Source organism: Salmonella sp. K21076 (assembly GCF_039650795.1).
Lineage (GTDB): Bacteria > Pseudomonadota > Gammaproteobacteria > Enterobacterales > Enterobacteriaceae > Salmonella > Salmonella enterica.
The window spans coordinates 1-230,686 of the sequence record NZ_JBCLYA010000051.1 but is presented as its reverse complement, the minus strand read 5'-3'; the positions used below and the strand labels follow the sequence as shown (position 1 = coordinate 230,686).

198 protein-coding genes, 1 tRNA gene, 20 pseudogenes, 1 riboswitch and 1 other annotated feature are annotated in these 230,686 nt (G+C 51.2%); of the genes and pseudogenes, 91 read left to right on the top strand and 128 right to left on the bottom strand.

Annotation, left to right across the window (positions count from 1 at the left end; translation table 11 throughout):
• Window positions 1–459: 459 nt before the first annotated feature.
• The 21 genes and pseudogenes from pduA to pduX all read left to right on the top strand — a co-directional run bounded on the left by pduA (window position 460) and on the right by pduX (window position 17,425).
• Window positions 460–744, top strand: coding sequence for a propanediol utilization microcompartment protein PduA (gene pduA, locus AAYN39_RS21840; RefSeq protein WP_001183618.1), 285 nt, complete (start codon window positions 460–462; stop codon window positions 742–744).
• The gene (pduB, locus tag AAYN39_RS21835) at window positions 741–1,553 is read left to right on the top strand and encodes a propanediol utilization microcompartment protein PduB (protein WP_000097500.1); all 813 of its coding nucleotides are present in this window, start codon (window positions 741–743) and stop codon (window positions 1,551–1,553) included. The genes pduA and pduB overlap by 4 nt, the downstream gene beginning before the upstream one ends.
• An 18-nt stretch (window positions 1,554–1,571) precedes the next feature.
• Window positions 1,572–3,236 carry a propanediol dehydratase large subunit PduC gene (gene pduC / locus AAYN39_RS21830; protein WP_001256897.1) on the top strand — a complete coding sequence of 555 codons (1,665 nt, stop codon included), beginning with the start codon at window positions 1,572–1,574 and terminating at the stop codon, window positions 3,234–3,236.
• Window positions 3,237–3,246: 10 nt separating this feature from the next.
• Window positions 3,247–3,921, top strand: a complete 675-nt coding sequence (pduD, locus tag AAYN39_RS21825; RefSeq protein ID WP_000405054.1) for a propanediol dehydratase medium subunit PduD — start codon at window positions 3,247–3,249, stop codon at window positions 3,919–3,921.
• A 14-nt stretch (window positions 3,922–3,935) separates the two neighbouring features.
• Window positions 3,936–4,457: a propanediol dehydratase small subunit PduE gene (gene pduE, locus AAYN39_RS21820; protein ID WP_001090601.1), complete on the top strand. Its 522-nt coding sequence runs from the start codon at window positions 3,936–3,938 to the stop codon at window positions 4,455–4,457.
• Window positions 4,458–4,663: 206 nt separating this feature from the next.
• Window positions 4,664–6,496, top strand: a complete 1,833-nt coding sequence (gene pduG, locus AAYN39_RS21815; RefSeq protein ID WP_001268875.1) for a propanediol dehydratase reactivase alpha subunit PduG — start codon at window positions 4,664–4,666, stop codon at window positions 6,494–6,496.
• On the top strand, window positions 6,486–6,836 hold the full coding sequence (gene pduH / locus AAYN39_RS21810) for a propanediol dehydratase reactivase beta subunit PduH (RefSeq protein ID WP_000377971.1): 351 nt from the start codon (window positions 6,486–6,488) through the stop codon (window positions 6,834–6,836). Before pduG ends, pduH begins: the two co-directional genes overlap by 11 nt.
• 19 nt (window positions 6,837–6,855) lie before the next feature.
• Entirely contained in the window at window positions 6,856–7,131 is a 276-nt protein-coding gene (pduJ, locus tag AAYN39_RS21805; protein ID WP_001057755.1) for a propanediol utilization microcompartment protein PduJ, read from the top strand.
• A gap of 3 nt (window positions 7,132–7,134) precedes the next feature.
• A complete protein-coding gene (gene pduK, locus AAYN39_RS21800; RefSeq protein WP_001284376.1) occupies window positions 7,135–7,617 on the top strand; it encodes a propanediol utilization microcompartment protein PduK in 483 nt (160 codons plus the stop codon).
• The gene (locus AAYN39_RS21795) at window positions 7,617–8,249 is read left to right on the top strand and encodes a phosphate propanoyltransferase (protein ID WP_000356724.1); all 633 of its coding nucleotides are present in this window, start codon (window positions 7,617–7,619) and stop codon (window positions 8,247–8,249) included. The genes pduK and AAYN39_RS21795 overlap by 1 nt, the downstream gene beginning before the upstream one ends.
• Complete coding sequence (gene pduM, locus AAYN39_RS21790) at window positions 8,246–8,737, top strand: propanediol utilization microcompartment protein PduM (protein ID WP_001012961.1); 492 nt, start codon at window positions 8,246–8,248, stop codon at window positions 8,735–8,737. Before AAYN39_RS21795 ends, pduM begins: the two co-directional genes overlap by 4 nt.
• 3 nt (window positions 8,738–8,740) lie before the next feature.
• A pseudogene (gene pduN / locus AAYN39_RS21785) lies at window positions 8,741–9,015 on the top strand (propanediol utilization microcompartment protein PduN).
• 9 nt (window positions 9,016–9,024) lie between these two features.
• Window positions 9,025–10,035: a two-domain cob(I)yrinic acid a,c-diamide adenosyltransferase PduO gene (pduO, locus tag AAYN39_RS21780; RefSeq protein ID WP_001029486.1), complete on the top strand. Its 1,011-nt coding sequence runs from the start codon at window positions 9,025–9,027 to the stop codon at window positions 10,033–10,035.
• Window positions 10,032–11,426 carry a CoA-acylating propionaldehyde dehydrogenase PduP gene (pduP, locus tag AAYN39_RS21775; protein WP_001097666.1) on the top strand — a complete coding sequence of 465 codons (1,395 nt, stop codon included), beginning with the start codon at window positions 10,032–10,034 and terminating at the stop codon, window positions 11,424–11,426. The genes pduO and pduP overlap by 4 nt, the downstream gene beginning before the upstream one ends.
• Window positions 11,427–11,437: 11 nt before the next feature.
• On the top strand, window positions 11,438–12,550 hold the full coding sequence (gene pduQ / locus AAYN39_RS21770) for a 1-propanol dehydrogenase PduQ (RefSeq protein ID WP_001091449.1): 1,113 nt from the start codon (window positions 11,438–11,440) through the stop codon (window positions 12,548–12,550).
• Between the two features lie 23 nt (window positions 12,551–12,573).
• On the top strand, window positions 12,574–13,902 hold the full coding sequence (pduS, locus tag AAYN39_RS21765) for a cobalamin reductase PduS (protein ID WP_000058762.1): 1,329 nt from the start codon (window positions 12,574–12,576) through the stop codon (window positions 13,900–13,902).
• Between the two features lie 2 nt (window positions 13,903–13,904).
• Complete coding sequence (gene pduT / locus AAYN39_RS21760; RefSeq protein ID WP_000075775.1) at window positions 13,905–14,459, top strand: propanediol utilization microcompartment protein PduT; 555 nt, start codon at window positions 13,905–13,907, stop codon at window positions 14,457–14,459.
• Complete coding sequence (gene pduU, locus AAYN39_RS21755; protein ID WP_000441103.1) at window positions 14,459–14,809, top strand: propanediol utilization microcompartment protein PduU; 351 nt, start codon at window positions 14,459–14,461, stop codon at window positions 14,807–14,809. Before pduT ends, pduU begins: the two co-directional genes overlap by 1 nt.
• 4 nt (window positions 14,810–14,813) lie before the next feature.
• Window positions 14,814–15,266, top strand: coding sequence for a propanediol utilization protein PduV (gene pduV, locus AAYN39_RS21750; RefSeq protein ID WP_000826280.1), 453 nt, complete (start codon window positions 14,814–14,816; stop codon window positions 15,264–15,266).
• Window positions 15,251–16,465 (top strand): propanediol utilization propionate kinase PduW, encoded by a 1,215-nt coding sequence (gene pduW, locus AAYN39_RS21745; protein ID WP_000120652.1) that lies wholly within the window; start codon window positions 15,251–15,253, stop codon window positions 16,463–16,465. Before pduV ends, pduW begins: the two co-directional genes overlap by 16 nt.
• A gap of 93 nt (window positions 16,466–16,558) precedes the next feature.
• Complete coding sequence (gene pduX / locus AAYN39_RS21740; protein ID WP_014341328.1) at window positions 16,559–17,425, top strand: L-threonine kinase PduX; 867 nt, start codon at window positions 16,559–16,561, stop codon at window positions 17,423–17,425.
• A 33-nt stretch (window positions 17,426–17,458) separates the two neighbouring features.
• Here pduX and AAYN39_RS21735 read toward each other — a convergent pair whose 3' ends face one another.
• From AAYN39_RS21735 to AAYN39_RS21700, 8 genes and pseudogenes are all read right to left on the bottom strand, one after another.
• Window positions 17,459–17,794 (bottom strand): DUF496 family protein, encoded by a 336-nt coding sequence (locus tag AAYN39_RS21735; protein ID WP_000450405.1) that lies wholly within the window; start codon window positions 17,792–17,794, stop codon window positions 17,459–17,461.
• A gap of 244 nt (window positions 17,795–18,038) precedes the next feature.
• Entirely contained in the window at window positions 18,039–19,097 is a 1,059-nt protein-coding gene (locus AAYN39_RS21730; protein ID WP_001200856.1) for an FUSC family protein, read from the bottom strand.
• Window positions 19,098–19,215: 118 nt separating this feature from the next.
• Complete coding sequence (sbmC, locus tag AAYN39_RS21725; RefSeq protein ID WP_000384326.1) at window positions 19,216–19,683, bottom strand: DNA gyrase inhibitor SbmC; 468 nt, start codon at window positions 19,681–19,683, stop codon at window positions 19,216–19,218.
• Between the two features lie 150 nt (window positions 19,684–19,833).
• Window positions 19,834–21,006 (bottom strand): annotated as a pseudogene (gene dacD, locus AAYN39_RS21720) (serine-type D-Ala-D-Ala carboxypeptidase DacD).
• Between the two features lie 123 nt (window positions 21,007–21,129).
• The gene (gene phsC, locus AAYN39_RS21715) at window positions 21,130–21,894 is read right to left on the bottom strand and encodes a thiosulfate reductase cytochrome B subunit (RefSeq protein ID WP_001092553.1); all 765 of its coding nucleotides are present in this window, start codon (window positions 21,892–21,894) and stop codon (window positions 21,130–21,132) included.
• Entirely contained in the window at window positions 21,891–22,469 is a 579-nt protein-coding gene (gene phsB / locus AAYN39_RS21710) for a thiosulfate reductase electron transport protein PhsB (RefSeq protein WP_001016236.1), read from the bottom strand. Before phsB ends, phsC begins: the two co-directional genes overlap by 4 nt.
• 14 nt (window positions 22,470–22,483) lie before the next feature.
• Window positions 22,484–24,760, bottom strand: a complete 2,277-nt coding sequence (gene phsA, locus AAYN39_RS21705; RefSeq protein ID WP_000028230.1) for a thiosulfate reductase PhsA — start codon at window positions 24,758–24,760, stop codon at window positions 22,484–22,486.
• Between the two features lie 259 nt (window positions 24,761–25,019).
• Window positions 25,020–25,112, bottom strand: a pseudogene (locus AAYN39_RS21700) (heavy metal-binding domain-containing protein); the annotation flags it as partial.
• Between the two features lie 266 nt (window positions 25,113–25,378).
• On the opposite strand from AAYN39_RS21700, the pseudogene AAYN39_RS21695 reads away from it, so the two are divergent.
• Window positions 25,379–27,721: pseudogene (locus AAYN39_RS21695) on the top strand (type III secretion system effector HECT-type E3 ubiquitin transferase).
• A 129-nt stretch (window positions 27,722–27,850) separates the two neighbouring features.
• On the opposite strand, the pseudogene AAYN39_RS21690 reads toward AAYN39_RS21695, so the two are convergent.
• Window positions 27,851–27,928 (bottom strand): annotated as a pseudogene (locus AAYN39_RS21690) (hypothetical protein); the annotation flags it as partial.
• Window positions 27,929–28,087: 159 nt separating this feature from the next.
• Between AAYN39_RS21690 and sbcB the strand changes: the two are divergent.
• Window positions 28,088–29,518, top strand: a complete 1,431-nt coding sequence (sbcB, locus tag AAYN39_RS21685) for an exodeoxyribonuclease I (protein ID WP_000216700.1) — start codon at window positions 28,088–28,090, stop codon at window positions 29,516–29,518.
• Window positions 29,519–29,653: 135 nt separating this feature from the next.
• On the opposite strand, the gene plaP is transcribed toward sbcB, so the two are convergent.
• From plaP to AAYN39_RS21665, 4 genes are all read right to left on the bottom strand, one after another.
• A complete protein-coding gene (plaP, locus tag AAYN39_RS21680; RefSeq protein ID WP_001519005.1) occupies window positions 29,654–31,012 on the bottom strand; it encodes a putrescine/proton symporter PlaP in 1,359 nt (452 codons plus the stop codon).
• Window positions 31,002–31,064 carry a membrane protein YoeI gene (gene yoeI / locus AAYN39_RS21675; RefSeq protein WP_096335044.1) on the bottom strand — a complete coding sequence of 21 codons (63 nt, stop codon included), beginning with the start codon at window positions 31,062–31,064 and terminating at the stop codon, window positions 31,002–31,004. The genes plaP and yoeI overlap by 11 nt, the downstream gene beginning before the upstream one ends.
• A 233-nt stretch (window positions 31,065–31,297) precedes the next feature.
• The gene (locus tag AAYN39_RS21670; protein WP_000803316.1) at window positions 31,298–32,212 is read right to left on the bottom strand and encodes a LysR family transcriptional regulator; all 915 of its coding nucleotides are present in this window, start codon (window positions 32,210–32,212) and stop codon (window positions 31,298–31,300) included.
• A gap of 45 nt (window positions 32,213–32,257) precedes the next feature.
• A complete protein-coding gene (locus tag AAYN39_RS21665) occupies window positions 32,258–33,082 on the bottom strand; it encodes an SDR family oxidoreductase (protein WP_000754712.1) in 825 nt (274 codons plus the stop codon).
• 179 nt (window positions 33,083–33,261) lie between these two features.
• Window positions 33,262–33,385: a sequence feature (His leader region), on the top strand.
• Window positions 33,386–33,432: 47 nt separating this feature from the next.
• On the opposite strand from AAYN39_RS21665, the gene hisG reads away from it, so the two are divergent.
• From hisG to hisIE, 8 genes are all read left to right on the top strand, one after another.
• Window positions 33,433–34,332 carry an ATP phosphoribosyltransferase gene (hisG, locus tag AAYN39_RS21660; RefSeq protein ID WP_000886604.1) on the top strand — a complete coding sequence of 300 codons (900 nt, stop codon included), beginning with the start codon at window positions 33,433–33,435 and terminating at the stop codon, window positions 34,330–34,332.
• Window positions 34,333–34,434: 102 nt separating this feature from the next.
• Window positions 34,435–35,739 (top strand): histidinol dehydrogenase, encoded by a 1,305-nt coding sequence (gene hisD / locus AAYN39_RS21655; RefSeq protein WP_000009629.1) that lies wholly within the window; start codon window positions 34,435–34,437, stop codon window positions 35,737–35,739.
• A complete protein-coding gene (gene hisC, locus AAYN39_RS21650; RefSeq protein ID WP_000102709.1) occupies window positions 35,736–36,815 on the top strand; it encodes a histidinol-phosphate transaminase in 1,080 nt (359 codons plus the stop codon). The genes hisD and hisC overlap by 4 nt, the downstream gene beginning before the upstream one ends.
• Window positions 36,812–37,879, top strand: coding sequence for a bifunctional histidinol-phosphatase/imidazoleglycerol-phosphate dehydratase HisB (gene hisB / locus AAYN39_RS21645; RefSeq protein ID WP_000080040.1), 1,068 nt, complete (start codon window positions 36,812–36,814; stop codon window positions 37,877–37,879). Before hisC ends, hisB begins: the two co-directional genes overlap by 4 nt.
• On the top strand, window positions 37,879–38,469 hold the full coding sequence (gene hisH, locus AAYN39_RS21640) for an imidazole glycerol phosphate synthase subunit HisH (protein ID WP_001103591.1): 591 nt from the start codon (window positions 37,879–37,881) through the stop codon (window positions 38,467–38,469). Before hisB ends, hisH begins: the two co-directional genes overlap by 1 nt.
• A complete protein-coding gene (gene hisA / locus AAYN39_RS21635; protein WP_000586403.1) occupies window positions 38,469–39,206 on the top strand; it encodes a 1-(5-phosphoribosyl)-5-[(5-phosphoribosylamino)methylideneamino]imidazole-4-carboxamide isomerase in 738 nt (245 codons plus the stop codon). The genes hisH and hisA overlap by 1 nt, the downstream gene beginning before the upstream one ends.
• The gene (hisF, locus tag AAYN39_RS21630) at window positions 39,188–39,964 is read left to right on the top strand and encodes an imidazole glycerol phosphate synthase subunit HisF (protein WP_000880125.1); all 777 of its coding nucleotides are present in this window, start codon (window positions 39,188–39,190) and stop codon (window positions 39,962–39,964) included. The genes hisA and hisF overlap by 19 nt, the downstream gene beginning before the upstream one ends.
• Window positions 39,958–40,569, top strand: a complete 612-nt coding sequence (hisIE, locus tag AAYN39_RS21625; protein ID WP_000954855.1) for a bifunctional phosphoribosyl-AMP cyclohydrolase/phosphoribosyl-ATP diphosphatase HisIE — start codon at window positions 39,958–39,960, stop codon at window positions 40,567–40,569. Before hisF ends, hisIE begins: the two co-directional genes overlap by 7 nt.
• A gap of 80 nt (window positions 40,570–40,649) precedes the next feature.
• On the opposite strand, the gene wzzB is transcribed toward hisIE, so the two are convergent.
• The 41 genes and pseudogenes from wzzB to AAYN39_RS21420 all read right to left on the bottom strand — a co-directional run bounded on the left by wzzB (window position 40,650) and on the right by AAYN39_RS21420 (window position 87,643).
• Entirely contained in the window at window positions 40,650–41,633 is a 984-nt protein-coding gene (gene wzzB / locus AAYN39_RS21620) for an LPS O-antigen chain length determinant protein WzzB (RefSeq protein WP_000215243.1), read from the bottom strand.
• A gap of 142 nt (window positions 41,634–41,775) precedes the next feature.
• Complete coding sequence (gene ugd, locus AAYN39_RS21615) at window positions 41,776–42,942, bottom strand: UDP-glucose 6-dehydrogenase (RefSeq protein WP_000704814.1); 1,167 nt, start codon at window positions 42,940–42,942, stop codon at window positions 41,776–41,778.
• A gap of 236 nt (window positions 42,943–43,178) precedes the next feature.
• Window positions 43,179–44,585, bottom strand: a complete 1,407-nt coding sequence (gndA, locus tag AAYN39_RS21610; RefSeq protein WP_000043528.1) for an NADP-dependent phosphogluconate dehydrogenase — start codon at window positions 44,583–44,585, stop codon at window positions 43,179–43,181.
• Between the two features lie 163 nt (window positions 44,586–44,748).
• On the bottom strand, window positions 44,749–46,179 hold the full coding sequence (locus AAYN39_RS21605; protein ID WP_000368710.1) for an undecaprenyl-phosphate galactose phosphotransferase WbaP: 1,431 nt from the start codon (window positions 46,177–46,179) through the stop codon (window positions 44,749–44,751).
• Between the two features lie 71 nt (window positions 46,180–46,250).
• On the bottom strand, window positions 46,251–47,684 hold the full coding sequence (gene rfbK / locus AAYN39_RS21600) for an O-antigen biosynthesis phosphomannomutase RfbK (RefSeq protein WP_001103638.1): 1,434 nt from the start codon (window positions 47,682–47,684) through the stop codon (window positions 46,251–46,253).
• Window positions 47,671–49,110 (bottom strand): mannose-1-phosphate guanylyltransferase/mannose-6-phosphate isomerase, encoded by a 1,440-nt coding sequence (locus AAYN39_RS21595; RefSeq protein ID WP_000009019.1) that lies wholly within the window; start codon window positions 49,108–49,110, stop codon window positions 47,671–47,673. Before AAYN39_RS21595 ends, rfbK begins: the two co-directional genes overlap by 14 nt.
• A complete protein-coding gene (gene rfbN, locus AAYN39_RS21590; protein WP_000705149.1) occupies window positions 49,111–50,055 on the bottom strand; it encodes an O antigen biosynthesis rhamnosyltransferase RfbN in 945 nt (314 codons plus the stop codon). It abuts the gene before it with no gap.
• Window positions 50,056–51,117, bottom strand: coding sequence for a glycosyltransferase family 1 protein (locus tag AAYN39_RS21585; protein WP_001763397.1), 1,062 nt, complete (start codon window positions 51,115–51,117; stop codon window positions 50,056–50,058). It abuts the gene before it with no gap.
• Between the two features lie 574 nt (window positions 51,118–51,691).
• Window positions 51,692–52,693 carry a glycosyltransferase family 2 protein gene (locus AAYN39_RS21580; RefSeq protein ID WP_010989202.1) on the bottom strand — a complete coding sequence of 334 codons (1,002 nt, stop codon included), beginning with the start codon at window positions 52,691–52,693 and terminating at the stop codon, window positions 51,692–51,694.
• 1 nt (window position 52,694) lies between these two features.
• The gene (locus AAYN39_RS21575) at window positions 52,695–53,993 is read right to left on the bottom strand and encodes an MATE family efflux transporter (RefSeq protein WP_001228890.1); all 1,299 of its coding nucleotides are present in this window, start codon (window positions 53,991–53,993) and stop codon (window positions 52,695–52,697) included.
• Between the two features lie 70 nt (window positions 53,994–54,063).
• Entirely contained in the window at window positions 54,064–55,080 is a 1,017-nt protein-coding gene (locus tag AAYN39_RS21570) for a CDP-paratose 2-epimerase (protein WP_000770936.1), read from the bottom strand.
• Window positions 55,077–55,916, bottom strand: a complete 840-nt coding sequence (locus AAYN39_RS21565) for a CDP-paratose synthase (protein ID WP_000697757.1) — start codon at window positions 55,914–55,916, stop codon at window positions 55,077–55,079. Before AAYN39_RS21565 ends, AAYN39_RS21570 begins: the two co-directional genes overlap by 4 nt.
• Before the next feature lie 34 nt (window positions 55,917–55,950).
• Entirely contained in the window at window positions 55,951–57,264 is a 1,314-nt protein-coding gene (gene rfbH, locus AAYN39_RS21560) for a lipopolysaccharide biosynthesis protein RfbH (RefSeq protein WP_000126347.1), read from the bottom strand.
• Window positions 57,265–57,290: 26 nt separating this feature from the next.
• A complete protein-coding gene (gene rfbG, locus AAYN39_RS21555; protein ID WP_000565909.1) occupies window positions 57,291–58,370 on the bottom strand; it encodes a CDP-glucose 4,6-dehydratase in 1,080 nt (359 codons plus the stop codon).
• Window positions 58,371–58,374: 4 nt separating this feature from the next.
• Window positions 58,375–59,148 carry a glucose-1-phosphate cytidylyltransferase gene (gene rfbF / locus AAYN39_RS21550; protein WP_000648783.1) on the bottom strand — a complete coding sequence of 258 codons (774 nt, stop codon included), beginning with the start codon at window positions 59,146–59,148 and terminating at the stop codon, window positions 58,375–58,377.
• A pseudogene (locus tag AAYN39_RS21545) lies at window positions 59,145–60,138 on the bottom strand (CDP-6-deoxy-delta-3,4-glucoseen reductase). The gene rfbF and the pseudogene AAYN39_RS21545 overlap by 4 nt, the downstream one beginning before the upstream one ends.
• A gap of 5 nt (window positions 60,139–60,143) precedes the next feature.
• Window positions 60,144–60,695, bottom strand: coding sequence for a dTDP-4-dehydrorhamnose 3,5-epimerase (gene rfbC / locus AAYN39_RS21540; RefSeq protein ID WP_000973711.1), 552 nt, complete (start codon window positions 60,693–60,695; stop codon window positions 60,144–60,146).
• Window positions 60,696–61,574 carry a glucose-1-phosphate thymidylyltransferase RfbA gene (gene rfbA, locus AAYN39_RS21535; RefSeq protein ID WP_000857536.1) on the bottom strand — a complete coding sequence of 293 codons (879 nt, stop codon included), beginning with the start codon at window positions 61,572–61,574 and terminating at the stop codon, window positions 60,696–60,698. It lies immediately after the preceding gene.
• Between the two features lie 47 nt (window positions 61,575–61,621).
• Window positions 61,622–62,521: a dTDP-4-dehydrorhamnose reductase gene (gene rfbD, locus AAYN39_RS21530; protein WP_001023656.1), complete on the bottom strand. Its 900-nt coding sequence runs from the start codon at window positions 62,519–62,521 to the stop codon at window positions 61,622–61,624.
• Window positions 62,521–63,606 (bottom strand): dTDP-glucose 4,6-dehydratase, encoded by a 1,086-nt coding sequence (gene rfbB, locus AAYN39_RS21525; protein WP_000697846.1) that lies wholly within the window; start codon window positions 63,604–63,606, stop codon window positions 62,521–62,523. The genes rfbD and rfbB overlap by 1 nt, the downstream gene beginning before the upstream one ends.
• Window positions 63,607–63,982: 376 nt before the next feature.
• On the bottom strand, window positions 63,983–64,876 hold the full coding sequence (gene galF, locus AAYN39_RS21520) for a GalU regulator GalF (protein ID WP_000981469.1): 894 nt from the start codon (window positions 64,874–64,876) through the stop codon (window positions 63,983–63,985).
• Between the two features lie 177 nt (window positions 64,877–65,053).
• Window positions 65,054–66,457: a colanic acid biosynthesis protein WcaM gene (gene wcaM / locus AAYN39_RS21515; protein WP_001111852.1), complete on the bottom strand. Its 1,404-nt coding sequence runs from the start codon at window positions 66,455–66,457 to the stop codon at window positions 65,054–65,056.
• A gap of 10 nt (window positions 66,458–66,467) precedes the next feature.
• Window positions 66,468–67,688: a colanic acid biosynthesis glycosyltransferase WcaL gene (gene wcaL, locus AAYN39_RS21510; RefSeq protein ID WP_000868505.1), complete on the bottom strand. Its 1,221-nt coding sequence runs from the start codon at window positions 67,686–67,688 to the stop codon at window positions 66,468–66,470.
• Window positions 67,685–68,963 (bottom strand): annotated as a pseudogene (gene wcaK, locus AAYN39_RS21505) (colanic acid biosynthesis pyruvyl transferase WcaK). The gene wcaL and the pseudogene wcaK overlap by 4 nt, the downstream one beginning before the upstream one ends.
• Window positions 68,964–68,984: 21 nt before the next feature.
• Complete coding sequence (gene wzxC / locus AAYN39_RS21500) at window positions 68,985–70,463, bottom strand: colanic acid undecaprenyl disphosphate flippase WzxC (protein ID WP_000058696.1); 1,479 nt, start codon at window positions 70,461–70,463, stop codon at window positions 68,985–68,987.
• A 101-nt stretch (window positions 70,464–70,564) separates the two neighbouring features.
• Window positions 70,565–71,959, bottom strand: coding sequence for an undecaprenyl-phosphate glucose phosphotransferase (wcaJ, locus tag AAYN39_RS21495; protein ID WP_000183160.1), 1,395 nt, complete (start codon window positions 71,957–71,959; stop codon window positions 70,565–70,567).
• A gap of 53 nt (window positions 71,960–72,012) precedes the next feature.
• A complete protein-coding gene (gene cpsG, locus AAYN39_RS21490; RefSeq protein WP_000164214.1) occupies window positions 72,013–73,383 on the bottom strand; it encodes a colanic acid biosynthesis phosphomannomutase CpsG in 1,371 nt (456 codons plus the stop codon).
• Between the two features lie 110 nt (window positions 73,384–73,493).
• A complete protein-coding gene (cpsB, locus tag AAYN39_RS21485; RefSeq protein WP_000605946.1) occupies window positions 73,494–74,936 on the bottom strand; it encodes a mannose-1-phosphate guanyltransferase in 1,443 nt (480 codons plus the stop codon).
• Window positions 74,933–76,156, bottom strand: coding sequence for a colanic acid biosynthesis fucosyltransferase WcaI (gene wcaI / locus AAYN39_RS21480; protein ID WP_000699650.1), 1,224 nt, complete (start codon window positions 76,154–76,156; stop codon window positions 74,933–74,935). Before wcaI ends, cpsB begins: the two co-directional genes overlap by 4 nt.
• A complete protein-coding gene (locus AAYN39_RS21475) occupies window positions 76,153–76,626 on the bottom strand; it encodes a GDP-mannose mannosyl hydrolase (RefSeq protein ID WP_001688181.1) in 474 nt (157 codons plus the stop codon). The genes wcaI and AAYN39_RS21475 overlap by 4 nt, the downstream gene beginning before the upstream one ends.
• Before the next feature lie 2 nt (window positions 76,627–76,628).
• Window positions 76,629–77,594 (bottom strand): GDP-L-fucose synthase, encoded by a 966-nt coding sequence (locus tag AAYN39_RS21470; RefSeq protein WP_001041701.1) that lies wholly within the window; start codon window positions 77,592–77,594, stop codon window positions 76,629–76,631.
• Between the two features lie 2 nt (window positions 77,595–77,596).
• Window positions 77,597–78,718 (bottom strand): GDP-mannose 4,6-dehydratase, encoded by a 1,122-nt coding sequence (gmd, locus tag AAYN39_RS21465; protein WP_000048162.1) that lies wholly within the window; start codon window positions 78,716–78,718, stop codon window positions 77,597–77,599.
• A 23-nt stretch (window positions 78,719–78,741) separates the two neighbouring features.
• The gene (gene wcaF, locus AAYN39_RS21460) at window positions 78,742–79,296 is read right to left on the bottom strand and encodes a colanic acid biosynthesis acetyltransferase WcaF (protein WP_001153597.1); all 555 of its coding nucleotides are present in this window, start codon (window positions 79,294–79,296) and stop codon (window positions 78,742–78,744) included.
• A gap of 15 nt (window positions 79,297–79,311) precedes the next feature.
• A complete protein-coding gene (wcaE, locus tag AAYN39_RS21455; RefSeq protein ID WP_000480132.1) occupies window positions 79,312–80,058 on the bottom strand; it encodes a colanic acid biosynthesis glycosyltransferase WcaE in 747 nt (248 codons plus the stop codon).
• A 12-nt stretch (window positions 80,059–80,070) separates the two neighbouring features.
• A pseudogene (gene wcaD / locus AAYN39_RS21450) lies at window positions 80,071–81,284 on the bottom strand (colanic acid polymerase WcaD).
• A complete protein-coding gene (gene wcaC / locus AAYN39_RS21445; RefSeq protein WP_001023824.1) occupies window positions 81,259–82,476 on the bottom strand; it encodes a colanic acid biosynthesis glycosyltransferase WcaC in 1,218 nt (405 codons plus the stop codon). The pseudogene wcaD and the gene wcaC overlap by 26 nt, the downstream one beginning before the upstream one ends.
• Window positions 82,473–82,961 (bottom strand): colanic acid biosynthesis acetyltransferase WcaB, encoded by a 489-nt coding sequence (wcaB, locus tag AAYN39_RS21440; protein ID WP_000888724.1) that lies wholly within the window; start codon window positions 82,959–82,961, stop codon window positions 82,473–82,475. The genes wcaC and wcaB overlap by 4 nt, the downstream gene beginning before the upstream one ends.
• A gap of 2 nt (window positions 82,962–82,963) precedes the next feature.
• Window positions 82,964–83,806 (bottom strand): colanic acid biosynthesis glycosyltransferase WcaA, encoded by an 843-nt coding sequence (gene wcaA / locus AAYN39_RS21435; protein WP_000205692.1) that lies wholly within the window; start codon window positions 83,804–83,806, stop codon window positions 82,964–82,966.
• An 86-nt stretch (window positions 83,807–83,892) separates the two neighbouring features.
• A complete protein-coding gene (wzc, locus tag AAYN39_RS21430) occupies window positions 83,893–86,052 on the bottom strand; it encodes a tyrosine-protein kinase Wzc (protein ID WP_000137223.1) in 2,160 nt (719 codons plus the stop codon).
• Window positions 86,049–86,498 (bottom strand): low molecular weight protein-tyrosine-phosphatase Wzb, encoded by a 450-nt coding sequence (gene wzb / locus AAYN39_RS21425; protein ID WP_000482225.1) that lies wholly within the window; start codon window positions 86,496–86,498, stop codon window positions 86,049–86,051. The genes wzc and wzb overlap by 4 nt, the downstream gene beginning before the upstream one ends.
• A 5-nt stretch (window positions 86,499–86,503) precedes the next feature.
• A complete protein-coding gene (locus tag AAYN39_RS21420) occupies window positions 86,504–87,643 on the bottom strand; it encodes a polysaccharide export protein (RefSeq protein WP_000978074.1) in 1,140 nt (379 codons plus the stop codon).
• 673 nt (window positions 87,644–88,316) lie between these two features.
• Here AAYN39_RS21420 and AAYN39_RS21415 point away from each other — a divergent pair.
• A complete protein-coding gene (locus tag AAYN39_RS21415) occupies window positions 88,317–89,897 on the top strand; it encodes a TerC family protein (RefSeq protein WP_000454718.1) in 1,581 nt (526 codons plus the stop codon).
• 85 nt (window positions 89,898–89,982) lie between these two features.
• Here AAYN39_RS21415 and asmA read toward each other — a convergent pair whose 3' ends face one another.
• From asmA to udk, 3 genes are all read right to left on the bottom strand, one after another.
• Complete coding sequence (gene asmA / locus AAYN39_RS21410; RefSeq protein WP_001252274.1) at window positions 89,983–91,839, bottom strand: outer membrane assembly protein AsmA; 1,857 nt, start codon at window positions 91,837–91,839, stop codon at window positions 89,983–89,985.
• 38 nt (window positions 91,840–91,877) lie between these two features.
• The gene (dcd, locus tag AAYN39_RS21405; RefSeq protein WP_001234783.1) at window positions 91,878–92,459 is read right to left on the bottom strand and encodes a dCTP deaminase; all 582 of its coding nucleotides are present in this window, start codon (window positions 92,457–92,459) and stop codon (window positions 91,878–91,880) included.
• 90 nt (window positions 92,460–92,549) lie between these two features.
• Window positions 92,550–93,191, bottom strand: a complete 642-nt coding sequence (gene udk, locus AAYN39_RS21400) for a uridine kinase (RefSeq protein ID WP_000132082.1) — start codon at window positions 93,189–93,191, stop codon at window positions 92,550–92,552.
• Window positions 93,192–93,521: 330 nt separating this feature from the next.
• Here udk and AAYN39_RS21395 point away from each other — a divergent pair, with 330 nt between their 5' ends.
• Entirely contained in the window at window positions 93,522–96,512 is a 2,991-nt protein-coding gene (locus AAYN39_RS21395) for an MASE1 domain-containing protein (protein ID WP_000042960.1), read from the top strand.
• Here the strand turns inward: AAYN39_RS21395 and alkA are convergent.
• The gene (gene alkA, locus AAYN39_RS21390; RefSeq protein WP_000494722.1) at window positions 96,480–97,349 is read right to left on the bottom strand and encodes a DNA-3-methyladenine glycosylase 2; all 870 of its coding nucleotides are present in this window, start codon (window positions 97,347–97,349) and stop codon (window positions 96,480–96,482) included. The two genes, AAYN39_RS21395 and alkA, sit on opposite strands and share 33 nt — an antisense overlap.
• Window positions 97,350–97,482: 133 nt before the next feature.
• On the opposite strand from alkA, the gene yegD reads away from it, so the two are divergent.
• The 11 genes and pseudogenes from yegD to AAYN39_RS21335 all read left to right on the top strand — a co-directional run bounded on the left by yegD (window position 97,483) and on the right by AAYN39_RS21335 (window position 115,269).
• Window positions 97,483–98,835, top strand: a complete 1,353-nt coding sequence (gene yegD / locus AAYN39_RS21385) for a molecular chaperone (RefSeq protein WP_000469615.1) — start codon at window positions 97,483–97,485, stop codon at window positions 98,833–98,835.
• A 440-nt stretch (window positions 98,836–99,275) separates the two neighbouring features.
• Window positions 99,276–100,517: a multidrug efflux RND transporter subunit MdtA gene (gene mdtA / locus AAYN39_RS21380; protein WP_000678826.1), complete on the top strand. Its 1,242-nt coding sequence runs from the start codon at window positions 99,276–99,278 to the stop codon at window positions 100,515–100,517.
• The gene (gene mdtB / locus AAYN39_RS21375) at window positions 100,517–103,639 is read left to right on the top strand and encodes a multidrug efflux RND transporter permease subunit MdtB (RefSeq protein ID WP_001197813.1); all 3,123 of its coding nucleotides are present in this window, start codon (window positions 100,517–100,519) and stop codon (window positions 103,637–103,639) included. Before mdtA ends, mdtB begins: the two co-directional genes overlap by 1 nt.
• Entirely contained in the window at window positions 103,640–106,720 is a 3,081-nt protein-coding gene (gene mdtC, locus AAYN39_RS21370; protein WP_001210089.1) for a multidrug efflux RND transporter permease subunit MdtC, read from the top strand.
• Complete coding sequence (locus AAYN39_RS21365; protein WP_000134351.1) at window positions 106,717–108,129, top strand: MFS transporter; 1,413 nt, start codon at window positions 106,717–106,719, stop codon at window positions 108,127–108,129. Before mdtC ends, AAYN39_RS21365 begins: the two co-directional genes overlap by 4 nt.
• Window positions 108,129–109,532 (top strand): two-component system sensor histidine kinase BaeS, encoded by a 1,404-nt coding sequence (baeS, locus tag AAYN39_RS21360; protein ID WP_000870082.1) that lies wholly within the window; start codon window positions 108,129–108,131, stop codon window positions 109,530–109,532. The genes AAYN39_RS21365 and baeS overlap by 1 nt, the downstream gene beginning before the upstream one ends.
• Window positions 109,529–110,251 carry a two-component system response regulator BaeR gene (baeR, locus tag AAYN39_RS21355; protein WP_000137847.1) on the top strand — a complete coding sequence of 241 codons (723 nt, stop codon included), beginning with the start codon at window positions 109,529–109,531 and terminating at the stop codon, window positions 110,249–110,251. Before baeS ends, baeR begins: the two co-directional genes overlap by 4 nt.
• A 268-nt stretch (window positions 110,252–110,519) precedes the next feature.
• Window positions 110,520–111,706, top strand: a pseudogene (locus tag AAYN39_RS21350) (cytoplasmic protein).
• Window positions 111,706–112,423 (top strand): annotated as a pseudogene (locus AAYN39_RS21345) (DUF1266 domain-containing protein). The pseudogenes AAYN39_RS21350 and AAYN39_RS21345 overlap by 1 nt, the downstream one beginning before the upstream one ends.
• 10 nt (window positions 112,424–112,433) lie before the next feature.
• Window positions 112,434–114,545, top strand: a complete 2,112-nt coding sequence (locus tag AAYN39_RS21340) for a DUF4034 domain-containing protein (RefSeq protein WP_000434232.1) — start codon at window positions 112,434–112,436, stop codon at window positions 114,543–114,545.
• A 4-nt stretch (window positions 114,546–114,549) separates the two neighbouring features.
• Complete coding sequence (locus AAYN39_RS21335) at window positions 114,550–115,269, top strand: tetratricopeptide repeat protein (RefSeq protein WP_000586683.1); 720 nt, start codon at window positions 114,550–114,552, stop codon at window positions 115,267–115,269.
• Between the two features lie 130 nt (window positions 115,270–115,399).
• Here AAYN39_RS21335 and AAYN39_RS21330 read toward each other — a convergent pair.
• From AAYN39_RS21330 to AAYN39_RS21275, 12 genes and pseudogenes are all read right to left on the bottom strand, one after another.
• Window positions 115,400–116,127, bottom strand: a pseudogene (locus AAYN39_RS21330) (hypothetical protein).
• A 110-nt stretch (window positions 116,128–116,237) separates the two neighbouring features.
• The gene (locus tag AAYN39_RS21325) at window positions 116,238–116,681 is read right to left on the bottom strand and encodes a hypothetical protein (RefSeq protein ID WP_000871136.1); all 444 of its coding nucleotides are present in this window, start codon (window positions 116,679–116,681) and stop codon (window positions 116,238–116,240) included.
• Between the two features lie 115 nt (window positions 116,682–116,796).
• Window positions 116,797–117,246, bottom strand: a complete 450-nt coding sequence (locus tag AAYN39_RS21320; protein ID WP_010989205.1) for a hypothetical protein — start codon at window positions 117,244–117,246, stop codon at window positions 116,797–116,799.
• 67 nt (window positions 117,247–117,313) lie between these two features.
• On the bottom strand, window positions 117,314–117,784 hold the full coding sequence (locus AAYN39_RS21315) for a hypothetical protein (protein ID WP_000680120.1): 471 nt from the start codon (window positions 117,782–117,784) through the stop codon (window positions 117,314–117,316).
• A gap of 118 nt (window positions 117,785–117,902) precedes the next feature.
• Window positions 117,903–118,505 (bottom strand): hypothetical protein, encoded by a 603-nt coding sequence (locus tag AAYN39_RS21310; RefSeq protein ID WP_000277025.1) that lies wholly within the window; start codon window positions 118,503–118,505, stop codon window positions 117,903–117,905.
• Window positions 118,506–118,573: 68 nt separating this feature from the next.
• Window positions 118,574–118,975, bottom strand: a complete 402-nt coding sequence (locus AAYN39_RS21305; RefSeq protein ID WP_001772657.1) for a hypothetical protein — start codon at window positions 118,973–118,975, stop codon at window positions 118,574–118,576.
• A 612-nt stretch (window positions 118,976–119,587) separates the two neighbouring features.
• The gene (locus AAYN39_RS21300; protein WP_000142760.1) at window positions 119,588–120,088 is read right to left on the bottom strand and encodes a contact-dependent growth inhibition system immunity protein; all 501 of its coding nucleotides are present in this window, start codon (window positions 120,086–120,088) and stop codon (window positions 119,588–119,590) included.
• Between the two features lie 130 nt (window positions 120,089–120,218).
• Window positions 120,219–120,521: a hypothetical protein gene (locus AAYN39_RS21295; RefSeq protein ID WP_000873936.1), complete on the bottom strand. Its 303-nt coding sequence runs from the start codon at window positions 120,519–120,521 to the stop codon at window positions 120,219–120,221.
• 9 nt (window positions 120,522–120,530) lie between these two features.
• Window positions 120,531–120,791: a hypothetical protein gene (locus AAYN39_RS21290; RefSeq protein WP_072075450.1), complete on the bottom strand. Its 261-nt coding sequence runs from the start codon at window positions 120,789–120,791 to the stop codon at window positions 120,531–120,533.
• A gap of 536 nt (window positions 120,792–121,327) precedes the next feature.
• A complete protein-coding gene (locus tag AAYN39_RS21285) occupies window positions 121,328–121,747 on the bottom strand; it encodes a hypothetical protein (RefSeq protein ID WP_000502176.1) in 420 nt (139 codons plus the stop codon).
• Between the two features lie 434 nt (window positions 121,748–122,181).
• Entirely contained in the window at window positions 122,182–122,379 is a 198-nt protein-coding gene (locus AAYN39_RS21280) for a hypothetical protein (protein WP_000742015.1), read from the bottom strand.
• A gap of 24 nt (window positions 122,380–122,403) precedes the next feature.
• Window positions 122,404–123,021 carry a hypothetical protein gene (locus AAYN39_RS21275; RefSeq protein ID WP_000977162.1) on the bottom strand — a complete coding sequence of 206 codons (618 nt, stop codon included), beginning with the start codon at window positions 123,019–123,021 and terminating at the stop codon, window positions 122,404–122,406.
• A 163-nt stretch (window positions 123,022–123,184) separates the two neighbouring features.
• Here AAYN39_RS21275 and yegQ point away from each other — a divergent pair, with 163 nt between their 5' ends.
• Together yegQ and AAYN39_RS21265 are read left to right on the top strand one after the other, a co-directional pair.
• Complete coding sequence (gene yegQ, locus AAYN39_RS21270) at window positions 123,185–124,546, top strand: tRNA 5-hydroxyuridine modification protein YegQ (RefSeq protein ID WP_001517981.1); 1,362 nt, start codon at window positions 123,185–123,187, stop codon at window positions 124,544–124,546.
• A 451-nt stretch (window positions 124,547–124,997) separates the two neighbouring features.
• Window positions 124,998–125,177, top strand: a pseudogene (locus tag AAYN39_RS21265) (non-LEE encoded effector protein NleB); the annotation flags it as partial.
• Between the two features lie 9 nt (window positions 125,178–125,186).
• Here AAYN39_RS21265 and AAYN39_RS21260 read toward each other — a convergent pair.
• Window positions 125,187–125,603 carry a CesT family type III secretion system chaperone gene (locus AAYN39_RS21260; protein ID WP_000287291.1) on the bottom strand — a complete coding sequence of 139 codons (417 nt, stop codon included), beginning with the start codon at window positions 125,601–125,603 and terminating at the stop codon, window positions 125,187–125,189.
• Window positions 125,604–125,724: 121 nt separating this feature from the next.
• Window positions 125,725–126,060: a type III secretion system effector SteD gene (steD, locus tag AAYN39_RS21255; protein WP_010989208.1), complete on the bottom strand. Its 336-nt coding sequence runs from the start codon at window positions 126,058–126,060 to the stop codon at window positions 125,725–125,727.
• Between the two features lie 564 nt (window positions 126,061–126,624).
• On the opposite strand from steD, the gene yegS reads away from it, so the two are divergent.
• Entirely contained in the window at window positions 126,625–127,524 is a 900-nt protein-coding gene (gene yegS, locus AAYN39_RS21250) for a lipid kinase YegS (RefSeq protein WP_001273393.1), read from the top strand.
• 52 nt (window positions 127,525–127,576) lie between these two features.
• On the opposite strand, the gene fbaB is transcribed toward yegS, so the two are convergent.
• Window positions 127,577–128,629 carry a class I fructose-bisphosphate aldolase gene (fbaB, locus tag AAYN39_RS21245; RefSeq protein WP_000129590.1) on the bottom strand — a complete coding sequence of 351 codons (1,053 nt, stop codon included), beginning with the start codon at window positions 128,627–128,629 and terminating at the stop codon, window positions 127,577–127,579.
• A gap of 253 nt (window positions 128,630–128,882) precedes the next feature.
• Between fbaB and AAYN39_RS21240 the strand changes: the two genes are divergently transcribed.
• From AAYN39_RS21240 to AAYN39_RS21230, 3 genes are read left to right on the top strand one after another with little or no spacing between them, the layout of a single operon-like run.
• A complete protein-coding gene (locus AAYN39_RS21240; protein ID WP_000858691.1) occupies window positions 128,883–130,154 on the top strand; it encodes a nucleoside permease in 1,272 nt (423 codons plus the stop codon).
• Window positions 130,151–131,155, top strand: coding sequence for an ADP-ribosylglycohydrolase family protein (locus AAYN39_RS21235; RefSeq protein ID WP_000642789.1), 1,005 nt, complete (start codon window positions 130,151–130,153; stop codon window positions 131,153–131,155). Before AAYN39_RS21240 ends, AAYN39_RS21235 begins: the two co-directional genes overlap by 4 nt.
• Complete coding sequence (locus AAYN39_RS21230; protein ID WP_001012656.1) at window positions 131,152–132,117, top strand: PfkB family carbohydrate kinase; 966 nt, start codon at window positions 131,152–131,154, stop codon at window positions 132,115–132,117. The genes AAYN39_RS21235 and AAYN39_RS21230 overlap by 4 nt, the downstream gene beginning before the upstream one ends.
• Here the strand turns inward: AAYN39_RS21230 and AAYN39_RS21225 are convergent.
• The 3 genes from AAYN39_RS21225 to thiM are packed head-to-tail and all read right to left on the bottom strand — an operon-like array spanning window position 132,091 to window position 134,457.
• Window positions 132,091–132,837 (bottom strand): GntR family transcriptional regulator, encoded by a 747-nt coding sequence (locus AAYN39_RS21225; RefSeq protein WP_000434062.1) that lies wholly within the window; start codon window positions 132,835–132,837, stop codon window positions 132,091–132,093. The two genes, AAYN39_RS21230 and AAYN39_RS21225, sit on opposite strands and share 27 nt — an antisense overlap.
• A gap of 35 nt (window positions 132,838–132,872) precedes the next feature.
• Entirely contained in the window at window positions 132,873–133,673 is an 801-nt protein-coding gene (gene thiD, locus AAYN39_RS21220; RefSeq protein WP_001188955.1) for a bifunctional hydroxymethylpyrimidine kinase/phosphomethylpyrimidine kinase, read from the bottom strand.
• A complete protein-coding gene (gene thiM, locus AAYN39_RS21215) occupies window positions 133,660–134,457 on the bottom strand; it encodes a hydroxyethylthiazole kinase (protein WP_001182157.1) in 798 nt (265 codons plus the stop codon). Before thiM ends, thiD begins: the two co-directional genes overlap by 14 nt.
• A 31-nt stretch (window positions 134,458–134,488) precedes the next feature.
• Window positions 134,489–134,585: riboswitch (TPP riboswitch) on the bottom strand.
• A 281-nt stretch (window positions 134,586–134,866) separates the two neighbouring features.
• On the opposite strand from thiM, the gene rcnB reads away from it, so the two are divergent.
• Window positions 134,867–135,181, top strand: coding sequence for a Ni(II)/Co(II) efflux transporter accessory subunit RcnB (gene rcnB / locus AAYN39_RS21210; protein WP_000837534.1), 315 nt, complete (start codon window positions 134,867–134,869; stop codon window positions 135,179–135,181).
• Between the two features lie 261 nt (window positions 135,182–135,442).
• Here the strand turns inward: rcnB and AAYN39_RS21205 are convergent, their stop codons facing one another.
• From AAYN39_RS21205 to apbC, 6 genes and pseudogenes are all read right to left on the bottom strand, one after another.
• On the bottom strand, window positions 135,443–136,450 hold the full coding sequence (locus tag AAYN39_RS21205) for a putative fimbrial-like adhesin protein (RefSeq protein WP_000765280.1): 1,008 nt from the start codon (window positions 136,448–136,450) through the stop codon (window positions 135,443–135,445).
• Between the two features lie 15 nt (window positions 136,451–136,465).
• Window positions 136,466–138,954, bottom strand: a pseudogene (locus AAYN39_RS21200) (fimbrial biogenesis outer membrane usher protein).
• A gap of 13 nt (window positions 138,955–138,967) precedes the next feature.
• The gene (gene stcB, locus AAYN39_RS21195) at window positions 138,968–139,651 is read right to left on the bottom strand and encodes a fimbrial biogenesis chaperone StcB (protein ID WP_000698775.1); all 684 of its coding nucleotides are present in this window, start codon (window positions 139,649–139,651) and stop codon (window positions 138,968–138,970) included.
• Between the two features lie 55 nt (window positions 139,652–139,706).
• Entirely contained in the window at window positions 139,707–140,237 is a 531-nt protein-coding gene (gene yehD / locus AAYN39_RS21190) for a fimbrial protein YehD (protein ID WP_000830686.1), read from the bottom strand.
• A 278-nt stretch (window positions 140,238–140,515) separates the two neighbouring features.
• Window positions 140,516–140,797, bottom strand: coding sequence for a YehE family protein (locus AAYN39_RS21185; protein WP_000760404.1), 282 nt, complete (start codon window positions 140,795–140,797; stop codon window positions 140,516–140,518).
• Between the two features lie 277 nt (window positions 140,798–141,074).
• Window positions 141,075–142,184, bottom strand: coding sequence for an iron-sulfur cluster carrier protein ApbC (apbC, locus tag AAYN39_RS21180; protein WP_001005426.1), 1,110 nt, complete (start codon window positions 142,182–142,184; stop codon window positions 141,075–141,077).
• A 164-nt stretch (window positions 142,185–142,348) separates the two neighbouring features.
• Here apbC and metG point away from each other — a divergent pair, with 164 nt between their 5' ends.
• The 3 genes from metG to AAYN39_RS21165 all read left to right on the top strand — a co-directional run bounded on the left by metG (window position 142,349) and on the right by AAYN39_RS21165 (window position 145,783).
• Complete coding sequence (metG, locus tag AAYN39_RS21175) at window positions 142,349–144,382, top strand: methionine--tRNA ligase (protein ID WP_000195338.1); 2,034 nt, start codon at window positions 142,349–142,351, stop codon at window positions 144,380–144,382.
• Between the two features lie 240 nt (window positions 144,383–144,622).
• Window positions 144,623–145,081 carry a YehR family lipoprotein gene (locus AAYN39_RS21170; RefSeq protein WP_000703137.1) on the top strand — a complete coding sequence of 153 codons (459 nt, stop codon included), beginning with the start codon at window positions 144,623–144,625 and terminating at the stop codon, window positions 145,079–145,081.
• A 171-nt stretch (window positions 145,082–145,252) separates the two neighbouring features.
• On the top strand, window positions 145,253–145,783 hold the full coding sequence (locus tag AAYN39_RS21165; protein ID WP_001197951.1) for a YehR family lipoprotein: 531 nt from the start codon (window positions 145,253–145,255) through the stop codon (window positions 145,781–145,783).
• A 56-nt stretch (window positions 145,784–145,839) separates the two neighbouring features.
• Here AAYN39_RS21165 and AAYN39_RS21160 read toward each other — a convergent pair whose 3' ends face one another.
• The 3 genes from AAYN39_RS21160 to AAYN39_RS21150 are packed head-to-tail and all read right to left on the bottom strand — an operon-like array spanning window position 145,840 to window position 148,755.
• Window positions 145,840–146,307, bottom strand: a complete 468-nt coding sequence (locus AAYN39_RS21160) for a DUF1456 family protein (RefSeq protein WP_000950413.1) — start codon at window positions 146,305–146,307, stop codon at window positions 145,840–145,842.
• Window positions 146,308–146,353: 46 nt separating this feature from the next.
• Window positions 146,354–147,073, bottom strand: a complete 720-nt coding sequence (btsR, locus tag AAYN39_RS21155) for a two-component system response regulator BtsR (protein WP_000598632.1) — start codon at window positions 147,071–147,073, stop codon at window positions 146,354–146,356.
• Window positions 147,070–148,755, bottom strand: coding sequence for a sensor histidine kinase (locus tag AAYN39_RS21150; RefSeq protein ID WP_000272853.1), 1,686 nt, complete (start codon window positions 148,753–148,755; stop codon window positions 147,070–147,072). The genes btsR and AAYN39_RS21150 overlap by 4 nt, the downstream gene beginning before the upstream one ends.
• Window positions 148,756–148,977: 222 nt before the next feature.
• Here AAYN39_RS21150 and mlrA point away from each other — a divergent pair, with 222 nt between their 5' ends.
• Together mlrA and AAYN39_RS21140 are read left to right on the top strand one after the other, a co-directional pair.
• A complete protein-coding gene (mlrA, locus tag AAYN39_RS21145) occupies window positions 148,978–149,709 on the top strand; it encodes an HTH-type transcriptional regulator MlrA (protein ID WP_001240415.1) in 732 nt (243 codons plus the stop codon).
• A 59-nt stretch (window positions 149,710–149,768) separates the two neighbouring features.
• Complete coding sequence (locus AAYN39_RS21140) at window positions 149,769–149,876, top strand: protein YohO (RefSeq protein WP_001261696.1); 108 nt, start codon at window positions 149,769–149,771, stop codon at window positions 149,874–149,876.
• Here AAYN39_RS21140 and AAYN39_RS21135 read toward each other — a convergent pair.
• The 5 genes from AAYN39_RS21135 to bglX all read right to left on the bottom strand — a co-directional run bounded on the left by AAYN39_RS21135 (window position 149,857) and on the right by bglX (window position 156,081).
• Window positions 149,857–150,588 carry an ABC transporter permease gene (locus AAYN39_RS21135; protein WP_000824854.1) on the bottom strand — a complete coding sequence of 244 codons (732 nt, stop codon included), beginning with the start codon at window positions 150,586–150,588 and terminating at the stop codon, window positions 149,857–149,859. The two genes, AAYN39_RS21140 and AAYN39_RS21135, sit on opposite strands and share 20 nt — an antisense overlap.
• A complete protein-coding gene (locus AAYN39_RS21130) occupies window positions 150,572–151,519 on the bottom strand; it encodes an ABC transporter ATP-binding protein (protein ID WP_000569166.1) in 948 nt (315 codons plus the stop codon). The genes AAYN39_RS21135 and AAYN39_RS21130 overlap by 17 nt, the downstream gene beginning before the upstream one ends.
• Window positions 151,512–152,681, bottom strand: coding sequence for an ABC transporter permease (locus AAYN39_RS21125; protein WP_001278102.1), 1,170 nt, complete (start codon window positions 152,679–152,681; stop codon window positions 151,512–151,514). The genes AAYN39_RS21130 and AAYN39_RS21125 overlap by 8 nt, the downstream gene beginning before the upstream one ends.
• A 3-nt stretch (window positions 152,682–152,684) precedes the next feature.
• Complete coding sequence (locus AAYN39_RS21120) at window positions 152,685–153,602, bottom strand: ABC transporter substrate-binding protein (protein ID WP_000155871.1); 918 nt, start codon at window positions 153,600–153,602, stop codon at window positions 152,685–152,687.
• Between the two features lie 181 nt (window positions 153,603–153,783).
• Complete coding sequence (gene bglX, locus AAYN39_RS21115) at window positions 153,784–156,081, bottom strand: beta-glucosidase BglX (RefSeq protein ID WP_000871556.1); 2,298 nt, start codon at window positions 156,079–156,081, stop codon at window positions 153,784–153,786.
• Between the two features lie 266 nt (window positions 156,082–156,347).
• On the opposite strand from bglX, the gene dld reads away from it, so the two are divergent.
• Window positions 156,348–158,078: a D-lactate dehydrogenase gene (dld, locus tag AAYN39_RS21110; protein WP_000095234.1), complete on the top strand. Its 1,731-nt coding sequence runs from the start codon at window positions 156,348–156,350 to the stop codon at window positions 158,076–158,078.
• Window positions 158,079–158,136: 58 nt separating this feature from the next.
• On the opposite strand, the gene pbpG is transcribed toward dld, so the two are convergent.
• Together pbpG and AAYN39_RS21100 are read right to left on the bottom strand one after the other, a co-directional pair.
• Window positions 158,137–159,060, bottom strand: coding sequence for a D-alanyl-D-alanine endopeptidase (pbpG, locus tag AAYN39_RS21105; RefSeq protein ID WP_026005977.1), 924 nt, complete (start codon window positions 159,058–159,060; stop codon window positions 158,137–158,139).
• 189 nt (window positions 159,061–159,249) lie between these two features.
• Window positions 159,250–159,837, bottom strand: a complete 588-nt coding sequence (locus AAYN39_RS21100) for a Yip1 family protein (RefSeq protein WP_001017057.1) — start codon at window positions 159,835–159,837, stop codon at window positions 159,250–159,252.
• Window positions 159,838–159,995: 158 nt separating this feature from the next.
• Here AAYN39_RS21100 and AAYN39_RS21095 point away from each other — a divergent pair, with 158 nt between their 5' ends.
• Window positions 159,996–160,565, top strand: a complete 570-nt coding sequence (locus AAYN39_RS21095; protein WP_001523476.1) for a DedA family protein — start codon at window positions 159,996–159,998, stop codon at window positions 160,563–160,565.
• Between the two features lie 47 nt (window positions 160,566–160,612).
• Here AAYN39_RS21095 and AAYN39_RS21090 read toward each other — a convergent pair whose 3' ends face one another.
• Both AAYN39_RS21090 and mdtQ read right to left on the bottom strand, forming a co-directional pair.
• Window positions 160,613–161,374 carry an SDR family oxidoreductase gene (locus AAYN39_RS21090; RefSeq protein WP_000169609.1) on the bottom strand — a complete coding sequence of 254 codons (762 nt, stop codon included), beginning with the start codon at window positions 161,372–161,374 and terminating at the stop codon, window positions 160,613–160,615.
• 65 nt (window positions 161,375–161,439) lie between these two features.
• Entirely contained in the window at window positions 161,440–162,876 is a 1,437-nt protein-coding gene (gene mdtQ / locus AAYN39_RS21085; protein WP_001081453.1) for a multidrug resistance outer membrane protein MdtQ, read from the bottom strand.
• 190 nt (window positions 162,877–163,066) lie between these two features.
• Between mdtQ and AAYN39_RS21080 the strand changes: the two genes are divergently transcribed.
• Window positions 163,067–163,264: a hypothetical protein gene (locus tag AAYN39_RS21080; RefSeq protein ID WP_001521726.1), complete on the top strand. Its 198-nt coding sequence runs from the start codon at window positions 163,067–163,069 to the stop codon at window positions 163,262–163,264.
• Window positions 163,265–163,334: 70 nt separating this feature from the next.
• Here the strand turns inward: AAYN39_RS21080 and dusC are convergent, their stop codons facing one another.
• The 6 genes from dusC to AAYN39_RS21050 form a co-directional block, all read right to left on the bottom strand.
• Complete coding sequence (gene dusC / locus AAYN39_RS21075; protein WP_001802202.1) at window positions 163,335–164,273, bottom strand: tRNA dihydrouridine(16) synthase DusC; 939 nt, start codon at window positions 164,271–164,273, stop codon at window positions 163,335–163,337.
• A gap of 108 nt (window positions 164,274–164,381) precedes the next feature.
• Complete coding sequence (locus tag AAYN39_RS21070; RefSeq protein ID WP_000150113.1) at window positions 164,382–165,575, bottom strand: 3-hydroxybenzoate 6-monooxygenase; 1,194 nt, start codon at window positions 165,573–165,575, stop codon at window positions 164,382–164,384.
• Window positions 165,576–165,589: 14 nt separating this feature from the next.
• Window positions 165,590–166,234 (bottom strand): maleylacetoacetate isomerase, encoded by a 645-nt coding sequence (maiA, locus tag AAYN39_RS21065; protein WP_000781183.1) that lies wholly within the window; start codon window positions 166,232–166,234, stop codon window positions 165,590–165,592.
• Between the two features lie 8 nt (window positions 166,235–166,242).
• Window positions 166,243–166,944: a fumarylacetoacetate hydrolase family protein gene (locus tag AAYN39_RS21060; RefSeq protein ID WP_000170621.1), complete on the bottom strand. Its 702-nt coding sequence runs from the start codon at window positions 166,942–166,944 to the stop codon at window positions 166,243–166,245.
• Window positions 166,945–166,959: 15 nt separating this feature from the next.
• Window positions 166,960–167,997: a gentisate 1,2-dioxygenase gene (gene gtdA, locus AAYN39_RS21055; RefSeq protein WP_001289857.1), complete on the bottom strand. Its 1,038-nt coding sequence runs from the start codon at window positions 167,995–167,997 to the stop codon at window positions 166,960–166,962.
• Between the two features lie 11 nt (window positions 167,998–168,008).
• Window positions 168,009–169,367: an aromatic acid/H+ symport family MFS transporter gene (locus AAYN39_RS21050; RefSeq protein ID WP_000194222.1), complete on the bottom strand. Its 1,359-nt coding sequence runs from the start codon at window positions 169,365–169,367 to the stop codon at window positions 168,009–168,011.
• Window positions 169,368–169,492: 125 nt separating this feature from the next.
• Between AAYN39_RS21050 and AAYN39_RS21045 the strand changes: the two genes are divergently transcribed.
• The 8 genes and pseudogenes from AAYN39_RS21045 to preA all read left to right on the top strand — a co-directional run bounded on the left by AAYN39_RS21045 (window position 169,493) and on the right by preA (window position 176,473).
• Window positions 169,493–170,401: a LysR substrate-binding domain-containing protein gene (locus AAYN39_RS21045; RefSeq protein WP_000024658.1), complete on the top strand. Its 909-nt coding sequence runs from the start codon at window positions 169,493–169,495 to the stop codon at window positions 170,399–170,401.
• A gap of 131 nt (window positions 170,402–170,532) precedes the next feature.
• The gene (locus tag AAYN39_RS21040; RefSeq protein WP_000045719.1) at window positions 170,533–170,931 is read left to right on the top strand and encodes a CidA/LrgA family protein; all 399 of its coding nucleotides are present in this window, start codon (window positions 170,533–170,535) and stop codon (window positions 170,929–170,931) included.
• Window positions 170,928–171,623 carry a CidB/LrgB family autolysis modulator gene (locus AAYN39_RS21035; RefSeq protein WP_000989296.1) on the top strand — a complete coding sequence of 232 codons (696 nt, stop codon included), beginning with the start codon at window positions 170,928–170,930 and terminating at the stop codon, window positions 171,621–171,623. Before AAYN39_RS21040 ends, AAYN39_RS21035 begins: the two co-directional genes overlap by 4 nt.
• 153 nt (window positions 171,624–171,776) lie before the next feature.
• Window positions 171,777–172,661 carry a cytidine deaminase gene (gene cdd / locus AAYN39_RS21030; protein WP_000553529.1) on the top strand — a complete coding sequence of 295 codons (885 nt, stop codon included), beginning with the start codon at window positions 171,777–171,779 and terminating at the stop codon, window positions 172,659–172,661.
• A 176-nt stretch (window positions 172,662–172,837) separates the two neighbouring features.
• Window positions 172,838–173,557: an outer membrane permeability protein SanA gene (gene sanA, locus AAYN39_RS21025; RefSeq protein ID WP_000920079.1), complete on the top strand. Its 720-nt coding sequence runs from the start codon at window positions 172,838–172,840 to the stop codon at window positions 173,555–173,557.
• Complete coding sequence (locus AAYN39_RS21020; protein ID WP_000605187.1) at window positions 173,554–173,799, top strand: DUF2542 family protein; 246 nt, start codon at window positions 173,554–173,556, stop codon at window positions 173,797–173,799. The genes sanA and AAYN39_RS21020 overlap by 4 nt, the downstream gene beginning before the upstream one ends.
• Window positions 173,800–174,003: 204 nt before the next feature.
• On the top strand, window positions 174,004–175,245 hold the full coding sequence (locus AAYN39_RS21015; protein ID WP_001136400.1) for an NAD(P)-dependent oxidoreductase: 1,242 nt from the start codon (window positions 174,004–174,006) through the stop codon (window positions 175,243–175,245).
• Window positions 175,239–176,473, top strand: a pseudogene (gene preA / locus AAYN39_RS21010) (NAD-dependent dihydropyrimidine dehydrogenase subunit PreA). The gene AAYN39_RS21015 and the pseudogene preA overlap by 7 nt, the downstream one beginning before the upstream one ends.
• Window positions 176,474–176,547: 74 nt before the next feature.
• On the opposite strand, the gene mglC reads toward preA, so the two are convergent.
• From mglC to folE, 6 genes and pseudogenes are all read right to left on the bottom strand, one after another.
• Complete coding sequence (gene mglC, locus AAYN39_RS21005) at window positions 176,548–177,558, bottom strand: galactose/methyl galactoside ABC transporter permease MglC (RefSeq protein ID WP_001275103.1); 1,011 nt, start codon at window positions 177,556–177,558, stop codon at window positions 176,548–176,550.
• 15 nt (window positions 177,559–177,573) lie between these two features.
• Window positions 177,574–179,092: pseudogene (mglA, locus tag AAYN39_RS21000) on the bottom strand (galactose/methyl galactoside ABC transporter ATP-binding protein MglA).
• A gap of 133 nt (window positions 179,093–179,225) precedes the next feature.
• Window positions 179,226–180,224 carry a galactose/glucose ABC transporter substrate-binding protein MglB gene (gene mglB / locus AAYN39_RS20995; RefSeq protein ID WP_001036947.1) on the bottom strand — a complete coding sequence of 333 codons (999 nt, stop codon included), beginning with the start codon at window positions 180,222–180,224 and terminating at the stop codon, window positions 179,226–179,228.
• Between the two features lie 498 nt (window positions 180,225–180,722).
• Window positions 180,723–181,745: an HTH-type transcriptional regulator GalS gene (gene galS / locus AAYN39_RS20990; RefSeq protein WP_000628627.1), complete on the bottom strand. Its 1,023-nt coding sequence runs from the start codon at window positions 181,743–181,745 to the stop codon at window positions 180,723–180,725.
• Between the two features lie 149 nt (window positions 181,746–181,894).
• Window positions 181,895–183,037: a DUF418 domain-containing protein YeiB gene (yeiB, locus tag AAYN39_RS20985; protein WP_001765111.1), complete on the bottom strand. Its 1,143-nt coding sequence runs from the start codon at window positions 183,035–183,037 to the stop codon at window positions 181,895–181,897.
• A gap of 14 nt (window positions 183,038–183,051) precedes the next feature.
• Window positions 183,052–183,720 carry a GTP cyclohydrolase I FolE gene (folE, locus tag AAYN39_RS20980; RefSeq protein WP_001139611.1) on the bottom strand — a complete coding sequence of 223 codons (669 nt, stop codon included), beginning with the start codon at window positions 183,718–183,720 and terminating at the stop codon, window positions 183,052–183,054.
• Window positions 183,721–184,049: 329 nt separating this feature from the next.
• Between folE and fghA the strand changes: the two genes are divergently transcribed.
• On the top strand, window positions 184,050–184,907 hold the full coding sequence (gene fghA / locus AAYN39_RS20975; RefSeq protein ID WP_000425481.1) for an S-formylglutathione hydrolase: 858 nt from the start codon (window positions 184,050–184,052) through the stop codon (window positions 184,905–184,907).
• Here fghA and AAYN39_RS20970 read toward each other — a convergent pair.
• Together AAYN39_RS20970 and AAYN39_RS20965 are read right to left on the bottom strand one after the other, a co-directional pair.
• A complete protein-coding gene (locus AAYN39_RS20970; protein ID WP_000876815.1) occupies window positions 184,896–185,285 on the bottom strand; it encodes a helix-turn-helix transcriptional regulator in 390 nt (129 codons plus the stop codon). The genes fghA and AAYN39_RS20970 overlap by 12 nt on opposite strands.
• Before the next feature lie 4 nt (window positions 185,286–185,289).
• Window positions 185,290–186,657 (bottom strand): L-serine ammonia-lyase, encoded by a 1,368-nt coding sequence (locus tag AAYN39_RS20965; RefSeq protein WP_000443204.1) that lies wholly within the window; start codon window positions 186,655–186,657, stop codon window positions 185,290–185,292.
• A 216-nt stretch (window positions 186,658–186,873) separates the two neighbouring features.
• Between AAYN39_RS20965 and serB the strand changes: the two genes are divergently transcribed.
• Both serB and AAYN39_RS20955 read left to right on the top strand, forming a co-directional pair.
• Window positions 186,874–187,761: a phosphoserine phosphatase SerB gene (gene serB / locus AAYN39_RS20960; RefSeq protein ID WP_000022911.1), complete on the top strand. Its 888-nt coding sequence runs from the start codon at window positions 186,874–186,876 to the stop codon at window positions 187,759–187,761.
• A gap of 32 nt (window positions 187,762–187,793) precedes the next feature.
• Window positions 187,794–189,116 (top strand): annotated as a pseudogene (locus tag AAYN39_RS20955) (MFS transporter).
• 43 nt (window positions 189,117–189,159) lie between these two features.
• Here the strand turns inward: AAYN39_RS20955 and cirA are convergent.
• The 3 genes from cirA to yieE all read right to left on the bottom strand — a co-directional run bounded on the left by cirA (window position 189,160) and on the right by yieE (window position 194,019).
• Window positions 189,160–191,151 carry a catecholate siderophore receptor CirA gene (cirA, locus tag AAYN39_RS20950; protein ID WP_000488257.1) on the bottom strand — a complete coding sequence of 664 codons (1,992 nt, stop codon included), beginning with the start codon at window positions 191,149–191,151 and terminating at the stop codon, window positions 189,160–189,162.
• Window positions 191,152–191,496: 345 nt separating this feature from the next.
• Window positions 191,497–192,966, bottom strand: a complete 1,470-nt coding sequence (gene lysP, locus AAYN39_RS20945; RefSeq protein WP_000534995.1) for a lysine-specific permease — start codon at window positions 192,964–192,966, stop codon at window positions 191,497–191,499.
• Window positions 192,967–193,155: 189 nt separating this feature from the next.
• A complete protein-coding gene (gene yieE / locus AAYN39_RS20940; protein ID WP_000548316.1) occupies window positions 193,156–194,019 on the bottom strand; it encodes a DNA-binding transcriptional regulator YeiE in 864 nt (287 codons plus the stop codon).
• A gap of 120 nt (window positions 194,020–194,139) precedes the next feature.
• On the opposite strand from yieE, the gene AAYN39_RS20935 reads away from it, so the two are divergent.
• Both AAYN39_RS20935 and nfo read left to right on the top strand, forming a co-directional pair.
• The gene (locus tag AAYN39_RS20935) at window positions 194,140–195,189 is read left to right on the top strand and encodes a YeiH family protein (protein ID WP_000137966.1); all 1,050 of its coding nucleotides are present in this window, start codon (window positions 194,140–194,142) and stop codon (window positions 195,187–195,189) included.
• A gap of 78 nt (window positions 195,190–195,267) precedes the next feature.
• Window positions 195,268–196,125: a deoxyribonuclease IV gene (gene nfo, locus AAYN39_RS20930; RefSeq protein ID WP_000873905.1), complete on the top strand. Its 858-nt coding sequence runs from the start codon at window positions 195,268–195,270 to the stop codon at window positions 196,123–196,125.
• Between the two features lie 64 nt (window positions 196,126–196,189).
• On the opposite strand, the gene fruA is transcribed toward nfo, so the two are convergent.
• From fruA to fruB, 3 genes are read right to left on the bottom strand one after another with little or no spacing between them, the layout of a single operon-like run.
• Complete coding sequence (gene fruA / locus AAYN39_RS20925; protein WP_000854408.1) at window positions 196,190–197,878, bottom strand: PTS fructose transporter subunit IIBC; 1,689 nt, start codon at window positions 197,876–197,878, stop codon at window positions 196,190–196,192.
• A 16-nt stretch (window positions 197,879–197,894) separates the two neighbouring features.
• Window positions 197,895–198,833, bottom strand: a complete 939-nt coding sequence (gene fruK, locus AAYN39_RS20920) for a 1-phosphofructokinase (protein ID WP_000091249.1) — start codon at window positions 198,831–198,833, stop codon at window positions 197,895–197,897.
• A complete protein-coding gene (gene fruB, locus AAYN39_RS20915; protein ID WP_000487287.1) occupies window positions 198,833–199,963 on the bottom strand; it encodes a fused PTS fructose transporter subunit IIA/HPr protein in 1,131 nt (376 codons plus the stop codon). The genes fruK and fruB overlap by 1 nt, the downstream gene beginning before the upstream one ends.
• A 369-nt stretch (window positions 199,964–200,332) precedes the next feature.
• On the opposite strand from fruB, the gene setB reads away from it, so the two are divergent.
• Window positions 200,333–201,514: a sugar efflux transporter SetB gene (setB, locus tag AAYN39_RS20910; RefSeq protein ID WP_000551934.1), complete on the top strand. Its 1,182-nt coding sequence runs from the start codon at window positions 200,333–200,335 to the stop codon at window positions 201,512–201,514.
• A 64-nt stretch (window positions 201,515–201,578) separates the two neighbouring features.
• On the opposite strand, the gene AAYN39_RS20905 is transcribed toward setB, so the two are convergent.
• The 3 genes from AAYN39_RS20905 to AAYN39_RS20895 form a co-directional block, all read right to left on the bottom strand.
• Window positions 201,579–202,244, bottom strand: coding sequence for a GNVR domain-containing protein (locus AAYN39_RS20905; protein ID WP_001213885.1), 666 nt, complete (start codon window positions 202,242–202,244; stop codon window positions 201,579–201,581).
• 1 nt (window position 202,245) lies between these two features.
• Window positions 202,246–202,368, bottom strand: coding sequence for a membrane protein (locus tag AAYN39_RS20900; protein ID WP_001519564.1), 123 nt, complete (start codon window positions 202,366–202,368; stop codon window positions 202,246–202,248).
• 414 nt (window positions 202,369–202,782) lie between these two features.
• A complete protein-coding gene (locus AAYN39_RS20895; protein WP_001523448.1) occupies window positions 202,783–203,037 on the bottom strand; it encodes a YkgJ family cysteine cluster protein in 255 nt (84 codons plus the stop codon).
• A gap of 324 nt (window positions 203,038–203,361) precedes the next feature.
• Between AAYN39_RS20895 and yeiP the strand changes: the two genes are divergently transcribed.
• From yeiP to yejF, 9 genes are all read left to right on the top strand, one after another.
• The gene (yeiP, locus tag AAYN39_RS20890) at window positions 203,362–203,934 is read left to right on the top strand and encodes an elongation factor P-like protein YeiP (RefSeq protein WP_001136822.1); all 573 of its coding nucleotides are present in this window, start codon (window positions 203,362–203,364) and stop codon (window positions 203,932–203,934) included.
• 212 nt (window positions 203,935–204,146) lie between these two features.
• Window positions 204,147–205,133, top strand: coding sequence for a GTP-binding protein (locus tag AAYN39_RS20885; RefSeq protein WP_000169350.1), 987 nt, complete (start codon window positions 204,147–204,149; stop codon window positions 205,131–205,133).
• Between the two features lie 29 nt (window positions 205,134–205,162).
• A complete protein-coding gene (locus AAYN39_RS20880; RefSeq protein ID WP_000178088.1) occupies window positions 205,163–205,882 on the top strand; it encodes a phosphatase PAP2 family protein in 720 nt (239 codons plus the stop codon).
• 413 nt (window positions 205,883–206,295) lie between these two features.
• Window positions 206,296–206,868 (top strand): bifunctional murein DD-endopeptidase/murein LD-carboxypeptidase, encoded by a 573-nt coding sequence (gene mepS, locus AAYN39_RS20875; protein WP_000241015.1) that lies wholly within the window; start codon window positions 206,296–206,298, stop codon window positions 206,866–206,868.
• A gap of 325 nt (window positions 206,869–207,193) precedes the next feature.
• Window positions 207,194–208,750: a cyclic di-GMP phosphodiesterase gene (locus AAYN39_RS20870; RefSeq protein ID WP_000957756.1), complete on the top strand. Its 1,557-nt coding sequence runs from the start codon at window positions 207,194–207,196 to the stop codon at window positions 208,748–208,750.
• A 106-nt stretch (window positions 208,751–208,856) separates the two neighbouring features.
• Window positions 208,857–210,662 (top strand): extracellular solute-binding protein, encoded by a 1,806-nt coding sequence (locus tag AAYN39_RS20865; RefSeq protein ID WP_000561746.1) that lies wholly within the window; start codon window positions 208,857–208,859, stop codon window positions 210,660–210,662.
• 9 nt (window positions 210,663–210,671) lie between these two features.
• Window positions 210,672–211,766: a microcin C ABC transporter permease YejB gene (locus AAYN39_RS20860; protein ID WP_000501623.1), complete on the top strand. Its 1,095-nt coding sequence runs from the start codon at window positions 210,672–210,674 to the stop codon at window positions 211,764–211,766.
• The gene (locus AAYN39_RS20855; RefSeq protein WP_001137761.1) at window positions 211,766–212,791 is read left to right on the top strand and encodes an ABC transporter permease; all 1,026 of its coding nucleotides are present in this window, start codon (window positions 211,766–211,768) and stop codon (window positions 212,789–212,791) included. Before AAYN39_RS20860 ends, AAYN39_RS20855 begins: the two co-directional genes overlap by 1 nt.
• Before the next feature lies 1 nt (window position 212,792).
• Entirely contained in the window at window positions 212,793–214,382 is a 1,590-nt protein-coding gene (gene yejF, locus AAYN39_RS20850) for a microcin C ABC transporter ATP-binding protein YejF (protein WP_000203612.1), read from the top strand.
• A 3-nt stretch (window positions 214,383–214,385) separates the two neighbouring features.
• Here yejF and AAYN39_RS20845 read toward each other — a convergent pair whose 3' ends face one another.
• The 3 genes from AAYN39_RS20845 to rsuA form a co-directional block, all read right to left on the bottom strand.
• Entirely contained in the window at window positions 214,386–214,730 is a 345-nt protein-coding gene (locus tag AAYN39_RS20845) for a YejG family protein (protein ID WP_001094639.1), read from the bottom strand.
• A 390-nt stretch (window positions 214,731–215,120) separates the two neighbouring features.
• Entirely contained in the window at window positions 215,121–216,311 is a 1,191-nt protein-coding gene (locus tag AAYN39_RS20840; protein ID WP_000213351.1) for a Bcr/CflA family multidrug efflux MFS transporter, read from the bottom strand.
• 27 nt (window positions 216,312–216,338) lie between these two features.
• Complete coding sequence (rsuA, locus tag AAYN39_RS20835; RefSeq protein WP_001234836.1) at window positions 216,339–217,034, bottom strand: 16S rRNA pseudouridine(516) synthase RsuA; 696 nt, start codon at window positions 217,032–217,034, stop codon at window positions 216,339–216,341.
• A gap of 151 nt (window positions 217,035–217,185) precedes the next feature.
• Between rsuA and AAYN39_RS20830 the strand changes: the two genes are divergently transcribed.
• Together AAYN39_RS20830 and rplY are read left to right on the top strand one after the other, a co-directional pair.
• A complete protein-coding gene (locus AAYN39_RS20830; RefSeq protein ID WP_000578121.1) occupies window positions 217,186–218,946 on the top strand; it encodes a DEAD/DEAH box helicase in 1,761 nt (586 codons plus the stop codon).
• A 124-nt stretch (window positions 218,947–219,070) separates the two neighbouring features.
• Window positions 219,071–219,355, top strand: a complete 285-nt coding sequence (rplY, locus tag AAYN39_RS20825) for a 50S ribosomal protein L25 (RefSeq protein WP_000494192.1) — start codon at window positions 219,071–219,073, stop codon at window positions 219,353–219,355.
• 108 nt (window positions 219,356–219,463) lie between these two features.
• On the opposite strand, the gene AAYN39_RS20820 is transcribed toward rplY, so the two are convergent.
• Window positions 219,464–220,084: a hypothetical protein gene (locus AAYN39_RS20820; protein ID WP_000033434.1), complete on the bottom strand. Its 621-nt coding sequence runs from the start codon at window positions 220,082–220,084 to the stop codon at window positions 219,464–219,466.
• A gap of 27 nt (window positions 220,085–220,111) precedes the next feature.
• On the bottom strand, window positions 220,112–221,119 hold the full coding sequence (yejK, locus tag AAYN39_RS20815; protein WP_000050806.1) for a nucleoid-associated protein YejK: 1,008 nt from the start codon (window positions 221,117–221,119) through the stop codon (window positions 220,112–220,114).
• Between the two features lie 179 nt (window positions 221,120–221,298).
• Between yejK and AAYN39_RS20810 the strand changes: the two genes are divergently transcribed.
• From AAYN39_RS20810 to AAYN39_RS20795, 4 genes and pseudogenes are all read left to right on the top strand, one after another.
• Complete coding sequence (locus AAYN39_RS20810; RefSeq protein WP_001135904.1) at window positions 221,299–221,526, top strand: YejL family protein; 228 nt, start codon at window positions 221,299–221,301, stop codon at window positions 221,524–221,526.
• A 31-nt stretch (window positions 221,527–221,557) separates the two neighbouring features.
• A complete protein-coding gene (gene yejM / locus AAYN39_RS20805; protein WP_000256150.1) occupies window positions 221,558–223,318 on the top strand; it encodes an LPS biosynthesis-modulating metalloenzyme YejM in 1,761 nt (586 codons plus the stop codon).
• Window positions 223,319–223,391: 73 nt separating this feature from the next.
• Window positions 223,392–223,468: transfer RNA gene (locus AAYN39_RS20800), tRNA-Pro, on the top strand.
• Window positions 223,424–223,522: pseudogene (locus AAYN39_RS20795) on the top strand (hypothetical protein); the annotation flags it as partial. The gene AAYN39_RS20800 and the pseudogene AAYN39_RS20795, both read left to right, overlap by 45 nt.
• Window positions 223,523–223,778: 256 nt before the next feature.
• Here AAYN39_RS20795 and AAYN39_RS20790 read toward each other — a convergent pair.
• The 4 genes and pseudogenes from AAYN39_RS20790 to AAYN39_RS20775 form a co-directional block, all read right to left on the bottom strand.
• A pseudogene (locus tag AAYN39_RS20790) lies at window positions 223,779–224,076 on the bottom strand (DUF4113 domain-containing protein); the annotation flags it as partial.
• A 12-nt stretch (window positions 224,077–224,088) separates the two neighbouring features.
• Complete coding sequence (sspH2, locus tag AAYN39_RS20785) at window positions 224,089–226,455, bottom strand: SPI-2 type III secretion system effector E3 ubiquitin transferase SspH2 (protein ID WP_001115839.1); 2,367 nt, start codon at window positions 226,453–226,455, stop codon at window positions 224,089–224,091.
• A 168-nt stretch (window positions 226,456–226,623) separates the two neighbouring features.
• The gene (locus AAYN39_RS20780) at window positions 226,624–226,827 is read right to left on the bottom strand and encodes a tail protein (RefSeq protein ID WP_001113462.1); all 204 of its coding nucleotides are present in this window, start codon (window positions 226,825–226,827) and stop codon (window positions 226,624–226,626) included.
• A gap of 296 nt (window positions 226,828–227,123) precedes the next feature.
• A complete protein-coding gene (locus AAYN39_RS20775; RefSeq protein WP_000624225.1) occupies window positions 227,124–227,915 on the bottom strand; it encodes a tail fiber protein in 792 nt (263 codons plus the stop codon).
• A 115-nt stretch (window positions 227,916–228,030) separates the two neighbouring features.
• On the opposite strand from AAYN39_RS20775, the gene AAYN39_RS20770 reads away from it, so the two are divergent.
• Both AAYN39_RS20770 and AAYN39_RS20765 read left to right on the top strand, forming a co-directional pair.
• A complete protein-coding gene (locus AAYN39_RS20770) occupies window positions 228,031–228,189 on the top strand; it encodes a hypothetical protein (protein ID WP_001749124.1) in 159 nt (52 codons plus the stop codon).
• A gap of 28 nt (window positions 228,190–228,217) precedes the next feature.
• Window positions 228,218–228,421 carry a virulence protein MsgA gene (locus AAYN39_RS20765; protein ID WP_001653202.1) on the top strand — a complete coding sequence of 68 codons (204 nt, stop codon included), beginning with the start codon at window positions 228,218–228,220 and terminating at the stop codon, window positions 228,419–228,421.
• 191 nt (window positions 228,422–228,612) lie between these two features.
• Here the strand turns inward: AAYN39_RS20765 and pagL are convergent.
• A pseudogene (pagL, locus tag AAYN39_RS20760) lies at window positions 228,613–229,175 on the bottom strand (lipid A 3-O-deacylase PagL).
• A gap of 729 nt (window positions 229,176–229,904) precedes the next feature.
• Here pagL and narP point away from each other — a divergent pair.
• Window positions 229,905–230,552 carry a nitrate/nitrite response regulator protein NarP gene (gene narP, locus AAYN39_RS20755; protein ID WP_001115500.1) on the top strand — a complete coding sequence of 216 codons (648 nt, stop codon included), beginning with the start codon at window positions 229,905–229,907 and terminating at the stop codon, window positions 230,550–230,552.
• A gap of 43 nt (window positions 230,553–230,595) precedes the next feature.
• Here the strand turns inward: narP and AAYN39_RS20750 are convergent.
• Window positions 230,596–230,686: pseudogene (locus tag AAYN39_RS20750) on the bottom strand (hypothetical protein); the annotation flags it as partial.

Below are 230,686 nucleotides of genomic sequence, written 5' to 3'. Positions count from 1 at the left end.
CTAACCTCACTATAAAAAGTGCCGCCTGTAAATTGTTGGCAACCTGCGAACCTGTCTCCCGGAAAAATCGTGTTGCGATAGCAAAATTTTGCTTTTCCGATATTTTTAGCAGCCTATCATACGGGAGATTCGAGCTATAAAATACGCCTGTGAAAATAATAAAATATTGCACAAGCCAACTTATCAATTTCGAATAAGCATCACATTTTGCGTCTTTCGCCATATCAAATAAAAATACTCTCGTCACTAACAAAAATGTAAAAATGAAATAATAAAAACAAAATAATCATATAGACAATAATAAATTAAATGTAATTTATCAATAAGTTATAAAAGCAAAAGACAATTTAGTCATATTGCTTTCCCATTATTTTCTGATGCTCAACAGCAAGTCAGCCATTCTTTTTCCTCGCATCTTCTTATAGTCCCAACTATCGGAACACTCCATGCGAGGTCTTTATGCAACAAGAAGCACTAGGAATGGTAGAAACCAAAGGCTTAACCGCAGCCATAGAGGCCGCTGATGCAATGGTTAAGTCAGCCAATGTGATGTTAGTGGGCTATGAAAAGATTGGCTCCGGGCTGGTAACCGTCATCGTGCGCGGCGATGTTGGCGCGGTCAAAGCGGCCACCGATGCAGGTGCCGCAGCCGCACGCAACGTGGGTGAAGTGAAAGCCGTACACGTCATCCCACGCCCTCACACCGATGTAGAAAAAATCTTACCGAAGGGAATTAGCCAATGAGCAGCAATGAGCTGGTGGAACAGATCATGGCGCAGGTGATTGCCCGTGTGGCAACGCCGGAACAACAGGCCATCCCTGGTCAACCCCAACCTATACGAGAGACGGCTATGGCAGAAAAAAGCTGCAGTTTAACGGAATTTGTCGGGACCGCCATTGGCGATACCCTTGGCCTGGTTATCGCCAACGTCGATACCGCCCTGCTGGACGCGATGAAACTTGAGAAGCGCTATCGTTCCATCGGCATTCTCGGCGCCCGCACCGGCGCAGGCCCGCACATTATGGCGGCGGACGAAGCGGTGAAAGCCACCAACACCGAAGTGGTCAGCATTGAGCTGCCGCGCGATACCAAAGGCGGCGCGGGCCACGGTTCGCTGATTATTTTAGGCGGTAACGACGTTTCCGACGTCAAGCGCGGTATCGAAGTCGCGCTGAAAGAGCTGGACCGCACCTTCGGCGATGTTTACGGCAACGAAGCCGGGCATATCGAGCTGCAGTACACCGCTCGCGCCAGCTACGCCCTGGAAAAAGCGTTCGGCGCGCCGATTGGCCGTGCCTGCGGCGTCATCGTCGGCGCTCCGGCTTCCGTTGGCGTACTGATGGCCGATACCGCCCTGAAGTCAGCCAACGTTGAAGTCGTGGCGTACAGCTCTCCGGCGCACGGCACCAGCTTTAGTAACGAAGCCATTCTGGTGATTTCCGGCGACTCCGGCGCGGTCCGTCAGGCGGTGACCTCCGCCCGCGAAATCGGCAAAACCGTCCTTGCGACCCTCGGTTCTGAACCGAAAAACGATCGCCCGTCCTACATCTGATACCCACGAGGCTGATTCATGAGATCGAAAAGATTTGAAGCACTGGCGAAACGCCCTGTGAATCAGGACGGCTTCGTTAAGGAGTGGATCGAAGAAGGCTTTATCGCGATGGAAAGCCCGAACGATCCAAAACCGTCGATTAAAATCGTTAACGGCGCGGTGACCGAGCTGGACGGAAAACCGGTTAGCGAATTCGACCTGATCGACCACTTTATCGCCCGCTACGGCATCAACCTGAACCGCGCCGAAGAAGTGATGGCGATGGATTCGGTCAAGCTGGCTAACATGCTCTGCGATCCGAACGTCAAGCGCAGCGAAATCGTTCCGCTGACCACCGCCATGACCCCGGCGAAAATTGTTGAAGTGGTTTCGCATATGAACGTGGTTGAGATGATGATGGCGATGCAGAAAATGCGCGCACGCCGCACGCCGTCTCAGCAGGCGCACGTCACCAACGTCAAGGATAACCCGGTGCAAATTGCCGCCGATGCCGCCGAAGGCGCATGGCGCGGGTTTGACGAACAAGAAACCACGGTTGCGGTAGCACGCTACGCGCCGTTCAACGCCATCGCGCTGTTGGTCGGCTCTCAGGTTGGTCGTCCGGGCGTACTGACTCAGTGCTCCCTGGAAGAAGCCACCGAGCTGAAGCTCGGCATGCTGGGCCACACCTGCTACGCCGAAACCATTTCCGTTTACGGCACCGAGCCGGTCTTCACCGACGGTGACGATACGCCATGGTCGAAAGGCTTCTTAGCCTCTTCCTACGCCTCTCGCGGCCTGAAAATGCGCTTCACCTCCGGCTCCGGATCCGAAGTGCAGATGGGCTACGCCGAAGGCAAATCCATGCTGTATCTGGAGGCGCGCTGCATCTATATCACCAAAGCGGCTGGCGTTCAGGGTCTGCAAAATGGCTCCGTAAGCTGTATCGGCGTACCGTCTGCCGTGCCGTCAGGCATTCGTGCCGTGCTGGCGGAAAACCTGATCTGCTCTTCGCTGGATCTGGAATGCTCCTCCAGTAACGACCAGACCTTCACCCACTCCGATATGCGTCGTACCGCGCGCCTGCTGATGCAGTTCCTGCCGGGTACCGACTTTATCTCCTCTGGTTATTCCGCGGTGCCGAACTACGACAACATGTTCGCCGGTTCCAACGAAGATGCGGAAGACTTTGACGACTACAACGTTATCCAGCGCGACCTGAAAGTGGACGGCGGTCTGCGCCCGGTTCGTGAAGAGGACGTTATCGCCATCCGTAACAAAGCCGCCCGCGCGCTGCAGGCCGTGTTTGCCGGAATGGGGCTGCCGCCGATTACCGATGAAGAAGTTGAAGCCGCGACCTATGCCCACGGTTCGAAAGATATGCCGGAGCGTAACATCGTCGAAGACATCAAGTTCGCCCAGGAAATCATCAATAAAAACCGCAACGGTCTGGAAGTCGTTAAAGCGCTGGCGCAGGGCGGGTTTACCGACGTGGCCCAGGACATGCTCAACATCCAGAAAGCCAAGCTAACCGGCGACTATTTGCACACCTCCGCCATTATCGTCGGCGACGGACAAGTGCTCTCTGCGGTTAATGACGTCAATGACTATGCCGGTCCGGCAACAGGTTATCGCCTGCAGGGAGAACGCTGGGAAGAGATTAAAAACATCCCTGGCGCTCTTGATCCCAACGAGATTGATTAAGGGGTGAGAAATGGAAATTAATGAAAAATTGCTGCGCCAGATAATTGAAGACGTGCTCCGCGATATGAAGGGCAGCGATAAACCCGTCTCGTTTAATACGCCTGCGGCATCCACAGCACCACAGACCGCTGCGCCTGCGGGCGACGGCTTTCTGACCGAAGTGGGCGAAGCACGCCAGGGCACTCAGCAGGACGAAGTCATTATCGCCGTCGGCCCGGCATTTGGCCTGGCACAGACTGTTAATATCGTCGGCTTACCGCATAAGAGCATCCTGCGCGAAGTCATTGCCGGTATTGAAGAAGAAGGTATCAGGGCGCGCGTGATTCGCTGCTTTAAATCTTCCGACGTGGCGTTCGTCGCCGTTGAAGGTAACCGCCTGAGCGGCTCCGGCATCTCCATCGGCATCCAGTCGAAAGATACTACGGTTATCCACCAGCAGGGGCTACCGCCGCTCTCCAACCTGGAGCTGTTCCCGCAGGCGCCGCTGCTGACGCTGGAAACCTACCGTCAGATTGGTAAAAACGCCGCCCGCTATGCGAAACGCGAATCACCGCAGCCGGTCCCTACGCTAAATGACCAGATGGCACGCCCGAAGTACCAGGCAAAGTCGGCCATTTTGCACATTAAAGAGACCAAGTACGTCGTGACGGGCAAAAACCCGCAGGAACTGCGCGTGACGCTTTGATAAAGGATAACTCCATGAATACCGACGCAATTGAATCGATGGTCCGGGACGTATTGAGCCGCATGAACAGCCTGCAGGGCGATGCGCCAGCAGCGGCTCCTGCGGCAGGCGGCACGTCCCGCAGCGCAAAGGTCAGCGACTACCCGCTGGCGAACAAACACCCGGAATGGGTGAAAACCGCCACCAATAAAACGCTGGACGACTTTACGCTGGAAAACGTGCTGAGCAATAAAGTCACCGCTCAGGATATGCGTATTACCCCGAAAACCCTGCGCTTACAGGCGTCTATCGCCAAAGATGCGGGCCGCGACCGGCTGGCGATGAACTTCGAACGCGCCGCCGAACTGACCGCGGTACCGGACGATCGCATTCTTGAAATCTACAACGCCCTTCGTCCGTATCGTTCAACGAAAGAAGAGCTGCTCGCTATCGCCGACGATCTCGAAAACCGTTATCAGGCAAAGATTTGCGCAGCTTTCGTTCGTGAAGCGGCAGGGCTGTACGTTGAGCGTAAAAAACTCAAAGGCGACGATTAGCTTTCTCTAAGTAATTCGAGATGCATTGAGGCGGCAAGTGAGTGACAAATTCGTCTGGAACGAATTTGAACAGCCATAGGCTGGCTTTAGTGAGGGACAGGGATGTCCCTCATAACCCCGATGAGCTTACTGTAGTAAGTGATTCGGGTGAAAGAACGCAGCCAACAAAAAGGCAGTTTGAAGTACGACGAGAAAAAGGATATACGATGCGATATATAGCTGGCATTGACATCGGTAACTCATCAACGGAAGTCGCACTGGCGCGGCAAGATGAGACTGGCGCACTAACGATTACACACAGCGCGCTGGCGGAAAACACCGGGATCAAAGGCACGTTGCGTAACGTGTTCGGCATTCAGGAAGCGCTCGCCCTCGTCGCAAAGCGCGCGGGGATCAATGTCAGCGATATTTCGCTCATCCGCATTAACGAAGCCACGCCGGTGATTGGCGATGTGGCGATGGAAACCATTACCGAAACCATCATCACCGAATCGACAATGATCGGCCATAACCCAAAAACGCCGGGCGGAGCAGGCCTTGGTGTGGGTATCACGATTACGCCGGAGGAGCTGTTAACCCGCCCGGCGGACTCGTCCTATATTCTGGTGGTATCGTCAGCCTTTGATTTTGCTGATATCGCCAATGTTATCAACGCCTCAATGCGCGCCGGATACCAGATTACCGGCGTCATTTTGCAGCGCGACGATGGCGTACTGGTCAGCAACCGGCTGGAAAAATCGCTACCGATTGTCGATGAAGTTCTGTACATCGACTGCATTCCGCTGGGGATGCTGGCGGCGATTGAAGTCGCCGTGCCGGGAAAGGTTATCGAAACCCTCTCTAACCCTTACGGCATCGCCACCGTATTCAACCTCAACGCCGATGAGACGAAAAACATCGTCCCGATGGCGCGCGCGCTGATTGGCAACCGTTCCGCCGTGGTGGTTAAAACGCCATCCGGCGACGTCAAAGCGCGCGCAATACCCGCCGGTAACCTGGAGCTGCAGGCTCAGGGTCGTACCGTGCGCGTGGATGTTGCCGCCGGTGCCGAAGCTATCATGAAAGCGGTGGACGGCTACGGCAAGCTCGACAACGTCAACGGCGAGGCCGGGACCAATATCGGCGGCATGCTGGAGCATGTGCGCCAGACCATGGCCGAGCTAACCAATAAGCCGAGCAGCGAGATTTTCATTCAGGATCTTCTGGCCGTTGACACCTCGGTTCCGGTGAGCGTCACCGGCGGTCTGGCCGGGGAGTTCTCGCTGGAGCAGGCCGTCGGCATCGCCTCGATGGTGAAATCAGACCGTCTGCAAATGGCGATGATTGCCCGTGAAATTGAGCAGAAGCTTAATATCGACGTGCAGATCGGCGGCGCTGAGGCTGAAGCCGCCATTCTGGGCGCGCTGACCACGCCGGGTACCACCCGACCGCTGGCGATCCTCGACCTCGGCGCGGGCTCCACCGATGCCTCCATCATCAACCCTAAAGGTGAAATCATCGCCACCCATCTCGCCGGGGCAGGCGACATGGTCACGATGATTATTGCCCGCGAACTGGGGCTGGAAGACCGCTATCTGGCGGAAGAGATCAAAAAATACCCGCTGGCTAAGGTCGAAAGCCTGTTCCACTTACGCCACGAGGACGGCAGCGTCCAGTTCTTCCCGACGCCGCTGCCTCCTGCGGTGTTCGCCCGCGTCTGCGTGGTGAAACCGGACGAACTGGTGCCGCTTCCCGGCGACTTAGCGCTGGAAAAAGTGCGCGCCATTCGCCGCAGCGCTAAAGAACGCGTCTTTGTCACCAACGCCCTGCGCGCGCTGCGTCAGGTCAGTCCAACCGGCAACATTCGCGATATTCCGTTCGTGGTGCTGGTCGGCGGCTCGTCGCTGGATTTCGAAGTTCCGCAGTTGGTCACCGATGCGCTGGCGCACTACCGCCTAGTCGCCGGGCGAGGAAATATTCGCGGCAGCGAAGGCCCAAGAAACGCGGTGGCCACCGGTCTGATTCTCTCCTGGCACAAGGAGTTTGCATATGGACAGTAATCACAGCGCCCCGGCTATCGTCATTACCGTCATCAACGACTGCGCCAGCCTCTGGCACGAAGTGCTGCTGGGCATTGAAGAGGAAGGCATCCCTTTCCTGCTTCAGCATCACCCAGCTGGAGATGTCGTTGACAGCGCCTGGCAGGCGGCGCGCAGCTCGCCGCTGCTGGTCGGCATTGCCTGCGATCGACACTCGCTGGTCGTACATTACAAGAATTTACCCGCATCGGCGCCGCTTTTTACGCTGATGCATCATCAGGACAGTCAGGCCCAACGCAACACCGGTAATAACGCGGCACGGCTGGTCAAAGGGATCCCTTTCCGGGATCTGAATAGCTAAGCAACAGGAGAACTGCAGTATGAATAACGCACTGGGACTGGTTGAAACAAAAGGGTTAGTAGGCGCCATTGAAGCTGCCGACGCCATGGTTAAATCCGCCAACGTACAGCTGGTGGGCTACGAAAAAATTGGTTCTGGCCTGGTTACAGTCATGGTTCGCGGCGACGTCGGCGCGGTTAAAGCAGCCGTAGATGCCGGCAGCGCGGCGGCAAGCGTCGTGGGTGAAGTGAAATCCTGCCACGTTATCCCGCGTCCGCACAGCGATGTTGAGGCCATTTTACCGAAATCAGCCTAATCGATGGCGAATAAGGAGCACCGCGTGAAGCAATCACTGGGATTACTTGAAGTTTGTGGTCTGGCACTGGCTATCAGCTGCGCCGATATCATGGCGAAATCCGCTTCTATCACGCTGCTCGCCCTCGAAAAGACCAATGGTTCAGGCTGGATGGTGATTAAAATTGCCGGTGATGTGGCCTCCGTGCAGGCGGCCATCACCACCGGTGCGCAATTTGCCGAACAGCGGAATGGTCTGGTGGCCCACAAGGTTATCGCCAGGCCCGGAGAAGGGATCCTGCTCGCAGAGACACCCTCCCCCTCCGTCATTGAACCTGAGCCTGAAGCGTCAGAGATAGCTGATGTCGTTTCTGAAGCGCCAGCCGAAGAGGCCCCGCAGGAATCAGAACTGGTCAGCTGCAATCTGTGTCTGGATCCAAAATGTCCGCGCCAGAAGGGCGAACCTCGTACGCTTTGCATTCATTCCGGCAAGCGAGGTGAAGCGTAATGGATAAAGAGCTTCTGCAATCAACGGTCCGTAAAGTTCTCGACGAGATGCGCCAGCGGCCTATTCCGCTGGGCGTCTCAAACCGTCATATCCACCTGTCCGCGCAGGATTATGAGCGGCTGTTTCCCGGCCATCCCATCAGCGAAAAAAAAGCGCTACTGCAGCCGGGACAATATGCTACGGAGCAAACCGTCACCCTGGTAGGGCCGAAAGGACAGCTCAAAAATGTGCGCCTGCTCGGCCCGCTGCGCTCGGTAAGCCAGGTAGAAATATCGCGTACCGATGCCAGAACACTGGGGATTGCCGCGCCGCTGAGAATGTCCGGCAACCTGAAGGGCACACCTGGCATCCGCCTGGTCAGCCCCTTTGGCGAACTGGAGCTACCTTCCGGGGTTATCGTCGCGCAGCGGCATATTCATATGTCGCCGCTTGATGCGCTGATCCTGAAGGTCTCCCACGGCGATAGGGTTTCGGTAGCGATTGAAGGCGACGAGCGCGGGCTGATTTTCAACAATGTGGCGATTCGCGTTTCACCGGACATGCGCCTCGAAATGCACATTGATACCGATGAAGCCAACGCCGCTGGTGCCGATAACCCGCAGGCCTTTGCCCGGCTGGTAGGCCCGCGATGAACGGCGAAACTCTGCAGCGCATTGTCGAGGAGATTGTCTCCCGACTGCAGCGTCGTGCCCTGAGCACGGCAACGCTGAGCGTTGCGCAGCTTCGCGATGCCGACTGTCCAGCGCTGTTCTGTCAGCACGCGTCGCTGCGCATCCTGCTCGTCGACCTGCCGCTGCTGGGTCAGCTTGCGGATGCAGAAACCGACGATGCCGCAGCCCGGAAAATTCACGACGCGCTGGCGTTTGGCATCCGCGTACAGCTCAGCCTGCACAGCCAGCTGCTGCCGGTTATCCCGGTAAAAAAACTGGCTCGTCTGCCGCTGGTATTCACCGACGAGCACGGACTGCCGCTGGTTCTGCATGCGGGTTCGGTGCTGGGCTATCGCGATGTCGCGCTGCTAAGCCGGGGGCGTGTGGTTGTCCACCGCAAATGCATCGTGACCGCCATGGCGCGTGACGCGGCCAATGCGCGGAATATTCAATTAATTAAGCAGGAGTAAATCATGCATCTGGCACGAGTCACGGGCGCGGTTGTCTCCACGCAAAAATCACCTTCTTTGATTGGGAAAAGCTGCTGCTGGTGCGTCGGGTCAGCGCCGATGGCGAACTCCCCGCCTCGCCCACCTCCGGCGATGAAGTGGCCGTGGACTCCGTCGGCGCGGGCGTCGGCGAACTGGTTTTGCTCAGCGGCGGCTCCAGCGCCAGGCACGTTTTTTCCGGGCCAAATGAGGCCATCGACCTCGCCGTTGTCGGCATTGTAGATACGCTTTCGCGTTAAGGGGCGGTTATGGCGATTTATACCCGAACAGGTGACGCTGGCACCACATCACTGTTTACCGGCCAGCGGGTGAGCAAAACCCACCCGCGGGTTGAAGCCTACGGCACGCTGGATGAACTGAACGCCGCGCTGAGCCTGTGCGCCTGCGCCGCTGCGGATGAAAATCACCGCACCTTACTCGAGGCCATCCAGCAGCAACTTTTTTGGTTTAGCGCAGAGCTGGCCAGCGACAGCGAGCAGCCATCGCCCAAACAGCGCTACATCAGCAGCGAAGAGATTTCGGCCCTGGAAGCCGCTATCGATCGGGCAATGGCCCGCGTCGAACCGCTGCACAGCTTTATTTTACCCGGACGCTGCGAAGCCGCGAGCCGATTACATTTTGCCCGCACGCTGGCGCGCCGCGCCGAACGCCGTCTGGTTGAACTGGCAACTGAAGTCAACGTACGCCAAGTGCTGATGCGCTACATCAACCGCTTATCGGACTGCCTGTACGCCCTGGCCCGCGCGGAAGATAGCGATGCGCACCAGGCCAACATCATCCGTGAAGTTAGCAAGCGCTATCTGGCTGCCAGCCAGCCGACCCGCAGCAAGGAGACAACGCCCGTGGCCCTCTCATTCCACGATCTGCACCAGCTCACCCGCGCCGCCGTTGAACGCGCGCAGCAACTGCAGGTTCCGGTAGTCGTCAGCATCGTTGACGCGCACGGCACGGAAACTGTGACCTGGCGGATGCCGGACGCCCTGCTGGTCAGCAGCGAACTGGCACCGAAAAAGGCATGGACCGCAGTGGCGATGAAAACGGCGACCCATGAGCTGAGCGATGTCGTTCAGCCAGGCGCGGCGCTTTACGGTCTGGAAAGTCATTTACAGGGAAAAGTGGTCACCTTTGGCGGCGGTTACGCCCTATGGCGCGACGGCATATTAATTGGGGGTCTTGGCATCAGTGGCGGCAGCGTTGAGCAGGACATGGACATAGCACAGACCGCCATCGCGGCTATTAACGTGGGAACACATCAATGAATACTTCTGAACTCGAAACCCTGATTCGCACCATTCTTAGCGAGCAATTAACCACGCCAGCGCAAACACCGGCCCAGCCTCAGGGCAAAGGGATTTTCCAGTCCGTGAGCGAGGCCATCGACGCCGCGCATCAGGCGTTCTTACGTTATCAGCAGTGCCCGCTAAAAACCCGCAGCGCCATTATCAGCGCGATGCGTCAGGAGCTGACGCCGCTGCTGGCTGCTCTGGCAGAGGAGAGCGCCAATGAAACGGGAATGGGCAACAAAGAAGATAAATTCCTCAAAAACAAGGCTGCTCTGGACAACACGCCGGGCGTAGAAGATCTCACCACCACCGCGCTGACCGGTGACGGCGGCATGGTACTCTTTGAATACTCGCCGTTTGGCGTCATCGGTTCAGTCGCCCCAAGCACCAACCCGACGGAAACCATCATTAATAACAGCATCAGCATGTTGGCGGCGGGCAATAGTATCTACTTTAGCCCGCATCCGGGAGCGAAAAAGGTCTCTCTGAAGCTGATTAGTCTGATTGAAGAGATTGCCTTCCGCTGCTGCGGCATCCGCAATCTGGTGGTGACCGTGGCGGAACCGACTTTCGAAGCGACCCAGCAGATGATGGCCCACCCGCGAATCGCGGTACTGGCTATTACCGGCGGCCCCGGCATTGTGGCCATGGGCATGAAGAGCGGTAAGAAGGTGATTGGCGCTGGCGCTGGCAATCCGCCCTGCATCGTTGATGAAACAGCGGACCTGGTGAAAGCGGCGGAAGATATCATCAACGGCGCGTCATTCGATTACAACCTGCCCTGCATTGCCGAGAAGAGCCTGATCGTGGTGGAGAGCGTCGCCGAACGTCTGGTGCAGCAAATGCAAACCTTCGGCGCGCTGCTGCTAAGCCCTGCCGATACCGACAAACTCCGCGCCGTCTGCCTGCCTGAAGGCCAGGCGAATAAAAAACTGGTCGGCAAGAGCCCATCGGCCATGCTGGAAGCCGCCGGGATCGCTGTCCCTGCAAAAGCGCCGCGTCTGCTGATTGCGCTGGTTAACGCTGACGATCCGTGGGTCACCAGAGAACAGCTGATGCCGATGCTGCCGGTGGTAAAAGTTAACGATTTCGATAGCGCGCTGGCACTGGCCCTGAAGGTTGAAGAGGGGTTGCATCACACCGCGATCATGCACTCGCAGAACGTGTCGCGCCTGAACCTCGCGGCCCGCACCCTGCAAACCTCGATATTCGTCAAAAACGGCCCTTCTTATGCCGGGATCGGCGTCGGCGGCGAAGGCTTTACCACCTTTACCATTGCCACGCCAACCGGTGAAGGAACAACGTCAGCGCGTACTTTTGCCCGCTCCCGGCGCTGCGTGCTGACCAACGGCTTTTCTATTCGCTAACCGAGGTCGCGATGAACACCTTCTCACTACAAACGCGGTTGTACAGCGGTCAGGGCAGCCTGGCGGTGCTCAAGCGCTTTACCAATAAGCACATCTGGATAATCTGCGATGGCTTTCTGGCACGCTCGCCGCTGCTGGATACCCTGTGTAACGCGCTGCCCGCAGATAACCGCATCAGCGTCTTTAGCGAGATAACGCCGGACCCCACCATCCATACCGTGGTGCAGGGCATTGCGCAAATGCAGGCCCTGCAGCCGCAGGTGGTGATTGGTTTTGGCGGCGGCTCGGCAATGGACGCGGCGAAAGCGATTGTCTGGTTTAGCCAACAAAGCGGCATCAATATCGAAACCTGCGTGGCGATCCCGACCACCAGCGGCACTGGTTCGGAAGTCACCAGCGCCTGCGTAATTAGCGATCCGGATAAAGGCATCAAGTATCCGCTGTTCAACAATGCGCTGTATCCGGATATGGCGATCCTCGACCCGGAGCTGGTGGTCAGCGTACCGCCGCAGATTACCGCCAACACCGGCATGGACGTGCTGACCCACGCCCTGGAGGCCTGGGTGTCACCGCACGCCAGCGACTTTACCGACGCGCTGGCGGAAAAAGCCGCCAAACTGGTGTTCCAGTATCTGCCGACGGCGGTGGAAAAAGGCGACTGCGTGGCGACGCGAGGAAAAATGCATAACGCCTCAACGCTCGCCGGGATGGCCTTCAGCCAGGCGGGGCTGGGGCTTAACCACGCGATAGCCCACCAGCTTGGCGGACAGTTTCATCTTCCGCATGGCCTGGCCAATGCGCTGCTGCTCACGACGGTGATCCGTTTTAACGCCGGAGTTCCGCGCGCAGCCAAACGCTACGCGCGGCTGGCCAAAGCCTGCGGTTTTTGCCCGGCAGAAGCCAACGATGTCACGGCGATCAATGCGCTGATTCAGCAAATCGAACTGCTTAAGCAACGCTGTGCCCTTCCCTCACTGGCCGTTGCGCTAAAAGAAGGAAGATCCGACTTTTCCGCACGTATTCCAGCGATGGTGCAGGCCGCGCTGGCGGATGTCACGTTGCGCACCAACCCGCGCCCGGCCAGCGCCGAGGAAATTCGTGAACTGCTGGAGGAACTGCTATGAGCGCCGCCATCAACAGCGTTTAAATGTCCCTTAGCGCCGATGAAATTCGTGAGCGCGTTCGCGCAGCGGGCGTTGTCGGTGCGGGCGGCGCAGGTTTTCCCGCCCACGTTAAGCTACAGGCGCAGGTAGAGATTTTTCTGGTGAACGCCGCCGAGTGTGAACCGATGCTCAAAGTTGACCAGCAACTGATGTGGCAGCAGGCCGCGCGTCTTGTCCGCGGCGTGCAGTACGCCATGACGGCAACCGGCGCGCGCGAAGGGGTGATTGCCCTGAAAGAAAAATACCGCCGGGCCATCGACGCCCTCTCCCCACTACTGCCAGCCGGTATCCGCCTGCATATCCTGCCGGATGTATATCCCGCGGGCGATGAGGTGCTGACTATCTGGATGGCAACCGGTCGTCGGGTCGCCCCTGCCGCGCTGCCTGCCAGCGTCGGCGTAGTCGTCAATAACGTGCAAACGGTGCTGAATATTGCCCGGGCGGTCGAGCAGCAGTTTCCGGTCACTCGTCGCACGTTGACCGTGAACGGCGCGGTCGCCAGACCGTTGACCGTTACCGTTCCTGTCGGCATGTCACTGCATGAAGTGCTGGCGCTGGCTGGCGGCGCGACGGTCGACAACCCCGGTTTTATTAACGGCGGCCCGATGATGGGTGGCCTGATTACCTCTCTTGATAACCCGGTGACGAAAACTACCGGCGGCCTGCTGGTGCTCCCAAAAAGCCATCCGCTTATCCAGCGCAGGATGCAGGACGAGCGCACAGTGCTTTCCGTCGCGCGCACCGTCTGCGAACAGTGCCGACTCTGTACCGATCTCTGCCCACGACATCTGATCGGCCACGAACTCTCTCCGCACCTGCTGGTGCGGGCGGTGAACTTTCATCAGGCTGCCACGCCGCAACTGCTGCTGAGCGCCCTTACCTGCTCGGAATGCAACGTTTGCGAAAGCGTGGCCTGCCCGGTCGGGATCTCGCCGATGCGCATCAACCGCATGTTAAAACGCGAGCTGCGGGCGCAAAACCAGCGCTACGAAGGGCCGCTGAATCCGGCCGACGAAATGGCGAAATATCGCCTGGTGCCGGTGAAGCGGCTGATCGCCAAACTGGGACTAAGCCCCTGGTACCAGGAAGCGCCGCTGGTTGAAGAAGAGCCGTCAGTAGAAAAAGTCACTTTGCAGCTGCGCCAGCATATTGGTGCCAGCGCAGTACCGACTGTTGCCGTCGGCGAGCGCGTGACTCGCGGGCAATGCGTTGCCGATGTCCCGCCTGGCGCGCTCGGCGCATCCATTCACGCCAGCATCGACGGCATTGTTTCGGCCATCAGCGAACAGGCCATCACTGTTGTAAGAGGTTAACCATGTCTCAGGCTATAGGAATTTTAGAACTCACCAGCATCGCCAAAGGCATGGAGCTTGGTGATGCCATGCTGAAAAGCGCCAACGTCGATCTACTGGTCAGCAAGACCATCTGCCCAAGTAAGTTTTTACTGATGCTGGGCGGCGATATCGGCGCTATCCAGCAGGCCATTGAAACCGGTACGTCGCAGGCCGGCGAGATGCTCGTCGACAGCCTGGTGCTGGCAAATATTCATCCCAGCGTACTTCCGGCCATCAGCGGCCTGAACAGCGTCGATAAGCGTCAGGCGGTCGGCATCGTCGAAACCTGGAGCGTGGCGGCCTGCATTAGCGCCGCAGACCGGGCGGTGAAAGGCTCAAACGTCACCCTGGTGCGGGTGCATATGGCCTTCGGCATCGGCGGTAAATGCTACATGGTGGTGGCGGGCGACGTTTCTGACGTCAATAACGCCGTGACGGTCGCCAGCGAAAGCGCGGGCGAAAAAGGGCTGCTGGTTTACCGTTCGGTGATCCCACGCTCGCATGAAGCCATGTGGCGACAGATGGTGGAGGGATAATGGAAAGACAACCGACAACGGATCGCATGATTCAGGAATACGTGCCGGGGAAACAGGTGACCCTCGCGCACCTGATTGCTAATCCGGGGAAAGATTTATTTAAGAAGCTGGGCCTGCAGGATGCGGTTTCCGCCATTGGCATCCTCACCATCACGCCCAGCGAAGCGTCGATTATCGCCTGCGATATTGCTACAAAATCCGGCGCGGTGGAGATTGGTTTTCTTGACCGCTTTACCGGTGCTGTGGTGCTGACCGGCGATGTTTCCGCCGTGGAATATGCCCTCAAGCAGGTAACGCGCACCCTGGGCGAGATGATGCAGTTCACTACCTGCTCGATCACCCGGACGTAATCCAATGAAGCGTCTGATGTTTATCGGCCCCAGCCAGTGCGGGAAAACTTCGCTGACCCAAAGCCTGCGTGGCGAAGCGCTCCATTACAAGAAAACCCAGGCCATTGAATGGTCGCCGATGGCTATCGACACGCCGGGCGAATACCTGGAGAACCGCTGCCTGTACAGCGCCCTGCTGACCAGCGCCTGCGAGGCCGACGTTATCGCCCTGGTGTTAAATGCCGACGCTCAGTGGTCGCCGTTTTCTCCGGGTTTTACCGTCCCGATGAACCGCCCGACGATTGGCCTTGTCACCAAAGCCGATCTCGCCGACCCGCAGCGTATTTCGCTGGTCGCACAATGGCTTACGCAGGCTGGCGCCCGGCAGATTTTTATTACCAGCGCGTTGAATAATTCGGGTCTCGACGCCGTGCTGGATTTTCTGAATTCGAAGGAACCTTTATGTCTTACAAAATAATGGCCATTAACGCCGGCAGCTCATCGTTAAAGTTCCAGCTGCTGGAGATGCCGCAGGGCGACATGCTCTGCCAGGGGCTGATTGAGCGTATCGGTATGGCGGATGCGCAGGTGACAATTAAGACGCACAGCCAAAAATGGCAGGAAACCGTCCCCGTTGCCGATCATCGCGATGCGGTAACGCTGCTTCTGGAAAAGCTGCTGGGTTATCAAATCATTAACAGTCTGCGGGACATTGACGGGGTGGGCCATCGTGTGGCGCACGGCGGTGAGTTTTTTAAAGACTCGACGCTGGTCACGGATGAAACGTTAGCGCAAATCGAACGTCTTGCTGAACTGGCCCCGCTTCACAACCCGGTAAACGCGTTGGGTATTCACGTTTTTCGTCAACTGTTGCCTGATGCCCCTTCTGTAGCCGTGTTTGATACGGCATTTCACCAGACGCTGGATGAACCCGCCTATATTTACCCGCTTCCCTGGCATTATTACGCTGAACTGGGGATTCGCCGTTATGGCTTTCATGGCACCAGCCATAAGTATGTCAGCGGCGTTCTGGCTGAAAAGCTGGGCGTACCACTCAGCGCATTACGGGTGATTTGTTGTCATCTTGGAAACGGTAGCAGCGTCTGCGCCATCAAGAACGGACGTTCGGTCAATACGTCGATGGGCTTTACGCCGCAGTCAGGCGTGATGATGGGCACCCGTAGCGGAGATATTGATCCCTCTATTCTGCCGTGGATAGCCCAGCGCGAATGCAAAACGCCGCAACAGTTGAATCAGTTATTAAATAATGAGTCAGGCTTGCTGGGCGTTTCTGGCGTGTCGTCTGATTACCGCGATGTCGAACAGGCAGCCAATACCGGTAACCGGCAGGCTAAACTCGCTCTCACGCTGTTTGCCGAACGCATTCGCGCCACCATTGGTGGCTATATTATGCAAATGGGAGGACTGGATGCTCTGGTATTCACTGGGGGAATTGGCGAGAACTCAGCGCGCGCCAGATCGGCGGTTTGCCATAATTTGCAATTTTTAGGCTTAGCCGTTGATGAAGAGAAAAATCAACGTAATGCAACATTTATCCAGACGGAGAACGCCCTGGTGAAAGTCGCCGTCATCAACACCAACGAAGAGTTAATGATCGCACAAGACGTTATGCGCATTGCGCTACCGGCCACGGAAGGGCTTTGTGTACCAGCCTGAGAGGGGTATACGACGCATTGCGGCAAGTCATGGTAATAACGCTTTTACCATGACACTATGCGCGCACACTATTCGTACCTGAAAGGTGATAACGTGGCTGTTGCGCAATGCCCCGCCTCATGCGGGGAACTTATCCAGGGATGGATTCTGGGCAGTGAGAAACTGGTCTCCTGCCCCGTTGACTGGTACAGCACCGTAGCAGTCACGGCTGCGCCGCCGTTGGTAAACGAGCGTCCATTGTCGCGGGCGATGGTGGAGCGCGTTCTGGCGCACTGGCAGTATCCTGCGCACTGGAGTAACGAGATTCGCGTCGATGTGCGTTCGTCAATTCCCGTTGCCAAAGGCATGGCCAGCAGCACCGCAGATATTGCCGCTACGGCGGTGGCAACGGCGCATCATCTTGGCCATTCGCTGGATGAAACCACCCTTGCACAGCTTTGCGTCTCAATCGAACCCACTGATAGCACCGTTTTTCATCAGTTAACGCTGTTTGATCATAATAATGCGGCCACGCAAATCGCCTGCGAGCCACCGCCGCCAATCGATTTGCTGGTACTGGAAAGCCCGGTCACACTGCGCACGCAAGATTACCACCGTCTCCCTCGCCAGCAGAAATTAATAGCAAGTTCACCAACCTTGCAGCAGGCCTGGAATCTGGTGCAGGAAGCCTGTATAACGCAAAATCCGCTCCGACTGGGTGAGGCGGCTACGCTTAGCGCTATCGCCAGCCAGACGCTGTTACCTAAGTCGGGCTTTACCGCCCTGCTGTCGCTGGTCGAAGAGTGTGATTTATACGGATTGAACGTGGCGCATAGCGGTAGCGTGGTGGGTCTGATGCTGGACCGGAAACGTCATGATATTGCGCGTCTGAAAGGTAAGCTGGCAGAGAAAAAACTTACCCGACACTGGCCAAAACAACATTTACTCAAGATGGTCACAGGCGGGGTCAAACTGCAGTGAGAGCCTGATATACGCTCCCACTGCCGTAGCGCATTATTCGGCTTTTACATCGGCGTGTTTCATTTCGCCCATCGCTTTCAGCTTTTTGGAAATGTCGCGACGCTCTTTGGAGATTTCGGCATTTTTAATGATGTAGTCATCAACGCGATCTTCATAGTCGCTTTTCATACTGGCGATGATACCCTGAATCGCCTCAACGCTCATACCTGGCTTGATGTAGTCGCTCAGGTTGTCCAGCAGCAGCACACGCTTCTGGTTGTCACGGATCTTCTTCTCAATGTCCTGAATTTCACGCTGCAGTTTATTTTTGCGACGGAACAGACGAACAAACTCCAGCACGTCCTGGAAAGAAGGCTTGGTTGTTTCCATTTTTACACCCCTGATAATGTGAGATTCGGATTCGTTAAGCAACTGCTAGTGGATAAACATTACGTTTATCCCCGTCATACTTCAAGCCGCCAGAAGAAACACCGTTACGTCGCCGTCTGGGGAAACCTGAAGGTTCGGGGATAAAATCGTTGCCAGTAGCACTCATTTTATCCTTATATTAGTATCATACTCTTAATCTTTGCTGAATCGAAGCAGCAACAAATTCATTCACCCCATCTGCTTTTTATTTGCGCAAAGCCCGGCAGATCAAGTGTGAAAGCAGTTCCAACTGTCGGGCCGTTTCCATACTTAGCCAAACATAGCCGTGGATGGGGGTTTCAGCCACCGCGTCGCCCTGCTGCTCGTTCATTAGCTGTCGCAACTCGGCAGCAATATCATTCAGTTTACCGGTATTTGCTAGTACCGGCTGCGGGTTGCCTTCAAACAACGCGTGGGCGATCGTTAGCAAGGTTTGCTGCGTCATCTGCTGGGTTTCACGCAATGTGTGCGTGTTAAGCATCACAAAATGGCTGGCGCGCGTCGCCCAGTGGGCATTGATTTGTAATTCAAGCATACAAACCAGATTGCGGTTGATGGTCTGAATGGCCTCGAAAATAGATTTTTGTATCCGGGTTTCTTTACTGGCTGGCGTTATCAGCCCGCGCATTTTGACGACATCGTTCAGCAACCGTTGCAAATATTTATCCAACCGGGGGCGCTCCAGCAAATTCGGCGACAGCGCTGCCTGATACACCCGATTATACGCCGTGACGCAATGCGCCAGTTGGATGCGCCAGTGCAAAAAGGCGCGCTGGGGCCAGATGCCGGTAAACAACATTGCCAGTAGCGCCCCCAAAATCACATCCCCGCCACGCCATAATGCCGTATTCATATCACCAGCGGGAGCGCCGACAACAACGGCGAGCGTTATGCCTATCAGTAGCGCCTGATACGGTTTTTTCCCTAAGGCCAGCCAGCCGCACAAAAACATCGCTATCGCACACCACACCAGCATCAGCGGTAAGGAAAAGAGCTCCAGGCGTAGCGCCACCAGCCCTAACGCCGCGCCCAGAATCGTACCGCCTATGCGCTCAAAAGCACGAGGCACTACATTTCCCCAGAATGAGATGGGCCCCATAATCACCACTAACGTGATTAGCGGCCATGTGCCCTCGGGAATAGAAAACAGACGAACCAGCAGAAAGGTAAGAATGAACGCCAGGGCGATACGTATGCCATGCACGATGCGATAATGACGGTACAACCGTATTTCAAAAGGGCTTAATGACTTATCGGCACGCACGCTTGCGCTCCTTACGGGAATGGCAAAAAATGCATTGTACCTGCTTTATAGCAAAAATAGCGCACTGGCGGACGGAACACATTATCCGTCCGCTCTTTTCAGCCAGGAAACCAGTCGATCACTTCCGCTGTACCGGAATATACATTTCAATATCCCAGTATCCATCTTCCATGCCGTTATTCAGATAGGTTTCAAAACAGGGCGCAGAGGCTATCTGATAAGCGCTATCCTGCTCGAGGACATCAAAAAACCGTTCCCACGGCTTCGCAAAGTCACGGTCTTCCACTCGCGCGACAGCAGTGGCATATTCGCCGCCTTCAATGGCGGTCACGATTACGCCTTCGCTATTGTCCGGCAGGATGAAATTCTCTGCCACGGACACCACGGTATCGCAGCGGAGTTTTTCTGCAGGTACGACATCTGGATTGTCGTAATAGACGGCAATCCATTCAACTGGCACGATCCGCTGTCGATCCACCCACGTCATCAGTTGTTCAAAACCCTGCTTCACGGTGTGTTCCCATGGACCGACCATGTGGAAACCGGCTATCTTGCGTTTTTGTTCCTGCCTGATTTCGTAATCCATGCTGCCTCCGTCACTTTACTATACTGTATTAATGTACAGTATAATTACAGCCTTTTACGGTCACAAGGACAGCGTGATCATTTTGTGAGCAACCTCGCAATCCCGCCCTTTTGACACCTCAGATGACGGTGAACGGTGTGTGACAACGGCTTACGCTTTATGCTGAAAATAGTCGCTCAGACGAGAGAACATACCGCCTTTACCCACCGATTCCAGAGTGACCAGCGGCCACTGAGCGATCAGTTTATCCCGATCGTAGAGCTCTATTTCACCTACCCGTTGATGGGCGGCGATTGGCGCCTCCAGCTCTTTTCTATCCAGCACATATTTTGCTTTGATATGCGGAATTTCCGCTTTGGGCAGCGCCATTCAGAAATCCTGTTCCGTACCCAGCGCAATCTTTTCTTTGTCTCCGTACCAGATCCGCTCGCTGCCCACTTTTTTGCCGCTGTGCAAAATCTGCACCGTCGCAAAGTTTTGCTGGCCCCACTGCAACAGTTTTCGCGCCTGTTCCTCGCGTCCTTTCGAACTTTTCGCTCCCATCACGACGGCGATAAGTCGACGCTGCCCGTCCACCGCCGATGCGATAAGATTAAATCCCGCCCCCGATGTGTGTCCGGTTTTAAGCCCATCGATATGCATGGTCTTATCCCATAACAAGCCGTTGCGGTTCTGCTGTGTGATGCCGTTCCAGGTCAGGCTTTTCTCGCTGTACATGTGATAAAATTCAGGTTCGCCGTGAATAATCGCCCGGGAGAGTACGGCCAGATCATACGCGGAGCTATGTTGTCCCGGCGCATCCAGACCGTGGACGGTTTCAAAATGGGTATCCTGCAAATTGAGTTTTTTCACATAGCTGTTCATCATCGCCACAAACTGCGGCTGCCCGCCCGCGATATAATCCGCCAGCGCCACACAGGCATCGTTACCGGAATCCACAATTAAGCCACGGCTTAAATCGCGTACCGACACGCGATCCCCTTCTTTTAAAAACATCAACGAGGAGCCGACAAACACCGGATTATCCTTCGCCCAGGCGTCGCGCCCAACGGTGACGATATCGTCAGGGCTGATACGATGACTATCGATGGCGCGATCGACGACGTAGCCCGTCATTAGCTTGGTAAGGCTGGCGGGATTACGTTGCTGGTGTTCATTACCGGCGGTAAGAACCTGTCCCGTAGTGTAATCCATCAACACCCAGGCGCCTGCATCAATGGCTGGCGGTTGGGGAGCAAAACTTACGGCATCGGCCGCAAGCGCAGGAGAAAGGTGCATCGCGAATAAAGAAGCGGCAATAAACAAACGGCGTTTCAACAGCATGTCTTCAGGATGGTCTCAATTTGCCGTTCTTTTTACGGAAGTTCAGTTAAACAAACATGGATAAATTGCAAGAAAATGTGACACAAGGCACATTTTCTTGCTGACTTTATTTTATGGATACGCTCAGACGGCGGACTTATCCCCGCGCGGCGCGGTACGATGACGATGATAGCCGTCAACCATGCTACGGAAAATTTGTCCCGGCGTGTCGCCAAGAGTACACAGATAGAGATGCGCGCAAATAAACAGTAAGCCGATGATAGCAAGCGCCATATGCAGCACCAGCATCACAGGGCCCAGACCCGCAACCTGCGGATAGAGACACAGCAAACCGGTGATGATTAACAGCGGTACCAGCGCGTACATAATCGCCAGATATGCCAGTTGCTGCAGTGGATTGAACTTATTCTGCTCTGTTGCCGCGAACGGATGCGCTTCCCCTTTCATGATGCCAAAAAGGTAAAAACGGGTCTGGCGTATGCAGCGCGTCACTAGTCCGGAAAAATTTACCCGATAGTGACGCCCGTTACCTGTGGTGAGGTTGATCAGCACAAACCCGACCCAGAAAGCCAGTAAGGCAAAACCACACCAGGTATGCACTTGTACCATTAGCGCTACAGGGCCGAGAGAAAAATGACCAAATAAACCGCTTAACAGTAATAAAACAAACAGTAATGCATTTCCCCAATGCCAACGGCGAATCGCCAGCGAGTAGAGATAGTCACGATGCTCTTCGCCGCCCGCCGTTTTTGGCGCCAGCATCCGGCGCAATAACGCATGGATAACCAGCCCAACAAGCATGAGCAGCACCACGACGCCTGCGTAAATTAACCACAGCGGCCAATAATCTGGCGCATAATGTAGTTCCGCTCCCCAGATAGTATTCATGCTTTACCCTCCTGATGGACTTCTTTACGACGGTACAGACTGACCGCGCCGCTACGCGCTTCCTGCTGGCGATAGACCTCTTTCTGACCGACCCAGCGCTGGATCTCGCTCTCATCCAGTCTGCCGAATTTCAGCGCGTCCGTTGGGCAAACGGATACGCACGCCGGAGACTGGCCAGCCGCCAACCGCGTGTCGGCACAGAAGTTACACTTGTCGGCGACGCCGGTTTGCGGATTCAGATAGCGCACATGGAAAGGACACGCGGCAACACAATAATCGCAGCCAATACAGCGCGATTTATCCACCTGCACGATCCCGTTTTCATCACGATATGACGCTCCGGTAGGACAAACGCTGACACATGGCGCATTTTCACAGTGCTGACAGGAGACGCGGACAAATTGAAAATGGGTTAGTGCGTTGGATGCCTGTTCAGGGGCGCGAATTTGTACCTGTACGCGGCTAAATCCCTCCGGTACGTCATTAAGCACTTTGCAGGCAACGGTACACGCCTGGCAGCCGATACAACGTTTTTCATCATGCAGCATGACGTACTGATTCGTTAAATGATTCATGGTTCCCTCCTCCCTCATGCCCGGCTCAGCGTCACGCCTGCGGTATGCACTACCGTACCGGATACCGGACTCGTCACGTGCGGCAGTAAATTGCCAGAGTGGATACCGTGTGTCGTCGCCGCCGTTTTAGCCCCAGCTTTAGCGCCAAATCCCATATAGACAAAAAGCGTATCCGGGCGAATACCGGGCGTCACCAGCGCCTTACCTTTCTCTTTACCCGTGGCATTTTCCAGCCAGATCTCATCGCCGGTCTTAATGCCTTTTTCTTGCGCTGTTTGCGGATGGACCCAGACCGCGTTATCCCACATTAGCTCGCTGAGTAAAGGTACGTACTGCGTCGCGCCATTGGTATGCACGGCCACCTTGCCTTGAATGAAGTAAAGCTCATTCTCTTTTTTCAGCGCAAAGTCACGAACGCGCGGAACGCCGTAGCCAGGGAGCAATTCCTCCAGGGTTGCGGAATAAAGTTCGATTTTGCCGGAGGGCGATTTGAAGCGAAGCTGTTCGCCATAGGTGTTGTCACTGTCCGTCGCGATAGCGCCGGGGTAACGCGCCGTAAACTGACGAACGGATTCTGGTTCGCGTAATAGCAGCGGAACGCCCCATTCGAGATACCCTTTCTGTCGCAGTTCCTTCGCTAAGGCATGGTCGCCGTTCAACTGATAGAGTTGGCGCGTCTGCATATCCTGCCACGGATAGTACTGCCCTAATCCCAACTGCTCGCCAAGTTCTTTCCAGATTTGCCAACTCGGACGCGCCTCGCCAATCGGCTCTACGACCTGTTGGCGCAGAGCGTAAGCCGGGTGCAGACCCGACATATCGGATACCTCTTCGTCCCGTTCGAGATAGGTGCATTCCGGCAGCAGATAGTCGGCATATGCCGCGCTCTCGCTCAAATAGACATCGCAGCTGACCACCAGATCCAGTTGCTCAACGGTTTTTACCAGGTCCGAACGACAGGTGACGGTCTGGAAAGGATTATGCCGCGACATAATCCACGCCTTTATCGGGTAAGGCTTCTGGGTTAACGCCGCGTCAATAATGCTTTGCACCACGCCGCCGCCAGCGGCGATATATTTAAACTGAGGTGCGACCAGATCGATTCGTTGCGCCGTCGGTTTCGGCATATTTTTAATGTTGAGTTTCGCCAGCGTTGGCGCGACCTTTTCTCCGGCCAGTTTGTTGTAAACCGACGCGTTTTTTTTCTGATATAGCCCGCCTTCGCGCTCAATATTACCGAGCAGCACATTAAGCGTAAAAATCATACGCCGCATATCGATCTCTTCCTGCGAGAACGTCGCGCGATGACCAGGACTGACAATAGCGTGAGGCGCACAGGCGGCCAGTTCGCGTGTCACCCGGACAATGACGTCGGCTGGGACATCGGCCTGCGCGGCGGCCCATTCCGACGTCGTCTCTTTTACCGCCTGTGCTAACTGTTCAAATCCGCTGGTATAACGCTCAACAAAAGACGCATCGTAGAGTTGTTCATCAATCATGACGTGGCACATCGCCAGCAGAACCGCTAAATCCCCTCCGGGACGAATAGCGTGCCACTCATCCGCCTTGCTGGAAAATATCGACAAACGCGGATCGAAGCTCACCATTTTGGCCCCCTTCTCCTGCGCGGTCATTAACTCATGGGTATCGGCAACTTCAATCCCTTCATACAAATTGTGGCCAAACGAAACCAGATAGCGCGTGTTAGCGATATCCATCGCCAGATCGCCGCCCATCATCACTTTTGCCGCAATGGCTTTCCCGGCAGGGCATGTTGAGGCGTGAGTAAAGGTATTAGGCGAACCAAAGGCCGTAGCCAGATGGAAAAGATGGCTGGAGAGCGAGCCCGATTTGGAAGAGAAAGCCACGCTCTCGGGGCCATGCTGCGCTTTGATGGCATTCATTTTCGCCGCGATTTCCTGGTAAGCCTGTTGCCAGCTAATCACCTGCCATTCACCGTCACCGCGTGGCCCGGTGCGTTTCATAGGTTTTACAATCCGTTGCGGGTCATTGACCAGGCTGACGCCGCTCCCGCCCCTGGCGCATATGCGCGTCCCCTGCTGCGGCGCAGAAGGATTGCCCTGGATAAAAACGGTCTTGTTATTGACTACCTGCGCCTGAATAGGGCAACGAAAGGAACACATTTCGCACAAACTTGGCGTTAGCGTGGTTTTACCGTTAATGCCGGCAATCGGGTTGCGCGCCAGCGCCCCGGGCGGAAAAGCGCCCAGCGCGCAGGCAGAGCAGCCTATGCCTACCCCCTGCAAAAAAGAACGACGACTAATGCTCATATAACCTCCTGTTATTAGATATAGCTGAAGATTATATTTAATTTGTATTATGAAATGTCGGCTTCAATCACAATTTGAAATAGTTGTTAATATGAGCATGCCAACATGATAAAACCTTTTATTTTATAAATATTTTACATTTCCTGAACACGCACATGGACTGTCATCGAATAATCAGCAGAATTACCAAACAACCCACTGTTAATTATAAAAATGATACAATTCCAATAACACGTAATAATATTTAAAAGAAAACGATTATTTCCTGAAAAGCGATTTCACGCGCTTTACGCAGTTCTTTTTCATACTCGCCGGAACGTCCGCCGACGATATCCCGAATGCCGGCGAAAAACGCTGGTTGAGCGTCGAAGCGGGTTTATTTTTGCGTGCATACGGGCTCCGTTACCCGACCCGCTCTCTTATGCCTGGATTTTTCCGCAGATACGCCAGCGTCCCACAATACGGTGACATGATGACAGGATGGACACTTTCTGAAAGAAACATGCCAGATAGCATGGTGAATTGTGATCTCCAACGCCATACCGACATATGGAGCTTACTTTTAAGGCGTTAAAAATCCAGACCGTTTTTCCATAATGATGTTGATAAGGAATTCTAATGAAGATATCATCAGGCGCAATTAATTTTTCTACTATTCCTAACCAGGTTAAAAAATTAATTAACACCATCCGTGAACATACGAAAAACGGGCTCGCCTCAAAAATAACCAGTGTTAAAAATACGCATGCATCTTTAAATGAAAAATTTAAAACATGAAAGGACTCACCGATTGAGATATCGCTACCACAAAAAATAAAAGAATTCTTTCAGCCGAAAGAAAAAATACCTTAAACAATACATTGCTTACTGTTAAAAATATTAAAGATACAAATAATACATATAAGAAAAATATTTCAGAAGAAGATGTCTCAAAAATGACTGCAGCACTCATGCGTAAGCATATTGCAAATCAATCATGTGATTATAATTACAGAGTGACAGGTGCAGCCCCGCTCCCCGGTGAAGTCTCTGTATCAGCCAATAACAGGCCAACGGTTTCTGAAGGTAGAACACCACCAGTATCACCCTCCCTCTCACTTCAGGCTACGTCTTCCCCGTCATCACCTGCCGACTGGGCTAAGAAACTTACGGATGCAGTTTTACGGCAGAAAGCCGGAGAAACTCTTACGCCCGCAGATCGCGATTTTTCAAACGCAGATTTCCGTAATATTACATTCAGCAAAATATTGCCCCTCAGCTTCATGGAGCGAGACGGCGATATTATTAAGAGGTTCAACTTTTCAAATTCAAAATTTACTTATTCTGATATATCTCATTTACATTTTGACGAATGCCGATTCACTTATTTGACACTGAGTGATGTAGTCTGCAGTAATACAAAATTTAGTAATTCAGACATGAATGAAGTGTTTTACAGTATTCAATTACTACACAACAACAGCCCTCTTTTATTGATACAACATTAAAAAATACGCTTATACGTCACAAAGCCAACCTCTCTGGCGTTATTTTAAATGAACCGGATAATTCATCACCTCCGTCAGTATCAGGGGGCGAAAATTTTATTCGTCCAGGTGATATCTGGCCGCAAATGCCACTCCTTTGGACTGAGAACGCTGTGGATGGATTTTTAAATCATGAGCACAATAATGGTAAAAGTATTCTGATAACCATTGACAGCCTGCCCGATAAATACAGTCAGGAAAAAGTCCGGGCAATGGAAGACCTGGTTAAGTCATTGCGGAGTGGCCGCTTAACAGAGGCATGTATCCGGCCAGTTGAAAGTTCGCTGGTGAGCGTACTGGCCCCCCCTATACGCAAAGTACGCTTATCAGCGAGTGGCTCGGGCCTGTTCAGGAACGTTTTTTTGCCCACCAGTGCCAGACCTATAATGACGTTCCCCTGCCGGCTCCTGACACATATTATCAGCAGCGCATACGGCCTGTGTTGCTGGATTCGTTTGACAGGAACAACGCCGCCATGACCACTCACAACGGACTCTTTAATCAGGTGATTTTACACTGTATGACAGGCGTGGGCTGCACTGATGGCACCCGCCAGAAAGCTGCAGCGCTTTATGAACGATATCTTGCTCACCCAACGGTGTCTCCCCACATCCATAATGGGCTCTTCGGCAATTATGACGGCAGCCCGGACTGGACAACCCGCGCTGCAGATAATTTCCTGCTGCTTTCCTCCCAGGATTCAGACACGGCGATGATGCTCTCCACTGACACGCTGTTAACAATGCTAAACCCTACTCCTGACACTGCATGGGACAACTTTTACCTGCTGCGAGCCGGAGAGAACGTTTCCACCGCGCAAATCTCTCCGGTAGAGTTATTCCGTCATGACTTTCCGGTGTTTCTCGCCGCATTTAATCAGCAGGCCGTGCAGCGACGCTTTGGGGAACTGATTGATATCATCCTCAGCGCTGAAGAGCACGGGGAGCTGAACCAGCAGTTTATTGCCGCCACGACCCAGAAACATTCCACCGTGAAGTTGATTGATGATGCCTCAGTGTCGCGTCTGAACACCATTTTTGACCCCCTGCTTCCTGAAGGCAAACTCAGCCCGGCACACTACCAGCACATCCTCAGTGCTTATCACCTGACGGACGCCACCCCACAGAAGCAGGCGGAAACCCTGTTCTGTCTTAGTACCGCATTCGCACGCTATTCCTCCAGCGCCATTTTCGGCACTGAGCATGACTCTCCGCCGGCCCTGAGAGGCTATGCGGAGGCGCTGATGCAGAAAGACTGGGAGCTGTCTCCGGCGATCTTCCCGTCCAGCGAACAGTTTACCGACTGGTCCGACCGTTTTCACGGCCTCCATGGCGCCTTTACCTGTACCAGCGTTGTGGTGGATAGTATGCAACGTCATGCCAGAAAATATTTCCCGAGTGTTCTGTCATCCATCCTGCCACTGGCCTGGGCCTAGTCCAGCCTCAACCCGCATGAAATTAAGGGACACAGCGTTGTGTCCCTCTGTACATAGACCCGTTTTAGTCCATGCATTTTTTGAGATCCCGGCCAGATTGACCCTGGCCTAAATTCCATACAGTACTAAATCAAAATCAGTAATTTCAGATGGGCCGGAATATGGTTTACCATAGAGGGAGCGTAGCTTAGTGTCGCTGATGGTCATTTTAGTATTTTGTACTCAATGATTTTAATGTTTATGTACTCACCATCGCATGTACGAACATTAGCAACAATATCAATTGGTGTACAAATACAATCAATCAACGACAAAATAAAAGAATAAAATATTTCATATACAGATAACATCAGGCGTGTACATCAAGTGACAGTTAAAAACGACAGCATACAGAGCACATTCCTCTTCCACGATTACGAAACCTTCGGTACGCATCCGGCCCTCGACAGACCTGCGCAATTCGCCGCGCTCCGTACGGATAACGACTTCAACGTTATTGGCGAGCCGGAGGTGTTTTATTGCAAACCCGCCGATGATTATCTACCGCAGCCCGGCGCAGTGCTGATTACCGGCATCACGCCGCAGGAAGCGCGTGAGAAAGGAGAAAACGAAGCCGCTTTCGCCAGACGCATTCATGCGCTGTTTACCGTTCCTAAAACCTGCGTTGTGGGCTACAACAATGTACGTTTTGATGATGAAGTCACGCGCAATATTTTTTATCGCAACTTTTACGATCCCTACGCCTGGAGCTGGCAGCATGATAATTCACGTTGGGATCTATTGGATGTCATGCGCGCCTGTTATGCGCTGCGCCCGGAGGGAATTAACTGGCCGGAAAACGACGACGGCCTGCCCAGCTTTCGTCTGGAACATTTAACCCAGGCGAACGGGATCGAACACAGCAACGCGCATGATGCGATGGCGGATGTCTACGCCACTATTGCGATGGCGCAACTGGTGAAAACACGCCAGCCGCGACTGTTTGATTATCTTTATAGCCACCGCAGTAAACATAAACTGGCGGCGCTGATTGACGTTCCGCAAATGAAGCCGCTGGTGCATGTCTCCGGCATGTTTGGCGCGTGGCGCGGTAATACAAGCTGGGTCGCGCCGCTGGCGTGGCATCCTGAAAACCGTAACGCGGTGATCATGGTCGATTTAGCAGGCGATATTTCTCCTCTTCTTGAGCTGGACAGCGACACCCTTCGCGAGCGGCTTTATACGGCCAAAGCCGATCTTGGCGATCACGCCGCAGTGCCGGTAAAGCTGGTGCATATCAATAAATGTCCGGTACTGGCGCAGGCGAATACCTTGCGCCCGGAGGATGCCGACCGGCTGGGAATTAACCGCCAGCATTGCCTGGATAACCTGAAAGTGCTGCGTGAAAACCCGCAGGTCCGCGACAAAGTGGTGGCGATTTTCGCCGAAGCCGAACCTTTTGCCACCTCGGATAACGTTGATGCCCAGCTCTATGATGGTTTTTTCAGCGATGCCGATCGCGCAGCCATGAAAATCGTACTCGAAACCGAGCCGCGTAACCTGCCCGCGCTGGACATTACCTTTGTCGATAAGCGCATTGAGAAGCTGCTGTTTAATTACCGCGCACGCAATTTTCCCGGTACGCTGGATGACGCAGAGCAGCAGCGCTGGCTGGAGCATCGCCGTCAGGTACTGACGCCAGAGTTTTTACAACAGTATGCCAATGAATTGCAGATGCTTTCTCAGCAGTATGCGGAAGATAAAACGAAGCTGGGGCTGCTGAAATCACTGTGGCAGTACGCAACTGAGATTGTGTAATTGACCAATGCCTGACGGGCATTGTTAATCCAGAGCGGATAAATAGTGACGCCGCCATCCGGTAAACGTGCTGGATGGCAGACAAAAAACCGGAGGCACTGCCTCCGGTTTTACTATTGCCGATAATACGCGCGATTACGCGACGTCTTCGTACTGTGGAACCGGGTTGCGGAAGCTTTTAGTTACGCACGCCAGATAAATCAGCCCGATACCCGCCCAGATCAGGCCCAGTACCATTGAGCTTTCTTCCAGGTTAACCCACAACGCGCCAACCGTGAGCGCGCCGCACATGGGCAGGAACAGATACTGGAAGTGATCCTTCAACGTCTTATTACGCTTCTCACGGATCCAGAACTGCGAAATCACCGACAGGTTAACGAAGGTAAACGCGACCAGCGCGCCAAAGTTAATCAGCGCCGTCGCCATCACCAGGTCAAAATTAATCGCCAGCAGCGCGATCGCCCCGACCAGGATGATGTTCATCGCTGGCGTACGCCATTTCGGATGAACGTAACCGAAGAAGCTTTTCGGGAATACGCCGTCGCGCCCCATTACGTACATCAGGCGCGCTACGCCTGCATGCGCCGCCATACCGGAAGCCAGTACGGTGATAGTAGAGAAGATCAGCGCGCCCACCTGGAAGGTTTTACCCGCCACGTACAGCATGATTTCCGGCTGAGACGCATCCGGATCTTTAAAGCGAGAGATATCCGGGAAGTACAATTGCAGGAAATAGGTTGCAAAGATGAAGATTAGGCCGCCAATCAGCGCGGTCAGGAAAATCGCACGCGGGATCACGCGCTCAGCATCTTTGGTCTCTTCCGACAGGTTACTGATGCCGTCAAAGCCGGTAAAGGAGAAGCACAGGATCGTCGCTCCCGTAATCATCGGGATAACGTGCGCATCGCCGGACCAGAACGGACGGGTGCTCGCCAGCGTACCGGCGCCTTCGCCTTCAAATACGCCATAAACCACCATGCCCAGAATGACCGCAATCAGCACCACCTGTAGCACCACAATCACAGTGTTGAAGTTAGCGACCGATTTGAGGCTGCGCAGGTTAAAGGCCGTCATAAAGGCCACCAGCGCCACGACGAACACCCATGAGGGAATGGAGGGCACCAGCGCTTCAAAATAAATTTTCGCCAACAGAATGTTGATCATCGGCGCGAACAGATAATCGAGCAGAGAAGACCAACCCACCATAAAGCCAACGGTCGGGCTGATGGATTTCTGGGCATAGGTGTACGCCGAACCCGCGGAAGGATAGCGACGCACCAGTTTCCCGTAGCTCAACGCCGTAAACAGAATCGCGATTAACGCGAATGCATACGCCGTCGGTACGTGACCGTCAGTGAGGCCTGAAACGATACCAAATGTATCGAACAGCGTCATCGGCTGCATATAGGCAAGACCCATCATTACAACCGGAACTAACGTAAGCGTTTTACGTAATTCCACGCGAGAGGTGTTTGGAGTAACGTTATGCGACATGGTCATTCTCCTTTACGGCGAATGCCGTCGCGTAAGCAAAAAATTGCCCCATTTTCTGGATTCCTCAGCGACAACAACTGTCGATTTTTAAGTAAGTATCTATCCGGTACGAAGCCCGGCCTCTTGGTATTGAATGATGTGTTTGAAGCAAAAAAATAACCGACGCGTATTAAAACGTCGGTTAGTGTCATTTTTTGCAAGCGGCATATTCTGCCCTAAATTGAAGTGAAATGACAAGAGAATGCGAGCGCGTTCAAAAAATTATTTTTCATAAGCGATTGATTTTTAAACCGGCGATTTTGCATACACCCCAGCAATAGCATTATTTGCTAAAATTTCATCCCGCCACCAGCCGCTGGCCAGCCCGGCGGTCTGTTCATTCCAGCCAACCCACACCGGTTCATAGACGATTTGCGCCACAACTTTCTTCTCTATAAGCGCGCCGCTTTCCAAAAATCGCTGCGCCAGATAACGCGGTAAATAGCCGCATCCCAGGCCGCTAATTTGCAGCTCCAGCTTGGTTTTAAAATCAAACACGGTAATCGCTTCCTGAGCGTCGAGCAGTTCAGACCCTATTGATCGCGAGGAATGGACGCTATCGCCAACCACAATCGCGCGAAAACGTTTGATCGTCTGGCGGCTAAGCGGTTCCTCTTCATGAACCAGCGGATGATGCGGGGCGACAGCAAACACCAGTTCAAGATCGCCCAGTCTTGCAAAGCCAAAGCCGGTGTCAGGCGGCGGCGCGCGCATGGCGCCAACAATAATATCCGCCCTTCCCTGCGTCAGCGTCTCCCATGAACCGCCGAGAACGCCATTGACAAATTTAAGGCGCGTCACGCTGTGGCGTTGATAAAAAGCGTCGATAAGCGGGGCCAGAAGAGAAAAGGGAAAGGTATCATCCACACCGATGACCAGTTCGTTCTCCCAGCCTTCATGCAGTTTAATCGCCTGCTTTTCCAGCTCGCGAACGGTGTGCAACACTTCACGGCCTTTTTCCAGTAGCATCTTACCGGTTCGCGTAAATCGCGCGCGATGCCCGCTACGGTCGAGCAGTTGGATATTAAGATCGTTTTCCAGCTTATGAACGGTATAACTGAGGGCGGACGGCGTTTTAAATAATTTTGCCGACGCCGCCGCGAAGCTGCCTTCTTTTTCTAACGCATCAAGAATAATCAGAACGTCCAGCAGTGGTTTCATACTCGTCCCCTTGCGCTATATGGCGACCACCTGCTGGACAGCGACTCACTCCATCGGCATCACCAACGGATCGGGATATTGATATTCAAATCCCAGCTCATTACAAATCCGGCTACCGTCGATAATCTTCCCTTTGCCGTTGTCCGGTGCGTCACGAAAATGCGGCGGCGCCATTCCCAGCAAGCGCGTCATTTGCGGATAAAACACGTTGCGGGCTGGATGCGCCGGCGCACATATATTATAGATGTGCCCCCCTTTTGGCGCCTGTAGCAAAAGGGTAATTGCGCCAACCACGTCTTCAAGATGCACCAGATTGACCCCGTGTTGACCATCCGGCGCGGTTTTTCCGGCAAAGAAACGTCCGGGATGGCGCCCAGGCCCGACTAACCCCGCCAGCCGCAGAATATCCACTGACGTGCCCGGCAGATTATGCAGCCAATCTTCCAGTTCCTTCAGGGTACGCCCGCTGGCCGTGACCGGATTACGCGGCGTATTCTCTTTCACCACGCCTTGCGCATCGCCGTAAACAGACGTCGAACTGGTAAAAATAATACGCGGGATACGATAAGCCAGCGCACTGTCGACCAGCTCCTGCATCGCCTGCAGATAAAAATCCTCTCCCGGACCGCTACGGCGCGCGGGCAGTGTTATCACCAGCGCATCGACATCCAGCAGAGCGTCAAGATCGTCCGCCTCACAGACCAGCTCCGGCTCCAGACGCAGCGGATAGCTTTCAATTCCACTCATACGGGCCGCTTCCACCCCGTCAAGGGTGGTTTTGCTGCCGGTAACCTGCCAGCCTCTCGCTGCCAGCGACATTGCCAGCGGCATGCCTAACCAACCTAAACCGACAATTGCGACCTTTTTCATCCATTTTCTCCTGACTTTAACGCCTTATACATAAGGCTACGCCAGCCCGCCGTGACTGACAATTCATACTATAAATGCGAAATGAAAAAAGCGCTTGCTTTAAGGCGTAAAAGTGGTTTAGGTTAAAAGGTATCAAATGAATAAGCATTCATCGGAATTTTTATGACACGCGTTCAATTTAAACATCACCATCATCCTGACTAGTCTTTCAGGCGATGTGTGCTGGAAGACATTCAGATCTTCCAGTGGTGCATGAACGCATGAGAAAGCCCCCGGAAGATCATCTTCCGGGGGCTTTTTTTTTGGCGCGCGATACAGACCGGTTCAGACAGGATAAAGAGGAACGCAGAATGTTAGACAACACCCGCTTACGCATAGCTATTCAGAAATCAGGCCGTTTAAGCGATGATTCACGAGAATTGCTGGCCCGCTGCGGCATAAAAATTAATTTACACACTCAGCGCCTGATTGCGATGGCGGAAAACATGCCGATTGATATCCTGCGCGTGCGTGATGATGACATTCCGGGTCTGGTGATGGATGGCGTGGTCGATCTCGGTATTATCGGCGAAAACGTGCTGGAAGAAGAGCTACTCAACCGCCGCGCGCAGGGCGAAGATCCACGCTATTTAACCCTGCGCCGTCTTGACTTCGGCGGCTGCCGTTTATCGCTGGCAACGCCGGTTGACGAAGCCTGGGACGGCCCGGCCGCGCTGGACGGTAAACGTATCGCTACCTCTTATCCGCACCTCCTCAAACGCTACCTCGACCAGAAAGGCGTCTCTTTTAAATCGTGTCTGTTAAATGGTTCTGTCGAAGTCGCGCCGCGCGCGGGGCTGGCCGACGCTATCTGCGATTTGGTCTCTACCGGCGCGACGCTTGAAGCTAACGGCCTGCGTGAAGTCGAAGTTATCTACCGCTCTAAAGCCTGTCTGATTCAGCGCGACGGTGAGATGGCACAGAGCAAGCAACAGCTGATCGATAAATTGCTGACCCGTATTCAGGGCGTGATTCAGGCGCGCGAATCGAAATACATCATGATGCACGCGCCAAGTGAACGACTGGAAGAGGTTATCGCCCTGCTGCCAGGCGCCGAAAGGCCGACAATTCTGCCGCTGGCAGGCGAGCAACAGCGCGTGGCGATGCACATGGTCAGCAGCGAAACGTTGTTCTGGGAAACCATGGAGAAACTGAAAGCGCTTGGCGCCAGCTCGATTCTGGTACTGCCGATCGAGAAGATGATGGAGTGATCTGACGCCTGATGGCGCTGCGCTTATCAGGCCTACGTAATGCGTTGATATTTTGGGTTCAGTAGGCCGGATAAGGCGGAACCCTGTGATGGAGTAAAGACCATGAGCTTCAATACCCTGATTGACTGGAACAGCTGTAGCCCTGAACAGCAGCGTGCGCTGCTGACGCGTCCGGCGATTTCCGCCTCTGACAGTATTACCCGGACGGTCAGCGATATTCTGTATAATGTAAAAACGCGCGGTGACGATGCCCTGCGTGAATACAGCGCTAAATTTGATAAAACAGAAGTGACAGCGCTACGCGTCACCCCTGAAGAGATCGCCGCCGCCGGCGCGCGTCTGAGCGACGAATTAAAACAGGCGATGGCCGCTGCCGTCAAAAATATTGAAACGTTCCATTCCGCGCAGACGCTACCGCCTGTAGATGTGGAAACCCAGCCAGGCGTGCGTTGCCAGCAGGTTACGCGTCCCGTCGCGTCTGTCGGTCTGTATATTCCCGGCGGCTCGGCTCCGCTCTTCTCAACGGTGCTGATGCTGGCGACGCCGGCGCGCATTGCGGGATGCCAGAAGGTGGTTCTGTGCTCGCCGCCACCCATCGCTGATGAAATCCTCTATGCGGCGCAACTGTGTGGCGTGCAGGAAATCTTTAACGTCGGCGGCGCGCAGGCGATTGCCGCTCTGGCCTTCGGCAGCGAGTCCGTACCGAAAGTGGATAAAATTTTTGGCCCCGGCAACGCCTTTGTAACCGAAGCCAAGCGTCAGGTCAGCCAGCGTCTCGACGGCGCGGCTATCGATATGCCAGCCGGGCCGTCTGAAGTGCTGGTGATCGCCGACAGCGGCGCAACACCGGATTTCGTCGCTTCTGACCTGCTCTCCCAGGCTGAGCACGGCCCGGATTCCCAGGTGATCCTGCTGACGCCGGATGCTGACATTGCCCGCAAGGTGGCGGAGGCGGTAGAACGTCAACTGGCGGAACTGCCGCGCGCGGGCACCGCCCGGCAGGCCCTGAGCGCCAGTCGTCTGATTGTGACCAAAGATTTAGCGCAGTGCGTCGCCATCTCTAATCAGTATGGGCCGGAACACTTAATTATCCAGACGCGCAATGCGCGCGATTTGGTGGATGCGATTACCAGCGCAGGCTCGGTATTTCTCGGCGACTGGTCGCCGGAATCCGCCGGTGATTACGCTTCCGGAACCAACCATGTTTTACCGACCTATGGCTATACTGCTACCTGTTCCAGCCTTGGGTTAGCGGATTTCCAGAAACGGATGACCGTTCAGGAACTGTCGAAAGCGGGCTTTTCCGCTCTGGCATCAACCATTGAAACATTGGCGGCGGCAGAACGTCTGACCGCCCATAAAAATGCCGTGACCCTGCGCGTAAACGCCCTCAAGGAGCAAGCATGAGCACTGAAAACACTCTCAGCGTCGCAGACTTAGCCCGTGAAAATGTCCGCAACCTGGTACCGTATCAGTCCGCCCGCCGTCTGGGCGGTAACGGCGATGTCTGGCTGAACGCGAATGAATTCCCGACAGCGGTGGAGTTTCAGCTCACCCAACAAACGCTTAACCGCTACCCGGAATGCCAGCCAAAGGCCGTGATTGAAAACTACGCGCAATATGCTGGCGTAAAGCCGGAGCAGGTGCTGGTCAGCCGCGGCGCGGATGAAGGGATCGAACTGGTGATCCGCGCCTTCTGCGAACCGGGGAAAGACGCCATTCTCTACTGTCCGCCCACTTACGGTATGTACAGCGTCAGCGCCGAAACCATTGGCGTAGAGCGCCGGACGGTTCCCGCGCTTGAAAACTGGCAGCTGGATCTACAGGGGATTTCCGACAACCTTGACGGCGCAAAAGTGGTGTTCGTTTGTAGCCCCAATAATCCTACCGGGCAACTTATCAACCCGCAGGATCTGCGCACGCTGCTGGAGTTGACACGCGGTAAAGCGATAGTCGTCGCCGACGAAGCTTATATTGAGTTTTGCCCGCAGGCCACGCTGGCAGGCTGGCTGGTTAAATATCCTCATCTGGTTATCCTGCGCACATTGTCGAAAGCTTTTGCGCTGGCGGGTCTGCGCTGCGGCTTTACGCTGGCTAATGAAGAGGTGATCAACCTGCTGTTAAAAGTGATCGCCCCTTATCCGCTTTCTACGCCAGTGGCGGATATCGCCGCCCAAGCGCTGAGCCCGCAGGGAATAAACGTAATGCGCGATCGCGTGGCGCAGACAGTGCAGGAACGTCAGTATCTGGTGAATGCCCTGCAACAGACCGCCTGCGTAGAACACGTCTTTGACTCTGAAACCAACTATATTCTGGCGCGGTTTACCGCCTCCAGCAGCGTGTTTAAATCCTTATGGGATCAGGGCATTATCTTACGCGATCAGAATAAACAACCTTCTTTAAGCGGCTGCCTGCGGATTACGGTCGGCACCCGCCAGGAAAACCAGCGCGTCATTGACGCCTTACGTGCGGAGCCAGTATGAGTCAGAAGTATCTTTTCATCGACCGGGACGGAACCTTAATTTCCGAACCGCCGAGCGATTTTCAGGTAGACCACTTTGATAAACTGGCCTTTGAGCCAGAGGTGATTCCCGTATTGCTGAAGCTGCAAAAAGCCGGTTTTAAGCTGGTGATGATCACTAACCAGGATGGACTTGGCACGCAAAGCTTCCCGCAGGCGGACTTCGACGGACCGCACAACCTGATGATGCAGATTTTCACTTCTCAGGGCGTATGCTTTGATGAGGTGCTGATCTGCCCTCACCTGCCCGCAGACGACTGCGACTGCCGCAAGCCCAAAGTGAAGCTGGTGGAGCGTTATCTTGCGGAACAAGCGATGGATAGCGCCAACAGCTATGTGATTGGCGATCGTGCAACCGATATCCAACTCGCTGATAATATGGGCATTACTGGTTTACGCTATCACCGTGAAACGTTGAACTGGACGATGATTGGCGAACAGCTAACGAAACGCGATCGCTATGCGCATGTGGTCCGCAACACCAAAGAGACACAGATTGATGTCAGCGTCTGGCTGGATCGCGAAGGCAACAGCAAGATTAATACCGGCGTCGGCTTCTTTGACCATATGCTCGATCAAATCGCCACCCACGGCGGCTTTCGCATGGAGATTACCGTTAAGGGCGATCTCTATATCGACGATCACCACACGGTAGAAGATACCGGGCTGGCGCTCGGTGAGGCGTTAAAACTGGCACTCGGCGACAAGCGCGGTATCTGCCGTTTTGGCTTTGTACTACCGATGGATGAATGTCTGGCGCGCTGCGCGCTGGATATTTCCGGTCGTCCGCATCTGGAATATAAAGCTGAATTTACCTACCAGCGTGTGGGCGATTTGAGCACAGAGATGATTGAACACTTTTTCCGCTCACTCTCTTACACGATGGGCGTCACTCTGCATCTCAAGACTAAAGGTAAGAACGATCACCACCGTGTCGAAAGTTTGTTTAAAGCCTTTGGTCGGACGCTACGCCAGGCTATTCGCGTGGAGGGCGATACATTACCGTCCTCGAAAGGAGTGCTGTGATGAACGTCGTCATCCTTGACACCGGCTGCGCCAATTTAAGCTCGGTAAAATCCGCCGTGGCGCGCCACGGTTACACCCCGGTGGTCAGCCGCGAAGCGGAAATCGTATTACGCGCTGACAAACTCTTTCTGCCCGGCGTCGGCACGGCGCAAGCCGCTATGGATCAACTGCGCGAACGTGAACTGATCGACTTAATTAAAGCGTGTACTCAGCCGGTACTGGGTATCTGCTTAGGGATGCAACTGCTGGGTCGTCGCAGCGAAGAGACACGCGGCGTGGATCTGCTGAACATTATCGAACAAGATGTGCCGAAAATGACCGACTTTGGTCTGCCGCTGCCACACATGGGCTGGAATCGCGTGTATCCGCAGGCGGGCAACCGGCTGTTTCAGGGCATTGAAGATGGCGCCTATTTTTACTTTGTTCACAGCTACGCGATGCCGGTCAACCCGTGGACTATCGCCCAGTGCAATTACGGCGAGCCGTTTACCGCGGCGGTACAGAAAGATAATTTCTTCGGCGTACAGTTCCATCCGGAACGTTCGGGCGCGGCGGGTGCACAGTTGCTGAAAAACTTCCTGGAGATGTAATGATTATTCCGGCATTAGATTTAATTGACGGCACCGTGGTGCGTCTCCACCAGGGCGACTACGCCCGGCAGCGGGATTACGGTAACGATCCCCTGCCCCGTTTGCAGGATTACGCCGCCCAGGGCGCCGGGGTGCTACATCTGGTAGATCTGACCGGCGCTAAAGATCCGGCTAAGCGACAGATACCGCTGATTAAAACTCTGGTCGCGGGCGTGAACGTGCCTGTTCAGGTCGGCGGCGGCGTGCGTACCGAAGAAGACGTTGCGGCATTACTGAAAGCTGGCGTTGCCCGTGTGGTCATCGGTTCAACGGCGGTGAAATCCCCTGACGTGGTGAAAGGCTGGTTTGAACGTTTTGGCGCGCAGGCGCTGGTACTGGCGCTGGACGTTCGCATAGACGAACACGGCAACAAGCAGGTGGCGGTTAGCGGCTGGCAGGAAAATTCCGGCGTCTCGCTGGAACAACTGGTGGAGACCTATCTCCCCGTCGGCCTGAAACATGTACTGTGTACCGATATTTCTCGCGACGGCACGCTGGCGGGCTCTAACGTTTCACTGTACGAAGAGATATGCGCCAGATATCCGCAGATCGCCTTTCAATCCTCCGGCGGTATTGGCGATATCGATGATATTGCCGCCCTGCGCGGCACCGGCGTGCGCGGCGTGATTGTCGGACGCGCGCTGTTGGAAGGGAAATTTACCGTTAAGGAGGCCATCCAATGCTGGCAAAACGTATAATTCCGTGTCTGGACGTTCGTGATGGTCAGGTGGTAAAAGGCGTACAGTTTCGCAACCATGAGATCATTGGCGATATCGTTCCGCTGGCCAAACGCTATGCCGACGAAGGCGCGGACGAACTGGTGTTCTATGACATTACCGCCTCCAGCGATGGTCGCGTAGTCGATAAAAGCTGGGTAGCGCGCGTTGCCGAGGTGATCGACATTCCGTTTTGTGTAGCGGGCGGTATCCGGTCAATTGACGACGCCGCCAAAATTCTCTCTTTCGGGGCGGATAAGATCTCTATCAACTCCCCTGCACTGGCTGACCCAACGCTGATTACCCGTCTGGCTGACCGTTTTGGCGTGCAGTGCATTGTCGTCGGGATTGATACCTGGTTTGACGACGCCACGGGGAAATATCATGTTAACCAGTATACCGGCGATGAAAACCGTACCCGCGTGACGCAGTGGGAGACGCTGGACTGGGTGCAAGAGGTACAACAGCGCGGCGCGGGGGAAATCGTCCTGAATATGATGAACCAGGACGGCGTGCGTAACGGTTATGATCTGACGCAGTTGAAAAAAGTCCGTGACGTTTGCCGCGTGCCGCTGATCGCCTCCGGCGGCGCGGGCACGATGGAACACTTTCTTGAGGCATTCCGTGATGCCGATGTCGACGGCGCGCTTGCCGCCTCCGTTTTTCACAAGCAAATCATCAATATTGGCGAATTAAAAGCGTACCTGGCAGGCCAGGGCGTGGAGATCAGGATATGTTAACAGAGCAACAACGCCGCGAGCTGGACTGGGAAAAAACCGATGGCCTGATGCCAGCCATCGTGCAACATGCGGTATCCGGCGAAGTATTGACGCTGGGCTATATGAACCCACAAGCGCTGGACAAAACCATTGAATCCGGCCATGTCACGTTCTTCTCACGCACGAAACAGCGTTTATGGACCAAAGGCGAAACCTCAGGCCATGTGCTGAATGTCGTCAGCATTGCGCCAGATTGCGACAACGATACACTGCTGGTGCTGGCAAACCCTGTCGGGCCGACCTGCCACAAAGGTACCAGCAGCTGCTTTGGCGACGCCAGCCATCAGTGGTTATTCCTGTATCAACTGGAGCAGCTACTGGCAGAGCGCAAAACCGCCGATCCGGCCAGCTCTTACACGGCGAAACTGTACGCCAGCGGTACCAAACGTATTGCGCAAAAAGTTGGCGAAGAAGGTGTAGAAACCGCGCTGGCGGCCACCGTCAATGATCGTTTTGAATTAACCAATGAAGCGTCTGATTTGATGTACCACCTGCTGGTGCTGTTGCAGGATCAGGATCTCAACCTCACCACCGTGATCGACGATCTTCGTAAGCGTCATCAATAAGCGTAAAAAAACCGGGCAATGCCCGGTTTTTTAATGAGAAATTTTACCTTTCGAAGCCGACCACCATCCGGCAAAGAAGCTTACAAGGCTTTTGGCTTATAGCTACGTAGCGCATTGCGCCCCAGCACAATCCCGGCGCCGATCATCCCGCCCAGCAACACAGCCAGCACGAGGGTAATGGCTGTTTTCGGGCTATCGCGACGGACCGGCAGCGTCGGCTTCATCACATAACGATAGACGTGCACCGTATCGGCAGTCACTTTCAGATTTTTAATGTCCAGCAGTGTCTGCTTCGTCTGGTAATAGGCCGGAGAAAAGACCAGTGGACGCGTCGCTTCGTTCTGTATCATCGATTTTAGCGCATCGCTCCCCAACAGGAACATCGTGTCCTGGGTAACATCCTGGGTTTGCTGAATCTGCGGCTGCGTGATTTTGGCCTCATCCGCATAGCGCAACGCTTCTTCGATTTGCTTAATACGCAGATCTTTTTGCTCCTGCGCCACAACTTCCTGCGTCTCAAGGGACTCCTGCAACGTTTTGGTTTGCAGCGTGATGTTATCTTTCAGGTCAACTTCCAGTTCCTTAGCGACCTCTTCATCCACCTGTTGGATATATTCCGCCAGCCGACGCTGCGCCCCTTCAGCGGTAGTGCTCACATAAGAAACCGAGAGCGGCAGCGTCTGCCCCTTTACCGACTGTTCAATGGTGAGCTTTTCCCGCTCTTTCTGATTATCCAGCGCTTCCGATAATGCGGAAAACGCAGAACTAAAGCGGCTTATAAAATTCGCCTGCACTTCAGAGATTTTGGGGGCATTCCCGCCATACAAGACGTTGAGCGCGTTGGTATAGGTGGCAACCTGCGCGGCATCAGGTTGGGTAATAATCGCCGTGGATGTCCATTTTTCTTTGGCTATCATCAGGTAGCCTACGGCCAGCAAAATGGCGATAATAACGGCTACAATAATGGTCATCTTCCCACGCCATAACTGTAGCAATAACTCAATCAAATCAATCTGTTCCGGATCGTTCCCACGCCCGGAAGACGCATTACTATCCACTGTCATAGATACCCTAACTAAAAAAAGGATGAAGCTGGAGACAGTGTAGTCATAAAGAAAATATATGCCATAGGATTAATGATAAAAATCAGACATTATTTCCATTTGGTCAATAAATCATCGGGACTCATCAGCCCCGATTGCCTTATTAATCACTACCGAAAAGATCGCGGGTATACACTTTTTCAGCGACATCCAAAAGCTCTGCCGCCATCCGATTGGAAATAATGACATCCGCCTGCTGTTTAAAGCAGTGCAAATCACGTTCAAGACGTGAGTTAAAGAAAGTTTCTTCTTGCATTACCGGCTCATAGATGATGACCTCTACGCCTTTCGCTTTAATACGTTTCATAATCCCCTGAATCGATGAGGCGCGGAAGTTATCGGAGCCACTCTTCATAATCAGGCGATAAATGCCCACCACTTTAGGCTTTCTGGCAAGGATAGAATCGGCAATAAAATCTTTACGCGTACGGTTTGCTTCAACGATAGCGGAGATAATATTATTAGGCACTGACTGATAATTAGCCAGCAACTGTTTGGTATCTTTTGGCAAACAATATCCGCCATAACCAAAAGAGGGATTATTGTAATGATTGCCAATACGCGGGTCGAGGCACACCCCTTCAATAATTTGTCGGGTATTTAATCCTAACGTTTCAGCATAACTGTCTAATTCATTAAAATAAGCGACTCGCATGGCGAGGTAAGTATTGGCGAAAAGTTTAATGGCTTCCGCTTCAGTGGAGTCCGTAAACAGCGTCGGAATCTCCTGTTTAATAGCGCCTTCCTGGAGTAATGCGGCAAATTCTCGGGCGCGCTCAGACTGTTCCCCAATCACGATACGGGAGGGATAAAGGTTATCGTAAAGGGCTTTACCTTCACGTAAAAATTCCGGAGAGAAAATGATATTTTCTGTCGCAAACTTCTGACGCATTGCCGCCGTAAAGCCAACCGGCACCGTAGACTTAATAATCATCACGGCTGCGGGGTTGATGCTGATCACATCCTGAATGACCGATTCTACACTGAACGTATTAAAATAGTTGGTTTTTGGATCGTAATCTGTAGGCGTAGCAATGATGACGTAATCTGCATTCTGGTATGCATCAAACTTATCCAGCGTTGCCCTGAATCTGATGTTATCTTCCTTTAAAAATTGCTGAATTTCTTTATCAACAATCGGAGATATCCGATCATTTAACAGTTCAACACGGGCAGGAACAATGTCTAACGCCACCACATCATGGTGTTGTGCAATAAGCAAACCATTAGACAAGCCAACATAACCCGTCCCGGATATCGTGATTTTCATTATTCGCTCTCAGAATTAACTTAATTATGAATCATGATGTATTTCGCATCCTGATAAGATATCAAAGTTTTAACGCCTGAGTATATAAAGTGCAACGCAGACGAAAACAATTCAGATTATCTTCATTACGATAAACACAGATTATTAAGTTAATATTAAGCAAAAGCGATAAATCAATAAGAATAGAGATAAAAAAAAGCCCAGTATTAAACCGGGCTTAAACAAGCTTGCAGAAATTATTCCAACCACTCGGTATGGAAAATGCCTTCTTTATCAGTACGTTTATAGGTGTGCGCACCAAAGTAGTCACGCTGCGCCTGAATTAAGTTAGCTGGCAGTACTGCGGCGCGATAGCTGTCATAGTAGGCCACTGCCGCAGAGAATGTCGGCACCGGAATGCCATTCTGCACCGCGTAAGCCACAACATCACGCAGCGCCTGCTGGTACTCATCAGCAATTTTCTTGAAGTAAGGCGCTAACAGCAAGTTAGCGATACCGGCGTTTTCTGCGTAAGCATCGGTGATCTTCTGCAGGAACTGAGCGCGAATGATACAGCCCGCACGGAAAATCTTAGCAATCTCGCCGTAGTTAAGCTCCCAGTGATATTCATCAGACGCGGCGCGTAGCTGCGAGAAGCCCTGCGCATAGGAGACGATCTTGCCAAGATACAGCGCGCGACGCACTTTCTCGATAAATTCCGCTTTGTCGCCCGCCGGCTGCGCTTTCGGCCCGGAGAGCACTTTAGATGCGGCAACACGTTGCGCTTTCAGCGAAGAGATGTAACGCGCAAAGACGGATTCGGTAATCAGCGACAGCGGTTCGCCCAGATCCAGCGCGCTCTGGCTGGTCCATTTACCGGTCCCTTTGTTGGCGGCTTCATCAAGAATAACATCTATCAAGTAATTACCGTCTTCATCTTTTTTAGTGAAGATGTCTTTAGTGATGTCGATCAGATAACTGCTCAGCTCGCCGTTATTCCACTCAGTAAAAGTGTTCGCCAACTCTTCATTGCTGAGATTCAGGCCGCCTTTCAGCAAGGAGTAAGCTTCAGCGATAAGCTGCATATCGCCATATTCAATACCATTGTGGACCATCTTAACGTAGTGACCCGCGCCATCGGCGCCGATATAGGTCACGCACGGTTCGCCATCTTCTGCCACAGCAGCAATCTTCGTCAGGATCGGCGCCACCAGTTCATAGGCATCTTTCTGACCGCCAGGCATGATAGATGGCCCTTTCAGCGCGCCCTCTTCACCACCGGAAACACCGGTACCGATAAAGTTAAAACCTTCCGCAGACAGCTCGCGATTGCGACGGATTGTGTCCTGGAAGAAGGTGTTACCGCCATCAATAATGATATCGCCTTTTTCCAGATACGGTTTCAGCGAATCGATAGCTGCATCAGTACCTGCACCCGCTTTCACCATTAACAGGATACGACGAGGCGTTTCGAGGGATTCAACAAACTCTTTCACCGTGTAATAAGGCACCAGCTTTTTGCCGGGATTCTCGGCAATCACTTCTTCGGTCTTTTCACGGGAGCGGTTGAAAACGGAGACGGTATAACCACGGCTTTCGATGTTGAGCGCGAGGTTGCGCCCCATCACTGCCATACCGACGACGCCGATCTGTTGCTTGGACATTACATACTCCTGTCAGGTGTGGAAACCCTGCCACAAACGGTCATGGCAGGTTAAAGGTGAATAGTATGTTAACTCAAAGGTATGATATTAAGGTAGCGATTGATGCGTTCAGATTTTACGCAGGCTATTTTATACAATTATTATTCAGTACTTCTCGGTAAGCTTAATACGCACCATCTCGCCGCAAAACAACTTTCGCTGTTTTAAACAGAATGGCAATATCATTCCAAAGCGTCCAGTTTTTAACATACCAGGAATCAAAATAAACACGAGTGTCATAATCAACATCATTACGCCCACTCACTTGCCATAGACCTGTCATGCCCGGCTTTGCCATCAAATAATAATCAACATCATCACAATAACGCTCCAGTTCATCCGAAACGATAGGTCGTGGTCCAACCAGGCTCATATCACCTTTTAGTACATTAAAAAGTTGTGGCAACTCATCAAGGCTAGTTTTACGTATAAATCGACCTACAGCTGTGATTCGAGGATCATTTTTCAGTTTAAAATCTTTTTCCCATTCAGCCCTGGCAATAGGATCGTTAGCCAAAAGTTCTTTTAGTACCTCTTGAGAATTCATAACCATAGAACGAAATTTATAGCATGGAAAAAGTTTTCCATGCCGACCTACTCGCTGGTGACCATAAATAGCCGGACCACCATCTCGAGTAACTTTATACCACAGATAAATCATAAGTGGTGATGCAATTATAAGAATTATTATTGAACAAACAATATCAAATGTCCGTTTGAGAAAACGGGACGACCTTTTAGCCAAGTTATTTTGTATCCTTAATAACATAACTTCATGGCTAAAGATAAAAGACATATCAGTATTATATAATGGCAATCCTCTAAACGAGGGGACTACACTAACAGAACGACAATGATGTTTTGAAAGTTCACGTAGCCAAAAATGTGTTTTCTCCAACTCGGTGTATTCATAAGCAAGGATATAATGGACATCACCTGTACGATTTAAATCCCAAATAGTCCCAGTGTCCTTTATCACCGGCAACATATTTATTTCAGCATCTGACGCATCCGTATCAAAAAAAGCGATAACATCAAACCCCATCATCTCCTCACTTTGCAGCGCAGAATATGCACCACGAGCATTCTGTCCGCTCCCCAGGATGATAGTTTTTTTCTTCCAGATACCTAGCTTGTTCAATAAATGCTTTGTAAGTGCGCGAAAAAAAGGCACCAGGATTATGGCAAAAGTCCAACAAAACACCCAGACATAGCGTGAAAACTGCCATTTTGTAAACGCTATCAGAGCCAAATCAAATATAGCAAAAATAACTATCGTACGAAAAATTTCTTTTAACTCATACCAAAATGGCTTGCGGTATGTATAATGTCGCAAACGAATCCAAAACCAACCGACACATACTACTGACAAAATAAAATGAGTAATAACTCTTGTATCTAATTGGTCTTGAGGAATAAATCGCTGTACTTGATCAAAAGTAAAATAGACACATCCTAATGAAAGCCATAAGGCTAAATTAAAAAAAATCAAATCCGATATAGCCAAAAAAATTTTACATAGCTGTGGATTATACTTATTATCAATATTATCCATTTAATCCTCACCCTCTGACCGTGCATAATGTAAATAAAATAGGCATATTAAGTAAATAACATTCAATTCTTTTACGGCAAGCATCGTTTTTTAATATTAGCAAGCGTTATATTTACAAGATCCTGAGCTCTATTTAATAAATTAGCTTCTGCATAGCAGCGTAACTCAGGTGCATTACCAGAGGCGCGCAAATGCACAATACATCCATCACGTAAGGTAATTCGCATACCATCTGTCATATCTGTAGAAATTGCACCTTCATTCTCCAAACCAATATAGCTTAAGAGGTTGCTCAGATTTTCTCTGCCCATACTAATTAAGGATTGACTTTTATCAGTCGTAATTCCCTGTAATCTGTCAGAATGGGTGTAACGAGTTGGGAGTTCATTGACTAAAGCGCTAATGCTGATATTCCTACTTTTGTAAAGTAGCATTATTGCTGGTAATACAGCATCACGAGTTGGTAAGGCATGAAGATTCTGCTCGTTAATACAGATATCGCTTCCTAATAAAAAACCGCCATTGGCTTCAAAACCGACAATACGACTATAACTCCGAGATAATTCATTAAAAGCTTCGATAACATAAGGCGAGCCAATTTTCGTAAGTTTAACATGTTTAAAAAAGCGGCCAGAAGAAATTATGCTATTACAACTAACAGGAATAGCGACCGCTTCTGCCCCCAATGCAAGTGAACATAATAGACCTAATATATCGCCTCTTAACCACTGACCGGCCTCATCAGCAATAAGAGGACGATCACCATCCCCATCTGTTGAGAATATGGCATCTAAATCGAACTCTTTAGCCCATGAGCGTGCTTTTTCCCGATCCTCTTTGCTTACAGCCTCTGTATCTATAGGTACAAAGTTATCGCTTCTACCCAAGCTAATGACTTCAGCCCCCAATGCAATAAATAAAGGCTTATAAAGATCACGCCCAGCGCTTGAATGTTCGTAAATACCAATACGCTTATTTTTCAGGAATGGAGTAGAAAATAAAGATGTATAACGAGATATATAATTAACAGCAGCCATTTCTGAAACTATGAGTTCTTTAAGCTCTAAATGGCTGCACGTATCTTCAACACTAAGGATCGCAGCCTCATCATGTTTCGTGATTTCACCATCAGGACGATAAAACTTGAGGCCGTTCCGCTCGAATGGAATATGACTTCCCGTAACCATTATCGCAGGCATATTGTCAGACATAGACTGAAAGGCCAAAGCCGGGGTTGGTACCACACCATAAAAAATACAGTTAACGCCTTTATCTGCCAATGCAGCAGCACACGCCTGAGCCATCCCATAACTACTTGGACGATTATCTATTGCCAATGCTACGGTATCAAAGGAAAAATGTTCCTGCATAACGGCAACAAATGAAACCGTAAAAGCAGCACATACCTGAGGTGTAAAATCTTTTACAAGACCGCGAGCCCCACTCGTTCCAAACACAATACCTGATGAATGAATAACATCACGGCTATTATTAACTACGTTCATTAGTCCACTCCTTCGAAAATCCAGAACGTTGTTCTAAACGAATAATATCATCCTCACCAAGATAGGTACCTGATTGAATCTCAATTAACTGCAGGGGGATCATTCCGGGATTTTCCAGCGCGTGAATAGTATCCGGAGGAATAAATGTTGATTCATTTTCAGAAACCATATAAATCTGCTCTCCCTTTGTAACACGAGCAGTCCCGGATAATACTATCCAATGCTCAGCCCGGTGGTGATGCATCTGCGCCACAAATTTCTCACCCGGCTTAACAGTGATACATCGGACGAGGTAATTTTTGCCGCTATCAATCACATTATATTTTCCCCAAGAGCGGAAAACTTCTTGATGTTGTTTATATTCGTTCCTATCATTTCGTTTTAAATAATCGACAATTTTTTTAACATCTTGTACTGTATCTTTATTAGCCACCAGTAAAGCGTCTGTTGTTTGAACAATGACAAGATTGCTTACACCAATCGCACTTATAAACATATCTTCGGAATAAATGTAATTATCATTACAAGCATGTGCGAAGATATCTCCTTTTAAAACATTTCTCTGATGATCTTTATTCGATATATCCCAAAGTGAGGACCAGGATCCCACATCCGACCAGCCAGCACTCATTGGTATCACCACGGCATGCTGTGTGTGCTCCATAACTGCATAATCGATAGAATCACTCGGGCATGACATAAACTCTTCTTTATCAATACGAATAAAATCAAGATCGGGATTTATATGTCCTACCGCCTTTTCACAAGCTTTGTAAATTTCAGGTGATAAGTACTTCAATTCGTTTAAATAAGAGCTTGCACGAAATAAAAACATACCGCTATTCCAGTAATATTTCCCTGATTTGAAATAGTCACTGGCGGTATCGATATCCGGTTTCTCCACAAATTCAGCCACTGCATAAGCGTCATTTCCTATCAACTCACCACGACGAATATATCCATAACCCGTTTCAGCATGCGTTGGAACAATACCAAAAGTTACAAGCTTACCATTTGCGGCGTATTCTTCAGCATGTCTGACAGCTTTCGTAAACGCTATTTCATCCTGGATCACATGATCTGCAGCAAGAACCAACAAAAGAGGATCAGCATTATCAGCATTCTGGAGCGCACAAAACGCGGCAAGAGCGATCGCTGGTGCAGTATTACGGCCTACTGGTTCGAGAATAATATTATTTGCTAACTTGTCAATTTCACGGAGTTGTTCAGCGACTAAGAAACGGTGTCTGTCATTGCAAATGACAACGGGTTCTTCTGTAGAAAGTGAAGCTAATCGCTTTATAGTATTTTGCAGCATTGATAGTTTACCTTCAACGCTTAAAAACTGCTTCGGATGATATTCGCGTGAAAGCGGCCATAAACGGCTACCTGTGCCGCCAGCCATAATTACGGGAAGAAAAGACATTTATTTTATCTCTTTTGACGAAGAATATTGGATATTATTCCAATAACTCTTGTACATGCTAAAATAGCGACATGTAGACAACGGTAAAGATTGCCAATGCTTGCCTAATTTGTAACCCAAGAATTTAGCAAAGGTCGTTAATAAAGCTCTTGGAATCCAGAACGGTGCATTTTTAAGCAGGAATTGAATCTCTGATTTTACGAATCGGAAACCCTCTCCTCCGGCTCCGCCAAAGTCACGCTGAATCCACGGAGAACAAGCATGAAATACACCAGTATCAAAATATCGTTGAAACTCTTCTCGCGGGGTATAATTATGGGAGTGCCTTACCACCGCTTCAGCGCAGTAGGCGACCTTATAACCCGCCTGAATCATCTTAGCCGCCATAAACATATCCTCGGCAAGAATTGTATGTTCAGGAAACCCACTTAACTCTTCAAAAACGGAACGGCGATAGGCAGCAAAAGAATTGGACATAAATACAGTTTTAATACCAAATTTTTCTATATCTGCCTTGCTTTTAACAATAGATTTTGAGCTATAATTAAAATTCCTAGCATGCACTGCAAGGGGATTAGCATCTTTATGAGGAAGTTGTCTACCACAAACCGCTGCTATCAATGGATCTGAAAAATAATAAACCAAATTTTTAATTGCATCCGAATCCGCGAGAATTGCATCTTGTGTTAGAAAAATTATAACATCAGCGTCCAGAGTTTTTGTAACTGCTAAGTTTCTGGTTCCTCCATGATTAAAATCTTTAGAGTCAATATTAAATATTGATATATTTTTCAGGTCTGAGGCTAACAGAACCGTTTCATCTTTAGAACCTGAGTCTATAACGATCAATTTATCCGGATATATAGTTTGCTGCTTAATCGCATCCAGAACATTAGGCCAAAGTGACCCTGCATTATATGTGGGAATAATTAATGTTATTTTCATTTATTTTGATTCCGCCAACCAATTGCCAACCATCTGCTTCATATTATCAAAGTCATACCGTGCGACATAGTTGTTAAATCTGGAAATTGCATCAGGCAACTGCCCTATATTTTCAATTGCACTCTGCCAGCTTTTTTCATCATCCGGATTCACATATAATGCACCATTGGTTAACACTTCATGAAATACTGGTATATCGGACACTATAACTGGAGTATTTGATGCCATCGCTTCAATAGGAGGTATGCCAAAACCCTCATCAATAGATGGATAAACAAGCGCGTAGGCTTTAGAATATAAAACTTTTAATTCATTAAATGAGACTTCATGTAAAAAAGTCACTTTATCTGTTAGTTTCAGATCAACGACCATTTGTTGGAGAGACATTGCATAGTCGGTACGACCACATACAATAATTAAATTATAAGAGTCAGACCAAACTTTTTTATTTTTTATGAATGAATGAATATTTTTATGTGGCCAACTTGCTCCAACAGCTAAAAAGTAATTCTCTTTTTCTTTTTTTTGTATAAAATCAGATTTACTAACGCTGTTATAAATTACTGATATTTTCTCACTATCTACATTATAAGTTTTAGCAATGCTATCTTTAACGGTATAAGATACCGTTAAAACATGCTTACATCGCTTAACAGACATTTTTAATAAAAAGCGAAAATACACTTTCTGAATAAGACTATCTGGATAATAAAAAGGTCTTATATCATGTATGGTTATCGTTTGGTTTCTCAGTAAGGGAATAGTGTGATGCGTAGTACACACCAATTTTTTATTACCAAACTTAATTAAAACCCTCAGCGCAAGCCAGTAACTATATACATACCATACTAATGGTCTAAGTCGCGATGTTTTTGATGTGTTGCTAACAATATTCGGAACAGTAACTACTGCATAACCGAGCTTTTCAAAATAATCAGCGTGTACCTTGCTACAGATTATTGCGTCAACATCAGCTATTTCTCGCAGAGCCGTTAAAAATTTAATCGAGTATTGCCACATCCCCGTACCGCTTTTACCTAAACGTGATAGGTTAACGATCATTGAATAGCTCTCCGTTTTTCCATTCATGCTTGTATAGCGATTATCACAAGAACGACCAATAGTTATTAGGAAACATTTTCATTAAAATGAACCACGGATCATAATTAAAAATGAATAAGGAATCATATCCAAATAAATATAAGCAAGCCTTGTAATTATTATAAAATCACCATTAAAATCAGTTCATAATACTAAGCCAAATATTATACCAAGTAAAAATGCCACAAAAAATAGCATCTGTCATAATATACTCACTCTATGGTAAACACTAAGATATGCAAGAGCATAGTGAGCAAAAGAAAGAAAAGTAGGGTTTCCGACAAGCTCTAATTGCCACAAGTCTTAATTTTGAAATTGATAAATAGTCAAAAACAACCCCGGCCATACATATTATAGATACATATATAGCATCTGTTACTGTATCCGAAAAAGCAAGAGTATTTAAAGGTTCTAATTAAGGAAATTGCAAATAAATCATCCTACAAAACACGTATAAACTTTACGCTAAATAGTCACGACAATAATAGCATAAGCATTTTTTACACTATAAACTCGATTTGTATTGATGTTGATACTATGAAAATATTTTTTTTATTACCATTTTTGCTAATTTTATTTTTTTAGTGTAGCTAGCCAGCCCTTTAAGACAAAATATTAAATTGGTGGCTATTTTCGGATATCCCAACTTCTTATAAAATGATGCAAGTTCAGCTCTATCGGTAGAATCACCATAACATGCCATAGCTAAAGAAGTATAAAGCCAAGGACGCTCTTTTGTAAGAACCCGTCCAAATGAGATATATATTTTTGTATTGTTATTATAAAAATCCTCCCTCAGTTTTAAATAACCGATGAAATCAATTTTTATTCGACGAGCCTTCCCATTACTTTCGAATGTATCGTTATCTCCTCTGCAATCAACCAGTGGCAGTGATATGTACTGCAGGGTCGAATTCATATTGTTAATTATTCTTAATAAAATATATACATGCGCATAAGCTGTACCAATGTATGACTCGTCAAATAAGACGTCAGACCATTTATTCCTTTTCACTATAATAGAGCTTAAGTAGCTAAAAAGTCCGCCGACTGAGTTACATTTACTAAAGTACTCTATCAAATCAGCTTCATTGCTAAAAGAAAATAATCTACTGCCACCATTTAACCATCGCCGATGTGGATTAGATATTTTCGTCATTGAAATATCTAATTCTCGTCTGTCACATAAATAAATGTCACTTCCGGCAGCCAATTTATCTTCCATCAATGCAAGGGAATTTTTTGTAAGAATATCATCACTTCCGAAAATCCAACAATAATCTCCAGTCCCCATATTAACTGCAGATAAATAATTCCTATCTGGCCCAATATTTTCGTTATGCCTTTGATATAAAATTGGAAAATTAAATCTATCTCTCCAGATATTTATTGATTCTTCAGTTCCATCAGTTGATGCATTATCTGAAATACATACTTCTACAATTAAGGAGTGAGAAGATTGATTATTAATACTTTCAAGAAGGTCTTCAATGAATTTTACTCGATTATACGTTGGGATACAAAATGATACCTTCATATTATGCTAGCCTTTTACTCTTATACATATAATACACTGGCAATCCCCAAAAAACAGTTAGCGAGAACGATAAAATTAGTCCGTATAAAATACCAACTATTCCATAATGCTCTGCAAAATACCATTGAGTCACACCACCAATTAATGCCTGACACGGAACTATGAGCCAAAGAATTTTTAATTGGTTCATACTTTGAAGTAACATAGCAAATGTATCACACCAAACTCTTATACTAAAATACACAGCCAGTAAAACAAAAACAACCCCACTAATATTATAATCTATACCGTTAGCAATTATGCTATAGATATAATCCTTTAAAACATAAATAAATAACGTACCAAGACCAATAAAAAATACCCCACCAATAATATTTAGGAAAATGATTCTATGCAGCTTTCTCCACTGCATTTTCACTCGTAATTCAGCACATACTGGCCATAATGCTTGTAATACCGCAGTATAAATAAAAAACATTAAACCAAATATTTTCATCGTTACAGTATATTTTATAATATCTGCAGCAGATAATTTCTGAGACATCACAATATAATCAGTTTGTAAAACTATTATCGATAAGGACGAAAAAATCAGAAACCCTGATGAACGTGATAGTAATAATTTATAGGTGTTAAAGTTTACTTTCGCTTTAAGAACATATATATACCGAAACGATATATATATAATGGGCAGTATTGCTACCGGAGCATACAATGCTACTAAAGCGAAGGTAATACTCGAATCTGGCATTAAATAATGGATCGCAACTACATCTAAAAAACCTAAAAGATAAGATAATGCATTAATTATATTAGCTTTCCACCCTAACAGTTCCGCAAATAATATTTTATAGACCACACTCCCAACGCCGATGAATATAAATAATATACTTGCTATAAAAAAATAACTTCCTGAGTTGTTTTTCAATTCATCGCTAAATGAAGTAAGATATAGTGACGATAATTTATCTGATAAGAAGAATAATGTAGAGCTTAAAATGATTAAGGATGCGAATAGAATATGAACTGCGGCCTTGATATATGCATCATATGATTTTCTATCAGCTTTCAACTCAGATATATAATTTTGTAGACTACTACCAATCCCAATATCTGCAATGCTAAACCAGACCAATAATCCAGTTAAAAGAGTAAATACAGCGTATGATTCTTCGCCAAGAATTTCTAAAAGAAATTTAACACTTACTAACTGAACACCGGCAATTATTATCTTTGAAAGCCAAGAGGAAGCGGCAATAATAAGATGTCTTGGAATTCTAACCAACCTCAGTTTCCTCACGTCAGCTTCATCTTTTAATTATAAAAAATATTTCATTCTTTAATTATGCCCGCTTTCGCGGGCAGAAACATCATATAGAACTAGTCCAATCATACATTTTCTGGACACCATCTTTTGCCGAGACTTTCGGGCTCCAGTCAATTGCATTAGTGATTTTTTTAATATCTGCAACAAAAACACGCTGATCACTTTCCCTTACAGGTAAATTAGTGAACCTCATATCTATGTTGCAATAATCTTCAAGCAATTTGAATAATTCAAGTAATGATAGGCTGTTGACAATGGTACCACCAATATTAAAAGCGTTCCCCCTAATTTTTGATACATTTGCCAAGGCAGTGAAATATAACGAAATCATATCTTCAGCATGCAAAACATCCCTAACTTGCTTACCATTACCAGAAATAGTGAAGGGTTTATTAATACCATTTTTAATTTCAACCGCTTTTTGACAAAACCAACCTACCCAGCCTTGATCATAAGTAGCAAACTGTCTCCCACCATACATTGATGAATGCCTGAACACCACTGTATTCAAACCAAAAATCCTTGCATAATCAAGCATGTATTGGTCTGCAGCACCTTTTGAACAACCATATGGTGAGTGGAAATCTAATTGTGTGCTCTCATCATATCCATTAGGCTTATCTACACAAGTGTATCTAGTTTCTGTTTCATTGTATTTATATTGCTCAAGATCGCCGTATACTTTATTTGTTGATGAATAAATTATATTACAATTTGAATTATACTGCCGTACTGCCTCAAGTAAATTTAAAGTTCCACCTACATTAATTTCAAAATCCATACAAGGATTGTCAATAGATGTAGTCATTGCCACTTGACCTGCAAGATGAAAACAGCTATCAGGCATATACTTAGTTATTAATCTTGTAACATCATTTTTGTTGCGAATATCACCATGTACAAACTCAAAGTTTCCTAAGGAGGATAACCAATGTAAATTATCTGTTGCACCTTTACGTGATAGATTATCGAATACAATTAAATCAATCCCTTGACTTAAAGCAAAGGAGGCAAGATTACTCCCAAGGAAGCCACATCCACCGGTAATTAAAAGCTTCATTTCCCTTCCTCTTCAATTATTTCAGTTAATGCATCAACAAGAGAGAACTCTCTTTTCCATCCTATTTTTTCAAGTTCTGCTATATCAGCACAACTATACATCAATTCATTTACTCTTTCTTTGACCACGCCAAATTCAATTATAGAATTGCTTTTTGTGATATTTTTAACAGTATCTACATATTCACGAATTGATATCGCCTCTCCACTACCAACTTCAATACTATGAAATTTGGGGAAATTATTAACATTACTTATAATACAATCGAACGCTGTTAGTAGATCTTTTATATACAAGAAATCTCTCTGTTGCAAACCAGATGTTAACTTTACTGGCTGGTTACTTAAACAACGTCTAATAACCATACTGGTAAACTTATCGTCTCCATCAAAAGCTCCATAGAAATGCTCCAATTTTAACTCTATATATTTACCGCAAACTTTATCTATAATGGCGGCGGCGAGTTCATTTGCTTTTTGTTTAGTATATGCATATAAACTCGTATTTGGTGGCAGTGATGTTCCACAATTTATGAATACTGCATCAAGTGATGAGATAGATTCTAATACTCTGATAGGCATAAGAATATTGCTTTCTATTAAAGCTGTTGCAGGTTCGTTATGTCTTCCATAGCAAGCAATAGTGTTAATAATAATATTCGGTTCAAATTCTAGTATTTTTTCGATCCAATTATTTTCTGTCGTGTAAATAATATTATTTATGGTAGCTTCATTGTTCCTCTTCCTTGCTAAGCCAATCACAGTATGTCGACTTTCGAAGTAGGATGTAAGTCGTGATCCAAGGAACCCAAACGCTCCCATTATTAGAATTTTCATGAAATCATAGAGGGGAATCCCCCCCCCTCAAAAATTAGAAATTCAAACCAAAGAACTCTTCAAACTTGCTAACTACATAATCTAAATGCTCTGTAGTCAAGCCTGGATAAATACCAATCCAGAACGTTTGATTCATTATACGGTCGGTATTTGTCAACTCACCCACTACACGATATTTCACATTAGCAAAATACGGTTGGCGAATCAGATTTCCAGCAAACAGTAAACGTGTACCGATTTTTGCTTCATCAAGGAATTTCACCAGTTCGACACGGTTAACACCGCTAGTTTCTTTCAGGGTGATAGGGAAGCCAAACCAGGATGGATCTGATTTCTCTGTTGCTTCTGGTAATTCGAGGAATTCAGTGCAAGATTGCAAACCTTGTTTCAAATAGGAAAAATTAGCTTTACGCTGCTCTACAAACTCTTCCACGCGTTCTAACTGAGCCAGACCACATGCTGCCTGCATGTCCGTGATTTTGAGATTATATCCGAGGTGGGAATAAGTATATTTGTGATCATAGCCTTGAGGAAGTGACCCCAATTGCTGACCAAAACGCTTACCGCAGGTGTTATCGCATCCTGGCGCACAATAACAATCCCGGCCCCAGTCACGGAACGACTCAATAATTTTCTTCAGTTCACCTGACTTGGTGAATACAGCACCGCCTTCACCCATTGTGATATGGTGAGCCGGATAAAAACTAACGGTTCCGATGTCACCAAAGGTACCTACCATCCGGCCTTCATAAGTCGTCCCAAGGGCATCACAGCAGTCTTCAATCAACCATAAGTTATATTTATCGGCAATCCGACGAACTTCACTCAGGTTAAATGCATTACCGAGTGTATGAGCGATCATTATCGCTTTTGATTTCTCAGTAACTGCAGCTTCAATGAGAGAGGCATCGATATTATATGTCGGGATATCAACATCCACGAATACCGGTATTAAACCATTCTGGATCGCCGGGTTAACTGTAGTCGGGAAGCCAGCAGCGACAGTAATAACCTCATCACCAGGTTTGAGAGCACGCTCGCCTAATTTTGGGGAAGTCAGCGCAGTCAGTGCCAGCAAGTTTGCCGAAGAGCCAGATGTAGTCGTTAAAACATGAGGAACTCCAATAAATTCCCCAAGTTTTTTCTCAAAGGCATCATTGAAACGACCAGTAGTTAGCCATCCATCAAGAGACGCCTCAACCATCAATTGTAACTCTTTGGCACCAATAACCTTCCCGGAAGGAGGTACAACGCTTGCACCTGCAACAAAAGGTTTCGGGCTCAATGCCTCATTCGCATACTGAGCGACAAGCTGAGAGATTTGCTCACGCAGGTTATTTGCTGTCATTACTTTGATTCCTTAAACTTATTTTCTTAACGAGTAGTTGCAGACATATAGTCGCTGATTTCACGCTTTGAACAAATCAACATATCTTCGCCGCGAATCCATGCTTTATGCCATTTTACGATGCGACTAAGTGTTTCAGTCAATCCCCAACGCGGATGCCATCCTAATTGCATATTTGCTTTAGAGCAATCCAGTTTCAGGTAATGTGCCTCATGAGGATGATTCTCACCATCCAGTAACCAGCTTGCATCATCACCCCAAAGCGTAACCATCTTGTCAACAATAAATTCGACCGTCTTCGCATCTTCATCACGCGGGCCGAAATTCCATCCTTCAGAAAACTTAGCACCTTCTGTATACAAGCGTTGCGCCACCACAATGTAACCAGAAAGAGGCTCCAGTACATGCTGCCAGGGACGGATAGAATATGGGTTTCGAATAATAACCTGCTGGTTATTTTCAAATGAGCGCAGAATATCGGGAATTAAACGGTCTTTAGCCCAATCGCCTCCACCTATGACATTACCAGCCCTCACAGACGCCAAACCAACGCCATGTTGCTCATAATTTGCAGGATTGAAGAATGAGTTCCGGAATGCAGACGCGACTAATTCTGCACAACCTTTACTATTAGAGTATGGATCGTACCCTCCCATGGGTTCGTTCTCACGATAGCCCCACACCCACTCACGATTGTCGTAGCACTTATCACTGGTGATATTTACGACTGCCTTTATGTTACCTACTTGCTTAACTGCTTCAAGCAGATGGACAGTACCCATAACATTTGTTGAGTATGTTTCGATTGGCTGTTCATAAGATAGGCGCACTAAAGGCTGGGCTGCCATATGGAAAACAATTTCTGGCTTAAATTCTGCAATAGAACTGCGCAGCTTTTCAAAATCACGAATGTCGCCAATATGAGATTCCATAAGATCATTAAGACGCACTATCTCAAATAAACTTGGAACAGTTGGCGCATCAAGTGCATAGCCTTTTACAATTGCACCCATTTCAGTCAGCCATAGCGAAAGCCAGCTTCCTTTAAAGCCAGTATGGCCGGTAACGAATACACGTTTACCTTGCCAAAAATTTTTATCAATCATCTACTTACTCCCAGGTTTTCCACGGAGCTTTACCTTTTTCCCACAGCCCTTCGAGGTAAACTTTATCACGTAGGGTATCCATCGGCTGCCAGAAACCTGGGTGTTCAAAAGCCATTAACTCCCCCTGTTGTGCCAATGTCATTAATGGCTCTTGTTCCCAGGTTGTTGCATCGTTATCGATGAGATCGATAACCGATGGATTCAACACAAAGAAACCACCATTGATCATTGCCCCATCGCCTTTCGGCTTTTCCTGGAATGACCGGACCTGACCAGCTTGGATATCTAATGCGCCAAAGCGTCCTGGTGGAAAAGTAGCTGTTAAGGTCGCTTTCTTACCGTGAGCCTTATGGAAATCGATAGTCGCTTTGATATCAAGGTCGGCAACGCCATCACCATAAGTAAACAGGAAAGCCTCGTCATCTTTTACGTATTCAGCAACACGTTTCAGACGACCACCAGTCATTGAAGAATCACCCGTATCAACCAATGTGACATTCCATGGTTCAACACGTTTATGGTGAACTTCCATACGGTTTTCAGCCATATGGAATGTTACATCTGACATGTGAAGGAAGTAGTTCGCAAAATATTCTTTAATCACATATCCTTTATAACCACAGCAGATAATAAAATCCTTGATACCATGCACAGAATACATTTTCATAATGTGCCAAAGAATAGGCTTGCCACCAATTTCTACCATCGGTTTTGGTTTTACAATTGTTTCTTCACTTAATCTGGTACCAAGTCCACCAGCCAGGATGACCGCTTTCATAAATTATCCTCAATATTATTTAGATGCGGTAAATGCATCAGAATAGAAATGTTCTACAGAGAGATTTTTCATCATAAAGTCCTTTTTACTGGCATCGATCATCACAGGTGAACCACATGCATATATATCGAAGAACTCTAGAGAATCAAAATCATCCATCACAGCATGATGGACAAATCCCTTTCTTCCCCCCCATTCGGCGTCATCACCAGAAACAACAGGGATATAATGAACGTTGTCGTGCTGTTCACTCCACTGCTGCGGTAATGCAGAGTAAAAATCTTTACTATCTTGCATTCCCCAGTAGATGTAGATCTCACGACGACATTTTCCCTGAATGAGATGCTCAACCATTGATTTAACTGGAGCGAATCCAGTACCGCCTGCAAGGAAGATTATAGGTCTGTCACTTTCACGAATAAAAAATGTTCCGCAAGGTCCTTCAATGCGCATAAGAGTATTTTCTTGTAACTCCCCAAAAATGAGCGAGCTCATCTGACCATTGGGAACATTCCTTACATGCAACTCAATACCATTCGACTCATCACTATTAGCGATAGAATAACTGCGAGTTACACCTTTATAATGTAAATTGATATACTGCCCTGGAAAGAAGCCAATTTTTGCTGTTGGTGGTGTGCGTAACTTCAAAGTCATAACATCGCCTGAAACCAGTACAGCACTATTTACCTTGCATGGGACAATTTTTTTTGTCTGTCCAGCTAGTTCAGGAAAAAAATGCGCATTTAGCTCAAGGGCGGTTTTAGGTTTACAGCAGCAGGTTAGTATTTTATCACCCTGTCCAAAAATATTACCTTTGGAGTCAACAACTTCTCCCGCTAACAAATCGGACTCACAGATACCACAATCACCCGCTTTGCAGCTATGTTCAAGATGGATGCCAGCCGATAGCGCAGCATCGAGGATTGATTCATCCTCTCTACCGGAAAATTCAATATTTGATGGAAAAATCTTAATAATATGAGACACGATGCTTACTCTGTTAACAAGGCTTGATGCAGTAAAGGTGCTGCAGCATCTTTTGCTGAAAGCTCAGGCAGCTGAGAAAAAGGCCATTCAATACCTATTGTCTCATCATTCCATAGAATGCTACCTTCCGATGAAGGTGAGTAATAATTAGTTGCTTTGTACAGAAACTCTGCATAATCACTGAGAGTAACAAAACCATGAGCAAAACCTTCTGGAATCCAAAGCTGTCGCTTATTCTCAGCAGATAGATTTACGCCAACCCACTGACCAAAAGTAGGTGATTCTTTTCGGATATCGACCGCAACATCAAAAACCTCACCGACAGCACAGCGAACTAACTTTCCCTGTGCATTTTCTCCTCTCTGAAAATGTAGCCCTCTGAGTACATTCTTTTTGGATTTTGAATGATTATCTTGAACAAATGTAACTTTACGTCCAATCGACTCTTCAAAGGTCTGCTGGTTATAACTTTCAAAAAAGAATCCCCTCTCATCGCCAAAAACTTTAGGCTCTAAGATCAAGACATCTGGTATTGCTGTTTTAATCACAATCATCACTTATAAACCTTTCACCATCTTCAGCAAATATTTGCCGTAATCATTTTTTGATAATGGCCCGGCCAGTTTTATAACCTGTTGTGCATTTATAAAATTTTTACGAAATGCGATCTCTTCCGGGCAAGACACTTTCAGACCCTGGCGTTCTTCGATGGTTGCAATAAAATTACTGGCCTCTATCAAACTCTGATGCGTTCCCGTATCCAGCCAGGCATAACCGCGCCCCATCATAGCGACAGACAATCTTCCCTGATCCATATAGATACGGTTAATATCCGTGATTTCTAACTCACCGCGAGAGGAAGGCTTAAGATTTTTCGCCATCTCCACCACGCTATTATCATAAAAATACAGCCCCGTTACCGCGTAATTACTCTTCGGTTGTAACGGTTTTTCCTCCAGACTAACGGCTGTGCCATTTTGGTCAAACTCAACCACACCGTAGCGCTCTGGATCGTTTACATGATAAGCGAAGACGGTAGCACCACTTTCTTTATTAACGGCAGCTTCCATTAACTTTGGTAAATCATGACCATAGAAGATATTGTCACCCAGCACTAATGCACAATCATTATTACCAATGAACTCTTCACCAATAATAAACGCCTGTGCTAAGCCATCCGGACTTGGCTGTACTTTATATTGAAGATTCAGCCCCCATTGGCTGCCGTCTCCCAGCAGTTGTTGAAAACGCGGCGTGTCCTGTGGCGTACTGATGATCAGGATATCCCGAATGCCTGCCAGCATAAGTGTGGAAAGGGGATAGTAAATCATCGGTTTATCATAAATTGGTAGCAATTGCTTACTTACCGCCATGGTCACCGGATAAAGACGAGTGCCGGAGCCTCCCGCTAAAATAATGCCCTTACGCGTTTTCATTTCCATTTCTCATTCATAGAAAATGCCCTTATGGGCATTTAAATTTATCAGATGGTTGTCGTCGTAAACATTTCAGTCAGCATACGCTTAACTCCTAATTCCCATTGCGGCAGAATAAGGCCAAAATTACGCTGAAACTTTTCAGTATTGAGACGCGAATTACCAGGTCTGCTCGCCGGCGTCGGGTAGGCGCTGGTCGGCACAGCATTAAGCTCAGTCAGCGCAAGCGTTATCCCTGCTTTGCGCGCCTCGTCAAAGACTAACGCCGCGTAGTCATGCCAGGTTGTAGTTCCCCCGGCAACCAGATGGTAAAGACCTGCGACTTCTGGTTTATTTAATGTCACACGGATCGCATGAGCCGTGCAGTCAGCCAGTAATTCCGCACCGGTTGGCGCACCGTACTGATCGTTGATGACTGAAAGTGTCTGACGCTCTTTCGCCAGACGAAGCATTGTCTTTGCGAAATTATTGCCCTTACCTGCATAAACCCAACTGGTGCGGAAGATTAGGTATTTAGGGCAGTTATCCTGCAGGGCCTTTTCTCCCGCTAGTTTGGTCTTGCCATAGACATTCAGCGGCGACGTAGCGTCCGTTTCCTGCCATGGGATATCGCCGGTACCAGGAAATACATAATCGGTTGAATAATGCACTACCCATGCGCCAATTTCGTTGGCCGCTTTAGCGATGGCTTCCACACTGGTGGCGTTAAGCAACTGCGCCAGTTCTGGTTCAGACTCTGCTTTATCTACTGCAGTATGTGCTGCTGCGTTAACAATCACATCGGGACGAAGCTTACGAACGGTTTCGGCAACGCCTTTCGGATTACTAAAATCACCGCAAAACTCTTTTGAATGGACATCCAGGGCAATCAGATTCCCCACTGGCGCCAGAGAACGTTGCAACTCCCAGCCTACTTGCCCTGTCTTACCAAAAAGTAAGATATTCATTACTGGCGTCCTTCATAGTTCTGTTCTATCCAACTCTGATACGCCCCACTTTTAACATTGTTTACCCATTGAGTATTTGCAAGGTACCATTCCACTGTTTTACGAATACCGCTTTCAAAGGTCTCCAGCGGTTTCCAGCCTAATTCACGGCTAATTTTACCTGCATCAATGGCATAACGACGATCATGGCCCGGACGATCCGCGACATAAGTGATTTGTTCACGATAAGAAGTCGCTTTGGGTACAATCTCATCCAGCAGATCACAGATGGTAAATACCACATCGAGATTTTTCTTCTCATTGTGGCCACCAATGTTATAAGTCTCCCCTGCCTTGCCTTCAGTCACTACCATATGAAGCGCGCGAGCGTGATCTTCTACATATAGCCAATCGCGAATCTGATCCCCTTTGCCATAAATTGGCAAAGGCTTTCCTTCCAGTGCGTTCAAAATGACCAACGGAATCAGTTTTTCAGGGAAGTGATAAGGGCCATAGTTATTAGAACAATTGGTAACGATCGTTGGTAGACCATAGGTACGCCGCCAGGCACGGACTAAATGATCGCTGGATGCTTTTGACGCAGAATAGGGGCTACTTGGCGCATATGCCGTCGTTTCAGTAAATAACGGCAACGTAACGCTGTTTTCAACTTCATCAGGATGTGGTAAATCGCCGTAAACTTCATCAGTGGAAATATGATGAAAACGAAAATTATTTTTTTTATCTTCGCCAAGCGCAGACCAGTATTTACGCGCAACTTCAAGAAGTACATAGGTGCCGACGATATTGGTTTCAATAAATGCTGCCGGCCCGGTAATCGAACGGTCCACATGACTTTCCGCAGCCAAATGCATCACCGCGTCCGGCTGGTACTGCTCAAAAATACGCGTTATTTCAGCGGAATCACAAATATCCGCGTGTTCAAAATTGTAGCGATTACTTTCAGAAATATCAGAAAGGGATTCAAGATTACCGGCGTAGGTTAATTTATCAATATTAACTACAGTGTCCTGTGTATTCTTAATAATATGGCGAACAACAGCTGATCCAATAAAACCTGCCCCGCCAGTAATAAGTATCTTCACTTTTCTATTCCATAAGGCGTATTTAATGTGGTATTTAATTTGCCAATAAAAATTAATTGCTCAAGTCGTTACACACGCTACCGCCCCTGGTTCATCAGCTACCAGTGCACTGCGTACATATCGACTTGTTACAAACCTCGCCCAGCAGGGCAAAGCTCACTAAAACTTAAACGCTAATTGTCTTATTAATTGCATCCGGAAACAAGGATTAATCTTATAAAATCAGCATTAAAATGCTCCAGATAACCCCTTGTTACTTAAGCCCTTTATACAAAACTAAAACGGCAGTCAACACTCGTTTCAGCCAACTTGCCGCTTCGAATGTTCACTGCCGTTATTATGTTTATCACCAACCATTTATCACGGTTGTTAATACTTATTCATGCAGAAGCTGCTCTATGCTCTTACGGAACTTCGCTCCTTCTTTCAGGTTGCGCAGCCCGTACTTCACAAATGCCTGCATGTAGCCCATTTTTTTACCGCAGTCATAGCTGTCGCCCGTCATTAGCATCGCGTCAACCGACTGTTTTTTCGCCAGTTCAGCAATCGCATCGGTAAGCTGGATGCGGCCCCAGGCGCCCGGTTCGGTTCTTTCCAGTTCCGCCCAGATGTCGGCTGAAAGCACATAACGGCCTACCGCCATCAAATCGGAATCCAGCGTCTGCGGCTGATCCGGTTTTTCGATAAACTCCACAATCCGGCTGACTTTGCCTTCATTATCCAGAGGTTCTTTCGTCTGGATAACGGAATACTCCGATAAATCACCTTTCATGCGCTTTGCCAGCACCTGGCTGCGACCCGTTTCATTGAAACGCGCCACCATCGCCGCAAGGTTATAGCGCAGCGGATCGGCGGTAGCATCATCAATAATAATATCCGGGAGTACCACAATGAAAGGGTTATCGCCCACAACCGGACGCGCGCACAGAATAGAGTGCCCCAGTCCTAACGGCTGCGCCTGGCGAACGTTCATAATCGTCACGCCCGGTGGGCAGATAGATTGCACTTCCGCCAGAAGCTGACGCTTAACGCGCTGCTCAAGAAGCGATTCAAGTTCATAAGAGGTGTCGAAGTGGTTCTCAACGGCATTTTTAGACGCGTGAGTCACCAGCACGATTTCTTTGATCCCTGCAGCCACAATCTCATCGACAATGTACTGAATCATCGGTTTGTCGACGATCGGTAGCATCTCTTTTGGGATTGCCTTGGTGGCAGGCAACATATGCATACCCAAACCCGCTACCGGTATAACTGCTTTCAAATTCATCATTGTTTCTTCCACCTGTAAAATGGTTGCTGAATTATAGCTCTTTAGCTTGTTTTCGCCAGCATGAATTACTCTGCTGCCAGGGATAATGATGGCACGCTCTACATTACGTCTTAGTCGGCACCATAACATTAAGTATGAACAACTTTTTCCCAGGAATTTTCGTAAAAATAGCGGTACTTACCCTCCCCGCTTCGGCAGCGAAAAATTCACTGCTTCGACATTCACGGTTTGGTGATTAATCCTGTCGATATCCACGGAACTCTGCCCGTTTTCATTGATGGCATGAACATTAGCGAGGGAAAGCAGCGTGTCCTGGCGGGCCATAAATTGACCACGGACATCTTTACGCAAATCAAAATGCATTTTTAACGCCGGGCCAATCGCTGAAGTTTGCATCACGTTGATATTACGCAAAAAGAGGTGCTGCGGTTGATTATGCAGTTCCAGCGTAGCACGCGTCATCCGTACATTGGTGATGGCAACAAATGAGGGGGCGTTACCGGAGGAAATTTGAATGCCGCGTAATTTATAAGCAACCTGGCGATTATCCAACCGAATAGCGTTTAATTTAAAGTTTTGCGGAATTGACAGGTATTTTCCTTTAACGACGCCATAGCCGATGAGCATCCCGGCACTATTCGTCATATCAATATTATCAATGACGAAATTATCACAGCCATAAATGGCGATCGTTGCGTTATCAATACCCGCATTTTTACTGAAATCGGGCGTGATGTTTTTGGCTTTGACATTGCGAATGACGAAATGTTTGCCATTTTCTACGTGTACCAGTTGTCGGCAATCAGATCCGGTAATATTGGCCACCACAAAGTTTTTTACTGCCTGGTCTTCAGGATAACTATTGTCATAGGCGCTACCCGCCAGCCCGATGCCGATCCCCCAGTTGATTTTGCCATTGGTACAATCAATGCGTTCGATGACATGATCGGAAATCAGGATGTCGCGGTCATGAATCGCGACATTCCACTCAATGGCGTCCCCCTGCAAATCGCTAAAGCGACTATGCGTAATCCGCGCGCCGTCCATTTGGTTATGAAATCCCTGGCGGAGAATGGCGTAGTTGGCGTGGGTAACGGTGATGTCATCGATAATGAGATTACGCATCACCTGCGGTTCCTTACCGCCGATGAAAATTTGCGCGACGGGGCCAAAGCCGCTCATCGTCACGCCTTTAATCACACAGTCCGACCCGCGAACATCCAGCGTCACATTGTGCAGACTGCCGCCCTGCTCCCCCACCACCTGACACCCGTCCAGCAAAATAAACCGTCCCCGGCCATTCCCACGCACCGCGCCCTGTATCCGCAGCGTTTTTCCCGCCGGAATCGTTATCGCCGCATTGATATTTTCACACACCCATCCTGACGGCACGACCACAGTCTGCCCGTCGGCGAAGGCCTGTTTGAACGAGGCGATACCGTCATCCGCCGGATAATCCTTAATATCGACGGTCTGGCGAGGTTCACGCGCCTGTACCGGCAAGGCGCGCAGAAAAGGAAGAACAGCAAGCGCGGAACCTGCCGTCAGGAGGGTACGTCGGGAGAATTTAGTCGCGGGCATACCACCTCGTTTATATGGTTTGTAGCAGGCTGGCTAACTGGCGATTAATCGCCTGCTGATTAAAATCTTGCGCCACTTTTTCACGAGCGCGCATGATCACCGACCCCAGCGTATCGTGGTCAATCCGGCTGAACTCAGCGAGTCGGGCCGCCAGCGCCTGCGCATCGTTTTCCGGTACCAGCCAGCCGGATTTGCCGGCCTCCACCAGTTCCGGAATACCGCTATGCACGGTAGACACCACGGGAATCCCCACCGCCATCGTCTCCATCAGCGCTACCGGAATACCTTCCATATCGCCATCCGTACCGGTAATCGACGGCAGCAAAAAAACATCGGCGTCATCCAGCATCGCCTTCACTTCATGGCTCGGTTTAAAACCCGGCATCTCAATGACATCCTCTAACTGATACTGCTCAATGAGCGTGCGCAGCCGACGTTCCCACGGGCCAATCCCCAGAATGCGGTAGCGAAACGCCACGCCCTGCGCTTTCAGTTGCCGACAGGCTTCAATCGCCACATGCAGGCCTTTTTTCTCGGTCAGGCGCGCGACGGAAATCATCTCCAGCGGCATCCCTGGCGCTTTCACCGGACGATGGGAAAAACGCGTCATGTCGACGCCCATGCGCGAAACGGCAATCTTTTCCGGCGGACAGCCCATACTTTTCAGGCGACCGGCCCACAGATCGCTGATGGGCAGCATCAGATCGCCACGACGAAACAACTGCTGATACTCCGGCGTGTAATGACTGAGCACCTCGCGACTGGAAATATCAATTCCGTGGAAAATAGTCTCGATTTTGCCGCGAAGCACGCCCAGTTCGCGCAGTTTGGCCGCCGTCACGCCCGCCGGACCAAAGTGCGCGATGAACACATCCGCCACAAAAGGTTGGCCCGCCTGCGCGCAAATCGCGGAAAGGATCAAATTGCGTGATTCATCGCCGTAGCGGGTAAAATTGAGCGCTTTCCAGGTCGCCGCCCGATGCAGCCCCGGCAGCGTTTTACATGCCCGGTAGCGCAGCTTCGCCAGCCGTCCCTGGGGCTCATCCTGTAACCAGCGGGTTTTCGCCGCCAGGCCATACTTCTCCCAGGCGGCGTGAGTATGTTGGGTATCGCCTTTTTGTAACGCGACAATCTCCACCTCATGGCCCATATCAATAAACGCAGTAATCTGATTCAGCACAAAGGTTTCCGATGAGAGTGGAAATTTCAGCAGAAAAAAGCTGACTTTCATTGCGCCTCCCGAATTCTGTCGAGAGCAGATTTGATCATCGTGAACCCTTTCGCCCGCTCCTCGGTGACGGCGTTAGCCACTTTTGCCTTTAGCGCAGGCAATTGATTGAGCGTATCGGCCACCACGCTTTGTAATGAACCGTTCAGCAAGTGACGGATATCGATGGCCAATTCCGCCAGGCCTAGCTGCTGCATAATCCCGGCGGATTTATGTTCATAATTAATGGCGATAGCGGGCGTGCCAAAATTCATGGAGATAATGGCGGAATGCAGGCGCGTCCCGATGGTCAGTACGCAGGATGCGAGGATCTTTCCGATTTCCACGTCATTGAGTTCGTCCATCGCGATATGGAAATGCTCTGAGTCGTTTACATACTTCGCCATCCGTAACGCAACCATCCGGTCATCGCGGTTATAGCGATCGATACTGGTGCAGGTCGACAGCGCCAGTACCTGATAACCGTCCGCAATCAGGCGATTCACGACCTGGGCAAATGCCTGCTCATAGGCCTGCTGAGTGGTGCCCAGGCGTTTATCAAACGGCTCCAGATCGCGCAACGTAATCGCGACGGTTTTGCGGCGCGCGGTGACGTCCAGCCAGTGCTGCACAGCATAACTGGCGACAAACTCGTCGTGACGGCGTTCGACTAACCAGGCGGTATCCACCCCCTGCTCTACTTTTCGGGTATCGATCTGCGCGGCGGTCATCAGATCGCGGCTGACGGTTTCACGCAGGATCAGCGCACTGGTGCGCCCAAAACATAATTGGCGAGCTAGTTAAAGTCAGGGTTCTGGAAAGGGCCGACGCTATGTCCCACCATATAAATTGGTTTGTTCGCCATAAACGCGCACAGCGGATATTCAAAGTGAGTCAAACCGTATAAGTCGACATAGTTTGAACCGCCCACCTGAATGACGGCGTCATACTGCGCAATAAATTGCGCGAATTCGGCAAATTCCGGCGCGATAGCAAAATTACGCAGCGATCCTTCCTGGGCGACTTTAGACAATAAAATTTTATGCTGAAAACGACGGCGTAATACTTTTTCACCCGACCGTTAAGCCCTGCCGCCGCCTGCTGTTTCTGGCTTAATTGATACAGCGGGTCGGCAATAATCGGTCGCCCCTGCAACCAGGAGGAACTCACCGGGAAACGGCTCATCACATCCATCTCCGCCTCTGGCGCCTGTTGACGGATGGCATCAAGCAAACCGCGCATAATGGCGCTATCACCACGGTTGCCGCATGTGTGGTTGCCTAAAATTAATAATTTCATAAATAGCCTCTTATATCCTCGTCATCCGACACGTAATAACTTTTTCATTTTTTCACTGCCAACAAGCTGATTTTTAATTTCCATCACCAGCGCATTGCGTGAAAAAATAATCATTAAAATAAAACTCAAAATACCGACCACAACCTGTAGCGCGAATACCCCTGACAACGGTAAATAGCCGTCGACTAGCTTTCCTGCGCCGTAGCTGGTAATAAATGTGGGCAATGAGAGATAAAACGGTAGCCACAGGCTGAGAATATACTGACGGTAGCTGGAGCCGAGTACCGGCTTAATCATCACGAAATAGCTCAGAATGGTGTTGATGATTTGCACCACCAGGAACCCCAGCGTCACGCCAATCGCCCCCGCCAGATGGCCGCCAATGAGAATTGCCGGGATAAACAGAAACGTTTTAAAGACGTTGAACTTAAAGCTGATATCCACGCGCGCTTTCGCCATCAGCAGCGAACCAATCGGGTTGCCGACTGAGCGCAGCAGCCCCACAACGCACAGCAATTTCAGGATCGGGATAATGCTGTTCCACTTCTCACCAAACACTAACGGCACAAAATTGTTCGCCACTACCATCAGGCCCAACAGCGCGGGAAAATTGATAATTCCCACCACGGAAAGCAACTTATAGAAGTTGACGCGCAGCTTCTCGGTATCGTCCTGGATTTTGGCGAATGCCGGAAATAGCACGCGAGTAATGATGGGGTTAAGCTTCGCCGGCGGCACAACAGCCACGTTGTACGCGAGGTTATATCCCCCGGCGACGCTTGCGCCGAGAATTCTCGCCAGTACCAGCGTCGATAAATTCGTGTTGATGTAATTGACGATACTGTCCGCCGTCAGCCACGCGCCAAAACGCAGGTTCGTGGACACCGATGCCAGCGAAAAATGCAGCCCCGGACGGTAAATCTTGCGGCCAAAGTAACCAAACAGCAGCGTTCGCACCGCGCTGTTCACCAGATAGCCGAGAATCGCGGTTAACGCCAGCGGCCAGTAATGGGCGCTAATCACCGTAAAGGTGAACCCCGCCAGCACGGAGGTCGTTTCGATCATGCCGATCTTATTGAACTCCAGCTCTTTTTGCATCAGCGCGCGGAACTGCTGCCCGTGAGGGATCACGATGAACGCCAGCGACAACGTTTTGATTAACGGCGCGAGATCCGGGTTATGCAAAACATGGGCAATCGCATCGCTCAGCCAAAAGACCACCGCAAATACCACAATCCCAAGCCCAACGTTTAGCCAGTAAAGCGTGGTCAGCTCCAGATGCCCAATCGTTTTACGCTGGATAATCGAGTTCGCGATGCCAAAGTCCGAAATCGTGTCGGCCAGCGCGATAATCACCAGCGATACGGTCAACAGGCCAAACTGGTGGTTGTCGATGATCCGCGCCAGCACCGTCATCTGAATTAACCCCAGACCGATAATCACTATCGTGGCGATAGCCGACCATTTAACGCCGCTGATCGTTTTTTGTCGTAAACTCATTCTTTTCTCCAGAACCTGTTCACAAGGCGTCATTGGCGCAGCCAGATTGAGCACTGCCCTGGTGCAATATGGCAAGTAAAATAGCCTTGTGGGTCAGGTTCTTAATACGCCGCTTTATTAACAAACCCTTTAAAAATCGTCAGAAAAACGATTTTGATATCGAACCAAATACTCCATTCGCGGATGTATTCCAGGTCGAATTCCACGCGTTTTTCCATTTTCTCCAGCGTATCGGTCTCACCGCGCCAGCCATTAATTTGCGCCCAGCCGGTGATGCCCGGCTTCATCTTGTGGCGTAGCATGTAACCTTCAATCAACTGACGATACTGTTCGTTATGCGCCACCGCGTGCGGGCGAGGACCGACGATAGACATCCCGCCGGTTAATACGTTGATAAACTGCGGTAATTCATCCAGCGAGGTACGACGCAAAAAGTTACCTACCCGGGTGACGCGCGGATCGTTTTGCGTCGCCTGGGTAACGACCTTATCGTTCTCCATCACCTTCATTGAGCGGAACCTCCAGACTTTGCTCGGCTTGCCGTCCATCCCGTAGCGCGTCTGACGGAAAATCACCGGCCCGGGCGAGCTCAATTTGACCGCCGGCGCAATGCAGCACAGTACCGGTGAGATGAGCAGCAGAATCAGCGACGCCAGCACGATATCTTCTGCCCGTTTAAGCAGACGGTTAATCCCTGATAGCGGCGTGTCATACAGCGGAACGACCGGAACGCCGCTCATCTCCTCCACGCGCGAGTGGAGAATATTAAAGGTGAACACATCGGGAATAAGGATCACCGAGCAGGTGGTGTCGGCCAGCTCGCGCACCAGTTTTTTCACCATGGCGCCGTCGCTCATTGACATGGCGATATAAACATTGTGAATTCGCGAGGCTTTCGCATCGTCAATTAACTGTTCGAAGTTCCCGGCCCAGTCAGCAGAGACGCCGCCCGGTTTAGGATCGTGATAGACGCCCACCACCTCAAAACCCAGCCACGGCTCATTACGGAAGCTATCCAGCAACGCCTGGCCCGCAGGCAAATCCCCGGCGACGGCGCCCCGGCGAGTGTTATAACCACGATTGCGTAGCCAGCCCGCGCCGAAACGAATAAATGAACGGCATAACACTAAGCCCAGGCTGGACAGCGCATACCAGGCCAACCAGGTGGCGAGGCGGTTGTCAAAGTCATCATTAAACGCCACCAGACCGGCGCTGAAGATCAGGCTCAGCGTCCAGTTTTGCAGTAACAGCGTTAACTCTGTCGACATTTTGACGCCGCGCCAGGAGCGATAAAAATCGGTCATCCCGCCCAGCATTTGAAAAACAACCAGCGTAATCAGCGCCACCAACAGGTGCATGTACAGGAATGGCAGTCCACTGACTTCACAGATGAACCACAGCCCGCCAAACATGATGGTGATATCTGAAAAGCGTTGCACCATAGAGATTAACGATGCATTGGTTTTGGCTCGTTCGCGCTTTTTTAGATTTGTCATCGTTGTTCCTGTGATTGGCCCCTTACCCGCAGGCGGTAAGGGGAGATCTGACGTTACTGATTCAGCAGCGCCAGCAGAGTGCGTGTTCGCGCTTCCATCAGCGGAATATCGCCGCGTGATTCCACATTCAGGCGCACCACCGGTTCGGTGTTCGACGAGCGCAGGTTGAAACGCCAGTCGGCGAACGACATGCTGAGGCCGTCCGTGCGGTCCACTGCCTGCGCCTCTTCCGCGAAGTGCGCTTCCACCCGCGCGATGGCCGCCGCCGGCTCCGCCAGTCTGCTGTTGATTTCCCCGCTCGCCGGGAACGCCGCCATCCGGTCGCGAACCAGTTCACCCAGCGACTGCCCCTTCAGGCATACCAGTTCCGCCACCAGCAGCCACGGGATCATCCCGCTGTCGCAGTAGGCAAAATCACGGAAATAGTGATGCGCGCTCATTTCCCCGCCATAAATGGCATCCTCCGTACGCATCCGCTCCTTGATAAAGGCGTGCCCGGTTTTTGACATCATCGGCGTCCCGCCCGCCGCCGTCACCACTGCCTCGGTGTTCCAGGTCAGGCGCGGGTCGTGGATAATCTTCGCCCCCGGGTGTTTTTCCAGAAACGCTTCCGCCAGCAGCCCGACGATGTAGTACCCCTCGATAAACTTCCCTTTCTCATCGAACAGGAAGCAGCGGTCGAAGTCGCCGTCAAAGGCGATGCCCATGTCCGCCCCGTGTTCAATAACGGCCTTGCGGGTGTCGTCGCGACACTCCGGCAGCAACGGGTTGGGAATGCCTTTCGGGAAGGTGCCGTCCGGGGTGTTGTGGATTTTGATGAACTCCACCGGCGCGCCCAGCGCCTTCAGGCGCGCTTCAATGGCGTCAATGACCGGCCCCGCCGCGCCGTTGCCGGCGTTAAACACCAGCTTCAGCGGGGTGAGATTGTTAACACTGATGTAGCCGAGCAGGTGGTCGATGTAGGCGTCGCGCATGCTGATTTGTCTGTAGCTGCCGCGCGTGGCGTCGTTGACCGGCGGGAAGTCGCCCGCTTCCGCCAGGCGCTGAACGTCGCGCAGACCGGTGTCGCCGCTTATCGGGCGGGCGCCCTCGCGCACCAGCTTCATACCGTTGTAGTCCATCGGGTTATGGCTGGCGGTCACTTCAATACCGCCGTCCACGCCGAGGTGGAAGGTGGCGAAGTAAATCTCTTCGGTGCCGGACATACCGATATCCAGCACGTCGACGCCCGCGTCCTGTAACCCTTTTGCCAGCGCCATCTTCAGCACCTCGCTGGTCAGGCGCACGTCGCCGCCCAGCACGATGGTTTTCGGTTTTAAATATTCGCCATAGGCGCGGCCAATCCGCCACGCGATATCTTCATTGAGCTCTTCGCCCAGCCTGCCGCGAATGTCGTAGGCCTTGAAACAGGTTAATTTTGTCATGTGCTTACCCTTCTTCAGGCAACAGTTAGCCCTGACCGCAAATGGCCAACATCGTTATTGTTATTCATTGCCGGATGGCGCGTTGCGCTTACCGGGCATAATTGCAGGCGTCAGACCCGCCCGTAACGGTCCTCGAACCGCACCACGTCGTCCTCTTCGAGATACGAGCCGGAACGCACTTCAATTAAATCGAGCGGTATTTTTCCCGGATTTTCCAGGCAGTGGGTCGCCCCCAGCGGAATATAGATGGACTCGTTTTCACCGAGCAGCTTAACCTCGCCGTTGATGGTGACTCTGGCGGTCCCCGCCACCACCACCCAGTGCTCGGCACGGTGATGGTGCATCTGCACCGACAGTCCTTCCCCCGGCTTAACGGTAATGCGCTTCACCTGATAGCGCTCGCCCGCGTCGATGGAGTCGTATTTGCCCCACGGACGGTAAACCTCGCGGTGCATGTGGTGCTCATGGCGTCCGTCGGCCTTGATCTTCTCCACCACCTTTTTCACGTCCTGCACCGCGTGGCGATCGGCAATCAGCACGGCGTCTTTGGTCTGCACCACCACCAGATCCTTCACGCCGACGGTGGTCACCAGGCCGGATTCGGCGTAAACGTAGCTGTTTTCCGTTTTATGACTGATGACGTCGCCGTGGTGGACGTTTCCCTCCGGGGTGTGGGCGCTGATTTCCCACAGTGAGGACCACGAGCCGACATCGCTCCAGCCCGCGTCCATTGGCATCACCACCGCGTCCGCCGTCCGCTCCATCACCGCGTAGTCAATGGACTCTTCCGGACAGGCGAGGAAGGCCTCTTCATCCACGCGAATGAAGTCAAGATCCGGATCGACGCCGCGCATCGCCTGTTCACAGGCGGCCAGAATATCGGGGCGGAACTTTTTCAGCTCTTCCAGATAGCGTCCGGCGCGGAATAGAAACATGCCGCTGTTCCAGTAGTAATCGCCGCTGGCGACGTAGGCCTGGGCGGTTTCCAGCCCCGGCTTCTCAACGAACTGCGCCACCTCAAAAGCCACCGCATCCGTCGCGCCCGGCACGACATCACCGCGCCGGATATAGCCATAGCCGGTTTCCGGCAGATCCGGCACGATACCGAAGGTCACCAGTTTGCCCGCGTCGGCATAGGGCATGGCGCCGCGCACCGCGTCGCGGAAGGCCTCTTCATTGGCGATCGCATGATCCGCCGCCAGTACCAGCATCAGCGGATCGCAGTCCGTATGCTGGCGCGTCGCTGCCAGCGCCGCCAACGCAATCGCCGGCGCGGTATTGCGCCCGGCGGGCTCAAGAATAATGTTCTCCGTCAGCTTATTGAGCTGGCGGAGCTGTTCGGCGACGATAAAACGGTGCTGTTCGTTGCAGATAACCACCGGGCTTTCGCACTCCACGCCGTTCAGACGGCAAATGGTGGTTTGCAACATGGTGAGATCGCCTTTCAGGCACAAAAACTGTTTTGGATAAAGCACGCGAGAAAGCGGCCACAATCGGCTACCGGAGCCACCGGCCATCACAACCGGGTAAAGTTTTGTCTGACGCATTATCATCCCCGAATATCTGCAATAAATTGGCGTAGCACGTTCTCTTTATTGAGCGTGCGTTCGGCGTATTCACGTGCCGTCGTGTTGTTTTTCGGCATGGCGAGCGCCTGGCTAATCCCGTCGACCAGCGCGTCGGTCGACTCCGGCTCCACGCAAACGGCGATGCCCGGATAGCGCGCGCAAAGTTGTCCTAATTCGGTGTGCGGCTCAGCGGTAATCACCGCATTACCGCCGACCGCCAGAATGTTAGTCAGCTTGGAGGGCAGTACCGCATCCGCTGCGCCGCGCTTTTGCACCACCAGATGGCAGTCGCCCATTTTCAGCAGCGCGGGTAAGGCGTCGTAAGGCTGCAGCGGGAGGAATTTAATATTTAGCAGGCCGCGTTCGCGGGCCATGTTCTCCAGCCGCGCCTTGCCGCCCCCCTGGCCGACAATCGCAAAAATCAACGGTCGATCGCGTAATCGTTCTGCGGCGTCAATCACCTTTTCCAGCCCTTGTTTTTCGCCGATATTGCCGGAATAGAGCACGATTTTTTTGCCCTCTGGCAAGCCAAGCTGCTGACGCAAAGCCGTCACGTCAGCGTCATTAACGTCCTGAAAGCGCGCCACTTCCGACCAGTTTGGAAAAAAGAGGATTTTTTCCGCCGCGACGCCCTTTTCCCGCGCTTTATTCATCATGGAGCGAGAGATGGTCGAAACATTATCAACGTTACGCAGCGCGCTGCGTTCAAAGGCCGTCGCTAACCGCGCTACGCTGCCGCGCTTGCCTTTTCCCGCCATTCCTAAGCCGAGCATGGCGTCCACTTCGTAATCCTGAATATGCAGTACGGTACGCGCGCCGGAGAGTGTCGCCAGCAGACGCATTCCCGGCGTACAAAAGAGCGTCGGTACAACGCCGATAATCCGATCCGGCTTCCAGCGACGCTGCGCCATCAGTGGGAAAAAACTGCTCAATGCAAAGCTCCCCAGATGAAGCAGTCGTTTTAGGGTGGAGGGCTGTTTCGGCACATACAGCGGGCAGCGCCAGACGGTAGCCTCGCCCTCTTCCCGGCGATAGCGCCAGGCGGAATAGCGCTCACCGACCTTCCACTGCGGGTAGTACGGCGGCGCAGTAATAACCCGCACCTCATGGCCTTCCCGCGCCATCCACGCCACCATTTCGCCGGTATATTTGCCGATACCGGTCAGTTCCGGTGAATAGTTAATGCCATAGACCAGGATCTTCATAGGCCCACCGCCGGCGCGTCAGGAGAGAAGTAGGCCCGACTGTTCTCATGAACATTGTCGCCTGCCAGAAGCTGTTCCGGCGTCAGCCAGCGGTAACTGCCATGCTGGGCATCAGGCAGGCGTAAATCGCTCTCCGCCACGCGCAGACGAAAGCCGAGCACGATGTAGTGAGTTGAAAAATCCTCACTGGAAAAGTTGTCGTCATAGAAGTGCTGCCAGACGCCATAAAACGTCCCTGCCGCCAGCGGCAGACGCACGCCCAGTTCCGCCTGCGTCAGGCGTGCAAAAGCGGCCTCCAGCGTTTCGTCTTTGCACACCCGCCCCCCCGGCACAAACCAGTAGCCCTGCGCCGGACGGTTGAGGCGCTGGCCCAGCAAAATTTCCCCCTGGCCGTTTTCCACGATGAAATCGAGGGAGATGAGGGGCGTGGTCCGCACCACGGCGGCGAAATCTTCCTGACGTAAAAACATTGTCACCCCCGGAACCGTTGCTGATTCTCAAGGAACCACTGGTAAGTACCGGCAAGCCCTGCCTCCAGTGAAATTTCGTGATACCAGCCAAGCTGATGCAGGCGCGTGACGTCGAGCAATTTACGCGGCGTGCCGTCCGGCTTCGCGGCGTCGAACACCACCCGGCCCTGGTAACCCACCACCTTTGCGATGGTCTGCGCCAGCTCGCGAATGGTGCAGTCCACGCCAGTGCCGACGTTAATGTGCGACAGCATCGGGGCGGTGTTCTCCTGCCACACTTCGCGCGCCAGCTCCATCACGTGAATGCTGGCCGCCGCCATATCGTCAACGTGCAGAAATTCGCGCATCGGCGTGCCGCTGCCCCACACCACCACCTCCGGCGCGTGGCTCTGCGCAGCCTCATGAAAGCGACGCAGCAGCGCCGGGATCACATGTGAATTGTCCGGGTGGAAATTATCATGCGGGCCGTACAGGTTGGTTGGCATCACCGAACGGTAGTCGCGACCGTACTGCCGGTTGTAGGACTCGCACAGTTTAATCCCGGCGATCTTGGCGATGGCATACGGCTCGTTGGTCGGCTCCAGCGTCCCCTGCAGCAGCTCGCTTTCCGCCATCGGCTGCCTTGCCAGTTTCGGATAGATACAGGACGAACCGAGAAACAGCAGTTTGTTCACGTTGTGCAGGTGCGCGGCGTGAATAATGTTGCTCTCTATCATCATGTTTTCATAAATAAAATCCGCCGGATACGTGTTGTTGGCAACAATGCCGCCCACTTTCGCCGCCGCCAGATAAACCTGGTCGATACCCGCTCCGGCAAAGAACGCCTGTACCGCGCGCCCGTCGAGCAGATCCAGCTCATCGCGGGTGCGCAGCACCAGTTCCACGTCGCCGCGCTGCGCAAGCTGCCGTACAATGGCGGAGCCCACCATCCCGCGATGGCCCGCCACAAAAATTCGTTGCTTATTCATTCTCAGGACTCCAGCGCGATGGCCACCTCGTAACCGTGAGATTTCAGCAGTGAGTGTTTTTTCGCGGCCTCCAGATCGTTCGCCACCATCTCGGAGACCATCTCCGACAGGGTAATTTCCGGTTTCCAGCCCAGTTTCTCATGCGCTTTGGACGGATCGCCCAGCAGGGTTTCCACTTCCGCCGGACGGAAATAACACGGATCAACGGCCACAATCACATCCCTCGGTTTCACGCCCGGCGCATCGTGTCCGGTAACGGATACCACGATCCCTTTCTCATTAATGCCTTCGCCTTCAAAGCGCAGTTTTATCCCCAGTTGCGCCGCCGCCAGCTCCACAAACTGGCGTACGGAATACTGCACGCCGGTGGCAATCACGAAATCTTCCGGCTGCTCCTGCTGTAACATCATCCACTGCATCCGTACGTAATCTTTCGCATGGCCCCAGTCGCGCAGCGAGTCCATGTTGCCGAGATACAGGCAGGACTCCAGTCCCTGGGCGATATTGGCGATGGCGCGGGTGATCTTACGGGTGACGAAGGTTTCGCCACGACGCGGAGACTCGTGGTTAAACAGAATGCCGTTACAGGCGTAAATACCGTAGGATTCACGGTAGTTGACGGTGATCCAGTAGGCGTACAGTTTCGCCACCGCATAGGGAGAACGCGGGTAGAACGGCGTGGTCTCTTTCTGCGGGATTTCCTGCACCAGCCCGTACAGTTCAGAGGTGGAGGCCTGGTAGAAACGCGTTTTCTTTTCAAGACCGAGGAAGCGGATCGCCTCCAGCAGGCGCAGAGTGCCCATCGCATCCACATCGGCGGTATATTCCGGCGACTCAAACGACACCGCCACGTGGCTCATCGCGCCCAGGTTGTAGACCTCATCCGGCTGCACTTCTTGTAAAATGCGGGTCAGGTTTGAGGCGTCGGTCAGGTCGCCATAATGCAGATGAAATTTCGGGTTGCAGCTGTGCGGGTCCTGATAAATATGGTCCACGCGCTCGGTATTAAACGATGACGCGCGACGCTTGATACCATGCACCTCATACCCTTTTTCCAGCAGAAATTCTGCCAGGTAAGACCCATCCTGTCCGGTTACGCCAGTAATGAGAGCGACTTTTGACATTTTCATTTCCTCAAATAGTCCCGTTAGGGAGTAACTTTCTGAACGCGCTGGCGCGTTACCACTGCGGGATTGCCCCGACAAATCGCATTTGCCGGTAATGATTTAAATACGCTGCTACGCGCGCCGACGACGGTGCCATGACCTATCGTCACGCCGGGCGCGACAAAAACATCGGTCGCCAGCCAACATTTTTCGCCAATAACAATCGGCGCGGCGTTAATATCGAAATGGGCGCTGGTATAATCATGGCTACCGGTACATAAATAACCTTTTTGTGAAATAACCGCATGTGCGCCAATATTAATTTCACCCAACGTATATAACACAGCGTCGTCGCCTATCCAGGCATAATCGCCGACGGTTAATTTCCACGGATAGGTAATTTTTACTGACGGTCGAATAACCACATTTTTTCCAATTTTGGCGCCAAACAGACGCAGCAAAAAGGCTCGCCAGCGATACAATATTTGCGGCGATCCGGCGAATAATGTCGCCTGTACCGCCCACCATAATTGTACTTTTAGCGCATTAGCGCCGCGGAACCCTTTCGGCACCGTAAAGCCGCTAAGATCCTGCATAATAACTCCCGGTGATTAGACTTTGTTATACCGCGCTTTTGTTTTACCCGTCGTTTTCAGACGTAACAAATAGGATAATTGCGCCCAAAACCCTGGAACACGTAATATTTTTCGCTGTACGTTTTTTGCATCCTGACATAATTCCAGATTATTCGAGGTTGACACGCCGCCCATCGAAAATTCAGATACCAGTCCGTTAATTCGCCGAAAAGGATAGCCTGCTTTATAGAGACGGGCCGCCAGCGCATAATCTGAAGAGACATGATATTGCAGATCATAAGGATACTTTTTTAACGCTGCCGTCGGGAAAAATATCGCCTGATGGCTGGCTGGCAAACTATGGTAGATATAATACCCGGGTTTAGCTTTCCGGCGTATTTTATGCCCGCCGCCGAAATCCAGCAGCGCGTCGCCAATATACATCGCCTCGCCCTTTTGCCGCGCCAGTTGGCGGACAAACAGCGCGGCATCATCATGGAACGCATCACCGGAATTAAGAAACAGGGTATAGCGCCCCTGCGCCAAGGCAATGCCTTTGTTCATGGCATCATAAATACCGCGATCCTTTTCACTGATAAAACGCAGGTTAAACTCACCGTGACGTTTTTGCAGAAATTCGCGCGTGCCGTCCTCCGAACCGCCATCCACTACGATCCATTCAAATGACAGGCCCGGATCGCGCGCCAGATTGCGCAGCGAGCGCCAGGTTTTTACCACCCCTTCGTAATTGCGAAAGGCGACGGTAACGACGCTTAAAAACATGCAACCACCCCGTTATGAAATTTTTAACGCCTTGCGCAAAATGAACGGACAGACGATTAAAAAAGCATATTCCGGGCTAAATATTGAACCGGTAAAAAACAGCGACACCGGCGTAAAAAGATAGAGCTGCACCCGAAAATTGCGATTATCGCCAAACGCATTTAGCGCCATTTTTAAAACTTTCCCCATATACCACAGCGTCATTAGCACTGCGAACCAGGAAAAATAAATAATCAGCAGATACAATCCATTGTCTATGGTTTTCCCGACATCCGCACCGTTAAAGATTCCGAATGATGCGACATATTCATAAAGTGAGCCAAATCTGACTACACCATCAATATGGGTCAAGGAATATCCGACCATGACTAACGGGCCCACAATACGATAATAAGAAGATAATCCTTCCGTCCCTAAATCGCCAAGTCGTGTCGCGATATAAGGAAATGCAATAATTACCCCAACCAAAAACAGGGTTAATGATACCAGCGCCAGTGGAAGTTTTTTCTTTATCGCATCCTTATTCAAATATTGGAACGCCCACTCCAGAAGGTAAAACAGGATAAAGGTCATTACCCCTGAAAATGATCCTGATAATATTATCCCTGCCAGAATCATAGCATCGCTTTTCGGTATTTTGATACCAAACTGTTTGATGCTCAGCCAAATTGAGATTAGTGCCAAAGCGAAAAATGCCGGTTCAAAATAAAGCGCAGTGGTACGCTTACCGCCAAATTTTATGAAGTTCAGTACGTAGCTATTACTGTAAATGAGATATTTCGAAATTCCTTCCATGATACTGCTGCCGCCGGTAAGGATAATTTGCGCCATCTCAACCGCGGCGAGCGCGACCACTATACCCACCACCAGATAAAAAAACGCAAAATCTTTCGGTGGTTATGCGCGGAAATGGTTTTGAATCGGATACTCCAGACCATCCCGATAATGACCACAATATAGACAAACAGCATCGTGGACGTGACATATTTACCGGCATTCAGCGACTGGCCGAACAGGAAGTTAAATGCCGTAAGCCCCGCGCCGATGCCTAAGGCGATCATCAATTTTTTTACGCTAATGCGTTCCACAAATAACAGCAGCAACAGCGGTAAAAAAGTGACGATGGTAATGGGAAAGCTTTCCCCCAGTTGGGCAATCTTGACATTGACCAGTAGGTAGATCAGCGGCAGCAGCAGATAGCTACAGATTCTGATAGAACGAGACATACTCCTCCAGCATCTGTTGACCGCTGTACGCGACGCGGCTACGCATACGAAAGGCGTCCAGCGTTGCGCCGAATACCGCCTGAGCAATCTCTGGCTTACGCCGCTGCGCCAGGCGCAGTACATCTGTAGCGGCAAAAGTCTGGCCGCCGGATTTCGCCAGCACCTCCTGCGCCGCCTCGCTGTGGGTGGCGATTACCGGTACGCCGATCGAGAGCGCTTCACACAAGATCAGCGGATAGTTATCGACCCGCGAGCTAAAGACCAGCGCGTCCATCTCATTGAGCGCGCTCATTAATTTGCGCTTATCGGTTTCAAAACCGTGATTAACGACGTTTTGGCCGGTAAAAGGCGAAAATTTACCGAAGGTATGCAGTTCAATTTTTTCGCCCAGCGCCATCATGTCGTGTACCAGACGCTGGTCAGTTTTGCCGTCGTAACGCAAGTCATGCGCCACAATGGCGATCCGCGGTTTGCCCGGATTCAGCGGCACAGGTGATAGTTGCGCGAGAATCGCCTCGGTCGCCAGATCGATACCGTTGTTAATCACCCGGCAGAGTCCCGCGCCATAAACGCTGTTAAAGGCCTCGGCCACATGCTGGCTCGGCGAAATAAACTGGCAGCCCAGCCGCAGCATGTCACGAAAGCGCTGACGTTTGCCGTCAATAAGCTGGTGCGCCCGATCCACCCTGACTGGCGGATAATTGCTTAGGGTCGGACATTTTTGGCAGCCGCTTTTCCAGCCCTCGCAACCGTCGGTGAAGGCGCAACGCCCGGTAACGCTCCAGTGATCGTGCAGCGTCCAGACCAGCGTGACGTCCGGTTTTTGTGCTTTGACTTTTTCGCAAAACGTCACGATATCCGCCAGGTTTAGCCAGTAACTGTGGAGAACATGAAAATGCAGCACCAGCGGGCCGGATGTCTGGATAACCGTGCGGTAAAGATTGTCGAGATTGCCAAACAGATCGCGATTCAGGAAACGAAATAGCGCGATATTGGCGATTGCCGTGCCGCGCGGCGTCTGTTTTATCACCTGCGGATAACGGTGGTGACTGACGCTTTTTTTTCCGCCTTTGCCATAACCATAAACAAAATGCGACGTCAGCCCTTTTTGCAGCGCCCGCAGATGAAGATCTAACGCCACTCCCGCCGCACCGCCTTCCGCCAGCCGTACATTAAATTGCAGAATATTCATGTGCTGACCTTCACCCGTGCTTTTTCTCCCACCACCAGCGCATGATCCGGAATACTGTCAAGCACCACGCTACCCGCGCCAATCGTGACGTGATTACCGATAGTAATATCGCCAAGCAGGATGACGTTCGCCCCCAGCTCAACGCCGTGACCAATCACCGGACAAGCCAGGCTGTCCGCGCCGCGATTGCCAATGGTGACGCCGTGGCGAATGGTAAAATCGTCGCCGGCGACGACATGTTTGTTGATCACTACCGCGTAACCATGATGGATAGTGAACCGCCGACCAATGGTCGCGGCGGCCTGGATTTCATACCCGAACAGGCATTCCGTGATCACGCGATACAGCACCAGCACCGGCGCGGCCCACAGATTATTCAGCACATTCTTTTTGCGCCAGACGGAACAAAAATGAGCGATACGGTAGGCCAGCACCATGCAACAGGGGCGTAAGCTCCAGCTATTCGCGCGTAAGTCTTCCAGCATCGTTATCGCCCCCGCAGCCCGGCCGCCAGGCGTTTGCTATTACGCACGGAGAGCAACGTCAGCAACGTGCGCCAGGTCATTCGCTTATTGCGAATTTGGTACAGCGTAAAAAGCTGGTATTTTTTGCTGGCGCGATCGAATTTATCTTTGTGCTTACGATAAAAATGGAAATAGCCGGAGAACTTTTTCGGCGAAGAGGTAATCTGCATCTCGCCGTGGTTGATATGTAAAATTTGCGTCGCCTCTTCAACTTTCCACGGTTCGCCATACTCCACCACCATGCGCAGAAAAATGTCGTAATCCTGCGCCGCCTTGAGTTCGGTATCGAACAAACACGCTTTAAAACGCCAGGCCCAGGTAAAAACCTGATTGCCAATAATATTGCGCTTGTAGAACAAGCGGCGCGAATAAGGGGATTTCGGATACAGCGGCAGGCTGGCAGGCTGAGAGTAGACCTCGCCCTCGCACACATAGTCGTTGGCATACAAAAAGGCATGCGTAGTCAACTGGTGTTTATGGGCCAGAAACACGCTCAGACGGTTGGGCGTCCATTCATCGTCATCATCAATCCCGGTAATGTAGTGTCCTTGCGCCTGCATAATGGCCTGGTTGCGAACCGCGCAGGCGCCGGTATTCATGGCGTTATGAGTATAACGAACGCGCGGGTCGTTCAGCTCCTCAACAAATTGTTGTAGCTGCTGATAAGACGAGGAGCAATCATCCACGATGATCATCTCCCAGTGACGGTAGTCCTGACGTAGTACTGATTTAATCGCCCGGATAGCCAACTGCTGCCTGTTCCAGGTTGGCATATAAATTGAGATCAGCGGATTGTCTGTTGTCATGCTTATTCCCCAGATAGTTTTGCCGCATGGCGCTACGCTTGTCCGGCCTACAGTCACAGGCCGCGCCATCCGGCACGCCTTATTTTTTATTTGGAATCTGACTGGTATTCATACTCGTAATAGCCATAATCCTGGTAGCCCGTCGCCCGGCGGAAAATGGAGTTGAGAATGACGCCTTTGACCTGAATGCCATTCTGGTCAAAACGGCTCAGACTGGTTTCCACTTCTTTCAAGGTGTTGACGGCATAACGCGCCACCATCAGCGTCGTCCCAACGTGACGACCCACAATCGCGGCGTCCGTCACGGCCAGAATCGGCGGCGTGTCGATTAATACCAGGTCGTAGCGGCTGCTTGCCCAGGCGATCAGCTCGCCGAAGCGCTCGCTCATCAGCAATTCCGATGGATTAGGCGGTACCTGACCGCGCGGAATAAGATCAAAATTAGCGATCGCCGTGGGTTTCGCGCAGGAGGCTATCTCGCCTTTGCCCGCCAGAATGTCAGATAAGCCGTCCACGTTATTGGTGCCGAGCAGTTCATGGGTGTAGCCCTTGCGCATATCGCAGTCGATCAGTAATACCCGTTTATGCGTCTGGCTGATGACGGCCGCCAGGTTGGCGCAAACAAAGGTTTTACCGATAGAGGAGCTGACGCCTGTGAGCATGAGTACATTATTTTGCGCCTGCATCATGGCGAAATGGAGGCTGGTGCGCAGGCTGCGAATCGCCTCAATCGCCAGATCGGTCGGATTGCCCACCGCCAGCAGTTGGCTCTGCTTGTAACGCTTAATCCCTTTAATGGTTTTGACGCTATCGCGCGCTTTTTGCCATTCCGACAGCGGAATACTGGCATAGACGCTGATCCCGTGCTCCTCCAGCGCCTGCGGGCTTTCGATACCGCGATTAAACAGCGAGCGCAGCAGCACGCCGACAATCGATAACATTAATCCCAGAATAATGCTGCCGAGAATAATCAACGCCTTTTTCGGCTTTAGCACGCCCGGCTGGGTAATCGCCGGGTCAACGATGCGCACGTTGCCAACGGTGCTGGCTTCGGTGATTTTCAGCTCCTGCTGTTTATTAAGCAGTTGCATATAAACCTGCTGGCCGGACTCCACATCGCGGGTCAAACGCACAATCTCCTGCTGGGTTTTCGGCATCGCCGTCACCCGCCCGTTCAGTTTGGCTTTTTTATCTTCCAGCCCTTTACGTTTTTCCAGCAGGGTGCGGTAAGCCGGATGCGCTTTGGTAAAGAGCTTGGAAATTTCCGCTTCTTTAAACGTCAACTCATTCAACTGGGCGTCGATATTAACCATCGAATCGAGCACCGCCTTCGCCTCCAGCGGTAAATCCACCGAGTCTTTATCCTGGCGGAAAGCGTTTAGCTTGTTTTCCGCCACATCCAGACGGCTGCGGACTTCCGGCAGTTGTTTTGCCAGAAACGCCAGGCTCTTCCCCGCCTCTTCAGATTTCCACGCAATATCCTGTTGCAGATAGTTACGGGTAATACTGTTGAGAATGTCGCGGATCTGGTCGCGATCCTCTCCCGTGAACGTCAGGTTCAGAACGCCGGTATCTTTGCCGGTTTCCGTTACGGTGAGGTTATTTTGCAGGTTATTAATCATGCCAAGCGTTGAGAATTTACTCACCGTAAATTCCGTATCAGGACGGGCGTCAATCGCCTCTACCCGCATCGTCACGCCGTCTTTATTGAGTGGCTGGCCCACAACGCCCTGCGCGCTAAATCCGCCGTCGCTGACCAACTGATAACGTTTGTCGCCCAGCACTTTGAGGGTGAAGATCTGTCCGCTCATCGTCTCTGGTCGGGTGAATGTCGTGACTTTCACCATTTCATTGTGACGTCCCATCAGCCGCTCCCACCCGGCGCCGAACAGCGGAAAGGTGTTTTTGGTGACGGCAATATCCAGATCCAGATCGTCAACGGTCTTCCCCAGCACCAGGCGCGATCGAATGAGCTGAATTTCCGCATCGGAAGCCGGCGGCTTATTCGCTAATGCGCTGTTGATATCCTGTACCAGCGAATTACCGGCGTTTTGTTCAATCTGCACCAGCGCATCGGCGCTATAGATGGGCGTGGCGAAGAACGTATAAATTACCGCGCACAGCGCAAATATGGCCGTCGTCCCCAACACCCACCAACGCGCTTCAATCACCGTTCCGACCAGACGCCCGATATCGATTTCATCGCTACCCGTAACCGCCGCAGATTGTTTTACTTTTTCTGTCATGGTTTTCCCTGCTCTGCATTCAGTGCCTGCGCCCACTGGCGGGCAGACCTTTCCAGTAATGTGTACACCGCCTCAAACGCATCGCGGCTTTTGCGATACGGGTCTGGTATTTCACGCTCGCTGTCCCAGTGACCAAACAGCATTACCTTGCTGCGCATTTCCGGCGCAATGTCGCACAGGGCGGCGATGTGGCGTTTCTCCATCGTCAGAATCAGGTCATATTCCCGGCACAGGCGCGCGGAAATTTGCCTTGCGCAGTGATTTTCCAAAGACAGATCGTGGGCGCTCGCCACGCTCGCCGCCGCAGGATCGGCTCCTTTGCCGACCAGCGCGCCTAATCCGGCAGACGCAACCGTCAGCGAAGGATGAAAGCGCTTTAGCAAACGTTCCGCCGTCGGGGAACGGCAAACATTCCCCACACAGACCACTAAGATTTTGTTAAACATAACGATTACCAGGAATGAATGTCGCTGGCCGTATCCGTCATATAACGGACACCGCTAATGGTCGGCAGCAACTGATTGATCAGACGGTTCCAGCGAGCAACCGGCGCGGTCGTGACGTACACCACATCGTAAGGCTGAAGTCGGAATTCCGTCGCCATCACCAATGACGTGGCGTCAGACATATCAAGCTGGTAGATATTGGCGATCTTGCCGCCGCGTCCCCCCTCGCCTTTCAACGGACGAATCACAAAAATGCCGCTGGCGTTGGAGGTGGTCAGATCGATGCCTTCCGCATTGCCTAATGCTTCGGTGAGCGTCATGCTGCTGAAATCCATTTTGAGGGTGCTCTGTTTTTTCACTTCGCCCATGACAAAGACTTTCAGATCGTCATTGCGCGGCACATACAGAATGTCGCCAGGGTAGAGCAAGCGGTTCTGACTAAGATCGCCATTTTGCATCAGCGCCTGTAGCGAAATGCGCTGTTCTTTGCCGTTGTGCGTCAACACGACGTTGCGCCAGTCCGCCATATCGGTCAGGCCGCCCGCAGCGTTAATCGCATCCAGGACGGTTAGCGGGACGTTAGTAATGGCCTGCTGACCGGATTTATTCACCTGGCCGGAGATATACGCTTTTTGCGAGCGGAAAGCGGCGATATTGACATCCACCTGCGGGTCTGCGATGTACTTCGCTAAACGCCCGGTAATATCGCTGCGAATCTCTGACAAAGTTTTACCGACGACGCTAACCTTGCCAATATAGGGATAAAACATGGTGCCGTCCGGCTGAGCCCAGTTGCCGGTATCGCTTGAGCTACGGTACTGGCCTGCTGGCGTGGTCAATTCCGGGTGATCCCAGACGGTGACATTCAGCACATCGCCAGGCCCGACGCGATACTGATAGCTGGCGATCTCCTGGTCCAGCGACATATTCGGTTGCGCGACATTGGGCCGCGGGCGTAATTGCTCAACCAGCCGTGGCGTCAGCGGATACACATTGACCATCCGGTCGAGATCAAAGTCAGCGTCTTGCTGTTTGATCACATCTTTCCCCATCGTAGACATATTGCTGCCCGGGAGTACTGTGCAACCACTTATCAAGCTGAGCGACGCCAATAATGGCATCAATTTCATTTTGGATTTCATCATTGATTATTTATCACTTTGGCAGAGTCATTATCCTGTGCAATTTAAATAGCGGCTTCGTCCGTGCACATTTACCTTGCAGTTAATGGCAGAGAAAATTAACTGGCATCATTCTGAAAAAAATCAATTCATCCGCAGGCTATTGACAGAATAATAAAGTCTTATATTCAGGCTTTCAGGCACGCTACCGCCCCTAGCTTCTTAGCTACCAATACACTGATTATTCTAAATTTTCGCATTCCCCTCCAATTTCATCCTCGTTCAGATAAAAATCTTCAGCGAAATAAAGGTTACGTATTAATAGTTTTCTCGATGTCGTGACAGGATATTTAAGCGCGCTATCTTAATCCTGCAAGAATTGTTGCAGCTAACCTAATGACAAGCAAGGTAACAAACCCGCCATTCTATATTTTTAAGATTAATATTAAATGAATTAACAGATGATTTTAGGATTTTATTGATGTTGACAATATTTATTTACTCCACTCCACCTGCGATATTTCCTAAATATATTCTTGACATTATTTAGTTTCCGACAGAAACATTACGGCTATTTTAAAGTTATTTTATAGCCCCGTAACAAAGATAAATTGCTCTGCGGCATTGCATTTTTCCGCCGTATTATCCATGATCGAATTGTGACAATTGTCATATTACAGAAGGTATTGCTCTTACTATGGAATGGATTGCCGATCCGTCAATCTGGGCCGGACTGGTAACGTTAATCGTTATCGAACTTGTTCTCGGCATTGATAACCTGGTCTTTATTGCCATCCTCGCTGAAAAACTACCGCCGGGGCAGCGCGACCGCGCGCGCATTACCGGCCTGATACTGGCGATGATCATGCGCCTGCTGCTGCTGGCGTCAATCTCGTGGCTGGTCACCTTGACTAAGCCGCTCTTTAGCGTACAGGCGTTAAGCTTTAGCGCCCGCGATCTGATTATGCTGTTCGGCGGCTTCTTCCTGCTCTTTAAAGCCACCATGGAGCTCAACGAACGGCTGGAAGGGAAAGATAGCGCCAACCCTACCCAGCGTAAGGGGGCGAAATTCTGGGCGGTGGTCGCGCAAATAGTGGTGCTGGACGCTATCTTTTCTCTCGACTCCGTGATTACCGCCGTGGGGATGGTCGATCACCTAGCGGTCATGATGGCGGCCGTGATAATCGCCATTAGCCTGATGCTGCTCGCCAGCAAGTCCCTGACCCGATTTGTGAACAACCATCCCACCATTGTCATTTTGTGCCTTAGCTTCCTGCTAATGATCGGCTTTAGCCTGGTGGCGGAAGGGTTTGGTTTCCACATTCCGAAAGGGTATCTGTACGCGGCTATCGGCTTCTCGGTGATGATCGAGGCGCTCAACCAACTGGCTATTTTTAACCGCCGCCGTTTTCTTTCCGCTAACCATACGCTGCGCCAGCGCACAACGGAGGCCGTGATGCGGCTGATTAGCGGTAAAAAAGAGGATGCCGAACTGGATGCGGAAACCGCCGCGATGCTGGCAGACCATGACGACAGCCAGATTTTTAATCCGCAGGAGCGCAGGATGATTGAGCGGGTGCTGAATCTCAACCAGCGCACCGTAAGTAGCATCATGACGTCGCGTCACGATATCGAGCATATCGATCTCAACGCGCCGGAAGCGGAAATCCGCGCTCTGCTGGAAAAGAACCAGCATACGCGTCTGGTCGTGACGGGTGAAAATGAACAGGAAGATTTACTCGGCGTCGTCCACGTCATCGATCTGTTGCAACAATCGCTGCGCGGCGAACCGCTCAACCTGCGGGCGCTGATTCGCCAACCGCTGGTTTTCCCGGAAACATTGCCGCTGCTGCCTGCGCTGGAGCAGTTCCGTAACGCCAGAACCCATTTTGCCTTTGTCGTAGATGAGTTTGGCTCGGTTGAAGGCATTGTGACATTAAGCGATGTCATGGAGACTATCGCCGGTAATCTGCCGAATGAAGTCGAGGAAATTGACGCCCGCCACGATATTCAGAAGAACCCGGACAGTTCCTGGACAGCAAACGGCCATATGCCGCTGGAGGATTTGGTGCAGTACGTGCCGCTACCGCTGGATGAAAAACGGGAATACCATACGATTGCCGGATTATTGATGGAATATTTGCAACGCATACCGCAAACCGGTGAAGAGGTTCAGGTGGGCGATTATTTGCTGAAAACATTGCAGGTAGAAAGCCATCGAGTGCAGAAAGTGCAGTTAATTCCGCTGCATAACGGCGAGCCAGACCAGGAGATGTAACGTCTGTTCGCCTGCCCCGGCCTGCTTACCAGGCAGGCCGGAGGCGCGTTAGCCTCGCCATCCGGCTCTGCCCTTTGGCCAAAAACTACAGCTTATTCAGCAGCTTCTTCACATCTTTACCGTTGCGGGTATCTTTATTGCGATCCGCCCAGTCATTGAGCCGACGCTTCGCCTCATCCTGTAAATGCTTACGCAATAACTGCTCCACTTGCAGGGTATAGTTCAGCTCCTGCCACTTGCCATAGACGCGCAACGGCACCGGCGTCTCTTTCAGGAAGGTGATCAGGTTGCTATCGCCGTTCCAGCCGCCCAGCACACGCAGATTAAATTGTGTATCACAGCTCTGCTTAACCAGATCCAGCGTTCCGCTGCCGGTTAACGCCAGCATAGAAGATTGCCCGACCATGTCGTCGAGCGTCAGCGTGCCCTTATTTAGCGTCAGATCGGTCGTGAAGCGATCCAGTCGGGTCGCGTTGTCCATATTTTCCTGCGACTGCTGCGCGTCGCCGCCGCTTCGCTCTACGGCCTGCTGCACCAGTTGCTGGAAATTCATTCCTTCAAGGCGCGTATTGCTCATGTCAACATGCGCTTTTCCTTTCCAACTATGGCGAAATGCCTCTGCGTCAATATCCGCCCCGGAGAAATCGCCAACCAGCGACATCTTACCGGTCAGGCTAATCGGATAATTGAAGGCTTTCAGGATAGTCCCAATCTCAACATGGTTGAGGCGAGGGTGGAATTCGATGCGCGGACTGGCGGTGCGGGCGTCCAGCGTGCCGGGCAGCGACATCTCTCCGTCGGCCAGTTTCCCCTGCAACTCAGTAATATCCAGCAATCCGGTCTGATTAGACATCTTCGTCGAAACCTGGGTAAAGTCCATTCCCCGCCAGCGAACTGAATCCGCCTGTAAAGCAATCTCCGCCGTAAAGCTTTGCAGCCCCTGATAAGGCGGCGCACCAACACGCGACGCGATAACTGGCCTGGTCAGGGGGAGCGTATTTTGCCCCTGCGACACCGCGCCGCCTGTCTGAGCCACGGCGCTATGATGCGGCAACAGGTTGTCCAGATTAAGCTTGCTGGACCGGAGGTCAATTTGCCATTCCGGCTGCTCCGCCAGCGTTACCTGAACATGCCCGGTCAGAGAACTGTCATTCGCCGTTAAATTTAAGTGGTTAAATGAAAGACGTTTTTGCGCCTCCTGCCACTGCGCCTGCAATTGTCCCTGCCCCTCAATCCCCTGCGCCGGTAGATCCGCGCCCTGCAATTGCCAGCGCAGTTGCTCAATACCCGCGGTTAAATTATGCGGATAATCGGAAGCATCCACCGTTCCGCTGAACGATAAAGCAAGATCCCGCTGATCGCGGTTCACGCGTCCCGAAAAATCAAACGTGCCGCGATGCTCGGCATCTTGTTCCATATTCAGACGAATATCGCGCACCGTGACCTGATCATCATTTTCATGCTGGAAAACCAGCACGCTGCCGGCAACGCGCAGGCTACGAATATCAAACGACCAGCCGCGATCTTCCGCTACGTCCGGCAAGGTATTATCTTTCGGCGCGACCGGCGCATCATCACTGCGTACCGCTTCCGTTTGCGGCGTCAGTTGAATCACCCCGCCTTTCAGCATCACCTGCTTAACATGAAGCTGATGACTCAACAGCGGCCATAAAGCGACATCCAGGCGCATATTGTCAGCCCGCACCAGCGGTTCGCTGGCGCCTCGCGCCGTTAGCGTCATTCGCCCGGAAAGGATACTGAGTTGCGGCCATACGTGCCAGCGCAGCGGCCCGTCCAGTTGCAACTGATATTCACTACGCGCGGCAACCTGCTGCACCATATAGGCGCGGAAATCATTCGGATTGACCAACAATACCAACGCAGAGAATCCGGCCACCAGCACGACCAAGAGAATCATCAGCGTCGTCAGAAATCGTCTCATGCTACCCTCAATGGACCGGCAGTATTGCGCCGAATGGCTCAGTCTTTATCAATCCGGCTGGCAACAGCGCCCTGCTGATCGCGATATTTGGCATCCTGACGGCGGTTATAAGGCCGCGCCGCCGGGCCGGACAGCGGCTCAAAGCTCAGCGCGCCGATGAGCATACCCGGACGCAACGCCAGCGGCAGCTTCCCGGAGTTGTAAAACTCAAGCACAATGCAGCCCGACCAGCCGGGATCGATACGGTGCGCCGTCACATGCACCATCAGTCCCAGACGCGCCAGCGAGGAACGACCATCCAGCCAGCCCACTAAATCCGGTGGCAGGGTAACGGATTCAAAGGTGACGGCCAGCGCCAATTCGCCTGGATGCAGATAAAATGCCTCGCCGTCCGGCAAAACGATTTCATCGCTCATCACGCGATCCAACGCCGCGCTGACCTCATCTTTCGGCCCGCTCAGATCGATAAACGCCGCCGTATGGCCACGGAAGGTTCGAAATTTATTGCCAAGACGTACATCGACCGTCGCGCCGTTAATGCGCTCTACGGGAGGTCGCGGGGTGATAGACAAACGGCCTTCATCCAGCCAGGCTTCAATATCTCGGTCGCATAAACGCATGGCACTTTCTCCTTTCGCGCATCAAGCCCTTAAATCAAGCACATCAAGGGCTAACCAGGTTATCACTGAACGGTACACAATTCGCCAGATTTATTCAAAGAACTGGCTGATTTTCGCTTTCAGAATATCAATAGCGATGCGGTTTTTACCGCCGCGCGGCACGATAATATCCGCATATTGTTTGGAAGGCTCAATAAATTGCAGGAACATCGGACGCACCGTTTTCTGATATTGCGCCATCACCGAATCCATTGAGCGACCACGCTCGTTCACATCGCGTTTGATACGGCGCATCAAACAGATATCCAGCGGCGTATCGACAAAAATAGAGAAGTTCATCTCTTCACGCAAACGCGCGTCGGTCAGTAACAGAATACCTTCAAGAATAATCACTTTCTTCGGTTCTACGCGAACCGTTTCCTGCATACGGGTATGCTCAACATAACTGTATACCGGTAATTCAATCGCCGAACCGCGCTTGAGCGCCTGAAGATGCTGAAATAGCAGGCTGTGATCCATCGCATTCGGATGGTCATAGTTAGTTTTTACGCGTTCTTCCATCGACAGATGGCTTTGATCTTTGTAATAACTGTCTTCGGGAATAACGCCAATATGTTCGTCACCCACTTGTTCACGCAATTCGCGGTAAAGGGTACTGGCAATAAGACTCTTGCCGGAAGCCGATGCGCCAGCGATACCGATAATGACGCACTGATGAGACTGATCAGTCATAAATTTAGCGACCTGATTAACCTGGATGTAAAGAAGGGGGGCGCCGAAACGCCAAACGCGGCAATTATAGGGATTTCAGCAGCGCGATACCAGTCCGGCGCTATGCCACGGTGAATTTGTTGGCGGCGCATTCGACGTCGCGACGTAAAAGCGTTCAGTTTTAATGCGGACAGCGGATTTATCGACCCGTCTGGAGGAGGAATACGCCGGGAGCCACAATTTATATTCAGTCAGCGTATAAATCATTACGCGTTTATACTAGCATAATCACAGAGTAAACTGACGCGTCCGGTATTCCGCGACGTTACCGGCGATTCGGATAGAGTGGTAATGAGTAAACCATCCCAACATGTTTTCGTTACCGTCCCCCACCCGCTATTGCGTCTGGTCAGTTTAGGCCTGGTCGCGTTTGTCTTTACGCTCTTTTCGCTCGTATTATCGCGTGTCGGCACCCAACTCGCGCCGCTGTGGTTCCCCACCTCCATTATGATGGTCGCGTTTTACCGCCATGCGGGCCGTCTGTGGCCTGGGATCGCGGTCGCCTGCTCGCTCGGCAGCATCGGCGCCTCACTGACTTTATTTCCTGCCGCCTCGCTTAACTTTAGCTGGACGGCAATAAATATTATCGAGGCGGCCACTGGCGCGATACTGCTACGAAAACTGCTCCCCAGCTACAACCCCTTACAAAATTTGAATGACTGGTTTCGTCTGGCTATCGGCAGCGCCGTGATTCCGCCGCTACTCGGCGGCCTGTTATTTTGGCTGATAGCGCCGGAAGCGGTCGCCTCGAAAGCGTTTCTGATTTGGGTATTATCGGAAGCCATCGGCGCGCTGACGCTGGTGCCGTTAGGTTTACTGTTTAAACCACACTATCTGTTGCGTCATCGCGACCCGCATCTGTTGCTGGAAACGCTATTGACGCTGGTCATTACGCTGGCGCTAAGCTGGCTCGCTATGCGCTATATTCCGTGGCCGTTTACGTGCGTTATCGTCCTGTTGATGTGGAGTGCGGTGCGCCTGCCGCGAATGGAGGCGTTTTTAATTTTTTTAGCTACCGTTATCGTGGTCTCGCTCATGCTGGCCAATGACCCCACGCTGCTCGCCACGCCGAAAACCGACGTGATGGTCAATATGCCGTGGCTGCCTTTTTTAATGATCCTGCTGCCTGCCAATATGATGACGATGGTGATGTACGCGTTTCGCACGGAGCGCAAACATATCACCGAGAGCGAATCCCGCTTTCGCAACGCGATGGAGTATTCCGCCATTGGTATGGCGCTGGTCGGTACGGAGGGTCAGTGGCTACAGGTCAATAAATCTCTGAGCCATTTTCTTGGCTATAGCCAGGATGAATTACGCACGATGACATTTCAGCAATTGACCTGGCCGGAAGACCTGAATAACGACCTTGAACAGCTAAACATGCTGGTGCGCGGCGACATCAACAGCTATTCCATGGAAAAACGCTACTACACCCGCAACGGCGATGTCGTCTGGGCGCTGCTGGCCGTCTCGCTGGTTCGTCATAAAGACAATCAACCTCTCTATTTTATTGCTCAGATTGAAGATATTAACGATCTCAAGCAAAGCGAGCAGGAAAACCAGCGGTTGATGGAGCGTATTACACAGGCGAACGAGGCGCTGTTTCAGGAAAAAGAACGGTTGCACATCACGCTTGACTCTATCGGAGAAGCGGTGGTGTGTATTGATGTCGCGATGAATATCACCTTTATGAATCCGATCGCCGAGAAGATGAGCGGCTGGCGGCAAGAGGATGCTTTAGGCGCGCCATTATTAACGGTTCTGCGCATTACGTCAGGTAATAAGGGGCCGCTGCTGGAGGATATTTATCGCGCCAACAGGTCGCGATCGGACATGGAACAGGAGATAGTGCTCCATTGTCATAACGGCGGTAGCTACGATATTCATTACAGTATCACGCCGCTCAGTACGCTTGACGGCGATAAGATTGGTTCGGTTCTGGTTATCCAGGACGTTACCGAATCACGAAAAATGTTACGCCAGCTCAGCTACAGCGCAACGCATGACGCCCTCACCCAACTTGCCAACCGCGCCAGTTTTGAAAAACAGCTGCAACAGCGCCTGCAAACAATACAGGAATCGCCTCAACATCATGCGCTGGTGTTTATCGATCTGGACCGTTTTAAAGCGGTTAACGACAGCGCGGGACATGCCGCCGGCGATGCCTTATTGCGCGAGCTCGCGTCACTGATGCTCAGTATGCTTCGCTCCGGCGATCTCCTGGCCCGCCTGGGTGGCGATGAGTTTGGCCTGTTGCTACCGGATTGTAATAGTGACAGCGCGCGCTTTATCGCGACGCGGCTTATCAACGCCGTTAATGAATATCACTTTATGTGGGAAGGACGCCTGCATCGGATCGGCGCCAGCGCCGGGATCACAATGATAAATGAACATAACTGCCAGCTCACAGAGGTCGTGTCTCAGGCCGATATTGCCTGCTACGCCGCGAAAAATAGCGGTCGAGGCCGTCTGACCGTGTACGAACCGCAGCACGCATTAACCTCCTCAAAGGGAATGATGCCGCTGGAAGAACAGTGGCATATGATTAAAAATAACCTCCTGCTAATGCTTGCCAGAAACGTCGCGCCGCCGCGTACGCCGGAGGCCACCAGCTTTTGGCTGGTCTCACTCAGGCTGTGGACCAGCGAAGGGGAAGTGATGGAAGAGCGCGCGTTCCGGGCAGGGTTAGCCGACTCCGCGCTGCATCACGCGCTTGACCGACGGGTATTCCATGAGTTTTTCCGCCATGCGGCGACCGCCGTCGCCAGCAAGGGATTAAGCGTTGCGCTGCCGCTGTCCGCCGCGGGATTATACAGCGCGACCCTTATTGATGAGCTGCTGGAACAACTGGAGCATAGCCCACTGCCGCCACGGTTATTACACCTGATTATCCCGGCTGACGTTATCGTTAAGCAGGCGCAGACCGCCGCTGCGACTCTGCGAAAACTGCGGCAACGCGGCTGCCAGGTGATTCTCAGCCATGTCGGGCGCGATTTACAGCTGTTTAATTTACTGCCCCCGCATATCGTCGATTATTTACTGCTGGATAGCGACCTTATCGCCAACGTTCATGAAAGTTTAATGGATGAAATGCTGACCTCGATCATCCAGGGACACGCCCAGCATCTGGACATCAAAACGCTCGCCGGGCCGGTACAAAACCCACAGGTGCTGGATACGCTCTCCCGTATTGGCGTGGATCTGATTTATGGCGACACTATCGCCGAAGCGCAACCGCTGGATTTGTTACTGAATACCAGCTATTTCGCTATCCATTGACGGTTGCCAGCCGTGGGTATACCAGATATGCAGTAGCGCGTAGGAACGCCACGGTTTCCAGCGCTCCGCGTAGCGACGGATCTGCGCGGCCGTCATCCCGGCGAAGCGCTGCTTAATTAAGTAATCATCGGGCAAAAAGATATCTTTTGCCTGCCAACCGCGCAGGGCGAAATAGTTCGCCGTCCAGCGGCCAATTCCCGGAAATGTTTGTAAATTTTTAACGCTCTGCTCAATATCCGGCGGCGCGGAGAGCGCCAGTTTTCCCGCCAGCGTCGCCTGCGCCAGATGAATCAGCGCTTCGGCGCGCCGCAGCGGCATCCCCAGAGCTTTAAGCGCCAGCGGATCGGCCAACGCCAGCGTTTCCGGACCGGGAAAACAGACATAATCGGGCGCATCCGGCAACGCCTCGCCATAGCGGCGCGCCACTTTCGCCGTCAACCTTGCCGCCATCGCGACACTCACCAGTTGCCCCAGTATCGCCCGCACGCCCTGTTCAAACGTATCAACCGATCCCGGTAAACGCAGCCCCGGTCTGTCCTCGCCCAGTGGCCCCAGCACGGCGGCAACCTGCTCGGGCTGGCAGTCAAGATCAAACAGACGCGAAACTTTCGCCAGACACGCCGGCGCGACGGGAAGTAATCCGGCGCTCACGCTAACCTGCACAGTGTGGGTGGGCAGATGGGGCCTCACGCTGACCAGTCCGCGATGCTCGCCCACCACCAGGCTGCGCGCATAAAAGCCCTCGCCTACTGTTTCCACGCCGTCCACCGCACGCGCGGCAAGAAAGCCCAACATCCACGACCAGTCGTAAGGCGGCTGCCAGCTCAGGGTAAACATACTTTTCTCCTTTATTTGACCTTTCAGCATAAACGCTAATCGCACGTAACGCCTTGCTTTCATATTCCAGTTGTCGCCGCGACGACATTTCGCTAAAGTCACGCCCCTTCTTCACTGGCATGGGGATTTTAAGGTGTTTATAGGATTTGATTACGGTACGGCAAACTGCTCGGTCGCCATTATGCGCGACGGGCATCCACAGTTGCTGACAATGGAGAATAACAGCGCATTACTGCCGTCTATGCTGTGTGCGCCGACGCGCGAAGCGGTGAGCGAGTGGCTGTATCGCCATCATGATGTGCCGGCAACGGACGAAGAAACCCAGGCGCTGCTACGCCGCGCTATACGCTACAACCGCGAGGAAGATATTGAGGTTGGCGCGCAAAGCGTACAGTTTGGTCTGGCGTCGCTGGCGCACTATATTGACGATCCCCAGGAAGTCTGGTTCGTCAAATCGCCGAAATCCTTTTTAGGCGCCAGCGGCCTGAAACCGCAGCAGGTCGCGCTGTTTGAAGATTTGGTCTGCGCCATGATGGTACATATTCTTCATACGGCGCACAGCCAATTGCCGGAGGCCATTACTCAGGCGGTGATCGGTCGCCCGATCAACTTTCAGGGACTCGGCGGCGATGACGCGAACCGCCAGGCGCAGGGTATTCTGGAGCGGGCAGCAAAACGCGCCGGTTTTCAGGAGGTGGTATTCCAGTATGAACCGGTCGCAGCGGGCCTGGACTACGAGGCTACGCTGCGGGAAGAGAAGCGTGTGCTGGTCGTGGATATTGGCGGCGGTACCACCGACTGTTCCATGCTGCTGATGGGGCCGCAGTGGCGTCAGCGCGCCGATCGTGAAAACAGCCTGTTGGGGCACAGCGGTTGCCGCGTGGGCGGAAACGATCTGGATATCGCGCTGGCCTTTAAAAATCTGATGCCTTTGCTGGGCATGGGCGGCGAAACCGAAAAAGGTATCGCCCTGCCGGTGCTGCCGTGGTGGAACGCCGTCGCGATTAACGACGTCCCGGCGCAAAGCGATTTTTACAGTAGCGCGAATGGTCGTCTGTTGAACGATTTGGTTCGCAACGCGCGTGAAGCAGACAAGGTCGCGTTGCTGCTCAAGGTCTGGCGTCAGCGGCTTAGCTACCGCCTGGTACGCTGCGCGGAAGAGAGCAAAATCGCCCTTTCCGGCCAGGCGGATGTTACGGCGAGGCTGCCATTTATCAGCGACGACCTGGCGGTCGCTATCAGCCAGCAAGGACTGGAAGCGGCGCTGGATCAACCGCTGGCGCGTATTCTGGAACAGGTGCAACTGGCGCTGGACAGCGCGCAGGAAAAACCGGATGTCATCTATCTGACCGGCGGCAGCGCCCGTTCGCCATTGATTAAAAAAGCGCTTTCCGAACAGCTACCGGGCATACCCGTCGCTGGCGGCGATGATTTCGGCTCCGTCACCGCAGGACTGGCGCGCTGGGCGGAGGTCGTTTTCCGCTAAGCGCCTCGCAAGCCCAGCGCTGATGGATTGACATTATTCTTGATGTGGCTTAACGTCAGGAGTGAGGGTAAGGGAGGATTCCTCCTCCCCCTGGTGTCTTAGTAAGCTGGTAGGCTAATCACTAAGAGTATCACCATTATGATGACTACCTTCATCATAACCCTTTCCTTATTTTGGCCCCTTCCTCGGGAGGGGCTTTCCCGTTTCAGCATCCTGCTGAAATCGGTGGCTTATCTTCATTGCCGTGCCGGCACTTTACCGCACTCCGGCGCGTTAACGATTTTCACCGATGAGAGTTGCGTAGCGCCTCGCAAAGCGGGTCGCCATTCAGAATAATCCCGACCGTGTTCCATAATTCCTCCATTTTTCTCCCTTCCCTGCTGACTACAATAGAGGAAGCAACATTCCGCAAAACGTTTCAGGATGAGAAACTTATACCGATGAAAGGCAGTAATACTTTCCGCTGGGCAATAGCGATTGGGGTTGTAGTGGCCGCCGCCGCATTCTGGTTCTGGCATAGCCGTAGCGAAAGCCCGACCGCCGCGCCGGGCGTCGCCGCGCAAGCGCAGCATACCGCCGCCGCAGGTCGCCGCGGTATGCGCGACGGCCCTCTGGCGCCGGTACAGGCCGCGACCGCGACCACACAGGCTGTACCGCGCTATCTGAGCGGGCTGGGTACCGTGACCGCAGCGAATACCGTTACGGTGCGTAGCCGCGTGGATGGTCAACTCATCGCCCTGCACTTTCAGGAAGGTCAGCAGGTTAACGCAGGCGATCTGCTGGCGCAAATCGATCCCAGCCAGTTTAAGGTCGCCCTGGCGCAGGCTCAGGGACAGTTAGCGAAAGATAACGCTACGTTGGCGAATGCGCGTCGTGATCTGGCGCGCTATCAGCAACTGGCCAAAACCAATCTGGTTTCCCGTCAGGAACTGGATGCGCAACAGGCGCTGGTCAACGAAACCCAGGGAACCATTAAAGCGGATGAAGCCAATGTCGCCAGCGCGCAGCTACAGCTCGACTGGAGTCGTATCACAGCCCCGGTCTCGGGACGCGTGGGTCTGAAACAGGTGGATGTCGGCAACCAGATTTCCAGCAGCGATACCGCAGGTATTGTCGTCATTACGCAAACGCACCCGATTGATCTCATTTTTACTCTGCCGGAAAGCGATATCGCGACCGTGGTTCAGGCACAGAAAGCGGGGAAAACGCTGGTCGTAGAAGCCTGGGATCGAACTAACTCGCACAAATTGAGCGAAGGCGTGTTGCTCAGTCTGGACAACCAGATTGATCCCACGACGGGAACGATCAAAATTAAAGCGCGCTTTACCAATCAGGACGATACGCTGTTCCCCAATCAATTTGTGAACGCCCGGATGCTGGTCGATACCGAACAAAATGCCGTTGTGGTGCCTGCCGCGGCGGTGCAAATGGGCAATGAGGGCCACTTTGTGTGGGTGCTGAACGACGAAAATAACGTCAGCAAGAAGCGGGTAAAAATCGGTATTCAGGATAACCGAAACGTGGTGATCAGCGCAGGATTGTCGGCAGGCGATCGCGTCGTTACCGATGGTATTGATCGGCTGACGGAAGGCGCAAAAGTCGAGGTCGTTGAGCCGCAAACCACCATGGCGGATGAAAAATCCCCTTCCCGCCATGAAGGTCAAAAAGGAGCGCGCGCCTGATGCAGGTATTACCTCCGGGCAGCACGGGCGGCCCTTCGCGTCTGTTTATTCTGCGCCCCGTGGCCACCACTCTGCTGATGGCGGCGATTTTACTCGCCGGGATTATCGGCTATCGCTTCCTGCCCGTCGCCGCTTTGCCGGAGGTCGACTACCCCACTATTCAGGTGGTTACGCTCTACCCTGGCGCCAGCCCGGATGTCATGACCTCCTCCGTCACCGCGCCGCTTGAGCGCCAGTTCGGCCAGATGTCAGGACTTAAGCAGATGTCGTCGCAAAGCTCCGGCGGCGCATCGGTGGTGACGCTACAGTTTCAGTTGACGCTGCCGCTGGACGTTGCCGAGCAGGAAGTACAGGCGGCGATTAACGCAGCCACCAATTTATTGCCTTCCGACCTGCCGAATCCGCCGATTTATAGCAAAGTCAATCCGGCGGACCCGCCGATTATGACGCTTGCCGTCACCTCAAACGCGATGCCGATGACCCAGGTAGAGGACATGGTAGAAACCCGCGTGGCGCAGAAGATCTCACAGGTCTCCGGCGTCGGGCTGGTGACGCTTGCCGGCGGGCAGCGCCCTGCGGTACGCGTAAAACTGAATGCTCAGGCTATCGCCGCGCTCGGTCTGACCAGCGAAACAGTCCGTACCGCAATTACCGGCGCCAACGTCAACTCGGCGAAAGGCAGTCTGGATGGCCCCGAACGGGCGGTGACGCTTTCTGCTAACGATCAGATGCAGTCTGCCGACGAATACCGCAAGCTTATCATCGCGTATCAAAACGGCGCGCCGGTACGGCTGGGCGATGTCGCCACCGTCGAACAGGGGGCGGAAAATAGCTGGCTCGGCGCATGGGCGAATCAAGCTCCGGCTATCGTGATGAACGTTCAACGCCAGCCCGGCGCCAATATCATTGCGACAGCGGACAGCATTCGCCAGATGCTGCCCCAGCTTACCGAAAGCCTGCCGAAATCGGTGAAGGTCACGGTCCTGTCCGATCGCACCACCAATATTCGCGCTTCCGTGCGCGATACCCAGTTTGAACTGATGCTGGCGATCGCGCTGGTCGTCATGATTATCTATCTGTTTTTACGTAATATTCCCGCCACAATTATTCCCGGCGTCGCCGTACCGCTGTCGCTTATCGGCACCTTTGCAGTGATGGTGTTTTTGGATTTTTCCATTAATAACCTGACGCTGATGGCGCTCACTATCGCCACGGGTTTCGTGGTGGACGATGCGATTGTGGTGATCGAGAACATCTCGCGCTACATCGAAAAAGGAGAAAAACCGCTGGCGGCGGCGCTCAAAGGCGCGGGCGAAATCGGCTTTACCATTATTTCCCTCACCTTTTCCCTGATTGCGGTACTGATCCCGTTGCTCTTTATGGGCGATATTGTTGGTCGACTGTTCCGCGAATTTGCGGTGACGTTGGCGGTAGCGATTTTAATCTCCGCCGTCGTCTCTTTGACGCTTACGCCCATGATGTGCGCGCGTATGCTCAGCCGGCAGTCTCTGCGTAAACAAAACCGCTTTTCCCGCGCCTGCGAGCGGATGTTTGACCGCGTGATCGCCAGCTACGGACGCGGATTAGCGAAAGTGCTCAACCATCCATGGCTTACATTGAGCGTGGCATTCGCCACGCTCCTGCTCAGCGTTATGCTGTGGATAACCATCCCGAAAGGGTTCTTTCCGGTACAGGATAACGGCATTATCCAGGGGACGCTGCAGGCGCCACAATCATCATCGTATGCCAGTATGGCGCAACGTCAGCGCCAGGTGGCGGAGCGGATATTACAGGACCCGGCGGTGCAAAGCCTGACGACTTTTGTTGGCGTAGACGGCGCTAATCCCACGCTGAATAGCGCGCGCCTGCAAATTAACCTCAAGCCGCTGGATGCGCGTGATGACCGCGTGCAGCAGGTGATCTCCCGGCTGCAAACCGCCGTGGCGACGATTCCCGGCGTGGCGCTGTATCTCCAGCCGACGCAGGATTTAACCATCGACACGCAGGTCAGCCGCACGCAGTATCAGTTTACCCTGCAGGCCACGACGCTCGATGCGCTCAGCCACTGGGTGCCAAAACTGCAGAACGCGCTACAGTCGTTACCACAGCTCTCTGAGGTAAGCAGCGACTGGCAAGATCGGGGATTAGCGGCCTGGGTGAATGTCGACCGCGACAGCGCCAGCCGTCTGGGTATCAGCATGGCGGATGTGGATAACGCGCTCTACAACGCGTTCGGACAACGCCTGATTTCAACGATTTATACCCAGGCGAACCAGTACCGCGTCGTGCTGGAACATAATACCGCCAGCACGCCGGGTCTGGCGGCGCTGGAGACGATTCGCCTGACGAGCCGCGACGGCGGCACCGTACCGCTCAGCGCGATTGCCCGCATTGAGCAGCGCTTCGCCCCGCTCTCCATCAATCATTTAGATCAGTTCCCGGTTACGACATTTTCGTTTAACGTGCCGGAGGGCTATTCGCTCGGCGATGCGGTGCAGGCGATTCTCGATACGGAAAAAACGCTCGCCCTGCCAGCGGATATTACAACGCAGTTTCAGGGCAGTACGCTCGCCTTCCAGGCGGCGCTGGGCAGCACCGTCTGGCTTATTGTCGCCGCCGTGGTGGCGATGTATATCGTGCTTGGCGTGCTGTATGAGAGTTTTATCCATCCGATTACGATTCTCTCAACGCTGCCTACGGCGGGCGTCGGCGCGCTGCTGGCGCTGATCATCGCTGGTAGCGAGCTCGATATTATCGCCATTATCGGCATTATTTTACTGATCGGTATCGTGAAGAAAAACGCCATCATGATGATTGACTTCGCCCTCGCCGCCGAACGCGAACAGGGGATGAGTCCGCGCGACGCTATCTTCCAGGCCTGTCTGCTGCGTTTTCGACCGATTCTGATGACCACGCTGGCGGCGTTGCTCGGGGCATTGCCATTAATGTTGAGTACCGGCGTTGGCGCGGAATTACGTCGCCCGTTGGGGATCGCGATGGTGGGCGGCTTACTGGTCAGCCAGGTATTAACTCTGTTTACCACTCCGGTGATTTATCTCCTGTTTGACCGCCTGTCGCTGTACGTGAAAAGTCGCTTTCCGCGCCATAAAGAGGAGGCGTAGATGCGCTTTTTCGCCCTTTTCATCTACCGCCCGGTCGCCACCATTTTGATTGCCGCCGCCATTACGCTGTGCGGCATTCTGGGCTTTCGTCTGCTGCCGGTCGCCCCGCTGCCGCAGGTCGATTTCCCAGTGATTATGGTTAGCGCCTCGCTGCCGGGCGCCTCGCCGGAAACCATGGCTTCGTCGGTGGCGACGCCGTTGGAACGTTCTTTGGGACGCATTGCAGGCGTCAATGAAATGACTTCCAGCAGCTCGCTCGGCAGTACGCGCATTATTCTCGAATTTAATTTCGATCGCGATATTAACGGCGCGGCGCGCGACGTGCAGGCCGCCATTAACGCCGCGCAAAGCTTGTTGCCAGGCGGAATGCCCAGCCGCCCGACTTATCGCAAGGCCAACCCGTCCGACGCGCCGATTATGATTTTAACGCTCACCTCAGAGAGCTGGTCACAGGGCAAACTGTATGATTTCGCCTCTACCCAACTGGCGCAAACCATCGCGCAAATTGACGGCGTTGGCGACGTTGACGTCGGCGGCAGCTCCCTGCCCGCAGTACGTGTAGGCTTAAACCCGCAGGCGCTCTTTAACCAGGGCGTCTCGCTGGATGAGGTCCGCGAAGCGATCGACAGCGCCAACGTACGCCGACCGCAAGGCGCAATTGAAGATAGCGTCCACCGCTGGCAAATCCAGACCAACGACGAACTGAAAACCGCCGCCGAATATCAGCCGCTGATTATTCACTATAACAACGGCGCGGCGGTACGCCTGGGTGACGTCGCCAGCGTCACCGACTCGGTGCAGGATGTCCGTAACGCCGGGATGACGAACGCTAAACCCGCTATTTTGTTGATGATCCGCAAGCTGCCGGAGGCCAACATTATTCAGACGGTCGACGGCATCCGGGCAAAACTGCCGGAACTGCGGGCAATGATCCCCGCCGCTATCGATTTACAAATCGCCCAGGATCGTTCGCCGACGATTCGCGCATCGCTGCAAGAGGTAGAAGAGACGCTGGCTATCTCTGTCGCGCTGGTGATCCTGGTGGTGTTTTTATTCCTGCGTTCCGGGCGCGCCACGCTAATCCCCGCCGTCGCCGTTCCCGTTTCGCTCATCGGCACCTTCGCCGCCATGTATCTGTGCGGCTTCAGCCTCAACAATCTGTCGCTGATGGCGCTGACTATCGCGACCGGATTTGTCGTTGATGATGCCATTGTGGTGCTGGAAAATATCGCCCGCCATCTGGAGGCGAGAATGAAACCTTTGCAGGCGGCATTACAGGGTACGCGGGAAGTCGGGTTTACGGTCATCTCCATGAGTCTGTCGCTGGTGGCGGTATTTCTGCCGCTGCTGTTAATGGGCGGCCTGCCAGGACGATTATTACGGGAATTCGCCGTTACCCTCTCGGTGGCGATTGGCATTTCGCTGGTGGTCTCGCTCACACTGACGCCGATGATGTGCGGCTGGATGCTTAAATCAAGCAAACCGCGCACCCAACCGCGTAAACGGGGCGTTGGCCGTTTGCTGGTCGCCTTGCAACAGGGTTACGGCACGTCGTTAAAATGGGTGCTTAACCATACGCGTCTTGTCGGTGTGGTTTTTCTTGGCACCGTTGCGCTGAACATCTGGCTTTATATCGCCATCCCTAAAACATTCTTTCCGGAGCAGGACACCGGCGTGTTGATGGGCGGTATTCAGGCTGACCAGAGCATCTCTTTCCAAGCCATGCGCGGCAAGCTGCAGGATTTTATGAAAATTATTCGCGACGATCCGGCGGTGAATAATGTCACTGGTTTTACCGGCGGATCGAGGGTGAATAGCGGCATGATGTTTATTACGCTGAAGCCGCGCGGCGAACGCAAAGAGACGGCGCAGCAAGTCATTGACCGACTGCGGGTCAAACTGGCAAAAGAACCCGGCGCCAAGCTGTTTCTGATGGCGGTACAGGATATTCGCGTCGGCGGGCGGCAGGCTAACGCCAGTTACCAATATACGTTGCTGTCTGACTCCCTGCCGGCGCTGCGCGAGTGGGAGCCGAAAATACGCAAAGCGCTCTCGGCCCTGCCGCAACTGGCGGACGTAAACTCCGACCAGCAGGATAACGGCGCGGAGATGAACCTTATCTACGACCGCGACACCATGTCACGGCTGGGCATTGATGTTCAGGCCGCAAACAGCCTGTTAAATAACGCTTTCGGCCAGCGGCAAATTTCCACCATTTATCAGCCGATGAACCAGTATAAAGTGGTGATGGAAGTCGATCCGCGCTATAGCCAGGATATCAGCGCGCTGGAGAAAATGTTCGTTATCAACCGCGACGGAAAAGCGATTCCTCTCTCTTATTTCGCCCAATGGCGGCCCGCCAATGCGCCGCTGTCGGTAAACCATCAGGGACTTTCCGCAGCGTCCACGATTGCCTTTAACTTGCCGACCGGCACATCGTTATCGCAGGCGACGGAGGCCATTGATCGCACCATGACGCAGCTTGGCGTCCCCTCGACGGTACGCGGCAGTTTTTCCGGAACGGCGCAAGTCTTCCAGCAGACCATGAATTCACAGCTTATTTTGATAGTGGCGGCGATCGCTACCGTCTACATTGTGCTGGGGATACTGTACGAAAGCTACGTCCATCCGCTGACCATTCTCTCTACTCTGCCATCGGCGGGCGTTGGGGCGCTTCTGGCGCTGGAACTCTTCAATGCCCCTTTCAGCCTAATCGCCCTGATAGGGATCATGCTATTAATTGGCATTGTGAAGAAAAACGCCATTATGATGGTCGATTTTGCGCTTGAAGCGCAACGAAGCGGCGGCCTGACACCGGAACAAGCCATTTTCCAGGCCTGCTTGTTACGCTTCCGTCCAATAATGATGACCACGCTGGCGGCGCTGTTCGGCGCACTGCCATTGGTGTTATCTGGCGGAGACGGTTCGGAATTACGGCAGCCGCTGGGGATAACCATTGTCGGCGGTTTGGTCATGAGCCAGCTCCTGACGCTCTATACCACGCCGGTGGTGTACCTCTTTTTCGACCGTCTGCGGCTGCGTTTTTCGCGTAAAAATAGCAAACCGGTAGTAGAGATATGACAGAATTTCCTGACAACACCCGCTGGCAACTCTGGATTGTGGCATTCGGCTTTTTTATGCAGTCGCTGGATACCACCATCGTCAACACTGCGCTGCCTTCCATGGCGAAAAGCCTGGGGGAAAGCCCGCTGCATATGCACATGGTAGTGGTGTCATATGTTCTCACCGTCGCCGTGATGCTCCCCGCCAGCGGCTGGCTGGCAGACAAAATCGGCGTGCGTAATATTTTCTTTGCCGCCATCGTGCTGTTCACGCTGGGTTCGCTGTTTTGCGCCCTCTCCGGTACGCTTAATCAACTGGTATTAGCGCGAGTTTTACAAGGCGTAGGCGGCGCGATGATGGTGCCGGTCGGACGCCTGACGGTCATGAAAATCGTGCCGCGTGCGCAATATATGGCGGCGATGACCTTCGTCGCCCTACCGGGACAGATCGGGCCGTTACTCGGCCCCGCGCTGGGCGGGGTGCTGGTGGAATATGCTTCATGGCACTGGATCTTTCTGATCAATATCCCGGTGGGAATTGTCGGCGCTATGGCGACCTTTATGCTGATGCCAAACTACACCATAGAGACCCGGCGCTTTGATCTGCCGGGGTTCCTGCTGTTAGCTATCGGCATGGCGGTACTCACGCTGGCGCTGGACGGTAGTAAAAGCATGGGGATTTCGCCCTGGACATTAGCCGGACTTGCTGCGGGTGGCGCGGCAGCCATTCTGCTCTATCTCTTCCATGCCAAAAAAAACTCAGGTGCGTTATTCAGCCTGCGATTGTTCCGCACGCCCACGTTTTCACTGGGGTTGCTGGGCAGTTTTGCCGGGCGTATCGGCAGCGGTATGCTGCCGTTTATGACGCCGGTCTTTTTACAAATTGGTCTTGGTTTTTCACCGTTTCATGCCGGTTTGATGATGATCCCCATGGTGCTGGGCAGCATGGGAATGAAGCGGATTGTGGTGCAGATAGTTAACCGTTTTGGCTATCGTCGGGTTCTGGTAGCGACCACGCTCGGACTGGCATTGGTTAGCCTGTTGTTTATGTCGGTCGCGCTGCTCGGCTGGTATTATCTCCTGCCGCTGGTACTGCTTTTGCAGGGAATGGTGAACTCGGCGCGCTTTTCTTCCATGAATACCTTAACGCTAAAAGACCTTCCCGATACGCTGGCCAGCAGCGGCAATAGCTTATTATCGATGATTATGCAGCTCTCGATGAGTATTGGCGTCACTATTGCCGGAATGCTGCTGGGTATGTTTGGCCAACAGCATATCGGGATAGACAGTAGCGCCACACATCACGTCTTTATGTACACCTGGTTATGTATGGCGGTTATTATCGCGCTACCGGCGATAATTTTTGCCCGCGTGCCGAACGATACACAGCAAAACATGGTCATTTCACGGCGTAAAAGGAGCCTGTAATGAAAGTCTGGCGGCCCGGAATCACCGGCAAGCTGTTTCTGGCGATTTTCGCCACCTGCATCGTGCTGCTGATCAGTATGCATTGGGCCGTGCGCGTCAGTTTTGAACGCGGATTTATTGACTATATCAAACACGGCAACGAGCAGCGGCTACAAATGCTGGGCGATGCGCTGGGCGACCAGTACCAGCAACACGGCAACTGGCGTTTTTTACGTAACAATGATCGCTTCGTTTTCCAGATTCTGCGTTCATTTGAGCATGACAACGACCGGGATAAACCCGGCCCCGGTATGCCGCCGCACGGTTGGCGCACCCAGTTCTGGGTCGTCGATCAAAATGGCCGGGTGCTGGTCGGCCCACGCGGTCCGGTGCCGCATGACGGTACTCGCCGCCCCATTCTGGTTAATGGCGTCGAAGTAGGCGCGATTATCGCCTCTCCTGTCGAGCGGCTGACGCGCAATACGGATATTAATTTTGATATGCAGCAGCGGCGTGCCAGTTGGATGATCGTGGCGTTATCAACCTTGCTGGCCGCGCTGGCGACGTTTTTGCTGGCGCGTGGCCTGCTCGCCCCGGTCAAACGGTTGGTCGAGGGTACGCACAGGCTGGCGGCGGGGGATTTTACCACGCGCGTGACCCCAACCAGCGCCGATGAGCTGGGAAAACTGGCGCAAGACTTTAACCAGCTTGCCAGCACGCTGGAAAAAAATCAGCAGATGCGCCGCGACTTTATGGCGGATATTTCCCACGAACTGCGCACGCCGCTGGCGGTATTGCGCGGCGAACTGGAAGCCATTCAGGATGGCGTTCGCCAGTTCACGCCAGAATCGGTTACCTCGCTACAGGCGGAAGTCGGTACGCTTACCAAACTGGTTGACGACCTGCATCAGCTGTCGTTGTCTGACGAGGGCGCGCTGGCTTACCAAAAAACGACCGTCGATCTTGTTCCCCAGTTGGAAGTCGCTGGCGGCGCGTTTAGAGAACGCTTTACCAGCCGGGGGCTAACGCTACATTACGCGTTGCCGGATAGTATGACCGTCTTCGGCGACCCGGATCGCCTGATGCAACTGTTTAATAATCTACTGGAAAACAGTCTGCGCTACACCGACAGCGGCGGCGGCCTGCATATTTCCGCCGAACAACGCGACAAATCATTATTCCTGACCTTTGCCGATTCTGCACCGGGCGTCAGCGATGAGCAGTTACAAAAGCTTTTTGACCGTTTTTACCGCACGGAAGTGTCCCGTAACCGCGCCAGCGGCGGTTCTGGACTGGGGCTGGCGATATGCGTCAATATTGTACACGCGCATAACGGTCATCTTCACGCCGCTCATTCGCCTTTTGGCGGGGTTAGCATTACAGTAGAGTTACCGCTGGATCGCGATTTACAGAGAGAAGTATGACTGAATTACCCATTGATGAAAACACGCCGCGCATTTTGATTGTTGAAGATGAACCCAAGCTGGGACAGCTGCTTATTGACTACTTACGCGCGGCGAGTTACGCCCCCACGCTCATCAATCATGGCGACAAGGTACTGCCGTATGTGCGTCAAACGCCGCCGGATCTGATCCTGCTGGATCTGATGCTGCCGGGTATCGATGGTCTGACGCTATGCCGGGAGATTCGCCGTTTTTCCGACATCCCCATTGTGATGGTCACGGCCAAAATTGAAGAGATCGACCGGCTGCTTGGGCTGGAAATCGGCGCCGATGATTATATCTGTAAGCCTTACAGCCCACGCGAAGTCGTGGCCCGCGTGAAAACCATTTTGCGCCGCTGTAAACCGCAGCGCGAACTCCAGCAGCAGGATGCCGAAAGCCCGTTAATGATTGATGAAAGCCGCTTTCAGGCCTCCTGGTGTGGTAAAGCGCTGGATTTAACCCCCGCTGAATTCCGTCTGCTAAAAACCTTATCGCTTGAACCGGGTAAAGTTTTTTCCCGCGAGCAGTTGTTAAACCACCTCTACGACGACTACCGTGTGGTGACCGATCGTACTATCGACAGCCACATTAAAAACCTGCGCCGTAAACTGGAATCGCTGGATGCCGAACAGTCATTTATACGCGCGGTCTACGGGGTGGGATATCGCTGGGAAGCGGATGCGTGTCGCCTGGTATAATGATTATTGGCATAACAATAACAAGGTCGTAAGACGATATTTTCCGCCAACGCTATTCTGGCGGAATTAACACACTGCCCTCTTTCATTTGGCCGAGCGGTATCCCGAAAACCACGACGAACGCGATCGGGGACAATAAATTATTTGGCCGCTCTTTTTAGTTTACCGATATACTGTGAGTAGTTTTTTAAACTTATTGCGCATTAATTCATTAAGTGAATCTAAAAATACATAAACATAATGCCAGCTTAATTACACATGGATTTTTATGACAGAAACGTCATCTCACCGCTATAAACCACGCAATATAATAAATGCGCCAAATGTAAAATCATCTATTTTTTCCCGGAGCCAACAACGCGGCGATAGCGAAAATATCCAGCGCTGGTTAAGCAATCATTTTTATCGTTGGATCATTGGTGACTTTCCTCACGTTTACCCTGTGCGCTCCGTCGCTGATTATGCCGTTTATTTTAGCCCTGATGCAGAAATCCCCGCCTGGGTGGCGATGAGCGCTTTTACTACCTTAACGTTCAGCACCCGCAACTTGTGGCAATGGAAAGAGATTTAGTGGAATTTCTTTCGCGTCAGGAAGGAACGCGGCTGGAAACTAAACTACAGCGCATCAACTGCTTTACCGTGCTGGCAATGCGCGAAGCGGAGCATCAAAAAATGCAGCACCTGCGTGAACAAGGTTGGTATCCCTCCAACAGCGAGGCGCTAAAACCGGTGATGGCGGTGAATAACGGTGTGCTGGTTGAGCTTGATGCAACAAACCCCGGCCTGCGCAGTGAGATGGCGTATGAATCCTGGCATATGCAACACTGCGTCGGAGATTTTGATAATAAAGGCGCGCTTTCCGGCGGCTACGGCGATTACTACGCCCGGCAAATTGAACAACAGAAACTTCGCCTGTTCAGCCTGCGCGACGGCAATAATATTCCCCACGTCACAATAAGCCTGGTGGTTGGTAATAACGGCCTGAGCATTGATCAGATTAAAGGTAAGCAAAATCGCCATCCTATTAAGAAATATGCTAACGATGTTTTATCTCTGTTACGCCATCTGCAACCACTTCCTGAGCGCCACGCTGATTGCGAAGGGATGGGAATAGTTTATGAATCGACGCCGGAATATTCAGGTTGGAAATTTATTACTCATATTCATGACCTCAATTTTCTGCTCAATGTGCTGCATGACAATTTTCATTTAATGGAACACTTCCCCACTCCCCCGGTAGCTTTACAGTGGCTGCTGCTGCACAGCGCCCCGGAGGCGCTGCGCTACCTTCAGGTTGTTGATCCTAACGTGGCGACGGCTGCGGAAATGCTGTTTCCACGGCATGAATGGCACCCTACGCTTGCCGGGAAAAACACCAGTAGTGAACCTTTCGAAATTGAAAGCCTGACGCTACAAACCACGCGTTACCTCCCTGTCATCAAGGAGGTGCAATAATGTTCTGGATTGTTCTTATTATTGCCGCCCTATTTTTTAGCTGGCGCAACTACAAAAAAAAACAAACCGCTGATTGCGGCCCGTATCGCCGAGGAGAAAGAAAAAGATCGTCTGAAGGATCTGCGTCGCGATACCCGACGGCGGCAATGGGCGCTGGCGCTAGCTGATATCCTCGCCCGGCGCAACGGGCTACCGATCAAAGGCGTTGAGCTGGTCTTCAAACTTGACGATGACAAACACCGCTATCTGGCACAGCAGGTAAAAAAAGAGCTGGGCTTGAGCGAAAACCTCAACGGCGCGGCGTTACGCCACAAGGTCGAGGATATCTTACGCCGCTGGCCTGCGGGCATCGGCAGCTCGCCGAGCACGTTTTATCATCATCTGGCGGCCCAGGGCCAGGTCCGCGACGCGCTGGCTTTCGACTGCATGCGAACCGCCTTTCTGACCCGCTGTATCGCCGGGCTCGGCTGGTGTGACGAAAACGAGGCCTGGCTGGTGTTATTACTTAACGCCCAGCGCGCTCAGGACTGTTTTGATTCCTGGGAGGATTACGCCACCGCCTACGTTCGCGCCCGCCGGGTATGGCTCACGCTACGTGACACGCCAATAGCGCTTGCCGGACGGGATTTACAGGAAGCCACCCATTATCTGCAAGACCCTGTCAGCCGCTGGCGACAACTGCCGTGGAATGAATTCAAAATTTTCGAGCCGATTTAAAGGACTATTTATGGAACAGGATGATCGTCTGCTCAACGCTATGTTTGAGATGTGCAACCACAAAAATCCCCTCAATGACGGGCAACGAGAGTGGCATATCGCCGATATTCCCGGCCTGCTGCGCGAAGAACGCTATGACGAACTGGACGAACGCTACAACCAGGCGCTGACGGAGAGCTTTACCAGCCGCGAAGCGGAAAAGCGCTATTTCTTCGCCTGGAATCAAATGGACAACCCTTTTTACGATATGGACACGCTGGTTGAGGCTGGGCCGCAAGGATTAGCGCTGATCAAAAACTGGCAGCGCGCTCGTCCCCGCTCCACTCACGCCTGGCTTGCCGAGGCGCAATACTGGAATCACCGTGCGTGGCTTTACCGCAGCTATGGCTGGGCGAGAGAAACCACCCGAGCGATGTGGATCTGCGCCGCCGCCTGCAACGAACGGATGGTCATCGCCGCGCTCAATGCTATCGACTGTGAACCGCGCCAGTGGATGGCGGCGGCCCTGACCAGCACCAACTCAAAAGTCTTCGGCCAGCCCGACTGGCTGGTTGAGTTCCTCGAGGGCGCGGATGTTGCCGGGCAGCCATTAATGGAAGATCTGGCTGAATATCATCGCCATTCACCGCAGGAGGTGGATGCGCTGATGGCCCATTCCGGGCTGTCGTTTGCCGACGCGGTTTGCCCAAATTTGCCGCGCCCGTCCGTGCTGCCGGAGTGCAATGACGATGCCGGGCAAAAATACTGGCTCGCCGTCTGCCTGGCTATTTTCCCGACGGCATTTTACGTGCTGGATGAATATATCCCGTTTCGTATGCCGCGCTGGGGAGGGTCTCACGAGGAAATCCGCGAATTTCTGGAATCAAGCGTATGCGATCACCTTTCTGCCGCAGAACGTGAACATCTGGAGCTATTGATCTGGTGGGACGATCACCGCGATCTGCGCATCAAAGAGGTTGACTCCCCGGCAGAACAGGAACGCATTATCGCCAAAGCCGAAGAGATTAGCCTGCGAGCGCATATCCAGGAATCTCGCCACAACACGCTGAAGTGGCTGCGGGTCTGCTATAGCGATCTGGACGATAATGACGCGCTCTGGCGAACCCTTCAGCGTTCGATCGTGGAAAAAGTTAAGTTCAACAATTACTTCTTTGATGACACGATAAAGTTCGCCCTGCGCGATTTTCCTGACACCTGGTGGATGTATAATTTTCTCTGTCAGAATGCGCAGCAAACGGAATTCGCAGTGCCGAAAATCCGTCGTGGCTACTTTCAGTACGCCGGGTTATTGGGTTTCGAAAAGGATGAGGCGCAAGGCCTCGCCTGGCTCGATAGCGTCGCCGACATTCAATATAACCATAACTGGCGGGCGGCGATTAAAAATTTCGACTGGTTCGGGCTCCCGGAACATTTTGTGCCGCTGGCAGAGCTGGGCGCACAAAGAAATATACCCGCCGCGCTAAACCTGCTGGGCCTTGAACACAATAATAAAGAGAACAACGGCCTACTACCTTACGATCCTGCCATCGCGTTAGGGTATTTTCAGCGCGCGGCGGAGATTTTGCACCGGCGGTTAGCGCTGCGCGAGAGCACCCCGTACAAATTAATAGATAACGGAGGCTATACCGACTATGAAAATGACCTGCAAAATATTCATTTCAGCATCGGCATCTGCAACCAGCGTCTGAGTAAACAAGAACTTGATACCGAAAAACGTTCCGCTTATGAAAAAGAACTGCTCGATAATCTCTGGCTGGCGCATCAGTTCGGGCATAAAGAGGCCTGGGGCTTGTTCCTGCTGAATATTTTTGAAGTGAAGGATATTACGCTGGCGCATAAGCATCTGGAACTGGTGCAACAAGAGGCCAACAAAGGCACGCTACACGCTATGGTGACCCTATCGCGCCTGCACGGTAATAAACACGATCGAACGCTGTTTAATATGAAGCTAAGCGCACGCTGGGCACATTTTGCCTTCACGCTTTACCCGGATAATGAAATCGTTATGGATTGCCTGGACCACCTGCATTTCGATTCTTTCTGGAAACGCTTTCGTTTCGCCTGGTATACCGTCCGTATCCCGAATTCAGAGCTGCCGGGACAGGTCAACTCAATGGTGTAATGGAGTGATAATACAAAGAAAATCTCTATTTCTTTGCGCCCTGCTTCTACTCTTCGCCACCGCCAGGGCTGAAATTACGGAGCAGCAGATCGAGGCCGACTGCGCAAAAATTCCAGTTTTGGCCAGCCAGGGCGAACAGCTTTACAAGACCCAAAAGTATGCCAAAGCACTCGACGCTTTTGAACAGCTGGCCGCATGGAGCGAAAGCTGCGCCCTTGACGACAACGCCATCGCGACGGCCTACAACAACGTGGCGCTAACCTGGATACGCGAAGGCGAGTGGCGTAAAGCCCGCGCCTGGCTGATGCTAAGGCCGAATGATAGCAAGTCGATCTACAACCTGAAACTGATCAAAGATAAGCTATCGGTCCTGCCGCCACCGGTTTCCACGGCGGGTGAATACTGGCGCTATGCCGGGCGCGCCTCCTGGAACGTGCTTAGCGTGAAGGCATTACCCACCCCATCGCGCTATCAGGTTAATTTTCAGGGTTACTGGTTCGGTTTAATGGGGATCTACTTCGGCCCCAATATCGGCGAGTTCTACGCAGAGATAACGCTGGAAAACGATAAAGCCATCGTGGCGCTTCGGGAAGGCGATGATATTCACTGTGACATTTCGCTGGCTTTTTCTTCTGAAACCATTGATGCCAGCACTGATACGTTTGTGGACTGCGGTTTTGGCGCAAATGTCCGCGCCGACGGGCACTATCTGCGCGTTGAATAAATCTGGCGCGGAAACTGAAATTTTATGATTAACCTGAGATCAGTTGAAATTAACAATCTATTTATAATTTCCATAACGTTCCTCATTCTTTCCTGCTATCCATATTATCTTAACACCTCCATTACAATTATTAATGTCGTAAGCATGGTATATTTAACGCTCGCTTCTTTTTTCACCCTGTGATACTGCATTTCTGGATATCAATTTGAATCGACCATTTTCCATTTGATATTGTTCCTTTATATAAATCTGAGGCGCCTGATCTTTAAACTTTATAGTTACAAGATGACCATCTTTGCTGTCCTCATACCACCTGTATATAACATAACTATCAATGCTTATTGTGTAATCCTGGCGGATGACAAAATCAGAAAAACGCACGATGTCTTCATAAGCAAAAAAGCTACTAAGCAATAAAGCATCCACCAGGTTTCCTTTTGCATCATAACTATTTATTTGTACATTAAGCAATAACGTATCAGACTCTCCAATTTTATTATAAATTATCAATTTGTAAGTATTACCATCATGTTCAAAGTACCCTAATTCATAATAACGGACACCATCACCAATATACGGAGAAAGAAAACTCTCACCTTTTACCGGCACCTTAATTTCCTGTTGATTAAATAAGTTAGTTTTCTCTTTATATTCATCTGGTAATTTTAACTCCATTATATTATCATCGGAATTAATATCTTTATAATAACAAGCCAATTGTGTAAACTGCGTGGAATCAACAGGAAGAACCAATTCCTTACTCTTTTGATTATTACAATTAACACTTATTAAAATAATGCCAAACAATATGGCCGAACGCAGTAAACATAAAGAAAAAGTTAATCTATAATTATTCATAATCGGCATTAATATTGGGTTATATATTGAAAGCTATATAATAAAATATTGTCATCATGCATTGTTGTATTTTTCAATTAAAAACTCATGATATGATTGCTAAATAAGCGTCAATTATTAAGATATTGATACTGAGAAGACATGTACGGTAAAATATAAACAGCTGCATCGTGCAGTTTTTTACATAGATCTTTACTATCAATTTGGCAATGAGATGCTGAATAATCCCTTATTTTTTCAACATCTTTTACATCGAGTATCTCTCCAATATGATCAATAACATAATCGCCAAGTGCTGGTTTCCTTTTGATAAGCGCAGATAACTCATTCAATTCTCCCCATCTATCCACTAACAATCTGATAATTTTTTCTGACGTGCCTTCCCGGAGGTAGCCCACATCACATTGACTATGTCGGGAATAAAAGCCATCGACAGCTTTCCATGACGCAAGAGAGTCTAACGCCATATCCGCTTTATCAAAGTCTTGTTGTGAACAGTCTTCAGCATAAACATTAGAAAAAGAAAAAACTAAAACCATAATTATCCACTTCATCTAAAGTATATTCTCATCGATTGATTAATTCCATATCCAGTCTGCTCATTATGAAGCATCACACAGTCGTAATTAATGAAAAACATTCACCCAATCCCCATCAATTAATCACATGCTATTTAACCTTGAATGAGCGATATATTTCCTTATAATTATTAAATAAGGATGAATCGCCTCTACCAATAAAAACAAACATTATGTTTGTTGACAATACTATCACTGCCTGAAAGCACTGGTCTATATGATACCCAGCATCATCTTTGTACCTACATGAAACGATTGCACTCATGCCAATAAATTTTGGCGTAATATTTACATCAGCTAAAACAGGGACGCCATCAGTAACGGCCTCCCATTCTCCATCATCATTCTTTGTAAAAAAAGAATTTTTATTCGTTGCCGCATCTGTGCATACATAAAGATAACTGAACACATTTATATGATTTTTACTAATCAATAAACAATCATCTTTTTTATTAGCTACCCATCTGGCAGGAATATTTATCGTTGCGTTTTTAAAATGAATATTTTTATAATTTTCTTCACCATAAGTAGAACTAACCAATAATCATCCCAAAAAGAATAAAATAATTATCAATTAATCATCTCCTGAAATAAAAGACCACCACTTGTCACTTTAATTTATTCTCGCCAACAAAAACATTAGTAATACATCTTTGCGCCTCATTATGAGAATAATACAGACTAATAAGCTCTCTTTTCTTCTTATTCAGATTTAAATTTATAAAATCATCGCCACATGATGGCTTTATTTCTTTAAAGTCAGCCATTTTCTCAGAATAGAGAAAAACCCTATATATATCATAAATTCCCATACCATCATCTGTATACCAAATCACAAAATCTTCTTTACCATCAAAATTATAATCACCATATTTAACATGGATATTATTTTCCGTATCAACATCATAATATCCTCTCTTTGCCACACGATCACTACCTGTAATTTCATACTCAACTTTTTTATTATCCACCCAAGTGATTGATGCTTTTATTCCCTTTGTAACATTAAATTCAACAGAAGTAGCCAAACATATAAATGGAGAAGAAATCCCAAAAAGGATTAGAAAAAAATGCTTCATATACTTCAATTAACCCCTCCGATATCAGACAGGATTATTAACTCCTCTTCTACATGCTGCAAAAGCGACATTAAACGACTCATCATCCATGGTGTTAAAAAGCTTTCGTAACGTCTCACTAATTACTTTGGATATCGTTAAAACAAGAATATGTAGATGGATGCATTCTGTGCCAATCCCCTTTTTTATTAACTTGATATCCATAAGGCACAAACATCATACCATGCTCAGTAACTTTCCGTAATAATTCCACCTCATAAGATATTTCATTATAAGTAAAAAAGAACAAAAAATAGTCATCAGTAGGTTCCAGTGTATCTTCATTGAATTTGGTTCTAAGATACTCGTTAGAAAGTTTATTCTGCATGAAATGAAAAAATTCCTTATTATCCATCTGGCTTAATTTTGATAACTCTGGAAATTTCTTTATCGCATCCCGAATTGCAAAGTGTAATATTACAATAATCCCTGCATCATTTATATTGTTAACTGGATGATGCTTAAGATTTAAAAGATAAAAATCATCTATTTTAATATATTGTGATGTGCTGAGCCATCTACTGGCATCAAACCATTTACGTTTATTCGGATAATCGAGGGCATTTTCACTATCAGAAATAACAAGGGTTGCCATTTGTTGTTGTGATTTATGCATATACCACCCACCGCCGAAAAATATAATAATAAGCGTAATCACTAATATTACTATCTTTTTATACATCTGATATATCTTATTCATTTCGGGTGAAATAGAATAGATTTGAGACTTAATTAAACATTTTATTTAAGTTAATCATTCTCATTTCTAATGTTTCTTTCAGAAATTATTTTACGTAAAAATATATTCAATTCTTTTGAATGATAAAAATCGATACAGTCATATATAACCATGTTTACCGATGCCAAATCACCATAAGCCTGCCTGGGCTTATAAAAATCACCCGTTTTATTTTCTATAAATGAAGCTAAAACATTATCTTTATCCCGATAAAAAGCAAGCCCCATATCCAAATCGATAAATCCTCTTGTATTATCTTTTAAAGGTAGCTTAGTAAAAACAACGCCCATTTTTTCATAATTTTTTTCAATACACTCAGCAAGTGAAAAATTTTTATACTCACTAAGAAGTTCTTTAGAAATGTTCTTTTCTGAATTCGCATAACCTGACGATCCTCCCAGAAAACATAGCATGAACAATAATATAAATCTAATCGATAAATTTTATAATTTTTAGTGTCAGGCAATTTATTAAATGTTTGAGCCTCATCTCCACGGCTATCATAGATAATATAATTACCACGCCATTCCCCAACACTATTATTATTTTTAATAATAATTAACGTATGATCTTCACCAAACCAGACAGACTCTGGAATATTTCTTTCTGCAAAACAAAAGCCATTGGGTTTATAGCTTCTCTCAGCACTGGCACTCAAACCCGTTATCAAACAGCCTTTCATATAAGGAGCGCCGTAATTCAGCGCAAAAATGAGGGAGTGATGGATATATTTTGAGAGGATAATGTCCCCAGAATAGATACTACCATCAAGAAATGCGCTAACAATAACATTGTCAAAGATTAAGTATGGCGTACTACCATCAACAGTGCTCAATGAAATTAATTTAACTCTATTACCTTCCTCCAACTTACAATCTTTTATATTTTTAATATCCATAGGTAAGCAATAACAGGGAAAAAACATCAAAAAAAGCATAACTATTTTTAACATCAATCAGACCTTACAACAATTGTAAATTTATTGTCTTATTTCTATCAAACATAAATAACCTATCATCAGGCTATTAATCACAACATTCAAATGCCTGTCTCAATGCACTTCCAATTTTCTCTGGTTCGCTGGTAACAGGCAATCTAATTACATCTTTGTCATGTCCGGCCCAGCTCCACCCTTCAAGTTTAGTATGTCGAGTAGGTTGTATCTTAATAATATTATTCACGCATATAATTGAGCAATACTTCATGTTTTTAAATAATGCACGCCTGGTTCTATAATTATATTTTGCCATCAATACAGTGACCCACTCATCATACTCCACCTGTGTTTTCTCTAAAGAAAGATACTCTTCACTCTCTTCTGGGGTGTAAGTTCTGCTATTTTTTAATGCTTGTAATAATTCATGACCGATACATACATCATCCGAATCAATAGATAATAACTGACAAGGGTAATCAGGATCTGAAGAATAGCGCCCCAATCCCGAATAAGTTTCTAAACATAAAAACTTATCTGTCAGGTTAGCACCCGCGTGATACTCTTTATTTACATCAAATATAAATGTCATTTTCCTGCTCCTGTAAAAACTACAGTCACACCTTTCGTTGAACCATAGTCAATAGCTCGCTGTACTTGTTCCATTTGCTCGGGGGTAACACCAGAGAATATTCACCAATTACTCAACAATTTATATCATTTCATTTGCTATAACTTTTGTTTATTTTTTCAATTTTAAAATCTTTTTTTGAAATTATATAAATAATTTGCTCCATACCGCCACCACGGGCTTCTTCCAGATGAGATTTACAATAGAATGCGATTTTAATATTTTCATCATCATCCTGTATCATGGTATTAAATAAGCCCCAGTTTGTATGCTCTCTAAAATGTGAAAAAGCAACATTCATAGTTTTTGTTTGTACTTCATCTAAAAAAACAAGTTTTTCACTCATACATCTTAACGGAATTAGAAAAATAAATGCAAAAATAATATATTTCATTTCATTCCCTCAGTTTTTTCCAGTTCCAGGGGTAAACTTATAATATTTATTATCTGGAGTCCCCAAAAAGCCAGTATAATCAGGATTACCTATACCATCACTTGCAATCCCAGAAATATCTTGCGGTGAAAAATGTAAAGAGTCATATGCCTCATATTGAGGTAATACTGGATTCCCCTTTAGATCAGAGTAAAAGCCATGTGTATGATAATCACCAACCTTAGTCGAGCCAAAAGGACAAGAGCTATTTGACGGAGAAAAACCAACCAAGCTTCACTACTTAGCTTCAGTTGCAATACATTTATTACTATAGGTTTACAGACTAACCCGCCATATTCTCTATTCTTTATAATTGATGTGCTATTACACATTTTTATGGCAAAAAGCGCATATAGTGTGATTTATTTATCTTTAAAATATGCATATCTGCAAGACAAAAATTCACAAAAAAGCACAGAACAAAAGACAATATTGTTTTCTTCATATACTCCCCTAACCTTCAGTCCTACCAATTACTGCACAAACCATCAGCAAAAGAGAATCCGTGAATTTGTACTCGATTTTACATTGTTGTCGATACTCAGTAATTATTGATATATAATTCAGCAAATTTGACAAATTCGTTTCAGAATGACCTTGCTTTTATGTGAACTTCATTCATTTTTCAAACCGTCTCATATAATGTTTTCATGCAAATTTTCTTGTCATACACATTGAAAACATATAACAAAAATATGTTCACGACATATCCATTTAATATTTTATACCATCATTAACTTCATCGTCATAATTTATGGAATATAGAATTATTTTAGTGTAATACGTTTGAGTGGCAACCACTCACCAGGCTGAGAATATGAAAACATTTTTCCTTTTATATAATACTCTTTTCCTTTATTGCTTATCTCAAATTGCGGTGATGGATATGGACATGCATTTTCCTCGTCGCCGTTATAGTATAATACCAAAACACCAGAATTGATTTTTAAAGAGTAGTCACCAATGCATGTTATCCCCGCATGCCAAGTTGTCATGGATAAAGAAGCACGATTATTTTTACTATCTATCTTTAAATTATATTGTAAAAAAACCTGACTCCTATCATTTAACTGCTCGCCAAGTTCCTCGACTCTAAAGTTACCATCCCATTGAGTTTGAGTAATCGCAAAAGAATTTGCGCTCCATAAGCAAGGAAAAATAAATAGATATTTTATAAAATCGCCCATACAACTACCCCCTGATTTAATATGTAGAAGGTATCAATTCAGTATTCAGCATTGTCACACTATACACAAAATCACTCAAGTTGCATCAAGGCGGCAAGGATTTGCTATTGCGCAATGCGTAAAAAACATCAAGAAAAATATATTTTTCATAATAAAATCTACTAATAAGTAGATTCAATGGATTCCATCTTATCAATACGTATTTATCATTTTCTGTTCAACCTCAACCTGATTTCCTCTTAGTACTGAGTATCGTCTGCGATCGTTAATTCTACCTCTGATGATACCTCGTTAAAAAATAACGCTACCGCCATACCCTGGTTTACAAACCTGCACACCCTAAGATTACTCTCTTATCTGCATTAAGAATATCATTGTGTTTTTTTTCGGAATATATAAAGATTCCCCATAGTGGATACATAACGTGACCCGAATTAGTTAAAGACGGGATCGCTGACGCTATAATAAGTCAAATGACCTTTTGTATTTTCTTTAATGCATGTTGCCGAGGTGATTTCACCTTTATTTTTTAGTGAATTAGTTTCATATTCAGGAAATGCTTTATTTAAATTCTGAATATTGAGGGGGTGCCATAACATCCTGATAGCAGAAAGATATAAATAAGCAGCCATTTACCCTGATTAAACATATATGCCTCACGCACTACAATCTTCCGTGACCAAATCCAGCAGCGTTAAACTCCACCCTTTGCCCAAGCCATGAAGCTCGCTCAGATGAAAAATCAAACCATCACCCCATTCTTTCGGCACTGCCACCACTCGCTCTGATTGCAGCTCAAGCCGCCTGGCGTTTGCTATACGGGTATCCGACGCCTGATCCCCACTATCCGCTCCATTCACCATGCTAAACGTCAGCAGCGCATTATCAGAACCGGTATAGCTGACAAAAAAACCGGCGTGATCCCATCCCTTTTCACAAACGTACTCAACCTCCGTGTGGTGATCAAATTCCTTATCCACAGGAATATGCTCTGAAAACCAACCTACCTGCCCCAACAGGTAGTTAAAGTCAGGTATCGGTTTATTAATATCAAATTTTTTCATCCATTTATAATCAAACCCAGCCCCAATTCGGTACAGCACATACATCCCGACTTTTTTATCAATCAGGGCATTAATTTTCGCGTTGTCTCGCTGCTGAAAAGCGATAATCACCTGTCTCGCCGTCTCTTCAAACGACGGAGCGGCACAAACGGGATGCGCGGCCATTCCCAGCAAACTCAGCGCGATGGCCGTGCGGCTCATTTTCATCATTGGCTCCCCATTAACATCCGGTGTTCTATTAGCGCCAATATACTCTCGCAATATTTACTCGGCCTGTCCGTAAGCGTACAATGCCCGCCCTTAAAGTGAGGACTCTCTTCCAGCCGCCTCATCAGGTGAGGCGGATCTGACCTGTCATCAGAACGAGAAAATGATGTTTAAACCAGAACTCCTTTCGCCAGCGGGAACGCTGAAAAATATGCGTTACGCTTTCGCTTACGGTGCCGATGCCGTCTATGCGGGCCAACCGCGTTACTCTTTACGCGTGCGCAATAACGAATTCAATCACGAAAATTTGCAGCTTGGCATCAACGAAGCCCACGCGCTCGGAAAAAAATTCTACGTGGTGGTGAACATCGCCCCGCATAACGCCAAGCTCAAAACCTTTATCCGTGACCTGAAACCCGTCGTCGAGATGGGCCCGGATGCGCTGATCATGTCCGATCCAGGGTTGATTATGCTGGTACGCGAGCACTTCCCGGCAATGCCGATTCACCTGTCGGTACAGGCTAACGCCGTAAACTGGGCGACGGTAAAATTCTGGCAGCAGATGGGGCTGACCCGCGTGATTCTCTCCCGCGAGCTGTCGCTGGAAGAGATTGAGGAAATTCGCCAGCAGGTGCCGGATATGGAAATAGAAATTTTCGTCCACGGCGCGCTATGCATGGCCTATTCCGGTCGCTGCCTGCTTTCCGGCTACATCAATAAACGCGATCCGAACCAGGGCACCTGCACCAATGCCTGCCGTTGGGAATATAACGTGCAGGAAGGAAAAGAAGACGTTGTCGGCAACATCGTGCATAAGCATGAACCGATTCCGGTACAGAACGTTGAGCCGACGCTCGGTATCGGCGCGCCGACGGATAAAGTGTTTATGATAGAAGAGGCCCAAAGACCGGGCGAATACATGACCGCGTTCGAAGACGAGCATGGCACCTATATCATGAACTCAAAAGATTTGCGCGCTATCGCCCACGTGGAGCGCCTGACGAAAATGGGCGTCCACTCGCTGAAAATCGAAGGCCGCACCAAATCCTTTTATTACTGCGCCCGTACCGCCCAGGTCTACCGTAAGGCCATCGACGACGCCGCCGCGGGTAAACCCTTCGACCCTACGCTGCTGGAAACGCTGGAAGGTCTGGCTCATCGCGGCTATACCGAAGGTTTCCTGCGTCGCCATACGCACGACGATTACCAGAATTACGAGTACGGGTACTCCGTTTCCGAACGCCAGCAATTTGTCGGCGAGTTCACCGGCGAGCGTAAAGGCCAACTGGCGGCCGTGGCGGTGAAGAATAAATTCTCCGTTGGCGATAGTCTGGAGCTGATGACTCCGCAGGGAAATATCAATTTCACTCTGGAACAGATGGAGAACGCCAAAGGCGACGCTATGCCGGTGGCGCCTGGCGATGGCTATACCGTCTGGATGCCCGTCCCGCAGGACGTTACGCTGGATTACGCACTATTGATGCGTAATTTCTCAGGCGAATCAACGCGTAACCCCCATGCTAAGTAGTTAATTGCGGTTATTTTTTCATGGCGGGAAGATTCTTAGAAATTGATCACATACCGCTTCGCTCAATGCGGGTATTATTCAACGCGCTGAAAAACATAACCCATAAATGCTAGCTGTACCAGGAACCACCTCCTTGGCCTGCGTAATCTCCCTTACGCAGGCTTATTTTTTGCGTATAATCAATAAAAAAGTGGTACTTCCCGCCACATCCGAAAATTGACCACACTAACCAAAGCGCAAATGGGCGCTTAGGTTTAGAGACCTCCCCTATTCATGGCCAGCCAGCAAGTCACAATCCTCCCTGCATCTGGTCAGACTCAGGACTTAGCATTCTGACGTTTACGTTTAAAATCAGTGAATTAAATCAATAACTGCTTTGTGAGTACTTACACAAAAAGTTTCCAGGTTATTAAATTAAGGTTAAAAACTGATAATTTAAGCGTGTAAAGTTATGGCACGTTTTAATGCCGCTTTTACAAGGATTAAAATAATGTTTTCCCGGATTAGAGGTTTGATTTCATGTCAAAGTAATACTCAAACCATCGCACCTACGCTCAGTCCATCTTCATCAGGCCATGTAAGTTTTGCTGGGGTTGATTATCCTCTATTACCACCAGATCACCAAACACCCTTCCCACCGTCACGTATAATCGGTATCCAGATTTATTCCTTTATCCTGTAAAATGTGATACAGATTCTCCATTGATCTAATAACCACCTCAATTTCACATTCAAGTTTCTCTACAGAACTTTCATTGAGTGAGAAATTTAGAGCCAGTAATAATGATTGTGAGTTATTATCATAACACAAATGTGGTCCATTATTCTCTGCAAACCATAAATTAGAATTGAGAAATTCAAAAGCAAGATTATTATTATCCGGAGGTCTTCCGCAAAAACCGTATATCATTATATACTCACTGTTAGTGCTTGTTAGTAAGATACGGTAACGGTTATCTATAATAAATGAGCATAATCTGTTTTCGTCAAAGGCAATTGAATCGGCATTTAATTTCAGTGAAAACTGTCTTAATAAGCGATCGGCTCTTGAATACATAACACCCCATACTCTATCTAAAGCGTTTCTATATAAGTCATAAGCCTCTGGTCTGGACGCTTAACACCCCGTGTCATCTCCGGAATTCATCTTTTCCCTATGACTTGCTGTGTTTGCTCATTTATGGCCAGGCTGGCCGGGTTCTGACGCCATTTGCGCTAAGGTATAGTCCGGCGCATATTCCCATCATACCAATTCCCCCCATGCCAAACGATGCGCCTAAAATCGTCAGAGCGGTAGTATATGCAGCACCACTACTGACACTGGCGACAGCCCCTGAGCATACCCCACTGAAAGCACCTGTAAACAATGCCGTGGTTCCCAGGCACATTAAACATCTGGGTTTATTGCCGTAAGCGTTAAACTCAACGATTTCAGCTACCGGTTTTTCGTCATCACCCCATTCAGAAGGGGGGAGCAATGGCGTTTGCGCATTCACGCCTGAAGTGACATTCATATAAACCTCTTCATGCACATGCCTGTTTATGTTTATGAGAAAAGCGATACCTCAGGCAACGGTACGACTATAAGACACTGCGCTAAGTCATCATCTAAATAGGTTTTATTTGATAACAAGAATAGTGTACTGCTAATAGTGCGTCTTGTTCCTGCCAAAGCAGTCTAAAGAACATTTCGATTTTATGCTATTAAAAAGTATGTTTGGTAATAAATATCAGGTTTTTATCTGATATTGTGGTGTTTGAAATTAATACTGATAACTGACGTATGTTCGTCTTGTTAATCCTCCGTTTCGTTATTAAAGGCGCTATATCGGAAAGCGTCTGGCTACCCCTTGTGGTTTCCTTGCACTCTCACAAGCGCTACTCAATGCGCATACCGGCATCTCTCTTGTCGCCATTTGCCTTAAACCATGCTTCGCTTACCGCTGCGTACAGCAGGAAGAAAAACGGTAAAGCAATAAGTGCGCAACGTTTCAATTTTCATCCTGTTCTGACCTCGCTTTTTCATTTCTGCTATACACTTTCTGGAGATTGTTGTTCAACCTATTAAGGCATAACGGATAGCTAACTTTCCCGCCAGCTTACTGATCCTCAATGGCAAAAGCGCTGATAACCAGCCGCTACGTGAGGCCATTACGCTACTTCGCGACGAAGGCATACAGATTCACGTTCGGGTAACCTGGGAAAAAGGCGACGCGCAGCGTTACGTTGATGAAGCCCGTAGACTGGGCGTTGAAACGGTGATTGCCGGCGGCGGAGACGGTACCATTAATGAAGTGTCTACCGCGCTCATCCAGATCCGCGACGGCGTAGCCCCCGCACTGGGCCTTTTGCCGCTCGGCACCGCCAACGATTTTGCCACCAGCGCCGGTATTCCTGAAGCGCTGGACAAAGCGCTGAAACTGGCGATTGCCGGAAACGCGATGGAAATTGATATGGCCAGGGTCAATGATAAAACCTGTTTTATCAATATGGCGACGGGCGGTTTTGGCACCCGCATTACCACCGAAACGCCGGAAAAACTTAAAGCCGCGTTGGGCGGCGTCTCCTATCTTATTCACGGTCTGATGAGAATGGATACGCTGACCCCTGACCGCTGCGAAATACGTGGCGAAAACTTTCACTGGCAGGGAGATGCGCTGGTGATCGGCATCGGCAACGGTCGTCAGGCCGGCGGCGGGCAGCAATTATGTCCCACCGCGCTGATTAACGACGGACTGTTACAGCTACGGATTTTTACCGGCGAAGAACTGCTGCCGGCGCTGTTTTCCACACTCACGCAGTCAGATGACAATCCGAATATTATTGACGGCGCCTCAGCGTGGTTTGATATTCATGCACCGCATGAAATCACGTTCAATCTGGATGGCGAACCACTCAGCGGGCAAGAATTTCATATTGAGGTGCTGCCTGGCGCATTACGCTGTCGGCTGCCGCCAGACTGCCCGTTGCTACGTTAATAACACCAGTCGCTGGCCGGATGCGCTCACATCCGGCTTTTCTTCGTTGAACTCAGGCGATGGTGACTTTGCTATCCAGATAGACATCCTGTACGGCATTAATCAACTTCACGCCATCAGCCATCGATTTCTTAAAGGCTTTACGTCCCAGAATTAGTCCCATTCCACCGGCTCGTTTGTTGATCACCGCGGTACGAACCGCGTCGCCGAGATCAGTGTCACCGCCGTCCGCGCCGCCGGAGTTGATAAGCCCGGCGCGTCCCATATAGCAGTTCGCCAACTGGTAACGAACCAAATCAATCGGGTTATCGCTGGTCAGTTTGCTGTACACGCGATCGTCGGTATAGCCGAAGTTGACCGCTTTATAACCGCCATTATTCTCGGCCATTTTCTGTTTCACAATATCCGCACCAATCGTAGCGGCCAGATGGTTGGCTTGCCCCGTCAGGTCAGCGGATACATGGTAATCGACGCCGTCTTTTTTAAAGGAAGAATTACGCAGGTAAGCCCACAATACGGTCACCATACCCAGCTCATGCGCACGCTCAAAAGCGGCGGAGATCTCTTCAATCTGGCGACGGGACTGTTCCGAACCGAAATAGATCGTCGCGCCTACCGCCACGGCGCCCATATTGAACGCCTGCTCAACGCTGGCGTACAGGGTCTGATCGTACTCTGTCGGATAGCTCAATGTTTCGTTGTGATTCAGTTTGACCAAAAACGGAATACGGTGCGCATAGCGCCGTGAAACCGAGGCCAGTACGCCGTAGGTAGAGGCCACGCAGTTACAGCCGGCCTCAATCGCCAATTCAACAATATTTTTTGGGTCAAAGTAGCGCGGGTTGGCCGCAAAAGAAGCGCCGGCGGAGTGCTCCACTCCCTGATCGACGGGCAGTATCGAAAGGTATCCTGTTCCCGCCAGGCGTCCAGTATTATAGAGCGTCTGCATATTACGCAGAACGGCTGGTGGACGATTATTGTCAATCATCACCCGGTCAACGTAATCCTTGCCGGGTAGATAAAGCTGATCGGAAGGAATGGTCATACAACGATGCTGTAAAAGGCTGTCGGCGTCTTTGCCAAGCAACTGCGCAATATCAGTCATAGCTATGCTCCCGTAAGTTCCGATAGGGTATCGGAAGGTGAATAGTCCTGCCCCGCAGATTGCGGGTCGCAATAAGCCTGGTACTGACCGACCATTTTTGCCAACTTTAGCGCATTTTTTCGGCGCTATCTGCTGACTCGATTCACGTCCGAAAAAGTGTTAGATCGGTCAAAATTAATGCTCAATGGTATTTAAAAGGTATTATTAAGTGGTATTGTCGTGGCGTACCTTACCTGTCATGAAGGATTCAAAAATGAAAACGACCTTTAAACTGTCGTTCATGATGTTCGTGGAGTGGTTTATCTGGGGCGCCTGGTTCGTCCCCCTGTGGCTATGGCTAAATAAAAGCGGGTTTTCCGCCGGTGAAATAGGCTGGTCTTATGCCTGTACCGCCATTGCGGCGATCCTGTCGCCGATTCTGGTCGGCTCCGTTACCGACCGTTTTTTCTCAGCGCAAAAAGTCCTGGCGGTACTGATGTTTGCGGGTGCCGTACTGATGTATTTCGCGGCACAGCAAACCACCTTTGCCGGATTCTTTCCGCTGCTCCTGGCCTATTCATTGACCTATATGCCGACCATCGCGCTGACAAACAGCATTGCCTTCGCTAACGTACCGGACGTTGAACGCGATTTTCCACGCATTCGCGTTATGGGAACCATTGGGTGGATTGCCTCCGGCCTCGCCTGTGGATTCTTGCCGCAAATGTTAGGCTATAACGATATTTCCCCCACCAACATTCCACTGCTCATAACCGCCGCAAGTTCAGCGTTGCTGGGCGTATTTGCGTTCTGTCTGCCAGACACGCCGCCAAAAAGCACCGGCAAGATGGATATTAAAGTGATGCTGGGGCTGGATGCGCTGGTTCTGCTGCGCGATAAAAACTTTCTCGTTTTCTTCTTCTGTTCCTTCCTGTTTGCGATGCCGCTGGCCTTCTACTACATCTTCGCTAACGGCTATCTGACAGAAGTGGGAATGAAAAACGCCACCGGCTGGATGACGCTCGGCCAGTTCTCTGAAATCTTCTTTATGCTGGCGCTACCCTTTTTCACTAAGCGCTTTGGTATTAAAAAGGTATTATTACTTGGTCTTATTACCGCCGCGATCCGCTACGGCTTTTTTGTCTATGGCGGCGCGGAGACGTACTTCACTTACGCCCTGCTGTTCCTCGGTATTTTGCTGCACGGCGTAAGTTACGATTTCTACTACGTCACCGCCTACATTTATGTCGATAAAAAAGCGCCGGTTCATATGTGTACCGCTGCGCAAGGGCTTATCACCCTCTGCTGTCAGGGATTCGGCAGCCTGCTGGGCTATCGTCTCGGCGGCGTGATGATGGAAAAAATGTTTGCTTATCCGCAACCGGTTAACGGTCTGACATTCAACTGGGCGGGCATGTGGACGTTTGGCGCAGTGATGATTGCCGTCATCGCGCTACTGTTTATGATTTTCTTTCGCGAATCGGACAAAGAGATCACTGCTATTGACGATCGCGATATTGCGTTGACACAAGGGGAAGTAAAATGAAAGCAGAACGTATTCTCGGTGCTCTTTACGGGCAAGCGTTAGGGGATGCGATGGGAATGCCCTCTGAGCTGTGGCCGAGAACGCGCGTCAAAGCGCATTTCGGCTGGATTGACCGCTTTCTGCCCGGCCCAAAAGAAAATAATGCCGCCTGCTATTTTAACCGCGCGGAGTTTACGGACGATACCGCAATGGCGCTCTGCCTGGCCGACGCGCTACTCGAATGCGAAGGCAACATTGATCCCGAGATTATTGGGCGTAACATCCTCGCCTGGGCGGAACGCTTTGATGCGTTCAATAAAAATGTACTCGGCCCGACGTCAAAAATTGCGCTGAATGCGATTCGCGACGGCAAACCCATCGCGGCGCTGGAAAATAACGGCGTGACTAACGGCGCGGCCATGCGCGTTTCGCCGTTGGGCTGCCTGTTGCCGCCAACTAACCTGACAGCCTTTATAGCAGAAGTAGCGTTAGCCTCCAGCCCGACGCATAAATCCGATCTGGCGGTGGCTGGCGCCGTGGTTGTCGCCTGGGCCGTCTCGCGAGCGGTTAACGGCGACACGTGGCAAAGTATTGCCGACTCGCTCCCCGCCATCGCCCATCAGGCGCAGACAGCGCGTATTACCACGTTTAGCGCCTCGCTATCGGCACGTCTGGAACTGGCGCTAAACATTGTCCGCCACGCCGACGGCGTCGAATCTGCCAGCGAACAGCTCTATCAGATCATCGGCGCGGGAACCAGCACCATTGAATCGGTTCCCTGCGCTATCGCCATGGTGGAGCTGGCGAATACCGATCCTAACCGCTGTGCCGTGCTGTGCGCTAACCTCGGCGGCGATACCGACACTATCGGCGCGATGGCTACCGCCATTTGCGGCGCGTTGCACGGGGTAAGCGCCATTAACCCCCAGTTAAAGCAAACGCTGGACAAGGTTAATCAGCTGGATTTTGCGCGCTATGCCGTTGCGCTGGCGAGCTATCGTCAACGGCGGGAGGCACTATGAACGGCGCACGGTTGCTGACATTATTACCGACCCTGCATACCCGGCGTCCGCTCACCGTTATCGGCGCGGCAGTGATCGATATCATTGCCGACGCCTGGACGTTGCCGCGTCGCGGAGGCGATATTGAACTGCAACAACAGAGCGTCAATGTCGGCGGCTGTGCGCTGAATATTGCCGTGGCGTTGAAACGACTGGGGATTGACGCCAGCAATGCGCTGCCGCTGGGCCAGGGCGTGTGGGCGGAGAGGATTCGCCGCCGTCTGGCAAAAGAGGGATTATCCAGCGTGATTGACGCGGTTGAAGGAGATAACGGCTGGTGTCTGGCGTTAGTCGAACCGGATGGCGAACGCACGTTTATGTCTTTTAGCGGCGTGGAAAACCAGTGGAATGCGGACTGGCTGTCGCAGCTCAGGACACCGCGGGGCAGTCTTGTCTACCTGTCCGGCTATCAACTGGCCTCGTCCTGTGGCGAGCCACTGATCCAGTGGCTGGAAACCGTCGACGATGTAACGCCTTTTATCGATTTTGGCCCGCGAATCGGTGATATTACAGACGATGCAATGGCGCGCATTATGGCCTGCCGGCCCATCGTATCCCTCAATCGCCAGGAAGCCATCATCGCCGCGGAACGCGCCGGGCTTGCGACCGATACCCGCACTTTCGGCGAAGCATGGGTAAAACGCTTTTCCGCGCCGCTGGTGGTGCGCCACGATAAAGACGGAGCGTGGTATTTTAGCGCGCAATCTTCCGGCGTTGTGCCAGCGTTTCCGGCAACCGTGGTGGATACCATCGGCGCAGGCGACAGCCATGCTGGCGGCGTGCTGGCAGGACTGGCGTCAGGCTGGTCGCTCGCGGATGCCGTACTGCTGGGAAATGCGGTGGCGAGCTGGGTGGTCGGGCATCGCGGCGGCGACTGCGCGCCCACGCGCGAGGCGCTACTCCTCGCACACAAAAACGTATAGGTCGCTACGACAATAACTGATGCTGTATTCAATAGGCCGCTGCTGCTGATCGAGCGCCACCTGCTTAATCACCAGCACCGGCACTTTACCATCCATTTGAATATGCGACTGAAACTCATCATCCGGCATCCGGGCGCTGACGCGGGATCGGGTACGCTGAGGGTAAATGTGCTGGCGACGAAAATAGTCATACAGCGAAATGCCAATCGCGTCGACATCATGAATCAGATGCGCGGGCACCCAGGACTCTTCAATCGATACCGCGTCCTCATCAACATAACGAATGCGTTTGAGTAAAAAGACGTCGCTGCCTGCGGGGATCGCCAGATGCTGCGCGACCTCATCCGGACAACTTACCACGCGTTTGTTAACCCATAGCGTATCCGGTTTTTTGCCGCGCAAGACAACCTGCTGAGAAAATCCCCGCGCCTCTTTCAGGGAATATTCAAAGATATTATTGATTTGCGTACCGTAGCCGCGGGCGCGCGTGACGACCCCCTCTTCTTCCAGCGCCTGCATCGCTTTTCGTACCGTGATGCGCGAGACGCCGGTAAGCTGGCTGAGATCGCGTTCGCCAGGCAAAATATTACCGTGCTCAAGAATACCGCTGCGCACGGCATCCTTTACCGTCTGGGCGAATTTCATGTATAGCGGCGTATTATCCGCCGCTGAAATTCGTTCATTCAGTTGCGCGATGAGCCGGGTATGCGCTTGTTCCATTTATCTTTCCTGACGACGGGTCTGTAGGCAGTATACTACCACCACGCGTGGAAATGATGTACCGGACCAATGCCCTTCCCCACTTCCAGCGTGTCCGCCTGCGCCAGCGCCGCCGAAAGCCATGCCTTCGCCTCGTTTACCGTCTCTCCCCAACAGCGATGCCGGGGCCGTAACGCCGCCAGCGCCGCCGACAGCGTACAGCCCGTCCCATGCGTATTTTTGGTGTTCACACGCGGCGCGCTAAAACGTTGCTCGCCCTCACGGGTAAAGAGCCAGTCCGGGCTTTGCGCATCCTCTAAATGCCCGCCTTTCATCAATACCGCTTCACACCCCATCGCCAGTAACGCCCGCCCCTGCGCCAGCATCTCCTGTTCCGTACGTGCATGGGGCGCATCCAGCAACGCTGCGGCTTCCGGCAAATTAGGCGTAATCAGCGATACCTGTGGCAACAGCCGGACGCGTAATGTTTCTATCGCAGAGGGCGAGAGCAGCGGATCGCCGCTTTTCGCCAGCATCACCGTATCCAGCACCACATTACGTACATGATGACGCTGTAGTCGCTCCGCCACGGCCTCGACAATATCGGTTTCCGCCAGCATCCCGATTTTTGTGGTATCAATGCGCACATCGCTGAACACGGAATCAAGTTGAGCGGCGACAAAGTCCGGCTCTATCCGGTACACCGACTGTACGCCACAGGTATTTTGCGCCACCAGCGCGGTGATGACCGAACAGCCATATGCGCCCAGCGCGGAAAAGGTCTTGAGATCCGCCTGGATACCGGCCCCGCCGCTGGGATCGGTGCCGGCAATCGTCAGCGCGTTAATTCGTTGCATTGGCCGCCTCCATATCCAGATGATAGAGCGCATCAAGAAAAGCCGGGATGAAGCTGCCCGGTCCTTCGCTACGCTCTGCCGCGACCTGTCCAGCCAGTTTCATCCAGCAGCAGGCCGACGCGACATTGTCCAGCGCGGCGCCCGGTAACGCGCAACTGGCGGCGACAACCGCCGACAACGCGCAGCCGGTGCCTACAATGCGAGTCATTAACGGATCGCCGCCGGGAATGCTCAGCGTGCGCTGACCATTAGTGACGTAATCTATCTCTCCGGTAACCACAACGATGCAGTCTATCTGACGCGCCAGCGCCTGCGCCGCAGGCAGTGCGGCCAACGCCGCCTCGGTGGTATCTACGCCGCGTCCGCCCAGCGCCATGCCGGATAACGCCAGGATTTCCGAGGCGTTGCCGCGTATTGCCGCCGGGCGCAGGGACAAGAGATCCAGGCAAAATCGCCGACGAAATTCCAGCGCGCCCACCGCGACAGGATCAAGCGTCCACGGCGTTTTGGCATCATAAGCGCTTTCTACCGCCGCACGCATCGCGTCAGCGCGTGAGGCAGTTAATGTTCCGACATTAATCAGCAAGGCGTTGGCGATGGCGGCAAACGGTCTGGCCTCGACAGGATCAATCACCATGGCGGGTGAAGCGCCCAGCGCCAGCAACGTATTGGCGGTAAACGTTTGTACGACGTCATTCGTCATACAGTGCGTAAGCGGGGAGAGCGCGCGAAAGTGTTTTAACGTATGCGCCGCAAGCGTGCGGCAGTGCAGGTCAGGCTGCATGGTTCAGCTCCTGCCCGCGTGAAGAAGGGACACGAGCAGTGTCAGACTTCCCTACGCTGGCATTATCCAGATCAGGTGGTACGGGTATTTCTCAGCCTTCACAAAGAAGGGCACCCCGAGTCGTCAAGCCCCACCGTGTTAAGCGGGGTTTCGCTATTAAGCATACTGTCTGTGCCAGACAATGTAAATTTACAGTCAGCGGCGGACGATAATTTTAGCGTTATCAGATAGTTCTCAAAACCTATTCGGTTCTGGCAAACTTGCTGGCGGATATGTTGCTGCACGACGCTTTCGTTTACACTTTTTACGAAAAGGGGCGTGAGATAACAAAATAGCGCTTGTCAGATACGCCACCAGCAGAAATGATACACACGATGTTAACTGACCCGCATATGTGGAGGGTAAAAGTATGAAAAGTAAGTTGCTGCCTTGCGCGCTGTTGCTTGCAACCAGTTTTGCATGGGCCGCCCCCGCGACAACGGGCATTGATCAATATGAGTTAAAAAGCTTTATCGCCGACTTCACCCACTTCAAGCCCGGCGATACCGTTCCGCAAATGTACCGCACCGATGAGTATAATATTAAACAGTGGAAATTACGTAATCTGCCCGCGCCAGATGCCGGTACTCACTGGACCTATATGGGCGGCGCGTATGTACTGATTAACGATACCGATGGAAAAATCATCAAAGCCTATGATGGCGAGATTTTTTATCATCGATAAAAAAAGCCCCCTCATCCAGAGGGGGAAATACAGCCCCATGTTACTTTTTTATTAGCCCTTAATCACTCTATCCCCTTCAAACCTCCTTTTTGTTGACTGCCTTCACTACCCGATTCGCTCTGGATCTCGCCCTTTTGAAACTACCGCATACCACATTAGAATTTATTGCAGAAAGATTGTCATCCCGGTCACTTATTATTGTAAGTGACCGGAAGTTCATTCACCTATCGCGCCATATATCTTAAATGTTTTTCATATATATTAATCGTATTTCACATAGATCAGCGCAGTCGCTTTTAGATCGCCTGGCTTTATATTGTCTCGGTCATAAACATAATAACTGGCGATAATAGGGATTGTTATCATATCACTGTTGAGCGGCGTGCCTACTTGATCCACTTTCCATAACGTTGAAGCATTACCCTGCTCTGCTGTATTTGAAATATTCACCGTTTTTCCACCGCTCTCCAGTATAAATCCGACGCCATTATTCACAGCACCACGCAACACAGAATAGCTATCTGGTATTAAATCACTGCTGGAGAGATAAACCGTCATTTTACGCGATGTTTGTTTAGCATTACCAAAAAGATTATCACACTGGAGTCGAATATTATCCGCGGCATTTTTGTTGCTGACCTTGCCTGTGTTATATAATTCAGAAAGCGCAATATTCGGTAGCGTGATCGTCAGATCTTCAGGTTTGCAGGTTGTCTGCTTGCGATCGTAGGACACAAACAGATCAAATGAATATAACCCTGCACCTCTAAGATAACTATTATAATCTGCGGCACAGGCATTCCAGCCTCTTCCTGCTAGCAGGCACCCTAAAAACCGCAAACTGGCCGTAAACTGAGTTGCAGAAGAAGCGCTTGTTATTGATACCACCCCGTTGATTAGGACACTGTTCCCACTACCGGCAGAAATATTTACATTCGCCCCAGAGGAAGCGGGTTCAACCGTTACCGTATAGCCCGTTGTAAACGGCATTGTGAGAGTATTATTATCTGCCCAGGCGATTTTTAACTTCAGTTTTACTGTATCATTGTATAATCCCACGATGATATCGGAAGGATCCATACGCGTTATCTTATAAGTCCCTGAACAAGTTGTATCGTTAAAATTATGGCTATAAGTTGCGGACTGATTAGGGTTAATCGTAAAATCCTCACGAATAATTAAATTATCCTGATAAGTAATTTCTCCCGTACAGGCTGCGTATGTTTCAGGTAAAATCAATAACATCACGATAAAAAGAAAGAGTTTCATTTCACCACCTCACCACTACCGACAAATATAAACTTTACTTTCATCAACCGTTTTTCCAAAGGTGATTGAACATGAAAGCCCCTGCTCTTTATCTACTGGTACACTGACTTCGGGCGGAATATCATTCGTTCGAATAAATAGCTGACTACCTTGTCCAACAATGCCCACATTATGACCATGATGATCTACTACATCATAACCAAAAATAAGAGGCGAGCCATCAGGACGCTGCGCTTTAATAAACCATGGTTTACGCTGGTCGGTATCAAAATTCACTAGCACGACGGCCCCTCGGTACGGGGCGGCAACTTTACGGTTACCGCGTAATTCCGTTTCACTGCTACTTTGCGACACATCAAGCATAAGATGGTTTTCGCGATATGGCGTAAGGTTGTCATAAACCACCGTTCCTTTTTTATTGGTGGTCCGATATTTTTGGCCGTTAACGTAGGCTCCTTCAAGTCCCGGAGCCTGCATAATCGCAAAGGTATCTGAAAGCCGGCTGGATAAATTCAACCCGCCACTCCAGGCTACAACCCCACCGGAAATACTTCCGCCGGTCTGAGTATAATTGGACGACTGGCTGTAACTACCATTAAGCGTTGCAACGGGCGTATTCCAGGTTAAATTCGTCCCCGCTGTGGTCTCACTATCGTGTCGCTGATGACTAACATTCACGCCGTAATTAAATTGATCGCGACTGCCTGCCGTACCGGTTAAACCAATATTGTTTGAGGTAAATCCATCATCATCAAAGGTCGTCGAGTTCGACACATTCAGATGACGCCGCGGGGTAGTAATACCGTCCCCCCAGTCAAAGGGAATTGAAATAAACAGGTTAAAACGTTTATCTTCATTATGATCCTCGTCGTAAGTCTGACTGGCGGATAACGTATAATTAATTTTCTGGAACGTATTGGAATAGCTTATTTGATAATCTTTACTGGTGCCGCTACGTCCCCAGTAATCACGCCATAATGCACTCAGTGATACTGCGCCCCATCCTTCTGGCAAGGATTGGCTCACATTAGCTGAAAACGTATTTTTACGCCCAAAATCGTTTTGATAATAATCAGCAATATCGTATACATCATTCTTATCGCGACGATAGTTATTTTTATTATTGGCCCAGACATGATCGTTAAATGTGCGGTAATCCTGTGATGAATACCGATACGCAGCCAGACCAAACCGAGTTAATGTTTGGGTCAGGTATTTATTATAAGCAATCTGATAACTCTGACCATCAAATACATCGCCATTATCCTGTTTACTGTGCGCTCGCGTAGCGTCAAGCGAAATGGCGCCAATCCGGGTATTCCACCCCGTGCCGAGGGTAAACGCATTATAATGGTTCGATAGCATCGTACCGCCATAAAGCGTCAACAGGTTATTAAGGCCATACTGATAACTGATTTGTGTAAAATCGGCCTGATTATCGGCGCCTTCAATATGACTACGGCCGGCGGAAAAATCATACTTAGAGACGCCAGGCTGCAACATGTTCGGTACGGAAGCGTAAGGCACCAGCCAGGTATTTATCGAACCATCCGCCTCACGCACGGTGACATCAAGATCCGCGCCACCGCCCGCGAGTTGCAGATCCGCAATGGAAAAGGGGCCAGGAGGAACCTCTTTCTGATAAACAACGAATCCGTTCTGTTCGATGGTTACCAAAGCGTTAGTCTGTGCAATCCCCTGCACCAACGGCGTAAAATTCTGTTTCGAGTTTGGCAACATTTGCATATCGCGGAACAGGCGAACGCCGGTAAATCTCACAGAATCAAAAATCTCTGACGAGGTATACTGATCCCCGGCGCGTAATGTGCCGAGGAGCTCAGCGATACCGCGCTCCAGATACAATGTGTTGCTTTTCCACTCACCGCTGCTGCCATCGGTTTTATTAAATGTGGTATCCGCATGCGCTTGCCAGCCCAACAGATTGAAACCGCTATTGAACCGAACGTAAGTACTTTCACTACTGCCAGAATTCTTATAGTCACTGTAATACTGGCTGGCATAGTAAGAAGTATAAAATGCATTGATGCCGCGATCCCAGTTTTCAGGCAATACATAACCCGCCTCGACCTCATTTACATAGGCCTGGGGAACGCTCAAATCCAGCCGAAAAACGCCAATATTAAAAGTATAGCCACCGCTTCTCACGACATCTTTTAACGCAATACAATCCGTTGCTCCCTGCGGTTGCAGACCATCGCTTATCACACCAATATTTTTCAACAACTCAGTTGAAATACACGTGCTACCGGGATCATCGGCAACAATGATATCGTATTTACCTCGCCATTGATTGTTGACATAAATATCCAATTCGTACTGTCCCGGAATTGGCTTATTCTCATCCAGATGGAAATTTGTTATTTTTTGATCTCTCATTCCCCCACCATAAAATGAGTATCAAACGTTTCCGTCGCGATAGCCTGCGTTTGCCAGGTAAACAGAGTCAATAAAACAAGCGAAGCGATGGGCGTCATCCTTAGCATGATGAACTCCTGTTTATTTTACATTAATTTTGCTACTAATATAGTTACCATTATCATCAATAATCGTTACTTCATACTGGCTTGTTGACGCATATTTCATGTTAATATTTTGCGTCGATAGCGGTGGCAGCATGATAGTTTGATCATTAATCTTAGTATTTCCTGCTTTTACATCCGTCACGGTAATCCAGTTTGCAGTATCATTTTTCATGATGACAGTTTTATTACTGCGAAATAAACCAATCCTCTGAAAACTGTCTTTGGTTACGGCGGCAATTCGACTGGGGCGCCATATTAATTTTATTCGATTCTGCATTGCGAATTTAAGCACATTTTTACCGGCGTTTTCTTGGCTGTTTGGTGGAATATCAAGCACATTCAGATAAAACAGACTTTCTTTGTTGTCCGGTAAGCTATTAGGCATTTTCTTGATTTTGATCTGCTGACCAGACTCAGCGGCAACGCGCGCCACTGGCGGCGTCAGCATAAATGGCACCTGAATTTTTTCTGGCGGTAATGAAGTGTTACCGTCATCAATCCAGGACTGTACCAGCGAAGCTTGCTCGCCCTGATTCACCAATTGTACAACGACTTCTTTCTTCTCTGCCGGGTAAATCACACGCGTACCATAAATAACAATACCAGCATGCGCAGGCAAAATTATGGCAGATAATAATACTGCAGATAATATTTTCATATTTACACGGCCTTGCTTATAAAAAACCGGCGACGAACGCCGCCGGTTGAATAAATTAGTCAGTAACAACCGTTAAAGTCAGTGTTGAGCTAACATCACCAGAAGCAACATCACCGTCTAAACGCGCATAGCGTGCTAAAAAAGTCAGGTCGTATTCACCGCTGCTATTTGGATCTAGTGTCACCCCCGTCTCTGGATCAATCTGATTATCCGTACTTCCGTAGTAAACCGCAAAACCGACACCTTTGGCAGACCCGTTATTAAATGTGATATCGTGGCTGTCAAATTGCGTTGAAGAGAAGGTAATACGCGGCGCTACACCCTGTTGACATTTTATTTTCAACGGCATCTGAGTTTGATTAGTTACTGCGTCATAAATCTGACCCGGGGTTAAATTAATTATTTTATCCGCACCAATTTCATTCAGTCTAATTTCAGCGGTGTTCGTACCCAAAAATTGACAGGTAGTACCAACCACCTTTCCGTTAATATTCAGAACGCCTGAATCATACTCATCAACAGCAAAAGCCCCAGCGCTCATAAATACAGCAGACAATACAGAAGCAGCAATAAGTGAACGTTTCATAATCTCTTCCTTAATGAAGTAATTTCTATTTGTTAAGAGTTATTAACCCTTGCAACGAAAATTCTCATAGACAGGAAGTTATCGCAATGTAAACACGATGTTTTGTTGATTTAAAACAATTTACAGATTGCAATATAATTGCAACAAATAATCATTGCTTATCATTATTTTGTAAACTTATTAATTTCCGAAATTTACTGCCCTTAAACATAAACACAACAAATAAAAAAGCCCATATCATTGATATCAATGATATGGGCCTGCGGAATTAATAAGAATTAGTCGTAATGATTAACAACAATCTGTCGGGTGCTATCACCAGGCACCGTGTATAGCTGCGTTGTCACACCTCTCATCGGCGTAGCGGCGGGTGTTTGCAGAGTTGAAACGTGGATAGTGTTGCCGCAACGCTGCTGCAACTGTGCGTTTACCACTTCTGTACTGCACGTTGGCGCGGTCACTTTTCCACTGATGGTTAATGTTGCGGTGTCGGAGGCAAAAACAGGTACGCTTATCCCATAAGCCGAAACTATAATTCCCATCAGCAAATATTTTTTCATAGTGAGTAATTGTTCCTCTGGTGAACGTCAAACAGTATGCAGGCCGTCCTGATGAGCAGTATGAACGTATCGATACCTTAAAACCAATTGAAAAAATAAATCAGTAGGATAGGTATGATCAATTCAAATAATGTTTTTGCCGATTATTTCAGATAAACACCTGTCTGTTTAAGCAGGAATTAACAATGCGGGGGCTATTATTTTATTAATACATTCACTGCATCAATATATATTAATGCAGTGAATGTCATATTCTCTTTGGAATACGTCAGGAGGATTACACCGCGCGGAAGGCGATTTCTCCCGGAATCACTTCACCCTGCCAGTAAAGCTGTGCCGCAACGCGATCGGCCAGTTCGCGATAGATCGCGGTAAACTCGCTCTCCGGACGGCTAACCACCGTCGGCGTACCGCGATCGAGATCTTCACGCAGACTAATATGCAGCGGCATCTGACCCAGAAGCTGAGTATGGTATTTTTCCGCCAGCTTCTGCGCGCCGCCCGTGCCGAAGATCGGTTCGTGATGGCCGCAGTTGCTACAAATATGCATACTCATATTTTCCACAATGCCGAGCACCGGCACTTCCACCTTCTCGAACATCACGATACCTTTTTTGGCGTCGATTAGCGCGATATCCTGCGGCGTAGTCACCACCACCGCGCCGGTAACAGGAATGTTCTGCGCCAGCGTTAGCTGAATATCCCCGGTTCCCGGCGGCATATCCAGTACCAGATAATCCAGATCCGGCCACAGCGTCTCCTGCAACATCTGCATCAGCGCCTTACTGGCCATTGGGCCGCGCCATACCATCGCGTTATCGTCAGTCACCAGATAGCCGATCGAGTTGGTCGCCAGGCCGTGAGACATAATCGGCGCCATATGCGTACCGTCTGGCGATGTCGGGCGCTGATCTTCTGCGCCAAGCATGGTTGGGATCGACGGACCGTAAATATCGGCATCGAGAACCCCGACCTTTGCGCCTTCAGCCTCTAACGCCAGCGCCAGGTTTACCGCCGTGGACGATTTACCCACCCCGCCTTTACCGGAGCTCACGGCAATGATGTTTTTCACGCCATTAATGCCAGGCTGATTTTTGACGCGTTTCAGCGTCGCAATGTTGTACGACAGTTTCCAGTCGATCGCTTTTGCGCCCGTAATACGTAACAGATCGGCGCTGCATTGCTCTTTTAATACCTCAAACGCGCTGTTCCAGACGAACGGCATGACCAGCTCAACGTGCAGCGTATCATCCATCCAGGCGACGTGGTGCAACGCCTTAAGCGTGGTGAGGTTATGCTTCAGGGTTGGGTGCTGAAAATTCGCCAGCGTCCCGGCGACCATCGCTCGCAGGGTATCTGGTGATTTGGCCTGGGATTGTTCGTTCATCCCGACTCCTTTTGTAGTTCTGAAAAGTACGATTGTAACTTTGTAGTTTACTCCAGCGGTAACAATTATTCATTTACGGATAAATGCCCTTATCGATTGGCGCAGTAATTACCATTTTGGTACTATCAAAGCCCTTTTTTACAACAGAAGAAGTAATACCCACTATGACTCAAGTCGCGAAGAAAATTCTGGTAACGTGCGCGCTGCCGTACGCCAACGGCTCTATCCACCTCGGCCATATGCTGGAGCACATCCAGGCTGATGTCTGGGTCCGTTACCAGCGAATGCGCGGCCATGAGGTTAACTTCATCTGTGCCGATGACGCTCATGGCACGCCGATCATGCTGAAAGCGCAGCAGCTTGGTATTACACCGGAGCAAATGATCGGTGAAATGAGCCAGGAGCACCAGACCGATTTCGCCGGTTTTAATATTAGCTACGACAACTACCACTCAACGCACAGCGACGAGAATCGCGAGCTGTCCGAGCTGATTTATACGCGCCTGAAAGAGAACGGTTTTATTAAGAACCGCACCATCTCTCAACTCTACGATCCGGAAAAAGGCATGTTCCTGCCGGATCGATTTGTGAAAGGCACCTGCCCGAAATGTAAATCCGCGGACCAGTACGGCGATAACTGTGAAGTCTGCGGCGCAACTTACAGCCCGACCGAACTTATCGAGCCGAAATCCGTGGTGTCCGGCGCGACGCCGGTAATGCGTGACTCCGAGCACTTTTTCTTTGACCTGCCGTCATTCAGCGAAATGTTGCAGGCGTGGACCCGCAGCGGCGCGCTGCAGGAGCAGGTGGCGAACAAAATGCAGGAGTGGTTTGAATCCGGCCTCCAGCAGTGGGACATTTCCCGCGACGCGCCGTATTTTGGTTTCGAAATCCCGAACGCGCCGGGCAAATATTTCTACGTCTGGCTGGACGCGCCGATTGGCTATATGGGCTCCTTCAAAAATCTGTGCGATAAGCGCGGTGACACGACCAGTTTTGATGAGTACTGGAAAAAAGACTCCGACGCCGAGCTGTATCACTTTATCGGCAAAGACATCGTCTATTTCCACAGCCTGTTCTGGCCTGCCATGCTGGAAGGCAGCCACTTCCGTAAGCCGACCAACCTGTTCGTTCACGGTTACGTGACGGTGAACGGCGCGAAGATGTCTAAGTCTCGCGGCACCTTTATTAAGGCCAGCACCTGGCTGAAACACTTTGACGCCGACAGCCTGCGCTACTACTACACCGCGAAGCTTTCTTCACGCATTGATGACATCGACCTGAACCTGGAAGACTTTGTCCAGCGCGTCAATGCCGATATCGTCAATAAAGTAGTCAACCTGGCATCCCGTAACGCCGGTTTTATCAATAAGCGTTTCGACGGCGTGCTGGCGGCTGAACTGGCCGATCCGCAATTGTACAAAACCTTTACTGACGCCGCTGCGGTGATTGGCGAAGCATGGGAAAGCCGTGAATTCGGTAAAGCTATCCGTGAGATTATGGCGCTGGCCGACGTCGCTAACCGTTATGTTGACGAGCAAGCGCCGTGGGTGGTGGCTAAACAGGAAGGCCGCGACGCTGACCTGCAGGCCATTTGCTCGATGGGCATCAACCTGTTCCGCGTGCTGATGACGTATCTGAAACCGGTACTGCCGACGCTTTCTGAACGCGTTGAAGCCTTCCTGAACAGCGAACTGAACTGGGATGCCATCGAACAGCCGCTGCTCAGTCACAAGGTCAACACCTTTAAGGCGCTCTACAATCGCATCGACATGAAGCAAGTTGAAGCGCTGGTTGAAGCGTCTAAAGAAGAGGTGAAAGCCGCAGCCGCGCCGGTTACCGGCCCGTTAGCCGACTTCCCGATTCAGGAAACCATCACCTTTGACGATTTCGCCAAAATTGACCTGCGCGTAGCATTGATTGAAAACGCTGAGTTCGTAGATGGTTCTGACAAATTGCTGCGTCTGACGCTGGATCTGGGCGGCGAGAAGCGTAACGTCTTCTCCGGCATTCGTTCCGCCTACCCGGACCCGCAGGCGCTGATCGGCCGCCAGACGGTAATGGTCGCCAACCTCGCGCCGCGCAAAATGCGCTTTGGCGTCTCCGAGGGAATGGTGATGGCCGCAGGACCTGGCGGGAAAGATATCTTCCTGTTAAGCCCTGATGACGGCGCGAAGCCTGGCCAACAGGTGAAATAAGCAACAAGCCGGAGCATGCTCCGGCTTTTTTAACCGCTTAATCCTGACTGGCATATCACCCCATCCGCGTGTTTTAACTTTTTCCTTAATAAGCAATAGCGTTAAGACTCCATATCCGGACTGCTAAATAACGGCTAAAAGTCATATTCTATCTCTCCCTGATACATTGCTATTACTGGGTTAAATTAATTCATTGAAATTATTTTAAAAACCCAATCATTATATAAAATGGAGTTTTAGATGAAAATTTCTGGCAAGTTATTGTCCGCGGCTTTGGCTTCCGTACTGGTGTTCTCTCTTGCTGGCTGTGGCGATAAAGAAGAATCAAAGACCTTTAACGCAAACCTGGCGGGGACAGAAATTTCAATTACTTACACCTATAAAGGTGACAAAATCATTAAGCAGACGTCTGAAAGTAAAATCAGCTATGCCACTGTAGGCGCTAAAACGAAAGAAGATGCCGCCAAAATTCTCGATCCGCTGAGCGCGAAATATAAAAATATCGCCGGAGTGGAAGAAAAATTAACCTATGAAGATACCTATGCCCAGGAAAACGTCTCTGTGGATATGGAAAAAGTGGACTTTAAAGCGTTACAGCAAATCTCAGGGACGATGGTGTCCGGCGATACCAGCAAAGGTATCAGCATGAAACAAACCCAGACGCTGCTGGAAGCTGCTGGTTTTAAAGAAGCGAAATAACTGGCAGGCATAATGTATTGCATCGACTGGTAAAGTCGCTCAGGGCGCTGCTTCGGCAGCGTCTTTTCTTTATGAATTCCGAAAAAAGACAGCCTCGCTGTAAGTCCCCTCGCCAAAGCCTATAATCCCTGAATTCCTGGCCACACCAATACTTAACGACAAGGAATTGTTATGCAGGTTCTACGTCTTATGGCACTGCCACTATTCGCGCTCTCTCTATCGGTTAGCATAACTGGCTGCGATCAGAAAAACGATACTCTCCAGGGAAAGCAAAATAACATGACAGCGTTTATCAAGAAGATAGCCGCTAGCAAAGAGTCAGAGGAAACACAACGCTATGTAGGTAATCTCAACGGTATTGAAATCAAGTTAACCTATTACTACAAAGGGGATATCGTTTTACGTCAAATATCTGAACATAAACTACTTTATAAGACCCTGAAAGCCAATAATAAAGAAGAAGCACAAAAAATGCTGAGTCAAGTCGGCGAAGCTTATCAGGGTATGCCGGGTTTGACTGAACGAATCGACTATTATGATAGCTATGCTACGGAATATGTGGATATTGATTTTACCCAGGCAAAAATAAGCGACCTCTGTAAATTGCCAGGATCATCAATTGACAACTGTTCCGCGTACTATCTGTCAATGATTCGCTCGCAGAAACTGTTGGAAGAGAGCGGGTATCATAGAATCAATTAGTATAATAATGCGTTTTCCCGGTCAGACAGGACGCTGCCGGGAACAATACCGCAGAATTACTTCGCCGCGTGTTCACGGGCCGCCAGACCGCGCAGAAAATAACGCATAAACTGATCGCCGCATTCGCGGAAGTTCTTATGGTCCGGCGCGCGCATCATCGCGGTGATCTCTGGCATTGAGACACGAAACAACTGACCGGTAAGTATCGCCAGGATATCATCTGTTTTTAGCGAAAAGGCAATACGCAGCTTTTTCAGCACAATATTGTTGTTGATACGACGTTCCGCCGTCAATGCAGGCGCCGCCTCATCTTTGCCGCGTTTTTCATAAATGAGGCCATTGAGAAATGAGGACAACACGATATCCGGGCAACGCTGAAACCCCTCTTCCTCTTCTTTGCGCAACCAGATTGCTATCTGCTCCGGCGTAGCATCAACGTTACCCAGCGCCAGGATACGCGCCAGATCGGTATTATTAGCTTTTAAAATGTAGCGCACGCTACGCAGAATATCGTTACTCAGCATGAGGCCTTCGGTCGTTTCTATGGCAAAACGATATTCTAACAGTCTTTTACAGGCCAATCGCCTCTTTTAAACTTTTCAGATAGCGACGGCTTACCGGCACCGTCAGGCCGTTGCGTAAAATCAGCTCTGCCTGCCCATTATCCTCCAGCCGAATTTCCTGCAAATGGGCCATATTCACCAGAAACTGACGATGACAACGCAGTAGCGGCGTCCGGCTTTCCAGCGTGCGCAGCGTCAGCTCGGTAAACCCCTCTTTCCCTTCACTGCTGGTCACATAAACGCCGCTCATACGGCTACTGACAAAGGCGACATCATCCATTTGCAACAAATAGATCCGGCTGTGTCCGGTACAGGGAATGAATTTAAGCGCCTGCTGGTTTTCCGGCAACAACGAAACATCCTGTTTACTGCGCTCCTGACGCAGACGATGTAACGTTTTTTCCAGCCGTTTCTCCTCTATCGGCTTGAGCAGATAATCAAAAGCGTGTTCTTCAAAGGCTTTGATGGCGTATTCGTCAAACGCGGTTAAAAAAACGATATACGGGCGGTGTTCCGGATCAAGCATTCCTACTATCTCCAGTCCACTGATACGCGGCATCTGAATATCCAGAAACAGCACATCAGGTCGCAACTTATGTACCGCGCCAATCGCTTCTACCGCGTTCGCGCACTCTCCCACAATCTCAATGTCATCCTGCCCCTGGAGCAAAATCCGCAGATTTTCCCGCGCTAACGGCTCATCATCCACAATCAGCACTTTAATCATGCGTCCTCCTCCAGTGGAAGTCGTAATGTAATTCGGGTAAAACAGTCCGGCTCGCAGGCCACGCTAATACCATAATCATCGCCAAAGTGTTCGCGCAGACGTTTATCCACCAGACTCATCCCCAGCCCGCTACTGCCGGCGGAAGGCTGATACAGTCCCGCATTATCTTCAATATCTAACATCAAATGCTGCCCTTCGCGCCGGGCGCGAATAGCGACGTTGCCGGTATCAAGCAGTTGCGACGTGCCATGTTTAATGGCGTTCTCAACAATCGGCTGTAATGTAAACGCAGGCAATTTCTGACGTGAAAGCGTCGATGGAACATCAAGCTGTACCTGCAGACGCGACTGAAAACGCGCTTTTTCAATTTGCAGGTAAGCGTTCACGTGTTCAATTTCATCCGCCAGCGTGACGATTTCCGACGGGCGTTTTAAATTTTTGCGAAAAAAGGTCGACAAGTACTGCACCAGTTGGCTGGCCTGTTCGCTGTCGCGGCGAATCACCGCTTTAATGGTATTGAGCGCATTAAACAGAAAATGCGGATTCACCTGCGCGTGCAACAGCTTGATCTCTGACTGCGTCAGCAACGCCTTCTGCCGTTCATACTGCCCGGCCAGGATCTGCGCGGATAAAAGCTGCGCAATACCCTCCCCCAGAGTACGGTTAATTGAGCTGAACAGTCGGTTTTTCGCTTCGTACAATTTAATGGTGCCCATGACTCGCTGATTTTCGCCACGCAGCGGGATCACCAGCGTCGAGCCGAGTTTACACTGCGGGTGTAGCGAACAGCGATACGGCACTTCGTTGCCATCGGCATAAACCACCTCTCCGGTTTCAATTGCTTTCAGCGTATAACCTGATGAAATGGGTTTGCCCGGTAGATGGTGATCGTCGCCAATACCAGTAAAAGCCAGCAGTTTTTCGCGATCGGTGATGGCGACGGCGCCAATATCCAGCTCCTGATATAACACCTGCGCCACCTTCATACTGTTCACTTCGTTAAATCCCTGACGCAGAATCCCCTCCGTTGACGCGGCGACCTTCAGCGCGGTAACAGAAAATGCCGAAGTATATTTTTCGAACATGGCGCGCTTATCGAGCAAAATACGCATAAACAGCGCGGCGCCAACGGTATTCGTCACCATCATCGGCGCGGCAATATTACTGACCAGATGCAGGGCATCGTCAAACGGCCTGGCTATCAGTAAAATGATCAGCATCTGCACCAGTTCGGCAACACACGTAATTGCTCCCGCCGTCAGCGGGCTAAACACTTTGTCCGGGCGTCCGCGACGTATGAGAACGCTGTGTACCAACCCGCCCAGCAGCCCTTCGACGATGGTGGAAATCATACAGCTCAGCGCCGTCATGCCGCCCATAGAATACCGATGTAACCCACCGGTCAGACCGACCAGCCCGCCGACGACCGGCCCGCCGAGTAGGCCGCCCATCACCGCGCCAATCGCGCGGGTATTGGCAATCGAATCTTCGATATGTAGCCCAAAATAAGTGCCCATAATGCAGAAGATAGAAAACGTGACATAACACAGAAGCTTGTGCGGCAGACGAACCGTGACCTGCATAAGCGGGATGAACAGGCGCGTTTTACTCATTAGCCACGCAATGACCAGAAACACGCACATCTGCTGAAGCAGCAGCAACACCAGATTAAACTCGTACATACCCGCAAACCACACTTCAATTAAAAGCGCGTAACATACATTGAGTACGATTAACTTTCTTTGAACTGTTGCATAAAAATATGAATTCGTGAATACGATCACTTAAACGCCGCGCCGCAACCCGCTACTTCGCGTTTTAATGCATAAAAAACAGGCAAAACTTCCTGGTTCCTAAAAGAGCGTCTAAAGTTAAACCGGGACCTCGCGAGCAAGGGTGAAACGATGGCGCTTTACACAATTGGTGAAGTGGCTTTGCTTTGTGATATCAATCCTGTCACGTTGCGCGCGTGGCAGAGACGTTATGGACTTTTAAAACCACAGCGAACGGATGGCGGTCATCGTCTGTTTAACGATGCCGATATCGACAGAATCCGCGAAATCAAGCGCTGGATAGATAACGGCGTCCAGGTCAGCAAAGTCAAAGTGCTGCTCAGTAGCGACAGTAGCGAACAACCTAACGGCTGGCGCGAACAGCAGGAGATCCTGCTGCACTACCTGCAAAGCAGTAATCTGCACAGTTTACGGTTATGGGTCAAAGAACGCGGTCAGGATTATCCTGCCCAAACATTGACCACTAACCTGTTCGTCCCACTGCGGCGACGATTACAGTGCCAACAACCCGCCCTTCAGGCGCTGCTCGGCATTCTTGACGGTATCCTGATCAACTATATTGCGCTCTGCCTGGCGTCTGCGCGTAAGAAACAGGGAAAAGATGCGTTGGTGATCGGCTGGAATATCCATGATACCACCCGCCTGTGGCTGGAAGGTTGGGTCGCCAGCCAACAGGGATGGCGAATCGACGTGTTGGCGCATTCGCTTAGCCAGTTCCGCCCGGAACTTTTTGACGGCAAGACGTTACTGGTATGGTGCGGAGAACACCAGACGCTGGCGCAGCAGCAGCAACTCCTGGCATGGCGCGCCCAGGGACACGACATTCATCCCCTTGGCGTTTAAACAGCAGCTAACAAATTCGCTTTAATGTATACTCCTTTTATTAACATAAGGAGTACATAATGCGCGTAGCGAAAATCGGGGTGATCGCCCTTTTCCTGCTGATGGCTATTGGCGGTATCGGCGGCGTGATGCTGGCAGGTTACAGTTTTATTTTGCGTGCCGGGTAAGCGCGCGCGTCAGCCTTTCAAACAGGCGATCGATAATGATCGCCGCCAGCGCCACCAGCAGCGCCCCCTGGATAACATAGGCCGTATTAAAGCCGCTAAGCCCGATAATGATCGGCGTGCCTAACGTACTGGCCCCCACCGTTGAAGCGATGGTCGCCGTACCAATATTGATAATCACCGAGGTTCGGATGCCCGCCAGAATCACCGGCGCGGCCAGCGGCAGCTCAACCTGATACAACTGTTGGCGACGGCTCATTCCCATACCGCTGGCAACGCTCATCACGCTGGCAGGCACCGCGCCCAGCCCGGCCAGGGTCGCCTGCAGGATGGGCAACACCCCATACAGGATCAAGGCGATAATGGCCGGTTGCTGACCAAAACCCATGACGGGTACCGCGATCGCCAGTACCGCGACCGGCGGAAAGGTCTGCCCGACGGCGGCGATAGTCTCCACTAGGGGACGAAACTCTTTCCCACTTTCTCGCGTGACCGCAATCCCTGCGCCGACGCCCACCACGACGGCAAACAAACTTGAGATGCCCACCAACCAGAAATGGGCGAGCGCGAGGGCGGCAAAACTCTCCTGTTGGTAGACCGGGCGCGGTAAATCGGGAAACAGCGCGGCGAAGAACGGCTGGCTATAAGGCAATCCAAACAGCAGAAGCAAGAACAGAACAATAAGCCAGAGAAGCGGATCACACAGTCGTTTCACGGGGGGACGTCTCCGAAAGCAGATCGCGGAAATGGAGCGTACCGCAGGGCTCGCCCTGCTGATTCGCCACCGGCAGGACGTCGCACCGACGGGCGACAAACATCGATAGCGCATCGCGTAGCGTCATCTCTTCCACCAGCGCGTCGCCGCTGAGCTGTTCATGCCGACGTACATAATCGCCTACGCTACGTAACGAAAGCAGCCTTACGCCCAGCTCGCTGCGGCCAAAAAATGCCTGCACGAAATCATTTTCCGGCGAGGTCAGCATAGAAAGTGGCGATCCCTGTTGGATAACGTGGCCCCCGTCCATCAGCACCAGATGGTCGGCGAGGCGTAGCGCCTCGTCGATGTCGTGCGTCACCAGTACGATGGTGCGCCCCAGTAGCTGATGAATGCGGGTCATCTCCTGCTGCAATGCGCCGCGCGTTACCGGATCAAGCGCGCCGAAAGGCTCGTCCATCAGCAATACCTGCGGATCGGCAGCCAGCGCCCGCGCAACGCCGACCCGCTGCTGTTGCCCGCCGGAAAGCTGATGCGGATAGCGATCGCGCAGCGCGCTTTCCAGACCCAATAATGCCATCAGTTCATCAATACGATCGTTAATCCGCGCACGCGACCACTTTTGTAGTTGCGGTACGGTGGCGATATTTTGCGCCACCGTCCAGTGGGGAAAAAGGCCGATAGACTGAATGGCATAGCCCATGCGACGGCGCAGTTCAAGCACCGGCAGGCTGCGGATCTCTTCACCGGCAAAACGGATCGTTCCGCTATCATGCTCTACCAGCCGGTTAATCATCTTCAGAGTGGTCGATTTTCCCGAACCGGAGGTGCCAATTAACACCGAAAAGCTGCCTTCGCTAAAGTGCAAATTGAGGTCGCTAACAGCCTGTTGATCGCCGAAGGTTTTACTGACATGGTTAAATTCAATCATCGGTTGCTCCCTTCAAAAACGCGATCCATAAATCAAACAGCGCGTCGATCACTACCGCCAGCGCAATCACCGGAATGACGCCCAACAGGACTAAATCAATGGCGCTGCTCAATAGCCCCTGAAACACCAGCGCGCCGAAACCTCCCGCGCCAATCAGCGCGGCGGCGACGGCCATTCCCACTGTCTGGACCATTACTACCCGCAGGCTACGTAAAAAGACCGGCAGCGCCAGCGGCAGTTGCACATGCCTGAAGCGCTGGCCGCTACTCATTCCCATTGCTCTTGCGCTCTCCAGCACATCGCGTGGCACCTGATTGAGCCCGGCGACCACGCCGCGCACCAGCGGCAATAACGCATAGAGCACCAGCGCTATCAGCGCAGGCGTCATGCCGGTTCCCGCGACGCCGAATTCGGCAAGCCACGGAAACTGTTTCACCAGCCCGGCCAACGGCGCGATCAGCAGGCCAAACAGCGCGACGGAAGGAATAGTCTGGATCACATTCAGTACGGTAAACACCGGCCCCTGGCGTGAGGCGGAAAAATAACACCAGACGCCCAACGGTAGTCCGATCGCCAGCGCCGGCAGCACCGTGCCCGCCAGTAACATTAAATGTTGCACCAGCGCGGCATCGAAAACATCCTGGCGGTTGGTATACTCTTTCAGAAGCGAGAGGTTGTCGAACGTGCCTGAAAACAGCAGCGCCAGCGGGACAATGACAATTTGCGCGTGCAGCAACCAGCGCCACAGCGGCCCAACGGTAATACGGCGGATCGCATCGCTACAGGCCAGCAGCATCAGACCGAGGCCCAGCCACAATCCACTTCCCAGACTGGTACGCGCCAGCGGACTGCCCTCCTGCGCCAACTGGGTCGCCGCCCTGCCGACTCCCCACAGCATGACAATAAAAAGCGTCTGCGCCATCATCAGCGTCAGTACGCTACCGCGTTTACCGGGCACAAAGCACAGCGTAAACAGCGCGCATCCCGCGCCAGTCAGCATCCAGATGGTCGCCGGCCAGATCTCCCATAACTGGCGCCCCTCGCCGCTCACCAGACGATTCGGGGCGTAATTAATGAAAGGCAGCGCGACAGCAAGCAGGGCCAGAACAACCAACAGCAACAGCACACGATTAACCGTAATTTTTTTGGCAGCGTCACTCACAGATTACTTCACCCACCCTTTTTGTCGGAGGTAATCTGCGGCGACTTTTTTCGCATCCAGCCCTTCTACGGCGATTCTGGCGTTCAACTGTTGCAGCGTTTTCTCATCAAGGCTGGCGAAAACGGGCTGCAGCCAATCGGCTATCTGCGGATAGGCCTGTAACACCGATTCACGCACTACCGGCGCGGGGGCATAGATAGGCTGGACGCCTTTCGGGTCGCTCAGGGTTTGCAGACCCAGCGCGGCGACCGGGCCGTCGGTGCCATACGCCATCGCGGCGTTAACACCGGATGTTTGTTGCGCGGCGGCTTTGATCGTGACCGCCGTATCGCCGCCCGCCAGCGACAAGAGCTGGTTCTGATTCAAGGTAAAATCATAGGCTTTTTCAAATGCCGGCAGCGCATCCGACCGTTCGATAAATTCCGCAGACGCCGCCAGTTTAAAAGTGCCGCCCTCTTTCAGATAACGGCTGAGATCGGCAAGCGAGGAGAGTTTATTTTTTTCCGCGATGTCCTGACGTATCGCGATGGTCCAGGTGTTGTTGGCCGGCGCAGGCGTCAACCAGACCAGCTTATTCTGCTCCGCATCCAGTTTTTTGACTTTCTCAAAGCCTTGCTTTGCATTTTTCCATGCCGGATCGTTTTCATCTTTAAAAAAGAACGCCCCGTTACCGGTGTATTCCGGATAGATATCCAGCTCTCCGGCGGTAATCGCGCCACGAACGACTGGCGTCGTCCCGAGCTGAATTTTATTGACCGTTTTAACGCCGTGGCTTTCCAGTACCTGCAAAATCATGTTGCCGAGCAGTGCGCCTTCGGTATCAATCTTTGACCCGACCGTCACGGGCGATGCCGCCTGTAGAGGTAAACTCACCGTCGCCAGCAACGCCAGCGAACTTACCCATAGCTTTGAGATCGTCATGATGCTTTCCTCATCCTTTTACGGCCTTTTTCAGAAACTTGAGAAAAAAGCATAGTTGAAAAGTCTGCGTTTAACCTGGGATTTTCCGGCAGTTTAAGTGACGTGGCAGGCAATAAAAGGGGGGGACAGAAAAAGTCATTGCCAGACAGGGCGCTGCTATCGCGCCCTGTTGACGGCAGGCTTACAGTAGCTCGAACGATCCTTGTTTAACGCGAGCGGAATCCACGCCGATAAAGACGTTGAACTTGCCGGGTTCCGCGTCATATTTCATCTGCTGATTCCAGAACTTCAACGCCTCGATATCAATCGGGAAACTCACGGTTTTACGTTCGCCGGGCTTGAGGGTGATTTTTTCAAAGCCTTTTAATTGCTTCACCGGGCGGCTCATCGACGCCGTGACATCCTGTAAGTACATCTGGATGACCGTTTCCCCTTCGCGTTTACCGGTATTCGTGACCTCTACGCTGGCCGTGACTTTGCCGTCGCGTTGCATTGTCGGTGAGGAGAGCGTGACGTCAGACACCGTAAATGTGGTGTAGCTCAGACCGTAACCAAACGGATAGAGCGGGCCATTCGCTTCGTCAAAATAGCGTGAGGTGTATTTGTTTGGCTTTTCAGGATTATACGGGCGTCCCGTATTGAGATGGCTATAATAGACCGGAATTTGTCCCACCGAACGCGGGAAGGAGATCGGCAGTTTGCCTGACGGGTTGTAATCGCCAAACAGCACATCGGCAATGGCGTTGCCGCCTTCCGTCCCGGCAAACCAGGTCTCCAGAATCGCATCGGCTTGTTGATCTTCTTTTACCAGCGCCAGCGGTCTGCCGTTCATTAATACCAGTACCAGCGGCTTACCGGTGGCTTTCAGAGCGGTGATTAAGTCGCGCTGACTCTGCGGAATGGTGATATTGGTACGACTGGAGGCTTCATGCGCCATCCCCTGCGACTCGCCTACCACTGCGACCACTACATCGGCCTGTTTCGCCGCCTGCACCGCCTCATCAATCATCGCCTGCGGTGAGCGCGGATCGATTTTCACCGCCTCTTCATACAGGTTTAAGAAATCGACGATATCTTTATCGTTAGTGATATTCGCCCCTTTGGCATAGAGGATCTTCGCCCCGTCACCGACGGCATTTTGAATACCCGCCAGCACCGTCACTGACTGATTCGCGACCCCAGCAGCAGACCAGCTTCCCATTACATCACGTTGACTGTCGGCCAGCGGCCCAACAACGGCAATGGTGCCCGATTTTTTCAGCGGCAGCGTTTCCAGCCGGTTTTTCAGCAGAACCACACTTTCCCGCGCCACTTCCCGTGCCTCTTTACGATGCAGGCGGCTTTCGGCATTGGTGTCCACCGGGTCGCTCTCTTTCGGTCCCAGATGGCTATAGGGGTCGTTAAACAATCCCATGTCATATTTTACGTTGAGCACATGGCGCGTCGCGTCGTCCAGTTCCGCCATCGTCACTTTGCCCGACTTAATCAGACCCGGCAGATATTTGCTGTAATACTCATCCGCCATGCTCATATCCACCCCTGCCTTTAGCGCCACGCGCACCGCATCTTCCGGGTCGGCCGCGGTACCGTGTTTAATCAGTTCTTTAATAGCGCCGTGGTCGGAAACGGTAATTCCCTTAAAGCCCCACTCATCGCGCAGGACATCTTTCAATAGCCAGGAATCTGACGTCGCAGGCGTGCCGTTCAGCGAGTTCAGCGCCACCATCACCGCGCCGCTCCCCGCATCCAGCCCCGCTTTGTACGGCGGCATGTAGTCATTAAACAGACGCTGGGAACTCATATCCACGGTGTTGTATTCTTTACCGCCTTCAACGGCGCCATAGGCGGCAAAATGTTTCACGCTGGTCATCACCGAATAGCGGTCCGCCGGGCTTTTGCCCTGCATCGCTTTCACCATGGTTTCGCCCATGATGGAGGTTAAATATGTATCTTCGCCAAAGCCTTCGGAGGCGCGTCCCCAACGCGGATCGCGGGAGACATCCACCATCGGCGCCCAAGTCATATTCAGACCGTCGTCCGCCGCTTCATACGCCGATACGCGTCCTACGGTTCTTACCGCATCCAGATTAAAAGAAGAAGCCAGACCGAGGCTTATCGGGAAGACGGTTCGCTGGCCGTGTACCACGTCATAAGCAAAAAAGAGAGGAATTTTCAGGCGGCTCAATGCCATCACCTGATCCTGCATTTGACGGATATCCTGGCGGGTGACGGTATTGAAAATCGCCCCTACCTGCCCGTCTTTGATCATCTCGCGAATCGCTTCTTTCGGGTTATCAGGGCCGACGCTAATCAGACGTAACTGACCAATTTTTTCATCGACAGTCATTTTCTTGAGTAAATCCGTGACGAACGCGTCGCGCGCTTCGGGCGTCAGCGGGTGATTGCCAAACAGGTTTTCCGCCAATGCTGGCTGCATCGCCAGACTCACAGCAACACCTACTGAACATAACCATTTCATGTTGAGTCTCTCTTTATCTTTATCCCGACGAGGCGGTAAAAACAGAATAAAAACCGCAGTTTGCCATAAGCCTAAACGCGAGAGGAGAAGAAAGCGAAGGTTATTCTCCTAATTTTCCGCACAGTCGAATACGCAACCGCCAGCAAATGGTATCAAGGCGGCAAATGAATACCACCAACACAGAAACAATTTGAATGAGAAAGCGTATTGTCATACAAAGCGCTATGCTTAACGCTGATATTTTGTCCCACCACAAGGAGTGGAGAATGTCTTCCATAACAATGACTGATAATAAAACGTTCCTGAATGAGCTGGCCCGCCTGGTAGGCCATTCTCACCTGCTGACAGACCCCGCCAAAACCGCCCGCTATCGCAAGGGTTTCCGTTCCGGTCAGGGCGACGCGCTGGCCGTTGTTTTCCCGGGTTCATTACTGGAACTGTGGCGTGTGCTCAACGCCTGCGTTAACGCTGACAAAATTATTCTGATGCAGGCCGCCAACACCGGTCTGACGGAAGGCTCCACGCCGAACGGCAACGACTACGATCGCGATATTGTGATTATCAGCACCCAGCGGCTGGATAAGCTGCACTTACTGGATAACGGCCAACAGGTTCTGGCCTGGCCCGGTACGACGCTCTATGCGCTGGAAAAAGCGCTTAAACCGCTGGGCCGTGAACCGCACTCGGTGATTGGTTCGTCGTGTATCGGCGCGTCGGTCATCGGCGGCATCTGTAATAACTCCGGCGGCTCGCTGGTGCAGCGCGGCCCGGCCTATACCGAGATGTCGCTCTTTGCCCGTATTGACGAGCAAGGCAAACTGCAACTGGTCAATCATCTGGGTATCGATCTTGGGCATACGCCGGAGCAGATCCTGAGCAAGCTGGATGATGAACGGATTAAAGATGAGGATGTGCGTCACGATGGTCGTCATGCGCACGATCACGACTACGTGACGCGGGTACGAGATATCAACGCCGATACGCCCGCCCGCTATAACGCCGACCCGGACCGTTTGTTTGAATCTTCCGGCTGCGCCGGAAAACTGGCGGTTTTTGCCGTTCGCCTTGATACCTTTGCAGCGGAAAAAAATCAGCAGGTTTTTTATATCGGCACCAATCAGCCCGCGGTACTGACTGAAATCCGTCGGCATATTCTGGCGAACTTCGACAATCTGCCAGTGGCGGGAGAATATATGCATCGCGATATCTACGATATTGCGGAGCAGTACGGTAAAGATACCTTTCTGATGATCGATAAACTCGGCACCGACAAGATGCCATTCTTTTTCACGCTAAAAGGCCGAACCGATGCGATGCTGGAAAAAGTAAAATTTTTCCGACCGCATTTCACCGACCGCGCGATGCAGAAATTCGGCCATCTGTTTCCCAGCCATCTGCCGCCGCGAATGAAAAACTGGCGCGATAAATATGAGCATCATCTGCTGTTAAAAATGGCGGGAGACGGCGTCGCAGAAGCGCAACGCTGGCTGAATGAATTTTTTAAATCCGCTGAGGGCGGTTTCTTCACCTGTACGCCGGAAGAAGGCAGCAAAGCCTTCCTGCACCGCTTCGCCGCTGCTGGCGCAGCGATTCGTTATCAGGCCGTACACGCTGATGAAGTGGAAGATATTCTGGCGCTGGATATCGCCCTGCGCCGCAACGATACCGACTGGTTCGAGCATCTGCCGCCGGAAATCGACAGCCAACTGGTACATAAACTCTATTACGGTCACTTTATGTGCCACGTTTTTCATCAGGACTATATCGTGAAGAAAGGCGTCGACGTCCATGCGCTGAAAGCGCAAATGCTGGAGCTGTTGCAGGCGCGCGGGGCACAATACCCGGCGGAGCACAACGTTGGACATCTGTATAAAGCGCCGGAAACGCTGACGCGTTTTTATCGGCAAAATGACCCAACCAACAGTATGAACCCCGGTATCGGCAAAACGAGTAAGCGGAAATTCTGGCAGGAAAATACGCCCGACGAAACGCATTAACACGGTGTGGTTTACCGTGAATGCCCGGCGGCGCGATGCCTGCCGGGCCTGCGGCGACTTAATCGTTCTGTGCGGTTTGCGCTCCGGCGCTGGCGCTGGCTGCCGCCATTTGCGCGGCTTTTTGCTTTTTATAGCTCAGCGCGGCAGCCGGAACGGGCATGACTTTACCGGTTTCAATCCATGTACGCAGGCGACTGGCGTCCGCAAAGTGGGTATATTTGCCGAACGCGTCCATGACCACCAGCGCGACCGGTTTGTTATTGATCACGGTACGCATCACCAGGCAATGCCCCGCCGCATTGGTAAAGCCGGTTTTCGTTAACTGGATATTCCAGTTATCACGGTAGACCAAATGGTTGGTATTGCGAAACGGCAGCGTATACGCCGGATGCGAGAATGTCGCCATATCTTCGCGCGTGGTGCTTAGCTGGCCAATCAGCGGGTATTGCTTCGTGGCAATCAGCAATTTTGTTAAATCCCGCGCGGTCGAGACGTTATGAATCGACAGCCCCGTCGGCTCAACAAAGCGGGTATGCGTCATGCCCAGCGCTTTCGCCTTCGCATTCATCGCTTTAATAAATGCGTTATAACCGCCGGGATAATAGTGCGCCAGGCTTGCCGCCGCACGGTTTTCGGATGACATCAACGCCAGCAGCAACATATTTTTGCGGCTAATTTCGCTGTTCAGGCGCACGCGGGAGTAAACCCCTTTCATTTCCGGCGTCTGGCTGATATCGACCTTCAGTATTTCATCCAGCGGCAATCGCGCGTCGAGCACGACCATCGCTGTCATTAATTTGGTTATCGAGGCAATCGGACGCACCAGATCCGGGTGGTTCGAATAGATCACTTTATTGGTGTTGAGATCAACAATCATTGCGCTACCGGAGGCAATCTCAGGTTGAGACGCCGCGGTTGTCGCTGCCGTTTTCGCCACAGCCTGCGGGGCAAAAGGAACGGCCAACATCAGAGCAAGGCTCAGGAATGAAGCTCAGAATTTCAGCATGATGAGATTTCTGATAATGATTCACGCGCGTCGTAACGCACACCGCCTGAGCTAAGATTATACTCAAGCTAGCAGTGGCATCATAGCGGCACGCCAGCGTTGCCGCTACAGAAGAATCGTCAGCAAATGCTGCATTGCTGGCTTTTGCGCCAGCCCTTTTTCGCATCAGAACAGGCGGTAGCCATATCCCCACAGGATCACGGTGATCGCCAGCAGCACCTCCAGGACCAGTACGCCGATAGCGAGCGTCGAACTGGAGAAGCTTAATCCCTCCTCTCTATTAATGTTAAGGAAAGTCGGAATACCCAAATACAGCAAATAGCCGGTGTAAAAAAGCGCGACAGCGCCGACCAAAGCGCATAGCCATACCAGGGGATAGAGCGCCACCAGACCACTTAAAAACAGCGGCGTCGCGACATAGCCGGCAAAAACCATACAGCGCGCAAGCGATGGCCGTTGCGGATAGTTTCGCGCCATCCACCAGATGACGCGTCCCATCACCGCGACGCCCGCCAGCATCACGCCGTAGAACAAGACCGCCAGCGCAAAAGCGGTAAACAGCGAGAGTTGTAACACGTTGCCGTCGCCAAAATTCCAGCCGATTTGCGTCGTGCCGATAAAGGCGCAGACGACGGGAATCGCCGCCATCAGCAAAACATGGTGCGTATAGTGATGCGAAACGGTTTCGTTTTCGCTTTTGATCACCTGCATTTCCCGATCGGGATGGGAAAAAAGCCCCCATACATGGTTCATACTGCCCCCTTCTGCTGCCTCAGATGCCAGTATGTTCAAGTATAATTCAGTTTCTGGTTATTTTATGAGCAATGGCAAAATAGTCTCCGGCAAAACGTCGGCTTTGCCGCGCACGCCTCTTGCCAGGGTGTATGCTTAATGCCGGAGGTGGTTTACGCATGGATATCAACACGCTTATTACGCATTATGGCTATGCGGCGCTGGTTATCGGCAGTATGGCCGAAGGTGAAACCGTTACCCTGTTGGGGGGCGTCGCGGCGCATCAGGGATTACTCAAGTTTCCGCTGGTGGCGGCGGCCGTCGCGCTGGGAGGGATGATGGGCGATCAGCTACTTTACCTGTTAGGACGATGCTATGGCGGGAAGATCCTGCGTCGTTTCCCGCGTTATCATACGAAGATTCGTCGCGCGCAGAAAATGATCCAACGCCATCCGTATCTGTTTGTGATCGGCACGCGTTTTATGTATGGCTTCCGGGTGGTTGGCCCGCTGCTGATTGGCGCCAGCCGCCTGCCGCCTAAAATTTTTCTGCCGCTGAATATTGTAGGCGCGCTGATCTGGGCGCTGCTGTTTACCACGCTGGGATATCTTGGCGGCGAGGTGATCGCGCCATGGCTGCACGACCTCGATCAGCATCTCAGGCACGGAGTCTGGCTGATTCTGGCCATCGTCCTGGTGGTGGGCGTGCGCTGGTGGCTGAAAAGACGCGGCAAAGCGGAGGCCCGTTAAACCCGATGGTATCCGGATGGCATAACGCCGCCATCCGGCCCCGGCGTTTATTTTGCGTTGAATTGCGGATTCACCAGCATAAATCCGCCGTCGACAATCAGCGACTGACCGGTGGTATAGCTTGCGCCTTCCGAACACAGCCAGGCGACGAGGCTGGCTATTTCATGCGTAGAACCCGGTCGGGCGATAGGGATCGAGGGTTCCGATCCCGGCTCAATGTCGCTGTCATCCATATCATTCATCGGCGTGGCGATAGCGCCTGGCGCGACGGCGTTGACCAAAATATGATGCTCAATCAGTTCCAGCGCCATGGATTTAGTCAATCCCCCCAACGCATGTTTCGCCGCGGTATAGGCGCTGGCTTGCGGAAGCGGCGTATGCTCATGGACGGAGGTGATGTTGATAATGCGCCCTCCCTCTCCTTGTTTAATCATATGCCGGGCGGCGATCTGCGCGCAGAGAAACGCGCCATCGACATCCACGGTAAAAATTTGCCGCCACTGCGTAAACGGCATATCAATAAACGCGGATTTGGTCATCGCCCCGGCATTATTGACCAGCACGTCAACGCGCCCCAGGCGCTGGATAAGATGTTCAATGGCCTGCGCGCCCTCGGGTAACTGGCTCAGGTCAAGATGAATGGTCTCTGCCCGCACACCAAACTGCGCCGCTTTTTTCGCCGTCTCCTGCGCGCCGCGTTCATCGGAATGCCAGGTGATACCAATATCAAAACCGTTTTGTGCTAATAACAACGCACACGCTTTGCCAATTCCCGAATCTGATGCCGTTACAATTGCGACTTTGGTCATATTCCTCTCCGGATGAATCATACACAGCCTAAGTATAGGAACCCTGTCTGAATCATCTGGAAAAATCAGGAATGATAACCGCCGCCCAGCGCGCTGGTAAGCTGAATAGAGGCATCCAGCCACTGGCCCTGCAACAGCAAGCCGTTACACTGCTCGCGCAGTGCCGGGATTTTGGCCTCGCTCACGCGGGAACCCGCAATAATGCCGGCATTAAAGCGCGCTTGCGCCAGACCGACCACACGCTGCGCGTCATGCTCAATCTGCTGCTGATGCTGATTTTTCTGCGCCAGCGTCTCTACCTGACTGGCGGCGCGCGCCACATCATTAACCGCATCTACCACCGCTTTGTTGTAGTTGGCGATAGAAAGGTTGCTTTGCGCTTTGGCGATATCGAGGTTGGCATTCAGCCTGCCGCTGTCGAAAATCGGCAGCGTCAGCCCGCCGGTAATGCCATATTGCTGTGCGGAATGGCGGAACAGATCGCTCAGATGTAACGCATCCTGCTGTAAAAAAGCCATCAGATTGATATCGGGATAAAACGCGGCCTTCGCGGCGTCAATGCTGCTCAACGAGGATTCAATGTACCAGTGCGCGGCCTGTAGATCCGCCCGGCGCGCCAGCAACGAATACCCCAGTTGCGACGGTAACTGGCTTTCAACGGCGGGGAGACTCACCTGACGCAGCTTGAGCGCCGCCGATTGCGTATTGGTTAACGCGCTGAGCCGCGCTTCAATAACCTTCATTTTACCGTTAACGTCATTCAACTGCTGCTGGGTTTTGCTGGCGTCGATATCGGTCTCGACCCCTTCAACAGAAGAAGTAATACCGTGTTGATACAGCTCCCGGTTTACCGCCACCACGTTTTGCTGCTCATGCTCGATTTGCATCAGCACATTTTTCAGCGCCGCCTGCGTCTGCCACTCCCAGTAGAGTCGCGCCACGCCGCTTGCCAGCAATTGTCGGGTCTGCTCCTGCTCCGCTTCGCGCGCTTTGACCGCCCCGATCCGCGCGGTAACTTCAGCGCGGTTTTTCCCCCATAAATCCAGATCCCAGCCCGCCGTCAGGCCGAATGTACCGTTGGTATACCACGGCCCGGTCGTTCCCGCCGCGGGGTCGGTAATCGCGAATGGCCCCATCAGCCCTTCCGCGGACATTCGCTGGCGCTCAATGTCGGCAGAAAAGTCGAGCTGCGGGCCGTCCTGCGCCTCAACCGCTTTCGCCTGCGCTTCCGCCAGTTGAATACGCTGTTCAGCCACCTGCATATCCGGCGAATGCTGTATGGCATTATCAATCAGCGCGTCAAGCTGCGCATCGTGATACGCCTTCCACCACTGGCTATCCGGCCAACCGTTTTTCAATGCCGCCGGCAGGCTGGAATCAACATGAGAAGAGGGCGTCTGCTGGGTCAGCGACTGGCGGGTATCGTGCATAGGGGCGCAGCCCGCCAGCAAAATAAAAAGCGGTAAGCTCGCTGTCGCGGCAAGGAAAGAATTACGATTCATGGAGGTGTTCTGATAAAAAAAGGTGCGCAGAGAGTACGTCTTACGGCGAACTATTTTTTAGTTACGCGTGGCAATACATCATCAGACAACAAAAGACATATTTTGAAATTTATATGATTAGCAAATAATTTCATCTGATACATTTTTTGATGTAATACTTCAATGAAAAGTCCCACTAACCCGTTCATAAATGAACGATTTTGCTGCAATACGCGCCAGCAGCCTTCATGAGTTAAACGTCGCCGCGCCCAACAAAGCAGCAGATGGCTTAATACTTTCCTATACTTTGTTTGTATTTACCAATAAAGGGACAAACAATGAAAATTCTTCTATGGGCAATCTTAATTATTTTTCTGATTGGGCTGTTGGTGGTAACGGGCGTGTTTAAGATGATTTTCTGATTCCTGCGCCGGGCAGCGATAGTATCTGCCCGGCACACGTTCTGGACGCTGTAGAGATTAGATTTTAATAGCCTGAATCACCCGCGCAATCTCGGACGAACGGTTTAACGCCCGAATCGACTGAAAGAGTTCTGTCGCCTCAATATATTCCTTACGTAAATATCCCAACCACTGTTTAATACGCGCGACATGGTATAAACCGGTATCGCCCTGCTTTTCCAGTCGGGTATATTTTTGTAATAACGTTACCACTTCCGGCCACGGCATACGCGGTTCGTTATACTTCACCACCCGGCTCAGGTTAGGAATATTTAACGCCCCGCGGCCAATCATCACCGCATCGCAGCCGCTGGTCGCCATACATGCCTGCGCGCTCTGCCAGTCCCAGATTTCGCCATTAGCGATAACCGGAATAGTCAGACGCTGGCGTATTTCGCCGATCGCCTGCCAGTCGATATGCTCGGCGCGGTAGCCCTGCGCTTTGGTACGGCCATGCACCACCAGTTCACTGGCGCCGGCCTGCTGCACCGCATCGGCGATTTCAAATTTTCTATCGCCGCTATCCCAGCCGAGACGCACTTTTACCGTCACCGGCAGATGCGACGGTACCGCGGCCCGCATCGCTTTCGCGCCCTGATAGATGAGTTCGGGATCTGTGAGCAATGTCGCGCCGCCGCCGCTGCCGTTCACCACTTTTGACGGACAGCCGCAGTTCAGGTCCACGCCATACGATCCCAACGCCGTCGCCCGCGCGGCGTTTTCCGCCAGCCACTGCGGATGCTGGCCCAGAAGCTGAATACGCACCGGCGTGCCGGACGGCGTGCGGCTGGCGTGAAGCAACTCCGGGCAGATGCGATGAAACACTTTTACCGGCAGCAGCTGATCCACCACGCGCACAAATTCGGTGATGCAGAGATCGTAATCATTCACTTCGGTCAGCAGCTCGCGCACTAACGCGTCGAGCACGCCTTCCATCGGCGCCAGTAAAACACGCATATCGGTATCCACAGCAAAAAAAGAGGCGCTATCATAACGCCTCTCTGCGATGAGCAAAACTTTTTGCCGGGTGGCGGCGCAAACGCCACGCTACGTCACGTAAGGCGCTCAACGCGGCTCAAGACAGTTATCTTCTTTCCAGCCGTACAGCCATTCGATACCGCGATAAAACGCCTCCTGCGATTTCCCTTTCCACAGCAGATTACGCACCTGACGCTCCACCCCGGCGGCGTGATAGAGACGCCCCATCTCGCGGGTAGACCAGACGATACGCGCCGTGCGGGGAATACGCACCGACTCATACAGCGCAAATGCCTGCTGCGCGTCGCCGTCGCAGCGTTCCAGCGCTTTGCCTAGCGTGACGGCGTCTTCCAGCGCCATACAGGCGCCCTGGGCCATATATTGCGCCACCGGATGCGCGGCGTCGCCCACCAGAGTGATACGCTCGGTTCCCCATTTTGCGACCGGCTCGCGATCGGCGGTCGACCAGCGGCGCCAGGAGGTCGGCTTATCCAGCATCTGACGCGGGCGGGGATGAATACCGGCAAAATAAGAGAGCACCTCTTCTTTACTGCCGTCTTTCACGCCCCACTCTTCTTGCTGGCGGCTGTGGAATGTCACCACCAGATTGTACTGTTGGCCTCCGCGCAGCGGATAATGGACCAGGTGACAATGCGGGCCTGCCCACAGCACCGGTGCGTTAATACGTAAATCGTCCGGCATATCGTCGCAATCAATCACCGCCCGATAGACTACATGCCCCGTTACGCGCGGCGCGTCGCCGAGTAAACTTTGCCGCACGACCGATTTAACGCCGTCGCAGCCCACGAGAATATCCGCCGTCCAGCTATTTCCCTGCTCATCAAACACCGTAACGTCATCCGGCGTCTGGCGGATATCGACAATATGGGTCGAGGTACGATACTCCACGCCAGGGTGCGTCAGCACCGCTTCCCATACCGTTGCATGAATATCTACCCGGTGAATTACCGCATACGGCCCGCCAAAATGGTCGCGGAACGCCTGCCCGGTTTCAATGCGTACCACTTCTTCGGCATTCACGGCATCCATCATGGTAATGTGATCGGTAAACACCGCACGCTGGCGGGCAACATCGCCCACACCGAGACTATCCAGCGCCGAAAAAGCGTTCGGCCCAAGCTGAATACCCGCGCCAATCTCGCCAATTTCGTGCGCTTTTTCCAGCAGCATGACTTTTATTCCCTGGCGCGCCAGCGACAGCGCGGTCGCCGCGCCGCCGATTCCGCCACCTACAATAATTGCGCTTGTCACGTGAGTCATGGTCATTCTCCTTTTCAGGCCGGGATTTTATCTTGTTGATTTTCCGGCGCGGCGGCAATAAACGCCGGTAGCTGTACGCAGGCGTCATAAACGGCTTTACAGCGCGGATAGCCTGATAAATCGCAGCCCATCCTGAGCGCATTCGCCCACTGAGGAATCAGGCAGCAGTCCGCAAGGCCTGGCGCGTCGCCCACGCAGAATCGTCCGGACTGACTTTTACGCAATAGCTGCTCTACCGCGCTTAACCCTTGCTGTATCCAGTGGGCGTACCAGCGTTTTTTATCCTCTTCGCTAACCTTCAGCTCATCGGTCAGGTAGCGCAACACGCGCATGTTATTGATCGGGTGTATATCGCAGGCGATAGCGTAGACAATTTCCAGCGCCTGGCTGCGCGCCGGGTCGCTCGTCGGCAGCAGCGGCGTTTGCGGAAAATGTCGGTCCAGCCAGTCGACGATGGCCAGCGATTGCCCCAACGATTCGCCGTCATCAGTGACTAGCGTCGGCACCAGGCCTACCGGATTCATCCGTCGGTAGGCCAGCGCATTCTGCTGGCCGATACGAATATTGACGCCCACTGTCTGGTAATCAATCCCCTTTAACGCCAGCGCAATACGTACACGATAAGACGCCGAACTATTAAAGAAACTGTACAGCTTCATCGTTCACCTCAGACAATTTTCACAGCAATCGGCGTCAGACCTTCTACGTTCCCGGTGATGACATCCCCTTTCACCACTGCGCCCACCCCCTCTGGCGTACCGGTGAAAATCAAATCGCCTGGCTGCAATTCAAAAAAGCCGGACAAATAGCTGATGGTTTCATTCACCGACCAAATCAGATGACGAATATCGCTGCGCTGATGGTCTTCGCCGTTAACCTGTAGCCAAATAGGGGCGTTATCCACATTATGCGTTTCAGCGGCTTTGTGTAATGGCGCAATGGGCGCGGAGAGATCGAACGCTTTGCCAATTTCCCACGGGCGTCCCATCTGACGCATTTCCATCTGACGATCGCGACGCGTCATGTCCAGACCGGTGGCGTATCCCCAGACATATTCATGGGCTTTTTCTAGCGGGATATCGCTCCCCTTTTTACCAATCGCCACCACCAGCTCAATTTCATAATGGTAGTTATCGGTCTGCGCCGGATACGGCAGTTCCAGGGTATCCCCCGCCGCTACCGGGACGACAGCGTCCGCTGGTTTACAAAAGAAGAACGGCGGTTCGCGATCGGGATCAAAACCCATTTCACGGGCATGGGCGGCATAGTTGCGACCCACGCAGTAAACGCGACGTACCGGAAACTGCTCATCACTGCCCGCCACGGGTACTGTCACCGGGGCCTGCGGCTGGAATACATATTTGGTCATGTTCTCTCTCCCTAATTAATAACGTGCTTCGCGGAACAGCCCCAGGGCTTCCTGAACCGGCTTGTCCGAAAAGCTGAATAACACCGTGTCTTCGCTGCTGCGAAACGACACCTCATGCCAGGTCGGCGCCACAAAAATGTCTTTTGCGGAAAAATGAAAAGTTTCGTTGCCGATAGTGACCTGCCCTGCCCCTTCAACGACGTGGTAGATAGTGCTGTCGGTGCTCCGCGCCACACGCGAGGCAAAGCCTTTTGGCAGCAGTTGCAGGAACGCGCCCATCGACGGCATCGGATAACCGCCAGTGACGGGATTAACGTAACGCAGCTTGTAGCCTTCCCACTCATCCGGATCGCCCATACGGGTCAGATCGTGCAACGCCTCGCGACTGCGGTCGTAACGGTAGTTGAAAATCGGCGACGAGTTCCCGCGCTGGTGGCGCAGCGGCAGCATATTCGCTGCATAGCGCGGCAGATAATCGCCCTCTTTTCGCGTCACCGGCTGCTGATCTTCGGGATAGTCTTCCGCAAAACCACAGCCCAGGAGATTGACTAACGGCAGATCCAGACCATCCAGCCATACCACCGGCTCTGATCCCGGATTACCATGATCGTGCCAGCGCCACTGCGGCGTCAGGATAAAATCGCCGGTATGCATTGGCGTGCGCTCGCCGTCCACCGCGGTAAATGCGCCTTTACCTTCGACGATAAAACGCAGCGCCGACTGGTTATGGCGATGACTCGGCGCGACTTCGCCGGGCAGGATCAGCTGTAAACCAGCGTATAAGGTCGCCGTGATCGACGACTGACCGCGCAATGCCGGATTTTCCAGCACCAGCACCCGGCGGATCGCCTCTTTCGCGCCAATGACATTGCCGCTTTCCATCAGTAGCGGACGAATTTCCTGATAATTCCAGTAGGCCGGCGCGCAGTTGGCGTTTGGCGTCTGCGGTACCAGGTGATGTAACGATTCCCACAGCGGCGTCAGATTCTGCCCGGAAATATGCTGGTAATACTGCTGACGGCTATCTTTTACGTTCTGATTTATTTCAGACATGGAGATTCTCCTTATTCGTTTACGACGCTGGCACGCGGCAGGTCGTCAGGTACAGAAATCGAAAGGCGGACAACCACTGTCAGCAGGGTAAGCATTACCGCGCTGATAGCCGCCGGAATAGCAATGACAAAAAACAACGTATCGAAAGAGAAATTGAGGGCCATCATCATGCCGCCGGAGAGCGAACCGACAATCGCCCCGCAGCGTCCAATGGCGTTCGACCAGCTCACGCCCGTCGCCCGGCTTTGGGTGGGGTACAGCGTCGCCGTCAGAGCATTCAGCCCGACCTGGGAACCGCTAATACCGATGCCGGTACCAAAAATCGCCAGCGCCATCAGCCAAAGGCCGTTTTCGCTCAGGCCTATCATGACAATGCAAACTGCGCCCAGCGCATAGCTCACCGCCAGTACCCGGAACGGGTTAAGCCGGTCCATCAACACGCCGAGTAACAGCGCGCCAAGCGTGCCGCCCACCTGGAATGCGGCAGTCACCCACGACGCCTGTTGCAGATCAATACCTCGATGGTTAAGTAACGTCGGCATCCAGCTGGAAAGCAGATAGATAATGAGCAGGCTCATAAAGAACACCACCCATAACATCAGGGTAATGACAAGCTGTCGCCCGGCAAAAAGCTGGCGAATACTGCCTTTGGCGACGGCTGCCGTCTCATGCAGAAAGAATTGCGTATCGTGATAGCGCTCGCCGGTAATGGCGCTGACCGTCCGGGCGACAACGGCTTGCGGTAGTTGGCGACGTACCTGCCAGCGGGGAGATTCCGGCAGCGCGAACAGCAGGCCGAAAAACAGCATCAAAGGCAAGATGCCGCCTAGCGCCAGAATTCCGTGCCAGCCAATCAGCGGCACCAGTTGCGCGCTCACAATCCCGCCCATCGCCGACCCCAGGGTAAAACCGCAGAACATCAGCGTGACCAGCGCTCCGCGTCGACGAGCGGGAAGGTATTCCGACGTCATGGTGATGGTATTCGGCATCGCTCCGCCCAGTCCCAGACCGGTTAAGAAGCGCAGCAACACCAGGGTTTCTATATCCGGCGAGAAAGCGGAAAGCAGGCTCAATGCGCCGAATAGCGCCACGCAAAGCTCAATGACCCGCTTGCGGCCAAAGCGATCCGCCAGCGGCCCGCATAGCAGCGCGCCGGCCGTAAGCCCCAGCAGCCCTGCGCCAAACAGCGGCGCAAGTTCGCTGGCGCTTAGCTGCCAGTGAGTACGAATATCCGGGGCGATGAAGCCAATCGCGGCGGTGTCGAAACCGTCGAGCATAACCACCAGAAAACAGCAGATGATAACGCGCCACTGCATTTTGCCGACGGGCGCGGCATCAATAAGGGCTTGTAGATCACGTCGTTGAGTCATAGCTAATGCCTCAGTGCAGGGAGATAGATGTTGTTTTTATGTTTGCTATGTTACGAGTTTGTAGAGTGAGCGATAAAATGTACAATGGCTTTTCAGGCAGAGACATAACCTGGAGGTTATAGCGAATGGCGAACTGGGCGCAGAAATTGAAATTACATCACCTGCAAACGCTGGTTGCGCTGGGCGAACAGGGCAACCTGACGCACGTCGCCCGGATGATGAATATCTCCCAGCCGGCGCTATCGAAGTGGCTATCTCAACTCGAAGATGAGATAGGCATCACGCTTTTTGAGCGCCACAGTAAAGGACTACGCCCCTCGGAAGGCGGTAAATTACTGCTCCAGCACGCCCAGCGCCTAATTAACGATCTGGAGCGTTCACAGTATGAAATCGCCCGTTTCAAGCAGGGCGGCCTGGTTGGCAGCCTGAAGATCGGCTGTTCGCCCGTGGCGACTGACTGCGTATCACAGGCGATTCTGAGCCTGCTTAACGAAATGCCGACGCTGCATCTGAATATTGAAGAGAAGGTAATGACGCCGCTGCTGCACGATTTGCTTGCCGGTCAGGTGGATGTGGTGGTAGGGCGTGTCGGCGGCCGCGCCCTGCAACTGCCGCTTAATTATCAGGTACTTTATACCGAGCCGGTCTGCTTTGTGGCGCGTCCGCACCATCCGCTGGCCGCGCGAGCGCAGATCGCCTGGAGCGATCTGGCACACTGGCGGTGGATAGTCTGGCCAACCGGCACCCCTATTCGCATCAGTATTGATAACGCCCTCGTCGATAATGGCGTCATGCTCCCGGAAAACACCATTGAATCGGCGTCAATGAACGTCAGCACCAATTTGCTGCAAAGCAGCGATATGATCTCTATTCTTTCTTTACGGCTGGCGCAACGCTATGCCAGCCAGGGGCAACTGGCGATTTTAAACTTGCCAAAAATTGAGCAAAAAGGCAGCGTAGGGATGTTCTGGCGTAAGAATGAGACGCCGTCTTTGGCCCTGAGTCGCTTTTTGTATTTTTTAGCCCAGGTTTAACGCCGCCGACCAGGGGCATTGCCCGATGTTCCTGCTGTCTATACCCACTATGCTAAGAATTCATGATGTGATCGGTAGCACGTTTTAACGTTTAATTGTATGATGAATCCATCTCATCAAGGGCTTTAAACATGAGTAAGTCACTGAATATTATCTGGCAATATATACGCGCTTTTGTATTGATTTATGCCTGTTTGTACGCAGGCATTTTTCTTGCATCACTGCTTCCTATCACTATTCCCGGCAGCATTATCGGGATGTTAATTCTGTTTGTATTGCTGGCGCTGCAAATTCTGCCGGCAAAGTGGGTTAACCCCGGCTGTTATGTGCTGATTCGTTATATGGCGTTGCTGTTTGTGCCAATTGGCGTTGGGGTCATGCAATATTTTGACTTACTGCGCGCGCAATTCGGCCCGGTGGTGGTCTCTTGCGCTATCAGTACGCTGGTCGTTTTTGTGGTCGTAAGCTGGAGTTCACATCTGATACACGGTGAGCGTAAAGTGGTTGGGCAGAAGGGAACGAAAAAATGATGACATATATCTGGTGGTCGTTACCGCTGACGCTGGCGGTATTTTTCGCCGCCCGCAGACTGGCGGCGCATTTTAAAATGCCGTTGCTGAATCCGCTGCTGGTGGCAATGGTAGTCATTATTCCTTTTCTGTTGCTGACCGGTATTCCCTACGAGCACTACTTCAAAGGCAGCGAAGTACTTAACGATCTGCTGCAACCGGCGGTGGTGGCGCTGGCCTATCCCCTTTATGAACAGTTGCACCAGATTCGCGCGCGTTGGAAATCCATTATTAGCATCTGTTTTGTCGGCAGTCTGGTAGCGATGATTACCGGAACATCCGTTGCCTTGCTGATGGGCGCAACGCCTGAAATCGCGGCATCGGTACTGCCTAAATCCGTGACTACGCCTATCGCGATGGCGGTGGGCGGCAGCATCGGCGGCATCCCCGCGATCAGCGCGGTATGCGTAATTTTTGTCGGTATTCTGGGCGCGGTGTTTGGCCACACGCTGTTAAACGCGATGCACATCCGTACTAAAGCCGCACGCGGGCTGGCAATGGGGACCGCCTCACATGCGCTCGGTACTGCGCGCTGCGCCGAGCTGGATTACCAGGAAGGCGCGTTTAGCTCCCTGGCGCTGGTGATCTGCGGCATTATTACCTCGCTGGTAGCGCCCTTTTTGTTTCCGCTCATTCTGGCGGTAATGCGCTAACGACGGGACAAAAGACCGGGTTAAAATTTGCGATACGTCGCGTATTTTTCATTTAAGTTTCACAAGTTGCATAAGCAATGAGATTTAGATCACATATTAAGACATGGCAGGCCCGTAAACTACGGTTCCATTACATTGTTATGAGGCAACGCCATGCATCCACGTTTTCAAACTGCTTTTGCCCAGCTTGCGGATAATTTGCAATCAGCGCTGGCCCCTATCCTGGCGGACCACCATTTTCCCGCCATGCTGACCGCAGAGCAGGTCTCGACGCTTAAAAATACGGCGGGACTGGACGAAGACGCGCTGGCTTTCGCACTGTTACCTCTGGCGGCGGCCTGCGCCCGTACCGATTTGTCCCATTTTAACGTCGGCGCGATTGCGCGCGGCGTTAGCGGCAACTGGTATTTCGGCGCGAATATGGAGTTCCTGGGCGCCACCATGCAACAAACTGTGCATGCTGAACAAAGCGCGATTAGCCACGCCTGGCTACGCGGCGAAAAAGGGCTCGCCGCCGTCACCGTTAACTACACGCCTTGCGGCCACTGTCGCCAGTTTATGAACGAGCTGAACAGCGGTCTGGATCTGCGCATTCATCTGCCGGGCCGCGCGCCGCATACGTTACGCGATTATCTGCCTGACGCTTTCGGGCCAAAAGATCTGGAGATCAAAACGCTGCTGATGGACGAGCAGGATCATGGCTTTACGTTAACGGGCAATACGCTAACGCAAGCGGCGATTACGGCAGCCAATAAGAGCCATATGCCTTATAGCCACTCACCGAGCGGCGTGGCGCTGGAATGTAAAGATGGCCGTATTTTCACCGGCAGCTATGCGGAAAACGCCGCCTTTAACCCTACGCTTCCCCCACTGCAAGGCGCGCTAAACCTGCTGAGTCTCAATGGCTATGACTATGCGGATATTCAGCGCGCGATTCTGGCGGAAAAAGGCGATGCGGCATTAATTCAATGGGATGCCACCGCCGCAACGCTGAAAGCGTTAGGTTGCCATAATATTGACCGCGTGCTTCTCGGCTAAGCAAATGTGCCGGATAGCGACGCACTGGCGTCTTATCCGGCCTGACTCTCCTCTCCCGCGACCCGATACAAGGGAAATCATGCTGAAAATCTCCGCAATCAGACGGCGGTTTCTTGCGCTACGTCTTCGGGTACAGTAGCCTGATCGTACTTTCATCCTGGTATCGAGTTTCCTGCATGTTAAAGCGCGTGTTTTACAGCCTGTTGGTCCTGGTAGGCTTGCTGCTGTTGACGGTGCTTGGCCTCGATCGGTGGATGAGCTGGAAAACAGCGCCCTATATCTATGACGAGCTACAGGATCTCCCCTACCGCCAGGTTGGCGTCGTGTTAGGGACAGCCAAATACTATCGCAAGGGTGTCATTAATCAGTACTATCGTTATCGTATCCAGGGCGCGTTAAACGCTTACAATAGCGGTAAAGTCAATTACCTGCTGCTCAGCGGCGACAATGCCCTGCAAAGCTATAACGAACCGATGACCATGCGCAAAGACCTTATCGCGGCGGGCGTCGATCCTGCGGACATTGTGCTTGATTACGCTGGCTTCCGTACGCTTGACTCCATTGTGCGTACCCGCAAAGTGTTTGATATCAACGACTTTATTATCATCACTCAGCGCTTCCACTGCGAACGCGCCTTGTTTATTGCGTTGCATATGGGCATTCAGGCGCAGTGTTACGCGGTACCTTCACCCAAAAATATGCTGACAGTACGCTTGCGCGAATTTGGCGCCCGCTTTAGCGCGCTGGCGGATCTCTATATTTTTAAACGCGAACCGCGTTTTTTAGGCCCGCTGGTACCTATTCCCACGCAGCATCAGGTGCCAAATGACGCCCAGGGGTATCCGGCCGTTACGCCGGAACAATTGCTTGAACTGGAAAAGAAAAAAGGGAAATGATCATGGATGTACAGACGATATTTGTCATATTAGCCTTTCTGCTACTCCCGCTTTTTTGCTTTCGTGAGGCCTGGAAAGGCTGGCGAACCGGCGCGGTAGATAAAGTTGTCAAAAATGCGCGAAAACCGGTTTATGTTTATCGCCATGCCGATCCCGTACAATATTGGTCTTATCTTTTTCTTTATACCGGTTGCGGTTTTTTATTTACTGGAATGATTATTTATCTTCTTTTTTATCGTTAATCTATTTATTATCCCTTTAAAATTGAGAATAGTTATTATTATGATATAAGGAACAAATGCTGTTTTGCATTCTGGTTTCATTTTTTTGTGAATTCTTTCACAGAATGCCCTTCTTTCAATGCTTAGGCTGGCGGTAGATTTTAGATCATTAAAACGCGTTATTTGCGTTTCGCCTTAATTTATTCAAGCATTAAGGAAGATTATATGCCGCAACAAAATTATCTGGATGAACTCACGCCTGGTTTTACGCCATTACTGGCAATAAAAGAGGCTTCCCGTTGTTTATTATGTCACGATGCGCCCTGTAGTCAGGCTTGCCCGGCGCAAACCGATCCGGGGAAATTTATTCGTTCTATTTACTTTCGCAATTTTAAAGGCGCAGCGGAAACTATCCGGGAAAATAATGCGCTTGGCGCCGTCTGCGCCAGAGTCTGTCCGACGGAAAAATTATGCCAGCGCGGATGTACACGTTCCGGAATAGATAAACCTATTGATATTGCACGCCTGCAACGTTTTATTACCGATTTTGAACAGCAGACTGCCATGCAGATTTATCAGCCCGGGAGTAAAACACGCGGGAAAGTCGCGATTATTGGCGCGGGTCCGGCAGGTTTGCAGGCAAGCGTGACGCTCACACATTTAGGCTATGACGTCACCATTTACGAAAAACAGCCGCAGCCCGGCGGATGGCTGCGTCACGGCATCCCGGCATTTCGTCTGCCGCAAAGCGTACTCGATCAGGAAATTGCCCGCATTGTAGAAATGGGCGTCAATATTAAATGTAATTGTGACGTGGGCGGGTCGCTATCGCTTGCGCAACTCAAAGCCGAATATCGCGCCGTGCTGATGACCGTCGGGATGTCCTGTGGCTCTGATTTACCGTTATTTGAGCAAGCCAGTCACGTAGAGATTGCCGTTGATTTTTTACAGCGCGCCCGTCAGGCCGACGGCGATATTAGCGTTCCGCGTAGCGCATTAATTATTGGCGGCGGCGACGTAGCGATGGATGTCGCCAGTACGTTAAAAATTCTCGGCTGTCCTTCCGTCACCTGCGTGGCGCGGGAAGAATTAGCCGAATTCCCCGCCAGCGAAAAAGAATTTACCAGCACGCAGGCATTAGGCGTATCGATTATTGATGGTTTTACGCCTGTCGCCGTCAGCGGAAATAAAGTGACCTTCCACCATGTACGCCACTCAGGAGAACTGACGCTGGAAGCGGAAAATATTATTTTGGCCGTGGGGCAGCACGCGCGACTGGATAACTTTGCGGAGATAAAAGCGCAGCATAATATTATCGACACGCACAATTATCAAACCGACGACCCGGCGATCTTTGCCGCTGGCGATATTGTTAAAGGTGATAAGACCGTCGTTTATGCGGTAAAAACCGGAAAAGAAGCCGCTCAGGCTATTCATCATTATTTAGAGGAGGCCTGCTCATGTTAACAAAAGATTTGTCTGTTACCTTTTGCGGCGTTAAGTTTCCCAATCCGTTTTGCCTTTCTTCTTCTCCGGTAGGCAATTGTTATGAGATGTGCGCCAAAGCCTATGATACCGGCTGGGGCGGGATCGTTTTTAAAACCATTGGTTTTTTATTGCCAACGAAGTCTCTCCACGTTTTGACCACCTGACGAAAGAAGATACCGGTTTTATTGGTTTCAAAAACATGGAGCAAATTGCTGAGCATCCGCTGGAAGAGAATCTGGCCGCCATTCGACGGCTAAAACAGGATTATCCGGATAAGGTGCTGATTGCTTCCATCATGGGGGAAAATGAGCAGCAGTGGCAGGAACTGGCGCGTCTGGTTGAAGAAGCCGGCGCGGATATGATTGAGTGTAACTTCTCTTGCCCGCAGATGACCTCGCACGCCATGGGAAGCGATGTAGGGCAAAGCCCGGAACTGGTTGAAAAATACTGCCGCGCCGTAAAACGCGGTTCATCTTTGCCAATGCTGGCGAAAATGACGCCGAATATTGGCGATATGTGTGAAGTCGCGCTGGCCGCCAAACGCGGCGGGGCCGACGGTATCGCCACCATCAACACCGTGAAATCCATTACTAACATCGACCTGAACCGCAAAATCGGGATGCCGGTGGTTAACGGTAAATCCAGCATCTCCGGTTATTCAGGAAAAGCGGTGAAACCCATTGCGCTGCGTTTTATCCAGCAGTTGCGAATGCACCCTGAACTGCGCGATTTCCCGATTAGCGGTATCGGCGGCATTGAAACCTGGGAAGACGCTGCCGAATTTCTGCTGCTGGGCGCGGCGACCCTACAGGTGACGACAGGCATTATGCAATACGGTTACCGCATTGTAGAAGATATGGCGAGCGGCCTCAGCCACTATCTGGCCGATCAGGGATTTGCCTCATTACAGGAGATGATCGGGCTGGCGAATGGCAATATTATCCCGGCGGAAGACCTGGATCGCAGCTATATCGTCTATCCGCGGATTAATCAGGAGAAATGCGTCGGCTGCGGACGTTGCTATATCTCCTGCTATGACGGCGGTCATCAGGCGATGGAGTGGGATGAACACAGCCACACGCCGCATTGCAATACGGAAAAATGCGTCGGTTGTCTGCTGTGCGGTCATGTCTGCCCGGTCGCCTGTATTGATTTAGGCGAGGTCAAATTTAAAAAAGGCGAAAAAGAACACGCGTTAACGCTGTAGCTCACGGTATGAAGCCCGGCGCGCAGTTTCGCTGCGCCGGGTTATCTGATAAGCAAGGTAATACGTCTGGATAACTACTTCTTACGCGCGTATTTCAGCGAGTCCAGCGCCACGGCGAAAATGATAATGCCGCCTTTGATAATGTACTGCCAGTACGGGTTTACCCCGATATAGGTCAGGCCATAGTTGATGACGGTAAAGATAATGACGCCGGTCACCACGCCGAAGACCGTCCCCACTCCGCCGCTAAACGATACGCCCCCGACCACGCACGCGGCAATCGCATCCAGTTCATACATAAAGCCGAGGTTGTTGGTGGCAGAACCAATACGCCCTGCTTCCAGTAAGCCGCCGAAGGCATAAAACACGCCGGAGAGCGCATAAATCATCAGCAGGTTCAGCGCCACGTTTACGCCAGAAACTTTCGCCGCTTCCGGGTTGCCGCCAATAGCAAAAATGTTTTTACCAAAGCGGGTCTTATTCCACAGCACCCAGACAAACACTACCGCAATCAGAGCGTAAAAGGTGATGTAGGAGAGCCGGAAACTGCCCATCGCCACAAAGCCCTGCGCAAAGGTGGAAAAGCCGCTGTCAAAGCCGGAAATGGGCGAAGCGCCGACAAAGTCATAGTAAAGGGAGTTGATTCCATAAACGATAATCATCGTGCCAAGCGTGGTAATAAACGGCGTCACGTTCAGGTAAGCAATGATGATGCCGTTCACCAGGCCAATCACCGCGCCAATCGCGCAGACAATCAGGATGACCAGCGCAATCGGCATGGTCGCCATTTCCGGAAACACTTTGTTGGCGTTTTCCATTGATTGCAGTAATGTTGCCGCCACAACCGCCGCCAGCCCTACCTGACGCCCCGCCGACAGGTCTGTCCCCTGGGTGACGATGAGTCCCGCCACGCCCAGCGCGATAATAATACGTACCGAAGATTGCGTCAGAATATTACTTAAATTCAGCAAACTTAAAAAAGTCGGGTCCTGGAAAATAATAATCGCCAGCAGCACTAAAAGAACGACGTAAATTCCGCCCTCTTTCAGCCAGGTCAAAAAGCTTTTCTTGTTTAACGCACTCATAAGGAGCCCCTGATCTTAAAGGTGCAAAGAAGCAAGACGCAAAATTTCGTTTTGCGTTGTTGTTTTAGTATCGACAATGCCGGAAACGAGACCGTTACTCATCACCAGGATACGATCGGTAATCCCTAACAGCTCCGGCATTTCAGAAGATATAATGATGATCCCCTTGCCTTTTTTCGCCAGTTCCGCAATAAGCTGATAAATTTCAAATTTTGCGCCGACATCAATGCCGCGGGTCGGTTCGTCCAGCATTAATATTTCCGGCTGCGTTAATAGCCAGCGACCAATGATCACCTTTTGCTGATTGCCGCCGGAAAGTGAACCAATTTGCGCGCGATGCCCCGGCGTTTTTACCCGCATGGAATCAATGACCCATTGGGTGTCGCTTTTCATCCGGGAATTATCCAGTAACCCCACTTTATTTTTATAATTACGGATATTCGAAATTAATGAGTTAAATCCGATATCCAGATAGGCGTAAATTCCGGTGGAACGACGCTCTTCCGTCACCAGCGCAAAACCGTGGTTAATCGCTTCGTTCGCAGTGTGATTATTAATTTTCTTGCCATGTAAAGTGATTGTCCCGGACGACTTCTCACGAATGCCAAACAGCGTTTCGACGATATCGGTACGCTTTGCCCCAACCAGACCGGCAATGCCCAGAATTTCGCCCTTGTGCAAATCAAAGGAGACATCGCGAATGGAAGGCTGGCGCAGCGAGGTCAGGTGACGAACCTCCAGAATCACGTCGCCCGGCTTATTTTCTTTATCCGGAAAGCGCTGGTTCAGGGAACGCCCGACCATCATCGCAATGATCTTATCCATATCCAGCCCTTCCAGCGGCTGGGTGGCAATCCACTGACCGTCGCGCAAGATAGTAATTTCATCGCACAATTGAAAAATTTCTTCCATTTTATGCGAGATATAAACAATGCCGCAGCCGCGTTCTTTCAGCTTGCGAATAATGGTGAACAGATGATTAACCTCTTTCTCAGTTAACGATGAGGTCGGTTCATCCATAATAACGATCTTAGCGTTATAGGAAAACGCCTTCGCAATTTCAATCATCTGCATTTGCGAAACGGATAACGTTCCCACGCGCGCGCGGGTCAATATCGATATCCAGCTCATCAAATATCGCTTTGGTATCCTGGTACATTTTATCCTGGTCGACAAACATACCTTTGGTGGGATAACGCCCCAGCCACATGTTATCCATGACCGAACGTTGTAATACCAGGTTTAACTCCTGGTGTACCATCGAAATCCCATTCTCCAGCGCTTCTTTCGCCGAATGGAAGTCCACTTCTTTTCCCTGAAATACAATGCTGCCGGAGTCTTTTTGATAAATACCGAAAAGACATTTTAATAATGTTGATTTGCCTGCGCCGTTTTCGCCCATTAATGCATGAATAGAGTGCGGACGAACGTTTAAGTTGACATTATCAAGCGCTTTCACGCCGGGAAATGATTTGTTAATGCCACGCATTTCCAACAAATATTCACCCGACGACGGAGAGATCGTGCTGCCCATAATGATACCCTGTCGGCCTTTTTAATTATGACTATCCGCGCCGGATGGCAAAAGAAATACGTTATCCGGTCTGCGGCACGTCACCCTTCCACGGTTTCAGGGCGCAACAAAATTGCGCCCACAGACGGAAAAGTTATTTTTGGGTAAATTCGCTCAGATTGTCTTTGTCCACGCCGACATAAGGCACGCGCACGATTTTGTTCTCAATCTTCCAGCTGGTGCCGTCAGCCGCGCCCTTGCCTTCGGCGAGGTTTTTCGCCAGATCGAATGTCGCTTTCGCCTGATTGTTGGCGTCATTCAGTACCGTACCGGCCATCGCGCCCGATTTCACCAGCGCCAAAGCTTCCGGTAACGCATCGACGCCAAAGACCGGAATCGACGATTTATTATGCGCTTTCAGCGCCTCTACCGCGCCCATCGCCATCGCATCGTTATTCGCGATAACCACCTCAATCTTGTTAGCGTTCGGGCCAGACAGCCAGGCATCCATCTTATCTTTTGCCTGCGCGGTATCCCACACAGCGGTGTCTAACGCCAGTTGCTCGGTCTGAATACCTTTATCATTTAACTCTTTCACCACATACGTCGTACGGGCTTCAGCATCCGGGTGCCCCGGCTCGCCTTTCAGCAGAACATACTGAATTTTACCGTCTTTATTCAGATCCCAACCCTGATTCGCCTGCCAGTGTTTGGCAATCAAGTCGCCCTGAATCACACCGGATTCTTTAGAGTCAGTCCCGACATAATACGCCTTGTCATAGCTGTCCAGCGCTTTGCGGGAAGGCTCTTTGTTAAAGAACACCACCGGCACATTTTGCCCGCGCGCTTTCTCAATCACCGTACCGGCGGCTGCCGGGTCGACCAGGTTAATCGCCAGAGCTTTAACCCCTTTCGCCAATAAAACGTCAATTTGATCATTCTGTTTAGATTGATCGTTTTGCGAGTCATTCATCAGTAGCTGAACATCCGGCGCGGATTTGCCATCTTTTTCAATAACCTTACGCACCACGGACATAAAGTTATCGTCATATTTATAAATCGTCACGCCAATACGAGTATCAGCCGCGTGTGCGTGCGCGCCGAATAACAGACTTGCCATCACGGCAGAAAGGGTCAGTACCTTCTTATTCATGGTAGCTCCGGTTTTATTATGTAGGGTATAGCGTAAAAAAATGCCCGGCTGTTCAGCACGTTAACGCATGTTACTGAACGCCGAAGCGTATTTAGAGCCTATCCCACCAGGCGTTATTGGCGCAGCCAGTTTGGACACGGACAGCGCGCAAAAACCGGAGCGTACACGTAGTACGTGAGGTTTGACTCGCTACGCTCGCCCTTCGGGCCGCTGCTAGCGGCGTTCAAAACGCTAACGCGTTTTGGCGAGCACTGCCCAGGTCCAAAATGGCAAGTAAAATAGCCCTAATGGGATAAGCTCTTATTCAACTCTTTATTTTTGTCCGGTAGTCGCGGGATATTGTGATAATGGTTTTTATAAGCGAAATACCCCAGCAAAACTAACAACTAACTGTTACACATTAGTTACAGTGCGACAAACGTTGTCATCATAGCTATCACAATGTTAATAAACTGTGAATTTACTCACAGATTGAAAACGGTTACATGCGGGGCGTAATCAGTTAGTGATCAGTACCGCATTCTGTCGCCACGCCACCGAATGGCGCCGTACCAGCGTCGGCATGAAGCAGTGCGTCGCCGTGATATCCAGCGTGCCTGCGGCCCCCTGTAACGCCAGCTCGGTCGCGATTTTCGCCATAGAAGCAATAGGATAGCGCACGGTAGTCAACTGAGGATCGGTATAACGAGCAATAGGGATATCATCGAAACCGATGACAGACAGATGCAAGGGAATGGCGATGCCGTTATCTTTTAACGCCGTCAGCGCGCCCGACGCCATGTTATCGTTATAGGCAAATACCGCCGTCAGTTGCAGATTGCGTCCCAGCAACTCAACCATTGCCGACTCGCCGCCCTGCATATCCGGCGTGCCGGTGCCAATCCAGCTCTCCGACGCAGCAACCCCCTGCTCTTGCAGCGCGTGTAACCACCCTTCTCTGCGCATCGCGTCATCTTCAATACGGTGGCTGAAGGCCAGGTAGCCGATGCGTTGATGTCCATTATTCAGCAACATTCGGGTCGCCATTCTGGCGCCGCTCACATTGTCGAGACAGACACAACGATGCGCATAACCCGGCACGATACGGTTAATCAGCACCATACCGGGGATCTGATCCATAAAGTCGCTCAGCTCGCGATCGGTTAAGGCTTTTGAGTGAACAATCAATGCGTTACAACGCTGACGGATCAAGACTTCAATCGCATGGCGCTCTTTTTCCGCCTCATGATAACTGTTGCCAATGAGAACATATTTCTGGTGCTGCTGCGCGACCAGATCTACGGCTTTCACCAGAGCGCCGAAAAAGGCATCGGAAACATCCATGACTACGACGCCGATGGTATCGCTCACCTGAGTGGCCAGCGCTTGCGCATTCGCATTTGGCCGATATCCCAGCAGGGTGACGGCCTGCATAACGGCGTCACGGGTGTCGGGACTGACCAACGCGCTGTTATTCAGTACGCGGGAAACGGTCGCTACAGACACGCCAGCCTGGCGCGCTACATCACGAATGGTGATCATATTCACTGCCCTGTTTGAGTTCAAAAATGCTCACAAATGCCCCGTTAGCAGGCGGCTATTTTGTCAGCACCCTGCCCAGGGCTGCGTGAGAAACATCACAGGGATGGAAACGGTTACAGCCATTTTGTTAATGAATGTGATCCAGATCGTTATCTGAGCGATCCTGACGCGCGCAACGTGAGTTGACGCCATAACCACTCGACCGGTCCCTGTCGCCAGAAACGTAGCCAGATGACGGAAAAGAGAAGGTTTATTGCCCATACCGGAACGACAAAGAACAAGAGTTCCAGTCGATTGAATTTCATAAATAAGCCAAACTGATAAAACAGCGTGGTACAGATGATCGTCTGCAGCAAATAATTGGTCAGCGCCATTCGCCCTACGCAGGCAATGGCAAGCGTCAGTCTGCATCGGCTAAGCTGCGGCCAGAAGCCAAACATCAGCGCGGCATAGCCCAGCGTTTGCAACGGCGCGCTCAGTTCGCGCGGCGCCTGCAATAAGAAGGCGCACCAGCGGTACGCCCAGTCCAGCCGCCATTGTAAAATGACCGCAGGCAGGTTGATCATTAGCCCTAACGCCACCAGCAGAACCCCGGTACGGCGATAGTGCCGCAGACTGTACTGGCCTTTCAGCCAGCCGCTACGCATTAGCGCGGCGCCCAGCAGTATCATACCTGCCAGTTGCCAGCCATACTGCGCGCCGAGCGCCAGTAAACTATTTGACAGCATCTCTGCCCGGTTGCTGATAGCCTCCATGCCGCCGTTCAGCTTCCAGTATTTTTCATACAATATTGCCGACGCATCCGGCGTCCAGGCGCGGCTGGTTTCGCTACTCGATACCACACCCAGCAGCAGTAGTACGCCAATCCCGACCAGATAAAGGAGTATGCCGGTATTGAACAGGCTTTTTACCGAAGGCGCGTCGCGTACCAGTCGCCAGCAAATTAATCCGACCAGACCGTAGGCCAGCAGAATGTCGCCGTCCCAAAAGAATAACGCATGGATAAAACCTAACAGTACCAATAGCGTTAAGCGCGACTGAATCCACTGTTTACCACGCGGAAGCAGCATTTGTAGCCCCGCGCCAAACAACAACGCGAACAGCGTAAGAAACTTAGCCTGCGCCACAATATCGAGAATCGCCCAGGACCAGGCGTCTTCGGGAACGATCGCGCCGTACCAGGCGGGATTGAGATAAGCCGCCTTCGGCAATCCAAAGGCGCTAATGTTAAGAAGCAGGATACCGAGGATAGCGACGCCACGTACAAAATCCAGCGTGACATTACGCTCCATCGTCTCCGCCTTAATCATGGATGATGGCGAACGGCACGCAGAAACTCCTGGCGCGTATTCTGGCTGGACTTAAACAATCCGCCCAGCGACGTCGTCGTCGTGGCGCTGGTTGCGTCACGAATACCGCGCGCTTTCACGCAGTAATGCACCGCATCAATCGATACCGCTACATTATTGGTGCCGAGCAAGGTTTGCAGCGCCGTCAGAATTTGTTGGGTCAAACGTTCCTGAACCTGCGGACGCTGGGCGAAGAATTGCACGATGCGGTTAATTTTCGACAGGCCGATCACGGAATCTTTGGGGATATACGCGACGGTCGCTTTGCCATCAATGGTCACGAAGTGATGTTCACAGGTGCTGGTCAGCGTGATATCGCGGACGGTGACCATTTCATCCACCTTCATTTTATTTTCAATGAGGGTAATTTTCGGGAAATTAGCATAGTCGAGGCCAGCAAAAATCTCGTCAACGTACATCTTAGCGATACGATGCGGCGTTTCCATCAGACTGTCATCGCTCAAATCGAGATTCAGCAACTGCATAATCTCAGTCATATGCCCTGCGATAAGGCTTTTTCGCGTTTCATTATCCAGTTCATCCATAGGCGGGCGCAGCGGCGTTTCCAGCCCCCGGGCAACCAGCGCGTCATGAACCAGGGCCGCTTCTTTACTGAGTGATGGCATTAATCGTGTTCTCCTGCAGGTGTGGCGCCTCTGCCCTGCATGGGGCAAAGTTTGTCAATATTGTGACAGTGTGATTATTGTGCGTGAGGTAGCGCACATAATCCAGTATTCACGCCCATAATTGTTGAAATTGTCGCTGCCTTTCATGACATCTTTTCCGGTGCGAGAATGCTGGCAGGACAAAGGGCATATTTGTTAACGCAACGTTATTTAAATGATGAAGCATGTTTATGTATTACGGAAGTGAAAGTTACTCACAACGCGGTGAATAATCTGTATTATGAAGAATCTGCATACCTTATCAGGTTCACTATAAAAGGAGCCCCCGCATGGAAATGCTCGAAGAGCACCGATGTTTTGGCGGCTGGCAGCAGCGCTGGCGTCATCATGCCGCCACGCTAAACTGCGCCATGACATTCAGCATTTTTCTTCCGCCGACTCAGGATAATGAACCGCCTCCGGTACTGTACTGGTTGTCCGGGTTGACCTGCAATGATGAGAATTTTACCACCAAAGCAGGCGCGCAGCGTATCGCAGCAGAACTGGGCATTGTATTGGTGATGCCGGATACCAGTCCACGCGGTGAACAGGTCGCCGACGATAGCGGATACGATTTAGGCCACGGCGCCGGGTTTTATCTCAATGCCACACAGCCGCCCTGGGCCAGCCATTATCGCATGTACGATTACCTGCGCGATGAGCTTCCGGCGCTTATCCAGACACAGTTTAACGTCAGCGACCGTTGCGCCATCAGCGGGCACTCGATGGGCGGCCACGGCGCGTTAATCATGGCGCTGAAAAATCCGGGCAAATACACCAGCATCTCTGCTTTTGCGCCCATCGTCAACCCCAGCCGCGTGCCGTGGGGAATCAAAGCGCTTACCGCTTATCTCGGCGAAGATGAATCAGCCTGGACTGAGTGGGATAGCTGCGAATTAATGCTGGCCAGCCAGCCGCAGGACGCCATTCCTGTGCTCATCGATCAGGGTGACAGCGATCAATTCCTCGCCGATCAGCTTCAGCCCGCCGTACTGGCGGAAGCCGCGCGGCAAACCGCCTGGCCGATGACGCTACGAATCCAGCCCGGTTACGATCATAGCTATTATTTTATTGCGTCCTTCATTGAGGACCATCTGCGCTTTCATGCCCGGTATTTACGGGACGAGCATGAGACGTCACCAACATAATGAATTTTCCAGCGCCGCGCTGTAGTTCACCTCCTCCGACTGCGGCGCGGAAGATTTATTATTTAAATCCGCGGCCTGCTGGCGTACCTGAAGGCGGCCGCTGCCCTCTCCGCCTTCATAACTTTCGTGAAAATTACGCAGTTCGGATTCAAACAGCACCGCATCAAGATTATGCAACTTATCCAGCGCCCGCAGGAGAGAAATTAGCGTATCAAGATTGAGCCCTCCCCCCTTCTCGATACGCTTGATGGTGGCAATGCCAACGTGCGCGCGATCGGCAAGCTGCTGCTGGGTCATCGCAAGAGACAGACGCGTCTCCTTTAAGCGGGCGCACAACGACAGGATAATCTCATCGTTATTCATCGTATTGTATTTCACGCTGTTACCCTCTCTTGCGCGGCTGAATTTTCCCCAGCGAACCATGATACGTTTCACGGTATTTAGCGCTCATGTCTTTACCGGTCTCGTACATCGCAGCAATGATCTCATCGAGCGAAATACAGGGTTCGCTTACGCGACTCATCGCCATCGTCGCCGCGTTTATCGCTTTCACGGCAGAGATGGCATTTCTCTCTATGCAGGGAATTTGTACCTGCCCGCCCAGCGGATCGCAGGTCAATCCCAGATGATGTTCCATGGCAATTTCAGCGGCGCTCAGCGTTTGCTCCACGGATGCACCCATCAGTTCAGCCAGGCCCGCCGCCGCCATTGAGCACGCCACGCCGATTTCCCCCTGACAGCCAACTTCAGATCCCAGAATAGAGGCGTTTTGTTTAAACAGCATCGCGATAGCGGCGGCGGTCAGGAAGAAACGGGTCAGAGCACCGGGCTCCAGCGGCGTGACAAATTTATCATACCAGCAGAGCGCTGCCGGAATGATGCCGCACGCGCCATTGGTTGGCGCGGTAACAATCTGTCCGCCGCTGGCATTTTCTTCGCTTACCGCAATCGCGAAGGCATTGACCCAGTTCAGCGCGGTTAAAAAATCGCTGGCGGAGCGGTTAGCCTGTAACGTCTTATGTAACGCACAGGCGCGCCGCGGTACCTGATAGGGACCGGGTAATACCCCCTCAGTATGCAGGCCGCGATAAACCGCCTGCTGCATCACGTCCCATATTTGCGCCAGATAATTCTGCAACGTCTGTGGCGAGTGGCGGCACAGCTCATTTTTCATCATCAGCGCCGCCACGGACAGGCCGTTACGCCGACACAGCGCCAGCAACTGCGCGGCATGACTAAATTCAAAGGGCGACACTGTACGCAAAGGAAGCGATGGCGTCAGCGGCTCGCCATGTTTACGAACCTGCCCGGCGCCGGTAGAAAACCAGGTCTCTTCATACACCGTAAAATAATCATCCCTGGCGCAAAACGTCATGGCATAAGGATGGCCTGGATGCGCCTGGTGATTGGCGATAATCTTGACTTTTATCGTGATTCCGCCCGCGTCAGAGAGCGGGAGTTCGATTTTGTTTTCATTTTCCGCACGCTTAATCACCGCCATATGCGAACGGAGATCGACATTCTCCGGCTGGCAACCCAGCAGCCCAAGATACAGGGCGGTATCCACATTGTGGCACTTGCGGCTTAACGATAACGCGCCATACAGCTCGATTTCAATTTCCCGAATTAGCGGCAACGTCTCTTGTTCTCTGAGCAATGAAATAAAGTGACAGGCGGCGCGCATCGGCCCTACGGTACGTGAGCTGGATGGACCTATTACTATTTTGAATATATCAAGGCAACTCTCCATCGTTATATCAATCCTTTCAGTCTCATTCGCGTTCAGTAATAAATAACATCCTCGCACAGTTGGCATATCAAAAGTGATACCTTTTGTGTCTGAACTTTACCTGGTATCAAAAACAACGCTTTTTTAGCCCTTTTCTGGCTGTGATATCTGTGATAGCACGAGATTCCACGCCGCAAAAGAGCCATTATAATACCCGTAAATTAAGGGAGTTATCATATGAGCATTATTTATTTTATTACTACACAGGATATCGATACGTTTCAGAAAAAATTACAGGAAACGTTATTTAATGCCGTCACCATGCCGTTTCCGCTATTATTTGATAAACGTTATGCCGCGCTTATCAATACCGCTTATTTAAAGCTTACGCTGCCAGCGGAATGTCTGACGCCTGAATTTTATCGCTATTTACGCGAACTCTCATTGCAATGGCAGTTTGATTTTTTTATTAAGCCGCAGCCACTGCCTGCTAACGGTATTATCGCGTTTGATATGGACTCGACATTTATTGCGGAAGAAGGCGTGGATGAAATTGCCCGCGAGCTTGGCATGTCGACGCAAATCACCGCCATTACCCAACAGGCGATGGAGGGCAAGCTTGATTTTAACGCCAGTTTTACCCGACGTATCGGAATGTTGAAAGGCACACCGAAAGCAGTGCTGAACGCCGTATGCGATCGCATGACCCTTTCGCCAGGCCTGTTAACTATTCTGCCAGTCATCAAGGCCAAAGGATTTAAAACCGCGATTATCTCCGGGGGACTGGATATATTCACCCAGCGTCTAAAAGCGCGGTATCAACTGGATTATGCCTTTTCGAATACGGTTGAAATACGCGATAACGTTCTGACGGATAACATTACCTTGCCGATTATGAACGCCGCAAACAAAAAACAGACGCTGGTTGACCTGGCTGCCCGGTTAAATATTGCCACGGAGAATATTATTGCCTGCGGTGATGGCGCCAACGATCTGCCGATGTTAGAACATGCTGGCACCGGTATTGCCTGGAAAGCGAAGCCGGTTGTACGGGAAAAAATCCACCATCAGATTAATTATCACGGTTTCGAATTGCTTCTTTTTCTTATTGAAGATGAATTATAACGCGACTCACCTCGCCGGAAGGGAATTTTAAAATGAGTATAAAAACATTTATTTTCAGCCAGCCCGATAAGCCGATTGTAAAAGAGAAAAAAGAGATAGACCAGACCTATAAAAAATTTCGTTTTGAGATTATCGCCTCGGTCTTTATCTCTTATGCCGTCTTTTATCTTACCCGTAAAAACTTCTCCGCCGCGATGCCGGCCATGCTGACGGAAACGTCGCTGACCGCAGAAGACTTCGCCATTATGTCTTCTATTTTTTACATTCTTTATGGCGCGATGAAGTTTGTCGGCGGGATGCTGGTCGATAAAATTAACCCGAAAGCCATGACCGGCCCGGTGCTGATTGGCGTGGGGATTGTAAATATTCTGTTCGGCTTTTCCGACAGCGTGGCGGCATTCTACGTGCTGTACAGTCTCAACGCGATATTACAGGGCACCAGCTTTCCGCCGATGGCGAAAATTATGGCCTCGTGGTTTTCGAAAAACGAACGGGGACGCTGGTGGGCTATCGTTGAAGCGGCGCACAATATCGGCGGCAGCCTCGCGCCGCTGCTGACCAGTTTTGCTATCGCCTTTAGCGGTAGCTGGAAAATGGGATTTTATGTTCCCGGCGCCATTTCGCTGCTGATGGGGATAGTGGCGCTATTTACCATTAAAGATCGTCCCGGTACGTTAGGTTTGCCCAACGTGGGGCAGTGGCGTAACGACCCGACGGAACTGGCCCAGGTCAAGGCCAGCCCGGTCAACCTGAGCTTCTGGCAGATTTTTGTGAAATATATCCTGACCAATCCACTGGTATGGATCATTATTATCGGTGATATGTCGGTTTATATTGCGCGCACTATTCTTAACGACTGGCCGCAGATTTACTATTCGCAGGTTCACGGCTGGAGTCTGATAAAAGCGAACTCGATTATTTCCTGATTTGAGGCGGGCGGACTGGCAGGTGGGTTGCTGGCAGGCTACTTGTCTGACTTTATGTTCAAAAGTAACCGCTGGATGACCGGGTTAATCTTCGCGTTAGCGCTGTGCATATGCATCGTGCTGGTGCCGCTGGTTCAGGATACCTCTTACACCCTCAGCGCGATTCTGTTCACCATCATGGGCTTCGCCTTATACGGACCGCATATGCTTTTTGCCGTCGGCTGTCTGGATGTGACCCATAAGGATGCGGCGGGATCGATTACCGGCTTTCGGGGATTGTTCAGCTATGTCGGCGCGGCAATGGCCGGTGTGCCGGTAATTATGGTGAAAAATAGCTGGGCGTGGTCGGGCGTTTATATCTATGCGTTAATCGCCATTCTGCTAACGACTCTGTCGCTGGCGCTGCTCTCCAGGCTGCATCGGTTATAACATTCTGGCGACAGCGGCAAAACGCGGCTGTCGCCAGTCTCTGTCAGAAACGGTAATCCACCGCCATAAAGTAACGACGTCCGTCTTCGGTATAACCGTAGTCGTCGCGTTTGAGATCTTTATCGCCCACGTTCAGAACGCCCGCACGCAGTTTAACGTTTTTCGTCGCCTGCCATGCCGCGCCGGTATCCCAGACCACGTACCCGCCCGGCGTTTTCGCCGTTGCGCTGTCGGCCCGCTTACGTCCGGTATAATTCCCTGATACGTAGAATGACCAGTCTTCAAGCTGCGCCGGTTTCCAGTCAAGCGTACCGTTCGCGGTGTGGAACGGCAGATCGGAAAGCGGCTTGTTCCCGCCATTACTGACATCGCGTCCGTCGTTATAGGTGTAATTCAACGACAGTTTCCACGCCTCGTTAAACGGAACTTTCAACTCGGTTTCCACACCCTGAATACGTGCTTTATTCACGTTGTAATAACGGAAGACCGGAACGCGCTGTCCCCGACTGTTGGTTTCGAAGCCGACAAAGTTGGAATAGCCGGGCGCGGCGTTAACGTCAGGGGTACGGCTAATGCTGATGCGATTGTCCACATCGTTACGGAACGTGGTAACGCTCGCTTCCACGCCCTCCAGTATGCCTTCTTCGCCCCGGTAATAAAGGCCGAGCTCCCAGCTTTCACTAGTTTCAGGTTTCAGATCCGGGCTACCGACAATGCGGCATCCGCCACGGCAGGAGTTGGTCGCCCAGTCCGGACTTAATTGCAATAGCGACGGCGCTTTAAAGGCCGTGGCCCACCCACCTTTCACCGTCAGGGTATCCGTTGCGTTATAGACCAGATAAGCACGCGGGCTCCAGTGATCGCCATAGGTTTCATGGTCATCCATACGAATACCGGTGGTCAGCGCCAGCGGTTCGAAGATGCGCCACTCATCTTCAAGGAACAGAGCGTACTGGCTGGCGGAGGTTTTAGTACTGGAACCGCCGGTCAGGCTCACCGCATCACTCAGTTTATCGTGACGCCATTCGCCGCCGAAGGTGAGGAACTGGTTGACAGACGCTAACGGCAGAACGTATTTCCCGTCAATCGAATTGCTTTCTGACGTGATAGGGCTACTGTTGCCGGGGTTTTTGTTTTCCACCTTTTCGCCGTAGAACTTGAGCTCGCTATTGCCGAGATCCCAACGTCCGTTATGGCTCAACGCGTAGTTTTGCCGTTCCAGTCGGTTTTTATCCAGCGAGTCGGAGTCCCGGTCCTGGCGATCAAAACCGTAGCCTGCGGTAACGTCATGATTTTCGTTTGGTGTCCAGGCAAACTCGACGTTTCCATCCCGGCTGGTAAATCCTTCAATGCGCGGCGTTTCACCCGTAGCGGTGGTGGCGGAACTCTGCTGCTCGTCTTTTTCGCGTTTCGCCAGGCTACCGTAGGCTTTCATTCCCAGCACGCCGTCGATCAGCGGACCGCTGGTAAAGAACTGACCGTTATAGGTATCGCCACGGTCGCGATGTTCCTGAATAGTGGAGTCAACCGTGACGCTGCCGTGCCATTTCTGACCAATTTTTTTGGTGATAATGTTGACCACGCCGCCCAGCGCATCGGAGCCATACAGCGAGGACATGGGGCCACGCACCACTTCAATGCGTTCGATAGCGTCAACCGGTATCCAGTTCAGATCAAAATCATTATGGCGGAAGACCGCGTTACGGGAGTTAACGCGCTTACCGTCGATCAGGATCAGCGTATAACTGCTGTCCAGACCACGAATACTCACGCCTTTACGGTTATCCCCTTCGTTAGTGAGCTGTACGCCCGGCACCTCTTTCAGGACATCTTTCAGGTTTTGCACGGGCCTGCGCTGTAAATCTTGCTGGGTAATGACGCTGATACTTGCTGGCGCATCTTTCAGATTTTGTTCGATGGCGGACGCGGTAACGACCATGGTTTCACCATCATCCGTTGCCGCGGCAACCGGCCAGGCCAACGTAACTGCGGACATACAAAGCCCTACCCGAACGAAAGGGTTAAACCTAAACATTCCATTTCTCCATGAGGTAAATACGACAAAAAAATCGGTTATCGCTCACAACGCATTACGTTTCGCCTGCGATAACGGTTATCACGGCGAACTCTTTTTATGCAGGCGAGTCGGGCTCATGAGTGACGGTCGCGCCCGAATCTTCATCCTTTCTGATTTCGAGCGTAACGATAAAGTAAACGATAATAATTATCAATTTAATTGTTAATAATTATGTCATTTGAACCAATCATAAAGAAAAAACAAAAAACCCTCTCGAATGAGAGGGTTAGAAGGGTCAGGTTCAGGCAGTCCGTGCCGGATGGCGGCATAAAGCCTTATCCGGCCTATGACGAGAATATTACGTTACTTTTTAACGCGTTCCGGGAAGTGCATTTCGCTATAGCGCACGAAATGCGTGCCTTTTATCAGCTTGTAGCCGAACCAGATAAGCAGGAACAGCGGAATACCGATATAGGTCGCCGCGACGCCGCCCCAGTCGATGGTATCTTTCAGGAACGCTTCATAGTTCTGCCCCAACGTAATAATCAGGCACAGTACAAAGGCGAAAATCGGCCCCAGCGGGAAGAACCCGGAACGGTACGGCAAATCATTCACATCATACCCTTGTAACACGTAACCGCGACGGAAGCGATAATGGCTAATGGCAATCCCCAGCCAGGCGATGAAGCCCGTCATACCGGAGGTGTTCAACAGCCACAGATAGACCGTCTGGTTGCCGAACATTGAGGTCAAAAAGCAAAGACCGGCAATCACGGTGGTGGCATAAAGCGCATTGCGCGGTACGCCGCCGCGGGACAATTTCGCAAAAATACGCGGGGCCTTACCGTCACAGGCCAGGGTGTAGAGCATACGGGTCGAGGCATACATCCCGGAGTTACCCGCAGACAGTACCGCCGTCAGGATAACCGCATTCATTATCGCCGCCGCAGACAACAAGCCCGCATGCTGGAACACTAAGGTAAACGGACTGACGCTAATGTCTTTGACGTCGTTACGCAGCAGGTTTGGATCGGTATAAGGAATGATCAGGCTGATAATCAAAATCGCGAAAACATAAAACAGCAGAATACGCCAGAACACCTGACGCACCGCGCGCGGAATATTCTTCTCCGGGTTTTCAGATTCCCCGGCGGCAATACCAATCAGCTCAGTTCCCTGGAAAGAGAAGCCCACGATCATCGCGACGCCAATCATTGCCGCAAAACCGCCAGCGAAAGGCGCATCGCCCGTCGTCCAGTTGCTCCAGCCGACCGGCTCGACACCTTTAAAGATGCCGATAATCATCGCTACGCCAACGATGATGAAGATAATAACGGTCGCGACTTTAATTAACGAGAACCAGTACTCCGCCTCGCCAAAACCGCGTACAGAAATGTAGTTCAGCAAGAAAATGACGCAGAGGAATAGCGCGCTCCAGATCCAGCCCGGCGTGTCCGGGAACCACCAGCCCATCACCAATTGTGCGGCAACCAGGTCAACAGCGATAGTCACCGCCCAGTTGTACCAGTAGTTCCAGCCCAGCGCGAAACCAAAGCCTTCTTCCACATAGTTCTGACCATATGTCGCAAACGAGCCAGATACCGGCATATAGGCCGCCAGCTCGCCAAGACTGGTCATCAGGAAGTAGACCATCAAACCAATCAGAATATAAGAAAACAGCGCGCCGCCTGGCCCCGCCAGAGAAATTGTCGCACCAGATGCAACGAAAAGACCTGTCCCGATGGAGCCGCCAATGGCAATCATCGTCAGGTGACGCGCCTTTAATTCGCGACGTAGCGCGGGCGCTTCTGTGGTTTTAGTTTTGGAACCCATGTGAAAATGCTATCCATCCAAAAAATGAGGCGCGATTGTAACAGACGAAATACTATCCTTCCGACACAAATGCGCGGTTATAAGAGACCTTCATGACCGGCCACGGATTATAAGTAAAGCAGAGAATAACGTATACGTAAGCGGATACTAAAAATGGCGATGCCGCTCGGGCAGCCCTCCTCTTCACCTTTATTCACAGTAACTCAAAAAACGCTGCAACGCGTTAGAAAGATGTTTCTGCCGATGATGAACACGCCACAACGTGCGCACCAGGCGCGGTAACGGCACCGCGACTTCGCCCAGGGTTCCCGCCTGAAGTTGTTCAGCAATCACCCGGCGCGATAAACAGCTTATCCCCAGTCCATGACGCACCGCATGTTTGATCGCTTCTGAATTCCCCAACTCCATCGCCATATGAAAGCGCGGCAAATGCGACAACAGCAAATAATCGACAATTTCCCGCGTACCGGAACCGCGCTCGCGTAAAATCCATGGGGATGCCGCAAGCTGTTCCAGCGTCACCGGCCCCTGCGTCAGCGGCGAGGACGGCGCGGCAAAGACCACCAGCTCATCTTCCAGCCACGGCTCAGAGATAATCTCTGTACTGTGACACGGCCCTTCAATCAGGCCGATATCAACCCGAAAATCCAACACCGCGTTAATCACGTCCTGGCTGTTTCCCACGCTGAGTTCCAGCGGCAAGGCCGGATAATGCTGGCGATAGCGGGCAATCATGGCGGGTAAAATGTAATTGCCGATGGTGCTACTGGCATAAACCCGTATCGCGCCGTTATCTTCACGAAATAGCTGCTCAATTTCTACCGCTTGCTCCAGCAATGCCAGCGCGCGCGGGTATAACAAGCGCCCATGTTCGTTGACCACCAGCCGTTTCCCCACCCGATCAAACAACTGTACGCCGAGCTGACCTTCCAGATCGGTGAGCGCGGCGCTAACGGCGGACTGCGATAATGACAGCATGACCGACGCCTGGGTTGTTGAACCGCTTTTCAGTACTTCAGCAAACACTTCAAGTTGTCGTAGCGTAATATGCATAGTCGTATCCCACCGATAGCGTTTCACTTACCACTTATAAAGATTAATTATAAATATATAATCAATTTTATTTTTAAACCAGATCACCGTAACCTTATTGTCCATATACAGGAGAAGGTTATGACAGAACTCACCTTGCAGAATCATCGTCGTACAATGTGGCATTTTATACCGGGGCTCGCTCTGAGCGCCGTCATTACAGGAGTCGCCCTGTGGGGCGGCGCTATCCCTGCTGTTGCAGGCGCGGGGTTCAGCGCCCTGACCCTGGCTATCCTGCTGGGTATGGTTATCGGGAATACCGTCTATCCACAAATATGGAAACAATGCGACGGCGGCGTGCTGTTTGCAAAACAACATTTACTGCGTTTAGGGATTATCCTTTACGGCTTCCGCCTTACCTTTTCACAAATCGCCGACGTGGGTATTAGCGGTATTGTGATTGACGTATTAACGCTTTCCAGCACGTTCATGCTGGCCTGCTTCTTAGGCCAAAAAGTCTTTGGTCTGGACAGGCATACCAGCTGGCTGATTGGCGCCGGTAGCAGTATCTGCGGCGCGGCGGCGGTACTGGCGACAGAACCGGTGGTAAAAGCGGAAGCCAGTAAGGTTACTGTAGCCGTCGCGACTGTCGTTATTTTCGGCACCATCGCTATTTTCCTTTACCCGGCAATGTATCCGCTGCTGGCGCACTGGTTCAGCCCGGAAACTTACGGCATCTATATCGGCTCAACCATGCATGAAGTCGCGCAAGTGGTCGCAGCGGGTCACGCCGTTAGCCCGGATGCGGAAAATGCGGCAGTTATCGCTAAGATGCTGCGTGTCATGATGCTGGCGCCGTTCCTGATCATTCTGGCGGCACGCGTTAAACAGCTTTCCCCGGCGACCGGCGCGGAAAAAAGCAAAATTACCATTCCGTGGTTTGCTATTTTCTTCATCGTAGTGGCGATCTTCAACTCTTTCCACCTGCTGCCGAAAGCCGTGGTGGATATGCTGGTGACGCTGGACACGGTACTGCTGGCGATGGCAATGGCGGCGTTGGGTCTGACCACTCACGTTAGCGCATTGAAAAAAGCGGGGGCGAAACCGCTGCTGATGGCGCTGGCATTATTCGCCTGGCTGATTATTGGCGGTGGCGCCATTAACGTCCTAATCCATAGCCTTATCGCATAAATTATTACGTTTCACGCCTGTTAACCCGTTATCATAGCGTTCGTAATGAACCGTTAGCGGGTTTAACAGGAGTCTTTTATGAAATACATCGGAGCGCACGTCAGCGCTGCTGGCGGTCTGGCTAACGCCCCTGCCCGCGCGGCTGAAATTGGCGCAACGGCCTTTGCGCTTTTCACAAAAAACCAGCGTCAGTGGCGTGCCGCCCCCCTTACTCCCCAGGTCATTGATGACTTTAAAATCGCCTGTGAAAAGTATCATTTCTCGGCGGCGCAAATCCTTCCCCACGATAGTTACCTGATTAATCTGGGCCATCCGGTCAGTGAAGCGCTGGAAAAATCACGCGATGCCTTTCTCGATGAAATGCAGCGCTGTGAACAACTCGGCTTAACCTTGCTTAATTTTCATCCCGGTAGCCATCTGATGCAGATTGCACAGGAGGATTGCCTGGCGCGGATCGCGGAATCTATCAATATTGCCCTCGCGCAGACCGAGGGCGTTACGGCGGTTATCGAAAATACAGCCGGTCAGGGCAGTAATCTGGGGTTTGAGTTTGAACAGTTAGCCGCCATCATCGACGGCGTGGAAGATAAGTCGCGCGTTGGCGTCTGTATCGATACCTGCCATGCCTTTGCCGCTGGATACGATCTGCGTACGCCAGAGGCGTGCGAAAAAACGTTCGCCGAATTCGGGAAAATTGTCGGATTTCAGTATTTGCGCGGAATGCACCTTAACGACGCCAAAAGCGCCTTCGGTAGCCGCGTTGACCGCCATCACAGTCTGGGTGAAGGCAATATCGGCCACGATGCGTTTCGTTGGATTATGCAGGATGCGCGTTTTGACGGTATTCCGCTGATACTGGAGACCATCAATCCTGATATCTGGGCGGAAGAGATTGCGTGGTTAAAAGCCCAGCAAATTGCCGAAGCGATGGCCTGACGCTCAATGTTCTTCAGGCAATAAAAAAGGCAGAGCGCGCTCTGCCTTTTTTAGCGTGTTTCTCTTATGCCGCTTTTGCCGCGACTTCCGTCTCCGGACGTTTCAGGACGGCATAAGCCAGTCCTGCCACCAGCGTACCGGCCACAATTGCCAGCAGGTATCCCAATACCGGCGTAATTGCGCCTGGGATAAGCAGAACAAACAGACCGCCATGCGGCGCCATCAATTTTGCGCCTACCGCCATAGAAATAGCCCCGGTCAACGCGCCGCCAACGATACAGCACGGCAGTACACGCATCGGGTCGCGCGCCGCAAACGGAATAGCGCCTTCAGTGATAAAGCACAGCCCCAGCACCAACGCCGCTTTACCGCCTTCCTGCTGCGCTTTGTCGAACTTACGACGCGCCACCATCGTCGCCAGACCCAGCGCTAACGGCGGTACCATACCTGCGGCCATGATCGCCGCCATCGGCGCGTAAGTTTGCGTACTCAGCAGACCAACGCCAAACGCATACGCCGCTTTGTTCACCGGGCCGCCCATGTCGGTACACATCATCCCGCCGAGAATCGCGCCCAACAGCACCGCGTTTGCCGTCCCCATGGTTTGCAGCCAGTGGGTGAGCCCTTCCAGAATCCCGGCAACCGGTTTACCGATCAGGTAAATCATCGCCAGCCCCACCACCAGACTGGAAATTAACGGGATGATCAGGATTGGCTTCAGCGCTTCCATACTTTGCGGAAGTTTCAGTTTGGTACTGATAAGCTTCGCCATATACCCGGCAAGGAAGCCGGCAATGATCCCGCCGATAAAACCGGAACCGGTGCTAACCGCCAGCATACCGCCAATCAGACCTGGCGTAAGGCCAGGGCGATCCGCGATGGAGAAAGCGATATAACCCGCCAGTACCGGCACCATCAGCGCAAACGCCGAACCGCCGCCAATCTGCATCAGCGCCGCCGCCAGCGTGTCCGGCACCTTAAAGGCTTCAATACCAAAGGCGAAGGAAAGCGCAATACACAGTCCCCCGGCAACCACCATAGGCAGCATGTAAGAAACGCCCGTCAACAGATGCCGGTATGCGCCAGCGCTCTCTTTCTTCCCTTCGGTCGCCGCTTGCGATGCCTTACCCGCCGGTTGATACGGCGTCGCTTCCGCTACGGCTTTATCCAGCTCCTGCGCCGTCTTTTTCAGCGCCAGGCCGGTCGACGTGCGGTACATCGGGAGACCGGCAAACTTCGCCAGATCCACTTCGATATCCGCCGCCACAATCACTAAATCCGCTTCCGCCACCTCTTCCGGGGTGATGGCATTGCCGGCCCCCACGGAGCCGCGCGTTTCGACTTTTACCCACCAGCCGCGTTTTTTCGCTTCTGTTTCAATGGCTTCAGCCGCCATAAAAGTATGGGCGACGCCGGTCGGGCAGGCCGTTACCGCGACCACGCGTTTCGGACCGCCGCTCGCTGCAGGAGCAGCCGCAGCAGGGGCGCTGTAAGGGGTCGCATGGCTTTTGGCTTCACTCAGAAACAGTTCCGGATGCGCGACGGCGCGACCAATATCCCCCAGCCAAACCTTTTTGCCGTTCAAAGCATTGTCGTTCGGCAGAGATTCGCCCAGCACGATCGCCAGTTCAGCATCATTCGGATTGTCGATAATTTCCAGATTTGCTTTATGCGCCGCCGCTCCAAGCAGGGTTTTCGCCATGTAAGCGCGAGCCTGGCCGAGATTAGCGTCAATTATCAGCAGCGTTTTCATTATGCCTCTCCTGCTGTCAGTTAAACGGTTGTAAGTCGACACGCGCCATCATTGCGGCCAACTGAGGACGATCGGTAATACCCACATTGCTCTGGCTGACCGCCAGCGCGGCAACCGCCGTCGCCAGACGCAGCGTATGTTCGCTGGACTCGCGCATCAGCAGGCCGTAAATCAATCCGCCAACCATGGAATCGCCTGCGCCGACGGTACTTACCACGTCAACCGCCGGTGGTTTAGCGATCCATTCTCCTGAGGCGTTAACCCACAGCGCGCCTTCCGCCCCCAGCGAAATCACCACATGAGCGATACCCTGTTCGCGTAACGCGTGCGCCGCATCAATCACATCTTTCATTTCCGGGAGCTTACGACCCGCCCAAATTTCCAGTTCGCGGCGATTCGGTTTCACCAGCCACGGCGCAGCTTTAAGACCGGCGACTAACGCTTCACGGCTACTATCAAAGATAATGCATGGACACTGGCTGCGCAGACGCGTCATCCAGTCGGTGAACGCTTCCGGACTCACGCCAGCCGGTAAGCTACCGCTGACGCAGACCATATCGAACTGACCCAGCCAGCTCAGGGAGTCGTTAACAAAGCGTTCCCAGTCTGCGGGAGTCACGTCAAAGCCGGAAAAGTTGAAGTCGGTCACTTCGCCATCTTTTTCCGTCAGCTTCACGTTGATGCGGGTCCGGCCCTGAACCACCTGAAAGCGGTTAGCGATACCCAGTTCGCTGAATAATTGCTGAAAACCGTCCTGGTTATCTTTACCGAGAAAACCGCCGACAGTGACGTCGATGCCTAAGTCTTTCAGCACTTTGGCAACGTTAATGCCTTTGCCCGCCGCGTGCAGACCCGTGGTTTTCACCAGGTTCACTTCGCCGCGTTCGATTTCAGGGCAAAACCCAACCAGATCGTAAGCCGGATTAAGGGTAATGGTGGCGACACGCCTGCTCATTATGCGCCCTCCCCAAGACCGGCGGCGATCGCATCGCCAATCGCTTTCAGCGCCTGTTCAGCATCTTCACCCTGCGCGGTAAAGCGCAGACGATGGCCTTTCTTCACGCCTAATGCCACCACTTTCATCAGACTACGTCCGTTTGCCGGTTTGCCGGTTCCATCAAGGTTTGTCACGGTAATTTCACTGTTAAATTGTTTAATCGTATTCACCAGCATGGTGCCCGGACGGGCATGGAGACCATGCTCATTACGCACTACAAATTCCGCGCTCAGTACGTCATCCGTCAGCGCATCATCACTGGTCAGCAACGCCAGCAGCGTCGCGGCGTCAGCGCTCAGCAGACGATCGGCTTTATTGTTCAGCAACAGGTCGCCGAGGCGTTTTAGCACGGCAATCGGCTGCTCGTCGTTCATCGCGACAGTGACTAATAAGGCTGCTTTTTCACCCTCTACGTCAAACGCCTGGGTCGCGCGGCTTACCGCAACAGCACTGCGCAAATTGCCTTCCGCGCTGTCGTTCAGCCAGATGCCTTGTCCCAGATTCATCGGACTATCGTTAATCGTTTTTGCGACGAACGCCGCATCAACCGCTCCCGCCTCTTTCAGACGCGCCGCATTTAGCGCCTGCAATGTGACCAGCGAGCTGGCGATGACATCCAGCGTCATCGTCTCGTTATCAAGTTTTAATTGTTCACTTTGCTTCTCGCCCATCAGCAATGCGCGCAGCTCTTCCGCCGTTGTCGCGGATTTCAGCTGTTCAGCCACGGAGTCATCGCTCAGCACATGCGTCAGCTGACGCAGCAGGCCAAGGTGTTCGTCCGAACTGGCGGCAATACCAATCGCCACGTAGGCGACCTGGCCTTCTCCCCAGGTAACGCCCTGCGGAAATTGAAAGACCTGGACGCCGGTTTTCAGCACCTGATCGCGCGTGTCTGTTGTACCATGGGGAATCGCAATACCATTGCCAAGAAAGGTTGAGGTTTGCTGTTCGCGCGCCAGCATACCGTCAACATAGCCGCCCGCCACATTCCCCGCCTGCGCTAACGCAGCGGCGATTTGCCGAATGGCCTCTTCTTTATTTCCGGCCTGCTCGCCCGGATGAATGTCCTGAACCGATAACTGGAACATGTGTCTCCTCTCCTGCTGAATTGAAACGATTCAGCCACTATGAGAAAAAAAGCGCCAATCTGAGTTATCAAAAAAACCAGATCGCGCTGAAACGTTTCAAGAAAGTCTGGATCTTTCTGCTTCAGCACGCAAGAAAAGTTACCGGTTTTGTAGCAATTTTTTGAGGTGAAGCACATTTTTTCTCCAACAGACCCTCAATAGCTGACGCATAAAAGGCTTCAGCTTTTTTCTTTCAGCTTGCGTCAGCACGCCCTTGTAACAAACTGGAATGCTATTTTGATTTTTCGTGTCGATTTTGATTCAGACGCCTGTTTATTTTCTGACGGGCAGCGTAAACTCCGCCTCTCTTCACACCACTGATATAGAAACATGCACAACAGTCCCGCCGCCGCTGCGCCCAAATCGTTTGACCTGACGTCTACCGCCTTTTTGATCGTCGCTTTTCTCACCGGTATTGCTGGTGCGTTACAGACGCCGACACTCAGTATTTTTCTGACGGATGAGGTTCACGCCCGTCCCGGCATGGTGGGTTTCTTTTTTACCGGCAGCGCGGTTATCGGCATTATCGTGAGCCAGTTTCTGGCGGGTCGCTCAGATAAAAAAGGCGATCGCAAAAAACTGATCGTTTTCTGTTGCGTGCTGGGCATGTTGGCCTGCGTGTTGTTTGCCTGGAACCGCAACTACTTTATTTTGCTGTTCATCGGCGTCTTTCTCAGTAGCTTCGGCTCTACCGCCAACCCGCAGATGTTTGCGCTGGCCCGAGAACATGCCGATCGTACAGGTCGTGAAGCGGTGATGTTCAGCTCAATCCTCCGCGCCCAGGTCTCGTTGGCCTGGGTCATTGGGCCGCCGCTGGCCTATGCGCTGGCGATGGGTTTTAGCTTTACGGTGATGTATTTGAGCGCGGCGGTAGCTTTTATCGTCTGCGGCGTCATGGTGTGGTTCTTTTTACCGTCAATGCGCAAAGATGCGCCGCTGGCAACCGGCACGCTGGAAGCACCGCGTCGTAATCGCCGCGATACGCTGTTGCTGTTTGTCATCTGTACGTTAATGTGGGGGACTAACAGCCTGTATATCATTAATATGCCGCTGTTTATCATCAATGAGCTGCATCTTCCGGAAAAACTTGCAGGCGTGATGATGGGCACCGCCGCCGGGCTGGAGATTCCCACAATGCTGATTGCAGGTTACTTCGCCAAACGGTTGGGAAAACGCCTGTTAATGTGCATCGCCGTTGTCGCCGGACTGTGCTTTTATGCGGGGATGTTGCTGGCGCACGCACCGGCAACGTTGCTCGGCTTGCAGTTGCTGAACGCGATTTACATCGGCATTCTTGGCGGGATTGGCATGCTCTATTTTCAGGATCTCATGCCAGGCCAGGCGGGTTCAGCCACCACGCTGTATACCAATACCATTCGCGTCGGCTGGATCATTGCCGGTTCGTTGGCGGGAATCGCCGCAGAAATCTGGAATTATCATGCGGTCTTCTGGTTTGCGTTAGTTATGATTGTCGCCACCATGTTCTGCCTGGCGCGTATTAAAGATGTTTAACTTGCAAGCCTGATACTTTTACTCTTCGACACATTTCAGCGCAGAATTTATTTCTGCGCGATGTTCATGCGCGGTCATTCATTGTCTTTTTCTCAATACGATATTCTGTTAGCGCCCTCTTACATAAGAGACCGGTTATTGAGAAAATTACGCCCATCAGCCCGCAAAGGACCAACACCAGCCGCATCTTATATTTTGGTGTAACAGCAACATCTATCACTTCAATGTTAGCATTATTTTTAACCGCCTCCGACAACAAGGATAGCTTTGTATATGTTTCCGTTTGTAACATATTTTTATGCACGCTATAACGTTTAATGTCACCATCATCGATATACCATGCTGCCATTTTATCGACGCTATTTTTCAGGGTGGAAATAATATTATTGACGCTTTCTTCCCTCCCCTGCGCCTTAAAAAGGACAAGCTGATTTTTCGCGTCAAAACTTATTTTATTTTTATATTCCGCAGGCAAGAAACGGCTAAACTGGTTAAGGATAACCGTTGTTTTACATTGAATATCATTAGCATAGCCACATAACGCATAGGTAGCAGGCGTATCCAGATTAGGTTTGATTGTAATACTCACAACCTTTGTATCATGATGCACGCTCACAAAAACATAGCCAATGGCGACAAAAATAAAGGTAGCGATCACGATACTTAGCCATTTTCTTATAAGGAATAAGGAAACGTCGACTAAATCAATTTCACTATTTTCTCCCCGCATTTCACATCCCTTTTAAAACGCTAATAGTCAACCCGAATACTGAAATAACAAAAAGCAACACCAGCGTAAAAATAAACGCCCTGGCTGCGAACGTATATTTCTTCATAAGATAAAACCCACACATAAGAATTCGAGTATTTTAAAGGAAAATAACAACACATTCACACTGGTTATATCGATCGGTAAATACATCAATGATAGATATAAACTATCAAACTAATGATATCGATCGTTATAAATAATTAAAATCGATCAAAATTCCTCTTTTTAATAGATAAAAACTATCATATAAATAAAATTGATCGCTTTTGTTTTATGTGACGGTTTGTTCGGTACACGTTCAGGCACCAACGGGGTTGAGCGGCGACATCTACCGTTTCAGAAGACACGAAATAAGGGAAGCATGTATTACGCTATTTAATGGTAAAAGGAGGTAATTTGATGCGCAGCTTTTGCAGACTATTTCGGGATATAACGTAAGCCCCTGCACGTTTATCAAAAACAGCTGACTTAGAGCCTATCCCATTAGGCTATTAGCTCATGGTAAGGTTTTCTGTTCGAGTTCCAGCAAATAAATAATGGCCTCTTCCCGGGTCGTTAAACACATGTCCCCTGTCGGTTGCAAACCAGAGCACACTTTTGGGCGTAAAGGCGAGCCAAAGATAAGACACAAGTTATCTTCCGAAAGCTGCACGCATCTGGTATTCATCGGCTTGCCATTCGGCATTCCGGGTATCGGCGACGAAATTGAAGGCGCAATACAGCAAGCGCCACAACCGCTACGACAGTCCATGCTCAGCCCCTCTATTTATAACCAAATGAAAGATAACAGAATTTGTCCAAAGAAAAATCCAGATTTAAAATGTGGACGTCATCATGATCAGGCCTGTCCTCAGACATTCCGAAGACAAGGCTGGAAACAGAAGGGACAACACAGCACACTTCCCCCCTCCAGGCGACATGCCATCGCGTATTCTCGTTGAACGCGGAGCGGAAAGCGGGCGAACAGTATCACCTTTTTTGCACCAGCAAAAGTGACAATTCCACTTGCCTGGACGGCCCGGCGCGAGTAGTTTTACGCGATATTTTAGATAATCTCTACAACAGGATCTCCTCGATGCCAAGAGCGAACGAAATCAAAAAAGGTATGGTACTGAACTACAACGGCAAATTGCTGATTGTGAAAGATATCGACATTCAGTCGCCTACCGCCCGTGGCGCCGCCACACTGTATAAAATGCGCTTTTCCGATGTCCGCACCGGTCTGAAAGTGGAAGAACGTTTCAAAGGCGACGATATCGTTGATACCGTCACCCTGAGCCGTCGCGGCGTTGACTTTTCTTATGTCGATGGCAACGAATATGTGTTCATGGATAAAGAAGACTATACGCCGTATACCTTCACCAAAGATCAGATTGAAGAAGAGTTGCTGTTTATGCCTGAAGGCGGAATGCCGGATATGCAGGTTCTGACCTGGGACGGCCAACTGCTGGCGCTAGAGCTTCCGCAGACCGTGGATCTGGAAATCGTCGAAACCGCGCCGGGTATTAAAGGAGCGTCCGCCAGCGCACGTAACAAACCCGCGACATTAAGCACCGGTCTGGTGATTCAGGTTCCCGAATACCTGAGCGCAGGTGAGAAAATCCGCATTCATATCGAAGAGCGCCGTTATATGGGGCGCGCGGATTAAGTTTCACATTTTTCGGCTGCGCCCCAGGGCGCAGTCTGCCCCTTTTATTTATTGACTGTTCTGCACCAGGCAAGAGAAACGTTAAAAATTTAACATTTTCTGCTCTTAAGATGGCAGAAGCACGACTTCGTCAACTCAGCACTTCTCTTTTTCACGTTTATTCGCCAGGATTATTAAAAGTTGTTATGTTGTATCAATATTCTGGAGCTGACGTGACCAAAACCAATCTTATTACTGGATTTCTCGGTAGCGGAAAAACCACCTCTATCCTTCATTTATTAGCTCATAAAGATCCGGCTGAAAAGTGGGCCGTCCTGGTTAATGAATTTGGTGAAGTGGGTATTGACGGCGCGCTGCTTGCCGACAGCGGCGCACTGCTAAAAGAGATTCCCGGCGGCTGCATGTGCTGCGTCAACGGATTGCCTATGCAGGTGGGGCTCAACACGCTGCTGCGCCAGGGCAAACCTGACCGGTTGCTGATTGAACCAACCGGACTGGGGCACCCAAAACAGATTCTGGATTTATTAACTGCGCCGGTTTATGAGCCGTGGATTGATTTACGCGCCACGCTCTGCATCCTGGACCCTCGCCTGCTACTGGACCAACAGAGCGTCGCCAATGAAAATTTCCGCGATCAGCTCGCCTCAGCCGATATTATCATCGCCAATAAAACCGACCGCGCCACGGCGCAGAGCGATGCCGCCCTGCAACAGTGGTGGCGACAGTACGGCGGCGATCGTCAACTGATTCATGCCGAACATGGACAGATAGACGGTAAGCTTCTGGATTTACCGCGACAAAATCTGGCGGAACTGCCGGCCAGCGCCGCGCATTCTCACACTCATGCCAGTAAAAAAGGACTCGCCGCGCTAAATCTGCCCGCACAGCAGCGCTGGCGACGCAGCCTCAATAGCGGACAGGGTCATCAGGCCTGCGGCTGGATTTTCGATGCCGATACCGTGTTTGACACCATTGGCCTACTCGAATGGGCTCGTCTGGCGCCGGTGGGCCGGGTGAAAGGCGTTATGCGCATACAAGAGGGGCTGGTACGCATCAATCGCCAGGGCGATGACCTGCACATCGAAACACAGAGTGTCGCGCCGCCGGATAGCCGGGTTGAACTTATCTCAAACACAGAAACCGACTGGAATACGTTACAGACGGCCTTGTTGAAGCTTCGTTTAGCGACGCACGCGTAAGGTTGCCACCGTTTAAAAACTATGGCGAAATGACGATGAAAACCCGCTATTCCTTGATAATTCTGCTTAATGCCGCCGGTCTGGCGCTGTTTTTGTCATGGTATCTTCCCGTCAATCACGGTTTCTGGTTCACCATTGATTCCGGCATATTCCACTTCTTTAACCAGAAACTGGTGGAAAGCCACGCGTTCCTCTGGTGGGTCGCTATTACCAATAATCGGGCGTTTGACGGCTGTTCGCTGCTGGCGATGGGCGGACTGATGCTCAGTTTCTGGCTAAAAGAAGACGCGTCGGGCCGGCGGCGCATTGTGATAATCGGATTGGTCATGCTGCTAACAGCGGTGGTGCTTAACCAACTCGGTCAGGCGCTGATCCCCGTCAAGCGCGCCAGTCCAACGCTCTCTTTTGAGCATATTTATCGCGTCAGCGAGTTGCTGCACATCCCGACAAAAGACGCGTCAAAAGACAGTTTCCCAGGCGATCACGGTATGATGCTGCTGATATTTTCCGCCTTTATGCTGCGTTATTTCGGCAAAACGGCGGGGATTATCGCCCTTATTATATTTGTGGTTTTCGCGTTTCCGCGCGTTATGATTGGCGCTCACTGGTTCACCGATATTGTGGTTGGGTCGCTCACGGTTATTTTGATTGGCCTCCCCTGGTGGCTGATGACCCCGCTCAGCGACCGGGCGATAGCGCTTTTTGAGGATTATCTCCCGGGCGGAAATAAACAAATTTTAAACAAATAACCCATACAATTAACATTGCCTTCAGCGATAGTTTTACATCGTTGAAGGTAATTTATGATGATATTCCCCCAGCCCATCATTTTTCGGTAATATTATTCCTCTGCAAAATGAACAGGTTGCACGATTTTTAAACGATTTGCGCTTAATTTGACCCGTGCTGATAGCTCACTTTTCGTATCATAAATTCTTATAAAAAATCACGCGAAATCGCTCGCAATGACAGCAACAATCGGGTAATCTCAAACTCGTTTTGCCTCGCCAGATAATTATTCTCATTGCGAATAAATTTGTGCGTTCCGCCACAGATTTGTGCACAAAGAATTGTCTCAAGCTGTGCAGGTAATTAGTCTCATCACGTTTGGCATTTTTATAACGATATTTATCGTTAAGGACTTCAAGGGAAAACAAACAACATGGTCAAATCTCAACCGATTTTGAGATATATTTTGCGCGGGATTCCTGCGATTGCAGTTGCGGTTCTGCTTTCTGCTTGTAGCACAACCACCAATACCGCAAAGAATATGCATTCTGAGACGCATGCTGTGGGCAATAGCGATAGCTCTTCACTGCAAGCCTCTCAGGATGAATTTGAAAATATGGTGCGTAACCTCGACGTTAAGTCGCGGATTATGGATCAGTATGCTGACTGGAAAGGTGTGCGTTACCGCCTGGGCGGCAGCACTAAGAAAGGCGTCGACTGTTCCAGCTTTGTACAGCGCACCTTCCGCGAACAGTTTGGTTTAGAGCTTCCGCGTTCAACCTATGAACAGCAGGAAATGGGCAAAGCGGTTTCACGCAATAACCTGCGTACGGGCGATCTGGTTCTGTTCCGCGCCGGTTCCACTGGCCGTCATGTCGGTATTTATATCGGCAATAACCAATTTGTCCATGCGTCTACCAGTAGCGGCGTCATTATCTCCAGTATGAACGAACCGTACTGGAAAAAACGCTACAATGAAGCGCGTCGAGTTCTGAGCCGCAGTTAATCTTCATCAGGCAGCACCTCCCTTGGCTTACCTGATGAGACGACATAAAAAGCACTGCTTCAGCAGTGCTTTTGCTTATTATCCCTTCTGAACCCGTTTTACCGAATAGCGACGTGTCGCCTCTTATCCAGCCTACAACACACGAACATAGGCCTGATAAACATAGCGCCATCAGACATTCAGGTCGTTTCCGCCAACGACTACTGCGACAATACGCTTTCCTGCGCATCACAGAAAAGCATGACTATCCGGGGTAATCCAGGCTATAGTCTTATAAATCAACCAGTTTAACCGGCATCTGCCTTTTCAGGTCACACCAGGAATTATGCTTACACGCGACTCCTCTTCCGGTCGGAAAATCCTGCTTACCTGTATCATTACGGGGATAGCGGCAGCATTACTTATTGGTAGCCTGCAATTTTTCCTGTCGTGGCATAAACGGGATGTTAAATACAATACGCTCCTTTCTGATGTACAACATTACCTAGCCAGCTATTTCGCCGACCTGAAAGCCACCACCGATATTCTTCAGCCGTTGACGATCAACACCTGTCAGCAGGTTGGCGCAGAACTCACCTCAAGAGCCGCTTTTAGCCTTAATGTCCGCGCCTTCTTATTGATTAAAGATAAAAAAGTGTTCTGCTCTTCCGCCACTGGCGCCATGAATATGCCGCTTCAGCAACTGGTACCGGATATAGATATCCGCAAAGACGTTGCTATGGCGATTCTGCCCGGCACGCCAATGATGCCCAACAAACCGACAATGGTGATTTGGTATCGAAACCCATTATTAAATAACAGCGGCGTATTCACATCGCTGAATATTAACCTGACGCCCTACTTACTCTATACCACGCGCCAGGACGATTTTAACGGCATCGCGCTGATTGTCGGCAATACCGCGCTGTCGACCTTTTCTTCGCGTCTGCTGACCGTCGCGGAGCTGCCGGGCACGCCTTCACGACAGGCAACTATCAACGGCCTGCCGCTTAAAATACAGCTTTATGCCGATAGCTGGACCTACAATGACTTGTGGTATGCGTTGATGCTGGGCTGCATTAGCGGCATCGTAGCGGGGTTTATCTGTTACTTTATCTATGCCCTCCGGACGCGACCGGGCAAAGAGATTTTAACGGCGATCAAACACGAGCAGTTTTATGTGGTTTATCAGCCCGTCGTCGATACTCGTACGCTAAGCGTCACCGGGCTTGAAGTCTTACTGCGCTGGCGTCACCCTACGGCAGGCGAGATTCCGCCGGATGCCTTTATCCACTATGCCGAAGCGCAGCAACTTATCGTACCGTTAACGCAGCATCTGTTCGAGCTGATCGCCCGCGACGCACCCACGCTACAGAAGGTGATGCCCGTCGGTGCCAAATTTGGCATTAACATCGCGCCGGAACATCTGCACAGCGACAGTTTTAAAGAGGATATGCACCGGCTCAGGGACGCCCTGCCCGCGCACCATTTTCATATCGTGCTGGAAATCACTGAACGCAATATGCTTCAGCAGTATGAAGCGGCCAAACTGTTCGAATGGCTGCATTCCGCCGGGTTTGAAATCGCTATAGATGATTTCGGTACAGGCCATAGCGCCCTGATTTATCTGGAGCGATTTACTTTAGATTATCTGAAAATTGATCGCGGCTTTATCCAGGCGATCGGCACGGAAACCGTCACGTCTCCGGTTCTGGATACCGTGCTGACGCTCTCCAGACGCCTGAATATGCTGACGGTGGCCGAGGGCGTTGAAACGCCGGAGCAGGCCCGTTGGCTACGCGATCACGGTGTTAATTACTTGCAGGGGTACTGGATTAGCCGTCCTTTACCCCTAAAAGATTTCGTGCTGTGGATGTCGGCGCCTTCCGTGCCTGAATGGTAGTCCCCTTACGGTTTTAACGGATTCACATCAGACGCAACGTCACTTATTATTCAGCGAAACGCCTGCCGGTTTGCAGCGGGCAATACGATAAGGAAACCGCCTTCAGATGATTGCGCGCGTAATGCTTCTGCTTGTCGCACTGGTTAGCGCTGGCGCCCAGGCCCAGGAAATCAAAGAAAGCTACGCTTTCGCCGTACTCGGCGAACCTAAGTATGCTTTTAACTTTGATCACTTTGATTATGTGAATCCTGCTGCGCCGAAAGGCGGTCAGATGACGCTTTCCGCCATTGGTACGTTCGATAATTTCAATCGCTATTCGCTGCGCGGCAATCCCGGCGTACGTACCGAAGCCCTTTACGATACGCTTTTTACCACCTCGGATGATGAACCCGGAAGCTATTACCCGCTGATTGCCGACCATGCCCGCTATGCCGCCGACTATTCCTGGGTGGAAATCTCGATTAACCCCCGCGCTCGTTTTCACGATGGCACGCCCATTACCGCCCGCGATGTAGCCTTTACCTTTCATAAGTTTATGACCGAAGGCGTACCGCAGTTCCGTCTGGTCTATAAAGGTACTACCGTGAAGGCGATTGCGCCTTTAACCGTGCGAATTGAGCTGGCGAAGCCTGGTAAAGAAGACATGCTTAGTCTGTTTTCACTACCGATCATGCCCGAAAAATTCTGGAAAAATCACAAACTCAGCGATCCACTTTCAACGCCGCCCTTAGCCAGCGGGCCATACCGGATTACTCAGTGGAAAATGGGCCAGTACATTGTCTATTCACGCGTCAAAAACTACTGGGCGGCTAATCTGCCGGTCAATCGTGGACGTTTTAACCTCGACACTGTCCGCTACGATTACTACCTTGATGACAATGTCGCTTTCGAGGCGTTTAAAGCGGGCGCATTTGATCTACGGCTGGAAAACGACGCTAAAAACTGGGCAACGCGCTATATCGGTAAAAATTTCGATAATCATTACATCATTAAAGAAGAGCAGAAAAACGAGTCGGCGCAGGACACACGCTGGCTGGCCTTTAATATTCAGCGCCCGGTATTTAAAGACCGGCGGGTACGTGAAGCCGTCACCCTGGCCTTCGATTTTGAGTGGATGAATAAAGCGCTGTTCTATAATGCCTGGAGCCGAACCAACAGTTACTTCCAGAATACCGAGTACGCCGCCAGAAATTATCCTGACGCCGACGAACTGGTATTACTCGCGCCGATGAAAAAAGATCTTCCTCCTGAAGTCTTCACTCAGATCTATCAGCCGCCGGTCTCTAACGGCGACGGCTACGATCGCGAAAATCTTCTTAAAGCTGACGCCTTGTTGACGCAGGCCGGATGGGTGATCAACGGACAGCAACGGGTCAATAGCGTCACCGGTAAGCCTCTGACGTTTGAACTTCTCCTTCCTGCCAGCAGTAATAGCCAGTGGGTTCTGCCCTTCCAGCATAATCTTCAGCGTCTGGGCATTACGATGACTATCCGTCAGGTTGATAATTCTCAACTCACCAACCGGATGCGTAGCCGCGACTATGACATGATGCCGAGGCTATGGCGGGCGATGCCCTGGCCCAGCTCCGATCTACAAATCTCATGGGCGTCGGAATACATTGACTCCAGTTATAACGCTCCCGGCGTACAAAGCCCGGTGGTGGATAAGCTGATCGCGCAAATTATCGCAGCGCAGGGTGATAAAGCGAAACTGGTGCCGCTGGGACGGGCGCTGGATCGCGTGCTGACCTGGAACTATTACATGCTGCCGATGTGGTATATGGCGCAAGACAGGCTCGCCTGGTGGGATAAATTCTCCCATCCGGCGATTCGCCCGGTATATACCATCGGGTTAGATACCTGGTGGTATGATGTCAACAAAGCCGCCAAGCTACCGGCAGCCAGGAGGTAGTAAGAATCAATGGGTGCCTATCTTATCCGCCGTCTGTTACTGGTGATCCCCACGCTATGGGCCATTATTACCATTAACTTTTTTATCGTGCAGATCGCTCCCGGCGGCCCTGTCGATCAGGCTATTGCCGCGATTGAATTTGGTCAGGGCGGCGCGTTGCCCGGCGCCAGCGGCGAAGGCGTTCGCGCCAGTCATGCGCAAACCGGCGTCGGCAATATCAGCGACAGCCATTATCGCGGCGGCCGGGGACTCGATCCGGAGGTGATCGCGGAGATCACCCATCGCTACGGCTTCGACAAACCGCTGCATGAGCGTTATTTCAAGATGCTACGGGACTATCTCTCTTTTGACTTCGGCGACAGTCTGTTTCGCAGCGCATCCGTACTAACGCTGATCAAAGATAGCCTTCCCGTCTCCATTACCCTGGGATTATGGAGCACGCTGATTATTTATCTGGTGTCTATCCCGCTGGGGATTCGCAAAGCCGTCCATAACGGCAGTCGCTTTGATGTGTGGAGCAGCGCGTTTATCATTATTGGTTATGCGATCCCCGCCTTTCTGTTCGCTATTTTATTAATCGTCTTTTTTGCCGGCGGCAGCTACTACGATATCTTTCCGCTACGTGGCCTGGTCTCCGCCAACTTTGACACGTTACCGTGGTACCAGAAAATCACCGATTATTTGTGGCATATTACGCTGCCGGTGTTGGCGACCGTCATCGGCGGTTTTGCCGCCCTGACGATGCTGACGAAAAATTCGTTTCTCGACGAGGTGCGTAAACAGTATGTCGTTACCGCTCGCGCTAAAGGCGTGAGTGAAAAAAACATTCTCTGGAAACATGTTTTTCGTAACGCCATGCTGCTGGTGATCGCCGGGTTTCCCGCCACTTTTATCAGTATGTTTTTCACCGGCTCGTTGCTAATTGAAGTCATGTTCTCGCTCAACGGCCTGGGGCTGCTGGGTTATGAAGCAACCGTTTCGCGCGACTATCCGGTGATGTTCGGCACGCTTTATATCTTTACCCTGATTGGCTTATTACTGAATATCCTGAGCGATATCAGCTATACGCTGGTCGATCCACGCATTGATTTTGAGGGACGATAATGCCGCGATTAAGCCCGGTCAATCAGGCCCGCTGGGCGCGTTTCCGCCATAATCGCCGGGGCTACTGGTCACTATGGATTTTCCTGGTAGTGTTCAGCCTGAGCTTATGCGCGGAACTGATTGCTAACGATAAGCCATTGCTGGTGCGCTATGAAGGCCAGTGGTATTTTCCGCTGGTAAAAAATTACAGCGAGCGCGATTTCGGCGGCCCGCTGGCGACAACGGCAGACTATCAGGACCCCTGGCTACAACGGCAGCTTGAGAATCGGGGCTGGGTGTTGTGGGCCCCCGTACGCTTTGGCGCCAATACCATTAATTTTGCCACCACGCAGCCTTTCCCCTCCCCGCCTTCGGCGAAAAACTGGCTGGGCACCGATGCGAATGGCGGCGACGTTTTCGCCCGCATCCTGTACGGCACCCGCATTTCTATTTTATTTGGCCTGATGTTAACGATTTGCTCCAGCGTCATGGGTGTACTGGCGGGCGCGCTACAGGGCTATTATGGCGGCAAAGTCGATTTATGGGGGCAACGTCTCATCGAAGTCTGGTCGGGGATGCCGACCCTGTTTCTGATTATTTTACTTTCCAGCGTAGTGCAGCCTAACTTCTGGTGGCTGCTGGCCATAACCGTGCTGTTTGGCTGGATGAGTCTGGTGGGCGTGGTGCGCGCCGAGTTTTTACGGACCCGCAATTTTGACTATATCCGCGCCGCGCAGGCGCTTGGCGTCAGCGATCGTGACATTATCCTGCGCCATATGTTGCCTAATGCGATGGTCGCTACCCTGACATTTTTACCGTTCATTTTATGTAGTTCCATCACCACCCTGACGTCGCTGGATTTTCTGGGATTCGGTCTGCCGCTTGGCTCCCCTTCTCTCGGCGAACTTCTTTTACAGGGGAAAAACAACTTACAGGCTCCCTGGCTGGGGATCGCCGCCTTTCTGTCTGTCGCCATTCTGCTATCGCTGCTGATTTTTATCGGCGAAGCGGTACGCGACGCCTTTGATCCTGCTAAGGCGGTATAAGATGACATCTCCATTGCTTGCGATTGAAAATTTATCGGTAGGTTTCCGTCAGCAACAGCACGTGCGCCCTGTCGTTAACGCCATTTCGTTACAGGTGAACGCCGGGGAAACGCTGGCGCTGGTCGGCGAGTCAGGGTCAGGAAAAAGCGTGACGGCGCTTTCCATTCTGCGTCTTTTGCCTACCCCTCCCGCCGTCTACCTCTCCGGCGATATTCGCTTTCACGGCGAATCATTGCTTCATGCCAGCGAGCAGACGCTACGCGGCGTACGCGGCAATAAAATCGCCATGATTTTTCAGGAACCGATGGTTTCACTTAACCCACTGCATACGCTGGAAAAACAGCTCTATGAAGTGCTGTCGCTCCATCGGGGAATGCGTCGGGAGGCGGCAAGGGCGGAGATGATCGGTTGTCTGGATCGGGTCGGTATCCGCCAGGCGAGCCAGCGTCTGCGCGATTATCCGCATCAGCTTTCCGGCGGCGAACGCCAGCGCGTCATGATAGCCATGGCGCTGTTAACACGGCCGGAATTACTGATCGCCGATGAGCCGACCACCGCCCTCGACGTCTCCGTACAGGCGCAGATCTTATCTCTACTGCGGGAACTCCAGCGTGAGCTCAATATGGGATTGCTGTTTATCACCCATAACCTCAGCATTGTAAAAAAACTGGCGGATTCAGTGGCGGTAATGCAACACGGCAAGTGCGTAGAGAACCAACGCGCCGACACGCTGCTCTCCGCGCCGACCCATCCGTACACGCAAAAACTACTCAACAGCGAACCCACTGGCGATCCGGTTCCGCTCCCCGCCGGGCAGGCGCCGTTGCTGGAAGTGGACAAGCTGCGCGTCGCCTTCCCAATCCGCAAAGGCATTCTGAAGCGCGTCGTGGATCATAATGTGGTGGTTAACAATATCAGTTTCACCCTGCATCCAGGCGAAACGCTGGGTCTGGTCGGCGAGTCAGGATCGGGAAAAAGCACCACCGGTCTGGCGCTGTTACGGCTTATCCGCTCCGAAGGCCGCATCGTGTTTGACGGTCAATCGCTGGATACGTTAAACCGCCGCCAGCTTTTACCTGTTCGCCACCGTATCCAGGTCGTATTCCAGGACCCGAACTCATCGCTAAACCCGCGTTTAAACGTATTGCAAATTATCGAAGAAGGCCTGCGCGTCCACCAGCCTACGCTTTCAGGCGCGCAGCGCGAACAGCAGGTGAAAGCGGTCATGATGGAAGTCGGCCTGGACCCGGAAACGCGGCATCGTTACCCCGCTGAGTTTTCCGGCGGCCAGCGTCAACGTATCGCCGTCGCCAGGGCGCTGATTTTAAAACCGTCGCTTATTATTCTGGATGAACCGACCTCATCGCTGGATAAAACCGTTCAGGCGCAGATTCTTGCCCTCCTGAAATCGCTCCAGCAAAAGCACCGTCTGGCCTATATCTTCATTAGCCACGATCTGCATGTAGTACGCGCGCTGTGCCATCAGGTTATCGTGCTGCGACAGGGGGAGGTGGTTGAACAGGGGCAATGCGAGCGCGTGTTTACCGCACCGCAACAAGCGTATACGCGTCAGCTACTCGCGTTAAGCTGACGCCTAAAAAGGATTATTGTTAGAAAAAGGTTCCGCTATCGCCACGCCGAAATTTTTCAGCCGACAGGTGGCGGCAAACTCATCCTGACGATTAACGAACAGGCACGGTTCCCCTTCGCACTCCAGCACGGAGCAAGGAACTTCAATATCGCTTAGCGCCTGGCTGAGCTTATGCATCACTGACCACGCGCTATCGCCTGCCGGACTCAACAGTTTAAGCGCCACCAGACTATTCTCGGTGCTCTGCCCGTTTTGCGGAATCGGTTCAACCTTTGACCCCGCAAAACCCGCCGACCAGCGATAGTTTTGCGGCAGACGGTGAACAATTGAGAGCTGTAATGTATTCACTTTCTTTCCCCGGAAGCACAATTATTTCACAATTTACTTACATTTATATTAACACATCATTGACAACCCGTCCTTAAACAGATTGCTAACGCCCTTCTCTCCGTCAGTGGCTCTACAGCAAGCGGGAGTTAAAATAGTTTTACCGACGCGGAGATAGCGGCGGGCTATATGTACCCGTTTCTGCGATCTAACTCAACCTTTTTAACTACAATGATGTGACTTTTTACATAAATGGATTTTACATAAAATAAACATAAAGGAGGAAAATGATGAATTGGTAATTGATATACATCAACTATGAAAGCCGTTTGGCTTTGCCATCGTGTAGCGGATAGCGCCCCCCAACGCCGCCTGCGCATTCTTCGGCGCCATTGAGGGACACCGCGCCCGTCACCGTTTTTTGGGACGGCTGGCGTAGAGATAAAACAGAATGGAACAGGCGGCGCAAAGCGCAATCGACCAGATCATCGGCCACGCACTGTTAAAGGTAGCCAGCGACAGCAACGCGCCGACGATAGCGCCAATACCAAAGCGGAAAGTGCCCGCCAACGAAGACGCCGTTCCGGCCATATGCGGAAACTCATCCAAAATGACCGCCATCGCATTGGACGAAACCATCGACACACAGCCGACAAACGCCGCAACGCCAACCACCAGCGCCCAGAATCCAATGCCCATCAGCGCGCTGAAAACCATCCACACCGCCATCGCAAACTGAATCCATAGCCCGGCCCGAAACATGTTTAGCGCCCCTACCCGTCTGACAAAACGGCTGTTGATAATCGTCATCACAAACAGAAATACGATGTTCAACGCGAAGTAGTAGCCGAAATCCTGCGGCGGAACATGATTAATTTCGATATAGACAAACGGCCCCGCGCTCAAAAAAGAGAACATACCGGCAAAACTGAACCCGCTCGCCAGCATATAGCTCAGTACGCGTTTGTGGCGAAACAACGCGGCAAAGTTACCTATTGTGGTACGAATATGAAAAGGCTGACGCCGCTCAACGGGCAGCGTCTCTTTAATCAAAGCAAAGATCATGACTGACGCCAGAATCGCCGCAATAGCCAGTATCCAGAAGATATAGTGCCAGCTTAACCATACCAACACCCAGCCGCCAACAATGGGCGCCATTAACGGCGCTATCGTAGTGACCAGCATGACAAATGACATCATGCGCGAAAACTCTTCCTTTGGATAAATATCCCGCATCAGCGCATTGATGACGACGCTTGCCGCCGCAGCCACCAAACCGTGAAAGAAACGCATCACGATCAGTTGATCGATAGTCTGCGCCAACGCACAGGCGACCGCCGCAGCGGCAAATACCAGCGTCCCGCCCAGGATGACCGGCTTACGCCCGAGGCTATCCGCCATCGGTCCATAGATAAGCTGACCCAGCGCAAACCCCAGAATATAGGTGCTGAGCGTCATCTGCGCGCTACCGGCAGGCACGCCGAATTGCGCAGAAATCACCGGCAGCGCTGGAAGATACATATCAATCGACAGCGGCATTAACATGGCCAACAGGCCAAGAATAAAGACAATGGCAAAGGAAGAGTGCTGCCGGGTGGTCACATCGAACTCCTGAATTTAACGAGATAGTTAGCCGACGCTGGCGATTTCTTCTTCAGTCAACGGGCGGTACTCGCCGGGAGCCAGATTCTCATCCAGCGTAATGGCGCCAATCCGTTCGCGGTGCAGTTCCACAACGCGATTGCCTACTGCGGCAAACATCCGCTTCACCTGATGATAACGGCCTTCGCTGATGGTCAGACGGACCTGCACAGGTGTTATCACCTCCAGCGTAGCGGGTTTAGTGAGATCTTTTTCATTATGCAACTGCACGCCTTTCGCAAATTGCGCTGCCGTATCGTCGGCCACCGGCGACTCCAGGGTCACCAGATAGGTTTTTTCACAGTGATGGCGCGGCGACGTAATGCGGTGCGACCACTGACCGTCATCTGTCATTAACACCAGACCGGTAGTATCGATATCCAGACGTCCTGCGGCATGCAGCTTATACGCCACCGGCTCATCCAGGAAATACAGCACCGTTGGATGATCGGGATCATCGGTTGAACAAACGTATCCCTGCGGCTTGTTAAGCATAAAATAGCGTGGCCCGTGTTGCTGCGCTAAGGGATTGCCGTCATACGCAACCGCATGTTCCGGGAGCAGTTTGAAGGCCGCATTTTTAATGATGTCGCCATCGACGGTAACGCGGTTACCACGAATTTCACGCCCGGCAATAGCGCGGCTGACGCCAAGCTGCTGAGCGATAAATTTATCAAGTCGCATGTGTGTGATTTAGCCTGTAATAATACGGAAATCGGGCATTCTACCCGAAAAAAGGGAATTGCTATCCGCTCAGTATAGCGGGCTAACTATATCCCTCAAGGGAAATGATTCATGGCATACTATTCCCGGAACCGTTTAACGTAGTGAGACCATGATTTTTACACTCCGCCCCTACCAGCAAGAAGCCGTAGACGCCACGCTCAGCCACTTTCGCCGCCACCGTACGCCCGCCGTGATTGTTCTGCCGACCGGCGCAGGTAAAAGCCTGGTGATCGCCGAACTGGCGCGCGTCGCCCGCGGACGGGTACTGGTGCTGGCGCATGTGAAAGAGCTGGTCGCGCAGAACCACGCCAAATATTGCGCGCTGGGGCTGGAAGCGGATATTTTCGCCGCCGGACTCAAACGTAAAGAGAGTCAGGGCAAAGTCGTGTTCGGCAGCGTACAGTCGGTGGCGCGTAATCTTGACGCCTTCCAGGAGGAGTTTTCGCTGTTGATTGTCGATGAATGCCACCGCATCGGTGACGATGAAGACAGTCAGTATCAGCAAATCCTCACTCACCTGAGTAAAGTTAATCCTCACTTACGTCTGCTTGGACTCACCGCCACGCCTTTTCGCCTCGGAAAAGGCTGGATTTATCAATTTCATTATCACGGTATGGTGCGCGGCAACGACAACGCTCTGTTTCGCGACTGTATTTATGAACTGCCGCTGCGCTATATGATTAAACACGGCTATCTGACGCCGCCTGAGCGGCTTGATATGCCAGTGGTCCAATACGATTTCAGCCGCCTGCAGGCCCAAAGCAATGGGCTGTTCAGCGAAGCCGACCTGAACCGCGAGCTGAAAAAGCAGCAGCGGATTACGCCGCACATCATCAGCCAGATTATGGAATTTGCGCAAACGCGCAAAGGCGTGATGATTTTCGCCGCCACGGTCGAACATGCGAAAGAGATTGTCGGTCTGCTTCCGGCGGACGACGCGGCGCTGATTACCGGCGATACGCCAGGGCCCGAGCGCGACGCGCTGATTGATAATTTCAAGGCGCAGCGTTTTCGCTATCTGGTTAACGTCTCGGTACTGACCACCGGCTTTGACGCCCCACACGTTGATCTCATCGCGATTCTACGTCCCACGGAGTCAGTTAGTCTTTACCAACAAATTGTCGGGCGTGGTCTGCGCCTTGCGCCGGGAAAGACCGATTGCCTGATTCTTGATTACGCAGGCAACCCGCACGACCTGTATGCCCCGGAGGTCGGTAGCCCGAAGGGAAAAAGCGATAACGTCCCTGTCCAGGTATTTTGCCCGGCCTGCGGCTTTGCCAACACCTTCTGGGGGAAAACCACTGCCGACGGCACGCTGATTGAACACTTTGGCCGTCGCTGCCAGGGCTGGTTTGAGGATGACGACGGCCATCGCGAGCAGTGCGATTTTCGCTTTCGCTTCAAAAACTGCCCGCAGTGTAATGCCGAAAACGATATTGCCGCCCGACGCTGCCGGGAATGTGACGCCATTCTGGTCGACCCGGACGATATGTTAAAAGCGGCGCTCAGGCTCAAGGATGCGTTAGTCCTGCGCTGTAGCGGAATGACGATGCAGCATGGGCAGGATGAGAAAGGCGAATGGCTGAAAATCACTTACTATGACGAGGACGGCGCGGATGTCAGTGAGCGCTTCCGCTTGCACACGCCCGCCCAGCGTACCGCTTTCGAACAGCTATTTATTCGCCCGCATACGCGCACGCCCGGCGTTCCTTTACGCTGGATCACGGCGGCGGATATTGTCGCGCAGCAGGCGCTGTTGCGGCATCCCGATTTTGTGGTCGCGCGGATGAAAGGCCAGTACTGGCAGGTGCGTGAAAAAGTGTTCGACTATGAAGGCCGCTTCCGCCGGGCGCACGAATTACGTGGTTAATTGTACTTTTCATTGATGTAACGGCGATTTGAGTATAGAATCCCGCCCGCCTTTGCATACGCAAAGCAGATCACTTACCTGTTGCTGGGTCGCCTGTAGCAGGAATTATTAAAGAGAGATTTAAATGTTTACTATCAACGCAGAAGTACGTAAAGAGCAGGGTAAGGGTGCGAGCCGCCGCCTGCGCGCCGCTAACAAGTTCCCGGCAATCATCTACGGCGGTTCTGAAGCCCCGATTGCTATCGAACTGGACCACGACCAGGTGATGAACATGCAAGCTAAAGCTGAATTCTACAGCGAAGTTCTGACCCTCGTTGTTGACGGTAAAGAAGTAAAAGTTAAAGCTCAGGCTGTACAGCGTCACGCTTACAAACCGAAGCTGACTCACATCGACTTCGTTCGCGCGTAATCGCCTGGAAGTTGAAGAAAAACCCCGCCCCGGCGGGGTTTTTTTATGCGTTTAATTGAATTTGACGACATGCAGAGCAACGAGAACCCACTTTGCTTTTCTGCTTTCTTACACCTCGCCACATTCAATTAGCGCCTCCCCTAATCGAGGATCTGTAGTTTCCGCCGCGGTATTCATACCTTTAAGCCGATTGAATAATGCCCGTTGACGAACGCTGGCACTTTCCGGTTTCCATGGCAAAATTCGTATTGGTATCGTTTGCCCATCATTCAACGCATCAAATACCTTTTCATTGGTCAGTAAGTCGCCGCAGCTCCATGTCTTGCTATCAAACTGAAAATCAAATAAGACATGGAGTTCCAGTTCATCTACACGCACTTGACGCTTTGCATTATCGATGCGTATTTCCACCTTCTCTTTATGCGTCAAAGTTGCATCAAGATTGAGTCCATACCGTTTCAACTGCCCCTTGTCGTAATAGTAACGTATGCTGGACCAGGTTGATTTAAAAGCAAATCCAGTAATGAATAAACCACTTAACAAGAACAGCGGGCATATGAACAAGCTCAGTAACCAGTTGGCGCCATAAGTATAAAACAGTACCAACGAGAGAACGGTGAACACCATGCCGAGCATCAACATCATCAAAAATGCGACAATGTGCGCATACAAAACCTGCCGAAATAAACTGAAATTAACAGGCGGCCTCTGACGTATTCCTTTACTCACTACGGCGTCCTTTTATGTCGTATGCCTTTATTTCCCGCCCGACGTGCGTCGCTGCAACTGATCGCGCAAATTCGGCGGCGTCCCTTTGATAGTCAGGGTATCGGTCGCCGGGTCCCAGAAAATCCGCTCGCCCAGTAGCATCGCATCAAAGTTAATCGTTAACCCGCCGCCGCTGCCGGCATATTTGGTTAACTGGCGTAGCGTACTGCGATCTGCCGGGAAGCTCTCTTCCAGCTCATAGCCTTTTTCGGCGGTAAATTCGCTGAAGCTGACTTCACTGACGCCGGAAAGCTCTTTAGACAGCGATTCCAGCTCAATCTCTTCCCCGGCTTGTAACTGCTCGTTGCAGTAGCTGTACACCTGCTGACGCACGTTCTGACGTTCTGCTTTATCCAACTGCGCTTCTGCGGTGAAATCATCCACTGCCTGCAACAGGCCGCGATTCTGCGCTTTGGCGTTCAACCCTTCGCTGGCGCCGAGGAAATCCATAAAGAAGTCAGCGACCTTGCGCCCTACCCGACCTTTCAGGAACGTCAGGTAGCGGGTCGATTGCGGATTAGTTTCCCACTCGGTAAGATCGATACGCGCCACGATATCCGCATGGTTGATATCAAGATAATGCGTCGGGTTAATGTCCAGATTTTCATTGACCCGCATACTGCTCAGGTTGTTCAGTACCGTAACCAGCAGATACTCCACCGCCAGGTAACGATAATGGCAGAACAATACAATGCCGCCGTCCGCAAAGGGATATTTCGCCAGTTCGTCACGCAGGCGTCCGGTCGCCGCCCGGCTAAAGGCAAGAAAATCTTCTTCCCCCTGACGTTGCAACCGCAGCGCTTGCGCCAGTTCACTCTCTTCATTAAACAGGCCATACGCCTTATTCTTGGCGCTATAGACCCGATGCAGTTCAGCCACCATCTCGACAACGGTGGTTGTCGGCTCCAGCAATGAATCGCGCAAGACCAGCTCAAGATTTTGCTCATCGCGCTTGATAAGCTGGTGCAGGGCAATCTGGTTGATATCCAGACTCATGATAAACTCTCCTTTAAGACCGGGCGGTATTCAACCACCGCCTGCCGGAAGACGCAAGCAATCGCCCTGTCATTTCAGGCGTTATCCGTAACGCGAATGATTTAGGGGATAAAAATGCAGAAAAAAAACTGTTGCTACGGTAATATGTTGCCCTTTCATGAACAAACAGATTTTGATTTATGCCACAACTCTCCCGCTATAGTGATGAACATGTTGAACAACTGCTGAGCGAACTGCTCAGTGTACTGGAAAAACATAAGGCGCCGACCGATCTTTCCCTGATGGTACTGGGAAATATGGTCACCAACCTTATCAACACCAGCGTGGCGCCGGCTCAACGCCAGGCGATTGCGAACTCTTTTGCCCGCGCCTTGCAGTCTTCGATTAGCGAAGACAACGCGCACTAAAAAGCCGACTCCGGAGAAACAAGCGACAGGTATGGTAACTCATCGTCAGCGCTACCGTGAAAAAGTCTCCCAGATGGTTAGCTGGGGGCACTGGTTCGCTCTGTTCAATATACTGTTGGCTACGTTGCTCGGCAGCCGTTACCTGTTTGTCGCCGACTGGCCGACAACGCTTGCGGGTCGCATATACTCCTACCTGAGCATTGTCGGGCACTTTAGCTTTCTGGTGTTCGCCACCTATTTGCTTATTCTTTTTCCGCTCACGTTTATCGTGATGTCCCAGCGGCTGATGCGGTTTTTATCAGCCATTCTGGCGACCGCGGGTATGACGTTGTTGCTTATCGACAGCGAAGTCTTTACCCGTTTTCACCTGCATCTTAACCCCATTGTCTGGGAACTGGTCATCAACCCTGACCAGAACGAAATGGCGCGCGACTGGCAGCTTATGTTTATTAGCGTGCCAGTTATCTTATTGATTGAGATGCTATTTGCGACATGGAGTTGGCAAAAGCTGCGCAGTCTCACGCGCCGCCGCCATTTCGCAAGGCCGCTTGCGGCATTCTTTTTCGTCTCCTTTATCGCATCGCATCTTATCTACATCTGGGCAGACGCTAATTTTTACCGGCCGATTACCATGCAGCGGGCAAACCTGCCGCTCTCTTATCCGATGACGGCGCGACGTTTTCTTGAAAAACACGGTCTGCTGGATGCGCAGGAATATCAGCGCCGTCTGGTAGAGCAAGGCAATCCGGAAGCGGTCTCCGTTCAGTACCCGCTCAGCAATTTGCACTATCGCGATATGGGCACCGGTCAGAATGTGCTGCTCATTACCGTAGACGGCCTGAACTATTCTCGCTTTGAGAAGCAGATGCCGGAGCTGGCTACATTTGCCGAGCAAAACATCGACTTCACCCGTCATATGAGTTCAGGGAATACCACTGATAACGGTATTTTCGGCCTGTTCTATGGCATATCGCCAGGCTATATGGATGGCGTGTTATCCACCAGAACGCCTGCGGCGCTCATTACCGCGTTGAATCAGCAAGGCTACCAACTGGGACTGTTTTCTTCGGATGGCTTCGCCAGCCCGCTTTATCGTCAGGCATTACTGTCCGATTTCTCGATGCCGGCAGCGCAAACGCAGTCTGATGCGCAAACGGCCAGCCAGTGGATAGACTGGCTTGGGCGCTACGCACAGGAAGATAACCGCTGGTTCTCATGGATATCGTTTAACGGTACTAACATTGATGACAGTAACCAGAAAAATTTTGTTAAGCGTTACGCCAGTGCCGCCAGCGACGTGGATGCGCAAATCAATCGGGTTCTGAACGCGCTGCGAGAGGCCGGTAAATTCGACAATACTGTCGTGATCATTACCGCAGGACGCGGCATACCGTTGACGCCGGAAGAAAATCGCTTCGACTGGTCGCAAGGTCATCTGCAAGTACCGCTGGTGATCCACTGGCCGGGGACGCCTGCGCAGCGTATTAATGTGCTTACCGATCATACCGATGTGATGACCACGTTGATGCAACGCCTGTTACATGTCAGCACGCCAGCGAACGAATATTCACAGGGCCAGGACATCTTTACCGTTCCACGTCGTCATAACTGGGTAACGGCGGCAGACGGCAGTACGCTGGCAATCACGACGCCGCAAATGACCCTGGTGCTCAATAATAACGGTCATTATCAGACCTATGACTTACACGGCGAGAAGATCAAAGATCAGAAGCCGCAGCTCAGTCTGCTGCTGCAAGTGCTAACAGAAGAGAAACGTTTTATCGCTAACTGATTAATTATAAATCAGTTAGCACCGTTTCCCCTTGCATTCGCGTTGGAAAGAGGTAGTATTAGCACCCACAAGTCGGCACGTAGCGCAGCCTGGTAGCGCACCGTCATGGGGTGTCGGGGGTCGGAGGTTCAAATCCTCTCGTGCCGACCAAAATTCCCCTTAAAAGCCAGCCTGCCAGGGCTGGTTTTTTTATATATCCAATTTGCAAATGGTGAAATGATGGTGAAATAGCTATCGAAGGTCACTGCAAATTGACTTCAAGCTCCCTCCAACGCGAAAAGTTGAACAGATGACTTAAATACATTGATTAGTCATCCTTAACCAGTAGAATCCGCCACGACTGGTAACTATTCAATACACGCACTATCGAACGATCGCCAGTTTGCCGCAGCCCGTTCTTGCATACAATGTGGCTGCGGCACACCATCACATCAGAAATTTGAAAATCAGGGTAAACCTGTCACTTAACCTGAAGCAGGTCTTCATAGCGGGTGGTATATCGGGATGACAGTATGTTTCTCTTCATAGCCCACTGTTGCTGGATACCCTCCCCGGCAAAGTACAGCTTTCCCCTGCCCTTCTTTGCATTCAGGTGATCCAGTACTTCCATCGGCTTCTCGCTACCGGCGCGCGGCGCGTTATCATCGAAAAAGTTGCGCCGCGCCCTGACTGAAGAAGTCTCCCCTATTTCACCTGTACATCATCCGTACTGTCTGATGTTGTTCGTCCGGGAATATCTTTGTCGCACCGCACCTCATTCACCTGGTGCATCAGTTACGACGCCACTGAACGTTCAGATAGCTCCCCAGCATCTCCTCCACAAGAGGTCGCAGGCCATCCAAAAATGTCTTTTTCGCGCTCTCCATCGCTCTTGCTCCGATAGTGCGCTCTGCATCGGTATTACCGACCAGCCCAGACGGTCTCAGCTCTGTGTCAGACAGCATCCGGTACGTTTCCTCATAATCCGATATTTGCTTTTCACGAAGCGCGTTAACGCGTTTCGGCGCTTTGCGCTCCAGCACTCTGTGTAACGGCCCCCACTGCAGTATCCACTCCCTGAACTCGCTTTTTTCAGCGGCTTTCACCTGAAGCTCCGCGTCCTGAAGGTCTGTAACCGTCACGCCGGATACGTCAAAGAAACGCATTTCTGACGTCACGCTGGTCAGCCCGAGTGATTTCTTCAGCTTATTCTGATACGCCAGCCAGACCTCAATTTCATCAACGAGAGCCAGCGTTCTGACCTTTTCCCGGGCAATCTGTTCCAGTTTTCCCAGACGGAACATCTCACGCCCCGTGGCAACCAGCGCCGCGAGATCGTTATCGTATTGCCCTTTTTCTGCATTATGTACCAGCTGTACGTTCTTCATCTGGTGCAAAAAAAATGTGACCCGGTCCTCGCAGCTTGAGGTTGCCTCTGTTGCCATAGCAAAGGTGTTTGCTCTCAACGCCTCATCTTCAGCCAGTTGTGCCAGCCAGGACGATATCTGTGCCTTAAACCCCGCGTCCTTTATGAAGTTTTCCGTCTCACTCAGTCTGTCCAGGAAGAGGCTGAAGGCGTCGGCGTTATCTTCCTGTCCGAACATATGCCATCTGTCTGCAGGAGCCGGTTCCCCCTCCCGGGCAGGCACCAGCCAGTCAGCGGCCGCCAGGTGCAGTGCCCGAGTTTCCCGGGGGGCGGAGGCTCCCGCCATATCGAATCGTATTATGGGGCCTGAATAGCCAGGCGCGCTGGTGATCTCCCGCAGCGCCTGCAAAGTACGTTCAGACAGTGGGTTCCCTTCCAGATTTACGGTTGTCTCTGAAGACAGATGAATGAGACTTTCCGGCAGGCGGGTCAGCTGGTTACGATAGACCGACAGCGACAGTAGTCCTGACGGCAGCATCGGCAGGCTGGTCAGCCGGTTACCAGATACCATCAGCTCCTTCAGTTCTGACGGCAGCACCGGCAGACTGGTCAGCCGGTTACCAGATACAATCAGCTCCTTCAGTCCTGACGGCAACGCCGGCAGGCTGGTCAGCCGATTATTATAGGCCCACAGCTTATATAATTCTGACGGCAGCGTCGGCAAGCTGGCCAGTTGGTTATCAGATACCGACAGCTCCTGTAGCCCTGACGGCAACGTCGGCAGGCTGGTCAGCTGGTTATTATAGGCCCACAGCTTACATAATTCTGACGGCAGCGCCGGCAGGCTGGCCAGTTGGTTATCAGATACCGACAGCTCCTGTAGCCCTGGCGGCAACACCGGCAGGCTGGTCAGTTGATTACCAAAGATCCACAGCTTACATAGTCCTGACGGCAGCGCCGGCAGGTGGGTCAGCGGGTTACTAAAGATCGACAGTTCCAGTAGTCCTGGCGGCAGCACCGGCAGGCTAGTCAGCTGGTTACCAGAGACCTCCAGCGTCCGCAGTTCTGGCGGCAGCGCCGGCAGGCTGGTCAGATTATTATCAGGAATAACCAGTGTGGTAATATGCGCGGGTAAACAGTCTGGCAAGGTGGTAAGACCTGATTCTCCCACGTTAAGCACTGCATTGCCATTATTCAGGCAGGCACGCATTTTCTGTACCGCTGCTGCACGGCCGCGTGACTCTTCTGCGGGTGCAGCCCTTCTCCACGCTGACCAGACAGCATCATACTCTGCTGGCGTCTGTGGAGCCGTTGTGGCAGGGAGGAAGGATGTCCTGAATGTCCCGGATGCCCCTTCCGCGTGTCCTGTGCCCTCCTCACCCTGTGCTGTGTCCAGGGTGAGGCGATGTGTTTCACTGTACCCCTGGCAATTTACGGTATAGTTCCCGGCATCATCAAGGGTGACTGACAATATCTCCTGACTGTCTTCATCCAGAATACAGAAGTAATTTTCCCCGTGCTGGCCGGAATGAATGCTTTCCTCCCATCCGGCATACGCGAGCGTCCTGAGCAGTTCAAATCTGTTGATCACATCCTCCCGCGTCGTTCCGGCCGGCGGGTGACAAATCGTCCAGATGCACTCCAGCGCTTCAGTCTGGTGCGTTGAGCAAAAAAATTCCTTCATTTTTTCCCAGGAACTCATTTCAGGGGGGGTATCAGACCAGGCAATACGATAAATGCGGCGATTACTGATGGTGGCGGGAAGACATCCGCTTCCAATATGAAAGGGCATAACAAAAAACCTTTATAAATTTACATATAGTATCTGTCCGGCAGACATCATCTCTTCCTGGTCTTAATTTCACAATAAGGTTATCGGCGGATTCATGGTCGTCCTGACATGGCGGGCTTCAGAAGGTGCAGAAGAAAAATCCGTTATGATGACCGGATGGCGGGACTGTCATTTTACAGCTAAAGTGTCGATTTTTTCAGGGTCGCTTTCCACGATGACCAGATCATCCGGTATCAACGCCCGGGCGTTCAATTTTCGATTCTGCCTGCCTGCGCAGCTCTTCCGGCGAATAAACCCTTTGAACGACTTTACCGTCTTTAAACTGCCAGCAGCATGAATATCAGCGCGACGGTTTTCATCCGTATCAGGCAACTCTGCAACGCTCTGGCCAGCAGGCCACAGCCCGGAAACATCACGCGTAATACACGTAATAACATCGTTATCGTCGTAGGTAATTTTCAGCGTGTCTGCTGAAAATAATTGCTGGCACCCATACCAGTCCTGACCATCCTCTGATTTAAGATACGCCGCATCGGCGAATAATGTGTCATCTGGTTCCGGTGCATACGGAATGAAATTTTTAATATTTAAAAACTGTTTGTTCTTTTTATTTTTTTTCCGCTGTCATAATTATTCCTTCTTATACACTTGGGGCTGTCACCCACGTATCACCAACCAGATACTGAATGGGACGTTGTCACCCGAATAGTCATCGCGCCACGCACTCCCATTACCTCAATCACTGCGCCAGCGAGACAGATATTACCGCAGCCAGTATCCGTGATGATTTTGTTATAAGCGTAAGACCAGGAGCCACGACACATCCAGTAAGGGTGATTGAATGCGCCCTGAGACTCCAGCCAGACGATAAACTCCGCCGTCGTCCACGGATTATCATCACAGCCGATAATAACTGCGCCATCAAACGCTCGCGCGGCACCGATACGACGCACAAACAAATCCTTGTCCGGAATATCGCCGCCATTCTGTGATTTTTGTAATGCATCGGCGGCACGACTTATGGTTTCTCGCAAACCAACGTATTCGATAAGACCGTCAACGCTTTTTCCTGACAGCGCCGTCAGGGTTTCGTCCAGCGGCTGCTTGCCCGCCAGTTTATTCAGTACCGTGGTGGCAAAGTTCGGATCATTTCCCAACGCGTCAGCCAGTTCCTGCAGGGTGTCCAGTGGCTCCAGTACGGAACCAACCAGCGCGGCAATCAGTTTGCGGACAAACTCCGCGTTTGTTGTCTGAAGCCCTTTAGCATCGCCTGGCGGCGTCGGTGTGGTCGGCGTTCCAGTGAATGCCGGGCTGTCCAGCGGCGCTTTGGTCCGTACCTCACCCATAACGGTTTTTACCGCCTTTGGTGTGGCCGCCAGCGCTTCGCTGTCACTGTCCGTGGCACTGCTTAATTTAACGATACCTTTTTTCGTCAGGCTTGCATCTTCCAGGGAAATCACGTCTGCGATATCCTCGGCCCGTTTCGCGGCCTCTTCGGCTCTGGTTGCCGATTCTCCGGCTGCAGCTCTGCTTTGCGCTGCCAGTGATGCGCTGGTATCAGATGCGGCGGCGTGGGTGGATGCCTACGATGCTGATGACGAGGCGGCTGCCGCCGTTCTGGCTGTGTCAGCCGACGCCGCGCTGGCTGATGCCTCCCCGGCTTTTGTGGTCGCCGTACCTGCGCTGCTCTCCGCAGATGCTGCGGATGAAGCTGCCGACCAAAATTCCCCTTGAAAACCAGCCTGTCAGGGCTGGTTTTTTTATGCCTACAATTAAAAAGTTAGCTGATGCCAGAGACGTTATTTTGCATGAACTGATTTTGCATGAACTGATTGGACATCTTTCCTGTGCAGTGGTCACAGTAAAGTCAATGCAGGCAACTAACGTAAACCATGTTTGTACTAAAACAGAAAAAGCGCATCTACACCCTATACTGGAAAAAATGTTTGCAGTGGCAGGTAAATGAGTAAGCAATCTGTCGCAGCAATAATAAAACGTTCTGGTAAGGTAAACGGCCTACCACGCCTTTGTCGCTAACAATTAGCCTCCCTGTCGCCATAGGGTCGATAACGATCGGCTATTCACAACACGTTTTGTAGACAACGTACGGTGATTAATTACTCCTTCAGCCAGCAACTCGCTAATTGTTATTCAACTTCAGAAATTATAACTAATTGAAGCACCTACAAAATTATGCCCTGAATTTTTATCCGTAAGTGATCCATTCGAGAAATGCCGGATATAAGCTTCTGTAGAAAAAGCCCCAAAGTTCCAGCCAAGAAACGCTTTTTCTCCAAAGGTAAATGCAGAATTGACACGCATATCATCTCGCGACTTAGATTTTATATAAGCCCCCAGACCAATACCGGTATAGATACCAGCGAAATGAACCAGCGCCACATCCTTCGAGATACCCAATACGCCCTGGTTATATTTATTACAGGGAACGCTGCCAGAATGTTTACTGCAATCATCGCTACCCTTAGCCTTAAATCCTCCTAACTCCAGATTATTTCTTGCCTGTAAAAAGAAAAAATCGCTGGGTTCACTGTATGTCAGAAAAGCCGTATATAAGTGCTCAACCCCTCCTCTTCTTATACTTTCTCCCGCAGCAAAAGAGATCTGATGCTTGTTGCCCTTGCCAAAAAAACATTATCATTAGCAGAACATGCGAATGCACAAGGTAATAATAGATATATAAATATTCTCTTCATATACACTCCACCACCATTTCAATGTCAATAGTTATTTTTAACCGGCTAACATATTTAAAATTTTCTACGCCACGCTTACGCTCACAGAAACGGCTGATATAGCATCCACACTACGTTCTCCCCTTGAGTCGCCCCAACGGGTGCTCAAAACGCCGCGAGTGTTGTTCAGGCACATCCAGGATAAGTTATAAGTGAATGACGCTCATTCCTGACCACATTTTCATTTATGATAAGAATATCGTCAGAATCTCTTTATCGCATAAAAATACCTCTGCTATTGACTTAATATTTAATTTAACAGATGTCGCGGTTTATTCGTTCTGCTCAGATGTATTTCATTGGCATTAATAAAACCATAAATAAATTCAATTAAAATAATTTGTTAATAATGAAAATCTTTAGACGCTATGACTTTTAATAAGGAATTTCCTGCCAGTAAAGATAGTCTGGACTTACGGACGCAAGGGCGCAGCTACATATGCCACACTTCTGTTATGTCACATTGTCCGAAAAAAGCGTCCAGACCAGTATTCAACTTCAGGGAGTATTCTGTTTTCTCTCACAACAGGTTGTTTTATCCTTTCTATCGTTCAGCTAATGACTCGCCTGTCACAGGTTTTACTACTTACCCATGCACTAATTAAGGTAAAATTTACGCGCTTGACAATGTGGCAAATCTGGACGATTTCCGCGCTGAAAACAATAATCATTCTAATAAAACTCAGGAGATATAGCATGCCTGAAGTAACACCTTTTCAGGTGCTTATTGTGGACGACCATCCACTTATGCGGCGAGGTATTCGTCAATTACTGGAACTGGACCCGGCTTTTTATGTCGTTGCCGAAGCGGGTGACGGGGCGAGTGCGATCGATCTGGCGAATCGCATTGAGCCCGATCTGATCCTGCTGGATCTGAATATGAAAGGTCTGAGCGGGTTAGATACCCTGAACGCGCTACGCCGGGATGGTGTGACGGCGCAAATTATTATTCTTACCGTCTCGGATTCCGCCAGCGACATCTACGCGCTGATCGACGCCGGCGCCGACGGTTATCTGCTCAAAGATAGCGATCCGGAAGTGCTGCTGGAGGCCATTCGCAAAGGCGCTAACGGCGGTAAAGTCTTTAGCGATCGGGTCAATGAATATCTGCGTGAGCGTGAACGGTTTGGCGCGCAGGAAGATCCCTTTAGTATCCTGACCGAACGAGAGTTAGATGTCTTGCATGAGCTGGCGCAGGGGCTTTCTAACAAACAGATTGCGTCAGTACTGAATATTTCTGAGCAGACGGTTAAGGTGCACATTCGTAATCTACTTCGCAAGCTAAACGTGCGCTCGCGCGTCGCGGCGACCATTCTATTTTTACAAACACGCGGAATGCAGTAACAAGCCAGGCCCGGTGGCGCCACGCCACCGGGCCGTCAGGGTCTTATTTCTCCTGCGCCAGCCGGATACTGCGCTCTATCACCGCCCGCCGGGCGTCACCCGCCGGCAGCAGCTTCAGCATCATCTCCCAGGCC

What these genes read in the sequence shown, in the direction of transcription:
- pduA (WP_001183618.1), top strand. Translation starts at nt 460, where the DNA reads ATGCAACAAGAAGCACTAGGAATGGTAGAAACCAAAGGCTTAACCGCA.
- pduB (WP_000097500.1), top strand. Translation starts at nt 741, where the DNA reads ATGAGCAGCAATGAGCTGGTGGAACAGATCATGGCGCAGGTGATTGCC.
- pduC (WP_001256897.1), top strand. Translation starts at nt 1,572, where the DNA reads ATGAGATCGAAAAGATTTGAAGCACTGGCGAAACGCCCTGTGAATCAG.
- pduD (WP_000405054.1), top strand. Translation starts at nt 3,247, where the DNA reads ATGGAAATTAATGAAAAATTGCTGCGCCAGATAATTGAAGACGTGCTC.
- pduE (WP_001090601.1), top strand. Translation starts at nt 3,936, where the DNA reads ATGAATACCGACGCAATTGAATCGATGGTCCGGGACGTATTGAGCCGC.
- pduG (WP_001268875.1), top strand. Translation starts at nt 4,664, where the DNA reads ATGCGATATATAGCTGGCATTGACATCGGTAACTCATCAACGGAAGTC.
- pduH (WP_000377971.1), top strand. Translation starts at nt 6,486, where the DNA reads ATGGACAGTAATCACAGCGCCCCGGCTATCGTCATTACCGTCATCAAC.
- pduJ (WP_001057755.1), top strand. Translation starts at nt 6,856, where the DNA reads ATGAATAACGCACTGGGACTGGTTGAAACAAAAGGGTTAGTAGGCGCC.
- pduK (WP_001284376.1), top strand. Translation starts at nt 7,135, where the DNA reads ATGGCGAATAAGGAGCACCGCGTGAAGCAATCACTGGGATTACTTGAA.
- AAYN39_RS21795 (WP_000356724.1), top strand. Translation starts at nt 7,617, where the DNA reads ATGGATAAAGAGCTTCTGCAATCAACGGTCCGTAAAGTTCTCGACGAG.
- pduM (WP_001012961.1), top strand. Translation starts at nt 8,246, where the DNA reads ATGAACGGCGAAACTCTGCAGCGCATTGTCGAGGAGATTGTCTCCCGA.
- pduO (WP_001029486.1), top strand. Translation starts at nt 9,025, where the DNA reads ATGGCGATTTATACCCGAACAGGTGACGCTGGCACCACATCACTGTTT.
- pduP (WP_001097666.1), top strand. Translation starts at nt 10,032, where the DNA reads ATGAATACTTCTGAACTCGAAACCCTGATTCGCACCATTCTTAGCGAG.
- pduQ (WP_001091449.1), top strand. Translation starts at nt 11,438, where the DNA reads ATGAACACCTTCTCACTACAAACGCGGTTGTACAGCGGTCAGGGCAGC.
- pduS (WP_000058762.1), top strand. Translation starts at nt 12,574, where the DNA reads ATGTCCCTTAGCGCCGATGAAATTCGTGAGCGCGTTCGCGCAGCGGGC.
- pduT (WP_000075775.1), top strand. Translation starts at nt 13,905, where the DNA reads ATGTCTCAGGCTATAGGAATTTTAGAACTCACCAGCATCGCCAAAGGC.
- pduU (WP_000441103.1), top strand. Translation starts at nt 14,459, where the DNA reads ATGGAAAGACAACCGACAACGGATCGCATGATTCAGGAATACGTGCCG.
- pduV (WP_000826280.1), top strand. Translation starts at nt 14,814, where the DNA reads ATGAAGCGTCTGATGTTTATCGGCCCCAGCCAGTGCGGGAAAACTTCG.
- pduW (WP_000120652.1), top strand. Translation starts at nt 15,251, where the DNA reads ATGTCTTACAAAATAATGGCCATTAACGCCGGCAGCTCATCGTTAAAG.
- AAYN39_RS21735 (WP_000450405.1), bottom strand. Translation starts at nt 17,794, where the DNA reads ATGGAAACAACCAAGCCTTCTTTCCAGGACGTGCTGGAGTTTGTTCGT.
- sbmC (WP_000384326.1), bottom strand. Translation starts at nt 19,683, where the DNA reads ATGGATTACGAAATCAGGCAGGAACAAAAACGCAAGATAGCCGGTTTC.
- phsC (WP_001092553.1), bottom strand. Translation starts at nt 21,894, where the DNA reads ATGAATACTATCTGGGGAGCGGAACTACATTATGCGCCAGATTATTGG.
- phsB (WP_001016236.1), bottom strand. Translation starts at nt 22,469, where the DNA reads ATGAATCATTTAACGAATCAGTACGTCATGCTGCATGATGAAAAACGT.
- phsA (WP_000028230.1), bottom strand. Translation starts at nt 24,760, where the DNA reads ATGAGCATTAGTCGTCGTTCTTTTTTGCAGGGGGTAGGCATAGGCTGC.
- plaP (WP_001519005.1), bottom strand. Translation starts at nt 31,012, where the DNA reads ATGTCGCATAACGTTACTCCAAACACCTCTCGCGTGGAATTACGTAAA.
- AAYN39_RS21670 (WP_000803316.1), bottom strand. Translation starts at nt 32,212, where the DNA reads ATGAAACCACTGCTGGACGTTCTGATTATTCTTGATGCGTTAGAAAAA.
- AAYN39_RS21665 (WP_000754712.1), bottom strand. Translation starts at nt 33,082, where the DNA reads ATGAAAAAGGTCGCAATTGTCGGTTTAGGTTGGTTAGGCATGCCGCTG.
- hisG (WP_000886604.1), top strand. Translation starts at nt 33,433, where the DNA reads ATGTTAGACAACACCCGCTTACGCATAGCTATTCAGAAATCAGGCCGT.
- hisD (WP_000009629.1), top strand. Translation starts at nt 34,435, where the DNA reads ATGAGCTTCAATACCCTGATTGACTGGAACAGCTGTAGCCCTGAACAG.
- hisC (WP_000102709.1), top strand. Translation starts at nt 35,736, where the DNA reads ATGAGCACTGAAAACACTCTCAGCGTCGCAGACTTAGCCCGTGAAAAT.
- hisB (WP_000080040.1), top strand. Translation starts at nt 36,812, where the DNA reads ATGAGTCAGAAGTATCTTTTCATCGACCGGGACGGAACCTTAATTTCC.
- hisH (WP_001103591.1), top strand. Translation starts at nt 37,879, where the DNA reads ATGAACGTCGTCATCCTTGACACCGGCTGCGCCAATTTAAGCTCGGTA.
- hisA (WP_000586403.1), top strand. Translation starts at nt 38,469, where the DNA reads ATGATTATTCCGGCATTAGATTTAATTGACGGCACCGTGGTGCGTCTC.
- hisF (WP_000880125.1), top strand. Translation starts at nt 39,188, where the DNA reads ATGCTGGCAAAACGTATAATTCCGTGTCTGGACGTTCGTGATGGTCAG.
- hisIE (WP_000954855.1), top strand. Translation starts at nt 39,958, where the DNA reads ATGTTAACAGAGCAACAACGCCGCGAGCTGGACTGGGAAAAAACCGAT.
- wzzB (WP_000215243.1), bottom strand. Translation starts at nt 41,633, where the DNA reads ATGACAGTGGATAGTAATGCGTCTTCCGGGCGTGGGAACGATCCGGAA.
- ugd (WP_000704814.1), bottom strand. Translation starts at nt 42,942, where the DNA reads ATGAAAATCACGATATCCGGGACGGGTTATGTTGGCTTGTCTAATGGT.
- gndA (WP_000043528.1), bottom strand. Translation starts at nt 44,585, where the DNA reads ATGTCCAAGCAACAGATCGGCGTCGTCGGTATGGCAGTGATGGGGCGC.
- AAYN39_RS21605 (WP_000368710.1), bottom strand. Translation starts at nt 46,179, where the DNA reads ATGGATAATATTGATAATAAGTATAATCCACAGCTATGTAAAATTTTT.
- rfbK (WP_001103638.1), bottom strand. Translation starts at nt 47,684, where the DNA reads ATGAACGTAGTTAATAATAGCCGTGATGTTATTCATTCATCAGGTATT.
- AAYN39_RS21595 (WP_000009019.1), bottom strand. Translation starts at nt 49,110, where the DNA reads ATGTCTTTTCTTCCCGTAATTATGGCTGGCGGCACAGGTAGCCGTTTA.
- rfbN (WP_000705149.1), bottom strand. Translation starts at nt 50,055, where the DNA reads ATGAAAATAACATTAATTATTCCCACATATAATGCAGGGTCACTTTGG.
- AAYN39_RS21585 (WP_001763397.1), bottom strand. Translation starts at nt 51,117, where the DNA reads ATGATCGTTAACCTATCACGTTTAGGTAAAAGCGGTACGGGGATGTGG.
- AAYN39_RS21580 (WP_010989202.1), bottom strand. Translation starts at nt 52,693, where the DNA reads ATGAAGGTATCATTTTGTATCCCAACGTATAATCGAGTAAAATTCATT.
- AAYN39_RS21570 (WP_000770936.1), bottom strand. Translation starts at nt 55,080, where the DNA reads ATGAAGCTTTTAATTACCGGTGGATGTGGCTTCCTTGGGAGTAATCTT.
- AAYN39_RS21565 (WP_000697757.1), bottom strand. Translation starts at nt 55,916, where the DNA reads ATGAAAATTCTAATAATGGGAGCGTTTGGGTTCCTTGGATCACGACTT.
- rfbH (WP_000126347.1), bottom strand. Translation starts at nt 57,264, where the DNA reads ATGACAGCAAATAACCTGCGTGAGCAAATCTCTCAGCTTGTCGCTCAG.
- rfbG (WP_000565909.1), bottom strand. Translation starts at nt 58,370, where the DNA reads ATGATTGATAAAAATTTTTGGCAAGGTAAACGTGTATTCGTTACCGGC.
- rfbF (WP_000648783.1), bottom strand. Translation starts at nt 59,148, where the DNA reads ATGAAAGCGGTCATCCTGGCTGGTGGACTTGGTACCAGATTAAGTGAA.
- rfbA (WP_000857536.1), bottom strand. Translation starts at nt 61,574, where the DNA reads ATGAAAACGCGTAAGGGCATTATTTTAGCGGGAGGCTCCGGCACTCGT.
- rfbD (WP_001023656.1), bottom strand. Translation starts at nt 62,521, where the DNA reads ATGAATATCTTACTTTTTGGTAAGACAGGGCAAGTAGGCTGGGAGTTG.
- galF (WP_000981469.1), bottom strand. Translation starts at nt 64,876, where the DNA reads ATGATGAATTTGAAAGCAGTTATACCGGTAGCGGGTTTGGGTATGCAT.
- wcaM (WP_001111852.1), bottom strand. Translation starts at nt 66,457, where the DNA reads ATGCCCGCGACTAAATTCTCCCGACGTACCCTCCTGACGGCAGGTTCC.
- wcaL (WP_000868505.1), bottom strand. Translation starts at nt 67,688, where the DNA reads ATGAAAGTCAGCTTTTTTCTGCTGAAATTTCCACTCTCATCGGAAACC.
- wzxC (WP_000058696.1), bottom strand. Translation starts at nt 70,463, where the DNA reads ATGAGTTTACGACAAAAAACGATCAGCGGCGTTAAATGGTCGGCTATC.
- wcaJ (WP_000183160.1), bottom strand. Translation starts at nt 71,959, where the DNA reads ATGACAAATCTAAAAAAGCGCGAACGAGCCAAAACCAATGCATCGTTA.
- cpsG (WP_000164214.1), bottom strand. Translation starts at nt 73,383, where the DNA reads ATGACAAAATTAACCTGTTTCAAGGCCTACGACATTCGCGGCAGGCTG.
- cpsB (WP_000605946.1), bottom strand. Translation starts at nt 74,936, where the DNA reads ATGATAATGCGTCAGACAAAACTTTACCCGGTTGTGATGGCCGGTGGC.
- wcaI (WP_000699650.1), bottom strand. Translation starts at nt 76,156, where the DNA reads ATGAAGATCCTGGTCTATGGCATTAACTATTCACCGGAACTGACCGGT.
- AAYN39_RS21475 (WP_001688181.1), bottom strand. Translation starts at nt 76,626, where the DNA reads ATGTTTTTACGTCAGGAAGATTTCGCCGCCGTGGTGCGGACCACGCCC.
- AAYN39_RS21470 (WP_001041701.1), bottom strand. Translation starts at nt 77,594, where the DNA reads ATGAATAAGCAACGAATTTTTGTGGCGGGCCATCGCGGGATGGTGGGC.
- gmd (WP_000048162.1), bottom strand. Translation starts at nt 78,718, where the DNA reads ATGTCAAAAGTCGCTCTCATTACTGGCGTAACCGGACAGGATGGGTCT.
- wcaF (WP_001153597.1), bottom strand. Translation starts at nt 79,296, where the DNA reads ATGCAGGATCTTAGCGGCTTTACGGTGCCGAAAGGGTTCCGCGGCGCT.
- wcaE (WP_000480132.1), bottom strand. Translation starts at nt 80,058, where the DNA reads ATGTTTTTAAGCGTCGTTACCGTCGCCTTTCGCAATTACGAAGGGGTG.
- wcaC (WP_001023824.1), bottom strand. Translation starts at nt 82,476, where the DNA reads ATGAATATTCTGCAATTTAATGTACGGCTGGCGGAAGGCGGTGCGGCG.
- wcaB (WP_000888724.1), bottom strand. Translation starts at nt 82,961, where the DNA reads ATGCTGGAAGACTTACGCGCGAATAGCTGGAGCTTACGCCCCTGTTGC.
- wcaA (WP_000205692.1), bottom strand. Translation starts at nt 83,806, where the DNA reads ATGACAACAGACAATCCGCTGATCTCAATTTATATGCCAACCTGGAAC.
- wzc (WP_000137223.1), bottom strand. Translation starts at nt 86,052, where the DNA reads ATGACAGAAAAAGTAAAACAATCTGCGGCGGTTACGGGTAGCGATGAA.
- wzb (WP_000482225.1), bottom strand. Translation starts at nt 86,498, where the DNA reads ATGTTTAACAAAATCTTAGTGGTCTGTGTGGGGAATGTTTGCCGTTCC.
- AAYN39_RS21420 (WP_000978074.1), bottom strand. Translation starts at nt 87,643, where the DNA reads ATGATGAAATCCAAAATGAAATTGATGCCATTATTGGCGTCGCTCAGC.
- AAYN39_RS21415 (WP_000454718.1), top strand. Translation starts at nt 88,317, where the DNA reads ATGGAATGGATTGCCGATCCGTCAATCTGGGCCGGACTGGTAACGTTA.
- asmA (WP_001252274.1), bottom strand. Translation starts at nt 91,839, where the DNA reads ATGAGACGATTTCTGACGACGCTGATGATTCTCTTGGTCGTGCTGGTG.
- dcd (WP_001234783.1), bottom strand. Translation starts at nt 92,459, where the DNA reads ATGCGTTTATGCGACCGAGATATTGAAGCCTGGCTGGATGAAGGCCGT.
- udk (WP_000132082.1), bottom strand. Translation starts at nt 93,191, where the DNA reads ATGACTGATCAGTCTCATCAGTGCGTCATTATCGGTATCGCTGGCGCA.
- AAYN39_RS21395 (WP_000042960.1), top strand. Translation starts at nt 93,522, where the DNA reads ATGAGTAAACCATCCCAACATGTTTTCGTTACCGTCCCCCACCCGCTA.
- alkA (WP_000494722.1), bottom strand. Translation starts at nt 97,349, where the DNA reads ATGTTTACCCTGAGCTGGCAGCCGCCTTACGACTGGTCGTGGATGTTG.
- mdtA (WP_000678826.1), top strand. Translation starts at nt 99,276, where the DNA reads ATGAAAGGCAGTAATACTTTCCGCTGGGCAATAGCGATTGGGGTTGTA.
- mdtB (WP_001197813.1), top strand. Translation starts at nt 100,517, where the DNA reads ATGCAGGTATTACCTCCGGGCAGCACGGGCGGCCCTTCGCGTCTGTTT.
- mdtC (WP_001210089.1), top strand. Translation starts at nt 103,640, where the DNA reads ATGCGCTTTTTCGCCCTTTTCATCTACCGCCCGGTCGCCACCATTTTG.
- AAYN39_RS21365 (WP_000134351.1), top strand. Translation starts at nt 106,717, where the DNA reads ATGACAGAATTTCCTGACAACACCCGCTGGCAACTCTGGATTGTGGCA.
- baeS (WP_000870082.1), top strand. Translation starts at nt 108,129, where the DNA reads ATGAAAGTCTGGCGGCCCGGAATCACCGGCAAGCTGTTTCTGGCGATT.
- baeR (WP_000137847.1), top strand. Translation starts at nt 109,529, where the DNA reads ATGACTGAATTACCCATTGATGAAAACACGCCGCGCATTTTGATTGTT.
- AAYN39_RS21340 (WP_000434232.1), top strand. Translation starts at nt 112,434, where the DNA reads ATGGAACAGGATGATCGTCTGCTCAACGCTATGTTTGAGATGTGCAAC.
- AAYN39_RS21325 (WP_000871136.1), bottom strand. Translation starts at nt 116,681, where the DNA reads ATGAAGTGGATAATTATGGTTTTAGTTTTTTCTTTTTCTAATGTTTAT.
- AAYN39_RS21315 (WP_000680120.1), bottom strand. Translation starts at nt 117,784, where the DNA reads ATGAAGCATTTTTTTCTAATCCTTTTTGGGATTTCTTCTCCATTTATA.
- AAYN39_RS21310 (WP_000277025.1), bottom strand. Translation starts at nt 118,505, where the DNA reads ATGTATAAAAAGATAGTAATATTAGTGATTACGCTTATTATTATATTT.
- AAYN39_RS21305 (WP_001772657.1), bottom strand. Translation starts at nt 118,975, where the DNA reads ATGCTATGTTTTCTGGGAGGATCGTCAGGTTATGCGAATTCAGAAAAG.
- AAYN39_RS21300 (WP_000142760.1), bottom strand. Translation starts at nt 120,088, where the DNA reads ATGACATTTATATTTGATGTAAATAAAGAGTATCACGCGGGTGCTAAC.
- AAYN39_RS21295 (WP_000873936.1), bottom strand. Translation starts at nt 120,521, where the DNA reads ATGAAATATATTATTTTTGCATTTATTTTTCTAATTCCGTTAAGATGT.
- AAYN39_RS21285 (WP_000502176.1), bottom strand. Translation starts at nt 121,747, where the DNA reads ATGGGCGATTTTATAAAATATCTATTTATTTTTCCTTGCTTATGGAGC.
- AAYN39_RS21280 (WP_000742015.1), bottom strand. Translation starts at nt 122,379, where the DNA reads ATGGCTGCTTATTTATATCTTTCTGCTATCAGGATGTTATGGCACCCC.
- AAYN39_RS21275 (WP_000977162.1), bottom strand. Translation starts at nt 123,021, where the DNA reads ATGATGAAAATGAGCCGCACGGCCATCGCGCTGAGTTTGCTGGGAATG.
- yegQ (WP_001517981.1), top strand. Translation starts at nt 123,185, where the DNA reads ATGTTTAAACCAGAACTCCTTTCGCCAGCGGGAACGCTGAAAAATATG.
- AAYN39_RS21260 (WP_000287291.1), bottom strand. Translation starts at nt 125,603, where the DNA reads ATGTATTCAAGAGCCGATCGCTTATTAAGACAGTTTTCACTGAAATTA.
- steD (WP_010989208.1), bottom strand. Translation starts at nt 126,060, where the DNA reads ATGAATGTCACTTCAGGCGTGAATGCGCAAACGCCATTGCTCCCCCCT.
- fbaB (WP_000129590.1), bottom strand. Translation starts at nt 128,629, where the DNA reads ATGACTGATATTGCGCAGTTGCTTGGCAAAGACGCCGACAGCCTTTTA.
- AAYN39_RS21240 (WP_000858691.1), top strand. Translation starts at nt 128,883, where the DNA reads ATGAAAACGACCTTTAAACTGTCGTTCATGATGTTCGTGGAGTGGTTT.
- AAYN39_RS21235 (WP_000642789.1), top strand. Translation starts at nt 130,151, where the DNA reads ATGAAAGCAGAACGTATTCTCGGTGCTCTTTACGGGCAAGCGTTAGGG.
- AAYN39_RS21230 (WP_001012656.1), top strand. Translation starts at nt 131,152, where the DNA reads ATGAACGGCGCACGGTTGCTGACATTATTACCGACCCTGCATACCCGG.
- AAYN39_RS21225 (WP_000434062.1), bottom strand. Translation starts at nt 132,837, where the DNA reads ATGGAACAAGCGCATACCCGGCTCATCGCGCAACTGAATGAACGAATT.
- thiD (WP_001188955.1), bottom strand. Translation starts at nt 133,673, where the DNA reads ATGCAACGAATTAACGCGCTGACGATTGCCGGCACCGATCCCAGCGGC.
- thiM (WP_001182157.1), bottom strand. Translation starts at nt 134,457, where the DNA reads ATGCAGCCTGACCTGCACTGCCGCACGCTTGCGGCGCATACGTTAAAA.
- rcnB (WP_000837534.1), top strand. Translation starts at nt 134,867, where the DNA reads ATGAAAAGTAAGTTGCTGCCTTGCGCGCTGTTGCTTGCAACCAGTTTT.
- AAYN39_RS21205 (WP_000765280.1), bottom strand. Translation starts at nt 136,450, where the DNA reads ATGAAACTCTTTCTTTTTATCGTGATGTTATTGATTTTACCTGAAACA.
- stcB (WP_000698775.1), bottom strand. Translation starts at nt 139,651, where the DNA reads ATGAAAATATTATCTGCAGTATTATTATCTGCCATAATTTTGCCTGCG.
- yehD (WP_000830686.1), bottom strand. Translation starts at nt 140,237, where the DNA reads ATGAAACGTTCACTTATTGCTGCTTCTGTATTGTCTGCTGTATTTATG.
- AAYN39_RS21185 (WP_000760404.1), bottom strand. Translation starts at nt 140,797, where the DNA reads ATGAAAAAATATTTGCTGATGGGAATTATAGTTTCGGCTTATGGGATA.
- apbC (WP_001005426.1), bottom strand. Translation starts at nt 142,184, where the DNA reads ATGAACGAACAATCCCAGGCCAAATCACCAGATACCCTGCGAGCGATG.
- metG (WP_000195338.1), top strand. Translation starts at nt 142,349, where the DNA reads ATGACTCAAGTCGCGAAGAAAATTCTGGTAACGTGCGCGCTGCCGTAC.
- AAYN39_RS21170 (WP_000703137.1), top strand. Translation starts at nt 144,623, where the DNA reads ATGAAAATTTCTGGCAAGTTATTGTCCGCGGCTTTGGCTTCCGTACTG.
- AAYN39_RS21165 (WP_001197951.1), top strand. Translation starts at nt 145,253, where the DNA reads ATGCAGGTTCTACGTCTTATGGCACTGCCACTATTCGCGCTCTCTCTA.
- AAYN39_RS21160 (WP_000950413.1), bottom strand. Translation starts at nt 146,307, where the DNA reads ATGCTGAGTAACGATATTCTGCGTAGCGTGCGCTACATTTTAAAAGCT.
- btsR (WP_000598632.1), bottom strand. Translation starts at nt 147,073, where the DNA reads ATGATTAAAGTGCTGATTGTGGATGATGAGCCGTTAGCGCGGGAAAAT.
- AAYN39_RS21150 (WP_000272853.1), bottom strand. Translation starts at nt 148,755, where the DNA reads ATGTACGAGTTTAATCTGGTGTTGCTGCTGCTTCAGCAGATGTGCGTG.
- mlrA (WP_001240415.1), top strand. Translation starts at nt 148,978, where the DNA reads ATGGCGCTTTACACAATTGGTGAAGTGGCTTTGCTTTGTGATATCAAT.
- AAYN39_RS21140 (WP_001261696.1), top strand. Translation starts at nt 149,769, where the DNA reads ATGCGCGTAGCGAAAATCGGGGTGATCGCCCTTTTCCTGCTGATGGCT.
- AAYN39_RS21130 (WP_000569166.1), bottom strand. Translation starts at nt 151,519, where the DNA reads ATGATTGAATTTAACCATGTCAGTAAAACCTTCGGCGATCAACAGGCT.
- AAYN39_RS21120 (WP_000155871.1), bottom strand. Translation starts at nt 153,602, where the DNA reads ATGACGATCTCAAAGCTATGGGTAAGTTCGCTGGCGTTGCTGGCGACG.
- bglX (WP_000871556.1), bottom strand. Translation starts at nt 156,081, where the DNA reads ATGAAATGGTTATGTTCAGTAGGTGTTGCTGTGAGTCTGGCGATGCAG.
- dld (WP_000095234.1), top strand. Translation starts at nt 156,348, where the DNA reads ATGTCTTCCATAACAATGACTGATAATAAAACGTTCCTGAATGAGCTG.
- AAYN39_RS21100 (WP_001017057.1), bottom strand. Translation starts at nt 159,837, where the DNA reads ATGAACCATGTATGGGGGCTTTTTTCCCATCCCGATCGGGAAATGCAG.
- AAYN39_RS21095 (WP_001523476.1), top strand. Translation starts at nt 159,996, where the DNA reads ATGGATATCAACACGCTTATTACGCATTATGGCTATGCGGCGCTGGTT.
- AAYN39_RS21090 (WP_000169609.1), bottom strand. Translation starts at nt 161,374, where the DNA reads ATGACCAAAGTCGCAATTGTAACGGCATCAGATTCGGGAATTGGCAAA.
- mdtQ (WP_001081453.1), bottom strand. Translation starts at nt 162,876, where the DNA reads ATGAATCGTAATTCTTTCCTTGCCGCGACAGCGAGCTTACCGCTTTTT.
- AAYN39_RS21080 (WP_001521726.1), top strand. Translation starts at nt 163,067, where the DNA reads ATGAACGATTTTGCTGCAATACGCGCCAGCAGCCTTCATGAGTTAAAC.
- dusC (WP_001802202.1), bottom strand. Translation starts at nt 164,273, where the DNA reads ATGCGTGTTTTACTGGCGCCGATGGAAGGCGTGCTCGACGCGTTAGTG.
- AAYN39_RS21070 (WP_000150113.1), bottom strand. Translation starts at nt 165,575, where the DNA reads ATGACTCACGTGACAAGCGCAATTATTGTAGGTGGCGGAATCGGCGGC.
- maiA (WP_000781183.1), bottom strand. Translation starts at nt 166,234, where the DNA reads ATGAAGCTGTACAGTTTCTTTAATAGTTCGGCGTCTTATCGTGTACGT.
- AAYN39_RS21060 (WP_000170621.1), bottom strand. Translation starts at nt 166,944, where the DNA reads ATGACCAAATATGTATTCCAGCCGCAGGCCCCGGTGACAGTACCCGTG.
- gtdA (WP_001289857.1), bottom strand. Translation starts at nt 167,997, where the DNA reads ATGTCTGAAATAAATCAGAACGTAAAAGATAGCCGTCAGCAGTATTAC.
- AAYN39_RS21050 (WP_000194222.1), bottom strand. Translation starts at nt 169,367, where the DNA reads ATGACTCAACGACGTGATCTACAAGCCCTTATTGATGCCGCGCCCGTC.
- AAYN39_RS21045 (WP_000024658.1), top strand. Translation starts at nt 169,493, where the DNA reads ATGGCGAACTGGGCGCAGAAATTGAAATTACATCACCTGCAAACGCTG.
- AAYN39_RS21040 (WP_000045719.1), top strand. Translation starts at nt 170,533, where the DNA reads ATGAGTAAGTCACTGAATATTATCTGGCAATATATACGCGCTTTTGTA.
- AAYN39_RS21035 (WP_000989296.1), top strand. Translation starts at nt 170,928, where the DNA reads ATGATGACATATATCTGGTGGTCGTTACCGCTGACGCTGGCGGTATTT.
- cdd (WP_000553529.1), top strand. Translation starts at nt 171,777, where the DNA reads ATGCATCCACGTTTTCAAACTGCTTTTGCCCAGCTTGCGGATAATTTG.
- sanA (WP_000920079.1), top strand. Translation starts at nt 172,838, where the DNA reads ATGTTAAAGCGCGTGTTTTACAGCCTGTTGGTCCTGGTAGGCTTGCTG.
- AAYN39_RS21020 (WP_000605187.1), top strand. Translation starts at nt 173,554, where the DNA reads ATGATCATGGATGTACAGACGATATTTGTCATATTAGCCTTTCTGCTA.
- AAYN39_RS21015 (WP_001136400.1), top strand. Translation starts at nt 174,004, where the DNA reads ATGCCGCAACAAAATTATCTGGATGAACTCACGCCTGGTTTTACGCCA.
- mglC (WP_001275103.1), bottom strand. Translation starts at nt 177,558, where the DNA reads ATGAGTGCGTTAAACAAGAAAAGCTTTTTGACCTGGCTGAAAGAGGGC.
- mglB (WP_001036947.1), bottom strand. Translation starts at nt 180,224, where the DNA reads ATGAATAAGAAGGTACTGACCCTTTCTGCCGTGATGGCAAGTCTGTTA.
- galS (WP_000628627.1), bottom strand. Translation starts at nt 181,745, where the DNA reads ATGATCACCATTCGTGATGTAGCGCGCCAGGCTGGCGTGTCTGTAGCG.
- yeiB (WP_001765111.1), bottom strand. Translation starts at nt 183,037, where the DNA reads ATGGAGCGTAATGTCACGCTGGATTTTGTACGTGGCGTCGCTATCCTC.
- folE (WP_001139611.1), bottom strand. Translation starts at nt 183,720, where the DNA reads ATGCCATCACTCAGTAAAGAAGCGGCCCTGGTTCATGACGCGCTGGTT.
- fghA (WP_000425481.1), top strand. Translation starts at nt 184,050, where the DNA reads ATGGAAATGCTCGAAGAGCACCGATGTTTTGGCGGCTGGCAGCAGCGC.
- AAYN39_RS20965 (WP_000443204.1), bottom strand. Translation starts at nt 186,657, where the DNA reads ATGGAGAGTTGCCTTGATATATTCAAAATAGTAATAGGTCCATCCAGC.
- serB (WP_000022911.1), top strand. Translation starts at nt 186,874, where the DNA reads ATGAGCATTATTTATTTTATTACTACACAGGATATCGATACGTTTCAG.
- cirA (WP_000488257.1), bottom strand. Translation starts at nt 191,151, where the DNA reads ATGTTTAGGTTTAACCCTTTCGTTCGGGTAGGGCTTTGTATGTCCGCA.
- lysP (WP_000534995.1), bottom strand. Translation starts at nt 192,966, where the DNA reads ATGGGTTCCAAAACTAAAACCACAGAAGCGCCCGCGCTACGTCGCGAA.
- yieE (WP_000548316.1), bottom strand. Translation starts at nt 194,019, where the DNA reads ATGCATATTACGCTACGACAACTTGAAGTGTTTGCTGAAGTACTGAAA.
- AAYN39_RS20935 (WP_000137966.1), top strand. Translation starts at nt 194,140, where the DNA reads ATGACAGAACTCACCTTGCAGAATCATCGTCGTACAATGTGGCATTTT.
- nfo (WP_000873905.1), top strand. Translation starts at nt 195,268, where the DNA reads ATGAAATACATCGGAGCGCACGTCAGCGCTGCTGGCGGTCTGGCTAAC.
- fruA (WP_000854408.1), bottom strand. Translation starts at nt 197,878, where the DNA reads ATGAAAACGCTGCTGATAATTGACGCTAATCTCGGCCAGGCTCGCGCT.
- fruK (WP_000091249.1), bottom strand. Translation starts at nt 198,833, where the DNA reads ATGAGCAGGCGTGTCGCCACCATTACCCTTAATCCGGCTTACGATCTG.
- fruB (WP_000487287.1), bottom strand. Translation starts at nt 199,963, where the DNA reads ATGTTCCAGTTATCGGTTCAGGACATTCATCCGGGCGAGCAGGCCGGA.
- setB (WP_000551934.1), top strand. Translation starts at nt 200,333, where the DNA reads ATGCACAACAGTCCCGCCGCCGCTGCGCCCAAATCGTTTGACCTGACG.
- AAYN39_RS20905 (WP_001213885.1), bottom strand. Translation starts at nt 202,244, where the DNA reads ATGCGGGGAGAAAATAGTGAAATTGATTTAGTCGACGTTTCCTTATTC.
- AAYN39_RS20900 (WP_001519564.1), bottom strand. Translation starts at nt 202,368, where the DNA reads ATGTGTGGGTTTTATCTTATGAAGAAATATACGTTCGCAGCCAGGGCG.
- AAYN39_RS20895 (WP_001523448.1), bottom strand. Translation starts at nt 203,037, where the DNA reads ATGGACTGTCGTAGCGGTTGTGGCGCTTGCTGTATTGCGCCTTCAATT.
- yeiP (WP_001136822.1), top strand. Translation starts at nt 203,362, where the DNA reads ATGCCAAGAGCGAACGAAATCAAAAAAGGTATGGTACTGAACTACAAC.
- AAYN39_RS20880 (WP_000178088.1), top strand. Translation starts at nt 205,163, where the DNA reads ATGACGATGAAAACCCGCTATTCCTTGATAATTCTGCTTAATGCCGCC.
- mepS (WP_000241015.1), top strand. Translation starts at nt 206,296, where the DNA reads ATGGTCAAATCTCAACCGATTTTGAGATATATTTTGCGCGGGATTCCT.
- AAYN39_RS20870 (WP_000957756.1), top strand. Translation starts at nt 207,194, where the DNA reads ATGCTTACACGCGACTCCTCTTCCGGTCGGAAAATCCTGCTTACCTGT.
- AAYN39_RS20865 (WP_000561746.1), top strand. Translation starts at nt 208,857, where the DNA reads ATGATTGCGCGCGTAATGCTTCTGCTTGTCGCACTGGTTAGCGCTGGC.
- AAYN39_RS20860 (WP_000501623.1), top strand. Translation starts at nt 210,672, where the DNA reads ATGGGTGCCTATCTTATCCGCCGTCTGTTACTGGTGATCCCCACGCTA.
- AAYN39_RS20855 (WP_001137761.1), top strand. Translation starts at nt 211,766, where the DNA reads ATGCCGCGATTAAGCCCGGTCAATCAGGCCCGCTGGGCGCGTTTCCGC.
- yejF (WP_000203612.1), top strand. Translation starts at nt 212,793, where the DNA reads ATGACATCTCCATTGCTTGCGATTGAAAATTTATCGGTAGGTTTCCGT.
- rsuA (WP_001234836.1), bottom strand. Translation starts at nt 217,034, where the DNA reads ATGCGACTTGATAAATTTATCGCTCAGCAGCTTGGCGTCAGCCGCGCT.
- AAYN39_RS20830 (WP_000578121.1), top strand. Translation starts at nt 217,186, where the DNA reads ATGATTTTTACACTCCGCCCCTACCAGCAAGAAGCCGTAGACGCCACG.
- rplY (WP_000494192.1), top strand. Translation starts at nt 219,071, where the DNA reads ATGTTTACTATCAACGCAGAAGTACGTAAAGAGCAGGGTAAGGGTGCG.
- yejK (WP_000050806.1), bottom strand. Translation starts at nt 221,119, where the DNA reads ATGAGTCTGGATATCAACCAGATTGCCCTGCACCAGCTTATCAAGCGC.
- AAYN39_RS20810 (WP_001135904.1), top strand. Translation starts at nt 221,299, where the DNA reads ATGCCACAACTCTCCCGCTATAGTGATGAACATGTTGAACAACTGCTG.
- yejM (WP_000256150.1), top strand. Translation starts at nt 221,558, where the DNA reads ATGGTAACTCATCGTCAGCGCTACCGTGAAAAAGTCTCCCAGATGGTT.
- sspH2 (WP_001115839.1), bottom strand. Translation starts at nt 226,455, where the DNA reads ATGCCCTTTCATATTGGAAGCGGATGTCTTCCCGCCACCATCAGTAAT.
- AAYN39_RS20765 (WP_001653202.1), top strand. Translation starts at nt 228,218, where the DNA reads ATGCCTACAATTAAAAAGTTAGCTGATGCCAGAGACGTTATTTTGCAT.
- narP (WP_001115500.1), top strand. Translation starts at nt 229,905, where the DNA reads ATGCCTGAAGTAACACCTTTTCAGGTGCTTATTGTGGACGACCATCCA.